The sequence below is a fragment of the Kocuria salsicia genome, from assembly GCF_007681555.1.
GTDB lineage: Bacteria > Actinomycetota > Actinomycetes > Actinomycetales > Micrococcaceae > Kocuria > Kocuria salsicia.
This window is the reverse complement of sequence record NZ_VELE01000001.1, coordinates 803,163-1,031,000: the sequence shown is the minus strand read 5'-3', so window position 1 is coordinate 1,031,000 and position 227,838 is coordinate 803,163. Positions and strand designations below refer to the sequence as shown.

Below are 227,838 nucleotides of genomic sequence, written 5' to 3'. Positions count from 1 at the left end.
AGAACGGCACGCAGCCACAGGCGCTTGCCGGGTCCATCGCGATGTTCGCGTCCCACCTGCTCAACCACCCGGACTCGTACCCGGACGAGGTGCTCTCCCGCGTGGCCCACAAGCACGCCTCCCTGGGCCTGCTGCCCGAGGAGTACCCCACCGTGCACGAGCACCTGTTCGGCGCGATCGCCGCGGACCTGGGGGACGCGGCGACGCCCGAGGTGGTGGCCGCGTGGGACGAGGTCTACTGGCTCATGGCGGACGCCCTCATCAAGATCGAGAAGGGGCTCTACTCCCAGCAGGCCAACGACGTCATGTTCGCGCCCTTCCGCCTGATCTCGAAGGAACCGGTGGCCGAGGGCGTGGTGGCCTTCGAGTTCGAGCCCGCGGACGACACCCCCATGACGCCCTCTGTGGCAGGCCAGTACATCTCCATCCAGGTGGTCGTGATGGACGGCCTGCGCCAGCCCCGCCAGTTCACCCTGGTGCCGAGCGACCCCGGCCACCGGCGGATCGTGGTGCGCGAGGATCCCGAGGGGGAGGTCTCGCCCATCCTGCACGAGAACATCGCGGTGGGTGACGTCCTGGAGATCTCCAACCCCTACGGGGACGTGACCCTGGACCCGGACTTCCACGGCCCGCTCGTGCTCGTCTCTGCGGGCATCGGCATCACCCCGGTGGTGGCGTTCCTGGACCAGCTCGCGCGGGAGGACCCCGAGCGCGAGGTGCTCGTGCTGCACGCGGACCGCTCCGAGGCTGCGTGGCCCGGCCGCGAGCTCGTGCGCGACTACGTCTCCCGCATGCCCAACGCGAAGCTCGTCTCATGGCTCGCCGCCCCGGGCGAGGGGGACTTCGAGGGCCACATGGACGTCTCCCAGGTGGAGATCCCCGAGGGCGCAGAGGTCTTCATGTGCGGGCCCCTGGCCTTCATGCAGTCCGTGCGCTCGCAGCTGGTCGCCGGCGGGGTCCCCGGCCGCTCGATCCACTACGAGATCTTCGGCCCGGACCTGTGGATGCTCCACGACGAGGCGCGCACCGCGAACGCCTGAGTTTCCCGGGGCCCTGTCACCGGTTCCGTACGACGACGCCGCGCAGCCAGATCTGGTTGCGCGGCGTCGTCGTGCCCGCGGGGCGGTGTCTGCTCGGGTCTCAGCCCTCGCGCACAATGCGCAGGACGGTGTCCCGCACGGTCTCCATGGCGGCGGCGTCTGGGGCCTCGACGTTCAGGCGCAGGAACGGCTCCGTGTTGGAGGGACGCAGGTTGAACCACCAGCCCTGCTCGGGGTGGGTGAACGTGGTGCCGTCCATGTCCTCGACCGTCACGGCGGGGTCCTCGGCGGCGAAGTGCGCGCGCACGCGGTCCACCGCGGCGGCCTTGTCCTCGATCTCCGAGTTGATCTCTCCGGAGGCAGTGTACGGGTCGTAGCGGTCCATGAGCTCGCTCAGTGGCGCGTCCTGCTCGCCGAGGGCGGCGAGGACGTGCATGGCCGCGAGCATTCCGGTGTCCGCGTTGAAGAAGTCCTTGAAGTAGTAGTGCGCGGAGTGCTCCCCCCCGAACACGGCGTGCTCGGCGGCCATGACGGCCTTGATGAAGGAGTGCCCCACGCGGGTGCGTACTGCCCGTCCGCCGTTGGCCTCGATTAGCTCGGGAACCGCCTTGGAGGTGATGAGGTTGTGGATCACCACGGGGTGCTCCTCGCCCCCGGCCTGGGCGCGGGCGATCTCTCGCTCGGCGACGATCGCCGCGACCGCGGAGGGCGAGACCGGATCCCCGTTCTGGTCCACCACGAAGCAGCGGTCTGCGTCCCCGTCGAATGCGAGTCCGATGTCCGCCCCGTGCTCGCGGACCGCGTTCTGCAGGTCCACCAGGTTGGCGGGCTCAAGGGGGTTGGCCGGGTGGTTGGGGAACGTGCCGTCCAGCTCGAAGTACAGGGGCTCGATCTCCAGGGGCAGCGCCGGGAGCAAGGTGTCGCCGAGCACTGCGGGGGTGGTCAGGCCAGCCATCCCGTTGCCGGCGTCCACCACGACCTTCAGCGGACGGATGCCGCTGAGGTCCACGAGGGATCGCAGGTAGCGGGCGTAGTCGCCGAGCACGTCCCGCTCGGACGCGGTGCCCTGGTGCTCCGCGGCGGGGATCTCGCCGGAGTCCAGGTAGCCCTGGGCGGTGTCACGGATTTCGTACAGCCCGGTGTCCGAGGACACGGGAACGGCACCGGCCTTGGCCATCTTGATGCCGTTGTACGCGGCGGGGTTGTGGCTCGCGGTGAACGTGGCACCGGCGCAGTCCAGCGTGCCGCAGGCGAAGTACAGCTCGTCCGTGGAGATGCTGCCGATCACGGTCACGTTCGCACCGCGGCGCGTGGCGCCCTCGGCAAACGCCGCCACGAACTCCGGGGAGGAGGGGCGCATGTCCCCGCCGACCACCACGCCCGAGCCCGCGAGGCCCAGGACGTCCACGAACGCCGCACCGGTGGCACGCACACTCTCGGCGGTGATGCTCTCACCCACGATGCCGCGGACGTCGTAGGCCTTGAATGATGATGAAAGATCTGTGGTCACCGTTCGGATTCTACGGGAGGCGCCCCCACGCGCTCCTCAGGCGGGGCGTCCCCACTTGCGTCCCTGTGCCGCGCACCGCACGGTTTTTCCCCGGGCGCTGTGGTTACATGTGCGACATGGCCGAGTTCCTGAGGATGAGCAACCCGATCCAGCACTACGCCTGGGGGTCCTGCTCGGTGCTCGCGACCATGCAGGGTCGCCCCGCACCCACCGCGGACCCGGAGGCCGAGATGTGGATGGGGGCCCACCCGAGCGCGCCGTCCCACGTGGAGGTGCAGGGCGCTCGCCGCGGGTTGCACGAGGTGCTCCCGCACCTGCCGTTCCTGCTCAAGATCCTCGCCATCGCCGCGCCCCTGTCCATCCAGGTCCACCCCTCCACCGAGCAGGCGCAGGAGGGCTTCGCGCGCGAGAACGCGGCCGGGGTCCCGCTCGACGCGCCCCACCGCAACTACAAGGACGACCGGGCCAAGCCCGAGACCGTGGTGGCACTGTCCGAGATGTGGCTGCTCGTGGGCCAGCAGGACCGCGCCCGCCTCGCGCGGCTGGCCGAGCACCTCGACCTGGCCTGGCTCGAGCTCGCGGTGCAGACGCCGTGCCCCGTGCAGCACGTCCTCGAACTGCCGGACGACGACGCCGCAGCGGCCGTCCGCGCGAGCGTCGCCGCGGCCTCACGGACCTCAGAGCCCGACAAGGCGGAGTCCGCCGCTGCGGGGCAGTCCGGCCCCGGTTCACAGTCTGAGGCCTCCGCGACGTCTGGGCCGTCGGTGCACTCCGCCCCGTCCACCGGCCCGGAGGCGGAGAGCACAGGCGCCGCACCCCGTGCCCTCTCCCCGGAGATGGACCCGGTGCAGCGCGCCGTCGCCCTGATCCGGCTGCTGGCCCACCACTACCCGGGAGACCGGGGGCTGCTGGTGGCGCTGTGCATGAATGTGGTGCACCTTGCCCCGGGGCAGGCGCTGTTCACCCCGGCCCAGCAGGTGCACGCCTACCTCAGCGGCACGGCCGTGGAGATCATGGGATGCTCCGACAACGTGCTGCGCGCGGGGCTTACCCCCAAGCACGTTGACGTGGCAGAGCTGCTGCGCGTGATGTCCAGGACGTCCGAGCCCGTGGCAGTGATGGAGCCGCGCGCGGAGCCCGGCGGCACCGTGAGCTACCCCCTGTGGGATCCTGCGGTCTCGCTCGTCTCTGCGCGCGTGTCCCCCGGGAACCCCGTGCGCCGGGAGCTCGCGGGAACCTGCATGGTGCTGGTGACGGAGGGTGAGGTCACCGTGGTCCCGGGGAACGTGCGGGCCTCCGCCGGGCAGTCCCTGATCTGTCTGGAGGGACCGGGCACCGCCACGATCGAGGGCGAGGGACAGGTCTTCCTGGTGGAGGCGGTGGCCGTCAGCGGCCAGTGAGCCTCCCGCCCGATCTCACCCCTAGGGCTGTCGCGACGATCCGGTCGGACGCGTTAAATGACAAGGCCACTTATTCTCGACCTCGTCATGGGAGGACGCATGGACCGGCGGATCGAACGGACCCGCACCGCGGTGGTCGAAGCCGCCGTGGCGCTGGCTGCGCGCGGCGCCCCGGCCGTGGGCATGACCGAGATCGCCACTGCCGCCGGTGTCAGCCGCAAGGCCGTCTACGAGAACTTCGGCTCCCGGGACGAGGTGCTGCGCAGTGCCACCGAGTGGCTGCTGCGCGACGCCGTGCCGTCCGTGGAGCCCGCCGGCACCCGTGAAACCACCGTGTGGGTGGCCGTCCTCGCACCGGTCGTGGCGCACATGACAAGCCACCGCGACTACTACCGCAACGTCCTCTCGGGTCCGGCGGGCGCGGCGGCCCGTGACGCCGTGGTGGACCACGCCGTGGCCGGGCTGCGCGCCGAACGAGCCCGGCGCAACGAGTCTGGGGCGGACGGTGTCGGGAGGATGGTGGGCGGCGTCGGCACCGTTGCACGGGACGGGGCGGTGGCTGCCGTGCAGTGCCGGCGGGACCGCTTCGCCGTGCACGGTCTCGTGGGCTTGGTCGCGGATGCGCTGCTGCAGCGCTCCGACGCCGATCTGGGGGGTCTGTTCCGCGAGCTCACGGAGGGTCTGTCCACCCTCGCGCCCGGCGGGTGAGGTCGAGTCCGGCGCAGGCGGAGGCGGCCCGTCCCCTGGGCTCCACCTGGGCCTCACTGAGGAGCAGCGTCCGGGGAAAGCACGGGGTGCCGGAATATCCACCCGCCCGTGATTGCTGTACTGGTCCCGGGGACGCAGCCGTTTCCCGCGGCATCGTTGCGACAGGAAGGACCAGCAATGTCTGAGATCACGATCATCGGCGGCCACGGCAAGGTGGCGCTGCAGCTGAGCCGTCTGCTCTCGACCCAGGGGGACACAGTGCGCTCCGTCATCCGCAAGGAGGAGCAGAGCGAGGACGTGGAGAACACGGGTGCCACACCCGTGGTCGCTGACGTCCAGAGCCTGGACGTGGCAGCGCTGACCGAGCTGCTCTCCGGCCAGGACGCCGTCGTGTGGTCCGCGGGTGCGGGCGGCGGGTCCCCCGAGCGCACCTACGCTGTGGACCGCGATGCCGCGATCCGCAGCATGGACGCCGCCGAGGCGGCCGGCGTGAAGCACTACGTGATGGTGTCCTACATGGGCGCGGGCCAGGACCACGGGGTGCCCGAGGACAACGACTTCTACGCCTACGCCCAGTCCAAGGCGGACGCGGACGACCACCTGCGCGCCAGCTCCCTGAACTGGACCATCCTGGGCCCGGGCATGCTCACGGACGACGACCCCTCGGGATCGATCGCCCTGGGCCGCGCCGGGGAGGACGAGAACCGGGACACCTCCCGCGGCAACGTGGCCCTCGTGGCAGCCCGGACACTCACGGACCCCAAGGGCACCACCGGTGCGTTCATCGAGTTCGCGGACGGGGAAACCCCGATCGCCGAGGCGATCGACGGTCTCGCCTGATCCCCTGAGCGAGCGGTCAGCCAAGCGGCCCGGCCCGTGCCCGTCACCGTGACGTGCACGGGCCGGGCCGTCTTCTAGGCTGGGAGCATGGAGATGCCCTCGATCCACCAGAACCCCGCGTCCGGGCGCCCTTCCGAACCCCTCGACCTCAACGAGACCATCGGGCTCAGCGCAGTGGTGCACGGCACCGTCCAGGGCGTTGGCTTCCGGCACTGGTGCTGGCAGCAGGCCCAGGAGCTCGGTCTCGTGGGCTCCGCGACGAACAACGACGACGGCACGGTGACCGTCGTCGCCGAGGGGCCCCGGTGGGCCGCCGGGGAGTTCCTGCAGGCGCTGATCTCCCGGGACACCCCGGGCGCCGTGATCACGGTGGACGAGCACTTCGGCCCCGCAACCCACTCCTACACCGAGTTCAGCACGCACTGACGGGCAGTCTCCCCTTCACCCGCCGTTGGCCCGGGTGAGCTGCCGTGGACGTGGCCGCGCGCCGTCGTGCCGGGGCCACGGCCGGAAGGGGAGCCCCATGACGGCAGCGAAAACCGGACAACAGAGGCAGCCGGTGCAGCGCCGACACCCGGCACAGCACAGGCACGCGACGAACGGGCCGCCGCGTTCCTGTCGCGCGTGGTCGGGCTGCTCGGACCGACGCCGGAGGGACACGGAACCCGCACCATGGTCACGTTGCCCTGTGAGGTGGCCACGGACACCGGCCTCGTCCGTTGCCTGGTGGCCGCCGGAATGGACGTGGCACGGATCAACTGCGCGCACGACGGCCCGGCACGGTGTACGCGCATGGTCGAGCACCTGCGGGCAGCGGCCGCGGAGCAGGGACGGGACCTGCGCATTGCGATGGACCTCGCCGGACCCAAAGTCCGTACAGGTCCGCTGCAGCCAGGTCCCCGCGTGGCCGGGATCAAGCCGCAGCGCAAGGCCACCGGTCACGTGCTGAGCCCGGTTCGGCTGTGGCTCGGCTCGTCCGCACCCGGGGACGACGGTGTCGCCTGCGTTCCTGTGGGCCCCGCACGGTGGCTCGCGCGGCACCGCCCGGGGGACCGCCTCCACCTGCGGGACGCCAGGGGCCCGCGAGCATTGGCCGCACCGTGCCCGAAGCCTTCCGCGACGCCCGGGTGGGGCACCGGGTGCTGCTCGACGACGGCAGGCTGGGCAGTGTCGCCACCGCCGTGGGCCCCGGGACGATGGACGTGGAGACCACCCGGGCGGCGCCCGGCGGCAGCAGACTCTCGGCGGAGAAGGGCATCGACTTCCTGGACACCGACCTCCTCATCCCCTCCTTGACGGCGCGGGACCGGGAGGACCTGCGCTTCGTGGCCCGTCATGCGGACATCGTGAACATGTCGTTCGTGCGCCGGGCACGGGACGTCGCAGACCTCCTGGCCGAACTGGAGGCGATGGAGGCCCACGGCCTGGACGTGACCCCGAGGAACGAAACCGTGGGCGGTTTCGAGCAGCTGCCCATGATGCTGCTGGAGGCCAGGCACTGCTAGGACTGCGGGGTGATGACCGCGCGCGGGGACCTCGCGGTCGACACCGGATTTGAGCAGATGGCAGAGGCCCAGGAAGAGATCCTGTGGCTGTGCCAGGCCGTGCACGTGCCGATCGTGTGGGCCACCCAGGTGCTCGAAAGCCTGGCGAAGAACGGGATCCCCTCCCGTGCAGAGATCGCCGACGCCGCCCAGGGCCAGCGCACGGAGTGCGTGATGCTCAACAAGGGCACCTGCGTCGTCGAGGCCGTCCGGACGCTCTCCTTCGTGCTGGAGCGGGTGTGCGGGAACGCGTTTAAGAAGACGGACCTGCTGAGAGCGCCGCACGCGTGGGCCGATTTCGTGCGCTGAGCGAACCGCGCCCCGCGCAACGCTCAGGGCGCTGTGGAATAGTGGACGTGATGTTCTCGGCGGGATCCGCCGGGCAATGACTACCCGTGTCGAGGAGTGGACGTCGATGGGCCAGAATCCCCTGAACAAGGCATTTGACAAGGACGGAAAGCCCAAACCCGGGGTGAACAAGTTCCTGGACCATGCACTGCGCATCCAGCAGCCCTGGGTGGTCAAAATGCTCAAGCACGAGCGTCGGCAGCACCCGGACGCGACCCCCGAGGAGATCGCCCGACGCGCCCAGAAGATCTACGTCCGATCGGTGACCGTGGGCGGTGGGGCCGTGGGTGCGACCGCCGCCGTCCCCGGGATCGGAACCATCGCCTCCGTCGGGCTCTCCTCGGCGGCCGTGGCCGGGTACCTCGAGGCCACCGCACTCTACGCGCAGGCCGTCGCCGAGCTGCACGGCATCGAGCCCAGCGACGAGCAGCAGAACCGGACCATGATCATGGCGCTGATGCTCGGAGAGGACGGCAACGCTCTGATGGGCCAGCTGCTCGCCAACTCCTCCACGAGCAAGAACCTCACGGGCAAGTGGGGGCTGATGCTGGGCAAGTCGCCCGCCGACTCCAAGAAGTTCGACGTGGGCCGCACCATCCGCAGCATGTTTGTCAAGCGGTTCCTGGCCCGTCAGACCGGCGCGGTACTGGGCCGCGCCCTCCCCTTCGGCCTCGGCGCCGTGGTGGGTGGCGGTGCCAACCTCGCGATGGCCCGCCAGGTGGTCAAGGCCACCGACGAGGCCTTCGGGGGGTTCCCCGCCACGTTCCCGGCAAACCTGGAGGTGCAGGAGCGCGCCGAGAAGTTCAGGGACGGTGCCACGGCGTCCGATCAGCAGGCTCTGGACTCCGGGCCAACGGACCGCAAGAAGCGCAAGTAGTGCGGAGTTGAGCCTGTACGGCTGGCTCTGCGCGGCCTGCTGAACGTGCACGGTGCCCCGGGGCGGTCTCGACCTCCCGGGGCACCGTGCTGTCCGGGGCGGGGGTGTCTCCGTGGCTCGGTTCCTCCGGGGGCCGCGAGCTGGGGACCGGGATCCGGCCCCGGGGCACCCGCTCGGGGCAACGGCGTCGTCGACCCGTTCGACACGGCACCCCGTGCGGCTCGTACGCTGGGACGCGTGGCACACGCACCTCTCCCGTCTTCCGCACCCCCGCTCCTGTACGCGCACCGCGGCTCCTCCGCCAGCTATCCCGAACTGACCCGGGCCGCCTTCGTCGAGGCGCTGGCGGACGGAGCGGACGGCGTGGAGTGCGACGTCCACCTCACGCGCGACGGGTACCTCGTCCTGCACCACGACGACCAGCTGGGGCGCACCTCGGACGGCAGCGGCGCGCTCGCCGAGCACACGCTCGAGCAGCTGCGTGCGCTGGACTACACGTCCTGGAAGGGAGTGGGGATCCCGGCCACCCACGGCCTCGCCCACGAGCAGCTGATGTCCCTGGATGAGCCGCTGGACCTCCTGCTCGCCGCCGGCCGACCAGTGGGGCTCGCCGTGGAGACGAAGCACCCCAGCCCCCGCGGGCAGGGTCTCGAGGAGGCGTTGCTCGTGCTCCTCGAACGCCGGGGCTGGGATCCAGACAGCGGCTGGCTCGGCAGCGTCCGTGTCTCGATCATGAGCTTCAACGCCGACGCAGTGCGTCACCTCCTGGAGAGGGTCGCACCGCAGAACGTGTGCCAGCTGCTGGACGAGGACTCCGGTGCGCAGGCGCGGGAGAACCTCGTGGCTGGGCCGCTCGTCGGGCCTGGAATCGCCTTCGTGCGGTCCCACCTCTCCGAGGTGGAGCAGTGGTTGCGCGACGGAGCGGTGCTGCGCGTGTGGACCGTCGACACCGTCGAGGACACGCGGGCGTGCCTGGGCCTGGGGGTCCAGCAGATCACCACGAACGTGCCGCGCACCATGAGGGCGCGGCTCACGGGGGATCAGTCGCCGAACTCGTCCACGAGCTCCTCTGCCAGGCCTGTGTAGCCGCCGGGGGTGAGCTCGCTCAGACGCCGAGCGGTCGCCTCGGAGAGGCCCAGTCCCGCGATGAACCCGCGCATGCGCGCTGCGTCCACGCGGTGTCCCCGGGTGAGCTCCTTAAGCCGCTCGTAGGGGTTGTCCATGCCCTCGCGACCCGCGATGGCCTCGGCGCGCATGGCGGTCTGAACAGCCTCGCCGAGCACCTCCCAGTTGCCGTCGAGGTCCGCGGCCAGGGTCTCCTCGGCCACGTCCAGGCGGTCCAGGCCCTTCACCACGTTGGAGATGGCCAGCAGGGAGTGGCCGAACGCCACCCCGATGTTGCGCTGGGAGGACGAGTCCGTGAGGTCACGCTGCCACCGTGAGGTCACGAGCGTGGCGGCGAGGGTGTCCAGCAGCGAGCACGAGATCTCGGCGTTGGCCTCGGCGTTCTCGAAGCGGATGGGGTTGACCTTGTGCGGCATGGTCGAGGAGCCGGTGGCGCCCTCCACCGGGATCTGCTGGAAGTAGCCGATCGAGATGTAGGACCACACGTCCGTGCACAGGTTGTGCAGGATCCTGTTGAACCGGGAGAGGTCCGCGTAGAGCTCGGCCTGCCAGTCGTGGGACTCGATCTGCGTGGTCAGCGGGTTCCACGTGAGCCCGAGGCCCCTGACGAAGGTCCGGGAGATCTGCGGCCAGTCGGTGTCCGGCGCGGCGGCGGTGTGGGCCGCAAAGGTTCCCGTGGCGCCGTTGATCTTCCCCAGGAACGTGGTGCCCTCGATGCGCCGCAGCTGCCGCTCGAAGCGGTGGGCGAAGACGGCGAGCTCCTTGCCCAGGGTGGTGGGTGTGGCCGGCTGGCCGTGCGTGTGGGAGAGCATGGGAGTGGCCTTCGTCTCTCGGGCCATCTGCCAGACCGCCGCCACGAGACCGCGGGCGGCGGGCAGCCACGCCTGCTCGACGGCGTCCTTCACGCCCAGTGCGTAGGAGAGGTTGTTGATGTCCTCGGAGGTGCACGCGAAGTGCACGAGCGGGGTCAGGTGCTCCAGGCCGAGCTCCGGCAGCCGGCGGCCGATGTAGTACTCCACGGCCTTCACATCGTGCACGGTCACGGCCTCAAGCTCGGCGAGCTCGGCCACGGAGGCGGCGTCGAAGGAAGTGACCAGAGCGCGCAGGCCTGCCTTCTGCTCCTCGCTCAGGGGCTCCAGGCCCGGCAGGGCGCGCTGCTCGCACAGGTGGATGAACCACTCGACCTCCACGTGCACCCGCTCGCGGTTCAGCGCCGCCTCCGAGAGGAAGTCCACCAGCACGGCGGTCTGCGGACGGTAGCGGCCGTCCAGCGGCCCCAGCGCGATGGCGGGTTCCTGCTGGCCCAGGGCCACTCGTCCGGACGGGAGGGTCTGCGCGGTGTTCGACATGGCCCTCATTCTTCCATGCCGGTTCCGCGCACGGCGGCGGCGATCGCCCTCCACAGCCACGTTCCACGGCCGCCGGGCTCCGTGCCCGTGCACACGCACCGGTCGCCGCCCAGGCCGTCCCGGCACGCTTCCTAGCCTGGGTCCTTGACGCCGTCCGGATCCGCGGCCGGTGCCGGAAAGGAACCGCTCATGACACCCCTCGCGAGCTCGGCGCCGCCCGGTGCGAGCCCCTGGACCCTCGCCGGTCTGGTCCACGAACGGCTCAGCAGTCTCGCCGCCCGGTACGAGGCCGCCGCGGAGCACCTCGACGCCCTCGCCGCCCGGCTCGCGGAACTTGCACGGGCGGACGGTTGGGCCGGTCCGGGTTCGCGTGCCTTCACGGCGTGGGTGCAGCGCCACGGTCAGGACACCCGGGGGAAGGCGGAGCAGTGCCGGGAAGTTGCCGATCTCGTGCGGCAGACGGCGAGCATGCTCGGGCAGCGGATCCAGGACGTGGAGTCGGTCCTGGATCTCGGCGGGCCCCTGACCGGTGCACTCACCGCGGTGCTCGGTCCCGTGGCTCTGGGCGCGGGACTGGGCTCGGGACTGGGCTCGGGAATGAACGTGGGAATGGGCGCTGGCCTCGGAGCGTCGACGTGAGTGCGCCTCAGCCCACCCGCGTGCCCGGGGAGGATGACACACGCCCGGGCACCTCGGCGGACACGGAAAGAGGCGCCGAGACGGGCACTGACACCAGCAATGAGTCCGGCGTCGGTACGGGCCATGAGCCGGGCACTGAAACCGGCGCTGCGGCCACCTCTGAACACCGCTCCACCCCGCTTCCCGCGCCGGACATGGCGGCGGGCGTGACCGAGGTGCACGGAACGGCCGAGGACCTCCAGGGCGTGCTCTTCGCCGAGGGCACGGGGCCACGTCCCGCGGCGGAGGGCTTCGAGGACGCCGACGCCGTGGCGGCGGCCGTGGAGGGGGCGGCCACGAGCATGGAGGTCTCCGGCGGGGTCGTCGGGACCGGAACCGACGGCGCGGGCGGTGTGCGGGTGGACACCACCGCGATCGCGGCGCTCGCCAGTGCCCTCTCCGGTGTTGCCACGGACCTGTGCTTCGCGCTCGCGGGCATGGCGCCCCTGGCCGCCGAACTGGAGCTGTGGTCGCTGAGCGGACAGCCCCAGGCAGTGCACGCCGCCGCGCTCGCGGGGCTGGTGGCGGTGGACCTGCTGGGCGTGGGCGAGGGCGTCGCCGCAACCGGGGGCAGGCTGCTGCTCGCCCAGCTGCGGTACGCGGCCCTGGAGGACGTCCTCACCGGGGCGTTCTCGCGTGCCGCGCTGGATACGCCGCTGGGTGCCGTGGGCAGCTCCGTGGTGCGCGAGGTGTGCCGCACCGCGGAGGACGTGGACGTCGCACTCGCCCGGGCGGGCATCGGCTCACCCGAGGAGTTCGGCCGCAAGGTCGAGTTAACAGCATTCGGAGTCGTCGTGCGGGGCGGTGGCCCCCGCGGTACGGATGCCCTGATCCGGGGAATCGGGCTGGACGACATCGCGGACGCCGCGTTGCGCGTCCCCCTCGGCGGGACAGGATCAGGGGTGGCGGACGACGCCCCGGACGGCACCGCCCCGGGCCCCCACCCACCCGCAACGGGAGCGGCGGACACTGGCGCCGCGGGCACGGAAGCCGGCCGGGCGACGTCGTCGGGCGGCCTGACACTGGGCCAGTACCTTCGGTTCCGGGCCGTCGAGATGCTGAGTGGGTACGGTCGCCCCGAAGGTGGTGCCCACCACGCAGCGGGCGGGGCAGTGGAAGGAACGGCAGGCGGGGCGGCGGGCGCGGGGGAGAAGGACGTCCTCGCGGCCGCCGGTGGGATCCTGGCGCCGGTGGTGGCCGCCTTGATGCTGGATGCCCCGGGCATCCCGCGCTGGTACACCGCGTGGCGCACGGGGCGGCGGCTGCGCCCCGCAGAGGTCGCGGAGCGCGCGGTCACGGACAACCTACGGCCCTGGCTCACCGCACAGGCGCTGAAGCCCGCCACCCGGGAGGTATTCACCGCGCTCACCCCGGCCAACGCGGCGGCGCACCGCATGACGGGCATGGACCGGCGGGCCCTGCCTGCCGGCATCGAGAACCCCGGGACGATCCCCACTACAGTCGCCGGAACGGCCGCAGCCCTCAAGGACGCGAAGAACATCGTCTCCGGCGCCGGTCCGGACGGGACGCCCGTGGAGAACAGCACCGTGATGGTGCAGAAGGCCGTCGACGAGCAGGGCCGCCGTACGTTCTCGGTGGTGCTCACGGGCACGGAGGAGTGGGTGGACAGCCCGGGCGTGCACGATCTCAAGGGGATTGCGGAGGGGATGACGGCCCGGGTGGACGCCCCGCTCACCGAGCTGCCGCAGGCTCAGCGGATGGCGGTGCAGGCCCTGCAGGACGCCGGGATCCAGGAGGGGGACGCCGTGGTGCTCTCCGGCCACAGCCTCGGCGGGATCGACGCCGCCGGGCTCGCCGCGAACACGCAGTTCCGGGAGCGCTACTACGTCGAAGCCGTGACCACGTATGGCGCGCCGGTGGGGGACTTCGCGATCCCGGAGTCCACGTCCGTGATGGCGGTGGAGCACGTGGACGACGTCGTGCCCGCACTGGACGGGGTGGCGAACCCGGACTCGGGGCACCGCTCCACAGTGCGGCTCAGCACTGCCTACCCCTTGGCGCTGACCGGGGAGGCCGGATTCACCGGCGTGGGGGCGCACGACATGAACCTCTACGCCGTGGGGTCCCAGGGGATCTCGCAGTCCCACCACCCGGCGGTCGCCGCCCACGAGCAGCGGCTCGCGGACGTGGTCCCCCACGGGCCGGGCACGCGCACCGAGACCTACGTCTACGAGGGCTGGGAGGAGCACTGAGCACACCGGTTCCCGGCAGGGGCGGGCGCTAGCATGACAGCTATGGAACATTCCACGTCCGCCCAGGTACCGTCGGATCTCCCGCGGGACACCACGTGCATCACCCCGCGCGCGGCACTCGGCAGACTCCCCGCGTACGCGGCCGGCAAGCCGGCCAGCGAGGTGCCGGGGCTCGTGGCCTACAAGCTCGCGTCCAACGAGAACCCCTTCGGCGCCGTGCCCGCCGTGCGTGAGGCGCTCGCCTCGTTCGCGGACGTCAACCGCTACCCGGACCCCACCGCCACAGCGCTGAGGGAGGCGCTGGCCGAGCACCTGGACGTCCCGGCGGAGGACGTGGTGGCCGGAGCGGGCAGCCTCGGTGCCCTGAACCAGCTCCTCGCGGCGTTCGCCGGCACGGGGGAGGATGGTCAGCCGGATGAGGTCGTCTACGCGTGGCGCTCGTTCGAGGCCTACCCCATCTCGGTCGGGCTCGCCGGGGCCGCCAGCGTGCAGGTTCCCAACCTGCCGGACGGCTCTCACGACCTCGACGCCATGGCCGCCGCCGTGACCGAGCGGACCCGCGTGATCCTGCTGTGCACGCCCAACAACCCCACAGGCCCCAGCCTGCGCGACGAGGCCGTGCGGGAATTCCTGGCTAAGGTGCCCCCGCACGTGGTGGTGGTGGTCGACGAGGCCTACACCGAGTTCCAGCGCCTGGTCGGTCTCGCCAACGGGATCGACCTCTACCGTGAGCATCCCAACGTCGTGTCCCTGCGCACCTTCTCCAAGGCCCACGGGCTGGCCGGGCTGCGCGTGGGCTACACCGTGGCCCAGCAGAACGTCACGCGCCACCTGCGTCAGAGCGCGCCCGCGTTCTCCGTCACCGAGGTGGCGCAGCTGGCCGCTGTGGCGTCGTTGAAGAGCATCGAGCAGGTGGATGAGCGCGTCGAGCAGCTCGTGGCCGAGCGGGAAAGGGTGCTGCGCGGGCTCACGGAGCTGGGATGGCAGTACCCTGAGACGCAGGCCAACTTCGTGTGGCTGCCGCTCGGGGAGCACAGCGAGCAGTTCTCACGGGCGTGCGACGAGAAAGCCCTGTCCGTGCGCAGGTTCGGCGCGGAGGGGGTGCGGGTGAGTTTCGGGGAGCCGGAGGCCAACACACGGTTCCTGGAACTGTGCGCCTCGTTCCCGCACCTCAGCACCATGCAAGCCCCGCAGCGGACGGCGGACTGCTGAGGGCTGCGGCCCGCGAGGACCCCATGACCACGAAGACGCCGAGACCGTGACGAGCACCGAGCGCCCCCGGACCACCACGGGCGCCGGGACGGACGCGCACCGCGGCCACCCGCAGCCGTGGCCGGAACGGAAGGGCCGGGCGTGACGACAGCAGAAGGATCGAGACCCCAGATGGCACCACCCACCCCCACAAGCGAGGCGCAGGCCACGCTGCCGCGCCACCAGCTGCTGGATGAGCGCGGCGTCGTCCGCGAGGACCCGAAGCTCTCCCCGTACGCGGCGGACCTCTCGCTCGAGGACCTGCACCACCTGTACCGGTCCATGACCCTCGCCCGCCGTGTGGACGAGGAGGGCACCTCGCTGCAGCGCCAGGGGCAGCTGGTGCTCTGGGTCCCGCTGCGGGGCCAGGAGGCGGCGCAGGTCGGTTCGGTGTGGCCCACACGGCCCACCGACCGGCTCTTTCCTTCCTACCGCGAGCACGCGGCGGCCTTTGAGCGGGGGATCCGCCCAGCGGACCTGATGCGGCTGTTCCGCGGCATCACGGCCGGGGGCTGGGACCCGGAGGAGTACCAGATGAACCTCTACACCATGGTCCTCGCCGCCCAGGTTCCCCACGCGGTGGGCTACGCCATGGGGACCGCGCTGGACCGCAGGGCCGCGGGGAGCGCGGGAAATCCGCCCACCACGGAGCCGGAGGCGGTCGTCGCGTACTTCGGGGACGGCGCAAGCACCGAGGGCGAGATCCACGAGTCCATGGTCTTCGCGGCCTCCTACGACGCCCCGGTACTCTTCTTCATCCAGAACAACCAGTGGGCCATCTCGGTGCCCTTCACCACGCAGTCGCGCGTCCCCCTGGCCACGCGCGCCGCGGGCTACGGCTTCGAGGGGTTACGCGTGGACGGCAACGATGTCCTGGGGGTCGTGGCGGCCACGCGCTACGCGCTCGAGAAGATCCGCGCAGGGGAGGGCCCCGTGCTGATCGAGGCCGAGACCTACAGGATGGGAGCCCACACCACGGCGGACGACCCCACCAAGTACAGGGAGCGGGACGAGGAGGACGAATGGGGCCACCTCGATCCCATCGACCGGCTGCGGTCCCACCTCCGCACCCACCACGGGGTCGAGGACGAGTTCTTCGAGGCCGTGGCGCGGGAGAACGACGACGCCGCGCAGCAGCTGCGTGCCGAGGTCCTCGCCATGGAGCCGCCCACCTTCGAGGAGTCGTTCGGCAAGGCCTACGCCGAACCGCACTCGCTCGTGAGCGCCGAACGGGCCGAGTACCTGGACTACCAGGCCGGCTTCACCCCGGCGCAGGACACCGAGACCGGAGGGACCGGCGCATGACACAGCTGACCGTGGCCAAGGCCATCAACGCCGGGCTCGCACGGGCCATGGAGGAGAACACCAAGGTCATGCTCATGGGGGAGGACATCGGCTCCCTGGGTGGCGTGTACCGCGTGACGGAGGGGTTGAAGACCCGTTTCGGCGCCCACCGCGTGCTCGACACCCCGCTCGGCGAGGCCGGGATCGTGGGCACCGCCGTGGGGCTCGCGGAGCGCGGCTACCGCCCTGTGTGCGAGATCCAGTTCGACGGGTTCACGTTCCCGGCGTTCAACCAGATCACCACCCAGCTGGCCAAGATCCACGCTCGCTCGGACGGCAGGCTCACGGTGCCCGTGACCATCCGCATCCCCTACGGAGGGGTCATCGGCTCTGTGGAGCACCACTCGGAGTCCCCGGAGGCGCTGTTCGCGCACACTGCCGGGCTGCGGATCCTCGCCCCCTCTAACGCGCAGGACGCCTACTGGATGTCCCAGCAGGCCATCCAGTGCGACGACCCCGTGATCATCTTCGAGCCAAAGCGCCGCTACTGGCTCAAGGGCGACGTGGACGAGACGACCTCCCCGGGGGACCCGTTCAGCGCCGCCGTGATCCGTGAGGGCCACGAGGCCACGGTGGTCGCGTGGGGCCCGCTCGTGCCGGTGGCGCTCGCCGCGGCGCAGGCGGCCCAGGAGGACGGACGCAGCGTGGAGGTCATCGACCTGCGCAGCCTCTCGCCGGTGGACTTCGACACCGTGACGGCTTCCGTGCGCAAGACGGGCCGCCTGGTGATCGCCCACGAGGCCCCGACCTTCGGGGGGCTGGGCGGGGAGATCGCCGCGCGCGTCACCGAGCGGGCCTTCTACTCGCTCGAAGCACCCGTGCTGCGAGTGGGCTCCTACCACCTTCCGTATCCTCCCGCCGCTGTGGAGGACCACTACGTCCCGGACCTGGACCGAGTGCTCGAGGCACTCGACCGGTCCTTCGCCTACTAGAGCAGTCGCGCCGCCGGTTCCCGAGAGGGGGCCGCAGCGCACGAGGGAGAACTCATGTCACAGGTTTTCACGCTTCCGGACGTGGGCGAGGGGCTGACCGAGGCGGACATCCTCGCCTGGAAGGTCTCCGAGGGGGACCAGGTCACGGTCAACCAGGTGCTGGTGGAGATCGAGACCGCCAAGTCCGTGGTGGAGCTGCCCTCCCCGTTCGCGGGGACCGTGCAGGAGATCATGGTGGCCGAGGGGGAGACCGTGCAGGTGGGCACCCCCATCATCGCGGTCGCCACGAGTGACGACGCCCCCGCAGGCGCGACCGATCCCGGCTACACCGGCTCGGCACCGGAGGACGGGCTCGCGGACGAGCCGGTCCCCGAGGTGCAGCGCGCGGAGGAGGACATCACCTCTGGCTCCGGCACGAGCCTGGACTCCGCCGGGGGCAAGGCGCTTGTGGGCTCCGGGCCGAAGGCGGACCCGGTGCGGCGGCGGCGTCGTACCCGCGTGGGAATGCGCACGGACGCCGAGGCGCCGCAGGGACTGAGCCAGAGCGGTGCAGCGGCCCAGAAGGCCGAGGCGGACACCAGTGTCGTGCGGAAGCAGGGCTGGGCGGACCGGCTCTCCCGCACGGGCATCGGCAGCGCCGCGGTGGACTTCGCGGAGAAGGCCGGGAAGATCCGGGACCGCAGCGAGACGTGGTGGAAGTCCCTGGACGAGCCCGCGGCGCAGCCCCCGGCCACCGCGTCCATCCCGCGGCGCCCCAACCTCGCCAAGCCCCCCGTGCGCAAGGCGGCGAAGGAGATGGGCATCGACCTCGCGGACGTGCGGGCCACCGGCGACGGCGGCCAGGTCACCAAGAGGGACCTGCTCGCCTACGCCGCCCACGAGCGGGAGGTGGAGGGCGGCCCGGACACGTTCTGGAGCGCGACCGCCCAGCCCGCGGACGCCCGTGAGGAGCGCATCCCCGTCAAGGGGGTCCGCAAGGCCACCGCGCGGAACATGGTGAAGTCCGCGTTCAGCGCCCCGCACGTGTCGATCTTCGTGGACGTGGACGCCACCCGGACCATGGAGTTCGTCAAGCGGCTCAAGGAATCCCCGCACTTCGAGGGAGTAAAGGTCACGCCCCTGCTGATCCTGGCGAGGGCCGTGATCTGGGCCGCCGCGCGCAACCCGCAGGTCAATGCCACGTGGACCGACACCGAGATCGTCATCAAGCGCTACATGAACCTCGGGATCGCCGCGGCCACGCCGCGGGGGCTGCTGGTGCCCAACATCAAGGAGGCCCAGGACCTCAGCCTGCGCGAACTGGCCATCGCGCTGCACGAACTGACGCAGACAGCTCGCGCGGGACGCACCCAGCCCGGGGACATGCAGGGCGGAACCCTGTCGATCACGAACATCGGCGCCCTGGGCATCGACACCGGCACTCCCATCATCAATCCGGGAGAGGCGGCGATCGTGGCCTTCGGGACCATCAAGCAGAAGCCGTGGGTCGTCGACGGGGACGTCGTCCCGCGCTGGATCACCACCCTGGGCGGCTCTTTCGACCACCGCGTGGTGGACGGGGACCTCTCCGCGCGCTTCATGGCGGACGTGGCCCGCATTCTGGAGGAGCCCGCGCTGCTGCTCGACTGAGCCCGGGCCTCAGCCCGTGGGCGCCTCCGGCACCGCTCGGAAGCACCCCAGCACATGACCGGGTGCGCGGCCCGTGCGCTCGAGCCACCGGTGTGCCGTCACCGGCCCCACCAGCCCGATGCCGTGTCCGCGCAGCACCAGTGCGAGACGTCGCGACGCCGCGGTGCTGTCCGGGAGGTCCAGCGCGGTCTCGGGTGCCGGGCCCGGCGCGGGGACCTCGGCCTCCTCGAGCACGTCCTGCCAGTCGGAGAACTCCCAGTCCTGGCACGCGCGGGCGTTGCGGACCACTGCCTCGATCTTGGCGCGGTTGCGGATGAGCTCTGGGACGTCGAGGAGGTCGTCCACGTCGTCGTCGTCGAACAGCGCCACTCGGCGCGGGTCCAGGCCGGCCATGTTCAGGTGCCACGCGTCGTGCCGGGCGGCCTGGGACCAGCGGGCGAGGCCCGAATCCACGAGTTCCAGGGTGAGGGCGGCGAAGTATCCCCTGGCGCTCGTGGGAGTGGTGCCCCAGCCCTGGTCGTGGTCGATCAGGGCGCCCACGGTGGCCGGTGACCACGGGCACCGGCTCACCCCGTCCCCGCACAGGACGGCTCGCAGCGCCGTCCGCGCCAGGCCCGCGGGCGCGAGGAGGTCCCCGAGCGCGGGGGGCTCCCCGGACGGGGGCAGGCCCACGTCCTGCGGCGGCAGGGACAGAGGATCGAGGGAGTCAGGCTGCGAAGTCGTCATGGCGCAACGCTAGGGTCGGCGCGCCCGCCAGCGGGCAGGGAGCGGGGCGCCTGTGGATCCAGCGCCCCGCGGAGGATGCCGCGGCGCCGCTGTGCAGTGCGCCCGCATCAGAAGACGGAGACCGTCCCGGTGCCGTCCGCGATCTCCACCGCCACGGGGTCGTCGTCCGGGTTCTCGGAGTCGTGCACGATGAACACCGCGGTCGGATCGCCTTCCGGCAGCGCGCGCACCGTGATGATGCCCGTCCGCGCCTGGGCGATGATCTCGGCGAGCTGCCGGGCAGTGGCCTCCATGACGGCGGGAGACGGTGCGCAGCCCCGCTCGTCCAGGATGTCCACGGTGAGACCGCGAGCACGGGCCGCACGGGTCATCTCGAGGACGTGGGGGGAGGCGATCGAACGGCCGCGGATGCTGTCGCGCAGCTGGGCCTCGGTGAGCCGGAACTGCTGGGCATCGTAGTCGGTGACGGGGGAGGTGTCCTGGGCGATCCGCTCCAGCAGCCCGCCGGCGAGCCTGCGGACCTCGTCCACACGCCTGCTGGAGGCCTGGCGCATCCCCGTCTCGGCCTCGTCGCGCGAGCGCGCGGTCTCGAGGATTCTGCGGGTGTCCTCCTGGCGGAGCATGAACTCGTTGTACTGCCGTTCCACCATCCAGGTCACGAGCAGCACGGCGGCACCAACCACGTGGTAGGCCTCCACGGGGCGAAGCACGCCGTCCGTCACGGGCCAGCGCAGCACCGAGAGGACCGTGACACCGAGCCACACGGTCCACGCCCATCCCGGGCGCAGGCGCATCCCCAGGGCGAAGAGGACCGCGATGAACCCCAGGTGGAACCAGGGGGCCTGCCCGGCGTCGAGCGTCACGGGGGTGGCCGCATACCCCTGCTGCGCCGCCAGCAGGAACAGGCCGCTCACGAGGGCGGTGGGCACCAGGGGGAAGCGGTGGCCGTTCCACGGGGGCAGGGCCACCAGCAGGCCGGAGAGGGTGTAGGCGAGCATCGAGACCACGAACGCCCCCTGACGTCCCGCGGAGGCCTCGAAGTGCCCCAGTGCGGCCACGAAGGGCGCGGAGAACGCGGCCAGGACGATGAGCCGCATGTAGCGGTGCGCGAAGGCCTCGCGCTTCACCGTGCTCATGCCGTGGCGTCCTTTGGCCACGTCAGTGTCACCCGCGTGCCCCGCCCGGGCGCGGTGTCGAGGTCCACGGCGCCGCCGATCGCCTCGATGTTCTCCACGATGGACACGCGCACGCCCAGCCTGCGGCCGGGGATGTCGTGGTAGTTGAAGCCCCGGCCGTCGTCGCTGATGGTGAAGCGCAGGTAGAAGCCTTCGGGGTTGATCCTGGTGGGCTCGCACAGCGCGCCCTCCATGGACACCGTGGTCAGTTCGCTGCCCGAGTGGCGGGCGCTGTTGGACACGGCCTCGGTGACCGCCTGGGTGAGCCCGTGCGCCACGTACGCGGGGACGAAAACCCGGGGCTCGCCCACCGGGCGCATGGGTCCTCGGAGGTTGGTGAACCGCACCCGGGAGCGCCAGGGGGCCAGAGCGTCCATGAGCTCGTCCATGAGCACGTGCACCATCACGGTGTGCGAACCGGTGGAGCGGCTGGACTCCTCCGCCAGCACGTCCAGCGCCCGGGAGGCGAGCTGGCGGGTCTGCCGGGACAGCGGGCCCCGGGACCGGGAGGCGTCGAGCAGGGCGGCCATGACGTTGTCGTGGATGAGCCGGTCGATGCGCTCCTGGTCCGCGGTCTCCGAGCGGTTGCGGCGCATGGCCAGGGTCTGGGAGAGGGCTTCCGCGTAGTCGATGTCCAACTTCTCCACACCCCGCTTGCCCACGGCAAGCACCACGACGAGCATGAACCCGAAGACCATCCGGGAGAGCCCTGCGGCGAGCCAGGGCTCCGCGCTGTCCTCCACGGTGATCACGCGTGAGGCGATCACCGCGTAGACGGACTCGAGCAGCACCATGTACAGCACCGCGGCTCTGGGGCTCCACAGCACCGCGGCGGCGCCCACGGCCAGGATGATGAAGCCGGAGATCCACGGGTTCTGCGGCATGGACCTGCCGGTCCATGCGAGCGGCAGCGCGAAGATCCCCGCCGCCACTACCGCGGTGTAGGCCACGAAAACCCAGGGACGCACCGAGTGCCGCAGGCCGTAGAGCAGGGTGAACCCGGTGAGCACCGCGAGCGCCAGCACGAACACCGCGTACCAGTCCCGCAGCGACTGCTGCTGCTGGGCGTAGATCGGCAGCACCTCGATGAGGTGGGCCACTCCGAAGACGCCGAACCCGATCATCGCGAGATAGTGGGCGCGGTACGTGTAAAGACCCAGCTCCCCCGGCGCGATGGTGGCGAAGAACCGCTTCCACCGCAGCCGGACGTTGACCCGCCGGTACGAGAGCGCCCTGCGCGTGACAGACCTCTCGCGTGCACTCATGCGGGGGGCCGGGCTCGGGTCACAGCTTCTTCTCGGCGCTGGTGACGTCGTCCTCCGGGTCCACCAGCCCGTCCTCGATCGCGCGGATGCGCAGGTCGATCTTGGTGGGTGCGGGCCGCCCGATGCGGGCGTACTTCTCCCGGATGCGGTCGATGTTGGTCTTCACCGCGGACTGCTTGATGCCCATCCGCCGGGCCACCTGGACCTGGGCGAACCCTGAGGCGTAGAGCCGCAGAGTCTCGCGCTCGCGCGGGGACAGCGCCGCCCTGGAGAACTCGACGTCGCCGTCGATCGCGGCGGCGAGCTCCTTGGTGATCACCGGTTTGCCGTCCGCGATGGCGCGCGCCTCCTCGATCGCGTGCTCGAGGGGGTCCGACTTGCGGACCAGCCCCAGCGCACCCGCGCGCAGCGCCTCGCGGATCAGACCGGCGTTCTCCCCGATGCTGAAGATCAGCACCTTCATGCCCGCGCTGCGCAGCCGCTCCACGTTGGTGGCGGGGCGCGACTTGTCCGCGAGCGAGAGGTCCAGCAGGACGACGTCGCACTCGATCCGCTTGGCCCCCTGTGCCGTGAGCGCGGGATTCTCCGGGTCTCTCCCCAGCTGGTCCAGCAGCGTGGACACGGAATCCGAGGACCCCACGAGTTTGACGTCCGCGAGTGATGTCATGGACACCAGCCGAACACCTTCGCGAACCACTTCATGATCGTCGACAACCGCGACGAGTGTTGAAGGCATAGCAAGTTCCTCCGTACTCCCCTGTGAGGACCCAGCCCAGGCCCTCGACAGGCAAAGTCTACTCGCTCAGTGCATTCGAAACCGTCCACGCGTCCACTTTGCGGTGGTACCGCATTCCCCAGATTCCGCCCAGGAGAGCGGCCACGAGACCGAGCACGAGCAGCCCCGCGACGGCCACGAGACCAACCCCCGGATCACTGCCGAGCAGCTGCTGGGCCGTCCACCAGCCTGCACCGAGACCAGCGGTCCCCGCGCCGAGCAGGACAGCCACGGACACCACGGCGCGCGCGAGCAGCGCCCACAGCCACACGCCCATGCCCTGGGCCACCCCGGAGAACCTGCCCATGCGCCCGGCCGTATATCCCCCGGCGAGCATAGAGAGGAACTCGACTCCTCCCGCCACGGCCACGGCGGCCCACAGGAGGCCCGTCCCAGGTTCGCGCCAGGCGCGGGAGAGTGCGTCCCCGGCGCCAGCGGTGGTGTCGACGCCGAAGCCGGGTGCCGTCAGCGCGGCGACGGCCAGGAGAACGGCCGCCAGGCCGACGGCCACGAGCAACCCCATGAGCCCCGGCAGCACCTGCAGGCCGCCGAAGCGCCGCTTCTGCCTTCCGCGCAGCTCCTCCGCACTCGGCCGGCGCAGCGCGGTGACACCGTCCGGGCGCACCGCCGGGCGCATGGTGTCCCACGCGGCCTCGGCCGAGATCCGCTCCTGCGGACGGGTCAGGTGGTCGTCGCCCACGGGCCCGGCCGCCGCGGAGTCGGCGTCCCGGGGGTGCAGCCTGCCGGAAGCCACGCCAGTGCGTCCGGTGCGCGGCGCGGTGGCCGACGTCGACGACGACGTCGCGCGGGCGGCGTCGTCGGCCACGGCCGGGACCGCCGCGGTGGGGGCGGTGTGCGCACCCGGCGCGTGCTGCTGCGTCCTCCGGGGTCGGGAGCTCGCAACGTCCTCACCAGCGGTTCCGCCGCCGGGGATCCCGGACCGTCCTGCGGCGGTGGGGCGGGGCAGGGGTCGGGTGGTGCCGTCCTCCGGGGACCGCCCCGCGGCGGGCGTCCGGTCCGTCCAGGGCGCCGCGCCGTCGTCGAACGGGTCGCGGGCTGAGGGGCGGGCTGAGGAGGGGGACATGCGGGGGCCTCGTTTCGGCGGGAGATCCGGTGGCGGGTTCCCCGAAGTCTACCGAGGTGGCCCCATCCTCGTGGGCCCACGGCGGAGCCCCGTGCGGCGGGAGCGGGCCGTCACGGAGGAGGACGCAACGCGGGTTCCATGCGCCAGAAAGGACGGACGGGTAACCTCGCACACATGTCTGTTGCGAATTCCCGAGACTTCCTGGCAGCCCGACCGTGGACAGCGAGCTACGACTCGGGGGTGCCCCGTGACCTGGACCTGCCCGAGACGTCGCTGGTGCACATGCTCGAGAAGTCCGTGGCCCGCCACGGGGCCAAGACCGCCGTGGAGTTCTTCGGCGCCGGGATGACCTACGCGCAACTAGGCGAGCAGGTCCAGCGGGCGGCCGAGGGGCTGCGGATCATGGGGGTCCAGGCGGGGGATCGCGTGGCACTCGTGCTGCCCAACTGCCCCCAGCACATCGTGGCGTTCTACGCGGTGCTGCGCCTGGGGGCGATCGTGGTGGAGCACAACCCCCTCTACACGGCACCGGAGCTGCGCCATCAGTTCGAGGACCACGGTGCACGCGTGGTGATTGCGTGGGACAAGATCGCCACCTCGATCACCCGGATGCCCAAGGACCTCGCCGTGGAGCACGTGGTGGCCGTGGACATCACCGAGAGCATGTCGACCCTGATGCGGCTCGGGCTGCGGCTGCCGCTGAAGAAGCTCGCGGAGCAGCGCCGGGAGCTGACCCAGCCTGCGCCGGGGGCGATCCCGTGGCGGACGCTGGCTTCCCACGAACCGCTGCGCGCGGACCACCCCCGTCCCGTGGCGCAGGACATCGCCCTGCTGCAGTACACCTCCGGCACCACCGGCACTCCCAAGGGCGCCATGCTCAGCCACCGCAACCTCGAGTCCAACGCGCTCATGGGCCAGCACTGGCTGGAGAGCTCCTCGGACGAGGTCGTCTACGGCGTGCTGCCCCTCTTCCACGCCTTCGGTCTCACGCTCGGTCTCACGTTCGCCATGTCCCTGGGCGCCAAGCTCGTGCTGTTCCCCACCGTGCGCGGAGACCTCATCCTGCGTGCGATGAGGAAGAGCATGCCCACGGTGCTGCCCGCCGTGCCGCCCGTGTACCAGAAGGTGCTCGACGCCGCCGCGGAGAAGGGTGTGGACCTCACCGGGATCCGCGTGGCCGTCTCCGGCGCCATGACGCTGCCCGTTCCCCTCGTGGACACCTGGGAAGATGCCACGGGCGGCATGCTCATCGAGGGCTACGGACTCACCGAGTGCTCGCCCCTGGTGGCGTGCAACCCCCTCAACGAGCACCGCCGCGCAGGCTCGATCGGCATCCCCTTCCCGAGCACCGACATCCGCATGGTCGACCCCGGCACCGGCGAGGACGTCCCGCTGGATGCGGAGGGCGAGCTTCTGGTCAAGGGCCCGCAGGTCACCCGCGGCTACTGGAAGCGCCCCCAGGAGACGGCCGAGCTGTTCACAGAGGACGGCTGGCTGCGCACGGGGGATATCGTCATGGTGGACGAGGACGGCTTCCTGCGCGTGGTGGACCGCATCAAGGAGGTCATCATCACCGGAGGCTTCAACGTGGCACCCACCGAGGTGGAGACGGCCCTGAAGCTGCACGACGCCGTGGCCGACGCCGCGGTGGTGGGCATCCCCGGTTCGGACGGCAACGAGACCGTGGTGGCCGCGGTGGTTCTGGAGCCCGGTGTGGAGCTGGACGAGGCGGCTCTGCGGCAGCACTGCTACCACAAGGTGACCCGCTACAAGGTTCCCCGCCGCATCGTCGCCATGGAGGACCTCCCGCGCACGATGCTCGGCAAGACCCTGCGCCGGGCGGTCAAGGAGGAGATCCTGGAGAAGAAGCTCCTCGACTCCTGACACGAGGTCCGCGGGGGCGGGCGCACGCGCACCGGCGCGGTGCCGAACCTGCCGCTCGCGGCGGCGTTGACAGCGGGGAGCGCGGCCTCCTCGAGGGCCCCCTCACGACCAGGCAGGAAGGCGGCACCCGTGGAGCTACGGCAGCTGCGCCACTTCATCGCGGTCGCCGAGGAGCGGCACTTCGGCCGTGCGGCGCAGCGGCTGGGCATGGCCCAGCCCCCTCTCTCGCAGCAGATCCGGCAGCTCGAGGATCAGCTGGGCGTCACCCTGCTGGAGCGCACCACCCGGCGCGTGGACCTGACCCCCGCCGGGCAGGAGCTGCTGGAGCGGGGCAGAGCGGTGCTCGCTGAGATCGCGACGCTGGAGGCGGACGTGCACCGCGTGGGCGCAGGGGCCACCGGAGTGCTGAGGATAGGGTGCTGCGGTGCCGCGACCTACGTGAGCATGCCCCGGGTGCTGCGAGGAGTGGGGGAGCGGCTGCCGGGGGTGGCCCTCACCGTGCAGGGGGAGATGTCCGGTGCTGCCGTCGAGTCCGGGCTGCGCGAACGAACCCTGGACGTCGGGTTCCTGCACCCGCCAGTGGCAACACCGGGCATCGAGCACCGGGTCGTCGGGCGGGAACGGCTCGTCGTCGCCGTGCAGCAGGGCAGCCCGCTCGTCTCGGGGCGGGGGCTCGCGGTCGGGGACCTGCGGGAGCAGGTCTTCGTCGGCCACCCGGAGGGATCACCCCTGCAGCGTGCCGTGGACGAGCTGTGCCGCGGTGGCGGGTTCCAGCCGCGCGTCGCGCAGAGCACCCCGGAGATCTCCGTGATGCTGTCGCTGGTGGCGGCAGGCCAGGGGGTTGCCGTGCTCCCAGAGCAGGTGCGTGCCCTGCGGCTCGACGGCGTGGCCTACGAGGACCTTGCGGACGGCGCCCACGTGGAGCTCGTGCTCGCGTGGCGCGGGGAGGACCGCTCGGCCGTCCTGCGTAGTGTCCTGGAGCTCGTGGTGGAGCTCGCGGAGCAGTGGTGACCGCTCGCGGCGGCCGTCGGTGCTCCGGGGGACAGGGGTCGCTCGGATGCAAGCTCAGTGAAAATCATGAATATGACGATTGTGACGTGCGTTGCACCCGGTCACGGCGGGGTGCGGAGATCATTCCCGGCATTGTGTGGGCCTCGCAACGCTTTACTTGCGTCTCGATGGAGTTGCCACATAAAGTGTTGATGTCGGCCGAAGTGGCCCGGGCGCATCCCCCCAAATGAGCGTCCGGATGATCCCCCGGCTGGCCGGCGTCCCGATCTCCCCCAGATTCGGGATGTCCGACGGGTCCTGCCGATCCCCCAAGTGGCAGGACCCGTCCCCTGTTAACAGGCTCTTTTCCCCGGCCCCTCGGCGCCGGTCTCAGCGCAGCCCCAGCGCCACGAGGCGGGGGAGCACCTTGTGGGCGATGCCCACAAGAGTGGCCTGCTCCTCCTCGTCGAGCACGTCGATGAACGTCTCACGCACCAGGTGCAGGTGTCCCGGGGCGGCGTTCTCGATTGCCTCCCGGCCGCGGCCGGTGATCCCCACCATGAGTCCGCGGGCGTCCGAGGGGTTGGGGGAGCGGGTGATCATTTCCCGGCGCTCCATGCGGGAGAGCATGTGGGACAGCCGCGAACGCTCCCACCCCAGCAGCGTCAGCAGCTCGCGGGACGCCATCCCCTCCGAGGGACCCTCGGACAGGGGCACCAGGACTTCGTACTCGGAGCTGGAGAGCTCGCTGTCGCGCTGCAGCTGGCGGTCCACTGCGCGCTCCATTCCGCGGCTGAGCTCCAGGAAGCCACGCCAGGCGGCCTGTTCCTCCGGGGTGAGCCACTGGACGGGCACGTCCGTGGGTGTGGTGTCCATGCTTCCTCGCGCTCTCTGTGACGGCCCGCGCGTGGTCGCGCGGATGGTGGGTGGGCTCAGCCGCGGTGCTCGCGGGTGATCCAGTCGGAGTCGTAGTGGCCCGGGTCCTCGTGGCGATCCCGGCAGCGCACGCGTTCGGCGTAGTCGGTGGGGCGCAGGGGGGAGTCGTCGTCGTCCGGGCGCGTGAGCCGTGCGGTGGCGACCAGGCCGAAGCCGAGACCGGCGCCCACCACCATCGTCATGCCCCCCACCACGAACGCCAGGATGTAGTCGTCCAGCAGGTCTGGGGGCACGGACGGACCGAGCCAGGAGGGGACGACGAACGCGGTGGCGAAGCAGCCCAGCCCGAGCAGCAGCAGGGCGGCGGGGATGAGCCACAGCCTGGACCACGGGCGGCGCTGCGGGCCTCCCGTCTCCCAGGGCTCCCGGAACACGGCGAGCGCGCGGGTCTGCACGAGCGCGTAGCCCGCGAGCCCCGCCACCACGAGGGCACCGCCCACGAGCCAGCCGAGCCAGGTGCCCGCTGCGAGCAGCCCCAGACCGGCGAGCAGCCCCAGCAGGATGACGGTGAAGGACAGCCCCCGGCCCATGCGCCGGGCGGCCTGTGCAGAAGCGGTCCGCGTGGAGGGCTCAGAGGGCTGACCGGGTGCGGAGGGCGACGTGGCCGTCGGCCGGGGCGTCTCCTCGGCCGGCTGCGCGCGGATGCCGTAGCGCGGGCGCTCGTCCTCGTGGCAGGTGCCCTGGTCTCCAGGCACTGCGGCCCCGGACGCGCTGGGGCCCCGGCGCGGGGTGTCGTCGGTATCGTGGCGGTCGCGGGGGTGCTGGGCGGGAGTCATGGCTGATCCAGTGTGGTCGAGCGGCGGTGCCGCGCGGCGGCTCTGCCGCGCACGGCCTCAAACAAGGCCACTGTAGCCCGCCGCGGTGACGTGAGATGGGGACCCGTGGCACGCTGGACGTATCATCCGCAAGACGTTCACAGGAGGTGGTACATGTCGGATCTGACGGCGGACAACGGCGAGCAGGACCACGAGAAGTACTCCACGGTGGGGTCCTACGTCCGCGAGGGCGAGGAGTACGACCGTGACACCACGTACATCGAGGACCGCATCGTCGCGGATCCCGAGCACGCGCAGCTGTCCCCGGGGGCGCAGGCATGGCCCGTGGAGCCCGGGCGGTACCGCCTGGTCGCGGCCCGGGCCTGCCCCTGGGCGAACCGCACGCTGATCGTGCGCCGGCTGCTGGGGCTGGAGGACGCCATCTCCCTGGGCCTTGCCGGCCCCACCCACGACGCCCGGTCCTGGCGCTTCGACCTCGACCCGGACGGCCGCGACCCCGTGCTGGGCACCCAGCGGCTGCAGGAGAACTACTTCGCGCGCTTCCCAGGCTACCCGCGCGGCATCACCGTGCCGGCCATGGTGGACGCGCCCACGGGTCAGGTGGTGACCAACGACTTCGCGCAGATGACCGAGGACTTCGCCACCGAGTGGCGCGAGTACCAGCGCGATGGCGCCCCGGACCTGTGGCCCGCCGAGCTGGTGGAGGAGATGCGCCCGGTCATGCGCCGCGTCTACACCGAGATCAACAACGGCGTGTACCGCTGCGGCTTCGCGGGCTCGCAGGAGGCCTACGACGCCGCGTACGAGCGCTTGTGGGCGGGGTTGGACTGGGTCGAGGAGCGGCTGGCGACCCGCCGCTACCTGATGGGCGAGCACATCACCGAGGCGGATGTCCGCCTGTTCACCACCCTGGTGCGCTTCGACCCGGTGTACGTGAGCCACTTCAAGGCGTCCCGGAACAAGCTCACCGAGATGCCGAACCTGTGGGGCTACGCGCGGGACCTGTTCCAAACCCCCGGCTTCGGGGACACAGTGGACTTCCAGCAGATCAAGGACCACTACTTCGTGGTCCACCGCGACATCAACCCCTCCGGCATCGTCCCGCTGGGTCCGGACCTCACCAACTGGACCACGCCGCACGGCCGGCAGGCTCTCGGCGGGTCCCCGTTCGCACCGGGGGCCACGCCCCCTGGCCCGGTTCGCCCGCAGGAGCGGGTGCTCGCAGAGCACACCCCGCTCACTGACTGAGGAGGGAGCGGGGGACGACGACGCCGCGCGGCCGACTCCGGCAGCCCGGGCCGGTTCCGCGCGGCTGGCGGAGTGCTCGTGGGAACCCCACAAGTGCGCCCCGGGTGCTTTTGTGCGCCGTGCCCGGGACGCACCCGGTGCCCGGGTAATAAGGTTTATGTGGCTTCCGCCCCGGATCCGGTCCTCCTGCGTACTCTCTCCTGGCGAGGAGCGGTCCAGGGCCCGCCCGTCCCCCGGACACCGTCCGACGACTCCCGAGGAGATTCATGGTCCCGTACCGCAATGAGCGCGCCGCAGCACTTCCCGCACGGCTGTCCCGGTCGTGGCTGCTCACGTCCGCGGCGGATCCCGCCCTCTTCGCCCCGGCGCTGGCCTCGGAGGCGGACTCGGTGGTGCTCGACATCGAGGACGCCGTGCCGGAGGAGGACAAGGATCGCGCGCGAACGGAGATGGTGCGGGCCATGCAGGACGGCGTCAGCGCGTGGGTGCGGATCAACGACATCAGCACCCCGCACTGGGAGAAGGACCTTGCGGCACTGAGCGAGGTAGGCAACCTGCGGGGGATCGTGCTTGCCAAGACCGAGCACCCGGACCACATCACCAAGACGGCGATGATGAGCCGCGCGGGTACTCCCGTGGTCGCGCTCATCGAGTCCGCGGTGGGTCTGATGAACGCGTACGACATCGCCCGCGCCCCGGGCGTCTTCCGCCTGGCCTTCGGCGTGGGTGACTTCCGCAAGGACACCGGCGCCTCCGGGGACCCCATGGCGCTGGCCTTCGCACGCTCCACGCTCGTCACCGCGTCCCGCGTGGGCGAGTTGCCCGGCCCGGTCGACGGGCCGAGCAACGGCATGTATGGCGAGGAGCTCGCCGCCGCGTGCAAGGTCACCCAGTCCATGGGCATGACCGGAAAGCTGTGCCTGGACCCCGCCCAGGCGGACGGCATCAACCACGCCCTGGCTCCGAGCGACCAGGAGATCCGCTGGGCACGGGAGATGATCGAGCAGGCGAACTCCGGCCACGCCGGGGCAGACGGCTCCTACCTGCCGCGGCTCGCCCGCGCCAGGAAGGTCTCCGAGCTGGCTGAGACCTACGGCCTCTGGAACAGCTGAGACCCGCGGCCCGCAGCGGGTTCAGCCCTCCAGGCCCCATCCCCGCAGCAGTTGCGTGAGCGCAGGGTCGGCGAGGGAGTCCACGAGGTAGTGGGAGCGCAGCGGCTCGTCGTGGCCGTGGGGCGCGCCCAGTACGACCATCCCGGCGGCCTCTGCGGCGGAGCTCCCGGCGGGGGAGTCCTCCACGGCGAGGGCCTGCTCCGGTGCCACGCCGAGCCGACGGACGGCCTCCTCGTATATGTCCGGGGCGGGCTTTCCCTCGGCCACGTCGTTCGCGCTGACCCAGGTCTGCAGGACGTCGTCCAGACCGATGGCGGCCATCTTGCGGTCGAGGATCGCGCGGGTCGAGTTGCTCGCCACGGCCACCGGCACGTGTCCGGCGACGGCCCGCACCGTCTCCACCGCGCCGGGCAGCGGTTTCAGCACCTGGCTGACCACGTCCTGCTCGGTGCGCAGCAGGTCCTGGAGCACCTCGTCGACGGACGGAGCGCTCCCGCCGCCGGTCTTCGCCGCGGCCTCCGCCTCGCGTGCGATGTGCCGTGCCACATCCCTCGCCGCCAGGCCCATCAGGTCCGTTCCCGTGCGCTCGTCGAGCGGCACGCCGAAACGCTTGGCCACCTGCTGCTGCACGTCCGACCAGGCTCGTTCGGTGTCCATGAGCACCCCGTCGCAGTCGAAGACGACGGCGCGGGGTCGCCACTGCGGGTCCGGGGCGGGGAGGCTGGGTTCCATGCACCCAGTCAACCACGCGGAGGTGGCGCGGCCCGCGGACGGTGCGGGCGGCGGCGTCGTCCCCGGGGCTGTCGCAGAGGGGCACCCGCCCGCTGACCAGGGCCCGCTGACTAGAGTGGGACCATGCCGGAGAACGCAGGACATTCAGGGGAAACCACAATGCAGCGCCTGGCCACGCAGTACCGGGTGGCCACGCAGTATGAGGGCTTTGACGGGGAGACGGTGAGCGTCCCGGAGAAGACGCTGCGCAGCGTGCTCACGGCGCTCGGAGCGGACGTCACGGACGACGACGCCGCGCGGCGCAGCCTGGCCGAGCGCGAGACCGCGCCGTGGCGCACCCTCTTGCCGCCCGTCCTCGTAACCGAGGCGGGTGCCGCGGCCTCGGTCCCGGTGACGTTCGACGACGGGGACACCGTGCGCGTGCGGCTGTGGCACGAGGACGATCCGGACGAGGTCTGGGAACTGCGGCCCGCGCAGGGGACGGCTCCCGAGATGCGCCGCGTCGACGGGACGAGCCGGCAGCGGGTGGCCCACGCGCTGCCGGGGGGGCTGCCGCTGGGCTGGTACCGGCTGGAGGCCACCACTGGCTCGGGCGAGTCCGCGGAGATCGACGTCGCCGTGACCCCGCAGCGCCTCAGCACCACGGACCGGCTGCGCCGAAGCCGACACTGGGGCTACATGGCCCAGCTGTACTCCGTGGTCTCCTCGCGCTCCTGGGGCGTGGGGGACCTCTCGGACCTCGCGTCCCTGGCAGCCGTGAGCGGCGTCCAGGGCGCCGACTACGTGCTGATCAACCCGCTGCACGCCGCCGAGCCCGTCCCGCCCGTGGAGCCCTCTCCGTACCTGCCCTCGAGCCGCCGCTTCTTCAACCCCCTCTACCTGCGCGTGGCGGACGTGGCCGAGTTCCCGTACCTGCGCCCGGCGGACCGGGAGGTCGTGGACCGGCTCGCGGCCATCGAGCGCAAGGCGGTCCTGGACCCCTCCACGATCGACCGCGACTCCGCGTTCGCCGCCAAGCTCAAGACGCTCGAGCTGCTCTACACGGTGCGTCGCTCCCCCCACCGTCAGCAGCAGCTCGAGGCCTTCGTGGCCCAGGGCGGGCAGCCGCTGCAGGACTTCGCCCTGTGGTGTGCGCTGCGCGAGGAGCTGGGGGAGGACAGCCCCCTGTGGGAGGGCGACGCCGCCTCGCCCGAGTCTCCGTACGCCCGGGAGGCGCGCTCCCGGCTGCGCCACCGCATCAACTTCCACGTCTGGCTGCAGTGGCTGCTCGACGACCAGCTGGAGGCCGCCCAGCGCGCCGCCCACCGGGCGGGCATGGACATCGGCGTGGTGCACGACCTCGCCGTGGGCGTCCACAAGCACGGCGCGGACGCCTGGGCCCTGCAGGATGTCATGGCCCAGGGTGTGAGCGTGGGTGCCCCCGCGGACATGTACAACCAGCTCGGCCAGGACTGGAGCCAGCCGCCGTGGGACCCGCAGAAGCTCGCGGAGGCCGGCTACCGGCCGTGGCGGCAGATGATGGGCAGCATCTTCCGCCACTCCGGCGGAGTGAGGATCGACCACGTTGCCGGACTGTTCCGGCTGTGGTGGATCCCGGACGGCAACAAGGCCTCGGACGGCACATACGTCTACTACGACCACGAGGCCATGGTGGGGGTGCTGGCTCTCGAGGCCGAGCTCGCCGGCGTGATCGTGGTGGGCGAGGACCTGGGCACCGTCGAGGACAGCGTGCGCGAGTACCTGGAGGGCAAGGGTGTGCTGGGGACATCCATCCTGTGGTTCGAGATGGACGGGGACATGCCCCTGGACCCCTCCCGCTACCGGGAGCTGTGCATGGCCTCGGTCAACACCCACGACCTGCCGCCCACGGCCGGCTACCTCGAGGGAGTGCAGCTGGAGCTGCGCGAAAAGCTGGGCCTGCTCGCCCGCTCCCCGGAGGAGGAGCGGGAGGACGCCCGGCGCCAGCTCGAGACGTTCTTCACCGCGGTGGCGGACGCTGGCTACCTCCCGCACGGTGAGGAGTCCGGGCAGGAGGAGAAGATCGAGGCGCTCTACCGCTACCTGTGCGATGCCCCCTCGCTGCTGCTCAACGTCTCCCTGGTGGACGCCGTGGGGGAGAAGCGGATCCAGAACCAGCCCGGTACGAGCGACGAGTACCCGAACTGGCGGGTGCCGCTCGCGGACTCGGACGGCCGGCCCGTGATGCTCGAGAACCTGCCACGGATGGAGCGCGTGAACAAGCTCGTGGACGTGGTCAACGAGGCTCTCGGCACGCACCGGAGGGACCCCAAGGTCACCTCTCGGGCCCCCAAGCAGCCCGAGCACCGCGACATCGCGGACCCGTTCCGTGCTGCCACGCCGGAGTCCTGAGGCAAGGGCGGGTGGCAGGGAGGGTTGCCCCCCTGGATGAATTAGGTAAGATAAGTCTTCCCTAATCTCCTGGGTGAGGAGATGGGCCGAAGAAGGTGTGTCGGGGTGGTGAGCCGGGTCATGGACGGGTCGCCCCCCCCCACACTCGTCTCTGCGCCCCGGGCCACCCGAGGGTGAGCCCCCGGGGGGGGCGGATTCTGTGCCAAACTCCGCTGCGAGGCCCGCGAATTGGCGCATCGCGGCGCACCGGCTAGAATCGAGGGGCGCTCAATCGCACTGTTTCCGTTTCAAATTTGCGAGAGAGTCCGTAGAAGCCTAGAATCTAAGGCTGTCGTGTGGTGGAGTCCATCTACCGGCGCCTAGATCTTCACCGTCTTCGTCGTAGCGAGTGCCCTGACCGGTACTGCCGCGGGGTAAGAGCACATCACGCCCGGCGCGCGAACGGTGGCATTTTCTTGAGGTGACGGACCACTCGTGGCCACGGCCGCTGGCGGAACACCGCCCGGCGGCCGCCATGCGTGCCGTCATTTCGTCGACATTGGACATTGGAGGAGAACACTATGGCAGCGCACTGCCAGGTGACCGGGGCCCAGCCGGGCTTTGGCCACAGCATCTCGCACTCGCACCGCCGCACGAAGCGCCGGTGGAACCCGAACATCCAGAAGAAGCGTTACTGGGTGCCCTCGCTGCGTCGCAACGTCACGCTCAACCTGAGCGCGAAGGGCATCAAGGTCATCGATGCCCGCGGCATCGACGCCGTGGTCAACGAACTCATCGCACGTGGGGAGAAGATCTGAGATGGCTAAGGACAAGGATGTACGTCCCATCATCAAGCTCAAGTCCACGGCCGGCACCGGGTTCACCTACGTCACCCGCAAGAACCGCCGTAACAACCCCGACCGCCTCGTCATGAAGAAGTACGACCCGGTGGTCCGCAAGCACGTCGATTTCCGCGAGGAGCGCTGAATCCATGGCCAAGAAGTCCAAAATCGCCAAGAACGAGCAGCGCAAGGTCATCGTTGAGCGCTACGCCGCCAAGCGCGCAGAGCTGAAGAAGACCCTCGTGGACGAGAACGCGTCCCCCGAGGCCCGTGAAGAGGCCCGTCTGGGCCTGCAGAAGCTGCCCCGTGACGCCTCCCCGATCCGTGTGCGCAACCGCGACCAGATCGACGGCCGTCCCCGCGGCACCTTCCAGCGCTTCGGGATCTCCCGTGTGCGCTTCCGCGACATGGCTCACCGCGGCGAACTGCCCGGCATCTACAAGTCAAGCTGGTAATTTCTCACCGTGAGGGGCCTCCCGCCCCTCGGTAGTCCCTTCCGAGAGATCGCCAACCCAGTCCAGGAGGACAAGCACATGGCTATGAACCGCAGTGAACTCGTCGCCGAGGTTGCCGAGAAGTCCGGCAACACCCAGGCCGCCGTCAACGGCGTGCTGGATTCCCTCTTCGAGGTCTTCGAGAGCTCCGTCTCCAAGGGCGAGAAGATCACGATCCCGGGGTGGCTCTCCGTCGAGCGCACGGACCGTGCCGCTCGCCAGGGCCGCAACCCGCAGACCGGCGAGGCTATCCAGATTCCCGCCGGCCACGGTGTGAAGCTCACCGCCGGCTCCAAGCTGAAGGCTGCCGTCTCCTCCAAGTGAGACAGGCTGGCACGGGTCCCGTACCCGTGACTGTTCAAGGGACCGTTCGCGCATCCGCGCGGACGGTCCCTTTGCGTGCGCCATGACGCGGCACATTTCCGGTACGGCACGGACCGCGCCACACCCCGGGAAGGTTCGTACCGCGCGCCTGGAGTGGCGCATAATGGGAGTCCCTGTCCTGTCCCGCAGCCAGTCCCGGAGGTGTTCGGTGTCCCCTCGCGCACGCCGACTTGCCCGCGGCTGGAGCGCGGCGCTGCTGGGCACCACGCTGGCCGCGGGCTCCCACGCCGCCCTGGATGGAACCTGGCCCCCACCGCTGGTGATCGCCCTGTCCACGTGTCTCGCGGCCCCGGTGTGCATGCTGCTCTCCGGGCGGGCGCTGTCCCGCGCGGGCGTGGCGGCCAGCGTGGCTGTCAGCCAGCTGCTGCTGCACCTGCTCTTCGCCCAGTCCGGGGCCATGGTGCACGCGGCGACGCGCACGCACCACCACGGCACGGCCGCACTGGAGGAGCCGCAGCAGCTGCTCACCTCCGTGCCACCGGTCACCCACCACAGCGGTGCCATGCTCGCGGCGCACGTGCTCGCCGCACTCGCGACCTACGCGCTGCTGCGCCACGGTGAGGTGGCTGTCGTGCGCCTGCTCGCCGCCTGCTCGCTGCGGGTGCTGCGGCTGCTCAACCTGCTCCCGCGGCCCGTGCTCCCGCCGGTTCCCCGGCGGACATCCTGGAGCTCCCCTCGGGCCCTGTCGGACCAGTTGCTGCTCTCCAGCCTGTGCGGGTACCGCGGGCCGCCGGCCGCCGCGTAGGCGTCCGGCGCAGCCCGTCGTGCAGCGTCGATGCCATCCGGAGCATCCAATTGCAGCCCAGCCGCCCCGCGCGGCACACTCGCGCCTCCCGGCGCAGGAGAGACACATCCCATGGAACACATGAACTCCCGCCACACACCCCCGGTCCACACCGCCCATGCCCGTCGCACCCGAGCAGCCCGCACCACACCGGTGACGGGCGTCGACGGGGCTTCCACGCCCGTCCCTGTCAGCTCGCAGGCGGCGGCAGGTGCCGCCGCCGCGCCCGGGGGGCCCCGCGCCGTCGTGCCCGTGCTCCTCGCAGGCCTCGTGGCGATCTTCCTCGTGCTGGCCACGGCCGCTCCGGCGAGCGCCCACGACGAGCTCGTGAGCACGAACCCCGCGGCGGGCTCGAGCATCGAGAAGGCCCCGACCACGCTGGAGCTGACGTTCTCCGGCGACATCCAGGACATCGGCAGCGAGGTCCGGGTCACGGACTCGCACGGGACGGACATCACCCGCGGCACGCTGGCCGTGCAGAAGACGAAGGTCTCGCAGCCGCTGCGCGAGGGCGGGGACGGGGACGAGACCTACACCGTCACGTGGCGGGTCGTCTCCCGGGACGGCCACCCGATCGAGGGAACCTTCACGTACGACGTTGGCGAGGGCGCCGGTTCCACGGCGTCCCCCGCCCCGGTGGCCTCGGCGTCCGGGCAGGCGGGGGGGTCCGACGACTCACAGCAGCCTGTGAGCGGCACGGGCGTGCCGGGTTGGGTGCTGCCGGTCATCGGGGGCGTCGTGGCCCTGGTGCTGCTGCTGGTGGTGCTGGCCTTCGCCACCCGCCCCCGGCAGCGCTGATCCGCCGGCCGCGCTGCTCCGGCGCTCGGCTGATCCCGGAGCTCAGCTGATCCTGGAGCGCGGCCGTGCCGCGGCTCCGGCCACCATCCACCCCTCCCCGGTTCGCACACCGCCGGGCACGCGCGCACCGCGCACCCCGCGTCCGCCGCCCGCCCGGCCCACGCCGGCCCGGTTGGCCGACGCCGCACGGCAGGCCCCGACGGGTCGCTCGCACCGCCGTTGTGCCGCGTCCGAACCGGACCCCAACTTCCACGAGGAACACCATGAACCTGGACAACAACACGACAACCACCTCCACAGCCGGGCGTCGCGCGGGAGCCACCCCGCCGCTCGCCCACCGCGCGTTCGCTGCGGTGGCGGCACTCGGGATCGGTCTCGCGACACTGACCGGCTGCTCGGCCTCCGGCGGCGGCGCGGAGTCGTCCCCGTCCGCCTCCCAGAGCGCCTCGGACGCGCCGCTGACGCTCGACAACGGCTGGGCGAAGGCCGCGGACTCGGGAACGACCGCCGCCTTCGGCACGCTCACCAACACCTCGGACAAGGACGTGACCGTCACCGGGGCCAGCGCGGACGGAACGGCCGGTTCCGTCCAGCTGCACGAGACGGTCACAGACAGCACGAGCGGTTCCACCACCATGCGCCAGAAGGATGGCGGCTTCACGATTCCCGCGGGCAAGAGCACCGCCCTGGAACCTGGTGGGAACCACATCATGCTCATGGACCTCACCTGCTCGCTGAAGGCGGGGGCAGACCTCACGCTGCAGCTGCACTCGGACGCCGGGACCAAGACGGTCACGGTCCCGGTGCGCGACTACTCGGGTGCCAAGGAGGAGTACACACCGGGCGAGGACGCGAGCGGCTCCTCGAATTCCCACGAGGCCATGGACATGTCCTCAGCGAGCCCGGAGGCGTCCGCAGGGAGCTCCGAGTACGCGGAGCACTCCGGCCACGAACACTCGTCCGGTGGCAGCACGGAGGGCTCCGGCTCCTCGCACGCGGGCATGGACATGAGCTCGCCGTCCTCCTCCGCGCTCCCGGAATGCCATGCCGGCTGATCGGGTGCCAGTGAAGCCCTCGGGCTGGAGCCGGCGGTCGCTGCTCACGGGCGCGGTCGCCGGCGCCGGTGCGACCGGCATCGGCGCCGTCTCCGCGGCCGTCGTGGGTGGGCAGGCTCCCTGGTCTGCGGCTGCGCGGGACGAGACCCGCCCCGGGCAGCGCGTCGAGCCGTTCCACGGTGCCCGGCAGGCGGGAGTGGCCACGCTGCCGCAGGCGTTCTGCGCGTTCGTGGCCCTGGACCTCGACGCCGCGGCCACCCACGAGTCGATGCGACGGCTGCTGCGCGTGCTCACGGACGACGCCTCGGCGCTCACGCAGGGGCAGGCGCCCGTCAACGACCAGGAGCCGTGGCTCGCGGAGAACCCGTCACGCCTCACCGTGACCGTGGGTTTCGGCCCGCGCGCGGTCTCGCTGGTCGACCGCTCCCGCGCCCCGGGGTGGCTGCGGCCCCTGCCCGCCTTCGGGGTGGACAGGCTGCAGGACGCCTGGAACCAGGGGGACCTGCTGCTGCAGCTGTGCTGCGACGACCGCCTGACCATGGCCCACGCCCAGCGCGTGCTGCTCAAGGACGTCCGCTCGTTCGCGAGCGTGCGGTGGGTGCAGGACGGTTTCCGCAACACGGTGGGCGCCACCCCGGACGGGCAGAGCATGCGCAACCTCTTCGGCCAGGTGGACGGCACCTCCAACCCCTACCCGGGGGAGGAGGACCACGAGCAGGTGGTCTACGGCCGGGACGGTTTCACGCCCTGGATCGAGAACGGCACCTCGCTGGTGCTACGGCGGATCCACATGAACCTGGACACGTGGGACGAGGCCGACACCCCGGCGCGGGAGGACGCGGTGGGGCGCAGGCTCACGGACGGCGCCCCCCTCACCGGGCAGAAGGAGCACGACGAACCGGACCTCGACGCGAAGGGGCCCCTGGGCTTCCCTGTGATCTCCTCCTACAGCCATGTGCGGCGCTCGCGCAGCCCGAACCCGGACGAGAAGATCTTCCGCAGGGTGTACAACTACGACCTTGCGGTGCAAGACGCCTCCGGGCGCAGCGGCTCAGGGGACGTCAGCGGGGGAGTCTCTGCCACGGGGCTGATCTTCGCCTCCTACCAGGCGGATCCGCTGAAGCAGTTCGTCCCCATCCAGAAGCGGCTGGACGAGCTGGACATGCTGAACACGTGGACCGTTCCCATCGGCTCGGCCGTGTTCGCCATCCCGCCCGGGTGCGAGTCGGGTGGTTTCATCGGGGACGTGCTGTTCACGTGACGCACGCCGCGACCACGGCGGAGCCGACGGCGCCCCCGGGACCGGAAGCCGCGGGGCAACAGACATCGGACGAGCAACGGGCCGGAGGGGCACGAGCATGAGCAGGGCACGAACCACGAGCAAGGACCGGCGCGACGGACGTCGCGCGGGCGGCACCCCCGGTGGGGCGGTGTCGTCGTCCGGGACGGGTGTGAGCGTGAGCCCCTGGACCATCACGGTGGTCCTCGTAGCGGCGATGGTCGGGATGAGCGCCGCACTGGTCTTCGGCGGGGCTGCGGCTCCCCGGCAGGTCGCAGACCCCGGCACGCTCGTGCGCTGGGGTCTGCCCACGGTCAAGGTGGTCCACAACATCGCGATGACCGTGGTCATGGGTGGGCTGCTCTTCGCCATCGGGGTGGTGCCGCGCTTCGCGGACCGCTCCCGCAGGCGCCCACCGCGCAGCAGCCGGGATCAGGTGGGGGAGCCGGAGCACCCGGCATTCCGCTCGGTCCTGCAACTCGTGGAGGCGGCGTCCGTGGTGTGGACGGTGGCCGCCGTGGCGGTGCTGATCTTCACCTACTCGGACGTCTCCGGCTCCTCGATCGGCGGTGGGGGGAACTACACGCAGCAGCTGCTGCACTACATCACCGGGATCTCCACGGGGCAGTCGCAGGCGGTCATCGTGATGGTCGCGGCGGTGGTGACCACCCTGGTCTTCGGCGTGCGGGCGCTGCTGGGCCTGTTCTGCACGCTCGCACTGTCCTTCGTGGCGCTCGTGGCCATGGCCCTCAACGGCCACGCCTCAGGCGGCGCGGACCACATGGGCGCGGTCAACTCCCTGGGCCTGCACCTGCTGGGCGTGTGCCTGTGGGTGGGCGGAATCCTGGTGCTGGTCTGGGTGGGTCCCCTGCTCTCCCGGGAATTCTCGGTGGTCAGCCGCCGGGGCGGGAACACCCACACCGAGCCGCTGCTCGCGGTGGTGCTGCGGCGCTACTCCGCGGTGGCACTGGGCTGCTACGCGCTGGTGCTGCTCTCCGGCATCGTCAATGCCGCGGTGCGCGTCGGCTCGTGGGAGCAGCTGGGCTCCTCCTACGGGGTACTCGCGCTGACCAAGCTCGTGCTGACCCTGCTGCTGGGGCTGGCCGGCTTCGCCCACCGCCAGTGGCTGATCCCGGGTGTGGTGGACGGCTCGCGCTCGCGCACGGTCACGATGTGGCGCGTGATCGTGGTGGAGGTCGTACTCATGGGCCTGCTCATGGGCATCGCCACGGCCCTGGGGCGCACAGCCCCTCCCGTGCCCGAGGAGCTGCAGCCGGACGCCTCGCCCGCCCGCATCCTCACGTGGTACGAGCTGCCCCCGGAACCCACCCCGGCGAGCTGGTTCACCACCTGGCGCCTGGACTGGTTCTGGGTGGCCGTGGTGGTCTTCATGGCCGTGGTCTACCTGTGGGCCGCGGTCAAGGTGTGGCGCCGCGGGGACACCTGGTCTGTCCTGCGCACGGCATCCTGGCTCGCGGGTCTCGCCGCTCTGCTGTACGCGACGAGCGGCGGTGTGGCCGTCTACGCCCGCGTGCTGTTCTCCGCCCACATGGTGGAGCACATGAGCCTCACGATGGTCGTGCCGCTCTTCCTGGTCTGTGGTGCGCCGGTCACCGTCATTCTCAAGGCACTGGAATCGCGCCGGGACGGCACCCGCGGGCCCCGTGAGTGGATCCTGCGGCTCGTACACTCGACGTGGGGCAAAGTGGTCACCCACCCGATCTTCGCGGCCGCGAACTTCGCGTTCTCGATCGTGCTGTTCTACTTCACGGACCTGTTCCGCTTCACCCTGCGCTACCACGTGGGCCACGAGTTCATGATGGTGCACTTCCTGTTCACCGGGTACATGTTCGCGCTCGTGCTGATCGGCATCGACCCCATCCCGCGGCGTCCCACCTACCCGATGCGTCTGCTGCTGCTGCTCGCCACCATGGCCGCCCACGCGTTCATCGGCATCAGCATCATGAGTCTGACCACGGTGCTGCAGGCGTCCTGGTTCGGCAACATGGGCCGTCCCTGGGGGCCCAGCGCCCTGGATGACCAGGAGCTCGGCGGAATGCTCATGTGGGGCATCGGGGAGTTCCCCACGTTCCTGCTCGCGGTCATCGTGGCCGTGATGTGGGCCATGGAGGGTTCCAAGGAGAACCGCCGCGTGGATCGGCAGGCGGACCGCACGGACGACGCCGAGCTGCGCGCCTACAACCAGATGATGGCCGAGCTCGCCGAACGGGACGAGCGCGGCCGCTGAGCCGGGGTCGTCGTGCCCCGCGGCTCAGCACGACGATGCCGTGCCCACGGTCTCCCCACCCGGCACCGCGGCGCGGGGAGCCGTCCCCGCGGCACTCCCCGCTCCGCCGGTGCCCGGCCCTCGCCTCAGCCTGGATCCACCGCCGCGCGTGGGACGTCACTCGAGGCCCGGGAAGCAGGGGCGCGCGGATAACGTTGTCCCCGGTAGACAACTCTCCCCGTCCCGGAAGGATCCATCCGACGTGACAACCGCACGCATGACGACCCCCGTCCGCGCCTCCGAGCTCGAGGGCCGGGCCTGGCTGAACACCGGTGGTGAGCAGCTGGACCTGAACGCCCTGCGCGGGAAGATCGTGGTCCTGGACTTCTGGTCCTTCTGCTGCATCAACTGCCTCCACGTGCTCGACGAGCTGCGTCCCCTCGAGGAGCAGTACTCCGACGTGCTCGTGACGGTGGGCGTGCACTCGCCCAAGTTCGAGCACGAGGCGGACCCGGACGCGCTCGCCGCCGCCGTCGACCGCTACGAGATCACCCACCCCGTGCTGGACGACCCCCGCCTGCAGACCTGGGACGCCTACACCGCACGTGCGTGGCCCACCCTGGTGGTGCTGGACCCGGAGGGCTACGTCGTGGCCCACCTCTCCGGCGAGGGGCACGTCCAGGGGCTCGAGTCCCTGGTGGCGGAGCTCGTGGCCGAGCACGAGGCCAAGGGCACGCTGCACCGCGGGGACGGCCCGTACGTGCCCCGCCCCCGGCCCGAGGGCGATCTGCGCTTCCCGGGCAAGGTCGTGGCCCTGCCGGACGGCTCGTTCATGGTGAGCGACACCGGCCACCACCGTCTGGTGCAGCTCGAGGCGGACCTCGCCACCGTGCGCGGCACCATCGGCTCCGGCACCCGGGGCTGGGCGGACGGACCGCGGGACGCGGCCCGGTTCAACGAGCCCCAGGGCATCGCGGTGCTTCCGCAGCAGCTGCGCTCGCAGCTCGGCTACGACCTCGTGGTCGCGGACACCGTGAACCACCGGCTGCGCGGGGTGGACCTCGGCTCGGGGTCGGTGCGCACCATCGCCGGCAACGGCGTCCAGCGGCTGCTCGACGACGCGCGCGCCCGCGGCGTGGACCCGAACGCGATCACGGAGGGGGACCCCCTGTCCGTGGCGCTGTCCTCCCCCTGGGACGTCGTGTGGTCGCAGACCGCGGACGCGCTCGTGATCGCAATGGCCGGCACCCACCAGCTCTTCTCCTTCGACCCGCGCACCGGTGCGCTCGCCGTGCTGGCCGGTACCGGGGACGAGGGTCTGCGCGACGGCGCGGCGGACGGTTCCTGGTTCGCCCAGCCCTCCGGCCTGGCGCAGGCTGAGGACGGCTCCGTGTGGGTCGCGGACTCCGAGTCCTCCGCGCTGCGCCGCGTGCGCTTCACCGACGACGGCGCCGTGGCTGCGGTGGACTCCGCCGTGGGCCTGGGCCTGTTCGACTTCGGCTTCCGCGACGGCCCCGCGGAGCAGGCCCGGCTGCAGCACTGCCTGGGCGTCACGGTGCTGCCGGACGGCTCCGTGGCCGTGGCCGACACCTACAACGGTGCTGTGCGCCGCTTCGACCCCGCCACGGGCGAGGTCTCCACCCTCACTCGGGGACTCGCCGAGCCCTCGGACGTGCTCCTGGACACGAGCCAGGACGAGCCCGTCCTCGTGGTGGTCGAGACCAACGCCCACCGCCTGGTGCGGGTGGCCGTCCCCAAGCAGGCGCAGACCGTGGACGAGGGCGCGGCGCAGATGCAGCGCAAGCGCACCCCCGTGGCCCCCGGTGAGCTCGAGCTCACCGTCCGCTTCGCGGCCCCGAGCGGGCAGAAGCTCGACACCCGGTGGGGGGACCCCACGCAGCTGAAGGTCTCCTCCTCCCCGGAGGACGCGCTCGTTGCGGGGGACGGCACCGCCCGGGGGCTCACCCGCACCCTGCGGCTCGCCGACGGCGTCACGGAGGGCGTCCTGCACATCACCGCCCGGGCCGCGGCGTGCGATGGCTCCCCGGACGGCGAGATCCCCGAGCACGCGGCCTGCCACCTCTACCAGCAGGACTGGGGGATTCCCTTCACGGTGGACCCCGCCGCGGACTCCTCCCTCACGCTGGAGCTGCGCGGGCTCGACTGAGCCGGCGACGACGGCGCGTGACGGGCCCGGGGGAGAGCGCGTGCGGCGTCGTCGTCCCCCGGCCGCCTGCGGGCCGGGGCGGCAAAGGTTCGTCAGCGGGGCGTGAGCGTGGCCTTGTCCTGTGTGACCTCCAAGCTCGCGGAGAGGGTGAAGGGGACGTCCGCCGAGACCTTGGACGTGGTGCCGTCGTAGAGGTTCACCGCGGTGAACTCGATGTGCGCGGTCCCCCTGCTGTCCGGCAGGGACCACTGGTCCGCATGCGCGCCGCCCAGCTCGACCTTGGAGGGTGGGTAGTCCTTGATGCTCCAGCTGACCTTGCCCTGGATCCGCCCGTCGAACTCGTAGCTGAACGGGCAGTCCTCGGGGTAGAGGCTGTCCTTGGCCGCGCATGCGTCGAGATGCTCGTGGACCTGCTGCTCCACCTGCTGCTGGAGCTGCTCCGACGGGACGGCGGTGAGCTTCATCGTCGTATCCTTGGACGAGTCGCTCACGGCTACCTCCTGCGGCTGGGCGGTGACCATGGGGGAGGTGTAGGACCCCGTGTAGACGCCGGGGTAGAAGACGGCGAACTCGCGCGAGGAGTCCCGCAGCGCCACGGACACCCCGTTGATGTCCACCGCGGTGGAGCCGGGCATGGACACGGACATGGTGGGCAGCGTGGTGGGGTCGAAGTCCCACACTGTGAAGAACCCCCACTGAGTCTCCGCCGGGTGCAGCCTGAACTCCGAGGACGCCTGCTTCCCGTCCAGGAGGTAGTCTGCTCGGACCGTGGTGGTGTCCCCGTCCGAGTCGACCGTGGAGACCGCCACATCCTGCAGGTGCTTGCCCGCCTCCGCGAGCGGATCCCCGTCCAGCAGCGCGGCGTTGGAGTCCGGAACCTCGGCGTTGAGCAGACCCAGGGCCTTGGCGCCGTCCCCGTCCTGCAGCGCCTGGAAGTACTCCCGGACCTCGGTCTCAGGGCCGTACTGGTACTTGTTCACGAGCGCAATGGCCACCGCGGCGGCGGCCACGGCCAGCACGATCAGGAAGAACCAGGCACCCAGGGCCCTGATGATGCGATCACTGCGTTCCATGGCTCCTCACGGTAGTTCATGCGCGCCCCGCCTGCGCCGTGTCACCCGGTTCGCCGCGCGGCGTCACGCTCGCGGGGTCCGGCTCCGGCGCGGCCCCTGGAACGGCCAGTAGGCTGGGGCGAGCCCGGCCGGGAGCAGGACCAGGGATCGTGCTTCACGCACGGAGCTGCGCAGGCAACGGTTCACGAGGCCCGCACCCTGGGGACCGAACTCCCGATGCGTCCGGGGGCACCAGGCACCCCGCGACCGACAGCGGCCGTGACCAGAGACCCGAGGAGCGCGAGCGCACAACATGGCAGAGACCGTCCGGCAGGTGCCCCAGAAGTACGGCGTGCCCGAGCACGTGTTCCACCCCCGGCTCGGTTCCTACGGGCGGCGGCTCGCGGCCTCCGCCGCGCCCCTGCTCCTGGTGGTGCTGGCGGTCGGGGCAATCTTCTACCGGCGGCCGGCCGGGCCCGTGACCGGCGTGCTCGCCTTGACCGCCCTCGCCGGTCTCGTGGGCGCGTACGTGAACCTGCGCCCGGCGCTCGCGGTGCTGACACCCGGGTTCGTGCTCGTCTCACGGTGGGTCGGGTTCCACGCCGTGGCCCGGGAACGGATCACGCAGGTGGTCACCGTCGAGAAGCTGCTGGCGCCCCGTTCCGGTTCGGGCCGTTCCCGGGGCAGGCCGTACCTGTGGTTCGTCACGGCCTCCGGGCGCCGCGCCCTCGGGCTCGACGGTACCGTCTGGGACGCCCGGACCCTCGACGAGCTCGCCCGGGCCAGCGGTGCGCAGCACGTGAACTTCCGGCAGGCCACCCCCGCGCAGGTGAGTGAGAACTGGCGCCGGCTGGTCCCGTGGCACGTGCGCCACCCGAGATTGCGCTATGCGACGTCCTCGCTCGCGCTGCTCACCGTGATCGCCCTGCTGGGCTGGTGGGCGCTGGCCAGCACGGCGGGCTCGGTCGGCTGAGACGGGGCCCCGGGAGGGGCCAGAGTCGGGAGCAGAGGAGGTGCCGGGGTTGGCCGAGGGGCCGGGGACTGAGGGGCGACCGGGACCGCCCGCGGGACCGGGACCGCGCCAGGCACCAGGAGCTGACGACGACGGCCGGTTCCCGTGGTGGAGAACCGGCCGTCGTCGTGCGGCGAGGGGCGCTGGGGATCAGCGTGCGGCGCTGCTGCCCGCCCCGCCGTCGTGCTCGGCCCCACCGGCGGGGGAGGTCCCCGCGGTGCCGGCCTGATCCGCGCGCGCACTGTCACGCCGGCGGGCACGCTCGATCTCGTTCTTGCGCTCCTCGTTGGCCTCGCGGGTCAGCTCCGCACCGGCCTCCGCGTCACGCGTGAGGTTCTCGCCCGTCTCCGGGTTGAACACGTGCATCTTGCGGCTGTCCAGCCAGATCTTTGCCGTGGAGCCACCGCGGATGCGGGAGGAGGCGTCCAGGGAGACGACCACCTGGGCGGGCATCCCGTCAGCGTCCAGCTCTTGTGCCAGCTCGTTGAGCTTGTGCTGCACGGCGGCATCCTGCTGGTAGTGGATGTAGCCGTACTGCTGGTTGCCCAGCCACTCGGTGTGCGTGAACCCGGAGTCGAAGACGGTCCCGTGGGGGATCTTCGTCTCGTCCACGAACTTCGCGTCCTCGAAGCGCTCCGGGCGCAGGCCCAGCAGCACGATCTCGGGAGCGTTCGTGAGCTTGCCCTGCACGCGCTCCGGAATCTCGATGTCCCCGATCGGGGTGTGGAACACCGAGCCGTTCACGCGCGCCGGGATGAAGTTCATGGACGGAGCGCCGATGAACCCCGCCACGAACAGGTTGACGGGCTGTTCGTAGAGCTCCCGCGGGGACGCGATCTGCTGGAGCTGACCACGCTTGAGCACGGCCACACGGTCACCGAGGGTCATGGCCTCGGTCTGGTCGTGGGTCACGTACAGCGACGTGATGCCCATGCGGCGCTGCAGCTGCGCGATCTCCGTGCGCATCTGGCCGCGCAGCTTGGCGTCCAGGTTGGACAGGGGTTCGTCGAAGAGGAACGCGTCCGCGTCACGCACGATCGCGCGCCCCATGGCCACGCGCTGGCGCTGACCGCCGGAGAGGTTCGCCGGCTTGCGCTCGAGGTGCTCGTTGAGGTCCAGGGTGTCCGCCGCCTCGCGCACCTTGCGGTCGATCTCCTCCTCGCTGAACTGCCCCTTGGACAGGCGCAGCGGGAAGGCGATGTTCTCGTACACCGACAGGTGCGGGTACAGCGCGTAGTTCTGGAACACCATCGAGAGGTTGCGATCACGCGGCTGCTTGTCGTTGACGCGCACCCCGTTGATGCTCAGGTCCCCGGAGGTGATGTCCTCGAGGCCCACGACCATGCGCAGGAGCGTGGACTTGCCGCAGCCGGAGGGGCCCACGAGGATCAGGAACTCGCCGTCGGCGACGTCGATGGAGATGTCGTTGACCGCGGGGAAACCGTCGTCGTACTTCTTGACGAGGTGTTCCATGGTGATTGCTGCCATGTCTACTCAGTCCTATCTGTGTAAAAGCGTGGATGGTGCGGCGGGCTCAGCCCTTGACCGCGCCCTGGGTCAGGCCGGAGACGATCTGGCGCTGGAACGCCAGAACGAGCAGCACCACAGGGATGGTCACGATGATCGCCGCCGCGGAAATCGCGCCCGCAGGGGCCTCGAACTGCGAGGCGCCGGTGAAGAACGCGAGTGCCGCCGGGACGGGACGCGCCGCGGCGGTCGAGGTCAGGCCGATGCCGTACACGAAGTCGTTCCACGCGATGAAGAACGCGATGATCGCCGTGGTGAAGACACCCGGCAGCGTGAGCGGCACGATCACCTTGCGGAACGCCTGCCACGTGGTGGCGCCGTCCACCTGCGCCGCGCGGTCCAGGTCCCAGGGGATCTGCTGGAAGAACGCCGCCAGGGTCCAGATGGAGATCGGCAGGGTCAGGGACAGGTAGGGGATGATCAGGCCGAGCCAGGTGTCGTAGAGCCCCACCTGGCGCCACAGGTTGAACAACGGCGTGACGATGGAGACCACTGGGAACATCGAGACCATCAGCGCGGTGGTCAGCACGATCTTCTTGCCCGGGAAGTCCAGGCGTGCGATCGCGTAGGCGCACAGTGTCGCGAGCACGACGGCCACGAACGTGGAGATCAGTGAGATGCCGATCGAGTTCCACAGGGCCGGCAGGAACAGGTCCTTGGCCTCGCCCACGAAGATCTGCTCGTAGTTGCTCGTGACGAACTTCGTGGGGATGAACTTGCCCGAGTTCAGGTCCGAGGAGGACTTGAAGGACGTCATCAGGATGGACAGGACGGGGAACAGCGCGTAGACCAGCACCGCGATGCTGATGACGGTCCAGCCGATTTTCTGCTTGGTGCTCAACATGACGGTTACTTCCCCTTCCCAGAGCCACCGGTGAGGTCCACCTTGAAGACCTTTATGGCCACCAGCGCGATGAGCATCACGCAGATGAACAGGATCACCGAGATGGCCGAACCAAGGCCGATTTCCAGACGACCGATGGACGTGCGGTACGCGAGCAGCGAGAGCGTCTCGGTGCCGTACTGGCCCTTGGTCATGATGAAGACGTTGTCGAAGATGCGGAAGGCGTCCAGGGCGCGGAACACCACGGCCACCATGATGGCGGCCTTCATGTTCGGCAGGACCACCTTGCTCAGGCGTTGCCATGCCGAGGCGCCGTCCACACGGGCGGCCTCGGTGAGCTCACCGGGGACCTGTGCGAGCCCGGAGAGCAGCAGCAGCGAGATGAACGGGGTGGTCTTCCAGATCTCCGAGGCCATGATCACGAACAGAGACGGGCCCGCGGAGGCAAACCAGTTGAAGTCCGGACCGATCATGGGCAGCCACGAGAGCCAGTTGTTCACGTAGCCGGTGGTGATGTCGAAGGCGTAGAACCACGCGAACGCGGAGACCACAGTGATGATGCCGTAGGGCACCAGGATGGCGGTGCGCAGCAGGCCGCGCGTGGCCTTGATGGCGCTGTGCATCACGAGCGCGAGGGCGAGGCCCAGGACGAGTTCCACGACCACCGTGACCACCGTGATCAGCAGGGTCACGCCCAGGTCCCGCCAGAACACGATGTCCGACAGTGCCGTGGCGTAGTTGCCCAGGAACACGAACTCCTTGTCACCGGGCGCGGTGAGGCGGAAGGAGAACAGGGAGTCCCACAAGGCCTGGACGATCGGGTACAGCGTGACCAGGAGCATGATCACGAACGCCGGTCCAGCGAGCAGCCAGCCCAGCTTGCGCTCAGCGCGGGCGCGGTCCGAGAGATGACGCCTGGTGCGGGTCTTCTCCGGCGCCGCGGCGGGAGCGGAGGAATTGACGGTGGTGCTCACAGCAACGCATCTCCCTTCAGGACTTCCTGGATGAATTCGGTGGTCTCACGCGGGGTGTCCTCGGTGACGTCCGCCGGCGGGGTCCAGTTCTGCTGGATGGCCGTGGAGATCTCGTTGTAGTACGGGGTCTGCGCGCGAGGCTTCGCGGCGTCGAGGGACTTGCGGATGGTGTCGGCCATGGGGTACGCCTTCTTGACCTCGGGGTCGTCGAAGGCCTTCGTGGACGACGGCGGGTTGCCGTTGGTCGCGAAGTACTGGGCCTGGTGCTCGGGGGAGACGATGCACTGCACGGCCTCCCACGCGAGGTCCTGGTTCTTGGACGTGGCGCCCACGCCCAGGTTGATGCCGCCCAGCGGCGGGTGCGCCTCGGTGTCCGCGTCGACACGGGGCCACGTGGTCCACTTGATGTCGTCCAGCACCGACTTGTCGAGGGTGCCCTCGTCCACGGAGGCCTTGGTGGCCGAGTAGATGAACGGCCAGTTGACCATGAACGAGCCCTTGTCCCCCTGGAACTGGATCATGGAGGCGTTCTCGTCCTGGGTGGCCAGGCCGGGTCCGCCGAGGCCCTCCTTGCCGATGGTCCCGATGATCTCCGCGGCCTTCTTGCCGGCGTCGGAGTCCAGCGTGATCTTGGCGTCCTGACCGTCCTGGCCGTCCGAGACCACCTGGCCGCCGGCCGACTCCACGAGGCCGTTGACCCACACAGACATGGCCTCACCGCGCACGCCCTGCACACCCAGGTACTTGTCCTGGGACTTGGCCGCCTTGATGAGCTGGTCCCACGTGACGGGCTTGGACATGTCCAGACCCGCCGCCTTGGCCGCGGACTCGCGGTACCACAGCAGCTGCGTGTTGGCCCAGAACGGGATGGCCACGAGCTCGTCGTTCCACGTGGCGCCCTGCAGCGGGCCCTCGAGCGTGTCCGTGGTGGTGGCCTTTGCCACGTCCTCGGGGGGCTTCGCGAGGAAGCCGGGCTCCGCGAGCTCGGGCACGAAGGGCGGGTCGAGACTCATGATGTCCATGGACGTGTCCCCGGCCGCGAGGCGGCGTGCCAGCTGCTCGCGCTGCGACGAGGCGTCACGGGGCAGCAGGGAGGTCTGGATCTTGTACTTGCCGCCGGACGCGTCCGAGCACTGCTGGGCGAGGACGTCCTGGCCGCCGTCGTCCGGGTTGATGTACCAGGTGAGCGTGGGCGGGCCTGATTCCCCGCTGCCGCACCCCGTGAGCAGCATGGCGGACACGGCGGCGACGGCCGCAACGCTGCGGACGGCACGCGGTTTCCCGGCCCTGTGCGAGTGGTGAGTGGACTTCACGATGTTTCCTCTCCTGACGAGCTCATGAGCTGACGCACCGGGCCTGACGCTCCCCGAGGGGCGCAGACCGATTCAGCATCTGTACAGTCTAAGGGTGGTGTGTGTCACAGAAATCGTGTGACTCGGCATCGGCAGGGAAATTTGGCGTCAGGAAAGAAATACTGCGGCGACCGCCATCGAGACCATCGAGACCACGGTGGTGAGCAGCACCGTGTCACGGCACACCGTGGTCGCGCGGTCGTAGCGCACCGCGGCCACGTAGAGGTTCTGGGCCGTGGGCAGCGCCGCCATGATCACGGCGGAGTACAGCATCGGACCGCTCAGCCCGAGGGCCCACGCGAGCAGCAGGGCCAGTGCCGGGTGCACGAGCACCTTCGCGCCCGAGGCGAGCAGCGTGTCGGCGCGCGTTCCGGGCTCGGAGAGCGGACGCGAGCCCACCAGGGAGATTCCGAACGCCAGCAGCATGGCCGGCACCGCGGCACCGGCCACGATCTCCACGGGCTGCATCACGAGGTCCGGGAGGGTGACGCCCGTCAGCGAGGACGCGATCCCGAGCCCCGAGCCCACGATCAGCGGGTTCGTGACCACGGTCTTGAGCACGGAGCCCACGGTGGGGCGCTCCCCGCCGGTGAGGGTGTCCATGACCGTGAGGTACAGCGGGGTGTTCAGGGCCAGCTGGAACAGCATCACCGGGGCCACCTGGGAGGCGTCGCCCAGCACGAACAGGGCGATCGGGATCCCCAGGTTCGCGGAGTTGACCTGGCCCGCGGCCTGGGCTCCCATCACCACGGTCGAGGCGTCCCTGTGCAGCACGAGGCGTGAGACCGCCGCGTAGGCCAGCATGGTCAGCCACGCGGAGACCCCGGCGACCACGAGCGGGGCCGAGAAGATGTGGCTGACGTCCGCCTTCGCGACCGTGGTGAACAGCAGCGGCGGGGACGCCACGTAGAAGGCGAGCTTGGACAGCACCGGCTGCCCGTGCGGACCGAGCAGCCCCAGGCGTCCGATCACGTACCCCGTGCCGATCACGGCCCACACGATGAAGAACCCGGAGGCCACTCCGCTCATGGGCACGTCTCCTCGGGTCGTCGTTCGTGGTGCTCCGCCCCCTGCGGGCGCGCTGGGACGGGCACGACGTCGTCGGCACGGCTGCCGCGCGCCGGTGCCCGCGGGATCACGGGCCGGGGACGGCGGCGTCCTCCTGCGCCAGCAGGTGCTCGCGCGCGTGCGGCGGGCGGACCATGTCCCCCACGACGGCGTCCGCGGGGTCCGAGCCCAGCGCCACGATCCGGTTGCGCTCGTCCACGTGCACCACGCGGGGCTCGTACGCCCTGGCCTCGGCGGTGTCCATGAGGCCGTACGCGATCAGGATCACGAGGTCGCCGGGGTGCACGAGGTGCGCCGCGGCCCCGTTGATGCCGAGGACGCCGCTGCCGCGCTCGCCGGCGATCGTGTACGTCTCCAGCCGGGCGCCGTTGGTGATGTCCACGATGGCCACGAGCTCGCCGGGGAGGATGTTGGCGGCGTCCAGCAGGTCCTGGTCCACGGTCACGGACCCCACGTAGTGCAGGTCTGCCTGGGTCACGGTGGCGCGGTGGATCTTGCCGGTGAACATGGTGCGCAGCATGATCGCTCCTCATGCGGTGGGTGACGGTGCCCCTGCCGGCCGGGGGTCCTCGGACCGCCCCGTCCGGCAGGCCCGCGGGCTGTGGGCACCCTGGGAATGCAACACCCCGGGGACCGTGACGGTGACCCGGGGCGTCGTGCGAGGTGTACGGAGCGGCTGACGGGAATCGAACCCGCGTATCAGGCTTGGGAAGCGTGCGCTCTACCATTGAGCTACAGCCGCACTGTTCCGCCGGTGCATGACGCACGCGGATGAACGCCCACCACTGTACAACACGTTTGCGGGCTGCGGTGTTCCACACGGTTCCTTCAGCGAGGTGTCGACTACCGTGGAGCCGTGCTCATCTCCGATCGCGACATCCGCCGTCAGCTGGGCTCCGGGCGTGTGCGCCTGGAGCCCTACGATCCCGCCATGGTCCAGCCCGCGAGCGTTGACGTGCGCCTTGACCGGTGGTTCCGGCTGTTCGACAACCACAAGTACGCGCACATCGACCCGGCCCAGGAGCAGCCCGAGCTCACGCGGCTGGTGGAGGTGGCGCCGGACGAGCCCTTCGTGCTGCACCCGGGGGAGTTCGTGCTGGGCGCCACGTACGAGAAGGTCACCCTGCCGGCGGACGTCGCCGCGCGCCTGGAGGGCAAGTCCTCCCTGGGGCGCCTCGGCCTGCTGACTCACTCGACCGCCGGATTCATCGACCCCGGGTTCTCGGGCCACGTGACGCTGGAGCTGTCCAACATGGCCACGCTGCCCATCAAGTTGTGGCCCGGTTCCAAGGTGGGGCAGCTGTGCTTCTTCCAGCTCTCCTCGCCCACGGAGCACCCCTACGGCAGCGGCGCCTACGGCAACCGCTACCAGGGCCAGCGCGGGCCCACGGCCTCGCGCAGCCACCTGAACTTCGACCGGACCGTCATCGAGTGAGCCGCGCCCGCCGCCGCGCTCAGACCTGGGCGGTGGTGAAGCCCTCCGGCGGGCGCGGGGTGAGCAGCAGCAGGACGAGTCCGGCGGCCACCACCACGAGGATCCCGAGGATTCCCCAGATCTGCGCACCCAGCACGCTGACGAACAGTCCGAAGAGCCCGGGTGCCATGAAGCTCACGGCCCGCCCGGTGGTCGCGTACAGACCGTAGATCTCGCCGTCGCGCCCGGGCGGGATCAGCCGCCCCAGGTACGTGCGCGACGCCGCCTGGGCCGGTCCCACGAACAGGCACAGGGCCAGCCCGCAGACCCAAAAGGCTGGTTTGCCCGTCCAGAACAGCAGTGCGGTGCCGGCGAGCATGACGCCCACAAGGGAGCCGGTGATCACGGTGCGCGGGCCCAGGGCATCGTCAAGGGAGCCGCCCACGAACGCGCCGAGGGCGGCGATCAGGTTCGCCGCGACCGCGAACATGATGACCTCGGTCAGGGAGAAGCCGAAGGTGCCCGCCGCGAGGACCCCGCCGAACGTGAACACACCCGCCAGTCCGTCCCGGTAGACGGCGGAGGAGATCAGGAAGAAGACGGTGGCCCGGGAGACCCGCCACAGTCCGGCGATGGTGTGGAACAGCTCGCGGTACGCGCCGAGGATGCCGCGGCGGCGCGGCGCAGGGGGCACCACAGGCAGGGCGTCGGTGCGCACGAGCGGCGGGGTGCCGGGTTCCTCCAGGATGGCACCGCTGTATTCCCGGAACGGCATGGAAGGGGCCTTGAGCATCAGGGGCAGGCAGAAGATGAGGATCCACGCCGCACTGAACAGGGCCACGGCGCGGTAGTTCAGGGCGTCATCGGTGGGGATCCCCAGGAAGCCGGGGGTCACGAACCCAAAGAGCACGAAGGCCAGTGCGAAGATCCCGCCCACGTAGCCCGCGCCCCAGCCCCAGCCGGAGACCTTGCCCATGCGGTGCGGGCCGGCCAGCGCGGGGAGCATGGCGTTGTAGCTCACGGTGGCAAACTCCTGCGCCACGCTGCCCAGCGCCACCAGTGTGACGCCGAAGACCAGGAACGCCGGCTCCGGCCGGGCAAAGAACGCCAGGGCGGTGCACGCGATCAGGACCACCGAGTTGACGGTGAGGAAGCCCGCCCGGGAGCGCGGGGTGTCGCTGCGCTGACCGATGATCGGGGCGGTGGCCGCGATCGCGAAGCCAGCGACCGTCATGGCCACGGAGAGCACGGTGGAGGTGTGCTCCGGGGAGCCGAAGGACTCGCTCGTGAGGTACACCGTGAACACGAACGTGAGCATCACCGCGTTGTAGGCGGAGGTGCCGGTGTCCCACAGGCACCACATCAGCACGCGGGCACGGGAAGCGCCCCCCGGCGCGGGGGCGAGCGGCTCGGGGGTGCCGCCCGTGGTGGTCGTGTGCTCGCCTGTCATGGGGCTCACCCTACGGGCCGCGGAGTGTTGCGGGCCGACGGTGTCGGCCGCGGGGGGGGGGGGGGGGGGGGCGCCGGTGGGCGTTCACACGCGGGGCCGGTCAGTGCATGTCCGGGCGGTTCTGGTGACGCGTCAACAGTCAATCTTGTTACGATGGAGCCCGCAAACTACCGCCTCATGCTCCGGGTGGCCCTGTGCCTCCGCGGCCTGTTCGCCGAGCACCTCGCCGAGCGCATGGGGCCCGAAAGGTGAGGTCCCATGATCGCGGTGCTGCTGGTCCACGGGATCGCCGCCCTGCTGGCACCCGCGGTCCTCAGACGCGCCGGTCGCTCCGGTTTCTACCTGGTGGCACTCGTTCCGTTCGCTGGCTTCCTCTGGCTGCTCGCGCAGACCTCCCGGACCTACGGGGACCCCACCGGCTGGAGCGTGTCGCTGCCCTGGATCCCGCAGTTGGGCATCTCCCTGACCTTCCGCATGGATGCGCTCGCGTACATGATGTCCCTGCTCGTGCTGGGCGTGGGCGCGCTCGTGCTCGCCTACTGCGCGCGGTACTTCAAGGCCGACGCCCGCAACACGGGCTCCTTCGCCGCGCAGCTCGTTGCCTTTGCCGGCGCCATGTTCGGCCTGGTGACCGCGGACGACCTCATGGTGCTGTTCGTGTTCTGGGAGATCACCTCGGTGCTCTCCTTCCTGCTGATCTCCTACTCCCGCACCAAGCTCGCGGCGCGCCGTGCGGCGCTGCAGGCGCTGATCATCACGACCGCCGGCGGGCTCGCGATGCTCGTGGGGCTGCTGATGCTGGCCCACGCCGCGGGGACCATGCGCATCTCCGGCGTCCTGGCCGCGGCTCCCGGGCTGCTGGGTTCGCCCACCGTCGACGTCGCCCTCGCCCTGATCCTTGCCGGTGCCGTCTCAAAGTCCGCCCTGTTCCCCACGCACTTCTGGCTGCCCGCCGCCATGGCGGCGCCCACCCCGGTCTCCGCGTACCTGCACGCCGCGGCCATGGTCAAGGCCGGGATCTACCTGGTGGCGCGCCTGGCGCCGGGTTTCGCCGGAACCACGTGGTGGCTTCCCATCACCCTCACCCTGGGCCTGGGGACCATGGTCTTCGGCGGGTGGGTGGCACTGCGCCAGTACGACCTCAAGCTCATCCTGGCCTACGGCACAGTGAGCCAGCTGGGGTTCATCACCGCGGTGGTCTCCTTTGGCACCGCAGACACCGCCATGGCCGGGCTCGCCATGGTGATGGCCCACGGCCTGTTCAAGGCCACCCTGTTCCTCACCGTGGGCATCATCGACCACCAGGCCGGCACGCGCGACATCCGGCGGCTGTCGGGAGTCGCGGGCAAGGCGCCCCAGCTGCTCGTCGTGGCGGTCATCGGTGCCGCCTCCATGGCGGGTGTTCCACCCCTGCTGGGTTTCGTGACCAAAGAGGCGGTGCTCACCGCGTTCGTGGACGCGCTGCCGGAACCGCTCGCGGTCACGGCGCTCGTGTGCGTGGTGGTCGGATCCGTTCTGACGTTCGCGTACAGCGCCCGTTTCGTGTGGGGCGGCTTCGCGCGCAAGCCGGGGCGCTTCTCCGGGCTCGAGACCTCCCCGGACGGGCAGTCGGTGGTCGGCGCCTTCACCCCCGTGCGCTGGGACTTTCTGGCCGCCCCCGCAGTGCTGGCCCTCGTCACTGTGGTGCTCGGACTGTGGCCCGCCCCGCTCGAGGCGGGGATCACGCCCTACCAGGAGCTCTTTCCCGGGGCCGCGCAATCGCACGTGCACCTGGAGCTGTGGCACGGCTTCACCCCGGCGCTGGGCCTCTCCGCGCTCGTGATCGCCGCAGGCGCGGCGCTCTACGCGGCACGGCGCTCCGTGGGCCAGTTCCAGAGCAGGCTTCCGGAGGTGCCCAGTGGCGACTTCGTGTACCGCAAGGTCATCAACGTCCTGGACCTGCTCGCCGTGTGGCTGACCGGGCGCACACAGCGCGGCTCCCTGATGTTCTACCTCTCCGTCATCCTGGTCACCGCCATCGTGGTGCCCCTCGTGGCACTGTTCTGGTACGAGACGCCCCCACTGGCCGGGTTCCGCTACGGGGACTCCCCCGCCCAAGTGGTCACGGGCCTCGCCATGCTCGTGGCGGCGCTGCTCGTCCTCACGGCGCGCAAGCGCTTTCTCGCGGTGCTGCTCGTCTCGGTCACCGGGTACGGCCTGGCGCTGATCTTCGCCCTGCACGGCGCACCGGACCTCGCCCTGACCCAGACGCTGGTGGAGACCATCTCCCTGGTGGCCTTCGTGCTGGCCCTGCGTTCGCTGCCAGGACCGCTGTGGAACCGGAAGCCGGCCGGGCACCGCGTGTTCCGCGCCGTGTTCGCCGTGGTCTTCGGCGTGTTCATGATGGCCCTGGCGATGTTCTCCATCTCCTCGCGCAGCGCCGCACGGATCTCTTTGGACCTGCCGAAAATGGCCTACGACCTCGGGCACGGGGCGAACGTGGTCAACGTGATCCTCGTGGACATCCGGGCGTGGGACACCATGGGTGAGATCACGGTGCTGACCGTTGCCGCCACGGGCATCGCGTCCCTGATCTTCGTCAAGGGCCGCGGTGACCGGCTGCGCAGCGAGCGCCAGCAGCTGGACCCGGCGGAGCTGAAGGCCATCCGCGGTGCTGACGCCGCGGCGCACTCACCTCACGCGAACACCCAGCAGCTCAAGGTGGCCCGCCGCTTCTCCTCCCGCCCGGACGCGGATCCCTTCCTGCTGGCCGGGCGTACCCTGGCACCCGAACGCCGTTCCATCGTCTTCGAGGTGGTCGCGCGTCTGCTGTTCCACACGTTCATGATCGTGTCCCTCTACCTGCTCGTGGCCGGGCACAACCTGCCGGGCGGCGGCTTCGCGGGCGGGCTGATGGCATCCCTCGCGCTGACCCTGCGCTACCTGGCCGGCGGCCGCTACGAGCTCGAGCGCGCCACGCCCGTCAACGCCGGGTGGATGCTCGGCGCGGGTCTGGCGATCTCCTCGCTCTACGCGATCGTCCCGGTGTTCTTCGGTGGGGCCGTGATGGAGAGCTACACGTTCGAGTGGGACATGTGGGTCTTCGGCCACGTCAAGTTCGTCACCGCGCTGGTCTTCGACATCGGGGTCTACCTGATCGTGGTGGGTCTGGTCCTGGACATCCTGCGCTCCCTGGGCGGGCGCATCGACGAGAGGATCGAGCGTACGGCCATGGAGTCGGAGAAGAAGCCCGCGGGTGGCGGGTCCAGGATCCGGCTGACCCGCAACGGCCCCGGCGTCTCGACCACGCGCGTGGACGACCCGGACGCCCCCCGCGGATCGATGGTCAGCGCGGACGAGACCTCGGAGGTGCAGCGATGACCGTGAACGTCACGCTCCTGGTGGTCATGGGGGTGCTGTTCTGCGTGGGGGTCTACCTCCTGCTCGAGCGCTCGCTCACCCGTGTGCTGCTGGGCCTGATGCTGCTGACCAACGGCGCGAACCTGCTGATCCTGCACACGAGCGGTGAGCGGGGGGTGGCCCCGCTCTACGACTCCTCGCTGGACCCGGCCGAGTACTCGGACCCGCTGCCGCAGGCGCTGGTCCTGACGTCCATCGTGATCTCCCTGGCCACCACGGCCTTCATTCTGAGCATGATCTGGCGCTCGTGGATCCTGGCGCGCCGGGACGAGATCCAGGACGACCGCGAGGACCGCCGCGTGGCCACGCAGTCCTCCTACGATGCCGAGGACGACGACGCCATGCCCCAGGACACCTCCGAGTTCAACCACGCGGACGCGCGGTTCGCCCCGGCACGACACAACGAGGAAGAGGCGGCGGAATCACCGGGTCACCACAGGGCCGAGAAGCTCACGGACGGAAACGAGCGGGACACGCATGAGTACTGATCCGGCGCAGCTCGCCCCCCTCGCGGTTCTGGTCCCCTTCCTGGGGGCGGCCCTGAACTTCCTGATCGTCCACCGCAACGGCCTGCAGCGCGCCGTGACCATCGGCTCCATGTCGCTGACGCTGGTGCTCAACGCGGTCATCCTCGCGAACGTGTGGAACAGGGGTCCGCAAGTGGTGCACCTGGGGGACTGGGCGGCACCGTTCGGCATCGTGATGGTGGTGGACCAGCTCTCCGCGCTGATGCTCGTGGTCTCGGTGGTCGTCTCCCTCGCGGTGCTCGTCTACGCCGTGAGCGAGGGCGTGGCCAACGGCGACAACGAGGGCCCCATCTCGATCTTCTACCCCACCTACCTGATCCTTGTGGCGGGCGTGTCCAACGCGTTCCTCGCGGGGGACCTTTTCAATCTGTACGTGGGCTTCGAGATCCTGCTGACCGCGTCCTACGTGCTGCTGACCATGGGGGGCACCGCGCAGCGCATCCGCGCGGGCGTCACGTACGTCGTCGTCTCCGTGATCTCCTCGATCCTGTTCCTGATCTCCCTGGGCATGATCTACGGCGCCACGGGCACCGTGAACATGGCGGACCTCTCGGGCAAGCTCTCGGACCTGCCGGTGGGTATGCAGATGCAGCTGCACCTCATGCTGCTGGTCGCGTTCGGGGTCAAGGCGGCCATCTTCCCGCTCTCGTTCTGGCTGCCCGACTCCTACCCCACGGCGTCCGCGCCGGTGACCGCCGTGTTCGCCGGGCTGCTGACCAAGGTGGGCGTGTACTCGATCATCCGCACGGAGACGCTGCTGTTCCCGGGGACGCAGATCAACGGCCTGCTGATGTGGGTGGCACTGCTCACCATGCTGGTGGGCATCCTGGGTGCGCTCGCGCAGATCGACATCAAGCGCATGCTCTCGTTCACCCTGATCTCCCACATCGGGTACATGATCTTCGGCATCGCCATGGGCACCCAGGCCGCGCTGGTCGCCGTCGTCTACTACATCGCGCACCACATCGTGATCCAGACCAGCCTGTTCCTGGTCGCGGGGCTCATCGAGCGCCGCGGTGGGTCCACCAACGTGGACCGCCTGGCCGGGATGCTCAAGATCTCCCCGCTGCTGGGTGTGCTCTACATGATCCCGGCGCTGAACCTGGGCGGCATTCCGCCGTTCTCCGGTTTCCTGGGCAAGGTGGGGCTGATCGAGGCCGGCGTGAGCACCGGAACGTGGTTGAGCTACCTGCTGGTGGGCGTGTCCGTGTTCGTCTCGCTGCTCACGCTGATGGCCCTGATCCGGGTGTGGAACCGCGTGTTCCTGCGCAGCGTCGACGACGCCGAGTACCCGGACCCCGTACTGCGCGCCACGACGCCGCAGGGCAGGCGTCCCCGCACCTCGCGCGCGGTCGTGAGGAAGCCCGGCAGCAGGTTCTCGGGGCGGTCGCCGGTGGTGCTGCTGCCGCGGACCATGGTGGGTGCCACCTCGGCCCTGGTGGTGGTGGGCGTGGCCCTCACCGTCTTCGCGGGGCCGCTGTTCGACCTCGCGGACAACTCCGCGGAGAACCTGGTGCACCCGGACCGCTACGTCAATGCCGTCCTGCACCCCGAGGGTCACGGCGGCGCAAGTGAGGAGAGCCGATGAGCACGTCCGCGGTGCGACGCCGTTCGCGCAACTCCCTGCGCGCCGAGCTGCCGCTGATCCTGTGGCTCGTGGTGGTGTGGGGTGCGCTGTGGGGTGACTGGAGCATCGGGAACCTGGTTTTCGGGCTGTTGCTCGCGCTGCTCGTCACCCGCCTGCTGACCCTGCCGCCCGTGCGCCTGTCCGGGCGCTTCAACGTGGTGCACTTCGCGCTGTTCGTGCCCACGTTTATCTGGCAGGTGGCCAAGGCCAGCTTCCAGGTCTTCTGGCTTGCGGTCACGCAGGGCCCGAGGGTGTGCAACGCCGTGCTGGGGGTGCCCCTGCGCCAGAACAACGACCTGCTCATGACGGCCGTGGGCCACACGATGGCGTTGATCCCCGGGTCCCTGGTGGTGGAGGTGGACCGCGGCAACGGGATCCTCTACTTCCACGTGCTGGACATCTCCACGCCCGAGCAGGCGGAGGCGTTCCGGCGCTCCGCACTGGACATCGAGGCCGCCTGGATCCGCATCATGGGCACCCGGGAGGACCTGAAGCTGCTGACCGTGGTCGGGGATTCCGACAACACGGAGGCCACCGGGGCGCTCGAGTCGCCCACGCACGAGATGGACGAGGCCGACACCGGCCACGGGGAGGAGCGCTCATGACAATGCTCGACGTCGCCGTGTGGCTGTGCGGGGCGATCCTCGCCCTGGCCGCCGCCGGGACCATCTACCGACTGGCGAAGGGGCCCTCCCTGCTGGACCGCGTGATCGCCTCGGACGTGCTGCTTGCCATCGTGGGGGCGTGCCTGGCCGTGGACATGGTCTACAACCACCACACCAACAACATCATCCTGCTCGTGATCGTCTCCCTGGTGGGCTTCCTGGGCTCCGTCACGGTGGCGCGCAACGTGGGGCTGGAGCGTTCATGAGCTGGCACACCGTCCTGGACGTGATCGCCCTGCTGTGCCTGGTGCTGGGTGCCCTGATGTCCCTGTCCGCCGCGATCGGCCTGGTGCGCTTCCCGGACCTGCTCTCGCGCATGCACGCGGGCACCAAGCCGCAGGTCTTCGGCCTGTTCCTCATGCTCACGGCCGTGGCCATCGAGAGCGGGGAGCCGCGCATGATCCCGCTGCTGATCCTCGCGTGGGTCTTCCAGCTGCTCACCGCACCGGTCTCCGCGCACATGGTGGGCCGGGCCGCATACCGCTCCAAGCACCTGCACGAGGAGAACCTCATGCAGGACGAGCTGCGGGACGTTGTAGCCCGCGCCGGGCACGAGGAATCACGCTGAGGACATAATTTCCGGGTGAACCGCGCCCCGCACCGCCCAGCCACGCGCCGAGTTTCGTATGCTGAGGGAGGAAGCAGCACGCCGTCGGCCCCCGAGCGCCGGCGGCACTCGCGACGAGAAGGAGCACCTCATGAACAAGGCGATGGACATCCTCGGCACCGTGGCGTCCCTGGGCGGCGTGGCACTCGCGAACAAGGGCCTGTCCGCGGTGTGGAAGCAGGTCACCGGCAACGAACCCCCCGCCAAGAACCCGGATGAGGACGAGGCCTGGCGGGACATCATCCTGTGGGCCATGATCACCGGCGTGGTGGGCACCGTCATTAAGGTGGGAATCGCCCGCCAGATGTCCAAGATGGAGTCCGAGAAGAAGGACTCTGGCAAGACCTCGCAGTCCGAGATCTGAGGTACCCCACCGGGCCGAGCGCCCGGGAGGTCCTGCACACGAGGGCCGGGTGCGCGACGCACCCGGCCCTCGTGCGTGCCGTGGTCTAGACTGGCGACTCAACGACAGGGGAGCGCCACCGCGGCGCTGAGAGTGCGTGTGAGCGCAGACCCTCGAACCTGATCCGGTTCATACCGGCGCTAGGGAGTCGAGCATCTCAGGGACCCGTCCGCACCCGTGGACGCGAGCCTTCCCCTCCTGGAATCTTCAGGAGGATTCACATGACACAGGTCGGCACCAGATCCACGCGAACGCCCCAGGGACGCAATTCCCGGCGGCACTCGTGGCGGGTGGTGGACATCGTGGTCGCCTCCGTTCTCGCGGCGGTGTGCGCCGTGGTCTTCTGGCTGTGGTCCAACCTGCTCGCCCCGGCCGTCTCTGCGGGGTCCGTGGCGTATCCGCCCGCGGGCGGGCTCATCGTGGGCGGCTGGCTCGTGGCCGGCACGCTCGGTGCACTGATCATCCGCAAGCCGGGTGCCGCGATCTTCTGTGAGCTGCTCGCGGCCGTGCTGGAGATGTTCCTGGGCACCCACGCGGGATGGCTCGTGGTCCTCTCCGGGGTGATCCAGGGCCTGGGGGTGGAGATCGTCTTCCTGCTGACCCGCTACCGCAGCTTCGGGCTCCTCACGGCCACAGTGGGCGGCGCGGTCTCCGGGCTCTTCCTCGCCGTGAGCGAGAACATCTTGTACAACTACGAGTGGGCCACGGACCAGAAACTTGTCTACGCCGTGTTCACCACGCTCTCCGGCGCCGTGATCGCCGGCGCCCTGATGTGGCTCGTGGTGCGTGCGCTGCAGGCCACGGGCGTCCTCAGCGCCCTCGCATCCGGCGCCGCGCGCCGGCGATGACAGCCGCGTCGGCCACCATCCCGGTGGGCGCGTCGGTCTGTCTCGAGAACTTCGGCTGGCACTACCCCGGGCGCCAGAACCCGAGCCTCGCGGGGGTGGATGCGCAGATCGGTGCAGGGGAGCGCGTTCTGCTCCTGGGTCCTTCCGGTGCCGGCAAGTCCACCCTGCTGCAGGCCCTGGCGGGTGTGGAGCAGGATCCGGACGGGCAGTCCCGATCGGGTGAACTGACGGTCGACGGCGCCGACCCGCGCGACGCGCGGGGGGCCGTGGGCTTCATGCACCAGGATCCGGAGACGCAGGTGGTTCTCTCGCGGATCGGGGACGACGTCGCGTTCGGTCTCGAGAACCTGGCCGTTCCCCGTGAGCAGATCTGGCCGCGCGTCCACGAGGCGCTGGACAGGGTCGGTCTCCACCTCCCCCTGGAGCACTCCACCACGGCGCTGTCCGGTGGTCAGAAGCAGCGCCTGGCGCTCGCGGGTGTCATGGCCATGCGGCCCCGCCTGCTGCTGCTCGACGAGCCGACGGCCAGCGTGGACCACGAGGGAGCGGTGGAACTCTGCCGGGCCGTGTCCCGGGCCGTCCGGCAGGACGGCACTACCCTGGTGGTCGTGGAGCACCGTGTTGCACTGTGGGAACCGGTGGTGCACCGGGTGATCGTGCTCGACGACAACGGCTCGGTGGCCTTCGACGGCCCCACCCGGGAGACGCTCCACGATGCCCGGAAGCTGCTGCAGGCGCAGGGCACGTGGGTTCCGGACTGGGTTCCGACGACGCGTCCGCCCGCCCACCGCAGAGCTGTCGAGGTCGACGCGGCGGCCGAGGGTCCCGACGGCGGGGACGAGTGCCCACGCGGTGCGGGCACCGCGCGCTCCGGTCGAGACCGTCCCCCGCACGCCGCGGGGAGCCCTGCGCCCCGGGACGGTGCGGTCCTCCTCAGCGCCCGGGAGCTGGGAGTCTCCCGCATCCAGCCGTCGCGTCGAGTGGTGGCGCGCGAGCGGCGTCGGGCCCGCAGGTCGTGGCGGCGTGGCGAAACTCTCGAGGCGCCGGCACGCAGAGTGGTGGACTTCCCGCCCGCGGCCGAGCACATCACGCTGGACGTCCGCGCGGGCCGCGCCCTGGCCGTCACCGGACCCAACGGGGCCGGGAAGTCGACGCTCGCCCTCACACTGGCCGGTCTCCTGGTGCCCGTGCGCGGCACGGTGCGAGCCTCCGCCGTCCTGGCAGATGACGCGCCACCGGATCCTGGCCTGTGGGACGGCAGCGAGCTGATCTCGAGGGTGGGCACCGTGTTCCAGCACCCCGAGCACCAGTTCCTGCGCTCAACGGTGCGGGAGGAGCTCGAATTCGGTCCGGAGCAGCTGCGCCGCCACTCGGAGCGCTCAAAGCCGCGGCGGGACGTGACGGCCGACGACGCCCGGGTTGCGGACCTGCTGCGGCGGCTGCGCCTGGAGGACCTGGCCGGGGCCAACCCCTTCACGCTCTCCGGGGGCCAGAAGCGTCGGCTCTCCGTAGCCACGGTGCTCGCAGCGGCACCCGCAGTGGTGATCCTCGACGAGCCCACATTCGGCCAGGACGCCCGCACCTGGAAGGAACTCGTGGATCTCCTGGCGGAAGAGATGGACAGGGGCACGGCCGTGGTGGCAGTGACGCACGACCGGGACCTCATGACCGCGCTCGACGCGGAGGAAGTGGGGCTGGGCTCATGAGCACCACGGCAACACCGGGCATCTTGGGCCCCCGGAGCGGGCTGCTGGCCCGGGCGAATCCCGTGGTGAAGCTGCTCGGTGCGCTGCTGATCACCGTGGTGATCGTGCTCAGCGCCGATCCCGTGACGAACGCGGTGGCCCTGGGGGGTCAGCTGCTCCTGCTCGCGGGGGTGGGCATGCGACCGCTGCGGCTGCTCACGCGGCTGTGGCCGATCCTCGTGGCAGCCCTGATCAGTGGCTGGGGAACGGCGATGCTCTCCGACGCCGGTGGCCCCGTTCTGCTGCAGCTCGGATGGATCACCGTGACCACCGGATCTCTCGCGGCTGGCGGGGCAATCGCGCTGCGCGGGCTGGCCATCGCCCTGCCTGGGATCACGGTGCTGCTGACCACCGACCCCACGGACCTCGCGGACGGTCTCGCCCAGACGCTCAAGCTGCCCGCGCGCTTCGTCCTGGCTGCCCTGGCTGCGATGCGTCTCGTGGAGGTCATGATCACCGAGTGGAGCGTCCTGACGGCTGCTCGCCGCGCCCGCGGGGCCGGAGGATCCCACACGCCGTGGGGTGTGGCCGGAGAATTCGGCGGTCAGGCGTTCACCCTGCTCGTCCAGTCCCTGCGCCGCGCGACCCGGCTGGCCATGACCATGGAGGCGCGAGGGTTCGGGGCGGGACCGCGCACCTGGGCCCGTCCCCTGCACTACAGCCGGGTGGACGTGCTCGTGGGGGTGGCGGTCGTCGTGACGGCAGTCGGTGCTCTTGTCCTGTCGATGGGAATGGGGACGCACCGCTACATCTGGCAGTGATCACGGATCGGCCCTCGCCCGCCTGCATCAGCCGTCTGCGCGCCCCAGCAGGAAGTCGGTCAGGGTGCGGGTCAGGGCGGGGTCCGAGCGGACGGGGTGGCCGTCCACCCTGGTCACGGGCACCGCGAGTCGCACCGAGGACGTGAGCCACACGGCGTCCGCCTCCAGGAGGTCCCGGGGATGCAGGGGCCCGTAGTCCACGCCCCAGCCGTGACGGCGCGCGGCGTCGAAGATCCTGGCCTGTGACGTCCCCGGCAGGATGCCGCGTGACGGTTCGGGCGTCACCAGGGTGGGTGGTTGCCCGGGCGAGGTGCGGGCGCACACCACCGACGACGTTGCCCCCTCAAGGATCCTGCGGTCCGTGGACGTGGTGAACACGACGTCCTGCGCGCCGTTCGCCCGGGCGTGGCGGACGGCGGCCATGTTGACCGCGTAGGAAAGCGTCTTCACACCGGGAAGCAGCCAGGGCATCCCGGAGTCCTCGGCCGGGTCGTGGCCGCGTTCCAGCAGCAGCACGGACACGCCGTCCTGGCGGGCCTCGAAGGTCTGCGGGGGCACCGGCGACACGGTGAGCCACGCCCACGGCTCACCACCCGGCACGCCCCGGCTCACGCTCAGCTTGACCGAGTGCTCGGCCCCGAGATCACGGGACGGGTCGTGGGAACCCGGCCCGGCGGCGTCGAGCCCCATGGCCAGGGCCGCGCGGCAGACGTCCTGCGGGGGCGCGGGAAGGTCCGCGGTGCGGGCGGAGGCGGCGAGCCGGGCGTGGTGCGCGTCGAACTTGTAGGCGGTGCCGTCCAGCACGTGCAGCGTCTCGAAGATCCCGTCACCGCGGGTGAGCGCCTGGTCCTCCAGGCGCACCATGGGCTCGCGCGGATCAACCGGGCGGGGCGGACCCGTCACGGGGGACAGCAGCACCGCGGCGCCCGGTCCGGAGCTCACGAGCCGTCCCGCTCCTCGGCGGTCGGTGCGGGAAGCTGGGGCGCGGGGCCAGGGTGGATGATGTCCGCGGCCTCCCACACGGGGTCCTCCGCGAGGTAGTGCTCCTCCTGCTCGGCCCACACGTCCCAGTAGTTCTCGTACGTGGCACCGTCGCGGGCGAGGGCCCGCTGCTTGCGCTGCCACGTGGGCAGCTCCACCCACACGGACGTGTCGAGCAGCGCCCGGGCCTCGCGGTGGCAGGCTCCCACGCCCTCCACCAGGACGATCTCGGCGGCGCGCGTGAGCCGGGGCGTGCCCGGTTCGCTGGTCAGCCAGTCCCAGGCGGTCCAGTGCGCGTCCTCGCCGCGCCGCAGCGGTTCGAGGATGCGTGTGCGGTACTCGCTCATGCCCTCGGCCAGTCCGTTCCAGCCCGGGTACAGGTCCTCCAGGCGGAAGGTCACGACGTCGTACGAGCGCCGCAGCACCGCCACAAGCTGATCCGTGAGGGTGGTCTTGCCCGCGCCGGAGCGGCCATCGATGCCCACAACGAACGGGCGGCGCGTGGCTGGCGGCAGCAGCCGCGCGAGGTTGACGCCGTCCGGGAACTGGGCGATCTCATCGTCGTGGAATCCTTCGTCCGGTGCGATCACGGGGCCTCGACCCGTTCGCGCACCCAGGTCACGACGCCGGGGGTGGCCGCCGCGATCTGCTCCCAGGCTGTGTCGAAGTCCTCCGAACCTCCGTACCACGGGTCCGCGATGTCGAGGTCCGTGCCGGAGGCCTCGGCCTGCGGGTCGAAGCTGCGCATCAGACGCACGGTGTCGGCGCGGTCCGGGGGCAGGCGGCGCCGCAACTGTTCGCGTTGGGAGTTCGTCATGGCGAGCAGCATGTCTGCGTCCGCGAGCTCGGCGTCGGTGATTCTGTGCGCGCAGTGGTCGGGGAGGTCGAGGTGGTGGTGCGCGATCACGGCCCGGGCGCGCGGGTCCACGGGATTGCCGTGCTCCTCGTCGCTCACCCCGGCGGAGCCGACCGCCACTCGCCCGCAGAGCCCTGCGCGGTCGAGCTCGGCGCGCAGGAGCGCCTCGGCCATGGGGGAGCGGCAGATGTTGCCGGTGCACACCGTGACGATGTTGAACATGGTCTCCACTGTACGAAAAATCCGCGCCGGGTGAGCGGCCCTGGGGTCCGTGCACCCCGCCGCCACGCCAGCGGCGAAATCCGCGGGGTTCGGCCGGGGTGACGACGGTGCTCCGGGCTGGGCGGCGACGGCGCTGCGGAGCCGGGAACACACACGGAACGGGGTGCACGTCCGTGGACGTGCACCCCGTTCGCATCACTACCGGGTGGCGGCTCCGCAGGGGAGCGCCGGAGTCACTTCTCGTCGAGGTGCTTGGGGGTCGTCTGGTCCCAGGGGGCCTCGCCCTCCGGGGTGTCCTTGGCGATGTCGTCCACGGCGGAGGTGACCCACTCGGACTTGTACTGGAAGTCCGTCTCGTCACCGTTCTCGTCCGTCTGGCGGTACCACTCGGTGATCGCCGGATCGTGCGAGTCGAACGCGTCGCCGGCGGCGCGATGGCCCTCGGCGCGCTCCACCTGCAGGGCGAAGTTGTCACCGTGCTCGGCGAGCCCGGAGGCCACGGCCTTCTGGACGGCCGAGTACGCGAACTTGGTGCGCAGCGTGGCGGGGTCGTTGCGCAGGTCCCGGTACAGGGCGACCATCATCATGGCCACGACCACCGCGAACGGCAGCGCCGAGACGATCACCAGGCGCTGCATGCCAGCCAGGGCGTCGTTGCCCGCCACCAGGAGCATGACGATCGCGATGCCGGCGAGGCACGCGCCCCAGAAGATGACGATCCACTTGCTGGGGTCCGGGCGTCCGCGCTGGGTCATGGTGCCCATGACCACGGAGGCGGAGTCCGCACTCGTCACGAAGAAGATGCCGATGACGACCATGGCCAGCACCGAGGTGACGGCCGTGAGCGGGAGCTGGTCGAAGAGTCCGAAGAGCATGGACTCGGCGCCGTTGTCCACGGAAAGGTCCGCCCCGTTCTTCGCGAAGAACATGGCGGAGCCGCCGAAGACGATGAACCACAGGATGCACACCGAGGCCGGGACCACGAGCACGACGGTCACGAACTGGCGGATGGTGCGGCCACGGGAGATCTTGGCGATGAACATGCCCACGAACGGGGACCACGAGAGCCACCAGGCCCAGTAGTACACGGTCCACGTGTTGGAGAACTCGGCGCTCTGCGGGCCCCACGCGGCCGACTGGCCGGTCATGAAGAGGTACTCGGACACGTACGTGGAGAACGTGGAGGGGATCAGCGTCAGCAGGAAGACCGTGGGTCCCACGAGGAACACGAACAGCGCCAGCACGAAGGCGAGCGAGAGGTTGATGTTCGACAGGTAGCGGATGCCGCGGGAGACGCCCGAGACGGCGGAGATGATGAAGCCCACGGACAGCAGCGCGATGATCACGATCAGCGCGTTGTTGCTGAGCTTGTCCAGCCCGCCCACGATCGAGATGCCGGAGCCGATCTGCATGGCTCCCACGCCCAGGGACGCGGCGGTGCCGAAGAGGGTGGCGAAGATCGCGAAGACGTCGATCAGCTTGCCCAGGGTGCCGTCCACGCGCTTGTGGCCGAGCAGCGCGGTGAACACGCGCGAGATCAGCGGGGCCCGGCCGCGGCGGTAGGCGCCGTAGGCCACGGAGACGCCGACGACGGCGTAGATGGCCCACGGGTTCAGGGCCCAGTGGAAGGCGGACTGCACGAGGGCGTAGACCACCATGGAGTCGCTGCCGGCCTCGGCGACCTTCGAGAAGCCGGGGATCCCGCCCTCGAAGTAGCTCATGGGCTCGAACGCGCCGTAGAAGACCAGGCCGATGCCCATGCCCGCCGCGAAGAGCATCGCGAGCCAGGAGAAGAAGGAGTACTCGGGCTCCTCGTCGTCACGGCCGAGCTTGATCTTTCCTGTGCGGGTGAAGCCGATGAAGATCATGAAGACCACGGCCGCGGTGGAGAGCAGGATGAAGAACCAGCCGGTGTTGTCCGTGACCCACGCGAGCGCGGTGGCCGAGACCGTCGAGAGGCTGTCCGTGCCGAGCACGCCCCACGCGATGAAGCCCACCACGAGGACCGCGGTGATCGCGAAGACCACCCTGTCGGTGCCGAACTTGACCTTGCGGTCCTCCACGCCGACGCCCGGGACCAGTGCCGGGTGGATGCCGTGGGGGTAGGTGAGCTCGTCGATGATCTTCCGGGGGCGGCTGCGGGTGGGGGTGCCCGTGGAGCCGGGGGTGGTCGTCGAGTCCGACGGTCGTCGGTCCTCGGAATGGGGTGGGGTGCTCAAGACAGTTCTCCTGACTGTGGCGGTGAGTGATCGGGGACGGGTGGAGGCGCGGTGGAACTCCCGTGTCGGTGACGTGTGGACTGCGCCGCGGGCAAACGATGTCGCTCTGGGTGCACAAACCTTCAGTGTAACCCGGAATCGCGCGGAGGGTAACCGGAGAGTAGCCGCCACGTGGGGAGCAGCCGGAAAAAAGTTGAGTGAATCCTGCTCAACTCTGTTGACACGGATGGTACGAGGTGTAAACTTGAGTCTCGAAAGCTCAAGTCTTCAAGGTTCGAGAGACACGAGGATCCGGTCCTCGTGCGGACCGCATGGCATCAACGAAAGGATCGACAATGTCCCGTGCAGTAGGAATCGACCTCGGCACCACCAACTCTGTGGTGGCGGTTCTCGAGGGTGGCGAGCCCGTCGTCATCGCGAACGCCGAGGGCAACCGCACCACCCCGTCCGTCGTGGCGTTCTCCAAGGACGGCGAGACCCTCGTGGGTGACGTGGCCAAGCGCCAGGCCGTGACGAACGTGGACCGCACCGTGGCCTCCGTGAAGCGCCACATGGGCACCGACTGGACCACCGAGATCGACGGCAAGAAGTACACCCCGCAGGAGATCTCCGCCCGCATTCTCATGAAGCTCAAGGCGGATGCCGAGTCCTACCTGGGCGACACGGTCACGGACGCCGTGATCACCGTCCCCGCGTACTTCAACGACGCCGAGCGCCAGGCCACCAAGGAGGCCGGTGAGATCGCCGGCATGAACGTGCTGCGCATCGTCAACGAGCCCACCGCAGCGGCCCTGGCCTACGGTCTGGAGAAGGGCAAGGAGGACGAGCTCATCCTGGTCTTCGACCTCGGTGGCGGCACGTTCGACGTCTCCCTGCTGGAAGTCGGCAAGGACGAGGACGACTTCTCCACCATCCAGGTCCGCGCCACCGCCGGTGACAACCGCCTCGGCGGCGACGACTGGGACCAGCGGATCGTGGACTGGCTGCTGGAGCAGGTGAAGTCCAAGACCGGTGCGGACCTGTCCAAGGACAAGATCGCCCTGCAGCGCCTGAAGGAGGCGGCCGAGCAGGCCAAGAAGGAGCTGTCCTCCGCCACCTCCACCACCATCTCCCTGCAGTACCTGTCCGTGACTCCCGAGGGTCCGGTGCACCTGGACGAGAAGCTGTCCCGCGCCAAGTTCGAGGACCTCACCAAGGATCTGCTGGCCCGCACCGAGAAGCCGTTCAAGGACGTCATCGCGGAGGCCGGGATCAAGGTCTCGGACATCGACCACGTGGTGCTCGTGGGTGGCTCCACCCGCATGCCCGCCGTGGTCGAGAAGGTCACGCAGCTGGCCGGCAAGGCCCCGAACAAGGGCGTGAACCCGGACGAGGTCGTGGCCGTGGGTGCCGCCATCCAGGCCGGCGTGCTCAAGGGTGACCGCAAGGACGTCCTGCTGATCGACGTGACCCCGCTGTCGCTGGGCATCGAGACCAAGGGCGGCGTGATGACCAAGCTCATCGAGCGCAACACGGCCATCCCCACGAAGCGCTCCGAGACCTTCACGACCGCCGAGGACAACCAGCCCTCCGTGTCCATCCAGGTCTTCCAGGGTGAGCGCGAGTTCACCCGGGACAACAAGAACCTGGGCACGTTCGAGCTGACCGGCATCGCGCCGGCCCCGCGCGGCATGCCGCAGATCGAGGTCACCTTCGATATCGACGCCAACGGCATCGTGCACGTGTCCGCCAAGGACAAGGGCACGGGCAAGGAGCAGTCGATGACCATCACGGGCGGCACCTCGCTGTCCAAGGAGGACATCGACCGCATGGTGAAGGACGCCGAGGCCAACGCGGACGCCGACAAGCAGCGCCGTGAGGCCGCGGACCGCCGCAACAACGCGGAGCAGACCGCGTACTCGGTGGAGAAGCTGATCAAGGACGACGAGGGCGCCATCCCCGAGGACGTCAAGACCGAGGTCCAGGCGGACGTGGATGCCGTCAAGGCCGCGCTCGAGGGCGATGACGACGACGCTGTGAAGACCGCGTTCGAGAAGCTGCAGACCTCACAGACCAAGATCGGCGAGGCGCTGTACGCGCAGTCCCAGAACGAGGGTGCCGAGGGTGCCCAGACGGGTGCTGCCGGTGCCGAGGGCGCCCAGGCCAAGGACGACGACATCGTCGACGCCGAGGTCGTGGACGACGACAACGACGGGAAGAAGTGAGCATGAGCGATTCCGAGAACCCGACGGGCAACGGCCAGTCCGTGCCGCAGGACCCGGACCACTCGGCTGAGCATGCCCAGCAGGCCGACGGCGCACAGGGACAGGAGGGTCTGACCGTGGACGACATCCTCGACACCCCCCAGTCCCAGGACGCCGGGGCCGCGGACGCGGCGTCGCTCCAGGGCGACGCCGCCCCGGCGGGCGGATCGGAGGCCCAGGGCTCCGAGGCGCAGAAGCTCGCGGACGAGCGGTTGGAGGACCTCCGCCGGCTGCAGGCGGAGTTCGTGAACTTCAGGAACCGCACCGTGCGTGAGAAGGACCAGTTGCGGGACTTCGTGTCCGGCGAGATGGTTGCCGCGCTGCTGCCGGTCCTCGACGACGTCGACGCCGCCCGCAAGGCGGGGGACCTCGAGGAGGGCCCGTTCGCGGCGATCGCCGCGAAGCTCGAGGAGGCCCTCACCAAGAAGGGGCTCACGCGGATCGGCGAGGTGGGTGAGGTGTTCGACCCGAACATCCACGAGGCCGTTCTGCAGCAGCCCACCCAGGACGTGGCACCGGATCATGTGTCCATGGTGCTGCGCTCGGGCTTCAAGGTGGGCAACAAGGTCGTCCGAGCGGCCCAGGTGGCCGTGGCGACGCAGCCGTAGCGACACCGTGAACTCGGGGCGGGTCCACATGACGGGACCCGCCCCGAGCCGTATTACAGCACATCGAAGAGAAAGGAGGCGTCATGGCCAGTCAGGACTGGATTGACAAGGACTTCTACAGCGTCCTGGGCGTCTCCAAGGACGCATCCCAAGCTGACGTCAAGAAGGCGTACCGCAAGCTGGCCCGCAAGTACCACCCGGACCAGAACCCCGGGGATGCGGCTGCGGAGAAACGGTTCAAGGACATCACCGAGGCGAACTCGGTGCTCTCGGACCCCGAGGAGCGTGAGCAGTACGACGCGATCCGGGCCATGGGCTCCGGCGCGCGCTTCACGGCCGGCGGTCCGGAGGGTGCCGGCGGCGCCGGCGGAGCGGGCTTCGAGGACATCTTCGGAGACATCTTCAACGGCGGTGGTGGCCGACGGCGCTACACCACCTCCAGCGGCGGTGGCGGGGGTTTCGAGGACATCTTCGCCCAGTTCGGCGGGGGCCAGGGCGGCGGCTTCGGCGGCCAGTCCGGGTTCGGCGCTCAGGGTGGCTTCAGCGGCTACCAGGCCCCGCCCGCCAAGGGCGAGGACATCCACACGACCACCACCATCCCGCTGCGCTCGGCGTACAACGGCACCACGGTGAAGCTGCGCCGAGGCAACGGCCAGACCACCACGGTGCGCGTGCCCAAGGGCGTCAAGGACGGTCAGCGGCTGAAGATCGCGGGCAAGGGCCACACCGGCCCGGGCGGCAACGGGGACCTCTTCGTGACCGTCAAGGTCAAGGAGCACCCGTTCTTCACCCGCGAGGGCCAGGACGTGCACGTCACCGTTCCGGTCTCCGTGGCGGAGGCGGGTCTCGGCGCGACCGTCCAGGTCCCCACCTTGGACGGGGGCCACGTGAACGTGAAGGTTCCCGCCGGCACCTCCTCGGGGCGCCGGATGCGCGTCAAGGGCAAGGGTTTCACGTCCGGGTCTAGCACCGGGAACATGATCGTCACCGTGCAGATCGTGCTGCCCGCCACGATCAACGACGCCGCACGGCAGGCACTCGAGGACTTCGCCGCCGCCACGGAGGACTTCGACCCGCGTGCGGACCTGGGTGCGCAAGCGGCCGTCTGAGATGGCGGTGGACTTCACGAAGCCCGGGTTCGTGATCTCGGTGGCGGCCGAGCTCGCGGACATGCACCCGCAGACCCTGCGCCAGTACGACCGCCTGGGGCTTGTGACGCCGTCGCGGGCCTCCGGGCGGGCACGGCGCTACTCGCAGCTGGACGTGCAGAAGCTGCGCCAGATCCAGGAGCTCTCCCAGGCGGGCGTGTCCCTCGAGGGGATCAAGCGGATCATGCAGCTGGAGAACCAGGTGCAGGCGCTGCAGTCGCGCGTCACCGAGCTCTCGGAGGAGCTGGAGAACGAGCGCCAGGCCCGCAGCGAGCGGGAGAAGATCTTCATCGCGGGCTCCGGCGGGGAGGTGGTGCGCATTGCCCGCGGGGGACGCCGCGCCCCCCGCAAGGTCTCCCAGGCGCTGATGCTCTACCGCCCGGCGCGGTCCGGCGGCACCGCGGACCGGGAACCCGCCACGGCGGCGTCGGGCGCCCCACGGCGTTCGGCCCGGGGCAGCGGCCCGGGCTGAGAACCCGCCACCACGGTCCCCGCACTGTCTCCGGACGGTGCGGGGACCGTGGTCGTCCGGGGGGGGGCACCCGGGTGTGCGCGGGGACACGGGCGGGGACATACCCTGGGAAGGCCCCGCCCCGATCCCAGGAGCCGTCCGTGTCAGAATCCCGCCCACCCCACGAGAAACGCGCTGCAGCGCACGGACCCTCCGCCGCCCACGAACCCTCCGCCGCCCAAAGACCCGCCGGGAGCCGCTCCGGACAGGCCCGCCGGGAGCCGGTGGCTCAGCGCGGGGTGCGCGGCGCGAAGTCCTTCCTCTCCGAGATCAGCTACCCCCACAACATCCACCCGGCCGTGGTGCCCGGCGTCTCGGTGGAGGACCAGAGGGTCCGCTACGGCGTGGACAAGCTGGTGGTGGGCGTGGCCCCGGCGGCCTGATCGTCGGGTTCATCGTGTGGGGTCTCGTGGACACGGACTCGCTGACCGCGGCGTCCGGGGCTGCACTGAACTGGGCCATGCTGAACATGGGCTGGTCCTTCAACCTGCTGGCGATCGGACTGCTGGTCTACCTGCTGTACCTCGCGTTCTCGCACTACGGCAGGATCCCCCTCGGCCTCGACGGGGACACCCCCGCATACTCCACAGCGTCGTGGGCGGCCATGCTGTTCGCCGCGGGGATCGGGATCGGCATCATCTTCTTCGGCCCGTTCGAGCCGATGACCTACTTCTTCTCACCGCGCCCTGGCTCCGCGGAGCCAGGGACCATGGAGGCCATGAAGAAGGCCTCCGCGCAGGCCGCCCTGCACTGGGGGCTCAACGCGTGGGCCATCTACGGTCTCGTGGGCGTGGCGGTGGGCTACACCTCCTACCGGCGCGGCCGGGTTCCGCTCATGAGCTCCGTGTTCGCGCCGTTCTTCCGGCAGGGGCGCACGGACAACGTGGTGGGGCGGGTCATCGACATCCTCGCGATCCTGGCCACCCTGTTCGGCACGGCGGCCGCGCTGGGCATCGGTGCACTGCAGATCAGCCGCGGGGTGGACATCTTCACGGGCATGGGGTCCACGGGCAACGCCGGTGCGCTCACCATCATCTCGGTACTGACAGCCGGGTTCATCGCCTCCGCAGTCTCCGGGGTGGCCAAGGGCATCCGGTGGCTGTCCAACATCAACATGGTGCTGGCCATCGGCCTCGCGCTGTTCTTCTTCGTCCTGGGGCCCACGACGTTCCTGCTCAACTACGTGCCCGCGGTGATCGTCACGTACTTCGCCGAGCTGCCGGACATGCTCTCGGCGTCCATGTCCGACGGTCCGCAGATGCAGAAGTTCCTCTCCACCTGGACCAGGTTCTACTGGGCCTGGTGGGTCTCCTGGGCGCCGTTCGTGGGGATCTTCGTGGCCAAGATCTCCCGGGGGCGCACCATCCGCCAGTTCGTGCTGGGGGTGCTGTTCATCCCCTCGACCATCGTGGTCATGGCCTTCACCGTGCTGGGCGGCACCGCCATCTGGCAGCAGCTGCAGACCCGCGCGATCGCCCCGGACAACACGGTGGACACCCTGCCCCCGCCGGAGGAGATCTTCTTCACCGTCCTGGACGGGCTGCCGGGCGCCGGGATCATGGCGGGTGTGGTGGTGGTCATGCTCGCGGTCTTCTTCGTGACCACCGCGGACTCGGCCTCCGTGGTGACCTCGCAGATGTCCCAGCGGGGCAACCCCAACCCCAAGCGGCGGGTGACGGTGTTCTGGGGCCTGTGCATGGCCGGGATCGCCGTGGTGATGCTGCTGATCGGCGGGCAGAACGCGCTGACCGGGCTGCAGAACCTCATCACGATCACCGCCCTGCCGTTCACGCTCATCATGTTCGCGATGGCCGTGGCCCTGCACAAGGACCTGCGGCGGGACCCGATGATCATCCGCGAGCAGTACTCGCGCTGGGCGGTGGACAAGTCCGTGCGCCACGGGATCGACGAGTACGGCGACGACTTCACGTTCGCCGTGGAGCACGCCCCGGACAGCAAGTGGGCCACGGGCGCGGACTTCGACTCCTCCGCGCCGGAGGTCACCGACTGGTACCAGCGCACGGACGAGGACGGCAACCCCGTGGACTACGACTACGAGACGGGCGAGTTCACGGGGGTCCCGGAAGAGGTGGGACACGATGACACAGGGGAGCCCTCGCAGGGCCATGCTGGGGATTCGGCGGGGAGCGGACGGCGGTAGGCCCCGGGCGGGAGCGAACCCGGGGCCGGTCGCCGTCAGCGACGCCGGTAGGCCAGGTCCCGCGGCACGCGACCGGCCTCGGTGGCCTTGCGCTCGAAGCTCGTGAGGATCCTGCCCTCCCAGCGGGGTGCCCAGCCGGTGTCCGGGTGCTCGTCGTCCGCGAGAGGGCCCGGGTGGAGGTTCTCGAAGTCTGCAGCCGCGGCGTCGAGGACCTCGCGCATCACCACGGCGTACTCCTGCCAGTCCGTGGCCAGGTGCCAGATCCCGCCCGGCTCCAGGACGCGGGCGGCGAGCTCGGCGAAGGCGGGGGAGACCAGCCGGCGCTTGTGGTGGCGGGTCTTGTGCCAGGGGTCCGGGAAGAACACCCACAGCTCGTGCACGGAGCCGGGCTCGAGCATGTGCTCCAGGACCTCCGGGGCGTTGGCCTGGGCCACGCGCACGTTGGTGACTCCGGCCTGTGCCGCCTTCATGAGCAGGTCCGCGATCCCGGGCTTGTAGACCTCCACGGCCAGGTGGTCGAGCTCCGGGTGCGCGGCGGCGTGGGCCACGATCGCCTCGCCGAGCCCCGAGCCGATCTCCACCACGAGCGGCGCCACCCGCCCAAAGGCTGCCTCGTGGTCCAGGCGGTAGGAGGGGTCCACGGAGGTGTCGGTCATGACGCGCGGGATCTCCAGGACCCATTCGCCCGCGTGCTCGTCCCACGCCTTCTGGCGCTTGGGGGACAGCCGGTCCCCGCGGCGCACGAAGGAGTAGGGCTGGCGGTGGAACGCCGGGTTCGACGGCGCTGCCGCCGCCGGGGTCTCACCCGCCCCGGTTCCCTGCTCGGCGCCGGGGGCCTGTCCTGCAGCGGCCGCGGGGCCGCCGGAGGTGGGGCCCGCGGGGGTGCGCTCGGCACCAGCACCCGGAAGGGCGGCGTCGTGCTCGGAGCGTTCGGAGACAGGGCGTTCGGGGACGGGGTGCTGTGGGGTGCGGTCGCTGGATTCCATCGTGGAACATCCTAGGTGGGGCGCGCGAGGTGTGGCGGATCCCGCGGGCCTGCGCGCGGAACCCCACGATCCGCCACCGCGCGTGCGACTAGCATGGGGGCATCCCACCCCCGTTGCCGCGTCGTCGCGCGCCCAGGAGATCCCGCATGTCCCAGAGCTCCGAAGCACCCGAGCCAGTTCGCAGCAGACTGGGGTTGAACCCGCGCCTGGACCGGGTGGTGTTCGTGGGCGCGCTGGGCGTCCTCTCCGCCGTGAGCCCCATGGCCACGGACATGTACCTGGCGTCCATGCCGGAGATGTCCCAGTGGTTCGACACCACGGCCAGCATGGTTCAGCTGAGCCTCACCGCCTACATGGTGGGCATGGCGATCGGGCAGTTCGTGCTCGGCCCGCTCTCGGACGTCCTGGGGCGCCACAAGCTCATGGTCGCGGGCACGGCACTGTTTCTTCTCTCCTCGGTGGTCATCATCTTCACCACGGACATCCGCGTGGTGCTCGCCCTGCGGTTCGTCCAGGGCGTCGCGGGCGCGGCCGGGGTGGTGATCGCCCGCGCGGTGGTCTCGGACATCGCCCGTGGCCACCGCGCCGCCCAGCTCTATTCGGTGCTCTCGCTCATCACGTCCCTCGCACCCGTGGTTGCACCGCTGGCCGGCGGGGTGATCGCCACCGTGGCGGACTGGCGTGTGGTGTTCTGGGTGCTCACCGGCTTCGGCGTGGTCATGCTCGCGTGCTCCGTGTTCGTCATCCCGGAGACGCTGCCGCGCGAGGCGCGCTCGGGCGGCGGGCTGGGACGGATCTTCCGCAATGCCGAGGAGGTGCTCCGCGACCGCGTGTTCCGCCGCTACGCGCTGAGCTTCGCGTTCGCCTTCGGCGCCCTGTTCTCCTACATCTCCGCGTCCTCGTTCGTGATCCAGAACGTGCTGGGCTACAGCGCGCTGGCGTACTCCGCGATCTTCGCGCTCAACGCGTGCGGGTCCATCGCCACGGGCGTGGTCAACACCAAGCTCGTGGGAAGCCGGTCCTCTGAGTCCCTGCTGCTGGTGGGCGTGGTGGGTCTGACAGTGTTCTCGGTTCTGAACGTGGTGCTCGTGCTGCTGGGTGTCCTGGGCACGGTCACCCTGGTGCTGATCTTCCTGGCCCAGGCATGCATGGGCTTCGTGCTGGGCAACGCCGTGGCCCTGGCGCAGCAGCGCGCCCAGCACAAGAAGCTCTCCGGGACCGGCTCGGCGGTCGTGGGCATGGGCCAGTTCGTGATGGCAGGGATCGTCACGCCCCTGACGGGGCTCGCGGGGGAGGGCAGCGCCGTCCCCATGGCGGTGTGCATGGCGGTGTGCGCGGCGGTCTCCGTGGTGACTGTGCGGCTGGCGAACTCCCACCACGCGCAGAGCGGTGCCTGAACGCGGCGCGGCACCCGCGTCCGGCACGACGCCGGGCAGCCCCAGTTCTGCGCGACGGCGCCGCGCTGGCCCCGGCCGACGACGCGAGCCCGACGACGTCGTCGGCCGCACCCGCCGCGCGACATGGCCCGCAATGAAGCGCAGAGTCCCCGGGCAGGGTCCGTGGTGTGGTTCACTTTCCGAAATGGTGACGGTTCCCGCGGGAAAATCACCGCTTCCGGCCCCCACACGACCGAGGGAGACTTCCATGCTCGACGCGCTGCAATCCATCCTCGACACCCTGGACGGGTTCGTCTGGGGACCGTTCCTGCTGATCCCCCTGCTGCTGGGCACGGGCATCTACCTGACCATCCGGCTCGCGGGACTGCAGCTCACCAAGCTGATCCCCGCGCTGCGGCTCGCGCTGTTCGAGCGCAAGGACCACGACGCCCCCGGCGGTGACGTCTCCCAGTTCCAGGCCCTGACCACGGCGCTCGCGGCCACGGTGGGCACCGGTAACATCGTGGGCGTGGCCACCGCGCTGTCCATCGGCGGGCCCGGCGCGCTGTTCTGGATGTGGGTCACCGGTGTGCTGGGCATGGCGTCCAAGTACTCGGAGGCGTTCCTGGGCGTGCGCTTCCGCACCCGGGACGCCAAGGGTGAGATCTCCGGCGGACCCCAGTACTACCTGTTCCGCGGCATTCCCAACGGCTTCGGCAAGTTCCTGTCCCTGTTCTTCGCGGTCGCCGCAGTGCTGGCCTCCTTCGGCATCGGCAACATGACCCAGGGCAACTCGATCTCCGCGAACATGGAGTCCTCGTTCGGCGTGCCCGTGTGGATCACCGGCCTCGTGCTGGCCGTGCTCACACTGCTCGTGCTCGTGGGCGGCATCAAGTCCATCGGCAAGGTCACCGCGGGTCTCGTGCCCGTGATGATCGTCTTCTACGTGCTGGGCGCCCTGTTCATCCTGGTCGTGAACATCGAGGCCGTGCCCGCCGCGTTCGGCACCATCTTCGCCTCGGCGTTCACCGGCCACTCCGCCGTGGGCGGCTTCGCCGGCTCGGCGATCATCGTCGTGGTTCAGATGGGCGTGGCCCGAGGCATCTTCTCCAACGAGTCCGGCATGGGCTCGGCAGCCATCGCCGCGGCCGCAGCCCAGACCACGCACCCCGTGCGCCAGGGCCTGGTGTCCATGACCCAGACGTTCATCGACACGATCATCGTGGTCACCTGCACGGGCCTGGTCATCGTGACCACCGGCGTGTGGGAGCAGGGCAAGGACTTCGCCGCCACCATGACCGGTGACGCGTTCAGCCACGGCCTGCCCGGCGGCTGGGGCCACCTGATCGTGACGCTCGGCCTGGTGCTCTTCGCGTACTCCACCATCCTGGGCTGGGCCTACTACGGCGAGCGCTGCATGGAGCGGCTCTTCGGCCGCGCTTCGGTGATGCCCTACCGCGTGTTCTTCTCGGTCATCGTGTTCGTGGGCTGCAGCGTGCCCCTGGCCATCGTGTGGTCCTTCGCGGACCTGATGAACGGGCTCATGGCGATCCCCAACCTGATCGGCCTGCTCATCCTCTCGGGCCTGGTGGCGCGGGAGACCAAGCACTACCTGCGCAACGACCCCCAGCTGCGGGCCGGCAAGGTGCAGGTGGACGGCTTCATGGAGGGCCGCCCCGGCGCGATCGACAGCTACGTGGCCCCGGAACGAGCGGGGGCACCCCGCACGCCCTGACCTGCGGTCCGGACGGCGCGACGTCGTCCCCTGCCCGGTCCGCAGGCCCCGCTGCCCGCCTCCCCGCTCCCGGGAAGGCGGGCAGCGCCCGTGTGCGCCACACCACGGGGACGGGAGTTCGGAGGTGTAATCTCAGCACACATGACCAACAGCTCCTCCGCCGTGTCCCCGCCCCACGCCCACTCCGGGCCCCCGCGGGGTCTGAGCAACCGGCACATCCAGCTCATTGCGATCGGCGGCGCCATCGGCACCGGCCTGTTCATGGGCTCCGGGCGCACCATCTCCCTGGCGGGGCCCTCGGTGGTCTTCGTCTACATGGTGATCGGGTTCTTCCTCTACTTCATGATGCGGGCCATGGGGGAGCTGCTTCTGTCCAACCTGCACTACAAGACGTTCGCGGACTTCGCGGCTGACCTGATCGGGCCGTGGGCCGGGTTCTTCGTGGGCTGGTCCTACTGGTTCTGCTGGATCGTGACAGCGATCGCGGAGCTCGTGGCCATCACCGGCTACATGCAGTTCTGGTGGCCCTCGGTCCCACTGTGGCTGCCCACGGTGGTGGTGCTCGCCGTGGTCTTCCTGCTCAACGCGGTGAGCGTGAAGAACTTCGGGGAGATGGAGTTCTGGTTCGCGCTCATCAAGATTGTGGCCATCCTGGCGCTGATCGTCACGGGTGTGGTCATGGCGCTGACGCACTTCACGTCCCCAGACGGCCACGTGGCGCAGATTGCGAACCTGTGGAACGACGGCGGGTGGTTCCCGCACGGCGCCATGGGTGTGGTCGCGGGGTTCCAGATCGCGGTCTTCGCGTTCGTGGGTGTGGAGCTCGTCGGCACCACCGCCGCCGAGGCGCGCGATCCCCGCAAGACCCTGCCGCGCGCGATCAACTCGGTGCCCGTGCGCATCCTCATCTTCTACGTGGGCTCCCTGCTGGCCATCCTGGTGGTCATGCCGTGGCGGGCGATCGATCCGGAGCAGTCCCCGTTCGTGGCCATGTTCGCGCTGGCCGGGCTGGCTGGCGCGGCCTCCGTGGTGAACTTCGTGGTGCTGACCTCCGCGATGTCCTCCTCGAACTCCGGTGTCTTCTCCACCTCGCGCATGCTCTTCGGCCTCGCGGCGGAGGGCAGCGCACCGCGGCTGTTCACCGGACTGAACAAGGTGGGTGTTCCGGTGCGGGCCCTCTACGTCACCGCCCTTGTGCTGCTGCTGACCATCCCCGTGCTCTACGCCGGGGACTCGATCATCGAGGCGTTCACCCTCATCACCTCGGTGGCCTCGCTGCTGTTCATGTTCGTGTGGTCCATGATCCTGGTCTCCTACATGCGCTACCGCCACAAGTTTCCGGAGCGCCACCGCTCCTCCGAGTACAAGATGCCGGGTGGTGTGGTGGCGTGCATCGCCGTGCTGCTGTTCTTCGCGTTCGTGGTGTGGGCGCTGAGCCTCGAACCGGAGACGGAAACGAGCCTCGTTGCACTGCCCGTGTGGCTCGGACTGCTGGGCGTCGCGTGGGTCTTCGTGCGCCGCACCGAGTCCCACCGCCAGGCGTTCGCGTGGTTCAAGAAGGAGATGGAACGCCCCGTGGAGAACGAGCACTCGGAGGGCTGAACCGCCCCTCGAGGGGCCGTCCCCGCCGAGGAGACGTCGCCGCCCCAGCCGAGTGGGCGACGTCGCCCCGGCCGAGGACTCGGGCGTCCCCTTGCGCGCCCGCTCGTCGGACCACCGTTCCGGACCAGCGTCCCGGGCTCCTGCCCACGGGCCGTGCCCCCGCCTATGGTGGGGGCATGACACGACTGCCCGAACCCCTGACCCTGACCGCGCCGCACGGCGAGGGATCCGTGCTGAGCTACGGTGCCCACGCGATGTCCTGGGCCCCGGGGGGCCACGAGCCCGTCCTGTGGGTCTCCTCCCGCGCCGCCACCGAGACCGGGCGTGCGATCCGCGGCGGCGTGCCCGTGTGCTTCCCGTGGTTCGGTCCCGGTCGCACCGGTGAGATGACCCCCGCCCACGGCTTCGCCCGGATCACCGAGTGGCACCTGGACGAGCAGGGTCAGGACGACGCCGGCAACGCGTTCGCGAGCTTCTCCCTCACGCCGCAGGACGTCTCCGAGCAGCTGCGCGAGTCCTTCCCGTACGAGTTCTCCGCCACCCTGCGCATGACCGTCGGTTCAGCACTGTGCCTGGACCTGCGCGTCACCAATACCGGCGACGAGACCTTCGAGATCGAGGAGGCCCTGCACACCTACCTCAGCGTGGCCGATGCCACCCGCGTGCGGGTCCACGGGCTCGACGGCGTGACCTACCACGACAAGGTCACAGGTGAGCAGCGCACCCAGTCTGGGGACCTCACGATCACGGGTGAGACCGACGCCGTCTTCGCCCACCGCGGCGAGGTCCGGGTTCTGGACCCGGCCCTCGGGCGCACGCTCGTGGTCTCCAAGGAGGGCTCGGACAGCACCGTGGTCTGGAACCCCTGGCAGGACAAGGCCGTGGGCATGTCCGACTTCGCGGACGACGAGTGGCAGCGGATGCTGTGCGTCGAGGCAGGCAACGTGATGGGATCGCCCGTGCGGCTGGCCGCCGGCGAGTCCCACGTGCTCGTTCAGAGCATCGAGGTGGAGCCGCTCGCCGAGGACGACGCCGCCCCGCAGGGCTGAACCGCCCGGCTCGGGCGGGCGCGGGGTTGCGGACCCCGTGCCTGCCGACTCGCGGTCACCGCGCATCCGGACCGCTCGTGGCGGGCGACGCCGCACTGCAGAGTTGGGCCCTTCCGCTGCGGGCGACCCGTGGAACCGCCTGCGAGCGACCCCCGGAACTGTCAGGCGCTCGCGCGGGGCCCAGCTGCAGTGTCGGCGTCGGAACGCGGTGCGGGCGCCGAGCCCGTCTCCGAGAGGGCGGGCTTCGGGGAGGTGAGGTCCACTGTGTGGTGGATCTGGGCGTCCAGGGCGCCGGGGCGGGTGCCCATGAAGTTGTCCACCTCCTGCGCGGTGGCGTTGAACTTGGGGTCGTGCTTCAGGTAGAGGTTCGTCTCGCGCACCACCAGACCGGAGAGCAGGACCAGGCCGATCAGGTTGGGGATGGCCATGAATCCGTTCATGATGTCCGAGAACGTCCACACGAGGGTCAGCGGCGCCAGCGCGCCCAGGCCGGCTGCGATCGAGAAGACCACGCGGTAGACGATCGCCGCCCGGGCACCGGCCAGGCGCTCTACGTTGCGCTCGCCGTAGTAGGCCCAGCCGAGCACCGTGGAGTAGCCCAGCAGCACCAGGCAGATGGTCACGATCGTGCCGCCCCAGGAGCCGGGCAGGCCGGTGGAGAACGCCACCGAGGTCATGGTGGCCGTGTCCGTGCCGCTCCACACGCCCGTGGAGAGGATCACGAAGCCCGTGATGGAGATGACCACCAGGGTGTCCACGAAGGTCTGGGTCATGGACACCAGGCCCTGTCGCACGGGGTGGCTGGTCTGGGCGATCGAGGCCGCGATGGATGCGGTGCCCATGCCGGACTCGTTGGAGAACAGGGAGCGCGCCGCGCCCATCTGGATGGCCATCAGCACGGTGGAGCCCACGAAGCCGCCGGTCGCTCCCATGGGGGTGAAGGCGCCCTCGAAGATCAGGCGCAGGGCTTCGGGGATGCCCCGGTAGTTCACGCCGATGATGTAGAGCCCGGAGCCGATGTAGAGCACGATCATCAGGGGCACCAGGTAGGTGGTGACCTTCGCGATGGACTGGATGCCGCCCAGCAGGGCGATGCCCGTGCCCACGGCCAGGACGGCGGCCGTCAGGAGCGGTGGGACGTTGAAGGAGTGCTCCAGGTTCGAGGCGATCGCGTTGCCCTGGGTCATGTTGCCGATCCCGAACGTGGCCACAACGCAGCACACTGCGAACATCACGGAGAGGAAGCGCCCGAACTTGTTGGGGATCCCGCGCGCCAGGTAGACCTGCGGGCCGCCCGTGAGCTGCCCGGCGGTATCCCTCGTGCGGAAGCGCACGCCCAGGAAGCACTCCGCATACTTGGACGCCATGCCCACCAGCGCGGTGAGCCACATCCAGAACAGGGCCCCGGGTCCGCCCACGGAGATCGCCGCGGCCACGCCCACGATGTTGCCCGTGCCCACGGTGGCGGCCAGCGCGGTGGACATCGCGGCGAACGAGGTGATGTCCCCCTTCTCCCCGGTGCCCCGGGAGCGGCGCCCGAAGCCCAGGCTCATGGCCTTGGTGAAGAGCCGGAACTGGATGCCGCGCAGCCGGATGGTGAGGAAGACACCGGTGCCGAAGAGCAGGGGCAGCAGGAGCCAGGGCCCCCAGACGAGGTCGCGGACGAAGTCCAGGGTGTTCTGCAGGGTGTCCATGGGGGAGCTTTCGTGAGACCGGACGTGCGGTGCTGTCCAACCTAGCGCACAGGGGCGGCGGGGGACGGGGGTTCGCTCCCGCCCCCTGACATACGGCGACGCCGCAGTGGTGACCACTGCGGCGTCGCCGTCGTTAGGGCGTGGGGAGGCTACTTCTGGACCATCAGGCCCGCACCGATGGCGGCCAAGAAGAAGTCCTTGGACAGCGAGATGCCCTGCTCGGAGGGGCGGATGCCGTCGTCCTTGGTCATCTCCGAGTTGCGGAAGTACATGGTCAGCAGCCCGGCGCTGAACGCGAGCAGCCCCGCGCCGGCGAGGCGCTTGGAGACGAACGGGGTGACCAGCGCGGCGCCCACGGCCAGCTCGCTGCCGGCGATGAACGTGGCGAAGGTCTTGGAGTCCCACTCGGCGAACTGTGGGACGCCGGTGGCGGCGAACTGCTTGAGGCCCTCGGCCGCCTGGGCGTCCATGCCGAGCTTGCCGTAGCCGGACTGCAGCAGGTAGGCGCCTGAGACGCCGCGGAGGATGGCGTTGGAGATGCGCATGGGTGAACCTTTCATCGGGGTGGAGCGGGGTCGGGCAGAGGCCCGAGGTGCCCGCCGAGGATCGATGCTCATGCTAACAGCGGCCCGTTTTGAACCCCTCCCTGGCGCCCCATGCCGTGAGCGAACGGCTCGCGCACCCCGGCGGGGCCCTACCTAGGGTGGTGGCACACGGCGGGCGCCGCGCCCGCACGACCCGTTCGAGAAGGGAAGTCATGGACATCACCACCATGAAAAAGATCCTGCTGGTGCTCACGAGCCAGGACACGCTGGGCGAGACGGGCGAGCCCACCGGTTACAACGTGGCCGAGGCGTCGCACCCGTGGAAGGTGTTCCGGGATGCGGGGTACTTCGTGGACTTCGCCTCCATCGAGGGCGGGCGGCCCCCGCGGGACGAGGTCCAGGAGGAGGACCCGGTGCAGGTGGAGTTCACCCAGGACGAGACCGCGAAGGCCTCCCTCTACAACACCCCGAAGGTCTCCGTGGTGGACCCTGCGCAGTACGACGCCGTGTACCTCGTGGGCGGGCACGGCACCATGTGGGACTTCACGGGCAGCGCGGCCCTGCAGAAGCTCGTGGCCGCGGTCTACGACGCCGGTGGCATCGTCGGTGCCGTGTGCCACGGCCCCTCCGGGCTGGTGGACGTGGAGCTGTCCAACGGGGTGCGTCTGCTGTCCGGGCGCAAGGTGGCCGCGTTCACCAACGCGGAGGAGGAGGCCGTGGGCAAGCGGCACGCCGTGCCCTACCTGCTCCAGGACCGGCTCGAGGAGCAGGGCGCCACCGTCAAGGCGGCGGAGAACTGGGAGGAGAACGTCCAGGTGGACGAGCGTCTCGTCACGGGCCAGAACCCCCAGTCCGCGGCCGGCGTGGCCAAGGAGATGACCAAGCTGCTCACCGAGGTGGTGCGCGAGCAGAAGGCCGAGGAGGAGCAGGCCGCGCAGGCGCTGCGCGAGGAGCACGACGCCGAGAAGGCCGAGGGCGAGGACGAGCGGGAGTGAGGCCTCTCGCGCTGGTCACCGGGGCCTCCTCCGGCATCGGGTTCGAGATCGCCGCCCAGCTCAGCGCCCGCGGCTACGACATCGTGGGTGTGGGTGCGAGCGGGCGGATCGGCACCCTGCAGAGCGAGCTCGAGAAGGCTGCGGACGCCGCGACCCCGGTGGGCACGGTGGTCTCCGTGCGCGCGGACCTCAGTACCGCCGAGGGGGTGGAGCACGTCTGGGACCAGGTCGAGTCGCTTGGCCGGCACCTCGACGTCGCCGTGCTCAACGCCGGGAAGTCCCTGGGTGGGTCCTTCGTGGACACGGATCTTGAGGACGAGCTGCGCATGCTGGACCTCAACGTCACCGGACAGGTGCGCCTGGCCAAGCACGTCGTGCAGACGATGGCACGGCAGCGTTCCGGGCGGATCCTCATCACGGCCTCGCTCTCCGCACTGACCCCCACGCCGTACGAGTCCATCTACGGGCCAACGCGGGCGTTCACCTACGCGTTCGCCCAGGGGTTGCGAGAGGAGATGAAGGAGTACGGGGTGGTCGTGACGGCGCTGCTGCCGGGTGCCACGGCCACCGGCTTCCACCACACGGCGGGGATGGACAACACGGTCTTCGGGTCCAACGAGTGGAAGAACGACCCCTCGCAGGTCGCCCGACAGGGTGTCGAGGCGCTGTTCGCGGACAGGGACCACGTGGTCGGCGGCAACCTCGCCACGCGCCGGGCCGCGCTGCTCAACAGGGTGCTGCCCGAGCGGGTCAAGGCCCGGCGCTTCGCGAAGGACAGCAGGCCCACGCCCTTGCACGGGACCCACTGAGAGGACCCGCGCGGGGGGGGGGGGGGCGACGGCGCGGGTTCACCGCGCGGGGCCCCCGATGGGGTCGCCACGGACACCGGACCGGGGCGGCCCCGCTGACTCGTTTCCACGAGACTCATTTCCGCGACTCCTGGAGGTGAGCTGCACCACACGCGAGACTGAACGTGTTCACGAACCGCCCCACGCCCAGGAGATGCCATGTCAGAGTTCACGTCCCGTGTAGCACTGGTCACCGGAGGTGCCTCCGGAATCGGGGAGGCGGTCGCCAAGGACCTCGCGCCGCGGCGCGAAGCTGGTGGTCACGGACATCGACCCCACGGGCATCGACAACGTGGTGCAGGCCATCATGGCGGCCGGGGGCGACGCCGCGGGAATCCGTCAGGATGTCGCCAGCAGGTCCGACGCCGTGGCCGCCGTGGACTTCGCCGTGCAGACCTACGGCGGCCTGCACTACGCGGTCAACAACGCCGGTGTGGGCGGGCAGATGGAGGCCCTCGGGGAGACGAACCTGGACGCGTGGGAGCGCACCGTGGCGATCGACCTCAACGGGGTGGCCTACGGGATGCACGCCCAGCTGCCGGTGATCGAGCAGTACGGGGGAGGAGCAGTCGTCAACATCGGCTCCATCCACTCCACGGTGGCCACCACTTTCGGCCACAGCGCCTACACCGCGGCGAAGCACGGCCTCATGGGCCTCACCAGACAGGTGTGGACTACGCCCAGCGCGGGGTCCGGGTCAACGCGGTGGGCCCGGCGTACATCGACACCCCGCTGCTGCGCAGCGTGCCCCCGCAGGTCCTCGCGGGCCTGATTGCCAAGCACCCCATGGGCCGCCTCGGCACGGCGGAAGAGGTTGCGCAGCTGACCGCTTTCCTGCTCTCGGACCAGGCCTCGTTCATCACGGGAGGGTACTACCTGGTGGACGGCGGGTACGCCGCGGTGTGAGGCGCTGAGACGAGGGCCGCCCCCTGGTGGGGTCCACCGGGCAGGAGGTGTAGACTGGACCGGTTCCCCCGTACATATTGCGGGGTAGAGGCGCGCCGGTCCGAGGCGCGCAGTTCGCGCCCGACTCACGGCGCGTGCGCGCGAAATCGTTTCGCGCGGACCAACCCTGAAAGACGTTCCTTGTCTCATTCTTTCGAAGACCTCGGTGTGCCCGAGGCGCTCTCCGCTGACCTCGCCCGCGTGGGCATCACGGAAGCTTTCCCCATCCAAGAGAAGACTCTCCCCGATTCCCTCGCCGGCCGTGACGTGCTCGGCCGCGGTCGCACGGGCTCCGGCAAGACGGTGGCGTTCGCTCTGCCGCTCGTGACCCGCCTGGCCGGACTGGCCCCGGGTACTGCCCGGACGCGGCGTCGTGCCCACCGGCCCACGGGGCTGGTGCTGGCCCCCACCCGGGAGCTCGCCACCCAGATCGACCGCACCGTGGCCCCGCTGGCGAAGGCCGCCGGGCTGAACACCACCGTGATCTTCGGCGGTGTCTCCCAGAAGCGCCAGGAGAAGGCGCTCGCGGACGGCGTGGACATCGTGGTGGCCTGCCCCGGCCGTCTCGAGGATCTCATCAAGCAGGGCCTGCTGACGCTCGACGACATCCAGGTCACCGTTCTGGACGAGGCGGACCACATGGCGGACATGGGCTTCCTGCCCGTGGTCACCCGGATCCTCGCCAAGACCCCCAAGGGCTCGCAGCGTCTGCTGTTCTCCGCCACGCTGGACAATGGCGTGGACGTGCTGGTCAAGAAGTTCCTGAAGGATCCGGTCCTGCACTCGGCGGACAACGCCCAGGCTGCGGTGACCACCATGGACCACCAGGTCCTGGTCACCCACGCGGACGACAAGCAGGCACTCATCGAGGCGCTGGCCTCCGGTACGGGCCGTCGAATGATGTTCACGCGCACCAAGTACCGCGCCAAGAAGATGGCCAAGAAGCTCAGCCAGGCCGGCATCCCCGCCGTGGACCTGCAGGGCAACCTCTCGCAGGGCGCGCGCGACCGCAACCTCGGCGCGTTCTCGGACGGCGACGTGCGCGTGCTCGTGGCCACGGACGTCGCCGCGCGCGGCGTGCACGTTGACGACGTCGAGCTGGTCGTGCACATCGACCCGCCCGCCGAGCACAAGTCCTACCTGCACCGCTCGGGCCGCACCGCCCGCGCCGGTGCCTCAGGTTCGGTCATCACGATCGCGACCACCGAGGAGCGCTCGGACGTCAACAAGCTCATGAAGAAGGCGGGTGTCACTCCGCAGGTGGACGAGGTCGGCCCCAACTCCGAGGTCGTGAAGGAGCTCGTGGGCGAGCGCGCCGAGCGCGTCGCTCCCAAGGCGGCCCCGGCAGCCACGCAGTCCGGTGACGGCAACCGTTCGGGCGGTCGCTCCGGTGGCCGTTCCGGCGGCCAGCGCGGTGGTTCCGGCCGCAATGGTTCCAAGCGCGGTGGCCAGGGCTCCGGCCAGCGCCAGAACCAGGGGCGCGGCCAGGGCCAGGGCGGCGGCCGTTCCGAGCGTTCGGACTCCGGGCGATCCTCCCGCGGCGGGCGTTCGACGTCGCGCCGCGGTCAGGGCGGCGACGCCGCCGGGTCCGGTTCGGCGCGCACGTCCTCCCCGCGGGGCGCCCGCGTGGGCTCGTCGCAGCGCGGCGGCGTCGGCCAGGTGCCGGACCGCGCCACGGCGGCGGCGCAGCGTCGTCGGCAGAACAACCGCTCGGGTCAGCCCTCGCGCTGAGTCCAGTCCCGGGAGGCTGCCCCGCCCGCGTGACCGCGCGGTGGGTGCTGCCCCCTGAACCACCGAACCCCCGGTCCGCATTGCGCGGGCCGGGGGCTCGTCGTACCGGGGGCCGCTCCAAAGGTGTCGAACCGCTCAGGTGCCGTGTTCGTGCGGCCGAATCACCGTGGTCTCGCCCACCGGCGGTGTGGCCGCCTCGGGAGTCGGCACCCGCCCAGGGGCTCAGGCCGGCGGGGTGAGCGAGCGCAGGAAGTCGAGCGTGACGTCCTCGTGGGAACTGACGAACACACGGTGCGGTCCCTCGGGAACGGGCTTGTCTCCCGGGACCACCACCACGGTCATGCCCGCGGCCACGGCGCTCTCCACACCCGGCTCGGAGTCCTCCACGGCCACGCAGTCGCGCGGGGGGACGCCAAGCAGGCGAGCGCCCGCGAGGTAGGGCTCCGGGTCCGGCTTGGCGCGGGACACGTCGTCGTGCGAGACGATCCGGGTGAGGACGTCCGGGGCGCCCGCTGAGGTGGTCCGGGCGACGGAGCCGAGCGCGTTGGTCACGATCGCCGCGGGAATCCCCGCTTCCTTCAGCTCGCGCAGCAGGGAGGGGATGCCCGGCAGGAACGGGATCTCGTGGTCCACGCTGCCGATCACGTGCTCCGCCAGCTGCCGGGTGATCTCTTCCACTGAGTCGGTGGCGCCGCGCTCGACCATGAGCCGGGCGGCGTCCTGCACCGTACCGCCCAGGGTGGCGTGGTCGTCCTCGGTGTCCCAGCTCTGCTGGTGGGTGCCGGCCACGTGGCGCTTGGCGGCAGCCCAGTGCGGCTCGGTGTCGACGAGCGTGCCGTCGTGGTCGAAGAGGACTGCTCGGGGGTAGGTCATGGTCACCTTTCGGCAGGGAACGACGGAGAAGAACGGAACCAGGCGGGCGCCGTTGGAACCCGTGAAGGCACGGTGCCGTGGGGTTCGCGGCCGGAGGGCCCAGCTCCGAGGAGGTCAGGAACCGGGGGCTGCTCGGCCCGTCCCAGCATGTGTCGGCTCAGAGCGCAGCTCAGTCCCGTGGCGCGAGCGAGCGCAGGAAGTCCAGTGTGAGGCTCGCGTGCTCGGGCACGTGAACGATCCGCGGCCCCGGTTCCACAGCCTGCTCACCGGGGACAACCACGGTCGCCATGCCCGCGGCCACGCCGGCGGCTGCTCCGGAGGGGGAGTCCTCCACGACCACGCAGTCCTCGGGCGCGACCCCCAGGCGGCGTGCAGCCTCGAGGTAGGCGTCCGGATCCGGCTTGGGGGTGACGCCCTGGGCCACCTCCTCGTCCCCGATGACCACCCGGAACAGGTTGTCCGGGGCGCGGCCGGCGGTGTGACGGGCCACCTCCGAGGTGGCGTTGGTGACGATCGCGGCGGGGATCCCGGCCCGGTCCAGCTCGTGGAGCAGGGGCTCGATCCCCGGGATGAACGTGGGCGTGTCCTCGGCCAGGACCTCCCGGAGGATCCCGTGGAACTCACGCTGGATCTCCTCCTGGCTGCCGGGAACTCCCAGTTCCCCGAGGCGGCGGATGGTGTGAGACAGCGGCATCCCCAGGGTGTCCCGGGTGTCCTTCTCGGACCACTTCCCGCCGTGCGCGGCCGTGATCCGCTGCTTGCCCCGTTCCCACAGCGGCTCGGTGTCCACAAGGGTGCCGTCGTGGTCGAAGAGGACGGCCCGGGGGAACTGTGAGGTGCACATGGGCCCAGGTTACGTCCCCGCTCCGACACGGCTCGGCACCCGCCACCTGCCACCGGCCACCATCCGGAGGACACCTATCATGGGGGCCATGAGCTCCCCGGCCCCGATCCTCCCCGCGAGACCCGGTTCGGCTCTCGCCCGCAGCTTCCCCGTGGTCATGGTGGTCGTGGCCGCCGCGCTGGCACTGTGGGTCGGCTTCGGGCGGGGCCTGGCCGGGCTGCTGGGCAGCCTCGCACCGGTCTACGCCCTGGCGATCGCCCTGCCCGTGCTCGCGCTGCACGTGGTGGCCGCCGCGCTCTTCCGCCGGGACAGCCTGGACCACCCCTCCCGCTCCGTGACCCGCCGGACCATGGCCACCGCTGCAGCGGCGTGGGTCGTCACCGCGTGCTTCGGGTTCTTCCTCCCGGACGCCACTCCCGAGGGGATGCGCTCCCTGTTCACCCACGTGGCCGGGGCCGAGTTCCTGGAGCTCGGTTACGGCTTCGTCAACATCTTCGGAGTGCTGACCGTGGCGCTCGCCGTGGCCCTCGTGCTGCTGGCCGTCACGGAGCAGCGTGTCACGGCCCGTCGTCTGCGCGGGGATCCGCTCACCGAGGACGAGCGCCTGGACCGGCTGGAGCGGGAGCAGCAGCAATGGTCGGGCCCCCGGTCATGACGGTGCCCCTGCGCTCCGCGCGGCTTCTGCTGCGGACCTACGACGCCGACGACGCCGCGTTCGTCCGCGACCTCTACTCGCGCGAGGCGGTGCAGCGCTTCCTCGGGAACGGCACCGCGCGCACCACCACGCTCGAGGCGGCGAGGGAGAAGATCGCCGGGTGGCAGGCCGCCTGGGACACGGATCCGGTGCTCGGCGTGTGGGCGGTGTGCGAGCCGGATGGTTCTCCTCTCGGCACCGTGCTGCTCAAACCCATCCCGGACTCAGGCACGGACACCGCGCATGACGTCGAGGTCGGGTGGCACCTGCACCCGGACGCGTGGGGTCGCGGCTGGGCCACCGAGGCGGCGCGCACCGTGCTCGACCACGCGTTCACCGCGGGCCTCGACCGGGTGGTCGCGGTGACCCATCCCGACAACACTGCTTCGCAGGCGGTCTGCCGACGGCTGGGGATGACGCACCGGGGCCGCACCCGCGCCTACTACGACGCCGAGTGCGAGCTCTTCGAGCTGGCGGCGGAGAATCCGGACCTGGTGGTGGGTGAGGACGGCCTGGCACGCCCCCTCTGGGCGGCCGGGGACCCCCTGCTGCGCGAGTACTACGACCACGAGTGGGGCATGCCCGTGCGGGAGGAGGTGGGGCTGTACGAGCGGATCGTGCTCGAGGGTTTCCAGTCCGGGCTCTCGTGGCGCACTGTGCTCGCCAAGCGGCCGGCGTTCCGAGAGGTCTTCCACGACTTCGACCCGGACGCCGTGGCCGCGATGGGCGAGGCTGACGTGCAGCGGCTCATGGGTGACGTGCGGATCATCCGCAACGAGCGCAAGATCCGCGCCGCAGTCACCAACGCGCGGGCCACGGTGGCGCTGCGCGAGCAGGAGGGCCTCGTGGACCTCGTGTGGTCCTTCCGCCCGGAGGAGACGCCCGAGCCGGTGCGCTTCGCGGAGGTCCCCACCGTCTCCGAGCGGAGCACCGCGCTGTCAAAGGAGCTGAAGCGACGCGGGTTCGCATTCGTGGGGCCCACCACCATGTACGCGCTCATGGAGGCGATCGGCATGGTGGACACGCACCTGGTGGGCAGCCACCGGCGCGGCAGCTCGGGTGAGTGGACGTGAGGCGGGTCGGGCCTCAGGGAACGGGGCGAGCGTCGTCGTGCCCTGACGCCGCCTGCTGACGACGAGGGGTGAGGAGGGGGTCAACGACGCCGCCGGGCCGGGGTGCCCGGCCGGGATCAGCTCCCGCGGCGGCGCAGGTAACTCTGGCCGTGGGCGTCCTTCACCATCTCGTACTCGGACTGCAGGTTGCTATACCACTGCTGGGTCTGCTCGCTCATCTGCTCGTTGCCGCGCAGGTCCGCGGGGCTGCGGTCGGCGGGTCCCACGAACTTCATGACGAAGTCGTCGAAGCGCTTGAAGAGGCTGTGGCGCGGGCGGTCGGGGTCGAGGCGGCGGGACATGGGAGATCCTTTTCACGGGACGGACGGGGTGGTCTCACCCCGACGATTAGGGCACTAATCATAGCCTGCCCACCCCCGAATTCCCCCAGAATTCCGGCGCCGAGGGCTTCACAAAGCAGGTTGAGTGGACTAGACTCAAGATAATTGACAATCCGTTAGCCAAGCAGAAGGAGATGCTGTGGACACCAAGTTCACCACCAAGTCTCAGGAGGCCCTGAGTTCTGCGGCGTCGAACGCCGCGACCGCGGGCAACCCCAACATCGAGCCCGCCCACACCCTCAAGGCCCTCATGGACCAGCGGGACGGTGTGGCGGTCGCGGTCCTGAAGGCCACCGGCGCCAACGCCGACGCCGTGTCCCTCAAGGCCAGCACCATCATCCACGAGCTGCCGAGCGCGTCCGGCAGCTCCACGGCCCAGCCCCAGCTGAGCCGCACCGCGCTGCAGGCGCTGCAGGCCGCCGAGACCTATGCGCGCGAGCTGCAGGACGAGTACGTCTCCACGGAGCACATCCTTTACGGCCTGGCCGCGGGCCACGACAAGACCGCGGAGGCTCTGAAGAACGCCGGTGTCACCACCGAGGCGCTCGCCGAGGCCATTCCGCAGGTCCGCGGTGACCGCCGCGTCACCAGCCCGGACCCGGAGGGGACCTTTCAGTCCCTGGAGAAGTTCGGCACGGACCTCACCGCCATTGCGCGTGAGGGCAAGCTCGACCCGGTGATCGGCCGCGACTCGGAGATCCGCCGCGTGGTCCAGGTGCTCTCCCGGCGCACCAAGAACAATCCCGTGCTGATCGGCGAGCCCGGCGTGGGCAAGACCGCCGTGGTGGAAGGCCTCGCGCAGCGCATGGTCGCAGGGGACGTCCCCGAGTCCCTGCGCGGGAAGACGCTGATCTCCCTGGACCTCGGGTCCATGGTGGCCGGCGCGAAGTACCGCGGCGAGTTCGAGGAGCGACTGAAGGCCGTCCTGGACGAGATCAAGAAGTCCGAGGGTCAGATCGTCACGTTCATCGACGAGATCCACACCGTGGTGGGCGCGGGTGCATCCGAGGGCTCCATGGACGCGGGCAACATGCTCAAGCCCATGCTGGCCCGCGGCGAGCTGCGCCTGATCGGCGCCACCACGCTGGACGAGTACCGCGAGAACATCGAGAAGGACGCCGCCCTGGAGCGTCGCTTCCAACAGGTCTACGTGGGAGAGCCCTCGGTGGAGGACACCGTGGCCATCCTGCGCGGGCTCAAGGAGCGCTACGAGGCGCACCACAAGGTGCAGATCGCGGACTCCGCTCTCGTGGCCGCGGCCCAGCTGTCCCACCGGTACATCCCCAGCCGTCAGTTGCCGGACAAGGCCATCGACCTGATCGATGAGGCCGCGTCCCGGTTGCGCATGGAGATCGACTCCGCCCCGGAGGAGATCGACGAGCTGCGCCGCTCGGTGGACCGTCTGACCATGGAGGAGCTCGCCCTGGACGGCGAGACCGATCCCGCCTCGGTGGAGCGCCTGGCCGCGCTGCGTCGTGACAAGGCGGACAAGCAGGCGGAGCTGGACGCGCTCAACGCCCGGTGGGAGTCCGAGAAGGCTGGCCTGAACCAGGTCGGCGAGCTCAAGGCGCGGATCGACGAACTGCGCTCGCAGGCCGAGCGCGCCCAGCGCAACGGGGACCTCGGCGAGGCCTCCCGGTTGCTGTACGGCGAGATCCCCGCCGCGCAGAAGCAGCTCGACGCCGCCCAGGCACAGGAGGACGCCAGCGGCGTCCCCGAGGACACCATGGTCTCGGAGGAGGTCACTGCGGACGACATCGCCGAAGTCATCTCCGCCTGGACGGGCATCCCCGCCGGCAAGATGCTGCAGGGCGAGTCCGAGAAGCTGCTGCACATGGAGGAGGTTCTGGGCAAGCGGCTGATCGGCCAGCGCAAGGCCGTGACCGCCGTGGCGGACGCGGTGCGCCGCTCCCGCGCGGGGATCTCGGACCCGGACCGGCCCATCGGCTCGTTCATGTTCCTCGGCCCCACAGGCGTGGGCAAGACCGAGCTGGCCAAGTCCCTCGCGGACTTCCAGTTCGACGACGAGCGCGCCCTGATCCGCATCGACATGTCCGAGTACTCGGAGAAGCACTCCGTCTCCCGCCTGGTCGGTGCCCCTCCGGGGTATGTGGGCTACGACGAGGGCGGGCAGCTGACCGAGGCCGTGCGCCGTCGCCCGTACTCCGTGGTGCTGCTGGACGAGGTGGAGAAGGCCCACCCGGAGGTCTTCGACATCCTGCTGCAGGTGCTTGACGACGGCCGGCTCACCGACGGGCAGGGCCGCACCGTGGACTTCCGCAACGTGATCCTGATCCTCACGTCCAACATGGGCAGCCAGTTCCTGGTGGACCCCACGATGGACGAGCAGGCCAAGAAAGACGCCGTGATGGGCGTGGTGAACGCGTCCTTCAAGCCGGAGTTCCTGAACCGGCTGGACGACATCATCATATTCGAGCCGCTGAGCACCGAGGACCTCGCGAAGATCGTGGACATCCAGGTTGCCCAGCTGGCCCGCCGCCTCGCGCAGCGCCGCCTGACCCTGGTGGTCACGCCCGCGGCGAGCGAGTGGCTCGGCGTGACCGGCTACGACCCCGCCTACGGCGCCCGTCCGCTGCGCCGACTGGTGCAGCGCGAGATCGGCGACCGCCTGGCGAAGGGGCTGCTGTCCGGAGCCATCCTGGACGGTGACACCGTGGTGGTGGACGTGAACCCGGACGTCGCCGAGGACGGGCTCACGGTCACGGCCGAGCGCAGCGAGTCCGACGCCTCCCGTGACAGGGATGACGACGACGTCGTGGACGCGGAGGTCGTGGAGGACTGACCCCGCGCGCCGCTGGCCACGCGCCAGCACAGCGCGAAGCGCCGGGACAGAGGTGATCCGTCCCGGCGCTTCGTCGTGCGCACCCGCCGCTCGCCGTCGTGGCTCAGCGTCGCGCGGGAGGCTCCGGATCCACGTAGCTGTCCCGCGCGTAGTCGTAGTCGACGGGGCGCCCGTCCTCGTCCGTGCGCTGGTACCAGGAGCTCATGCGCTCGCCGGTGGAGTCGACGTCGGCTCCGGCGGCAGAGGGCCCCTCCTGGTGACGGACCTCCAGAGCGAAGTCGTCACCGTGGTCTCCCATGCCCTGGCGCACGGCGTTGTCCAGGGCGGTGCGGGCGTAGCGGTAGCGCAGGCTCAAGGGGTCCGTGGAGAGGTCCCGCAGGAAGGCGGGGATGAGGGCCAGCAGGATGATCGCGAAGGGCAGGGCCGCAACGGTCACGAGATCCTGAAGCCCCTGCAGGGCGTCGGAGCCTCCGACCGCGAGCATCACGGCGGCGACCCCGGCCAGGGCCACTCCCCAGAAGATCACGATCTTGCGGTCCGGCTCCGGCTTGCCCTGCTGAGACATCGAGGCCATCACGAGCGTCGCGGAGTCCGCGGAGGTGATGAAGAAGACGGCGAGCAGCACCATGATGGCGATCGGCGTGACCTGGGAGAACGGCAGGGCGTCCAGGACCCGGAACAGCATGTCCTCGGGGGACGCGGCGCCGGCAACGTCCGTGCCGGAGCGCTGCAACCAGATGGCGGTGCCGCCGAAGATCGAGAACGCGAGCACACAGATCACCGTGGGGGCCAGCAGCACCACGCTCACGTACTGGCGCAGGGTGCGACCGCGCGAGATGCGGGCCACGAAGACCCCCACGAAAGGCGCCCAGGACACCCACCACGCCCAGTAGAACAGGGTCCACGAGCGCATGAAGTCCTCGGCCTCGGGGCCCCACGAGGCGGAGAGGGCGAGCATCTGGAACATCTCCGCGAAGTAGGTGCCCACCACGGAGGGGATGAAGTTGAGCAGGAACACGGTGGGCCCGGCCACGAAGAGGAAGAACGCCACCACGGCCGCGAGCACCATGTTGAAGTTGGACAGCAGGCGGATGCCCTTGGCCACCCCGGAGACCGCGGAGACCAGGAACACGCAGGTCAGCACGGCGATGATCGCGATCAGCACACCGTTGCCCACCCGGCCCATCCCCGTGACGATCTGCAGCCCGCTGCCGATCTGCAGCGTGCCGAGCCCCAGGGAGGCGGAGGTGGCGAAGAGGATGCCCACGATCGCGAACATGTCGATGAGCCGCCCGCCCACGGTGAGGTGGGCCCGCTGGCCGAAGATGGCCGACATCAGCAGCGGCCGTCCGCGCCGGTAGGCGGCATAACCCACCGCGGCGCCCACGAGCGCGTAGATGGCCCACGCCTGCAGGCCCCAGTGGAAGATGGTCTGGGCCATGGCGGAGTGCATTGCGTGGAAGCTCTCGGCCTCGGCGCGCCCCGGGGGAGGGGTCATGTAGTAGGTCACCGGTTCGTACACACCGAAGAAGATGAGGCCCACGCCCATGCCCGCGGCGAAGAGCATCGCGATCCACGAGCCCATGGAGTATGCGGGCTCCTCGCCGTCCTTGCCGAGCGGGATGCGTCCGTAGCGGGAGAAGCCCACGTAGAGCAGGAACAGCAGCACGATGGCCGCCAGCAGGGTGAAGATCCACCCGCCGTACGTCACCACCGTGTTCAGGGCGGCCGTCGAGACCGTGGTCAGGGACTCCGTGGACACCGCGCCCCAGATCACGAACCCCACGATGAGTGCACCGGCGACACCGAACGTGATCTTGTCGGTGCGGTAGCGCACCCGCTGCTCCTCCACGGACACGCCGGGCACCAGGCCCGGGTGGGTGTCGTGGGGGTACTGGCCGGTGGGCCGGGGGCTGTCGTCAGGGGACGAGCTCATGGGAAACCTGCGTTCTGGTGCGGGGAAACGCGGGCGACGCCGCCCGGGCCGTCCCACTGTACCGGCCCCTTGCGGAGGCGGCGGGGAGCCGCGGATCGGCCCGGGGTGAACGGGGCCACGGGCGGTGCGCGAGACGCGGTCAAAACATGTACCCTGGACTCACGAAAAACTGACAAGACACTCCGGGGCCGTACTGTGTGCTCAACACGGCACCGCCCACCGGACACGAGACGCAGAGGGGGTCACGCCATGGGGCGCGGCCGTCAAAAGGCGAAGGCGACACGACAGGCGCGGGAGATCAAGTACTTCAGCCCGCAGACCGACTACTCGGCCCTGCAGCGCGAGCTGCGCGGCACGAAACCGTCCTCCCGAGCCGCTGACCACGAGGAAAGCTCCGACGAGGAGGACAACTATTCGTCCTACGCGGAGAAGTACTCCGACTACGACTGACCCGGCCCCGGTGCGTTCCCTTTCGTTGCTGCGCGAGCCGGAGGCCGTGGTCGCTCCGGGGGACAGCGGCACGACACCTCTGCAGCAGGCGCCGCAGACCTGATGGTCACCGCAGCCGTGGTGCCACACGAAGAACCGCCCGCACAGACGTGTGGGCGGTTCTTCGTGTGGGCGGGGTATCCGTGTGGGGCTCTCTGGGAGCCCCACGTTCAGCCTCAGCTCGCGTAGGAACCCGTCATGAGCACGCCGCCACCGGCCACGCCCTTGGCGCCCTGCACCCAGTCGCTGCCGTGGCGGGCCGCGTCCGGATCCACGGGACCGATGCGTCCCATGATCCAGGCGGGCAGGCCACGGGCCTCGAGGTGGGCCACGGCGGCGTCGGCGACCTCGGGGTCGACGATGGCTACCATGCCCACGCCCAGGTTCAGGGTGCGCTCCAGGTCGGAGAGCGGCACGCGGCCGAGCTCGGAGACCAGCCGGAACACCGGGGGCAGGGACCACGTGGCGCGCTCCACCGTGGCCTGCAGGTTCTCGGGCAGCACGCGGGCGAGGTTCGCCGCGAGTCCGCCGCCGGTCACGTGGGAGAAACCGCGCACGCCGTGGCCCGTGGCGCCGTCGGCCCCGTTGACCGGGAAGGCGCGCGCGAGGTCCAGCACGTCCGCGGCGTACACGCGCGTGGGCTCGAGCAGCTCCTCGCCCAGGCTGCGTCCCAGCTCGTCCACCTGGCGGTCCAGCTGCCAGCCGGCCATCTCGACCACGCGGCGCACCAGGGAGTAGCCGTTGGAGTGCAGGCCCGAGGACGCCATCGCGATGACCACGTCACCGTCGCGCACCCGCTGCGGGCCGAGCAGCTCGTCCGCCTCGACGACGCCGGTGGCGGCGCCGGCGACGTCGTACTCGTCCACGCCCAGCAGACCGGGGTGCTCAGCGGTCTCCCCGCCCACCAGGGCGGTGCCGGCCGCCTCGCAGGCCGACGCGATGCCGCGCACGATGTCCGCCACGCGCTCGGGGACCACCTTGCCGGTGGCGATGTAGTCGGTCATGAACAGGGGCTTGGCACCCACCACCACGATGTCGTCCACGACCATGCCCACGAGGTCCCACCCGATGGTGTCGTGGACGTCCAGCGCCTGGGCCACGGCCACCTTGGTGCCCACGCCGTCCGTGGACGTGGCCAGGTATGGCTTGCGGTAGGTCGTGAGCTCGGAGACGTCGAAGAGCCCGGCGAAGCCGCCCACGCCGCCCACGACGCCGGAGGTGTGGGTCGCCTTGACCGCGGCCTTCATGAGCTCAACGGCGCGGTCCCCGGCTTCCACGTCCACCCCCGCGCTCGCGTAGGTCACGGACCGGGAGTCCTGGGGCTGCTCGGGGCTCATGCGGTGGTCTCCTCGTGCTCGGGTGCGGTGCTCGTGACGGTTGTCACGAGGTCCTCGGAGGGCTCGGCGTGGGCACCGGGTGCTTCCAGCACGGCCTTGCCGAGCCGGTCCGCCTTGGGCAGCGCGGTGGGGTAGTCCCCGGAGAAGCACGCGGTGCACAGGTTCCCGCGGGACTGCTTGGTGGCCTCGATCATGCCGTCCTCGGAGATGTAGCCGAGCGTGTCGGCGCCGAGCGAGGCGCGCACACCCTCCACCGAAATGCCGTTGGCGATCAGCTCGGCGGGGGAGGCGAAGTCGATTCCGTAGAAGCACGGCCACTTGATGGGCGGGGAGGAGATCCGCACGTGGATCTCCGCGGCACCGGCCTCGCGCAGCATCCGCACGAGTGCGCGCTGGGTGTTGCCGCGCACGATCGAGTCGTCCACGACCACCAGGCGCTTGCCCGCCACGATGGAGCGCAGTGGGTTGAGCTTGAGTCGGATGCCGAGCTGGCGGATGGTGTCCGAAGGTTCGATGAACGTGCGGCCCACGTAGGAGTTCTTCACGAGACCGTGCCCGAACGGGATGCCAGCGGCCTCGGCGTAGCCGATCGCGGCGGGCGTGCCGGACTCGGGCGTGGGCATCACGAGGTCCGCCTCCACGGCGTGCTCGCGGGCCAGCTGACGGCCCATCTCCACCCGGGACTCGTAGACCGAGCGCCCGTTGATGGTGGTGTCCGGGCGGGCCAGGTACACGTACTCGAACACGCAGCCCGCAGGGGTGGCCTCCGCGAAACGGCGCGAGCGCAGGCCGTTCTCGTCGATCGCGATGAATTCCCCGGGCTCCACCTCACGCACCAGGGAGGCGCCCACGATGTCCAGGGCGGCGGTCTCGGAGGCGACCACCCAGCCACGCTCCAGGCGGCCCAGCACGAGGGGGCGAACCCCCAGCGGGTCTCGCGCGGCGTAGAGCGTGGTCTCGTCCATGAACGTGAGGCAGAACGAGCCGACGAGCTGCGGCAGCAGCTTCATGGCCGCTTCCTCGAGTGAGTTCAGGGGATGCTCGGCGAGCAGGGCGGTGATCAGCGCGGTGTCCGTGGTGTTGCCCCGGGCCATCTCGCCGCGGGACGGGAAGCCGGACTTGTCCAGCAGCAGGTCGTAGAGCTCCGCGGAGTTCGTGAGGTTGCCGTTGTGGGCCAGGGCGAGCGTGCCGTGCGGTGTGGCGCCGAGCGTGGGCTGCGCGTTCGCCCAGTGGGACGCTCCAGTCGTGGAGTAGCGCGCGTGGCCCACGGCCAGGTAGCCCTTGAGCGTGTTGAGCGTGGTCTCGTCGAAGACCTGGGACACGAGTCCCATGTCCTTGTAGACCGAGATCCGCTCGCCGTCCGAGGTGGCGATACCCGCAGACTCCTGCCCGCGGTGCTGCAGCGCGTACAGCCCGTAGTAGGTCAGTTTGGAGACGTCCTCGCCCGGGGCCCACACACCGAACACGCCGCACGCGTCCTGGGGGCCCTTCTCGCCGGGGAGAAGGTCATGGGAGAGTTTTCCGTCAGCACGAGCCACGGGTCAAGTGTCTCACGCCCCGGGGTGCTCGCCACCCCCGCGGACATCCTGGACCTCGGCGGCCCCGGTGCGGGCTCGTTTTACGGAGATCCGGTCCAGCACGAGCCCCACGATCGCGCCCACGGCACCGCCGATGATCAGGAACGTCATGAGGAAGAACCCGATGATCGCCGCGCGGGTGTACGCGATCGATCCGGGGCCGAGCGCGCCGATCAGCAGCCCGGCGATCGCCCCGATCGCCGCTCCGGCGGCCAGGAACGCGGTCACGTTGGGTGCACGGCGCACCGTGACCTCCTGGGTGGTGGTTCCGGGACGGGGTGCGCTCTCGGGGGACTCGCGGTGGACGGACGTCATGGTCTCCACGGTATCGCGCGTGCGGGGGTGGTGTGTCCGGCGGGCGGGCGGGGGCACTTGCGATCTGCTGGGAGTTTTCGGCGCGTTGGCCGGACGCTGCCGAGTCCGCGGTCCGGGGCCGGTCCCCGCCGTCTCCGCACCGGTCCGTTCCGCGTGTTGGTCTCCTTCGGGGTCCGCCCGGCAGATTCGCCCGCACCCACTCGGCGGTCTGCGCCCGGTGGCGTCAGCGGAAAAGCGGCATCCACCCGCTGAGGTCGGTGCGGGTTCCCGACGCCGCCACGCTCCCGGCGGCGACGGCGCCGGCCCAGGTCTCGGCGCCCGTGGCCAGGGACAACCACGTGGCGGCATCCGTCTCCACCACGTTGGGCGGGGTGCCCCTGGTGTGCCGGGGCCCGGCCACACACTGGGTGACACCGAACGGCGGGACACGCACCTCCACGGAGTTGCCCTCCGCGCGGGTGCCGAGCTCCTCGAGGCAGTAGCGCACGGCGGTGGCCACGGTGCGGCGGTCGGCGGCCTCCGGGTCCTCCCGCCAGCGGGCGAGGGCCAGGATGCCGTCAGCGGGGTCGATCCTGCGTCGCATCACGGCGGGCCTCAGACCAGCAGGTCCTGCAGGGCCGGCGCGAGCTCAACGGCGCCCACGGGCTTTCCCGCCCCCGTGATCGGCTGTGTGACGAGATCAAGGACGCGGGCGGCGTCGGCCTCGGAGATCGCCCCGGTGTGGGCGAGCAGGGTGAGGCCCACGAGGGAGTTGGCGCGCGAGGAGCCGTCGAGCATCTTGATGGCCACGGACCATCCGGCCCGGGTGCCGAGGCCGAGCACGCCCTCCGCGCCGAGCTTGGTGATCACGTCCAGCTCCTGCATGATCACCGTGTTGGAGCGCCCCGGTCCCTGCACGTACTCCGGGTAGTCGAGCATCGAGGTGGCCACGGTCGCGGCGCGGGCGTCTGCCTGGATGTTGCGGGCCGCCCGGCCGAGCGTGGAGTACATGCGTGCGAGTCCCTTGAGGCTGATGGCCGGCAGCGGTGCGCCGCAGCCGTCCACCCCCACGTGGGCGGGGGCCTCGCCGGCGAACTCCTCGACCGTCTCCAGCACGAGCCGCTGCAGCGGGTGCTCGGGGTCCAGGTAGGTGTCCGTCGGCCAGCCGTTGGTCACGCAGGCGAGCAGGAACGCGGCGTGCTTGCCGGAGCAGTTCATGCACATGCGGTTCTGGCCGCACTCCGTGCGGACCAGCCACGCGCGGGTGTCCTCGTCCTGGGGCCAGTCCGGCGGGCACTGCAGGGCCTCGGGGCCGAGCCCGGCGGCCTTGAGGATCGAGCTGACGGCATCGAGGTGGTCGAAGGTCCCGGTGTGGGACGCCGCGGCGATGGCCACCTGCTCGCCGCGCAGCGCGGCCCCCGCCTTCATGGCGGCGACCGCCTGGAACGGCTTGAGCGTGGAGCGCGGGAAGATCAGCTCCTCGGGTGCGCCCACGGAGAGGGCCACGGAGCCGTCCGGGGCGAGCACCACGGCCGAGCCGCGGTGGCGGGACTCCACGAAGCCGCTGCGCTGCACCACGGCGAGATCCACGGCCTGATCCGAGCTGAAAGTCTGCATGGGCCCAGTATGTCAGCGTCGTGGGGTGCAATCGTTGCCCGCCCGGGCCCGGTGGCCGATACGCTGAGCCGGTGAAGGTTTTGGTGGTGGGCCCCGGCGGCCGCGAGCACGCGATGATCACGTCCCTCCTGCGGGACCCGCACGTCAGCGAGGTCCACGCGGCCCCCGGCAACGCCGGGATCGCGCAGGACGTTCCGGTGCACCCGCTCAACGCACGGGATCCGGAGGCAGTGGTGGCCCTGGCCCGCGAGCTCTCGGCGGACCTCGTGGTCGTGGGCCCAGAGGCGCCACTCGTGGCGGGGGTTGCGGATGCGCTCGACGCCGCTGGGATCCCCGTCTTCGGCCCGTCCCGCGAGGCAGCCCGGATCGAGGGCTCCAAGGCGTTCGCCAAGGAGATCATGGCCGCGGCGGGTGTTCCCACGGCGCGCGCCGTCGCCACGTCGGACATGATGCAGGTGCGCGAGGCGCTCGAGCTCTTCGGCGCCCCCCACGTGGTCAAGGACGACGGCCTGGCGGCGGGCAAGGGAGTGGTGGTCACCCAGGATCGCGACCGCGCGGAGGCACACGCCCGGGAGTGCCTCGACGCCGGCGGTTCCGTGGTTGTCGAGGAGTTCCTGGACGGCCCCGAGGTCTCGCTGTTCGTGCTCAGCGACGGCGAGCACGTGGTGCCTCTGCAGCCCGCGCAGGACTTCAAGCGCGTGCGCGACGGGGACGAGGGCCCGAACACCGGCGGCATGGGTGCCTACACCCCGCTGGACTGGCTGCCCGAGGACTTCACCCGGGAGGTCGTGGAGCGCGTGGCCCGGCCCGTGGTGAACGAGCTGCGCCGCAGGGGCACCCCGTTCACGGGCGTGCTCTACTGCGGTCTGGCGCTCACGCCCCGGGGCGTGCAGGTGATCGAGTTCAACGCGCGCTTCGGGGACCCGGAGACGCAGTCCGTGCTGGCCATGCTGGAGACCCCGCTCGGGGAGCTGCTGCTCGACGCCGCCCGCGGCCGGCTGGACGAGGAGCGTCCGCTGCAGTGGCGGCCCGGGGCCTCCGTGACGATCGTGCTCGCGGCCCACAACTACCCGGGGGCGCCGCGCAGGGGGGATGTGATCTCCGGTCTGGAGGAGGTCAACGAGGTTCCCGAGACCCGGGTGATCCACGCGGGCACTGAGCGCAACGACGCCGGGGAGCTGGTTTCGGCGGGCGGGCGCGTGCTCGCCGTCGTGTCGCTGGGCGCGGATCTGCGGGAGGCCCGCGAGCGTGGCTATCGTGGGGTCCAGCGCATCACGCTGAACGGATCCCACCACCGCACGGACATCGCGCTGGCCGCGGCTGAGGGGCGGATCGAGGTCCCGACACCGGGTGCCGCGCAGCACACTGCAACCCGGGGCACGGCCACCTCCATGGACGGGCGCCCCGCGGCGAGCACAGCAGAGGAGCAGGCATGAGCGAGCACGGCACACCCCCGGAGATCCCGGGCTGGAAGCACATCTACTCCGGGAAGGTGCGCGAGCTCTACGTTCCGGACGAGTCCCGGCTCAGCGCCACGGGCGTGGCCATCCACAACGACGCCGAGTACCGCGCGGGTGCCGTGCTGGTGGTGGCGAGCGACCGGATCTCCGCGTTCGACCAGGTCCTGCCCACCGAGATCCCGGGCAAGGGCACCATCCTCACCCAGCTGTCCCTGTGGTGGTTCCAGCAGCTGGACGGGATCCCCAACCACATCCTCACCACGGACGTGCACGAGTCCGTGCGCGGGCGGGCCGTGGTGTGCAAGAACCTCTCGATGTTCCCCGTGGAGAACATCGTGCGCGGCTATCTCACGGGCTCGGGCCTGAAGGACTACCGCGCCACGGGTGCGGTGTGCGGCATCGAGCTGCCGGACGGACTGCGGGACGGGGACCGCCTGGAGCAGCCCATCTTCACCCCCACGGGCAAGGCCGAGCTGGGGGAGCACGACGAGCCCATCACCTACCGGGAGATGGCGGACGTGGTGGGCAACTCCGTGGCGGACCGGCTGCGCGAGCTGTCCCTGAAGATCTACACGCGAGCCGAGCGGATCGCCCGGGAGCGCGGGATCATCGTGGCGGACACCAAGGTGGAGTTCGGGCTGGACTCCTACCGCGGGGCCATCACGCTGGGGGACGAGGTCCTGACCCCGGACTCCTCGCGGTTCTGGGACCTGGAGACCTACAAACCCGGCCAGCCCCAGCCGTCCTTCGACAAGCAGTACGTGCGGGACTGGCTGCGCTCCGACGAGTCCGGCTGGGACGGGCAGGGGCCTGTCCCCGAGCTTCCCGAGGACGTGGTGGCGAAGACGCGTGAGCGCTACGTGGAGGCCTACGAGCGGCTCACCGGCCGTGCGTTCGACCCCCGCGGACCGTTCATCGAGGTGGCCGGGCCGCCGGAGTACTGAGCCCGCGCCAGCCGGCGGACGACTGTCCCGGGGAACGCCACCCTGCGGAAGATCACCCCGCGCGAGGCTGCCCTGGGGGAGGACCGCCCTCCGGGAGCACGTCCGGCGGGAGGTCGTCAGGCGGAGCGTCCCAACGGGCTCGGCGCACGTCCACCTGGACCCAGTGCGCCCTCGTGTCCCGCAGGGGCGTGCCCTCGCGCTCGTAGTGTTCCCGCGCGGTGATCTGCAGGTAGTTCGGCAGGGTGCCGTCCGCGCGCACCACCCGCCACCAGGCGGCGCCCCGGCCGAGCTTCCCCGAGGCCATGATGCGCGCCGCGAGCCGCGGGGTCCCGAGCCGGGCGAGCTCGGCCACGTCCCCGTAGCTGAGCACCCTGCCCGGCGGGATACTGGCGACGACGCCCCGCACCGCCTCGACCGGGTCCTCACCGCCGCGCCCCTCCGGGTCCCGGCTCACGCGAACGGGATCCGCACGTCCAGGCACCACGCGGCGTCGTGCGCCCCGTACTCCACGCTGCCGTCGAGCAGGGCCACACGCTCGCGGATTCCCGGCAGCCCAAAGCCGGAGGTCAGCTCCGCGCCGGGGGCCTCGGCTTCGCCCGCGGGCCGGGCACCGCGGCGGACCGGGTTCTGCGCGTGGACGTGCACGCAGGAACCGCTCGTGGACACCTGCATCTCGCAGTGAGAACCGGCGGGGGCGTACTTGATCATGTTGGTCGTGGCCTCCTGCATCACCCGGGCCGCGGTGCCACGGACGGTTGTGGGAAGGCGTGCCGCGCCGTCGTCGAGCGTGAACTCCGGGTGGAGCCCCGAGTGCTCGAGGTTCGAGGCGAGCGTGCGGGCGATGTCGCCCAGCGATCCCGTGGTCAACCCCGAGGTGCCACCGGCCTGGGGGCGTGCGGGGCCGGCGGGACCGGGGGAGTCGCGCAGCACCTGCAGCAGGATGCGCAGCTCCTGCAGGCCCGAGCGTGCGGCGGTGTCCATTGCGTCGATCGTGCGGTGCAGTGCGGCCGGGTCCTGTTCGCGCTGGGAGCCGGCGGCCTGCATGGTGACGAGCGTGAGCTCGTGGGCCACGACGTCGTGCAGGTCCCGGGCCAGGGCCAGCCGCTCCTGCTCCCGCAGCTGCTGGTGCGTGACCTCGAGCACCGCGAGCCGCCGGGCATTGAGACGGTACTGGGTGAGGAAGAAGCGCAGGGCCACACCGAACAGCGCGCACACGCCGAGGGGCAGGCCGAGCGCCCACACGAAGCGGGTGTCGTGGGAGACGGCGGAGACCACGACGATCCACGCCGCGGAAGTCGCGACGAAGAGGGCGACGGTGCGGCGAGGCACCATGGCAACGACGCCGACCATGACCACGCACGCCCCGAGCAGCATTGCGGCGTATTCATCGGGCACCACCGATGCCGCGTAGCCCACGACGATGACGACGGTGCTCGCCTTGGGCGACCAGGCGAGGAGGGCCACCGCGCCGTAGCTGAGGACGGAGGTCCCGGCCGTCAGAATCGCCGTGAGGGGTGTCAGCGTCTGCCAATCGACGGACCGCAGGTCGTCGAGCAGTGCGAGTGCCGCGAAGAGCAGGACGACGATTCGCAACCAGTTCGGCATGGAGCGAGTGAGCGCCGTCGGCTGGTCGTCGCGGGATGTGGGTGCCGGGATCAGTGGCCGCCCTTGCAGAGCAGCGGCAGGTACCCGCAGATCACGGAGGAAGGCCCGGTGCGCACGGAGGCACCGGTATCGGCGGCGGCGGGCGCCATGGCGCCGAAGGACAGGCCGCACACGAGGGCGGCGGTGACGGCGGTGCGCACCATGCGGGTGCGGCGGGTGCGGGTGGCGGAGGCGTGCGGGAGTGTCGAGATCTGTTTCATGGTGCCAGCTTATGATCGCCTCATGGATTTGTGCAGACTCCTCCTCGTCGACGACCACCCGCTCATGAGGGATGCACTGGCCAACCTGTTCCGCGCCGAGCCGGGCTTCGAAGTGGTCGGCGAAGCGGGGGAGGGTGCCGAGGCCGTCGAGAAGTGCCTCGCGCTGCAGCCGGACGTGGTCCTGATGGACATCCGCATGCCGGGGATGGACGGGATCGAGGCCACGGAGCTGATCGTGCGGCAGTGCCCGAGCACCAAGGTGCTCGCCCTCACCACGTTCTCGACCCTGGAGTACGTGGTGCCCGCGCTGCGTGCCGGGGCCTCCGGCTACCTGGTGAAGGATGCGCGGCACAACGAGATTGTCTCGGCCGCGAGCCTGGTGCGGGAGGACGAGCTTGCGCTGTCTCCGTCCGTGGCGAGCTCGCTGGCGAACAACGTGCTGGGGGACGTGCCTGTGCCGTCCGTGCGGCGCAGGAGCCGGCGGGAGGCGGTCGCGCACGCCTCGGGGCTGTGGGCCACCGGCCCGCTTCCCGGTGCGCCGCAGCTCGCGCCGCGGGAGCTCGAGACCCTGGAGTCGATAGCGCGGGGGCTGAACAACGCCGAGATCGCCGAGCGGATGTCCGTCTCGCACGGCAGCGTGAAGGCCTACGTCTCCCGACTGTGCGAGAAGCTGGCCGTGCGGGACCGGGTCCAGGTGCTGATCGCGGGGATCGAGTGGGGCCTCGTGAAGCCCGCTCTCGACGACGACGACGCGGGCCGCCCCTGATTCCCAGGTTCTGCCCAGTTTCAAGGCCCAGGTCTGGTCGGATGGCCATAGCCCTTCGAACGCCGCGTGCGGCACAGTGGATGGTGGACGCCCTGACCCGGTGTCCACCGCTCCCGGGGGATGGGCGACTGTACGGCGCACCGAGCTCCCGGGGAGTGGACCGCTGGATTCGCGGCGGGGGCCCTTGTACCCCACCCCCGGACGAGTTCCGCGAGGCCTGGATCACCTCGCGCGCAGCTCCGAGGGCTCCCGCCGCGTCAGCAGCCCGAGCGTGGGCGGATCTGGCCCCGGCGCCCTCCGACCAGGGGGTGCCGGGGCAACCCGCTCACTCGGAGCCGGTGCCCCCGGTCTCGTCCGGGACGAGCGCGTAGAACCACAGGATGTGCTCGCGCAGCAGCCGCGCCGCCAGTTCACCCTCCCGATCGAGCGTGGCCCGCAGGATCTCCCGGTGCTGGTGCTGCAGTCCCGCACGCACCCCGGGCCAGTCGGAGGTGGCCGCCACGGTCTCCTGCACGTAGCCGATGGTCGCCTCGCGCAGCGACGCCATGATCGTCTCCAGCACCACGTTGCCGCCCAGGGACGCCAGCTGGAAGTGGAACTGCGCGTCCAGGCAGTGGAACTCGGCGTCGGCCACGTCCGGGCGGTCCATGCGGTCCAGCAGCGCCGTCGCCTGCTCCAGGACGGCGGTGCGCTCCGGCACGTCCGAGCGCGCGGCGTCGAGACTCGACTGGGTCTCCAGCAGCACACGGGTGCTCACCACGTCCGCTACGGGCAGGGACCTGGTGGCGATGTGCATGCGCAGCGCCCACCCCAGTGCTGCCGAGGGGTCCGAGATGACCGTGGCACCGGAGTGCGGCCCGGACCCGGTGGCGGAGCGCACCAGCCCCATGGCCGCGAGGATCCGCACCGCTTCGCGGACCGAGGCACGGGAGATGCCGAAGTCCTCCGCGAGGGTGCGCTCGGCCGGCAGCTTGTCGCCCACCCGCAGCTCACCCGAGCGCAGCTGCCGTTCGAGCCAGTCCAGCACCACGGTGTAGGCGGGGGCGGTGCTCATGGTTCCTCCCAGGGGATTGCACGCGATGGCCCGCCACCGCGAGTAGCGGTGACGGGCCGGGACGCCTCACTGTACCGATGCGGCTCAGGCTGCTGGCAGCATCCAGGCGAGGACGTTGGACTGCAGGAACACCAGGCAGCACAGCACCAGGAGCATGCCGAGCGACCACGGCACGACCGCCCTGAAGATGCTGGACTCCTTGCCCTGCATGCCCACGGAGGTGGACGCGATGGCCAGCGACTGCGGGGAGATCATCTTGCCCACCACGCCACCGGACGTGTTGGCCGCCGTCATCAGGTGGGGATCCAGCCCGGAGCCCAGCGCCGCTGTCTTCTGCAGGTTGGCGAACAGGGCGTTGGCCGAGGTGTCCGATCCCGTGACCGCGGTACCCACCCAGCCCAGGACGGGTGAGAAGAAGGCGAAGGCCGCGCCGAGACCCGCCACGAACGTGCCGATGGCGATGGTCTGGCCCGAGAAGTTCATCACGTAGGCCAGGGCGAGCACGGCCATGATGGTCAGCGCGGAGAAGCGCATCTTCCAGAAGCAGCGCCCGATCTCCGCGATGGCGTTGCCCACGGAGAGGCGGAACATGCCGTTGTGGTTGAACAGGCAGTACACGATGGTGACCAGCAGCCCCGTGATCAGCAACAGGGTTCCGGGGCTGGAGAGCCACTGGAAGTTGTAGACGGTCCCTGTGATGGCCTCACCCTTGGCGTTGAGCAGGTGGCCGTGCAGACCGGGCCAGGGGATCTTCACGTCCGTGGTGGCCAGGGCCTTGGGGACGTTGACGCCGGCGGTCCACAGCTTGGCGATGCCGAAGATCACGACCACCAGGACGTAGGGGAGCACGGCCATCCAGATGCGGCCCGGGGTGAGCACCGCGGCGCTCTCGGGCTTCTCCACGCCCAGGTCCGCGCGCACAGCCTCGGCACCCTTGGGGCGCCAGAACCGCATGAGGACCACGGCCGCCGCGAGGCCTACAAGGGACGCCACGACGTCCGTGAGCTCGTAGGAGAAGTGCGTGGCGCACCACCACTGCGCGATCGCGAAGCTGCCGCCCACCACGAGCGCGGCGGGCCAGGCCTGCTTGAGGCCGCGGGCGCCGTCGACGATGAGCAGCAGGAAGAAGGGGACCACGAACGCGAACAGAGGCGCCTGGTGGCCCACGACGGCACCGATGTGCGCGGGGTCCAGATCCGTGAGCGCGCCCGCGGTGGTGATGGGGATGGCGATGGCGCCGAAGGCCACCGGGGCGGTGTTGGCGATCAGCACCAGGGTGGCGGCCTTGAGGGGCTTCAGGCCCAAGGCCAGGATCATGGTCGCGGTGATGGCCACGGGCGCGCCGAAGCCGGCCAGTGCCTCCAGCAGGCCGCCGAAGCAGAACGCGATCAGCATGGCCTGGATCCTCAGGTCACCGCCGCCGATGGTGTCGAAGATGGTGCGGAGGTCCTCGAAGCGCCCCGAGAGCACGGTCACCTGGTAGAACCACAGGGCCATGACCACGATCCACACGATCGGGAAGAGGCCGTAGACGGCACCCTGCGTGGCGGTGAGCAGGGCGAGCTGGGTGGGCATGCCGAAGCCCAGGATCGCCACGGCCAGGGCGACCACCAGGGAGGTCAGCCCGGCCACGTACGCGCTGGCGCGGAAGGCCAGCAGCATCACGAAGAAGGTCAGCAGGGGGAGGCAGCCCACCAGGGCGGAGAGGCCGATGCTGCCTCCCACGGCATCGGTCACGGCGGTGAAGGTGGTCACAGGATCTCCAAGGGGTGAGGGGTGGATCGGAACCGCAGTTCTCGGGGTGGGGCGGTTCTGGCCGGGGCGGTGTGCACCGTGTCCGGAACCGGTCGTAGGATAAGTGGTCAGGCCACAGTGGTCCGACCACACAGCGTACATGATCCAGGTCACACGATTAAGGCGTGGCGCCCGGTGATTCGTGAGATGACGAGCGCGTCCGGCGGATGTCCGCGGCCGCGTGCGCGCATTGTTGTGATCCGGTTCACGGGCGTAGCCTGGCCTGGACGCAGAGATGGACCGAGGCAGACGATGACCAGAGCAGACGGTTGGGAGACCACAACATGAGAATCGCGCTCTTCGCCACGTGCATTGTGGATGCCATGTATCCGAAGGTGGCACTGGCCACCGTGCGGATCCTGGAGCGGCTGGGACACGAGGTGGTGTTTCCCCAGGGGCAGGGCTGCTGCTCCCAGATGCACATCAACAGCGGGTACTTCGAGGACGCCGTTCCCGTGATCCGCAACCATGTCCGGGCCTTCACCAGCACGGACTACGACGTCGCCGTGGCGCCCTCCGGCTCGTGCGTCGCCTCCCTGGGCCACCAGCAGCCGCTGGTCGCGCGGCAGTGCGGGGACGCCGCGCTCGCCGAGGACGCGGCCATGGTTGCGGAGAACACCTACGAGCTCTCGGAGCTGCTCGTGGACGTGCTCGGCGTGACCGACTCGGCCGCCCAGCTGGGCTCCTGGTTCCCCCACCCCGTCACCTACCACCCGTCCTGCCACGGCATGCGCCTGCTCGGGCTCGGGGACCGCCAGAAGGACCTCGTGCGCTCCGTGGAGGAGATCGAGTTCCACGAGTTGCCGGACGCCGAGGAGTGCTGCGGTTTCGGCGGCACCTTCTCCTTCAAGAACCCGGACGTCTCCGGCGCCATGGCGGATGCCAAGCTGCGCAACATCGTGGACTCCGGTGCCTCCCTGTGCACCGGCGGGGACGCCTCCTGTCTCATGCACCTGGGCGGAGCCGCCTCCAAGCGGAAGCTGGACGTGCAGACGGTCCACTTCGCGGAGATCCTCGCGTCCACCCGCGCCAACCCGTTGATCGTGGACGGGCCCGTGGAACTGTCCATCCCCCAGCCCGGCCGCCGGTCGGCAGCCCCGGTAGGAGCCACCCGATGAGTATCACGTCCCTGGGCATGCCCGCCGTGCGCCCCGTCCACGGCCAGGGCAACCTTCACGCTCAGGTGGCCTTCCCACAGGCCGCCAAGAAAGAGCTGCAGAACGAGCAGATGCGCGCCAACATCCGGCACGCCACCCACTCCATCCGCGCCAAGCGCGCGAGCGTGGTGGGCGAGGTCCCCGACTGGCAGGCGCTACGCGACACAGGGTCCGCGACCAAGGAAATGGTCATGGCGCACCTTCCCGAGCTGCTCGAGGAGTTCGAGCGCAACTTCACCGCGCAGGGCGGCGTCGTCCACTGGGCGCGGGATGCGGACGAGGCCAACGCCATCGTGACGAGCCTGATCCAGGAGCAGGAGGTCACGGACGTCATCAAGGTCAAGTCCATGGCCACCCAGGAGATCGGGCTGGACGAGCACCTGCAGGAGCACGGCATCTCCGCCACGGAGACGGACCTCGCCGAGCTGATCGTGCAGCTGGGCAAGGACAAGCCCTCTCACATCCTGGTCCCCGCCATCCACAAGAACCGCGAGGAGATCCGCGAGATCTTCCGCAACGAGATGACCGAGACCACGGACGAGCTCACGAGCGAGCCGCGCGTGCTGGCCGAGGCGGCCCGAAAGCACCTGCGCGAGAAGTTCCTGACCTCCAAGGTCGCGATCTCCGGAGCGAACTTCGGCATCGCGGACACGGGAACGCTGTCCGTGGTGGAGTCCGAGGGCAACGGCCGCATGTGCCTCACCCTGCCCGAGACGCTGATCACGGTGATGGGTATCGAGAAGCTGCTGCCCAGCTACGAGGACCTCGAGGTCTTCTTCCAGCTGCTTCCGCGCTCCTCCACCGGTGAGCGCATGAATCCGTACACCTCCCTGTGGACCGGTGTCACACCCGGCGACGGGCCCCAGAACGTGCACGTGGTGCTGCTGGACAACGGCCGCTCGGCGGTGCTCTCGGATCCCGAGGGACGCTCCGCGCTGCACTGCATCCGCTGCTCGGCGTGCCTGAACGTGTGCCCGGTGTACGAGCAGGTCGGCGGCCACGCCTACGGCTCCACCTACCCGGGGCCCATCGGCGCGATCCTCTCCCCGCAGCTCACCGGCATCACCTCCGAGGAGAACGCCTCCCTGCCCTATGCCTCCTCCTTGTGCGGGGCCTGCTACCAGGTGTGTCCCGTGAAGATCAACATCCCCGAGATCCTCGTGCACCTGCGGGACGAGGACGTCCGCACGCAGCACGGGGAGCGCACGGACGTGGCCGCCCCAGCGCCCACCTCGACGGATCCCGCGATCACCGCGGGGGACGAGTGGCGCGAGGAGAAGTCCCTCACCGCGGACGAGGGCAACGGCGGACAGGACGGCGCGCCCGAAGAAGGGACGCTCAAGGACCTCTCCACGAAAGCGCGGCGCGTCGGCCGCCGGATGCGCGATGCCGTTCCCACGCGCGGGCTTCCCACGCAGATGGACGCGATGATGAAGGGTGCGTCCTTCGTGATGTCCTCGGGTCAGCGCATGTCCCTGGCCGAACGCGCCCTGCCTCTGGGCCGCGTGGTAGCGGGACGGGACCACGCGATCGGCTGGCTCCCCGGCATGGTGGGTGGCTGGACCCAGCAGCGTGACGTCCCCGAGCCGCCCAAGGAGTCCTTCCGCAACTGGTGGAAGAAGCACGAGGACGAGACGGCCCAGCGTCTGGATCGGGACGGCGCGACGCTTGACGCCCGGGCGGAGGTGCCCGGGTCGGATCGCTCCGCGCCCGCGGATGGCAGTGCAGCCGGCCAGGGCGTTGCGTCCAGCCGGGGCAGTGCCGCCGGTAAGAGCAGTGCCGCTGGTGGTGGGTCCGCCGGTGGGGAGTCCTCCGGGGTTTCCGGAGCGAGAGCGGACGACGTCGCCGGGGGAGTCTCGGAGGCGAACGCCGACCCCACCGAGCACAACGACCGGAACGCCGGGCGACGCACGGAAGAGAACGGGGAGCAGGCATGAGCACGGACGCCAAGACCGAGATCCTGGAGCGGCTCGCGGGCGCGCTCTCGGACCATCCGCAGGCACCCGAAATCCCTCGGGCCTACCGGCGGCACTCCGAGCTGAGCCGCGAGGAGATCGTGGACATGCTCGAGGACCGGCTCCTGGACTACAAGGCGAACGTGTTCCGAGAGGCGGCGGAGACCGTCGCGGAGCGCATTGCCAGCCAGCTCGGGGCGTCCGCGCGGTACGTGATCCCCGAGGGCTTCGACACCGCCCTGCTGCCCGAGGACACCGCCGCACGACGCGTGATCGTGGACCCGAACGACTCCCGGGGGGCCTCCGCGCTGTCCGTGCGAGAGCTCAACCGGGTGGACGCCGTGGTGACTTCCTCGACCGTCTCGTGCGCCCAGACGGGGACCATCTTCCTGTCGGGACGTCCGGACGAGGGGCGCCGGGCCATCACGCTCGTACCCGACCACCACATCTGCATCGTGCCGCTGGAGACCGTGGTGGAGCTGATCCCCGAGGCGATCTCGCGGGTGGAGCCCACCGTGCCGACCACCATGATCTCGGGCCCCTCAGCGACGTCGGACATCGAGCTCGAACGAGTGGAGGGGGTGCACGGTCCCCGCACCCTGGACGTGATCCTGCTGGGCTGAGCCCCGAGGCGATGAACCCCAGCCGCTCCATCCCCGACCCATGGGGGCACCTGAGCCGGCTCGCGCTGTAAAAGTGCAGCTTTCGACGCATTCCTGCTGGAGGAGGTCGAAAGCTGCGCTTTTTCTGTGTGTGGCGGGCGGCCGGTCAGTACCTGGGAAGGGACGGGTCCACGGCGTCGATCCAGGCCAGGATGCCGCCGTCCAGGTGCTTGACGCTGTCCTCGCGCACTGCGTAGCCCGATCGCAGGGCGGCCAGCGCCCGGGCGGAGCGGACCCCGGCCTTGCAGTGCAGGATGACGTCCCCCTCTGTTCCGGCAGGCAGCGCACGAACGCCTTCCGAGAGCAGCCGGTCCAGCGGAGCGGAGACCGCCCCCGGAATGGAGACGAGCTCCCGTTCCCAGTCCTCGCGGACATCCACCAGCGTGAACGTGGCCTCCCCGCGGTCCCGGGCGGCCAGCAGCGCGGCCAGCTCGGCGGCGTCGACGGTCTCGACGGCGCTCGGGGCCGGCGGCGCGGATGGGTCCAGCGGAGCACGGCTCTGGCCTGAACTCCCGGGGCCCTGGAGCGTTTCGGGGCCGGACGGGCCGGTCACCCTCTGGCCGGGCGCGGACTGGCCAGATGCGGAGAGCGCCGCGGCGTCGTCGGGCCGGGCCAGCCCGCACGCGACCATGACCTCGGAGAGGTCGGTGACCGGCTGCCGCTCGGGGTCCGGCAGCACGGTGAGGGTGCGCCAGGTCTGGGCGAGGGCGTCGTGGACGAGCACCCGCCCCACGAGCGGATCGCCCATGCCGGTCAGCAGCTTGAGGGCCTCGGTGGCCATGACCGACCCGATGGTCGCGGGCAGCACGCCCAGCACACCGCCCTCAGCGCACGAGGGGACAGAGCCCGCAGGAGGAGCCCCCGGGTAGAGGTCGCGGTAGACGGGGCCGCGCCCCGCCCAGAAGACGGAGACCTGGCCGTCGAAGCGCAGGATGGAGCCCCACACCACGGGGATGCCGGTGAGCTCTGCGGCGTCGGCCACGAGGTAGCGCGTGGGGAAGTTGTCAGCGCCGTCCAGCACGAGGTCGTACTGCCCGAGGATTTCCAGGGCGTTCTCCGTGGTGAGCCTGGTGTCGTGGGTGCGCACGGTCACCAGCGGGTTGAGACGCGCGATCGCATCCGCCGCGGAGTCCACCTTGGGCCGCCCCAGGTCGCCGACCGTGTGGATGACCTGGCGCTGCAGGTTGGACACCGAGACGACGTCGTCGTCAACGACCCCCAGCGTTCCGACGCCCGCCGCGGCGAGGTACTGCAGCGCCGGCGCGCCCAGCCCGCCAGCGCCTACCACGAGCACACGGGCGTTCTTGAGCCGCCGCTGGCCCTCTGGCCCGAACCGCTCGAGGGTGAGGTGGCGAGAGTAGCGTTCCAATTCCTCCCGCGTGAGGCGTTCCGCGGGCGCCACGAGGGGCTCGAAGCGGGACTCGACGCTCATCGGGTGGTGCCTCCGCCGGGTGCGGGGTCGTCGAGGACGTCCCGGGGTGCTGGGTCGGACGACGTCACCCGCTCGCCACTGGGTACCGGATCACCCGCCGCCTTCGCTGCGGAACGGGCGGGCCAGTCCCCGCGGGGAGCGTCGTCGTCCGCGGGGTCGATCCGCCCGGCCATGGGTGAGGACGCGAGCGCGTGGGTGCGCCGGGCGATCCGCCCCGCGCCCCGGGCCAGCCGCCCCGCCTGCACGGCGTGCTTCATGGCCTGCGCCATGGCCACCGGGTCCTGGGCGCGCGTCACCGCGGAGGCGAGCAGCAGGGCGTCGCAGCCCAGCTCCATGGCCAGCGCGGCCTCCGAGGCCGTGCCGATCCCGGCGTCCAGCACCACGGGCACCGACGCGCGGGACGCGATGAGCTCGATGTTGTGCGGGTTCAGGATGCCCAGACCCGTGCCGATGGGCGCGCCCAGCGGCATGACGGCCGATGCCCCGGCGTCCTCGAGGCGCAGGGCGAGAACGGGGTCGTCCGAGGTGTAGGCGAAGACGGTGAAGCCCCGGCGCACGAGTTTCTCCGTGGCATCCAGCAGCTCCACGCCGTCCGGCAGCAGGGTGTCCTCGTCCGCGATGACCTCGAGCTTGACCCAGTCCGTCTCGAGTGCCTCTCGCCCCAGCTCAGCGGTCAGCAGCGCGTCCCGTGCGGTGTAGCAGCCGGCGGTGTTGGGCAGCACGCGGATGTCGTTGCGCCGCAGGATGCCGTACAGGCTGCCCTGCGGCCTTCCGCTGTACGCCACTGCATCGCCCGACGACGCCGCGCGGCCGGGTGCGAAGCGGCGAAGCGCCACCGTGGTCAGCTCGGTCCCCGAGGCGGTCAGTGCCCGTTCGAGCATGGCGAGGTCGGTGAGCCCGCCCGTTCCCATGATGAGCCGGGAGGACAGCTCCACCCCGGCCACGGTGAAGGGCGTGGTCCGTGTGTTCTGTGCGCTCATGCTCAGCCTCCCTGCACTGCGGTGACGATCTCCACGCTCCGACCCGGGGCCACGGGCGTCGAGGCCCACAGGGAACGGGGGACCACGGTGTCGTCCACCGCCACGGCGATCCCCAGGGGGTGACCGTCCGCAGCGGTGCCGGCCGGGGTGATCTCACGGCCGGTGAGCCGGGCGACGGCATCCGTGAGCGTGAACCCCTCGTGGACTGCCACGGAGGAGCCGTTCACGGTCGCGGTGCCCCGCGCTGCGGAGGGTGCGGTTGGCGTCGTCACCGCCGAGGGCGAGGGGTGCGAGGGGTCGGTGGTCATGCGAGTCCTCCCGAGATGTGGGGGTGGTCGAGCGAAACGGTGTCTGTGTCGGCCTGCGAGTGCCGGGCGGGATCCGTCGAGGCGAGGAACTCGCCGTCCGCGCCGTGCTCCACGCCCGGATCGAGCACACCGGTGACGAGTTCCGCCGCGAGTCGGGACGCGACCGGGGTCAGCAGGATGCCGTGACGGAAGTGGCCCGTGCTGACGACCAGTCCGTGCACGGAGGTGCGGCCGAGGTAGGGGAGGTCGTCCGGGGTGCCGGGCCGGGCGCGGGCCATCATCTCGAGGACGTCGCAGTCATCGATCGCGGGCACCACCGTGCGGGCGTCGCGCAGCAGCTGGTGGACGCCGCCGGCCAGCACGGACTCCCGCCCGTCCTCGCGGCTGGTGGCGCCGAGCACCAGGGTGTGGTCCGCGCGGGGGACCACGTAGACGGGCCGTCCGAGCACCTGGGCCCGCACCGTGCGGGAGAGCAGGTGCTCCTCCCCGGAGGCGAGCACGGACTCGGGCACGCGCAGCCGCAGGATGTCCCCGAAGACCGGGCGCAGGCGCAGGTCGAGGTCCTGCGGCAGACCGCCCACGGTGCTGGCCGTGAGACCGGTGGCGAGCACCACGGCGTCCGCGGTGATCTGCTCGCCGCTGTCCAGGCGCACGCCCGTGACCTGGCGGATCCTTCCCGAGGTTGTCAGCAGGGAGTCCACCTTGCTGGTGAACCACCGCGCGGGCCCGGCATCCGTGGCGCCCTCGGCGGTCTCGAGGTGCGCGGAGTTCAGCGCCTCCACCATGGAGGAGGCGAGCAGCCGGGGGTCCACCTGACGGTCGGAGACGATGCGGACCGCTCCGGCCAGGCGCGGCGCGAGCGCGGGTTCCAGGGACCGGGCCTCCCGCACCGGGATCTCCTGGACGTCCATGCCGGAGGCGATCTGGTGCGAGGCGAGGTCCGAGAGGGAGCGAGCATCCGCGGCGTCCGCGGCGACCACCAGGGTCTCCTCCGTGCGGTAGCCCGTGGGCAGCCCGGTGGCGGCGGTGACCCGCTCCACAAACCGGGGGTACTCGGCGGCCGAGGCGCGCATGAGGGGGTAGAGCGGTTCCTGGCCGTACTGGGTCTCCGCGACCGGGGCGAGCATCCCCGCGGCGGCGCGCGTGGCTCCCCACGCGGGGCGCGGGTCCACCACGGTGACGGCGGTGCCGCGGCGTCGCAGCTCGAAGGCAGTGGCGAGACCGATCAGACCGGCCCCGGCGACGACGACGTGCTCGGGCACGTTCTCGGACATTCTTCCTCCCTCCGGCGGCATGACCCGCATCAGGTGACCGGTCGGCGACTCACGCCCTCTCAGCCCGCTGCGGTGGTGTCGTGCGACGTGTGCGGGCTCCCGTGGAACTCGTGGGGCGGCAGCGGTGCCGACCACGATCAGTGTGCCCAGTCTAGCTGTGCCCACCGTCGGCGTCTCCGGGGGACCGGCGGTGAGGAGAGTGCTTGCCGTGCGCACCGGCAGCGGGCTCGTGCCACGATGGCGTCATGGGACACACGAACGAGCCGGGCACGCGACGTCGTGCCGCACTGCAGAACGCGCGCCTCTACGTGTGCGTTACCGCCCGCCGCGATCGCGGTGACCTGCGGGAGTTCCTGCACGCCGCCTACGAGGGCGGAGTGGACGTCATCCAGCTGCGGGACAAGAGCCTGGAGGCGGCCGCGGAGATGGAGGCCATCGAGGTCCTCGCGGAGGTTGCCCGCGAGCACGGCAAGCTCTTCGCCGTCAACGACCGCGCGGACGTGGCGCTGCTGACCGGCGCGGACGTCTTCCACGTGGGACAGGGGGATCTGAGCACCGAACAGGCGCGCAAGGTTCTCGGCCCGGACGTGGTGCTGGGGCGCTCGTGCCACTCCACCGGACAGGTGGACGCCGCGCTCACAGACCCCGGCCTCGACTACTTCTGCACCGGCCCGGTCTGGGAGACCCCCACCAAGCCCGGTCGCGCCGCCGTGGGCCTGGAGCTGCCGCGCTACGCCGCCGATAACGCCGGGGCCACGCCGTTCTTCGCGATCGGGGGGATCGACGCCGCCCGGGTGCCCGAGGTGCTCGGCACGGGTGCGTCGCGGATCGTGGTGGTGCGGGCCGTCACCGAGGCCGACGACGTCGCCGCAGCCGCCCGCGCGCTGCGCACCGCCCTGCCGGCGTGACCTCGGGGGACCCTGACGGAACGCGCCGACCTCTCACGCGGCGCCCACCGCCCCGTGACTGCACCGGGGGCAGGGGGCGGTCAGGCCCGCCCGGGGGACCCGCACTGTCCGGGATGGGCCTCGCACCACGGGGTGACGCCGGGAAACATGTACCGGTGCGCGGCGACCCAGCGGTAGGCCGCCTCCAGCGTCCACCCGACCAGCGGCAGCCGGTAGACCCGTTCGACGAGCCGTGTTCCGAGCGCCGTGTCGAGGACGACGGCCACCGCGTGGGCGCCGCCGGTGGTCTCGTCCCGTACCGCCCAGACCGCGCTGTGCACCTGCTCCTGGGTGAGCCCGAAGCGCTCCAGGATGTCCGGGCACTGGGACGCGTGCAGCTCTATCCTCCCGTGCCGGTCGATGACCCGTACCCACCCGACGGCTCGCGTGCAGAACCCGCAGTTGCCGTCGAAGACCACGTGCAGTTGCGCGCTCACAGCAGCACGCTCCCGCTGACGCACACGGTGCACGTTCCGCCCACGAGGACGTCCTCACCCCGGGACGAGATCTGGACGAGACCCCGCCGCCCGAGACAGGTGCCCTGCCGCGCCACGTACTCGCGGGGTGCGCGGTCCGTGCGGATGAGCCACTGGGCCAGGCTCGCGTTGAGGCTTCCCGTCACCGGGTCCTCGTAGCCGCGGGCGCCGGGGACGAAGGCGCGCACCTCGAAACGGTGCGCGGAACCTTCTGGGGCGGGCCCCACCACCCCCACCTTGTGCTCGCCGAGGGCGGCGTAATCGGGGTCGAGGGCCAGCACCTCCTCCGCGGATCCGAGCACCACGGCCGCCCAGGCGGGGCCGTTGTCCACCCACTGGTGCGCCACCACGTCCCGGGCAGTGATGCCGAGGCCCTCGACCATTGACCGCAGGACGCGATCCTCCAGGTCCCCGGAGCGGACGGTGGGCGGGGCCTCGAAGGACAGGGCGGCGGCGTCCTTCCCGGAGGCAGAGGCGTGGATGCGCACGAGACCCGCGGCGCACTCCTGGACCAGCGTGCCCGCGAACCGCGGGGTGTTCCCGGCCTGCAGCCACGCGCGCGCGGAGCCGAGCGTGGGGTGGCCAGCGAAGGGGAGTTCGCCGTGGGGTGTCCAGATGCGCAGGCGGTAGTCCGCGTCCGTCGTGGTGGCTGGCAGGACGAACGTGGTCTCGGACAGGTTGGTCCAGCGCGCGAAGCGGGCCATCTGCTCGTCCGTGAGGTCGGAGCCGTCCAGGACCACTGCCACGGGGTTGCCCAGGTAGGGGTCGGCGGAGAACACGTCCACCTGTGCGAACGGGCGGGAACGGGGCAACGAGGTCATGCTCCGATTTCACCACATCGGTTTGGACCGTTTCGCCACACACCTGGGGTGGAGCGGGGCGTCCGTCGAGTTCCGCGCCGTGCGGAGAGAACCTGGCGGGCGGTGGGTGGGATCGACGGGGCGAAAGGCTGCCGGGGACGACACGGGCTTGAAGGACAGGCCGGCATGAAAAAATCCCCTTGCTCCTGCGGACAGGTGCAAGGGGATTCTGGTCGGGATGACAGGATTTGAACCTGCGACCTCGTCGTCCCGAACGACGCGCGCTACCAAGCTGCGCCACATCCCGCTGTCCCACGGAGGAACTCCGCGAACAACTGCTCCAGCATAGCGTCAGGATTCGGGGAATGCGAAATCCCGGGTGGGTCGTCCCGGTACGCTCACAGCCATGGAGCACTCGGAGGAAGAGGCGGTCATGCCGCGCACGTGGCGTCGGGTGGGCGCGGCCATGTTCACCGTGGCGTTCGGCGCGAACCTCTTCGCGCCCATGCTGGAAGTCTACCGGGAGCAGGACGGCCTCTCGGAGTCGTTCGTGACGGGGATGCTCGGGATCTACGCCGCGGGTCTGGTGCCCGCGCTGCTGGTCTTCGGACCTGTGTCGGACCACCGGGGGCGGCGGGCCGTGATGCGCCCGGCACTCGCGGTGGTCTTCGCGGCGTCGCTGATCCTGGCCGCGGCCTCCCAGACCTCCGAGTGGCTGCTCTACCTGGGCCGCTGGATCATGGGCTTCGGGGTGGGTATGGCCATGTCCTCGGGATCGGCGTGGGTCAAGCAGCTGAGCACGGACCAGCCCGGTGCGGGACCCCGCCGTGCGACCGTGGTGCTCTCTGCCGGCTTCGGCGCGGGTCCGCTCGCTGCCGGTCTGCTGGCGCAGTTCCTCCCCGCCCCGCAGGCCACCCCGTTCATGGTGCACCTTGTCCTGGTGCTCGTGGGCGCCGCCATGGTCTGGTGCGTCCCGGAGACCCAGCCGGCGATCCAGGGACCCCGTCCGCGGCAGCCGCTCGTGCCGCCGATCGCCCTCACGGGCCGCTTCTTCTGGGTGGTAGCAGCTTGGGCGCCGTGGGTCTTCGGCACGGCCACCGTGGCTTTCGCGAGCATCCCCCTCTATACGCTGTCGAGCGTGCGCTTTCCCATCGCCTACCTGGGTCTCGTGGCCTCGGTGGTGATGCTCACGGGAGTTCTGGTGCAGCAGCTGGCCGCCAGGCTGGGGGAGGACGGCTGGCTCCCGCTCTCGGTCACCGGGCTGGGGGCGGCGAGCGCGGGCCTGCGCCTGGGTGCGCTCACGGTCACGTGGCACCTGAGCTGGCTCGCGATCCCCACGGCCGTGCTGCTCGGCGTCAGCTACGGGTTCATGATGGTCGCGGGCCTGCGCGAGGTGGAGCTGCTGGCCCGCCCGCACGAGCTCGGTGCCCTGATCGGCGTGTTCTACACCCTCACGTACGTGGGCTTCGCGGTGCCGTTCGTGCTCTCGTTCCTGGCCCCTGCGGTGGCGCGCGTAGCCGGGGTGGGGAAGACCACGGGGTTCGTGTGGTGCCTGCTCGCGGGCGTGGTGGTGTGCGCGGCCTCCGCGGTCCCGGTGGCGCGGGCGGCCTCCCGCGTGGTGCCGGATCCGGGGACGACGGCGCAGCGCCGCCTCACAGGGCCCGGGCCCCGAGGCGTCGCCTCCCGGGCCCTGGCACTGGAGCGCCGTCCCGGACGTCGGGGCCCTGGACTGCCCGACCAGGAACCCCTGCCCGGAGATCCGCTGCCCGCGTGCACCCCGTGGGACCGCCCCGCACACGGGGCGGACACCCTCAGCGCGTGACCCGCTCCAGGACCTGCAGCACGTGCTCGTAGGGGCGGCCGGTGGCATCTGTGAGGGCCTGCTCGCACGTCCGGTTCAATGATGCATACGCATCAAAGTCACCGGATCGCACCTCCGCCGCCTCCGGGGCCGTGGCCGCGGCCGTCAGCTCGGGGTGCAGCATGCCGCGGTCTCCGGCGTAGCCGCAGCAGCCCCACGCGACCGGAACGGTTACGTCCTGCGCGCAGGCGTGGGCCACGCGCAGCAGGTCATCTGCGATCCCGAGGTGCACGGACGAGCACGTGGGGTGCACAGCCAGGGTCTCCAGCCGGGAGTGCTCGGGCAGCAGGGGCAGCACGTGCTCGGCGGCGAACGTCACCGCGTCCACGAACGTGAGTGCGCCGTAGCGGGGGTGGTCCTTGGCCAGCTCCCGCATGGTCTCCAGGCCCTCGGTGCACGAGGACGCGTCGCAGACCACTGGTAGGCGGCCCCCGTCGGAGGCGTCCCACACCAACCCGAGCGTCCGCTCGCTCATGGTGGCGTAGCCGGTGGGCAGACCCTTGGACTTCCACGGGGTTCCGCAGCACGCGGAGTCGATGCCCTCCGGGATGCGCACCGCGACCCCCGCGCGCTCGCACACCCGCAGGAACGCCTCGGACGTGCTCGGTCCCTCGCTGCCGACCGTGCCGAACATCGCGTTGATGCACGCGGGGAAGAACACGGCGCGGACCGTTGCCGACCCGGCGTCCGGAACGGTGGACTCGGCAGGTGCCGCCCACCCGGCGTCGTGCCCACCGTCGCGCTCGGCAGGGAGCTGCCCGGGCGACGTCGTCAACCGGGACCGCGCGGACCCGCCGGACGGGAGCGTGGGGCTGTAGCGCGGCACGGTGTCCGCCCCGAGCGCTGCGCGGGCCGCACGGGTCGCGGAGACGGGCAGCACCGGGGGCATCCGGGAGGCGAGCGTGAGTGCGAAGGAGGCCCCCGCGGACGTGGTCGCCCAGGACCTCGCGGCGGCACCCCAGGCGAGGTCCGCGACCTTCGAGTGGTTCTCCGCGCGCAGCCGACGCACCAGGTCACCGGTGTTGATGTTCACGGGACACGCCGTGACGCACATGCCGTCCACGGCGCACGTCTGCAGCCCCGCGTAGTCGTAGTCCCGCCGCAGCCGGTCCGCGAGACCGCTCTCCCCACGCGCCTCGGCCTGCGCAATCTCGCGGCGGCCCACGATGCGCTGCCGCGGCGTCAGCGTGAGGTCCTGGGAGGGGCACACCGGCTCGCAGTACCCGCACTCCACGCACCGGTCCACCTCGGACTCCACAGGCGGCGCGGTCTTCAGGTCCCGCAGGTACGCGCGCGGGTCCTCGGTGAGGATCACCCCGGGGTTGAAGCGGTTCTGCGGGTCGATCAGCGCCTTCAGCTCGCACATGACCTCGTAGAGCTCGTCCCCGTACTGCCGCCGCACGAACGGCGCCATGATGCGCCCCGTGCCGTGCTCGGCCTTCAGCGAGCCCCCGCGCTCGAGCACGAGGTCCACCATCTCCTCGGTGAAGCGCTCGTAGCGCCGCAGCTGCGCGGGGTCGTCGAACTGCTCGTTGAGCATGAAGTGGACGTTGCCGTCCTTGGCGTGGCCGAAGATCACGGAGTCCCGGTAGTCGTGCGCGTCGAAGAGCCCGGTGAGCTCCTCGCACGTGCTGCCGAGCTGGTCCACGGGTACCACCACGTCTTCCAGCAGCGCGTTCGTGCCCGTTGGCCGGTTGCCCGCCACGGTCGTGTAGAGCCCCTTGCGCACGGTCCACAGGCTCTTGCGCTCGCGGGGGTCGGTGGTCAGGGACACGGGCCCGGTCAGGTCCAGGGCGTCGAACGTCGACGATGCCGCCGCGGCCAGCTCCCGCACGCCCTCCTGCGTGTCGTGCTGGTACTCCACGAGCAGCGCGGCCTGCTGGTCCACGGGGATGTCCATGATCGCGGGCGGGGCGAGGCCCGTGCGCTGGGAGACCGCCAGGGAGGTGGCGTCGAGCAGCTCGAGCGTGGCGCAGTGCGAGCCCACGAGGTCCGGGACCGCGCTGGTGGCGGCCACCACGGTGGGGAACACGAGCAGGCCGGTGGCCACGTGCGGGTGGACCGGGATGGTGCGCAGGGTCGCGCTCGCCACGAACCCCAGTGTGCCCTCCGAGCCGATCATCAGGTGCTCCAGGATCCGCACCGGGTCCCGGTGGTCCAGGAACGAGTTCAGCCCGTAGCCCATGGTGTTCTTCATGGCGAAGAGCCGCTCGACGGTCCGCACCGACTCCGGGTTGCCCGTGACCCGATCGCGCAGCCGGAGCAGGCCCTCGAAGAGCTCGGGCTCGCGTGCCCGCAGCTGTTCGGCGGCATCGGGGGCGGCGGTGTCCAGCACGGTGCCCGAGGGGAGCACGAGCACCATCGACTCCAGGGTGCGGTACGTGTTGAACTCCGTGCCGCATGCCATCCCGGAGGAGTTGTTCGCCACCACGCCGCCAAGCGTGCACGCGGTCTCGCTGGCCGGGTCCGGGCCCAGCAGCCGACCGTGCGGGGCGAGCCGCGCGTTGACCTGGCGTACGGTGACGCCGGGCTGTACCCGCACGCGGGCGCCGTCGTCGAGGACCTCCACCGCCTTGAAGTGGCGCCGCACGTCCACGAGCAGCTGGTCCGTCACCGCCTGCCCGGACAGGGACGTGCCGCCCGAGCGCAGGGTCAGCCCGCGCCGGTCTCGGCGGCCGCGGCGAAGATGCTCCCCACCTCGGTCTCGTCCCGCGGGCGCAGCACGGCGTGGGGCTGCATCAGGTAGTGCGAGGCGTCGTGCGCCACCGCCCGCCGTTCGAGCTCCCCCGCGACCACGACCCCGCTCCCGCACTGCCGCTCGATCCGCTGCACCGCGCGCTCCAGGGGCGACGCCGCCGCGGTTGCCGTGCTGGGCGCGCCGGTCCCGGACGCGACCCCGGACCGGCCCCCGGCGGACGCCCAGGACCCGGCGACGTCGCCGTTCCCGGCGGGGGTGCCCCGGGCTGCGTCGTCCCCGGTGCCCGTACGGCGCCCGTCGCGGGAGCGGGAGCGGGGGAAGGGGAGGGTGAACGGTGCCATGGTGAACCTCGCTGGGTGAGACGGTCGGTGGACGGAAGCGGTCGGGCGGTCAGTCCGTGAGCGTGACCAGCACGGCCTGGGGCGGGCAGAACAGGCGGACCGGTGCGAAGCGGGACTCGCCCAGTCCCTGGGAGATGTTCACGGTCACCCCGCGGTGCTCGATCAGTCCCTTGCAGATCGCGGGGTCGAGGTCGCAGTTGCTCACCAGGGCGCGGCCGCCGGGCAGGCACACCTGCCCGCCGTGGGTGTGGCCCGCGAAGACGATGTCTGCCCCGTCCGCCGCGAAGCGGTCCAGGGTTCGCAGGTACGGAGCGTGGGCCACCCCGATGCGCACGTCCGCGGGAGTGTCGTGGCCCTGCGGGAAGCCCGGGTGGCGGTCGTAGTGCAGGTGGGGATCGTCCACGCCGGAGAAGTCGATCACGGTCCCGGCCACCTCCAAGCGCAGCGCGCGGTTGATCAGACCGGTCCATCCGTGCCCGTCGAAGGCTCGGTGCATCTGGGCGGTGGGCAGCAGCTGCGGTGCCTCGTCCTGCCCGGCGCGGTCCGCCGCGGAGGTGCGCCACAGGTACCGCGTGGGGTTCTTGGGCTGCGGCGCGAAGTAGCAGTTGGACCCCGGCACGTAGACCCCGGGGAACGCGAAGAGCGGGTCGAGGATCTCCAGCAGGAACGGTAGCGCCTGCAGGTGGGACAGGTTGTCCCCCGTGTCGATCACCAGGTCCGGTCGCAGGGCAGCGAGCGAGTGCATGAATCGCAGCTTCGCCGCCTGGCCCGGCACCGTGTGCAGATCCGAGATGTGCAGGATGCGCAGGGGCCGGGCACCGGTGGGCAGGACCCGCACCGTCTCCTGGCGCAGCTGGAACCGCCGACGCTCCCCGAGCACAGCCCACGCGAGCGTCCCGGTCCCTGCCGCGAACAGGCCCGCCCCGGCCGCGGTGATCTGGCGCGCGGCCGGGGCGGGCCCGGTGCTGGCGGAGGCCACTACTTGCTCGTGGACAGCACGCTGGCGGGCGGCGAGGAGAACGCGTCGGTGCTGTAGCGCGGCGCAATCTCCTTCATGTAGTTCTGCCACTGGCCACCGGCGTACGTGGCACCGTCCACCCACTCGGTACCGGAGCCACCGGAGCGGCCGCCGATGTTCAGGCCGTTCAGGGAGCGCGAGCCGTACTGGTAGTTGCCCACCCAAGATGCCGTGGACAGGCCCTCGGTGTAGCCCACCATCCACGTCTGGGTGGAGTTGTCCGTGGTACCAGTCTTGGCCGCGGACGCGCCGGGCAGGCCGATGGAGCGTTGGTAGCCGGACCCTCTCACGAGCACCTGTTCCAGCACGTAGTTCACGCCCTGGGCGACCTCCTTTTTGATGACCTGCTTGCAGGAGTCGTTGCCGACGTCGTACGACTTGCCCTGCGCGTCCACCACCTTGGTCACGGCGCGGGGTTCGCACATCACGCCGTCATTCGCGAAGGCCGAGAACGCGCGGGCCATGGTCATGGGGGAGATGTCCGCCGAGCCACCCAGCAGGGAGGAGAGCACCGTGGTGTCCACGGGGTCGCCGGTCTTGCCGTCGTGGATGCCCAGCGCCTTGGTCAGGTCGCCGATCTCGCACAGGTCGAGGTCTGCGGCCATCGCGTACAGCGCCGAGTTGATGGAGTTGTAGATGCCGTAGTCCACGTCCATGATCTTCTGGTAGCCCTCGGTGGCGTTCTGGAAGGTCAGGCCGTTGCCGTCGGTGCCCGGTTCGATCTTGTACCCGTTGGGCAGGCAGGACGCCTTCCACTTGTAGTCCGCCGGGTAGCTCACCCTGCGGGCGTCGATGCTGGCCTTTACACCCTTGCCCGAGTTGATCCACTGGGCCAGGGTGAACGGTTTGAACGTGGAACCCACCTGGAACCCGCCGGCGCCGCCCATCGACGTGTCCACGTTGAAGTTGTACGTGGTGTTGCTGTCGCCCTCAGCTGCGGAGTAGTTCGTGTTCTGCGCCATGGAGGCGATGTGCCCGCTGCCGGGCTCCAGGGAGATCAGGGACGTGGAGACGCTGTCCGGGTTGTTGTCCTTGGGCTGCGTCTGGTTGACCTGGGTGTCCGCCGCCTTCTGGGCTGTGGGATCCAGGGTGGTGGTGATCGTCAGACCACCGCGCTGCAGGGTGGCCAGCCGCTCCTCCGGCGTGGTGCCGTAGGTGTCCGACTGCATGACCTCGTTCTCCACGTAGTCGCAGAAGTACGGTGCGGTCTTCGCCGCAGAGCACCCGGAGCTCGTGGTGTGGATGTCGAGGTTCATCGGCTCGTTGGCCGCCTTGTCCGCCTCCGCCCGGGTGATGGACCCGGTCTGGACCATGGTGTCCAGCACCAGGTTTCGACGCTGCGTGGACAGCTCGGGGTTCACCTGGGGGTTGTACGTGTTCGGGGACTGCACCATGCCCGCGAGGGTGGCCGCCTGGGCCACGCTCAGCTGTGAGGCGTGGATGCCCCAGAAGTACTGCGACGCCGCTTCGACACCGTAGTTGGAACCGCCGAAGAGCACAATGTTGAGGTAGCCCTCGAGGATCTCGTCCTTGGACTTCTCCTGCTCCATGGACAGCGCGAGCTTCATCTCCTTGATCTTGTCGACCACGCCCTTGTCGGCGCCGATGGTGCTGGCCTGCTCGCCGTTGCGCACCTGCTGGTCGATGATGAGGTTGTTCACGTACTGCTGCGTGATCGTGGAGGCGCCCTGACGGTTGCTCGGGCGCAGCAGGTTGTTGCCAATGGCGCGCACAATGCCCCACGGGTCCACCGCACCGTGCTCGTAGAACTCTCGGTCTTCGATGGACAGCAGCGCCTTCTGCATGTTGGGGGAGATCTCGTCCAGGGGCACGGGGTCCCGGTTCTGGGCGAAGAACTTGGCGATCTCGGAACCGTCCTTCGCAACAACAGTGGAGGCGCGGGAGAGCGGGCCCGTCTCCATGTCCGCGGGCAGGGACTTGAACCATCCGATGGACGCGTTGGCGGCCAGCCCGGCTGCCGCGGCGGGGGGGACCAGGAGCCCGGCTGCGACCACTCCGGTGACCACAGCAACGGCGATGAACGCCACCACGTTGCCCAGTACCGACGTGGGCTCGGAGCCCGAGTTGTTGCGTGATGCCATTGCGCCAGTGTACAAGCCGGGGGCGGGTGGATCCGTGTATCCGAAGCTGCGGTCACACTGTGATCTCCCCGGGACCGGGGACGCGCGCCGCGCCCGCCTGGACAGTAGGGTGGTGGCCATGACCACTTGGGAATACGCAACCGTTCCGCTGATGATCCACGCCACCAAGCAGATCCTCGACAACTGGGGTGACGACGGCTGGGAGCTCGTGACCGTGCTGCCCGGCACCCAGGCCGCGGACACCCCCGCCGCGAACATGAACGCGCCGGTGCAGACCAACCCCATCGCCTACTTCAAGCGCCCCAAGAACTGACACGGCGAGGGAGGACCCGGACATGAGTGACAGGTACGAGGACCGGCTCGCGGAGCTGGGGCTGCAGCTGCCCGACGTCGCGGCACCCCTGGCCGCCTACGCACCAGCGGTGACCACCGGCAACCACGTGTACACCGCGGGCCAGCTGCCCCTGGTCTCGGGATCGTTGCCCCAGACCGGTGTGGTGAGCGACAGCGGCGCCGAGGGCACCGTGGACCCGCAGCGGGCGGCGGAGCTCGCCGAACGCTGCGCACTTAACGCGCTCGCGGCGGTGAAGTCGCAGATCGGCGAGCTGGAGCGCATCCGGCGCATCGTGAAGGTCACGGGTTTCGTGGCCTCCGCCCCGGACTTCTTCGCGCAGCCTGCGGTGGTGGACGGCGCGTCCCAGCTGCTCGGCCGGGTCTTCGGAGATGTCGGCGTGCATGCGCGCTCCGCGGTGGGCGTGAGCGTGCTGCCGCTGAACTCCCCGGTGGAGGTCGAACTGATCGTCGAGTTCGGCTGAGCATGAGCGGCGCGCCGGCGGGGGAGCGGATCTTCGCGATCCCCCGCTCCTACAGCAAGGCAGCCCGCGCCTGGATGGAACGCGGCCTCGGGATGCACGGCACGGCACCGCGCCGGGGTGCCGCCACAGTCTTCGTCCGGGACGGGGACAACGGGGTGGAGACCCTCATGCTCCACCGACCCGGCCGTCAGTCCATGGGTACGCTCTCCTTTCCCGGGGGGATCACCGAGACGAGTGACGACGAGCCCCTCGACTGGCGCGGTCCGAGCTCTTCCGAGTGGGCCCACAAGCTCCTCTCCGAGGACATCGGCCGCGCCCGGCGCAGCGTGGTCACCGCCGCGCGCAAGACGTTCGTGGAGACCGGCATCCTCTTCGCGGGCGCACCAGCCCACGGGGTGGCCGAGAACGTGGAGGGGGTGGACTGGATGCGCTCCCGCGAGCAGCTGGCCTCCGGGGACATCTCCTTCGCGGACCTGCTCGCCAAGCGCAGCATGGCGTTCCACAGCGAGTGCCTGCGCCCACTGTCCCACTGGATGACCTCGGACTTCGTGCACCAGCGGGTGGACCTGCACTTCTTCGCCGCGGCGGTTCCCGTGGGCCAGCGTGAGTCCCCGCTGGCCACACAGCGCGGACGTGCCTGGCTCGGCTGGGTGGACGCCCGCACGCTGCTCGACGACCCCTGGGCCACACCCCTGCCCGAGCTCTTCCGGGAGGAGAGCGAGGACTGTGCCCAGACCCAGGACCCCTGGCACTTCGACTTCAACGAGCTGACCACCCCGGGTGTGCAGTGCGCCGTGGAGGCCGTGGCGGAGGCGAGTTCAGCCATGGCGTTCCTCGCCGCTCGCCGGGACCTGCGGGTCAAGGTGCCTCGCCTGGACCTGCGCGACGACGAACCCGTCCTGGTGCTCGACGCCTGACTCCCGCCGCGGTGGGCGGGGCGGCGTCGACCGGGCCCGTCCGCACACGCGACGACGCCCGCGGCGGGTGCCGCGGGCGTCGTCGTCGAATCAGGGGGAACGCGTCAGCGCGAGCGCTGCTGGAGGCGCTGCAGGTTCAGGATGACCACCGCTCGCGCCTCCAGTCGGATCCAACCGCGCTGCACGAACTCGGCGAGAGCCTTGTTCACGGTCTCGCGCGAGGCACCGACCAGCTGAGCGAGCTCCTCCTGGGTGAGCTCGTGGGCCACCAGGATGCCGTCCGTGGCGGGGCGCCCGAAGCGGTCCGCAAGGTCCAGCAGAGCCTTGGCCACGCGCCCGGGAACGTCCGAGAACACGAGGTCCGCGAGGTTCTCGTTGGTGCGGCGCAGCCGGCGGGCCAGTGCCTGCAGCAGCTGGGCTGAGACCTCGGGGGAGCGCTGGATGACCTTGCGCAGGTTCTCGTGCTTGAGCCCGGCCAGTCGCGTCTCGGAGACCGCGGTGGCGGAGGTGGAGCGGGGGCTGGGGTCGAACAGGGCCATCTCGCCGAAGATCTCGCCCGGGCCCATGACGGCCACCAGGTTCTCGCGGCCGTCGCTGGCCGTGCGGCCGAGCTTCATCTTGCCGGAGACGATGAAGTAGAGCTGGTCTCCCGGGTCGCCCTCGTAGAACAGGGTGGCACCGCGGGAGAGATCCACCTCCGTGATCTCCTCGGTCAGAGCGGCGAACGCCTCGTCGTCCAAAGAAGCGAACAGGGGAGCGCGGCGCAGGACGTCTGTATCCAAGGTGTATCTCCTCACCAAAGTCGGGGGGCACCCCGCAGGGGTGCATGCGTGCTTACGGTCCATCGTAACGAGTTTCACACCGCTCGTGGCCACTCCTGCGTTGTGCCCAGTGTGAACACCCGGGGAGCTCTGCGGTGGCAGCGCCGCCCGCTTCTCCCACCGGCGGTGCACGCTTTGCCCAGGCCCCCGCCGTATGCTCGGCTCCACACGTGGCCGATCCCCGCGTGCCCCCACACCGTGAGGACCTCCATGAGTCTGTCCCTGAACCTTCTGGACGTGCTGCTCGTCCTGGTGCTGATCGCGTACCTGGTGGCGGGTTTCCGCCGGGGGTTCTTCCGCTCCTCCGCCTCCCTGGCCGGGCTGGTGCTCGGCGCCGTGGTGGCGTTCTGGGCGGGTCCCGTGGTGGCCGCCTACGTGAGCGGCGAGTGGCGGATTCCCGCCGTGCTGCTCACGGTGCTCGTGCTCCTGGGCCTCGGCCAGTACCTCGGCTCCACGCTGGGCGGCGCCCTGGCCCGGATCACTGAGAAGACGGGGCTGGGGGTGCTCGACCGGCTGGGCGGGGCGGTGCTCAACGTGGCGGTCGCCGGGATCATCATGACGCTGCTGGGTTCCCTGGTGGGACAGATGGGCCTGCCCGCACTGTCCCAGCAGGTGGCGTCCTCCCAGGTGCTGCGCGGCATCGAACGCCTCACCCCGGAACCGGTGCGCAACGCCATGACCCAGACCCGCAACGCGGTGAGCGGCTCCCAGGGCATCCGTCAGCTGGACGAGCTGCTGTTCCCCACGCAGGCCGTCCCGGACCCGAAGGACACCCCCGACTCGCAGGTGGTGGCGGACGCCGGCCAGTCCGTGGTGCAGGTCTACGGCACCGCGGCGCAGTGCGCCCAGAACCAGACGGGCTCGGGCTTCGTGGCGCAGGACGGCACCGTGGTCACCAACGCCCACGTGGTGGCCGGAGTGGACCAGCCCGTGGTCCAGACAAGGGACGGGCAGGTCTACCGCGCGCAGACGGTGCAGTACGACGCCGCCTCCGACCTCGCGGTGCTGCGCGTCCCCGATCTCCCGGCGACACCGCTGCCCCTGGAGGACTCCGTGGTGCAGGGCGAGACGGTCTCCTTCGCGGGCTACCCGCTGGGCGGTCCGTACACGCTGCGTCCCGCCACCGTGCAGGGCGAGGCGGTGGCCCCGGTGCAGAACGTGACCACCGGCGAGACCCAGACCCGCAGCATCATCCAGTTCGCGGGCAACGTGGAGCAGGGCAACTCCGGTGGGCCGCTGCTCAACGACTCGGGCCACGTCGTGGGTGTGGTGTTCGCCAAGGCTGTTACGGACCAGGTGGGCTACGCCATCCCGGTGGCCCGTGTCACCGAGATCCTGGACGCCGCCGAGCAGTCCACGCAGGCCGTCTCCACGGGTCAGTGCGTGGCCTCCTGAGCCGTGTGCGCCCACGGGGCCGCGCGAGGTGGCCGGCGCGGCGGCAGGACCCGGGCGCCGTCGTCGTCCGCGCGCCGTCGTGGTCCGGAAGAGTCGTCATGCGGGCAGCGCTCTGGCCCGGGGAAGCGCCCCTGCCCCTGAGGGCTCAGCGCAGCCCGAGATGCTGGGCGACCACGTCCACGCCGAACTCGTAGCCCAGGATCCCCGCGCCCGCGATCACCGCGGTGGCCTGCGGGGACACGAAGGACGTGTGGCGGAAGGCCTCGCGCCGGTGCACGTTGGAGATGTGGACCTCCACCACCGGCACCTCGCACATCTCCAGCGCGTCGTGGATTGCCACCGAGTAGTGCGTGAGGGCCGCCGGGTTGATGACAATCCCGCAGGCCTGCGTGCGCGCCTGCTGGATCCACTCCACGATCTGGCCCTCGTAGTTGGACTGCTCGAAGACCACGTCCAGCCCGTAGGTCTGGGCGCGGGCCCGCACGTTCGCCTCCACGTCCGTGAGGGTCGCGTGACCGTAGACCTCGGGCCTGCGGGTGCCCAGGGTGTTGAGGTTGGGGCCGTTGAGGACGTAGACCGGTAGCTCGTTCATGGCCCCATTGAACACGACGCGCGCACGACATCAGCTCGGCGCGGGCCCGACGCGCGTTCCGCCGGGCGCGGGTGGGACGCCACGACGCCGCCGCGGTGCCTCCCGTGCGAGAGGCGCCGCGGCGGCGTCGTGGGTGGTGCCGTACCGTGGCCGCGCCGGTGGCGGACCCGGACGGGGCGCTGGCTACTCGCCCAGGGAGTCCACGATCTGCTGCATGACCGTCTGGTCCGCGAGTGTGGAGACATCCCCCACGGGGCGGTCCTCGGCGACGTCCTTGAGCAGGCGACGCATGATCTTTCCGGAGCGCGTCTTGGGCAGCTCGGGGACGATCAGAACCTTCTTGGGCTTGGCGATCGGGGAAATCTCGGTGCCCACGTGCCCGCGGATCTCCTCCGCCAGCTCGGTCTTGTCCCGGTCCTCGGCGGTGGCCTGGTCCGAGAGGATCACGAACGCGAAGACCGCCTGGCCCGTGGTCTCGTCCTTGGCGCCCACCACGGCCGCCTCCGCGACGGACGGGTGGGAGACCAGCGCGGACTCGATCTCCGGGGTGGAGAGACGGTGGCCGGAGACGTTCATGACGTCGTCCACGCGCCCCAGGATCCAGATGTCCCCGTCCGCGTCCCGCTTGGCGCCGTCGCCGGCGAAGTACTTGTCCCCGAACTGGCCCCAGTAGGTGTTCACGAAGCGCTCGTCGTCGCCCCAGATGGTCCGCAGCATGGACGGCCACGGCTCGCGGACCACCAGGAAGCCGTCCGTCTCGTTGGGCAGGGATGTGCCGGCGTCGTCGACGACGTCCACCGCGATCCCCGGCAGCGGAACCTGCGCGGAGCCCGGCTTGGTCGCGGTCACGCCGGGCAGTGGGGAGATCATCATGGCGCCCGTCTCGGTCTGCCACCACGTGTCCACGATGGGGCACCGGTCCTGGCCGATCACCCGGCGGAACCAGGTCCACGCCTCCGGGTTGATGGCCTCGCCCACGGTGCCCAGCAGGCGCAGCGAGCTGAGGTCCCACTCGGCGGGGATCTCCTCGCCCCACTTCATCATGGTGCGGATGGCCGTGGGGGAGGTGTAGAGGATGCTCACGCCGTACTTCTGCACGATCTCCCAGAAGCGGCCGCGGTGCGGGGAGTCCGGGGTGCCCTCGTAGATCACCTGGGTGGCACCGTTCACGAGCGGCGCGTAGGTGATGTACGTGTGGCCGGTGACCCAGCCGACGTCCGCGGTGCACCAGTAGACGTCCGTCTCCGGCTTGAGGTCGAAGACGTACTTGTGGGTGAACGCCGCCTGGGTGAGGTAGCCGCCGGTGGTGTGCAGGATGCCCTTGGGCTTCCCGGTGGTGCCGGAGGTGTAGAGGATGAACAGCGGGTCCTCGGCGTTCTGCTCCGAGGGGGTGTGCTCCGTGGAGGCCTCTCCCACGACGTCGTGCCACCACACGTCCCGGCCGTCCTGGAACGCGACGTCCTCGCCGTTGCGCTTGACGACCACCACGTGGTTGACGGTTTCCCCGCCCTTCTCCAGTGCGGCGTCCACCGCGGGCTTGAGTGTGGTGGGCTTGCCGCGGCGGTAGGAGCCGTCCGCGGTGACCACGAGCTTCGCCTCGCCGTCCTCGATGCGCGAGCGCAGGGCGTCCGCGGAGAAGCCGCCGAAGACCACCGAGTGGATCGCGCCGATGCGCGCGCACGCGAGCATGGTGATCACGGCCTCCGCGATCATGGGCAGGTACACGGCCACGCGGTCGCCCTTGGAGACGCCGAGGGACTCGAACGCGTTGGCGGCCTTGGAGACCTCGTCCTTGAGCTGCGCGTAGGTGTAGACGGCGCTGTCACCGGGCTCGCCCTCGAAGTACAGGGCCACGCGGTCCCCGTTGCCGGCCTCCACGTGGCGGTCCACCGCGTTGTACGCGGCGTTGAGGGTGCCGTCCTGGAACCACTTGGCGAACGGCGGGTTGGACCAGTCCAGGACCTCCGTGAAGGGGGTGGACCAGGTGAGCAGGTCGCGGGCCTGGTCGGCCCAAAACTCCTGGCCCTTCGCCTCGGCCTCCTCGTAGAGCTCCGCGGTGGCATTGGCCTGCGCCGCGAACTCCTTGCTGGGCGCGAAGGTCTTCGGCTGGGATGCTGCGGGTTCCGGGGTCATGGTGCTCCTTCACTGGGCCGACCCGCACCGCACGCGGCGGTACGTGGTGCAGTTCACATTCTGTGCTCCACCTTAGACGAGGAGCTGCACCCCGCTCCATCGTGTGCGGGCAGGTGTCGTGCGGGCCCGGGCGCACCCGCCCGGGCCCGGCCTCCCGGTTTGACCGGCCACCCCGGGCCCAGCATGATCGAGGGCATGGACACCCCCGCCGCAGCAGCCCACGTGCGCTTCGTGACGCCGCGGCAGGCGGAGCAGGCGGCCGCGCGGCGTCGTCGTGCCGGGACCGAGACAGACCTGTCCAGGACGCGGCGTGCGCGGCGGATCCAGCGCGTGCTCGCGCAGACCTACCCCTACGCCGTCGCTGAGCTCGACTTCGACGACGCCTGGCAGCTGCTCGTGGCCACCGTCCTGTCCGCGCAGACCACCGACATCCGCGTCAACGCCGTGACGCCCGGGCTGTTCGCCGCATATCCCGGCCCGCGGGAACTGGCCGAGGCGCCGGCCGAGGACGTGCAGGAGATGGTGCGCTCGCTCGGCTTCTACCGCTCGAAGGCGCGCTCGATCCAGGCGCTGGCCACGCGCATCGTGGACGAGTACGACGCCGCCGTCCCCGGCACGGTCGAGGACCTCGTGAGCCTGCCCGGCGTGGGGCGCAAGACCGCGAACGTGGTGCTCGGCAACGCGTTCGGGGTCCCGGGGATCACGGTGGACACCCACTTCGGGCGGCTTGCACGCCGCCTCGGGTGGACGGAGAACGAAGACCCCGTCAAGGTCGAGAAGGACGTGGCCGCTCTGTTCCCGTCCGCACTGTGGACCGAACTGTCCCACGAGCTGATCTACCACGGGCGGCGGATCTGCCACTCCCGCAAACCCGCGTGCGGGGTGTGCCCCGTGGCGGACCTGTGCCCCTCCTACGGCGCCGGACCCACGGATCCCGGCGCGGCGCGGAAGCTGCTCGGCTACGAACTGAAACCTGGCCGCGAGGACCTGCTGGCCGGGTTCATGGCGGGACGCACCCGGCGGCAGCTGCGCGCCGAGGGACACACGCTCAGCGCGTGAGAGGACGGACGATGACCACTTCTTCCCCGATCCAGGGCGGGCCCCGCGAGCAGCTGGTGGAGCTCGCGCGGCACGGCGACTCCGTGATCATGCACGACCGCGAACCCTGGCGGATCGGTGAGCTGGACGAGAACTACCGGCACTCCGCGGTGCTCGTGCTCTTCGGCGCACTGGACAGCGTGCCCGCGGAGTACGCGGAGCACTCCGAGGGCCCCGGCCGGGACCTGGACGTGCTGTTCGTGCAGCGTGCCGCCACCCTGCGCGCGCACCCCGGGCAGGTGGCCTTCCCCGGAGGCCGGCTCGACCCGCCGGACGGGCAGATCGGCACGTTCCTGGACGCCCCCGCAGGGCGGGTCAGCGCCCCTCACGTGCGCGCCGCGCTGCGCGAGGCCCACGAGGAGACGGGCCTCGATCCCGAGGGCGTGGACGTGCTCGGTGCGCTGCACCCTGTGCCGCTGCCGGTGAGCAACCACCTGGTCACGCCGGTGATCGGGTGGTGGTGCAAGGAGTCCCCCGTGGACGTGGTGGACCACGCGGAGTCCTCGCTCGTGTTCCGAGTGCCCGTGCTGGACCTCATCAACCCCGCCCACCGGTACTACGCGACCGTCACCCGCGGCGCGTACACCTACAAGTCCCCGGCGTTCGACGTGCACGTTGCTGGGGTGGCCGAGACCGTGACCGTGTGGGGCTTCACGGGGGTCGTCCTGGACCGGATCCTGGACCGGCTCGGGTGGTCCGTGGAGTGGGACCGCTCGGTGAAGCGGCCGGCGCCGGGTGCGGGTCCGGGGGAGTAGAGGGACTCGGCCGACGACGCAGGGGCCGCTCGGCCGTGGCTCCGCGGCTACTTCGCCTCCGCGTAGGACCTGACCACGTTCGTCGCCACCGGGACCTCCACGGGGACCGTTCCGAACACCGTGCGCACCGCCTGCTCCGCGGCGTCGACCACCAGTTCCCGTACCTGTTCCGCGTGCTCCTCGGCGCAGTCGACCATGACCTCGTCGTGCAGGAAGAAGACCAGCCGCGCATCCAGACCCGACCGGTGCAGGCCCTGGCGGATGAGACCGAGCCACGCGAGCGCCCACTCGGCCGCCGAGCCCTGCACCACGAAGTTGCGGGAGAACCTGCCGTGGCTGCGGGCCTCACGGGTGGCACGGTGCTCGCCAGCCTCGGTGTCGGTCGCGCGCTGGACCTCGAACCACTCCGGCCCCGGCGCGGGGGACCAGCGGCCCAGGTACGTGCAGACCTGCTGACCGCGTTCGCCCACCCGGGCGGCGTGCTCCACGTAGCCCACCGCTCGCGGGAACAACCTCGTCAGCTGGGGCATGAAGCGCCCCGCCGCGCCCGACGTCGCCCCGTACATCGCACCGAGCAGCGCGACCTTCGCGTCCGCGCGCTCCGTCAGTTCCGTGCGGCGTGCCTGGCCCTGCTCGGCGATGGACGCGTAGAGGTCGCGGCCGCGCGAGGCCTCGGCCAGGGCGTCGTCGCGCGCGAGGATCGCGAGCACGCGCGGTTCCAACTGGGCGGCGTCCGCGACGACGAGCGCGCGTCCCGGCTCGGCCCGCACGGCGTCGCGAATGTACTTGGGGATCTGCAGCGCACCACCACCGCGGGCGGCCCACCTCCCGGTGACGACGCCGCCCACCACGTACTCGGGGTGGAACCGGCCGTCCTGCACCCAGGTCACCAGCCAGTGCCAGCCCGTGGCGGAGAAGACGCGCGAGAGCTTCTTGTACTCCAGCACGGGCGCCACCACGGCCACACGCTGCTCCTGCGGCTGGCCGTTGACGAGCGTCCAGTCCTGGAGCTTCCACGCGCGGGTGGTGTCCACGTCCACCCCGGCGTTGCGCAGGGCCTTGAGCAGCTCCACGGGGGAGTCGGGGTTCAGGGTGGGCGCGGCGAGCACCTCGCGCACCCGCTCTGCGAGTTCCTGCATGCGGGCGGGGCGTTCCTCACCCCTGGGCTCCGGACCCAGCAGGTCCTCGAGGATCGCGCGGTGGACCTCCGTGTTCCACGGGATGCCGCGGTGGCGCATCTCCTCGGCGACCAGCGCGCCCTGGGACTCCAGGCCGAGCAGGCGCCCCAGCCTCGCGGGATTGCGCGCACTCGCGCAGGCCTTCGTCTGTGCCGCAAGCTCCGCGGTCAGTTCGTCGATGCCCGGGCCGGTCTCGGAGGCAACGGCGAACAGCGAGCCCTGATTCGCGGCCACCGGTGCCCGCGGGCCCGGGGCGTGGCGGGCGGCCGGGGGGTCGACGACGGGCCGGTAGTCGAGCGGGTGCGGCACGTTCGCCTCGGAGCCGACCGCGGTCCCGGTGCCTTGATATGTCCCTCCAGCCCGCGGATTCTGGGTCTGAGGGGGTGTTCCAGACGTCGGGTTGCCCGCCGGTGCGGTCGCAGGCGGGGCACCCGAGCCGGGAGCCGTGGACGCGGTCGTCAGGATGGTCGAGCACAGCCCGAGGTCCCGGCAGCGGCTCACCCACACGCCCGCCGTGTTCAACAGGGCAACGGGGACGGAGGTGTCCAGCCACGTCCACACCGGTGGCGCCACACCGGCCCGGTGAGCGGCCTCCTCACGCTGGGCGACGAGACGGGGAAACTCGGCGTCCGTGACCGTGAGGTCGTCCCCCGCGCGCTCGCCGTCCGCGGAGACCACCCGCAGGACCCAGGTCCCGGGCTCGGCGGCGGCCACCACAATGTGCATGGGCCTCATTATGCGGTGGGTGTCCGACGCCGTGCCGGAGGCGTCACCCCGCCGCGAGCACGTCCCCGGGAGCGGGTGTGCTTGCGCGCCAGCCGCGCGCGGGTCTCCTCGTCCAGCAGGGCGGTTCGGGCGGGGTCGGTGCTGTCGTCCCGATCCGCCTGTTCCACGGCACGCGCCAGGGGATGAGCGGCCACACGCCGGTAGTAGACGTCTCTCCCCCCTGCCGCCGGGTCATGGCGTCCGCCCCGGTCACGATCTCCTCGGGGAAGTCCTCGCGGAGATCGTCGAGTGTGACCCCAGTGTCCTCCACGACGTCGTGCCGCCACCCCACCACCTCTGCGGCCTCCTCCTGACCTGCCGGGGCGAAGTGGCGTGCCCGGTCCGCCACGCGGGCCGGAGCACCGCGGCGTCGTCGGCAGGGGTCGGACGGCGGTGGGAGACTCGGTGCATGACGAGCGAGCCGAACGACGAGCAGGACGTCCCCTGGGCCATGCAGCTGGTGGTGCACCGGGACCGCGCGAACCCGGCGCGGGAGGTGGACGTGGCGGAGGCGGCCGCGCGCGCCGTCGTGACCCTGCTGGCGGACGAACGCAGCGTTCCCGGCGGGCCGTGGCACGAGGCCGTGCGGACGTGGCGGGACGTGCAGATCCGCAAACTCGTGCGGCGCGCGGATGGCAAACGGTGGGACGACGTCCAGCAGCTGCCCGGCGTGACCGTGCGGCAGGAGGGGGCGGGGGACCACGGGGACGCGATCGTGCGGGCGTTCGTGCCGGCGCCGGTGCAGCCGCTGCCGAAGGCCCTCCACAAGCTCCAGGTCTCGGGGACGAACTTCCCGGAGGACGGCGATTCGGCGTCGTCGGGCGCCGTGGTGACTGTGGAGGTGGCGCCCGGGCTCGGCATCTCGACCGGGAAGCTGGCCGCGCAGTGCGGGCACGCCGCGCAACTCGCCTGGGAGGTTCTGCCCGGGGACGTGCGCGAGCGGTGGGCGGCCGACGGCTACCGGGTGCGCGTGGTGTTCCCGTCGCGGGTGCAGTGGGATGCCGCGCGGCGACCGGTCACCGTCACGGACGCCGGACTGACCGAACTGGACGGGCCCACGGACACGACCCGGGCGTGGTGGTGACGGTCCTTCCCCGTGGCCGTGGCGGGGGACGACGACGCTCGGTCACCTCGCGCTGCTACGCGTCTTCGCGAGCAGAGACGGCCTGGGGCGGGGGTTTCATGCACCGCACGGGGGAACGCGTAGAGGTTCTTCTCGCGGCGACCCCAGCTGGTGATGTCCAGGGGAAACGCAGGGCGGCAGGCGGCAGTCGCCTCGGACTCGGTGGTCGGCACCGGTTCCACGGAGAAGCGGATGCGCTCACCCCAGGAGGAGGAAGAGATGCCGGTGGTGATGCTTCCTCCCTCCGCGGTGTTCGTCCGAAGTCCCAGCTCGGGGTCGTGGAGACACACGTCGTCGATCACCCGGGGGACATCAACTGCGGGACGCTTGACGACGGTGCTTCACCGACGCTTGGCGCCGTCGACCGTCGTCCCCATCCCCTTCTCCTGCCGGTTCTTCGCCCGCTGTGCAACGACGGCTGCGGCTGCGGCTGCGGTGGCGGTGGTGACCACGACCACCACCAGGGCGACCTGGAGCAACCACCATCCCAGTGCTTTCACAACCGATGACCTGTTCACAGGTTTGATGTCCATCAATCCATGGGTGGGAATCATGGCTGTGGCCACAATGGCCGATCGGCCGGAGTTGGGCTGAGCCGCGCCGGGCGCACTCCTGTTCCGGTCTTCTGAACGGGGCTCGTCCTGGCCAGTTCACCGGCCACACCACCGCAGCCCGACACCCGCGGCGGGCATCCTCCACAGGCCGTCGCACCGTCGCGGCGATGGCCTGGGCCTCCACAATCGGAGGGCCTCCGGGCCATGTGACGGCCCACCCCGACCACCGTGGGGGCATGACCAACGCACCCCTTACAGGCCCCGGCACCCGGACCCGTCGGTCCCACCGTGCGGACACGTCAGCGCCCGTGCCGCCCGCCGCTGCGGGGGGCGGGGAGCTTTCCGTTTCTTCGCCGATCGCGGCGCGCAGTTCCCCGCAGCAGAGCCGGGTCGGGACCCCGTCGCACCGATCACAGCCCACCGGGCCCGAGGCTGCGGACCACCGCCCCGCCGTTCCCCGCGCCATGGCGGGAGCCGCACGCGGGGTGCATCTTCTCAGCACCTGCCCGCAGCTTGTGGAAGCCGTCGAGGCGGTGTGCATCGGGGTGGGTGTGCCGCTCTCGGTGACGTCGGGTGCCCAGCGGACGCGGGCGACGTCGTCGGAGCTGCTTCTCGTGGACGCCGCTCTGGGCGGTGACGAGGTGCCCCGCGGTGCCGTGATCGTGGCGCTCGCCGAGCAGGGCGACGCGTGGGACGCCGCCGCTCGCCGTGGTGCCTCGGCCGTGGTGGTGCTGCCCCACGCGGCGGCGTGGCTCGCCGAACTGATCTCCCGCTCGACCGCGCCCGAGGGGCCGATCGCGCTCGGGCGCGTGTACGGCGTCGCCGGCGCCACCGGGGGAGCGGGTGCCACCACCCTCGCGTGCTGGCTCGCCGGGCACTTCGCCGGGGACGGGACGCGGACCGCACTGGTGGACGGCGATCCCCTCGGCGCGGGTCTGGACCTCGCCCTCGGAGAGGAGACCGCCGACGGGCTGCGGTGGCCGGAGCTGAACCATTTCTCCGGCGCCGTCGCCGCGGATCAGCTGTGGGCGGCCATGCCGCGGGTGGACTCCCTGCGCTACCTCTCGTGGGACCGCCGGGCCACCCACACGGACACGGTTCCCGCAACCACGGTGGTTGCCGCGCTGCGGGGCGCCGCCGACGTGCAGGTCGTGGACCTCTCACGCACAGAACTGGAGGAGCAGGCACGGTGGTGCGACGCCGTCGTGGTCGTGACGCCCCGCACCGTCCGTGGCGCGCTCGCCGCGGACCACACCGTGAGACGCTGCGGGCCGGTTCCCGTCGTGACCGCCTTGGCGGGGCTCAACGTGGCGGACCTGGAGGCCCGCGTGCTCGCCGAGACCACGGGGGTCCCGTGCGCGGCCACGATCGGCTTCGATCCCCGGGTGCCGCAGCACCTCGACGACGGCACCGTCCTGCGCCGCGGCCGTCGTCCCCGCCACGCAAGAGCGGTGGCAAGCATCGCGCAGGCCCTGGGAGACCTGTCGTGAACGCCGCCGGCACTCGGGGCGGTGCCGCCGAGCTCGACGACGCCTTCGTCGCCCAGGTCCGCGAACGCCTCCTTGCAGAAGGCGGTGCGATCACGGACACCCGGATCGCCCGGGCTGTTCGGGAGACCGGCCGCGTGCTCGGAGCCGTGGGATCGGTGCGGGCCGCCCTGCACGTGAAGGCCCAGCTGACCGGTCTCGGCCCCCTGGAACCGCTGCTGCCCACCACGGGTCTGAGTGACGTCTACGTCAACGGCCACGAGAATGTCTTCATCGAGACCCTGGACGGGATCCGCCGGGTGGACAGTCCGTTCACGTCCGAGGCCGAGGTGCGGGCGCTCGCGGTGCGGCTCGTGACGGCCGCGGGTCGGCGGCTGGACGACGGCCACCCGTGCGTGGACGTCCAGACCGCCACCGGGCTGCGCGTCCACGCCGTGATTCCGCCGGTCTCCACCTCTGGGACCCTGCTGTCCATCAGGTTCCGGTCCCCGCAACGGCTCTCGCTCGCGGACCTGGTCGCCTCCGGGACGGTGCACCCGTTCCTCGCGGACGTCCTCACCGATGCCATGGCCGCGCGGGCCAACCTCATGATCAGCGGCGCGACCGGCTCCGGGAAGACCACTGTGCTCTCCGCCCTGCTCTCCCGCTGCCCGCCCGAGCAGCGGCTCGTGCTGGTGGAGGACGCCGCCGAGCTGGACCCGCACCATCCGCACGTGGTGGGTCTGCAGTCCCGCCAGGAGAACGTGGAGGGCGCGGGTTCTGTGGACCTCACGGAACTCGTGCGCCAGGCCCTGCGGATGCGCCCGGACTGGCTCGTGGTCGGAGAGTGCCGCGGCGCCGAGGTCCGGGACCTGCTGAGCGCCCTGAACACCGGTCACAGCGGTGCCGGGACGGTGCACGCGAACTCCGCCCGGGCCGTTCCCGCGCGCCTCGCCGCCCTCGGCTCCCTGGCTGGTCTCGACCGCGCTGCCGTGGACCTGCAGGCTGCCAGCGCACTGGACCTCGTGGCGCACGTCAGCCGCACTGCGGCCGGGCGGCGGTTGGACTCGGTGTGCACGCTGGCCCTCGACGACGGCGTGCTGATCACCCTGCCCGCCCTCACCGCGGAGCACGGGCAGCCGGTCAAGGGCCCCGGGTGGAACCGGCTCACCACGCTGCTGGCCCGAGGACGGGAGACGTCATGACCCTCGCCGTCCTCACGGGGATCCTCTTCCTCGCCGCGGCACTCGTCCTGACCGGTGCCCCGGGCTCCCGACGCCGCGTGCGCGCCCTCGCGGGTGGTCTCCGGATGCCTTGGGACGCGGCCGAGCAGCCGTCCCCGCTTGCCCGGTGGCGCCGCCGGGACCGCGCAGGCGAAGCCATGCAGTGGGTTACCGCGGTGCGCCGTCTGGCGGCCCTGCTGCAGGCCGGCCGCTCGCCCTCCTCGGTGTTCGGGGAACTCGTGACGACCTCCCCGACGGCTGATCCCACGGGCCGTTGGATTGCGCGCCTGTGCCGCGACGTGCACGCCGCCGCCCGCGTGGGCGTTCCCGTCTCCACGGGCCTCGCCAGGTTCTCACACGGCTCCGTTCCCGTGGGGGACCGCCAGCTCGCCGGGACCGCCCGCTCGGTGTGCGCTCAGCTCACGGCCTGCTGGGAGATCTCGGAACGCTCCGGGGCTCCCCTGGGACAGACCCTCGGGGGAGTCGCCCGTTCCCTCGAGTCCCAGCTCGACGCCCAAGCCGCCCGGGACAGCGCCCTCGCCGGTCCCCGCGTCACGGTGCGAACCCTCTCGTGGCTGCCGGTTCTCGCGCTGGGTCTCGGGATGCTCATGGGCACCGACCCGGCGAGCACGCTGCTGACCACCACGTGGGGCAGGCTCGCGCTCGCTGCCGGGGCCGCCCTGAGCATCGCGGGGCGGCTGTGGACACGCGCCCTGCTGCACCGTGCCGAGTCGGTGACGGGAGCGTGATCGCCGCGCTGCTCGCCGGTGCCCTGGGCGCGTGCGGGATGCTGCTGTGGCTCTCTCCCGGGACACGGGTGCCGGGCCTCCGGGCGCGACGCCGCCCGGGTGGGTTCCTGCCGGTGCCGCGTGGTACTCGTCTCGTCGGCTCCACGGAGAGAACTGTCCTGGCAGGAGCACAGCGCTCGGCCCAGAGGTCTCACGGGCTGGCCGCGACCCCTGGGCAGAGACCGGAAACCGGTCACGGAAGTGCGTCCTCGCTCGGTGGGGTCACACCCGGAAACACCGGATCGGAATCTTCCCCGAGCGAGGCGCCTGCGCTGCCCGCCGCAGCCCTCGTGGAACTCACCGCCTGTCAGCTGGACGCTGGGTTGCCGCTCTCGGAGGCCGTCGGCATCCTCTCCGAGGGCTGCGCTGGCACCGCCCATCCGGGGCTCGCCCGGGTCACGGCCGCCCTGCGTCTTGGCCTGCCCTGGGACAAGGCCTGGCCCGCGGACCGCGAACTCTCCCGGGACCTGCGTGACTTCCGGGACGCGCTGGAGTTCACGGCGTCGTCGGCCACGGCGTCCGCGTCCGTGCTGAGGGGGCAGGCCGAACTCGTGCGACGTGCCCAGTACCGCCGTGCCGAGCGGGCGGCCGAAGCGCTCGCCGTGAAGCTCGTCCTGCCGCTGGGCCTGTGCTTCCTGCCCGCGTTCATGTGCTGGGGCGTGGTCCCCGTGCTCATGAGCCTGCTGCCCCGGGTGTTCGAGTCATGACCCGCCCGCGGAGGCACCCGACCGGGCTGGGGCGCGCCCCGCCCGGGTGGCAGCCCAGCTCGCGGTCCTGTCCGCGGCCCGCCCCGTCGCACGTCCCGCACCAACCACACACACCTCACCACGCTAGGAGAACCACCATGTCAACGCTCACCCTTCCCGCCGTCCGCACCGGCCGTCCCGTTCCCGCCGCTGGGACCGAGATCCCGATGGAGACCATCGACCTGCGGCTGCTCGACGCGGTCACGGAGACCGAGGCGTACACCGTCACCGCGCTCGCGGGACCCGCCACTGCCTCTGTCCCCGTACGCGGTGGAGCACCCGGCCCCGCGTGCGGCCCCGCATCCGGCGGCACCGCACTGGTGCGGGTACCGCAGGCCCTGTCCTGCGACGACCCGGACCTGGGCGCATCGACCGCGGAGTACGCGGTCATCGTGCTGGCTGCCGCGGCGTTCGGCGGGGTCATGGCTGCCGTGCTGTCCTCGGACTCCGTCTCTGGACTGCTGCTCGGCATCATCCAGAAGGCGCTCTCGTTCTGAGCCCGACGACGTCGTTGCCCGGGCATCCGTCGCGCGGTCCCCACCCACGGATGGCGGGCCGCGCGACGGTTCAGGGAAGCCGTTCACCTGGTGGCTGCTCCGTCAGTGCAGGGGCAGGACCGCCGTTCCACGGAAGGAAGACCATGGACCATCCACCACCGGCGCGACGGGGCAACCCGGCGGGTGACGCGGACCGCGCGTCCGGAGGCCGCCTCGGCCACCGCGGCAAGCCCGATCCGTCTCACGGCTCCGACCGCACCTTCGGCCGCGGCCCGGACCGCGGGGCGGTGACGGTGGAGACCGCCGTCATCATGCCCGCGCTGATCCTCCTGCTCGCCGTTCTGCTCGCCGCGGCAGCCGCCGGCACCACGACCGTCCGCTTCGAGGAGGCGGCCCGAGCGTCAGCCCGGGCCGCCGCGCGCGGCGAGGACACCGCCGCAGTGGAGGGCGCGGCGCGCAGCGTTGCCGGGAACGACGCCGCGGTGCAGGTCTTCGCGGGCGGGAACCGGGTCACGGTGTCCGTGAGTGGACCCGCCCCGGGTGTCCTGGGGCAGTGGAGCTCCTGGCGGTTGCACGCGGAGGCGACGGCCGCCGTCGAGAACCACGGGGGCGACAGTGCCGGGCCGTGAGGACGGTGCTGCGGGGGCCGGGCAGCCACTCCTGGCTCGGGGAGGCCAGTGCGGCGCCTGCGACGGCGGAGGTCCGCACGGCTGGCACCGCGAAGCATGCGGGCCGCGGCCGGGCGATCCCGACGCGGGATCCGGCACCGTTCACGGCACGACCATGGCGGGGGCGCTGTGCTTCCTGCTCATCGCCCTGCTGCTCGTCGCACAGGCGGGGATCCTCACCCACCGCGCGGCGAAGGCGGCGGACCTCTCGGCGCTCGCCGCGGCGGACGTCGCCAGGGGCCTGAGCTCCGGCATCCCGTGCGACGTCGCCGCGCGGGTGGCGGAGGAGAACGGCGCCCAGCTCGCGGACTGTTCGGTGGTGGCACCGGAGAACACCTCGGTGGACGTCACCGCGACCATCGAGCTGCCGCAGCCGATCACGGGTCTGGGACCGGCCACGGGAGTCTCCCGCGCGGGACCGCCGGCGGGCGAGCCGTGACGGCGTCGTCAGTCCGCCGGGCCCTCGCGGGGCGGCTCTTCGGTGGGCGCGAAGCGCAGCACCCCGTTGAGCAGCTTCAGCGCCCCGGCCTTGTCCAGCGGGTTGTTGCGGTTGCCGCACTTGGGCGACTGCACGCAGGAGGGGCACCCGGACTCGCACTCGCACTGGGCGACCGCGTCCCGGGTGGCGGTGATCCAGCGCCGGAACATGTCGTAACCTCGCTCGGCGAAGCCTGCACCGCCGGGGTGGCCGTCGTGCACGAAGATCGTGGGCAGCTCGGTGTCCACGTGCAGCGCCGTGGAGAGTCCCCCCACGTCCCAGCGGTCGCACGAGGCGAGCAGCGGAAGGAGCCCGATCATCGCGTGCTCAGCGGCGTGCAGCGCCCCGGGGATCTCTGGCTCCTCGATGCCCATCGAGGCCAGCTGGGCGCCGGAGACCGTGAACCACGTGGCCACGGTGGACAGCTGCCGCGGAGGGAGCTCGAGCGGCTCCTCCCCGGCCACCTCGTTGGAGGCGGTGAGCTTGCGCTGGTAGCTGACCACCTGCGTCGTCACGTCCACCTCTCCTCGGTGGATGGTCACAGGACCCCAGGACACCGTGTCCGCCACGGAGCGCACGCGCACCTCGGTGACGTCGCGGGCCACCGTGTAGAAGTCCGGGAACGCGCGCCGCACTGCGGCCACGTTCAGCTCCTCGTCCAGCTCGTCCACCAGGTACGTGCGGCCCTGGTGCACGTACACCGCGCCGGGGTGCGCCTGGTAGTGCGACTGTGGAGCACCCATGGTCCCCAGCACGGATCCGGTGTCCGTGTCGATGATCTGCACGGGCCCGCCGTCCCCGGAGCGGATGGAGACCATTGCGGCAGGCTGCTCGGAGCGGGTCCAGAACCAGCCGGAGGGCCGACGTCGCAGGTGACCGGCGTTCGTGAGGGAGTCCACGACGTCGTGCGCCGTGGGGCCGAAGCGCGCCAGCTCGTCCGGGCGCAGCGGGAGTTCGGCGGCCGCCGCGCACAGGTGGGGGGCGAGCACGTAGGGGTTGGACGCCTCGAAGACCGTGGCCTCCACCGGGACGTCGAAGATCGCCTCCGGGTGGTTGACCAGGTAGCCGTCCAGGGGGTCGTCCGCCGCGATCAGCGCCGCGAGCGCGCGCTGTCCGGAGCGCCCGGCGCGACCGATCTGCTGCAGGAAGGAGGCCCGGGTGCCGGGCCACCCGGCGACCAGCACGGCGTCGAGCCCCGCGATGTCGATGCCGAGCTCCAGTGCGGAGGTGCTCGCCACGGCGAGCAGGCGTCCGTCCCGCAGCTGCTGCTCGAGCTCCCGGCGCTCCTCCGGCAGGAACCCCGAGCGGTAGGCCGCCACGCGGTGACCGAGGGAGGCGTCCACCTCCTCGAGCTGCCGGCGGGCGTTCTGGGCAATGGTCTCCGCACCGCGGCGGGAGCGGGTGAACGCAATGGTGCGGATCTGGCGCAGCACCAGGTCGGTGAGCATGTCCGAGGCCTCGGCGGTGACCGTGCGACGCCGCGGGGCGCCGTTGTCCGAGCCGCCGGGGGACTGCTCCGGCTCCCACAGCACCACGGTGCGGGAACCGCGCGGGGAGGTGTCCTGCTCCACCGCGGTGACGTCCGCGGGATCCGCGCCGATGAGCTTGGCGAAGGACTCCTGCGGGGAGGCGCTGGTGGCGGAGGCCCCGATGAAAGTCGGAGAAGCACCGAAGTGCGCGGCGATCCTCGTGAGGCGGCGCAGCAGGACCGCCACGTGGGAGCCGAAGACCCCGCGGTAGGAGTGTGCCTCGTCCACGATCACGTACCGCAGCCGGCGGAAGAACCGGGACCAGCCCGCGTGGTGCGGCAGGATCGCGTGATGCAGCATGTCCGGGTTGCACAGGATCACGTCCGCATGCTCACGGATCCAGCGCCGCTCGGAGGGGTCGGTGTCCCCGTCGTAGGTGGCGGTGCGCACGTCCTCGAAACGCAGCGAGCGCAGGGAGGAGAGCTGGTCCGCCGCGAGCGCCTTGGTGGGGGAGATGTACAGCGCGGTGGCCTCGTCCGGGTGGTGCAGCATCCCGGGGCGCTGGGCCACGGCCAGTTTCCCGCGGTGGACGGCGTCGAGCACGAGCGACTGGTAGACCAGCGATTTGCCGGAGGCCGTTCCCGTGGCCACGATCGCGTGGCGGGGTGCGTCCAGCGCGGCTACCTGGTGCGCGTAGGGCTCGTGGATGCCAAGCCGTTCGTAGGCGGCGACGACGTCCGGGTGCAGCCATGCGGGCCACGGCGCGTGGGTGGCCTGCCGCTCCGGAATCTCGCGCACGTGGCGCACCTGCTCGGGGCGCGGACCGCGGCCGAGCAGGTCCACCATCTCCTGCGACGTCGTCATCCCCTCATTGTCCCCCAGCGCACCTGCCGGATCCGCGCCTCCCGCGCCCGCAGCGCCCTCGTCCGCGGCGGGCGAAGAGCGGAATGCTGTGCACCGCCCGCTCGGGGTCGGTGCGTGGAATCATGGAACCATGGACAACACCGAGCACCCCATGAACATCGCCCACGAGCAGGACGACTCCCGGCAGGAGCCGCCCGTGACCGAGCTGAGCGAAGCGGAGAGCTGGGAGCTGCTCAAGCAGTCCCGTTTCGCGCGCCTGGCCACCCGGGACGGGGACGAGATCGACATCACCCCGCTGAACATCGTCACGGACGGTGAGAAGCTGTTCTTCCGCTCGGCCAAGGGCACCAAGGTGCTGCACCTGCAGCTGAACCCCAACGTCACGGTGGAGATCGACCGCGCCGCTGGCTCGCAGGCGCACTCCGTGGTGGTCCGCGGAACCGCGGCCATGGTCACGGACACGGAGCAGATCAAGCATGTGGAGGAGCTCGGGCTGCGGCCGTGGCTGGAGACGGAGAAGATCGAGTTCGTGGAGATCACCCCCACGCGCATCACTGGCCGCAAGTTCCGCCTGGGACACTGAGGGTGGCGGACACGCAGCACGGCAGCGCCCAGCGCGGCACGGGGCTCCCCGATTCCGGCGGGCTCTCCGACGTCGGCGCCCGCCCCGATGCCAGCGCTCTCCCTGACTCCGGGGCTGTGCTCGATCCCGGGTTCAGGCCCGAGTTCAGTACCGTTCCGGGCGCTCCGCGTTCCGACGACCCCGCGGCGCTGCGGGAGCTGCACACGGACCTCACGGCCGCGGGGTTCACCGTGGACGGGGTCACCGAGCTGGTCGGCGAGCAGGCCATGTCCGCGTGGTCGCGGGACGAGGCCGTCCCTGCCCGACGGGCGCTGGAGCGTCACTGCCACGCGGCTCCGGCGCTGGCGACCCTCGCCTCCTTCTTCCTGCTGGGGGATCCCGTCCCGGCCGCGGCGCTCGACGCCGCCCTGCCCACCGTGGGCGCGGCGGGCCTGCGCGCCCTGGGACTTGTCGAGGACGGCCCCTCCGACGACGCCCTGCTGGCGACGATGGATCTGCGCCCCTACGCCACGGACGCCTCGGACGAGTGGTTCGTGGCGAGCGACCTCGGTGCCTTCCAGCGCCCGGGGGTGCTGCGCCACGACCACGTGCTGGGCATCGGCGGGGCCTCCACCACGCTCGTGCAGTCGACGCCGCGCCGCGCGGTGGACCGCGCCCTGGACCTCGGCACCGGCTGCGGGATCCAGACCTTCCACCTGCTCTCCCACGCCCACCACGTCACGGCCACGGACATCTCCGACCGCGCCCTGGCCACGGCGCGCTTCAACCTGCTCCTCAACGCGGAGGCCCTCGGCCTGGACGCGGAGGACCTCGATGCCCGTGTGAGCCTGCGGCGCGGCAGCCTGCTCGAGCCCGTGGCCGGGGAGAGCTTCGACATGGTGGTCTCCAACCCGCCGTTCGTCATCACGCCGCGTACCCCCGGCGACGACGCCGAGCGCTACACCTACCGCGACGGCGGCCTGCCCGGGGACCGCCTCGTCAGCGACCTGCTCGGCTCGCTTCCGGACGTGCTGAACCCGGGCGCCACGGCGCACATGCTCGCGAACTGGGAGATCCCCGAAGATCCCGACGCTGGCCCGGAGGAGACGTGGTCCCGCCGGCCGGCGTCCTGGATCGCCCCCGGAATCGGTGCGTGGTTCATCCAGCGCGAGCTGCAGGACCCGTGCGAGTACGCGGAGACGTGGTTGCGCGACGCTTCGCAGCAGCGGGACCTCGCACACTACGAGGCCGCCTACCGCGCCTACCTGGAGGACTTCGACTCCCGCGGCGTCGTGGCGGTGGGCTTCGGCATGGTGTGGCTCTACCGCCCCGCCGCGCAGGACGCCGCCCCCGCGCCGCGCATCTTCGAGAGCATTCCGCACCCCCTCCAGCAGCCGATTGCCCCGGCCCTGGGTGCCGAGTGGGACCGGATGCTGCGCCTGGCGGCCGATGGCGGCGGAAGCGGCAGCGACGGCGAGCTGGGTGCAACAGCCGGGCACGACCTCGTCGGGACCGCCCACGACGGCTGGCAGGACCGGCACTACACGGTCGCGCAGGACGTGACCGAGGAGCGCCACGGCGCGCCCGGCGCGGAGGACCCAGCCCTCATCCTGCTGCGCCAGGGCGCGGGGCTGCGGCGCACCGTGATCCTCTCGAGCGAGGCCGCCGGTTTCACCGGGGTGTGCGACGGGGAGCTCAGCGCCCGTCAAATCCTCACGGCGCTCGGCTCGCTGCTCGGCTGGGAGGTCGGCCCGGCGCCCCAGCTGCTGCGCGAAATCAAAGCCCTGATCGGGCACGGCTTCCTGGTGGAGGTGTAAGACTGATCCCATGAGTGAGAATGCGAATCCCGTTCAGACCATGGACTCCCAGCGCGTGTGGGAGCTGCTGAGCGAGTTGCCGTACGGCCGTCTGGCCGTGCAGGCGGCGGGATTGGTGGACATCTTCCCGGTCAACCACGTGGTCAGCCACCGCAGGTTGTTCTTCCGCACCGCGCAGGGCACCAAGCTCGCGAGCCTCGTGGTGAACAACCACGTGGCGTTCGAGGTGGACCGGGTGCGCGACGGCCACGTGGAGTCCGCGGTGGTCCACGGCCGGGCCCGCCGGCTGGAGACGCGCGCAGAGCTGGAGGCGGCCGAGCAGCTGCCCCTGCAGCAGTGGGCGCCCACCGAGAAGTTCCACTTCGTGGTCCTTGAGCCGGACGACGCCACGGGACGAGAGTTCACCCTGGGCTCTGACCCGGCGTGACGGTGCGTACCGTACGCTGACGGTTCGGGAGCGGCACGGCACCGGCCCCGGGAAGGACCCGGGCGCCGTCGTGGGGCACCGAGCGCGAGGAACAGGAACAGACCCGGCGAGGACGCGCGGGTCATGACGAGGAGCACTATTGGCATCCAAGGCCACCAAGAACGCCGGTACGGGCAAGAGCCTGCTGATCGTGGAGTCACCGTCCAAGGTGAAGACGATCGCGGGGTACCTCGGGGACGCCTACGAGGTGGAGTCCTCCATGGGCCACATCCGCGACCTGCCCCAGCCCTCGGAGCTGCCCACGGACATGAAGAAGGGTCCGTACGGCAAGTTCGCCGTGGATGTGGAGCACGAGTTCGACCCGTACTACGTGGTCAACCCGGACAAGAAGAAGAAGGTCACGGAACTCAAGCGCAAGCTCAAGGACGCGGACGCGCTCTACCTCGCCACGGATGGTGATCGCGAGGGCGAGGCCATCGCGTGGCACCTGCTCCAGGTGCTCAAGCCGAAGGTCCCGGTCTACCGGCTCACGTTCCCGGAGATCACCAAGGAGGCCATCGAGCGCGGCTTCGGCCAGCTGCGCGACATCGACCAGGACCTTGTGGACGCCCAGGAGACCCGCCGCATCCTGGACCGCCTCTACGGTTACGAGATCTCGCCCGTACTGTGGCGCAAGGTCTCCTCCGGGCTCTCCGCGGGACGCGTGCAGTCCGTGGCTACGCGACTCGTGGTCCAGCGCGAGCGGGAGCGGATCGCGTTCGTCCCCGCCGACTACTGGGACCTCACGGGCCAGTTCGCCCGCCCGGAGGGCCAGGACGCCGGGCGCCCGTTCAGCGCGCGCCTGAGCTCCCTCAACGCTCGCCGCGTGGCCACTGGCAAGGACTTCAACGACCGCGGAGAGCTGAAGTCCTCCGCCGCGGACGGGCCGGTCGCGCTCGACGAGACGGTGGCGACGGCGCTCGCGGCCGGGTTGCAGGACGCCGCCTTCGCGGTCCGCTCCCTGGAGACCAAGCCCTACACCCGCCGCCCGGCGGCCCCGTTCACCACCTCGACACTGCAACAGGAGGCGGCCCGCAAGCTGCGGTTCACCTCCCGCACCACCATGCGCGTGGCGCAGCGGCTGTACGAGAACGGCTACATCACCTACATGCGAACGGACTCGGTGGCGCTGTCCGACCAGGCCGTCAACGCGGCTCGGGCGCAGGCCAAGGAGCTCTACGGGGCCGAGTTCGTGCCCGCCTCCAAGCGCGTGTACGCCTCCAAGTCCAAGAACGCCCAGGAGGCCCACGAGGCCGTGCGCCCCGCCGGGGACCGCTTCCGCACGCCGTCGCAGGTGCGCTCTCAGCTGTCCGTGGACGAGTTCAAGCTCTACGAGCTGATCTGGAAGCGCACTGTGGCCTCGCAGATGGAGGACGCCAAGGGCAGCACTGCCACCGTGCGCCTGGGTGCCGAGGCCACCGCCGCCGCGGGAGACCACGCCGGGGACGACGCCGAGTTCTCGGCCTCCGGAACCGTCATCACCTTCCGCGGGTTCCTGGCCGCGTACGAGGAAGGCCGGGATGTGAACCCGGAGCTCGCGCAGGACTCCGGGAAGAAGTCGCAGAAGGACGAGGACAAGCGCCTGCCCGTGATGTCCGAGGGGGACGCGCTGGACGCCTCCGAGGTCACCGCGGACGGGCACACGACCACCCCTCCGGCGCGCTACACCGAGGCGTCCCTGGTGAAGACGCTGGACGAGCTCGGCATCGGGCGCCCGTCCACGTACGCCGCCACGATCTCCACGATCATGGACCGCGGCTACGTGCAGGTGCGCGGCTCGGCGCTGATCCCGTCCTGGCTCGCGTTCTCCGTGGTGCGTCTGCTCGAGGACCACTTCTCGGACTACGTGGACTACGACTTCACGGCGGAGCTCGAGGACGACCTGGACCGGATCGCCCGCGGCGAGGCCGAGCGCGTGAAGTGGCTCTCTGGCTTCTACTTCGGGGAGAACCCGTCCGAGCCCGGGCTCAAGCCCATCGTGGACGACCTCGGGGAGATCGACGCCCGCGCGGTGAACTCCATCCCCATTACGGACGAGATCACCCTGCGCGTGGGCAAGTACGGCCCCTACCTGGAGGCCGGCGGCACCGTGGACCCGGAGACGGGCGAGATCAGCGACCCCGTGCGGGCGAACGTCCCCCTGGACCTCGCCCCGGACGAGCTCACACCGCAGAAGGCGCGGGAGCTCATGGAGATCGGCAAGGCGGACGGCCGCGAGCTGGGGGTGAACCCGGAGAACGGTCGGACGATCGTGGCCAAGGACGGCCGCTACGGACCGTACGTCACCGAGATCGTGCCCGAGCCCACCCAGGAGGAGCTCGACGCGATCCCCACGGAGTACTACAAGAACGGCAAGCCCAAGCCCAAGAAGATCGAGAAGCCCAAGCCCAGCACGGCGTCGCTGTTCTCGTCCATGAACCTTCAGGACATCACGCTCGACGACGCCCTGAAGCTGCTGTCCCTGCCGCGTGAACTCGGCCAGGACACGGACGGCGAGACGATCACCGTGCAGAACGGCCGCTACGGCCCCTACCTGAAGAAGGGCTCGGACTCGCGCTCCCTCTCCTCCGAGGACCAGATCTTCACGATCACCCTGGACGAGGCGAAGACCATCTACGCCCAGCCGAAGCAGCGGGGGCGCCAGGCCGCCAGGCCGCCGCTCGCGGACCTCGGCGCGGATCCGCTCACCGAGAAGCGGATGGTCATCAAGGAGGGCCGCTTCGGTGCGTACATCACGGACGGGGAGACCAATGTGACGGTCCCGCGCGCGGAGGCGATCGAGCAGATCACCGCCGCCCGTGCGTCCCAGCTGCTCGCGGAGAAGCGTGCGAAGGGCCCCGCCCCGGCGAAGTCAGGCTCGCGACCCCGCGCGAAGAGCACGACCGCCAAGAAGCCCGCAGCCAGGAAAGCTGCCGCCACGAAGCCGGCCGCCAGCAAGACCGCGGCGAAGAAGTAGCACCCTGCTCCATCGGGGTCCGTCGCACGGCGGGCCCCGGCATGGCCGCTCACGGGAGCGTCCGCACGCCCTCGACCGAAGCGAAGGAACAGCATGAGGCTCTCCGTCCTGGACGTCGGCTCGAACACGGTGCACCTGCTGCTGCTGGACGTCTATCCCGGGTCCCGCCCGGAGCCGTACGCGTCCCACAAGGTGGCGCTGCGCCTGGTGGACCACCAGGACGAGTTGGGTCGGATCACGGACGAGGGCCGGGACCTGCTGACCGCGTTCGTGGTGGAGGCGCGGGACTTCGCCGTGGAGCACCGGGCGCAGGACCTGCTGGCCTTCGCCACCTCCGCCATCCGTGAGGCCGCCAACGGTGCCGAGGTGCTGGAGCACGTGCAGTCGGTCTCCGGCGTCACGCTCACGGAGCTCTCCGGGGACCAGGAGGCGGCCATCACGTTCTCCGCGGTGCGCCGCTGGTTCGGCTGGAGCGCGGGGCGGGTCCTGGACCTGGACATCGGCGGCGGCTCCTTCGAGATGGCCATCGGCACGAACGCGCTGCCCAGTGTGGCCACCTCAGTGCCGCTGGGGGCCGGCCGGCTGTACCGCGCGTACCTCGCGGGAGCGGACGTGGCCTCTCCCGCTCAGTTCAAGGCGCTGCGCAAGCACGTGCGGACCACGCTGCGCCCGGCGGCGGACCGGATCGCGGCCGGGGGACACCCCAACCTGGTGGCGGGCACGTCCAAGACGTTCCGCTCCCTCGCCCGGATCAGCGGTGCGGCGCCGTCGGCCCAAGGCCCGTACGTGCAGCGCGTGATGCACCTGGAGGACCTCCGGCTGTGGACGCGGCGCATGGAGGCCATGTCCGTGACCGAGCGTGCGGACCTGCCCGGGGTCTCCGTGCAGCGCGCCGCACAGGTGGTCGCGGGCGCGATCGTGGCGGAGACCGCCATGGACGTGCTCAAGATCGAGACCCTGCAGATCTCCCCGTGGGCCCTGCGGGAGGGGCTGATCCTGCGTCGCATGGACCGGCTGGTGCGGGACTCCGCCAGCGAGACCGTCGACCCGAAGGACCTGGTGACCAGTTCATGAGCGAGAAGAACGTCGAGTACCGTCCGCACGTGGCGCTGTCCACGAGCTCTCTCTACCCGCAAGGCGTGCCCGAGACCTTCGAGGTGGCCCAGCGGCTGGGCTACGACAGCGTGGAGGTGCTCGTGACGCACGAGCGCATGAGCCAGCTGACGCACCAGCTGCTGGACAACGTCCAGAAGTACCAGATCCCCATCTCCACGATCCACGCGCCCACGCTGCTGTTCACGCAGCAGGTGTGGGGCAAGGCCTGGACCAAGGTGCAGATGGCCGCGAGGCTCACCCACCAGGTGGGCGCCGAGGTGGTGGTGGTGCACCCGCCGTTCCGGTGGCAGCGCAAGTACGCCAAGAACTTCGTGGCGGGCGTCCGGGAGGTCTCGCGCATGACGGACACGAAGATCTCCGTGGAGAACATGTACCCGTGGCGCGTGGCCGGGCGGGAGGCAGTGGTCTACTCACCGCACTACAGCCCGCTGGGCCAGGACTACGAGTGGGTCACGTGGGACTTCTCCCACGCAGCCACCGCGAAGATGGACTCCCTCGCGGCGGTCAAGGAGATCGGCCCGCGGCTGGGCCACGTGCACCTCACGGACGGCTCTGGCGAGACGCTCGCGGACGAGCACCTGCTGCCGGGCCACGGTGTGCAGCCGGTTGCCGAGACGCTGCAGTACCTGCGCGACCAGCGCTGGCAGGGCGTGGTGGGTGTGGAGGTCTCTACGCGCAAGTCCCGGGACACGGACCAGCGCGACAAGTGGCTCGCGGAGTCCCTCGACTTCGCGCGGCGGCACATGACGGTGGAAGGAACCGCGTCGTGACATCAGATTCCTCAGCGGACGCGGACCGGGACGAGACCGCCTCCCATCTCCAGGGGGAGTACTTCCCTGTCGTGCAGCTCACGGTGGCCGAGCGGGACGGCACGCCCGTGGGGTACTCGGGAACCCTCGACGGCGGGCTGGAGATGCTCTTCGTCGATGCATCCCAGCGGGGCAGCGGCGTGGACAGCGCCCTGCTCACGCACGTCCTCGCCACCCAGGGCGTGACCCGGGTGGACGTCAACGGGCAGCACCCCGGGGCACGCGGCTTCTACGAGCACCACGGCTTCTGTCCGGTCGGCCGCGACGAGACCGACGACGCCGGGCGCCCCTATCCGGTCGTGCACCTGGCGCTGGAGGCCGGAGAGGAAGAGAACCTAGGTCGCGGCGGGGCGCGCCGCGCGATAGCGTCATGGACGAGACCGCGAGCATGACGGCCCCAGGCCCACCGGCCGGTCACGAAAGGTGGGCCCTGGAGTGCGCGTCGCGCACCGAGAGGATTGTTGAGATGAGCGAGACCACCCTGGCCTTCCTGGGCACAGGATCCATGAACGGCGCCATCCTTCGGGGCGTGCTGGCGGGCGGCACGGACGCCGCGCAGGTGCGGGCGACGACCCGTTCGATGTCGTCAGCCGAGAAACTGCGCGAGGAGACCGGAGTGACCGTCTTCGCGGGCGAGGAGAACGAGGACGCGAACACACAGGCCGTGCAGGGCGCGGACATCGTGCTGCTCGGCGTGAAGCCGTACGCGATCCTGGACCTCGCCCGGGAGGTCGCCCCCGCGCTGGATCCGGAGACCGTGGTGGTCTCGGTGGCCGCCGGCGTCACCGTGGACGCGCTGCAGAAGGCACTGCCCGAGGGCCAGCCGGTGGTGCGCTCGATGCCCAACACGCCGTCGAGCGTGGGGCGCGGCGCGCTGTCCGTCACGGCGGGGGAGCACACCTCGGACGAGCAGCTCGCGGGCGTCAAGGACGTTCTGTCTGCCGTGGGCACCGTGGTGGAGGTCCCCGAGAACCTGATCCGCGCGGTCACGGGTGTCTCGGGCTCCGGCCCGGCGTACGTGTTCTACCTCGCGGAGGCCATGCAGCAGGCGGGTGAGGCCCTCGGGCTGGACCCGGAGACCGCGCGCGTGCTCGCCAAGGAGACGGTCTCCGGCGCCGGTGTGCTCCTGGCCCCGCAGGACGCCGATCCCGCGGCACTGCGCCAGGCGGTCACGAGTCCGGGCGGCACCACGGAACAGGCGATCACCACGTTCGACGAGAAGGGGCTGCGCGACATCATCCGGGCGGGGGCGGAGGCGTCGGCCGCCAAGGGGGATGATATGGAGAAGGAGTACGGCGGCGAGTGAGTCGGCTGCCACGGCCCATCCCACGAGAGAAGGCGGCAGCACCGTGAGCACGTTCGGCATCGAGGAGGAGTTCCTCCTCATGGACGGGCAGGACCACCTGCCCGCGCGGCCCACCCAGCAGCAGTCCGTGCAGCTGACCACGCTGGAGGCCGGAGGGGCGTCCGCGACCCCCGAGTGGCTCGCGTGTCAGGTCGAGGAGACCTCCCCGATCTTTCACGACTCGGCCACTGCCATGGACTCGCTGGTGGAGTTCCGCACGGCCCTGAAGGACGCCGCCGCACCCATGGGGATGGACGTCGTGGGCCTGGCCTCCGCCCCGCAGATCCGCGCCGAGCCCGCGGACCCCTCCTGGAACGAGCGCTACCAGCGCCACTCGCTCCAGACCCCGGCGATCGCCGCGGACCAGTACATCAGCGGTCTGCACGTGCACCTGGGCTTTCCTGACCTCGAGGTTGCGGTGCAGGCGCTCAACGGCCTGCGCGGCTGGCTGCCCGCGCTCGTGGCGCTCGGAGCCAACTCACCCCTGTGGCGCGGTGCGGAGTCCGGGTTCGAGAGCTGGCGCTCCATCCACTACCGCCGCTGGATGGCCAACGGCGTGCCCCCGCACTTCACGGACCTCGAGGACCACGAGGTGCGCGTGGCCATGCTCAGCGCGTTCGACGTGATCGAGAACCCGTCGAGCCTCAGCTGGCTGGCCCGGCTCTCGCACCGCCACGGCACCTTGGAGATCCGGGCGTGCGACGTCCAGCTCGAGGCCCGCGACTCTGTGTCGATCGCTGTGCTGATCCGCGCGCTCGGCAACTACGCGCTGGAGAATCCCCCGGAGATTCAGTTCACGCAGGAGTACCTGGACATCGCCCTGTGGCAGGCCGCCCGCTGGGGCCTGGGCGGGCGGGTCCTGGACCCGGAGTCCGCCGGTCCCGTGCCCGTGGACGCACTCATCGAGTCCCTGCTGAAGCGGGTCCGCGGGTACTACACCAGCGAAACGGACCGCGATTTCGCGGAGTCCGGGATCCACCGCATCCTCAGGAACGGCAACGGCGCCATCCGCCAGCGCCGCGTCTTCTCGCAGGGCGAGCTGCCGGGCCTGATGGCCATGGCCTCGGAGGCGATGACGGCGCGCAGCTGAGCGCAGCGGCGCGGTGTGGGATGACGACGCGCGGCCACTCCTCGGAGTGCGTCGCTGTGCGCTCGGCCGCGAGGAGCCCGGTGCCCCCGCGAACCGTCCGGGCCCCGGGGAAGGCGGCCACGCGGCGTCGTCGGGCGGGGCTACGGGCGCGCCGCGAAGCGTTCGATGAGGTCCACGTGGCCCGAGACGATCAGCAGGTCCCGGGAGCTCACGGTGGTGTCCGGGCGGGCGTAGGTGAAGTCCTCGCCCGGGGACTTCACGCCCACCACGGTCACGCCGTACTTGGAGCGGATGTCCGACTCACCCAGCGTGAAGCCCTGGGTCTCGCGGGGCGGGTACATCTTGACGATCGCGAAGTCGTCGTCGAACTCGATGTAGTCCAGCAGGCGCCCGGAGACCAGGTGTGCGGTGCGCCGCCCCGCGTCCGCCTCCGGGTAGATCACGTGGTGTGCGCCGATGCGCGAGAGGATCTTGCCGTGCGCCGGGGAGATGGCCTTGGCCCAGATCCGGTCGATGCCCAGGTCCACCAGGTTGGCGGTGATCAGCACGGAGGACTCGATGGACGTGCCCACGCCCACCACCGCGGAGGAGAACTCCGCCGCGCCGATCTGGCGCAGTGCGTCCGTGTCCGTGGCCTCGGCCTCCACCACGTGGGTGAGCTGCCCGGACATCTTCTGCACCAGCCCGGCGTCCCGTTCCACGCCCAGCACCTCGCGGCCCTGCTGGATGAGCTGCAGGGCGGTGGCGGCGCCAAAGCGGCCGAGCCCCACGACCAGGACGGGCGCGGAGTGGGAGGAGTTCTTAGCCAATGATCGGCCTCTCTTCCGGGTAGGAGTACAGCCGGCGCCGCGAGCGCAGCGCCAGGGCGGTGGCCACCGTGTTGGTGCCGATGCGCCCCACGAGCATGATGACGGACAGCACGATCTTGCCGGCGTCCGGGGACGCCGCCGAGACCCCCGTGCTCAGCCCGCACGTGGCGTAGGCGGAGATCACCTCGAAGAGCACGTGGTCCAGCGGCAGGTGCGTCAGTGCCACCATCACGGCCGAGCCCAGCAGCACCACCGAGGCCCCCATCATGATCACGGAAATCGCGATGCGCAGGACGGAGTCGGGGATGGTGCGGAAGAAGGCGATCACGGACTGGTCGCCGCGCGCCTCGGCCAGGATGGCCAGGAAGACGACGGCGAGCGTGGTCACCTTGATCCCGCCGGCCGTGGACGCCGAGCCGCCCCCGGCGAACATCATGGCGTCCGAGAGCAGCAGCGTGACCTGTGAGGTGTCCGGCATGTCCACCAGGTTGAAGCCCCCCGAGCGCATCATCACGGAGGCGAAGAACCCCTGGAACAGGCGTTCCGGTGTGGACATCCTGCCCAGAGTGGCCGGGTTGCTCCACTCGACGAGCGTGAACAGCAGCCACGCGAGCACCAGCAGGATGCTCGTGGTGACCACGGTGAGCTTGGCGTTGAGGTTCCACCGGTTGAACCGGAAACCCACCTGTCGCAGCACGAGGATCACGGGGAATCCCAGGGAGCCCACGATCACCCCGATGCACACGGGCAGCAGGATCAGCCAAGCGGTGGGCCCCGCGTGGTCGTAGGGCACCAGGCCGTCCGTGTGGGGGGTGAACCCGGCGTTGTTGAAGCTGGAGATCGCGTAGAAGACGCCGTGCCACAGGGCCGTGCCCAGGGGCTCACCCTCCGCGAGGAAGCCGATGGAGAGCACCGCGGCCAGTGCGGCCTCGATGCTGATGGAGGTGATCACGATGATCTGCAGTAGCGAGCCAACCTCTCCGAGGCGCCCGATGTTCAGGGCCTCCTGAGTGATGAGCTTGGACTTCAGCCCGAGTTTGCGCCCGATGGCGAGAGCCAGGATCGAGGTCAGCGTCAGGGTGCCCAGGCCACCCACCTGGATGGCCACGAGGATCACGACCTGGCCGAACAGGGACCACTGCGCCGCGGTGGACACGGTCGTCAGCCCGGTGACGGTCACGGCGGAGGTCGCGGTGAAGACGGCGTCCACGAAGTCAGTGTCCTGCCCGTGCTTGGCGGCCACCGGGAGCCACAGCAGCAGTGCGAAACCGAGGTCCACGATGACGAAGACGATGACGGCGAGACGGGCTGGGGAGGAGTTCGCGATCTGGTCGACGAAGTCGCGGACACCGCGTGCGGCGCGCGTGGTGAAGGGTTCCGCATCGGGGGCCTGCGAGGAGGACTCGTCGACGGCGTGCGGCTGCTCGAGCTCGCTCACTGCACCTCCTCAGTGGAATCGTCACTGTGCTCCGGCCTCACTGGTCGTGCGGACCGGGAGGGTTGCGGGACGCAACATGTGCCAGTATCCCCCGATGTGGCGCGCTGCCACGACACCCCCGGTTCCCGAGTGTTCTAATGGGTTTGTGACCTCTGCAACATCTGGCAAAGACGCCGCCGTCCCCACCAGTGTCTACTGGGATCCCCAGCTGCTCAGCTACAACTTCGGGGACTACCACCCCATGAGCCCCACGCGTCTGGACGCCACCATGCGCCTGGTGCAGAGCCTGGGCCTGGACACCGCGGAGAACGTCAGGGTCACGGTGCCGGAGGTCCCGGATGACAGCGTCCTGGAGCTCGTGCACACCAAGAAGTACGTGCAGTCCGTGCGCGCGGTCTCGGCGGACCCCACGCGGCAGATCCCGGAGAGCGGTTTGGGAACCGAGGACACACCGGGCTACGAGGGCATCCACGAGTCCAGTGCCCGTCTGGTGGGCGGCAGCTACCAGGGCGCGATGGACCTGCTCAGCGGAAAGGCCGTGCACGCCGTGAACTTCAGCGGTGGCATGCACCACGCGGCCGCGGACAGGGCCTCCGGCTTCTGCGTGTACAACGACTGCGCGGTAGCCATCCAGTACCTGCTGGACAGCGGGGTGAACCGGGTGCTCTACGTGGACGTGGACGGCCACCACGGGGACGGCACCCAGTCGATCTTCTACGACGACCCCCGGGTCATGACCATCTCCCTGCACGAGACGGGTCTCGCCCTGTTCCCCGGCTCCGGCTTCGCCAACGAGATCGGCACGGGGGAGGCCGCCGGCACCTCGGTGAACGTGGCCATGCCCACGCGCTCGGACGACTCCCAGTGGCTGCGGGCGTTCGACGCCGTGGTGCCGCCGATCGCCCGGGAGTTCCGTCCGGAGGTGATCGTCTCCCAGCACGGCTGCGACTCCCACTTCCATGACGAGCTGACCCACCTGCGCGTGAGCGTGGACGGTCAGCGGCAGATCGCCCTGGCCATGTCGGAACTGGCCGCCGAGCTGTGCGAAGGGCGGTGGATCGCCACGGGCGGGGGCGGGTACGACTGCCACGACGCCGTTCCCCGGGGCTGGGCGCACCTCGTAGGCGTGGCCGCGGGTCACCCGGTGGCGGTCACCACACCCGTGCCGCAGGACTGGCGCAGCTACATGGTGGAGAAGTACGGCGGGAACCCTCCGGAAATCATGGGGGACGAGGTGGACCTGTGGTGGCGCTCGTGGGAGATCGGCTACGACCCCAACGACGAGACCGACCGCAGCATCATGGCCACCCGCAGGGAGGTCTTCCCGCACTGGGGCCTGGACCCCTGGTACGACTGATTCCTGCCACCGCTGACCCCGGCGGGACCGAGCTCCGGAAGGACGGGCCCGAGGCCCGGGGCCGCCGCGGATTGGGGCCTGACCAGGCCACCCGTCTAAGGTGTTTCCTATGTCCCACGACGCATATTCCGCTCTGTCCGACGTCACGCGGCGGCGCATCCTCGAGGCCCTGCGCGGTGGTCCGCGACCCGTGGGCGAGCTGGTCACCGAGCTGCAGGTCTCCCAGCCCACGGTCTCCAAGCACCTGAAGGTGCTGCGCGACGCCGGGATGGTCGGAACGCGCCCGCAAGGGCAGAAGCGCTTCTACAGCCTGACGGCGCAGCCGCTCACCGAGGTCGTGGACTGGGTTGAGACCCTGATCGCCGCAGCCGCCACCGGGCCGGCGGAGCAGGACCCGCAGGTGGAGCAGGCTCAGCAGACGGAACCCGCAGCGCCGCGCCCCACCGCAGCTCCTGCCGCGGAGATGGATCCGGGGGCCCCGGAGGGCGACGACGACGCGGCCGGTGTCGAGGACGTCGCGCACGATCCGGAGGCGGATGGCTCCGCCCCCGAGACCGAGCCGGTGGCCGCCCAATCGGCCGAGAGCGACGACGACGCGGTCACCGCCTCTGCCAACGAGGCCTCCCGTGCCGGGACCACCGACGCCGCCCCGCTCCGGGCGGAACCGGACGAGCGAGCGCTGCCCTGGTTCACCGCGCGGGTGACGGAAATCACGGAAAAGGACGAGGGCGACGTCGTCGAGCCTGACGGCGAGGAGGCCGCCGAGGATGCCGGGACGGGGGAAACCGCCCGGGATTCCGCGGCGGCGGACGAGGCGCGGGATGCCGTCGACGCGGCGGAGGCCGAGAGCGGAGAGGGCTCCCCGGGACCGGAGGAGGAGGTTGAGCAGGGAGAGTCGCAGGTCACAGGGGATACCCTGGACACTGATGTCCACGCCGTGCCGGCCGCCCAGCTCGAGGCTGCGGACGGTGCCGAACCCCGCGACGTCGCGCCCCGCACCACCTCCCCGGAGGTGTTCACGAGTGAGAACGCCGAGCAGCTTCGGCCGCGCGGGGGAGCGCACCGCCGTCAGAGCGGTCTGCTGTCCACCCTGACGGGACTCCGGCGCCGTGGTCGTGGCACACGCCGCGACTGAGTGGTCATCCGCGAGAGATTCCAAGACGGCAGGAGAGACATGCACGAGAAACTGATCCCCATCCGACAGATCGTCACGGCGCGCAACCCGGGTGAGGCCGAGTTCCACCAGGCCGTGGACGAGGTCTTCGAGTCGCTGGGACCGGTGGTGGCCCGCTACCCGGACCTGCTGGACTCCGCCATCGTGGAGCGCATCTGCGAGCCCGAGCGCCAGATCATCTTCCGGGTGCCGTGGACGGACGACAAGGGCAAGGTGCACATCAACCGGGGCTTCCGCGTGGAGTTCAACTCCGCTCTGGGTCCGTACAAGGGCGGGTTGCGCTTCCACCCCTCCGTGTACCTGGGCATCGTGAAGTTCCTGGGCTTCGAGCAGATCTTCAAGAATGCCCTCACGGGCATGCCCATCGGCGGCGGCAAGGGCGGCTCGGACTTCGACCCGTCGGGTCGCAGCGACGCGGAGATCATGCGCTTCTGCCAGTCCTTCATGACGGAGCTGTACCGCCACATCGGCGAGTACACGGACGTCCCTGCCGGCGACATCGGCGTGGGCGGGCGTGAGATCGGCTACCTCTTCGGCCAGTACAAGCGGATCACCAACCGCTACGAGTCCGGTGTGCTCACCGGCAAGGGGCTGTCCTGGGGCGGTTCGCTCGTGCGCACCGAGGCCACCGGCTACGGCGCCGTGATGTTCGCCGAGGAGATGCTCAAGACCCGCGGTCTGGACCTTGAGGGCCGGGACGTGATCGTCTCCGGCTCCGGCAACGTGGCGATCTACGCGATCGAGCGCGCGCAGGCACTGGGCGCCAAGGCGCTGACCGCCTCGGACTCCAGCGGCTACGTGGTGGACTCCAAGGGCATCGACCTCGAGCTGCTCAAGCAGGTCAAGGAGGTGGAGCGCGCCCGCATCAGCGAGTACGCCGAGCGCCGGGGCCCCAGTGCCCGCCTGGTCACGGACGGCTCCGTGTGGGACGTCCCCGCAACGGTCGCGCTGCCGTGCGCCACCCAGAACGAACTCAACGGCCGCCAGGCCAAGCGGCTGCTGGAGAACGGTGTGGTGGCCGTGGCGGAGGGTGCCAACATGCCCAGCACCACGGAGGCCGTGCACCTGTTCCAGGAGTCTGACGTGCTCTTCGCGCCCGGCAAGGCCGCCAACGCCGGCGGTGTGGCCACCTCCGCGCTGGAGATGCAGCAGAACGCGTCCCGGGACTCGTGGAGCTTCGACTACACGCAGCAGCGGCTGCAGGAGATCATGCGCGGCATCCACGACCGCTGCGCCGGGACGGCCGACGAGTTCGGCATGCCCGGCAACTACGTGGCCGGTGCGAACATCTCGGGGTTCATCAAGGTTGCCCGCGCCATGGTGGCGCAGGGGATCATCTGAGGAAACATTCGTCCCCACAGCGGGGCTCTACGGCGGTTCGGCGGCGCCATGACGCCGTCGGACCGCCCCCGAGTTTAGGGTAGGGATCATGGCAACGCATCGAGAGGTTCTGCAGTGGCTCGAGAACGAGCTGTTCGACGGACACCTGGTACTGGGTCAGCGGTTGCCCACTGACAAGGACCTGGCCGCGATCTTCCGCGTCTCTCGCAGCTCCATGCGCGAGACGCTGAAGATCCTGGAGGCCCAGGGCATCGTCAAGCTCTTCGAGGGCCAGCACCGCAGTATCCTGCCCATCCTGGTGCGTGAACCGGCTGCCTCCGCGGGCCCGGCGCTGCAGCTGCACATGGCCACGTCCGAGCACCCGCTGCGGGACATCGTGCGCACGCGGGTGCTCCTGGAGACGGCGTCGCTGGAGAACGCCGAGCAGCGCAGCGTGCCCCGCGAGGAGCTGCTGGGGATCATGGAACAGATGGACCGGGAGGACCTCGGTCTCAAGCAGTTCCACGACCTCTACGTGAGCTTCCACATCGCACTCGTGAAGTCATCAGGCAACGCGGTGAACGTGGCCCTGTTCACAGCGCTACGGGACTCCATCTACGAGTACACGATGGCTCTGGTGGGCCACGTGCCGCTGTGGTCCACCACGTCCAGCCGCATCCGGGCGGAGCACCGCGCGATCGTGTGTGCGCTGGAGGCGGGGGACCGTACGCTCGCGGCGCGGCTCGTGGCGGAGCACATCGCCTACCAGTACGAGGAGGCGGGGGTGGATCCGGGGGACGCCCGGGCGACTCCGGCCGAGCCCCGCCCGCTCGAGCGCAAGGGCCGTTCGCGCCGCAGGCCTGCGACGATCCGCGGGACCAAGGCGACGGCCGAGCCCGGCGACCCGGACGACGTCGGCGGCCTTGACGACACCCACCGCGCCAGCGCCTGAGGTGCCCGTTTTCCAGCGGAACGGGGTCAGGCGGTAGGGTGGGGCGATAGTTTGCCGTTCATCGGAAGTTGCCCCTGAGTTCCAGGGGCGGTGCGGTGCTCCGGCGCCGCTCCACGCAAACACCACTGTCCAGACAACTGTGAGGGATCCTATGGGTTCGGTCATCAAGAAGCGCCGCAAGCGCATGTCCAAGAAGAAGCACCGCAAGCTGCTTCGCAAGACTCGTCACCAGCGCCGCAACAAGAAGTAGTCGCGCGCCTCGTGACAGGCCCCGTTCCTCGCCGGGAACGGGGCCTTCGTCGTGCCTGGGTGTGCAGGGCGAGGTCCGGGCACGACGCCGCCCGCGCCCTGCCCGCGGTGCGTAGCATGGGCGCCATGTCCTCAGAACACCCCGCCCCCTCAGAACTCGTGCGGCGTCGGGCTCCGCTGCTGTCCGGCGTCGACTGGACCCGGAAGCCCCCCGCGCACACTGTGACCCTGCTGGGCAGGCCGGGCTGCCACCTGTGCGAGGACGCGCGAGAGATCGTGGTGGCCGTGTGCGCGGAGACGGGCAGCGGCTACGAGGAGCGGGACGTCACGGGAGACCCGGAGCTGCTGCGGGACTACGGGGAGCACGTGCCCGTGGTCTTCGTGGACGGTGTGGCGTGGGACCGCCTCCGGGTGGACGCCGACCGGTTGCGCGCCGTCCTCTCCTGAACCGTTCAGCGGTCTCACGGATTGGGGCGTTCCCGGGGGTTTTGAGACACTGGGGACATGCCTTCAGCGACCGTCCACCTCCTGCGCCACGGCGAGGTCCACAATCCCGAGCACGTGGTCTACGGACGACTGCCGGACTACCACCTCTCCGAGAAGGGCGCGCGGATGGCCGAGGCCGCCGCGGCCGAGCTGGCCCGGCGCGTCCAGGGCGGGGAGAAGATCGTGCACCTCGCGGCGTCGCCCCTGACCCGCACCCGCGAGACGGCCGCCCCGGTGGCCCGCGAGCTCGGCCTGGACGTGCACACGGACGAGCGGCTGATCGAGCCGGCCAACCACTTCGAGGGTCTGCACGTGACCGGGCGCGAGCTGGCCAAGCCGCAGCACTGGCCGTTCCTGCTCAACCCGCTGCGCCCCTCCTGGGGCGAGCCCTACCGCAGCCAGGTGCAGCGCATGACCGAGGCCGTCCGCGAGATCGCGCGGGAGGCCGCGCGCCGCGGGGGCGACGGCGCCCAGGCAGTGGCTGTCTCCCACCAGCTGCCGATCTGGCTCACCCGGCTCTGCGCGGAAGGTCGTCCGCTGCCCCACGACCCGCGCCGCCGGGAATGCAACCTGGCCTCGCTGACGTCCCTGACCTTCGACGACGTCGACCGCCCCGGGGTGCCCGGCGTGTCCTACAGCGAGCCCGCAGCACATCTGTATCCAGGCGTCAATCAGCTTCCCGGCTCATAATCGGTGTCCCATCCCTCGACCTCTCCTCAGGTGCTGTCCCCATGAATCCTCTGTTCCGCTCGCCCTCCCGCCCTGCCGCACGAGCCCGTGCGCGCACGGGGCTGGTGGCCGTGGTGGCCGCGCTGGGCCTCGCGCTCGCGGGCTGCTCCACGACCGACGACAACCTGGCGCAGCAGGCGAACGCCGGGGGCGACAAGGGCTACGTGGCCGGGGACGGCTCCGTGAGCGAGTACGCGCCCGCGGACCGCGGTGAGCCGGTGGCCTTCGACGCCGAGATGTTCGACGGCAGTTCGGTGACGGCCGAGAGCCTGCGGGGCAGGCCCGCCGTCGTGAACTTCTGGTACGCCGGGTGCGCGCCGTGCCGCGCTGAGGCCCCGGACCTCGTGGCCCTGCACGGCAAGTACAAGGACCAGGCACAGTTCCTGGGTGTGAACCTGCGCGACCAGCAGGCCACCGCGGAGGCGTTCGAGCGCAACTTCGGGGTGGACTACCCCTCCGCGAGCGACCTCAACGGGGCGGTGCTGCTCGCCCTGAGCGACTACGTCCCGCCGCAGGCCGTGCCCACCACGCTGGTGCTCGACTCCAAGGGCCGGGTAGCCGCCCGCGTGCTGGGCAAGGCGGACAAGTCCACGCTGGACGCGCTGATCAAGGACACGGTGGCCGAGACCGCATGAACGGCAATCCCTTCGCCGAGGTCATCCTCGACGGCTCCCTGATTGCCGCGTTGCCCGTGGCACTGCTCGCGGGCTTCGTCTCCTTCGCCTCACCGTGTGTGCTGCCCCTGGTTCCCGGCTACCTGGGCTACGTCACCGGTCTCACCGGCGCGGACCTGCGGAAGCAGCGGCGCGGGCGGGTGCTCACGGGCGTGGTGCTCTTCGTGCTGGGGTTCTCGCTGGTCTTCGTGGTGATGTCCGTCGTGCTCGCCCAACTCGGTGCGTTTGCATGGTTCCTGGGGCAGCGCTGGATCATGGTGGTGCTCGGGCTGCTCGTGGTGCTCATGGGCATCGTCTTCCTGGGCGGCCTCTCCTGGTTCCAGCGGGACCGCAAGATCGAGCGCCGCCCGCCGCCGGGACTGTGGGGTGCGCCCCTGCTGGGCATGACCTTCGGCCTCGGCTGGGCGCCGTGCATCGGCCCCACGTTCGCGGCCGTGCAGGCCCTGGCCTACGTGGACGGCGCCTCGACCGGCAAAGCTGTGGTCCTCACTGCCGCCTACTGCCTGGGTCTCGGAGTCCCCTTCGTGCTCATCGCCCTCGCGCTGCGCCACGGGATGGGCGCCATGTCCTTCTTCCGCCGCCACCGCCTCACCCTGCAGCGCATCGGTGGCGGGGTGCTCGTCCTCATCGGGCTGGCCATGGCCACGGGTGTGTGGTCGGCGCTGGTGTCCTGGGTCCAGTCCGAATTCGTAACCGATTGGGTGATGCCGATATGACCAAGGCGCCAACACCGCGTGAGCGGAAGGAGCATCGCGCGTCCGTGGAGGTTCCCGCACTGGGGCCCGTGGGCATGGCGCGCTGGGCGTGGCGGCAGCTGACCAAGATGTCCACGGCACTCGTGCTGCTGCTGCTGCTCGCGATCGCGGCGGTCCCGGGCTCGCTCTTCCCGCAGCGCGTGCAGGATCCGGGCGCCGTGGCCGACTACATCAAGGCGAACCCCGTGATGGGGCCCTGGCTCGACCGGTTCCAGCTCTTCGACGTCTTCTCCTCCTACTGGTTCTCCGCGATCTACCTGCTGCTGTTCATCTCCCTGGTGGGCTGCGTGATCCCGCGGGCGTTGCAGCACTTCAAGGCGTGGCGCTCCAAGCCGCCGCGCACTCCGCGCCGGATCTCGCGGCTGCCCCAGTACCGCAGGGTCATGCTGGGCGGGCGTGACGGCGCCGAGGCACCCACCCCGGACAACGCGATCGAGCAGGCTGCGGCCGCCCTGAAGAAGCGCGGCTACCGGGTGCAGGTGCAGGACCTCGGCACCGGGGCGCCGTCGGTCGCGGCCGAGCGGGGGATGCTCAAGGAAGTGGGCAACATCCTCTTCCACGTGGCGCTGCTGGGCGTGCTGATCTCCGTGGCCGCCGGCTCGCTGTTCGGGTACAAGGGGCAGAAGGTGATCGTGGAGGGGGAGTCCTTCGTGAACACCCTCGTGGACTACGACTCCTTCAACCCGGGCACCAACTTCAACGCGGACTGGCTCAACCCGTTCTCGGTCACCCTGAACTCGTTCGAGGCCACCTTCAACCGGGACACCGCGGACCCGGACCTCTACGGCCAGCCCACCGACTTCAACGCGGACCTCACCGTCAGGGACTCGCCCGGGGCCACCCCGCAGGACGTGAACCTCGCGGTCAACAAGCCGCTGAACGTGGACGGCACCAAGGTGTACCTGGTGGGCAACGGCTACGCCCCGGTGATCCGGGTGAAGGACGGCAAGGGAGACGTCGCCTACGAGGGTCCCGTGGTCACGGTCCCCTCCGACTCCGTCTACACGTCCTCCCTGACGCTGAAGGTCCCGGACGCGCGCCCGGACCAGCTCGGCTTCGTGGGGCTGCTGCTTCCCACCGCTGTGTCCCAGGACGGCTCGATCCCCAAGTCCGTGGACCCCGGTCTGAACAACCCCGCGCTGATCCTCTCCTCCTACACCGGGGACCTGGGACTGGACGGCGGCCAGCCGCAGAACGTCTACGTGCTGGACACCCAGGGGCTCACGGAGCTGAACTCGATGTCCAACTCCAACGGACCCATCCTGCTGGACGGCGAGCACCGGAAGGTGGACCTCCCGGACGGCAACGGCAGCATCGAGTTCCTGGACGTCAAGCGCTACGTGGGCCTGGACGTGCACAGTGATCCCGGGCGGATCCCCGCGTTCGTCTCCTTCCTGGTGGCGTTCGGCGGGCTCATCATGAGCCTGTTCATCGCCCGCCGCAGGGCCTGGGTGAGGGCCACGGAGACCGAGGACGCCCAGGGTGTCCGGTGTACTGTTCTGGAGTACGGACTTCTGGCGCGCGGCGATGACCATCGCCTCGGCGCGGAGGCGGAGAAACTGACGGCTCTGTGGACGTCACTGTGGGAGGACCGCGGAGTGCGGGAGTACCACCTGAAATCGTCGGATAAGGCGTGAGGCAATGGGCAGCGACATCAATGTGACCTTGGGCAACTGGAGCGAGTGGTTCATGCTCCTGGCCGCGATGACCTACATGGTGGTCTTCGTGGCGTTCGTGTGGGACATGGCCTCCCACTCCAAGACCCTCGGGCTGAGGGAGGAGGAGCGCGCCCGGAAGCGGGCCGCCGCCGAGCAGGACTCCCGCGAGCTCGTGGGGGTTGGCGCGTCGAGCAAGGCTGCGGCCTCCGCTGGTGCGGGGTCCTCGGCCACCGTGAGTGGTTCCGCCGAAGAAGGCGCCGCGTCCGCTCGCACTGCCGAGCTGGGCGCCCCGGGCGAGTTCCGCACCTCTGGGGAGAGCTCCACGAAGGGTGCGGGCGAGTTCGAGGCCCTGAACTACACGAAGGGCGCGCGTCGCCCGGCGGCCCGCGTGGCTGTGATGCTCATGGTCATCGCCTTCGCGCTGCACGTCTTCGCGGTGGTCTCCCGCGGCGTGGCCGCGGACCGCGTGCCGTGGGCCAACATGTACGAGTTCTGCAGCACCGGCGCCATGGTGGTGGCGGGCGTGTACCTGGTGACGCTGATCTTCAAGGACCTGCGCTTCGTGGGCCCCATGGTCTCCGGCCTGGTGCTCATCATGCTGTGCCTGGCGACGATCGCGTTCCCCACCCCGGTCTCTCCGCTGCAGCCGGCGCTGCAGTCCTACTGGCTCATCATCCACGTCTCCATTGCCGTGGCCGCCTCTGGCATCTTCACCATCACGTTCGCCATGGCCGTGCTGCAGCTGCTGCAGTCCCGCCGCGAGAAGCGCCTGGCGCTCGGGCAGGAGTCCCGCATGGGCTTCCTGCGCGCGGTTCCCAGCTCCGTGACGCTCGAGAACTTCGCGTTCCGGCTGAACTCCGTGGGCTTCGTGTTCTGGACCTTCACCCTGGCGGCCGGTGCCATCTGGGCGGACCAGGCCTGGGGCCGGTTCTGGGGCTGGGACACCAAAGAGGTCTGGACCTTCGTGGTGTGGACCGTCTACGCGGCCTACATGCACGCGCGCGTGACCCGCGGCTGGAACGGCAACCGCTCCGCGTGGCTCGCGATCGCCGGGTACATGTGCGTGGTCTTCAACTTCACCGTGGTCAACACGCTGTTCCCGGGCCTGCACTCCTACTCGGGGCTGTGAGTCCTCGCGGCCTGTGACCGCCGGGCGCCCGGCGCGTCCTTGCGAGGACGACGCCGCCCGCGTCCGTCACACACACGGAGAGCCCGCTTCCGCACACTGTTGCGGAGGCGGGCTCTCCCACGTGGTGGGACGGTGCCGGGGACTACTTCTCCGGCGCTCCCGGGGCCGGGTCCTGCGGATCCGGAGGGGTGCCGTCTGTTCCTCCGTAGCGGGGGTCCATGGGGTCCAGGGGCTCGTCCACCACGGGGCGGGCACCGGGGGCTCGGCCCGTGCGCTTGAGCTCGTTCTCCCAGTCCTGCAGTCGGCGGGCCTGCTCCTGCTGCCTGCGGCGCTCCTCGAGGTTGCGCAGGAACTGGGGGTCGTCATCGGGTCCGCGGCCGCGCTGGGCCTCGCGGACTGCTTCGTCCGCGCGGGGGCGGCCGAAGAGCAGCCAGAGGACGGCGCCGACCACCGGGAGCAGGAGGATCACCAGCATCCACGCCCACTTGGGCAGCGACCGCACGTCGTAACGCTGCGACTGCGCGCACCCGATGAGCGCGTAGATGATGACGCCCACGGCCAGTGCGCCCGCTCCGATGATCATAATTGCCCTGCCCATGCCGATCATCTTAGGGGAGTGGCCACCCGTGCACTCACCGGTGTCGCGGCCTCGGGGAGCATCCAGCGCGGCCGCCTAGACTGGGCCCGTGAACTTCTTGAAGTATTCCCTGTTGCGCCTGGGCATCCTGGTGGCGCTGTTCGTGCTGTGCCTCTACCTGGGCCTCGGGCTGGTCTTCTCCGGGATCGCGGCCGTGATTGCGGCGTTTGCTGTCTGCTACATCTTTTTTCCCAAGCTGCACTACGCGGCCGGTCAGGACTTCCACCGGTTCATCTCGCGCTCTCCCAAGCCGCAGAACCGCGTGGCGCTGGAGGACCAGGAGTACGAGGACTCCTACACGGACGCAGAGGCACGCAAGGACGTCTGAGAGGTCCGGGCCCGCAACACCTCGCCAGCTCCACCCTGCTTCGACACGCGTCGCCGTGTCACGGCAGAGGGGAGCGGCTGGCGCCGTCGTAGCTCTGCAGCGGCTCAGCCCACGTACTGGAAGACGAGCACCGCCACGGCGTACAGGACGGTGACGCCCAGGCTGATGAACCCGCACTGCTTGAGCACGGGGATCAGACCGCGCCGCTCGGTGCTCTTGAGCACGGTGATCGCGGCACCCACCGCCAGGGGGCTCATGGCGTAGACCAGCAGCACCCACGGGTTGTGGGGGACGGTCAGCAGGGGCAGGACCATGCCCACGAACAGCTCTGCGGTGAACGCGAGCCGGGCTCGGGGGTCGCCGAGCCGCACCGCCAGGGTCCGCTTGCCGACCACTTCGTCACCGGGGATGTCCCGGATGTTGTTGGCCATCAGCAGGGCGCACGCGAAGAGGCCCGTGGAGATGGCGAGCACCCAGGAGTCAAGGTTCAGGCGACCCGCCTGCGTGATCGTGGTGCCGAGGGTGGCCACGAGTCCGAAGAAGATGAAGACGAAGATGTCTCCCAGGCCCATGTACCCGTACGGTTTCTTGCCACCGGTGTAGCCCCACGCGGCGGCGATGGCCAGCACGCCGACGACGCCGAGCCACCGCTGCCCCGAGAGCGCCACGAGGGCCGCTCCGGCCACCGCTGCGAGTCCGAAGCACACGAAGGCGGCACGCTTCACCTGCCGCGCAGTGGCCGCACCGGAGCCGGTGAGGCGGAGGGGACCCACGCGCTCGTCGTCGGTGCCGCGCACGCCGTCCGAGTAGTCGTTCGCGTAGTTCACGCCGATCTGCAGCAGCAGGGCCACGAGCAGTGCCAGAACCGCGGGGACGAGCTGTGCCGCGTGCAGCGCCTGCGCGGCGGCGGTGCCGGCGATGACCGGTGCCGCGGCCATGGGCAGCGTCCGCAGACGCGCACCCTCGACCCACTGAGCTGGTGTGGCCACGGTGCAACAACCTTTCGAGGACGGAAGACGAGTTCCCCTCATTGTTCCACGTGCTGTGCACGCGCACATGCCGAGGAGGGCTGGCGAGCGCCAGCGGCCATCGCGGGTGGCTGTGGGGTCGGAGAGCCTGGGGGAGCGCGCAGGGGGACTCAGGTGGGAGGTGGCCTCTGCTGCCCGGTGTGCGGGCCCGGGGTCAGGTCGCGAGGCCGTCCGTGAACAGCGCGGCGGCCGCGGCCCGGTCCGGCTTTCCGGTGGGCAGCATGGGCAGCTGCGCCACGTGACGCCAGAGCTTGGGGACCGCGGGAGCACCGAGCGACTTGCGCACGGCTGCGGAGAGCTCGCGTTCGAGCGCCGCCGCGTCCGTTCCGGGGCGGGAGGCGAGCACCGCCGCCACGCTCTGACCCCACTGCGGGTGCGGCACCCCGGTCACGAGGGCCTGGCGGACCCTCTCGTCCGCCTGCAGAGCGCGGGCGACCAGCCCGGCGGAGACCTTCACGCCTCCGGTGTTGACCACGTCGTCCGTGCGGCCGAGCACCGACAGTGTCCCGCGTTCGTCCACGGCACCGAGGTCGTCCGTGCGGTACCACCGGAGGCCGTCCATCACGCGGAAGTGGGCGGCGGTCTGCTCCGGGTCGTCCAGGTATCCCTCCGCGACGACGGCTCCGCCCAACCAGATCCGTCCCTCGCCGGCGGTGGCCGCGTCGTCGGGAAGCAGGCGGACGTCGACGGCGTCCAGGGGCGCGCCGTCGTACACGCACCCCCCGCACGTCTCGGACATGCCGTAGGTACGGATCACGCGCACACCGGCCGCCGCGGCGCGCGCGGCCAAGTCCGGGGAGAGCGCGGAGCCGCCCACGAGGACGGCGTCGAAGCGCGCGAGAGCGGCGACGGCGCGGGGGTCCGCCGGGCCGTCGGCCGGGTCCAGGATCCGCTGCAGCTGCGTCGGAACCACTGAGACGTAGCGGACCGGGTGGTCCATGTCCTCGGCGGCGTCCGCGAACGCGGCGGAGGTGAAGTGCTCACCGGCCATGACCACCGGGCTCGTCCCCGCGAGCACCGAGCGCGCCAGCACCTGCAGACCGGCGACGTAGTGGGCGGGCAGGCACAGCAGCCACTGGCCCGGCCCGGACGTCGCTCGCTCGGTGGCACGCCCGGAGGCATCGAGCGCCGCGGTGCTCAGGACCGTCTTCTTGGGACGGCCCGTGGATCCGGACGTCGCCACGACCACCGCGGGCCCAGGCCGGGACAGCACCGTCTCCAGGCGGGGCAGCAGGTCGAGCGGGTCGCCGGCCACGGGACCGTCGAGCAGGACGACGTCGTTGGGCAGGGACTCCCGCGGGGGTGCCGTCAGAGGGGTGCCGGGAAGCGGTGACACGGTGCGCCCCCTCAGAAGTAGTACGGGAACGCGGACCAGTCAGGGTCCCGCTTCTGGAGGAAAGCGTCGCGGCCCTCGACGGCCTCGTCCGTCATGTAGCCCATGCGGGTGGCCTCGCCGGCGAACACCTGCTGGCCCACCATGCCGTCGTCCGGGAGGTTGAACGCGTACTTGAGCATGCGCACGGCCTGCGGGGACTGCGAGGTGACCTTCCGGGCCCACTCCACGGACGTGGACTCGAGCTGCTCGTGCGGGACCACACGGTTCACGGCACCCATCCGGTGCATGTCCGCGGCGGAATACTCGTCCGCGAGGAAGAAGATCTCCCGGGCGAACTTCTGGCCCACCTGGCGCGCGAGCAGCGCTGAGCCGTAACCGGCGTCGAAGGAGCCCACGGTGGCGTCCGTCTGCTTGAACTTGCCGTGCTCCGCGGAGGCGATCGTGAGGTCGCACACCACGTGCAGGGAGTGCCCGCCGCCGGCGGCCCACCCGGACACCGCAGCGATGACCACCTTGGGCATCGTGCGGATCAGCCGCTGCACCTCCAGGATGTGCAGCCGGCCGGCGCGGGCGGGGTCGATCGAGTCCGCCGTCTCACCCCCGGCGTAGTGGTAGCCGTCCCGGCCGCGGATGCGCTGGTCGCCACCGGAGCAGAAGGCCCAGCCGCCGTCCTTCGAGGACGGCCCGTTGCCCGTGAGGATCACCGCGCCCACGTCCGAGGACATGCGGGCGTGGTCCAGCGTGCGATACAGCTCGTCCACGGTGCCGGGGCGGAACGCGTTGCGCACCTGCGGGCGGTCGAACGCGATGCGGACCCAGGGCAGGTCCCGCACCACGGAGCCGTCCGCGGCGCGCTCCACGCCGCGGTGGTAGGTGATGTCCTCGAGCTCGGCGAAGCCCTCCACGGGACGCCACTGCTGGGGGTCGAAGATCTCGGACACCCGGTCCGGAAGTTGCGCGTTGGTCATGGGTACCACTGTAGGACGGGGCAGGGGCACCGGAGGCTGCGGGGAGGGGTGAGGTGCCAGGGCCAGACCGTGAGTGACCCGCGGGTAGACCGATACGGGCACTATGTACTTACAATGAGACAAGTTAGTCGGGCTGATCCGGGAGAGTCATGTCGTTTCCATCCACCGTCACCATCGACAGAGCCTCGCCGGTGCCCCTATACCATCAGCTCGTCCACGGGATCGAGTCTGCGATCACTGAGGGCGAGCTGCAGCCGGGGACCATGCTCGAGAACGAGCTGTCCCTCGCGAAGACCCTGCACCTCTCCCGCCCCACGGTTCGCAAAGCCATGGATGAGCTGGTTCGCTCGGGGCTGCTCGTGCGCAAGCGCGGGGTGGGTACTCAGGTGGTGGCGTCCGAGGTGCGCCGCCCGGTACGGCTGACCTCCCTCTACGACGACCTCGCCCAGGACGCCTCCCGACCCTCCACCGAGGTGCTGTCCCTGAGGGAGGTCTCCGCCCCCGAGGAGATTGCCCGCACGCTGAACATCACGGAGGGTGCGCCGGTCTACCACCTGCGGCGGCTGCGCGGCCGCAACGGCAAGCCGCTCGCAATCATGGAGAACTGGGTGTCCCCGCAGATCGCTACCCTCGAGCGGGAGGAGCTCGAGCACAGCGGCCTCTACGAGATCCTGCGACGGGAGGGCGTGAACTTTCGGGTGGCCACCCAGAAGATCGGGGCTGCCGTGGCGTCCGCCGAGCAGGCGAAGCTGCTGGGCACCTCGGAGGGTTCTGCCCTGGTGACGATGTCCCGCACGGCCACGGACGACATCGGTCGCCGCGTGGAGACCGGACGGCACCTCTACCGTGGGGACTCCTACTCCTTCGAGCTCACCCTCTCCGCGTAGCCCGGTGCAGGCGTGCGGAGAGAGGTGTGCGGCGTCGTCGTCGCCCGCCGTGACTCGAACCTCGCCACCCGCGACCCGTGCGAACGCGGCGACCGCACCGAGACTTGTTCCACCCATGAAAGGAACGACCGATGACTGACTGGTTCTACCCCGCAGGAACCGCGGCCCAGGCGCCGTGGGATCTCTCGATCGGCGGGCACGACTCGCGGCTGGACGTGCCCGGCTGGGAGCACACCGGGCTGCGCACGGTGACGCTCGGTTCGGAGCCCGTGACACTGGAGGCCGCCGCGGAGGAGCGCATTGTGATCCCACTGGAGGGGGACGTGGCGGCGGTCGTGGCCGGTGAGAGCTACGAGCTCGACGGCCGTGAGTCCGTCTTCCACGGGCCCACGGACGTGCCCTACACGGGCGTGCAGAAGTCCCTGGAGCTGCGCGGTGAGCACGGCACCCGCGTGGCCGTGGCGAGCGCCCCGGCCAGCCAGGAGTACCCCACCCGGCTGGTCCGCAGGGACGAGGCTCCCCTGGAGCTTCGCGGTGCAGGCAACTGCTCGCGCGAGGTCCGCAACTTCGGCACTCCGGCCGCGCTGGAGGCGGACCGGTTCATCGTGTGCGAGGTGCTCACCCCGGCCGGCAACTGGTCCTCCTACCCTCCCCACAAGCACGACGAGGAGAAGGAAGGGCAGGAGACCCGGCTCGAGGAGATCTACTACTTCGAGACCCGCGTGACGCCGGACGCGCCTGCCGGGGCCACGGACGCCATCGGCTACCAGCGTGTCTACGCCTCCGACGAGCGGCCCATCGACGTCAACGCGGAGGTGCGCACCGGTGACGTTGTGCTGGTGCCTTACGGCTGGCACGGCCCGGCCATGGCCCCTCCCGGCTACGACATGTACTACCTGAACGTGATGGCGGGGCCGGGCCCGGTGCGCGAGTGGCTGATCAGCGACGACCCCCACCACGGCTGGGTGCGGCAGCAGTGGGCCGAGGCTGACGTGGACCCGCGTCTGCCCTTCGGCGGGTGGTCCCACAGTGCTTCCTGACCTGACGGTGCTCGCCTGGGCGGGGCTGGTCTGCGGGGCCCTGCTCGTGGGGTTCTCCAAGACCGCCCTGCCCGGAATCAATACCCTCGCGGTGGCGCTGTTCGCCGCGATCCTGCCCGCCAAGGCCTCGACCGGGGCGCTGCTCGTGCTGCTGCTCGTGGGCGACTGCTTTGCGCTGTGGAACTACCGCCGCCACGCGCACTGGCCCACGCTGGTGCGGATGATGCCCGCGGTGATCGTGGGCCTCGCGGTGGGCGGCGTGTTCCTCGCGTTCGCCGGGGACTCGCTGGTGCGGCGGGTCATCGGCATCCTGCTGATCCTGCTCATGGGGATCACGCTGTGGCAGCGCCGTGCGCGGCGGAAGGCGGAGGAGGCGGTGGCCGGTGACGCTGCGGGGGGCGACGGCGGTTCGTCCGGTTCCGGGGTGGCCCCGGGTTCCGGGGCAGCGTCCGGTTCGGGCGGGGCGTCCGGGGTGACGACCGGCTCGGGAGCCGGAGACGGCGAGGTCGTCGCATCGTCCGAGGAGTCCCAGGGTGCCACCCGCCTCGCCGCGGCCAGCTACGGGGCCCTCGGCGGGTTCACCACGATGGTCGCCAACGCGGGCGGGCCGGTGATGTCCATGTACTTCCTGGCCGCACGGTTCCCCAAGCACGCGTTCCTGGGGACCGCCGCGTGGTTCTTCGTGACCATGAACCTGCTCAAGGTCCCGGTCTCGGTGGGCCTGGGGCTCATCACCACCCGCACCTTCGTGCTGGACGCGGTCCTCGTGCCCGGCGTGGTGGTCGGAGCGCTGGTGGGCAAGTGGGCGCTCGCCCGGATCGCGCAGCACGTCTTCGACACCGCCGTGATCGCGGTGACCCTGCTGGGGGCGCTCTACCTGCTGGTGTGAGGGGGACGCCCTCGGAAGGAGAGCCCCGGCGACGTCGTGGAGAAGCTACTTGTTGTTCACGGTGAAGATCGCGCCGGTGGTCACGTCCTTCTCCACCGCCTCCAGTGAGCGCCCGCGGGTCTCCGGCAGGAACTTCCACATCACCAGCGCGGCCACCGCGTTCACAGCCGCGAAGCTGAAGAACGACCCGTTGATCCCGATGCCCGCGATCAGGGAGGGGAACGCCCAGCTGAGGAGGGCGTTCGTGGTCCACATGCAGAACACGGACACGCCCACGCCCACTGCGCGCATGTGCAGGGGGAAGATCTCCGAGAGCAGCACCCACGTGGCCACGTTCAGGAACGTCTGCATGGACCCCACGAAGCACACGATCAGCACCAGGATCACGAAGGGCCGGGCGGTGCTGCCCTCCGGGAAGTACATCGCGGACAGGCCGATCAGCACGTGGAAGATCGTGACGAGGCTGTAGCCGGTGATGACGGTCGTGCGGCGGTTGATCTTCTCCATCATCCACAGGGCGATGAACCCGCCGACGACCGCAATCACGCCCGGGGCGATGTTCGCGATCAGGGCGGCGTCGGCCCCGAAACCGGCATCCCGCAGGATGATCTGGCCGTAGTACATCACCGAGTTGATGCCGGTGAGCTGCTGGAAGACGGCGAGCGCGATGCCCACGAGCAGGATCCGGACCAGCCACTTGTTGGTGAGCACCGAGGAGATGCCGGTCTTGTGCTCCGTGGCCTCGAGCCTGCTGACGCGCTCCACCTCGTCCATCTCGGCCTCCGCGCGCTCCTCAGAGCGGACGGTCTTGAGCACCTCGAGGGCCTCGTCGTAGCGGCCCTTGGAGATCAGCCAGCGGGGGGACTCGGGCACGCGCAGCATGCCGAAGAAGAGGAAGATCGCGGGAATGGCGCACACCGCGAGCATGATTCGCCACACGCCGTCGAGGTGTCCCAGGGTGTTGCCCAGGATGGCGTTCACGATGAACGCGGCGAGCTGGCCGATCACGATCATCAGTTCGTTGCGCCCGGACAGCGAACCCCGGATCTCGTATGGGGCGAGCTCCGCGAGGAACACGGGAACCACCGTGGAGGCACCGCCCACCGCGAGGCCCAGGAGGAAACGGCCCACCAACAGCACGGCCAGTCCCGGGGCGAAGACGCAGGCCAGGGTGCCGACGAAGAACAGGACGGCCAGGGGCAGGATGGTCTTGCGCCGGCCCCAGCCATCTGAGAGGCGCCCGATCGAGACTGCGCCGAACGCTGCCCCGATGAGCAGCGTGCTCGTCACCGTGCCCTCGGACTTCTCGTCCAGCCCCAGCTCCTCGGACATCGGCAGCAGCGCACCGTTGATCACGCCGGTGTCGTAGCCGAAGAGCAGCCCGCCGAAGGTGGCCACGAGGGCCACCATGCCGAGGCGCTTCGAGTGGGGGCCGGAGGTCAGAGGTGGGAGTTCCGCGGCCCCGGATCTCTCGGCCGCGGGGTTGGCCGGTGCGTTCGTCATGGTGACTCCTTCGTCCTGGTGAGCGGCTCAGCGCGCGCTGTGGGCCTGGTAGATCTTCTCCCGTAAGGCCCCCAAACGGTAGCGGAGAAACCTCGGAGGCGTTCCTCGCGGACACGGTGACGCCACACGAGCGCGTCGGGGCCCTCCGCGATACTGGGGCCATGCCCTTCTTCGACCTGGACCGGATCGGCCGAGACCTGCCCTTCGCGCGGGCCGTCCCACAGCTGCGCCAGGCCCTGCACGGCGGCGTCGCGGTGGTGCAGGCCCCACCCGGCACAGGTAAGACCACGGTGGTCCCGCCTGTCGTTGCAGAGTTCGTGGCGGGCGACGCCGCCGCCGCACCCGGCCGCGTCGTCGTCGTCCAGCCCCGGCGGGTCGCCGCGCGGGCCGCCGCGCGCCGACTTGCCGCGCTGAGCGGCACCCGACCCGGCGACGTCGTCGGCTGGAGCGTGCGCGGCGAGCGCGAGGTGAGTGCGCGGACCCGCGTGGAGTTCGTGACGCCCGGCATCCTGCTGCGCCGCCTGCTCGCGGACCCCGAGCTGCCGGGCACCGCCGCGGTGGTGCTCGACGAGGTGCACGAGCGCGGCGTGGAGTCGGATCTGCTCGTGGGCATGCTCGCCGAGCTGCGGCAGCTGCGCGAGGACCTCACAGTGGTGGCGATGTCCGCGACCGTGGACGCAGCCCGCTTCGCCGCGCTGCTCGGCGGCGACGAGCCCGCTCCGGTGGTGGACTGCCCGTCCGCACTGCACCCGCTCGACGTCATGTGGCAGCCCGGCCCGCAGCGCCTTGACGAGCGCGGGGTCACGCCCGCGTTCCTCTCCCACGTGGCCCGCACGACGGCCGACGCGCACCGCCGGGCCCTGGCGCAGGACCCCGCCGTGGACGCCCTCGTCTTCCTGCCCGGGGCCCGTGAGGTCTCCCGGGTGGCCGCCGAGCTGCGCAGCCCCGGCGTCGAGGTCCTCGAGCTGCACGGCCAGCTCACCCCGCGCGAGCAGGACCGCGCGGTCGCGGGCCACGCCCCGGGGGATCCGCCGCGGATCGTGGTCAGCACATCCCTCGCGGAGTCCTCCCTGACGGTCTCGGGCGTGCGCCTCGTGGTGGACTCCGGCCTCGCGCGCCAGCCTCGCCGGGACGCCGGGCGGGGGATCTCCGGCCTCGTCACCGTCTCGGCCTCCAAGGCCTCGGCGGCACAGCGTGCCGGCCGCGCCGCGCGCCAGGGCCCGGGCACCGTGGTGCGCTGCTACGACGACGCCGCCTGGGGCGCGATGCCGGCCCACACGGTTCCCGAGGTGCGCACCGCGGACCTCACCTTCGCGTGCCTCGCGCTCGCCGTGTGGGGCGCGCCCGGGGGAGACGGGCTCGCCCTGCCGGACCCGTTGCCACCCCGTGCCCGGGCCGATGCCGAGGAGGTGCTGCGCGAGCTCGGCGCCGTGGCCGGGAACGGACGCGCCACGGCCCTCGGCCGCCTGCTCGTGACACTGCCCGTGGATCCGCGCTGGGGCCGTGCCCTGCTGGACGGCTCCGGTCTCGTGGGACCGCGCCTCACCGCCGAGGTGCTCGCGGCACTCTCCGAAGCCCCCAGGATCCAGGCGGCGGACATCCCCGCCCACCTGCGGGGGCTTCGCTCGGGCCGGGGGAGCGAGGCGCAGCGGTGGACGCGCGACGTCGCACGCCTGGAACGCATCGCCCGGCACCCTGGTGCCTCGGAGAGTGGGAGCGTCGAGAACCGGGATGCCGCGCACGGCAGCGTTGGGTACCGCAGCACCAGGGACCGTGGCGCTGGAGGCGGCCGTGCCGAACAGGTCCCCGCCGCCCGGCGGGATACCGCGCGCGGCCACGCCGGGAAACGCCCCGTACCTGCCGAGGGCCACGATCCGACCCTCAACTGCGCGCCGTCGGCGGTGGTGCCGCGCGAGTCCCGGGAGGGCGCCGTCGTCGCGCTCGCCCGGCCGGAGTGGATCGCCCACCGGGTGGACACGAGCGGCGACCAGTGGCTGCTGGCCTCCGGAACCCGCGCGGGGCTGGAGGCCGGGAGCCCGCTGCGCCACCACGAGTGGCTGGCCGCCGCGGAGCTGGGCCGGGCCGAGGGCCGTGCGGCGGCGGGAACCGGCGCTGTCATCCGCGCCGCCGCGCCCCTGGACCGGGACACCGCACTGCTGGTGGCCGGAGCGCTGGCCCGGGAGGAGGTGCGGGCAAACTTCGCGGACGGTCGCGTGGTTACCCGCAAGGTGCGCGCGGTGGGCGCCATCGAGCTGTCCTCGACCCCCGTCCGCGCGGACGCGGAGACCGCAGGACCCGCCGTCCGGGACGCGCTGGCCCGGGAGGGCCTCGACCTGCTGCCGTGGAACGACGCCGCCCTGGCCCTGCGCGCCCGCCTCGCCCTGCTCCACCGTCACCTCGGAGCCCCGTGGCCTGCCGTGGACGACACCGCTCTCACCGCAGGGCTGGACGAGTGGCTCGGCCCCGAGCTGCGCGAGGTCACCCGCGGGGCCTCCCTGCGCTCCGTCCGCGTGGCCGACGCCCTGCGGCGACTGCTGCCCTGGCCGGACGCGGCCCGCTTCGACGAACTCGTGCCCCCGCGCCTGCCTGTGCCCAGCGGGAACACCGCCCGCATCGACTACCCGCCGGTTTTCTCCGCCGAGGACCCCGCCCAGCCCCCGGTGGTCGCGGTGAAGCTGCAGGAGTGCTTCGGCTGGGCGCAGACCCCGCGGGTGGTGGACGGGCGCGTCCCCGTGCAGTTCCACCTGCTCTCTCCGGGCCGGCACACCCTCGCAATCACCGATGACCTCGCGTCCTTCTGGTCCGGGCCGTACGCCCAGGTCCGTGCGGACATGCGGGGTCGCTACCCCAAGCACCCCTGGCCCGAGGACCCGTGGAACGCGGTGGCCACGGCCAAGACCTCGCGCGCCCTGCGGCGGGACGGGTGACGACGGCGCGTGGCGCGGCGTCGTCGTGCCGCCCGCCATGTCGAGGGGCCGCCTGCCGTGCTGAGGAACCACCCTCCTTGTCGAGGACCCGCGGGGCGGGTGCCCCCACCGGAAATCCGCGCGGCGGGCGGGGCCGAGGGGGCCCGACGGCGGGCGTTTGAGTTCGCCGTGTGACCTGCGTTACGGTGGGCTCACCGCTACTGCCCGAGCGCGTCATCGTGCGCGCGACGACTCCACCCGTCCATCCGGTGACATCCACTCGACGACGTGGGGTCGTGGGGCACCACGACTGGCGGCCGAACCCGCGCCAACCGTTCCAAACCCACGGTTGGCCCGGCGCGCAGGCCGACCCGCGCCACCCCGTCCCCCACGCTCGGACCGGCGGCTCCGATGTCGTGCGGCACCGCCCGGAGGTCCACTCCGGGACCGCCGCACGGCGCCCGCCGCGAGAGCGCACCAGGACCGCGGGGGCGTGTCCGTTCTCAGACACAGATCGCGAAGTGACACCATGACCACCACGTTTGCCGACACCGAAGCCGACACCATGACCATCGACCCGTCCGAGATGCCCACCGTGGGCCCGGAGCTCGCCCGTTCGTGGCTGCTCGTCAACGGCTCACACACCGCCCGTTTCGACGCCGCTGCGCAGAGCGCCGCGGACGCCGTGGTCCTGGACGTCGAGGACTCCGTGGCGCCCGCAGACAAGGCTCAGGCCCGGGAGAACGTGATCCAGTGGCTCGGCCGCCGCGGCAAGGACGGCCAGTACAACCGCGCGTGGGTGCGCATCAACGGCTTCGGCACCGCGTGGTGGGAGGACGACCTGCGCGCACTGCGGGACGTCTCCGGCCTGGACGGGGTGATGCTCGCGATGACGGAGTCCCCCGAGCACGTGACCCGCACCGCGGAGATGCTGCGGGGCACGCGCATCGTGGCGCTCGTGGAGACCGCTCGCGGCGTGCAGAACCTCCAGGACATCGCCACCGCGCGCTCCACCTACCGCCTGGCGTTCGGCATCGGCGACTACCGCCGTGACACCGGTTTCGGCGAGAACCCCATGGCGCTGGCCTACACGCGCTCGCAGTTCACCATCGCGTCCCGCGCGGCCAATCTGCCCGGTCCCATCGACGGCCCCGCCGTGGGTGCGCTGGGTGCCAAGCTCGCGGAGGCCACCGGGGTGACCGACGAGTTCGGCATGACCGGCAAGCTGTGCCTGATGCCCGAGCAGACCACCACCGTGAACGAGGGCCTCTCGCCCTCCCTGAGCGAGCTGTCCTGGGCCACCGAGTTCCTGCAGGAGTTCGAGGCCGAGGGCGGGCAGATCCGCAACGGCTCCGACCTGCCGCGACTGGCCCGTGCCCGCAAGGTGCTCGGTCTGGCCACGGCGTTCGGCATGCGCCTGCCCGAGGGCTACGACATGCACTTCGAGGCCCCCACGGACACCTACCACTGCTGAGACGCAGCTGATGCAGTGACGACGCCGCGCCGGGATCCCAGCGCGGCGTCGTCGTTGTCTCCCACCCGGACGACGGCGCTGTCCCCGCCCACGCGGGTGACGCCGTCGTCCCCGTCCGTCCCACCCGGCCCACGCGCAACACGCGTGCCCTGCATGGGACGCATCATTGCCGGAACCCAGCGGGGCGGAGGAAAATACCTGGTGGGAGCGCGCTGCGCACCACCACCGAGGATGGAGGCGGGGTCGGCGGTTCCCGCCAACTGCGACGGCCCGGGGCGGAACCTTCGGGCCGGTGCAGGTCGCCGGAATCGAACGGAGATGACACCCGTGAACGCATCGATCGAAACCACTGTCCGTCGCACGAAGATCGGTGTCGTGGGGGCGGGGTCCGTGGGGACCTCGCTGGCCTACGCCGCCATGATCCGGGGTGTGTCCACGGACATCGCCCTCTACGACCTGCAGACCGCGAAGGTCGAGGCCGAGGCCCTGGACCTCTCCCACGGGCAGATGTTCGCCCCGGGAGTGCGGGTGGAGGGCTCGGACGACGTCGCCGTGCTCAAGGACTCGGACATCATCCTCGTGACCGCCGGCGCCAAGCAGAAGCCCGGTCAGACCCGCCTGGACCTGGCCGGTGCGAACACCGCGATCCTCAAGTCCCTCATGCCGCAGCTGGTCGAGCAGGCACCGCAGGCCGTGTACGTGCTCGTGACCAACCCGTGCGACGTGCTCACGGTGGTGGCCCAGCGGATCACGGGTCTGCCGTACCAGCGGGTGCTCAGCTCCGGCACCGTGCTGGACACCTCCCGGCTGCGCTGGCTGATCGGCAACGAGGCGCAGGTGAACACGAGCAGCGTGCACGCCTACATCATCGGCGAGCACGGTGACACGGAGTTCCCGGTCTGGTCCTCGGCGACCATCGGTCAGGTGCCTCTGCGGGAGTGGGAGGTGGACGGGCGCCGTCCCTTCACCGAGGAGCGTCTCGAGGTGCTGCGCGCAGAGGTGGTCAACGCCGCCTACCGCGTGATTCAGGGCAAGGGCGCCACCAACTACGCAATCGGTCTCTCGGGGGCGCGGATCGCCGAGGCCGTTCTCAAGGACCAGCACGCGGTGATGAGCGTGTCCACGGTGCTCGAGGACTACCGGGGCATCAGCGGGGTCGCACTGTCCGTGCCCTCCGTGGTGGGTGGCACCGGCGTGGGCCAGCGGCTGCAGATCCCCATGGGCGAGCGGGAGGAGCAGCAGCTGCACGCCTCCGCGGACGCGATGCGCAAGACCCTGAGCGACCTCGGCTTCTGAGCCGCAGCTGACAGACGACGATCCCCGCACCTTCCGGTTGGAGGGTGCGGGGATCGTTCGTTGTCGACGACGACGCCACCGCGGAGCCTGTGCCGTGACGGCCACCGTCCGTGCGGGGCCGCACGTCTCAGCCGGCGGTGGCCCGCGGGAGATGACCGGACCGCGGGGCTCAGGCGGTGACGGTCACCCGGCCGCGGTCAGAGCGTTCCGGCGGGGGCGTCACCTGCGGCTGCGGCCTGTGCGGCCGCGGCGGGGTCCGCCTGCTCGGGGTGGCGCACGAGGCGCAGGGTCTCGTCGAACTCACGGTCGATCTCGGGGTTCTCACGGTGGGTCAGCAGGGACACCACGATGCCCACCAGCCCGCCCAGGACGAACCCGGGGACAATCTCGTAGAGGTCGCTCCACGGGGTGTACTGCCACGTGAAGACCACGATGGCACCCACCGCCATGGCGCTGATGGCACCGGCGTGGGTGAGCTTGCGCCAGAACAGGCTCATGAGCACCACGGGACCGAAGGCGGCGCCGAAGCCGGCCCACGCGAAGCTCACGAGGTCCAGGATGGTGGAGTTCTGCTGCCATGCGAGGCCCGCGGCCACCACGGCGACCAGCAGCACGCCGCCGCGACCCAGCCACACTTGCGTCTTGGGATTGGGGGTGCGCTTGACGGCAAGGTTGTAGAGGTCTTCCACGAGCGCTGAGGAGGAGACGATCAGCTGCGAGGAGATCGTGGACATGATCGCCGCCAGCACGGCAGCGAGCACCAGGCCCGCGATCAGGGGATGGAAGAGCACCTGGGACATGTCCAGGAAGATCGCCTCGGGGTCCGTGGGCTGCTCGCCCGGACGGTTGCCGTAGTAGGCCAGGCCCACCAGTGCCGTGCCCACGGCGCCCAGCACGGTGAGCAGCATCCAGGTGATGCCGATGCGGCGTCCGGGCTTGGCGTCCGCCGGGGTGCGCATGGCCATGAAGCGCACGATGATGTGCGGCTGGCCGAAGTAGCCCAGGCCCCACGCCACGGCGGAGATGACACTGATCACGGTGCCACCGGCCACCAGGGACAGCGCGTCCGGGTTCACGTTCTGCACGCGGCGGACCATCTCACCGGGTCCACCCACCAGGAAGACACCCACCACGGGGACCATGATGAGCGCGGCGAGCATCAGCAGCCCCTGGAACAGGTCCGTGTAGGACGCGCCGAGGAAGCCGCCGAAGAACGTGTAGAGCACGGTCACGCCGGCCACCAGGAGCATGCCGGTGAGGTAGCTCGTGCCGAACGAGGACTGGAAGAACACGCCACCGGCCACCATGCCGGAGGACACGTAGAACGTGAAGAACGCCAGGATGATGAGCCCGGAGACCACGCGCAGGATCCGGTTGTTGCCCTTCAGGCGGTTGTCCAGGAAGGACGGAATGGTGATGGAGTTGTTGGAGACCTCCGTGTAGGCGCGCAGTCGCGGGGCCACGATCTTCCAGTTGACCCATGCGCCCACGGTGAGACCGATGGCCATCCAGGCACCGACGAGCCCGGACACGTAGACCGCGCCGGGCAGGCCCATGAGCAGCCACCCGGACATGTCCGAGGCGCCGGCGGAGAGCGCCGCCACCCCGGGTTTGAGGTTGCGTCCGCCCAGCATGTAGTCGTCGAGGTCCTTCGTCTTGCTGTTGGCCCAGAGGCCGATGCAGATCATGGCGACGAAGTACGCCAGGATCGCGATGAGTTGGTACGCCTGATCGGACATGCGCGTGCCTTCCGGTGCGGGAACGGGAGACTGCGCCCGGTGCAGGGATGCGTGCGTGTGGGCGCGGCCGGGGTGGGTGAGGCAACTCACTAGGCTACCCGCTGCGGGACGGGCCCCGTAGCAGGGGTGGGAACGTGGCGCGTCGGGCGCCCTCGAACGGTGCCACGGCGCCGGCGAATCCGACGCCACCTGGCTGTTCGACCGAGCCGGTGCTGCGGCGTTGGTGGACACTTCCGGGACCGGCCCCGGCCCCGCCGTTGAGCGGTCGCTGCGCCGTCGGAGGGACGACGAGAACCAGGGCGTCAGCCCGTCCGCCTCTCCGGCCACGGCTGGAACGCGGTGGGTTCCCGCAGCCATGCCGAGGGATCCCAGTGCTCCAGCACGTCCGCGGTGGTGCGCACGGGCTGCTCGATCCCCAGGGAGGTGGCCAGCCACGTGAGCACATCCCCCGTGGAGTACCCGAGCTCCCGCAGCTCGCGCAGGGTCACCGCACCGTCGCGCTTGGCCAGCCGTTCGCCGCTCGGGCCGAGCACGAGCGGCACGTGTGCGTAGGACGGCGCCGGGTGGCCCAGCAGTGCGGCGAGGTACGCCTGGCGCGGTGCGGAGGGGAGCAGGTCGTCCCCGCGCACCACCTGGTCCACGCCCTGCTCGGCGTCGTCCACCACCACGGCGAGGTTGTAGGCGGGGGTGCCGTCGTTGCGCACGAGCACCATGTCGTCCACCGCTCCCGTGAACGGCCCGGCCAGCTCGTCCCGGACCGCGAACTCGGTGACCTCCGCGCGCAGCCGCAGGGCGGGGGGCCGCTGCGCACGACGGCGTTCGCGCTCGGCCGCGCTCAGCTCCCGGCAGGTGCCGGGGTAGGCCCCCGGGATGCCGTGCGGTGCGGAGGCCGCCGCGTGGATCTCCCGGCGCGTGCAGTAGCACTCGTAGGTGAGCCCGGCGTCCGTGAGGGTGCGGACACGGTCCAGGAGCAGCGGGATGCGCTCGGACTGCAGCGCCACGGGCCCGTCCCAGTCCAGGCCGAGCTCTCGCAGGTCCGCCACGTTGCGCTCCGCGGCACCCTGCTTGACCCGGTCGAGGTCCTCCACACGCAGCAGGAAGCGGCGGCCGGTGGCCCGCGCGAAACCCCACGCGGCCAGGGCCGTGCGCAGGTTCCCGAGGTGCAGGTCCCCGGAGGGGGAGGGTGCGAAGCGACCAGCCGGGCTCAGGGCGTTCTCTGGCGTGGGGGCGGACACGCGGCACACAGTAGCACCGGGCCCAGTCTGACCTTTCCCACCTGCGGCTGGGATGCGGGGAGCCGGTGCCCAGCCGATAGAATGGCTCCATGGCACGCACCCAGGAGCTGCGCCGCGGCGTCTACGTGATCGGCACCGAGAACTGGAGACTGAACTCCGGTCTCGTGGTTGGCACTCAGCGCGCCCTGGTGATCGACACGGGCGCCGGGCCGCGGCAGGGGCGGGAGATCCTGGCCGCCGTGCGGGACATCACCACGCTGCCGCTGACCGTGGTCAACACCCACGCCCACTACGACCACTACATGGGCAACGCCGTGTTCGCGCGCGCCGGTGCCACCGAGTTCTGGGCCCACAAGGCGTGCGCCACCGCCATGGGTGTGGTGGGCGAGTTCCAGCGCAGCATCGTGAGCACTCAGGAGCCGGAGATGGGCGAGGGCTCCGGGATCGACACCCAGCTCGTGCTGCCCACCAACACGCTTCCCGGCAACGGCCGCAGGCCCTCGCTGACGCGCATCGACCTGGGCGAGCGCCCGGTCACCCTGTTCTTCCTGGGCCCGGGCCACACGGACAACGACGTCTGCGTGGGTGTGGAGGACGTCGTCTTCTGCGGTGACCTGGTGGAGGAGGGGGCTGACCCCAATTTCGAGGACGCCTACCCGCAGCGCTGGGCGGAGTCGCTGCGCGCGCTCGCCACCCTGGAGCGCTACACCGCCTTCGTGCCGGGCCACGGCACGCCGGTGACCGCGAACTTCGTGGCCCAGCAGGCAGACACCATGGAGCTGGCGGTGCGCCGCGCCCAGGACGTCCTGGACTCGGGCGAGGGCCCGTCCACCGCGGCGATGTACCGCCTGCCCTACCAGGCTGGCGTAGCCCGCGTGTTCCTGGACCGGCTGGCGCTCATCGAATCGGAGACCGCAGGCGCGCAGCCACCGCAGCCCACCCCAGAGCCGCCGCCGCAGCAATACCCAGGTACCCCGCCAGCACCGTGATGCGCCCGGCGAGCGTCCCGGCCACGGTCGGGTAGGGCCACCACACGGCTGCCGCGAGCAGGACCGCAGTGAGCACCACCAGGATCAACGCCGTGGCCGTGCGCGGACGGGCCGGGAACCACGGGCTGCCGTCCTCCGCCTCGCGGCTCGGTGACTGCCGGTCCCACGACGCCGCCCGCTGGCCGCCGCCGTTCGACGCGGCGTGACTCTGCGCGGCGTCGTTCCACTCCCCGCTGTTTCGTGTGCCACCGCGCGGATCTTCGCGCCCTGACGACGACGCCCACTCGCGCTCCTCCGCCTGCCGTTCGTGGGCGGGCGGCACGTAGGCGCTGCCCCCGCGGTCCTCGCGCCAGGAGAGTCGGCGGCGTCGGCGGGAGCGGTCCTCCCGGTAGCGGCGCAGCCCGGCACCCACGAAACCGCGCCGTTTCCGCCCGGTGCGCGCGAGGGCGAAACCGATCAGCCGTTCCGCGAGCGCCGCCACGAGACCCCATCCGGCCACCACGAGCACGGCGGCGGCGGCGTCCGAGGGGCGGTGCCAGCCGTTGACCACGGTGAGCATGCCCACGACCGCCGCGAGGAAGGCCCCCCAGCGCCCCGCGCGGGCGCGGCGGTGCGGGGGTGCGACCAGCAGCAGCGCCATCAGGAAGGATGCCGCGGCGGTGGTGTGGCCCGAGGGGAACGAGTTGGACGCGATCTGCTGGATGCCCAGGTCCGGCTTGTCCAGCACGCCGTGCTTGAGGAACTGGGTGGTCACGTTCGCCGCGATCACCGCACCGGCCGCGCACAGGGCGGCCGTCCAGCGGCGGTAGCGCACCGCCCACACGAGCGCCAGGACGCCCGCGAGCAGCGCGACGACCTCCGGGGCGTACTGGGCGAGCACGAGCACCGGGCGGGGGAAGTAAGCATTGCGGTCCGCCTTCGCCTGCGCGAGGGCCACCTCGTCCAGGGCCTGGCCCGTGACGGTCTGCAGCCCGGCGTGGGCGACGACCAGCACCAGGCCCCACAACAGCAGCGCGAGCACCACCAGGGTGCCCACCACCGAGCGCGCCCGCACGCGGCGGGGTGCTCCGGGAGCCGGCGCACCGGGGGCGGGGTACGAGGCGTGGGGACCAGGGGGGAAGGACGCGTAGGACACGGAAGGACTACCTCACCGGACTGAGAGGGGGACGGCACGGGCGGCCCGCCCTGCAGTGCAGTGGGCCGGACACCATGGTGGCACGTTCCGCTATGCCGGGGCTGTGAGGTGGGACGGCGGTCGCGCTCGCCACCCCGCGCGGGGGGTGACGGGCGTGCAAGGGTGCGGGAGCGGCGGCGTCGTAACCCGGTCGGTGGCCCAGCCCGTCGCCAGCCCGTGACTCAACGGCGGGTGCGGGTGAAGGCCGAGACTCCCGTGATCGCGCGGCCCACGATGAGCGCCTGGACGGAGTCGGTGCCCTCGTAGGTGGAGACCACCTCCATGTCCGTGAGGTGACGGCCGATGTGGTTCTCGAGCAGCAGACCGTTGCCGCCAAGCATATCCCGGGCGGTGCGGCACATCTCCAGGGCCTTGCGGGAGGTGGTCATCTTCACGAGCGAGGCCATGGCGTCCGTGAGCTGGTCGGTCTCCTGCAGGTGCGCCATGCGCGTGCACAGCAGCTGCATGGAGGTCAGGTCCGAGAGCATGGTGGCCAGCCGCTCCTGCACCAGCTGGTAGTTGGCGATGGGCAGCCCGAACTGCTCGCGCTCCAGGGCGTACTTCGCCGCGATCTCGAATGCCGCCATGCCGTGGCCCACGGCCTCCCAGGACGCACCGCCCCGAGTGGCTTTGAGGACCTTGTTGACGTCCTTGAAGCTGTTGCAGTGCTCCAGGCGGTTCTCGTCCGGGATCCGCAGGTTCTCGATCACGATGTCTGCCTGGTTGATGGCGCGCTTGCCCACCTTGCCCTCGATCACGGTGGGCTCGTAGCCCTGCGGGTAGCTGCCGTCCTGCTGCTTCTGCACGACGAAGCACTTGACCTGCCCGTCTGCCTCGTCGCGGGCGTAGAGCACGGTCACGTCCGCGGCGTGGCCGTTGCCGATCCAGCGCTTGTGGCCGTTGAGCACCCAGTGGTCGCCGTCCCGGCGGGCGGAGGTCTCCAAGGAGACGGAGTCCGAGCCGTGGTCCGGCTCGGTCAGCGCGAACGCCCCGGTCTTCTCGACCTCCGCCATGGCGGGCAGCCAGCGCTGACGCTGCTCCTCGTTGCCGAGCATGTAGATGCTGCCCATGCAGAGGTTGGAGTGCACGCCGAAGAACGTGTTCACGGAGCCGTCGACCCGGCCCATCTCCCGCGCCACCAGCCCCGCCGCCTGGCGGGAGAGCCCCGGGCAGCCGTAGCCCTGGATGAAGGTGCCCACGATGCCCAGCTCCGCGAGCCCCGCGAACACCGGCTCGGGGTGCTCCCCCCGTTCCCAGTACTCGTTGATCACGGGCAGGATGCGCTCGCGGCCGAACGCGCGGACGCGGTCCCGCAGGGCGGTCTCCTCCGCGGAGAGGTCCTGGTCCAGGAGGAAGAAGTCGGGGTTCTCGAGCAGCTCGCTCATGACGGGTCCTTTCGGTGGGTGCGCAGCCACTGCCTGACGTCCTCGGTGTCCGCGCCGAGCGCCGGCGGGGCCTTGTCGTAGGACACGGGGGTGCGGCTGTAGCTGACGGGGTTCTTGATGAGCGGCACCGTCTCGTCCCCCTGGCCCACCTGCACGACCGGGTCCAGGCCGAGTGACGCCGCGTACTGCACGCCCTCCGGGATACTGAGGATCGGAGCGCACGGCACGCCGGCGGCCTGCAGCCTGCTCGCCCAGGTCTCGGCGGTCTCGGTGCGCAGCGCGCCGTTGAGCAGCACCCGCAGCTCCTCCCGGTTGGTGTTCCGGTGCTCCACGCTGTCGAAGCGGGGGTCCCGGACGAGGTCCGGCATTCCCAGAACGGTGGAGAAGCGGGTGAACTGGGAGTTGTTGGCCACCGTGATGATCAGTTCCTTGTCCGCGGTGGGGAACGGGCCGTACGGGAACAGGCTCGGGTGCTCGTTGCCGAGACGCTGGGGGTCGTTGCCGCATGCCGCGTAGCCCGTGGTCTGGTTGACCAGACCGGACAGCGCCGCCGAGAGCAGGTCCAGTTCCACGTGCTGGCCCTTCCCGGAGACGCCGCGCTCGTTCAGGGCCCCGAGGACGGCCACGGCGGCATGCAGGCCGGTGATGACGTCGAACAACGCGACGCCGCCGCGCTGCGGGGGTCCGTCCGGGGAGCCCGTCACGGACATGAACCCGGAGACCCCCTGGATCAGCAGGTCGTAGCCCGGCAGGTGGCTGCCGCCCTTGGTGCCGAAGCCGGTGATGCTCGCGTGCACGAGCTGCGGCCAGCGCTCGGCCACGGACTCGGCGTCGAGGCCGAACTGCGCCAGTCCACCGGGCTTGAAGTTCTCGATGAACACGTCCGCGGCGTCGATGATCTCGTACGCGGTCTCCAGATCCTGCGGGTCCTTCAGGTCCAGCACGATCGAGTGCTTGTTGCGGTTCACGGAGAGGTAGTACGTGCCGATCCCGTTGACGCTCGGCGGCTTGTACAGCCGGGTGTCGTCCCCCTCGGGGCCCTCCACCTTGATCACCGTGGCCCCCATGTCCGCGAGCAGCATGGTGCAGTACGGTCCGGCGAGGATCCGGGAGAAGTCGGCGACGACGACACCGCTGAGCGGGCCCGTGCCGGGGGTGTTGCTGGTCAGGGACATGTGGACTCCCTAGGGGGACGAGGATGTGTCTTGCACCACATAAGCACTGGCATTATGTTCTGTCCAATACAGAACGAGGCAGTCATTGATGCCCTGAGGACAACAGTGACCGGGCCGTGGGCCGCGCGTCCCCTGGGTGGCGACGACGTCGAACGCCCGCGGCGGTGAGGTCACGACGGCGCGGCGGGGACGACGTCGTGCCGACCGGGCGGCGTCGACAGCGCACGAGGAAAGGCAGGTCCACCATGGAGGTGCACGAGGCGAGGGCGTTCCTCGCAGTGGCGCAGGAGCTGCACTTCGGACGGGCGGCGGCCCAGCTGCGGATCGCGCAACCGCCCCTGAGCAGGCTCATCAAGAGCATCGAGAAGTCCCTGGGGACCGCGCTGTTCGAGCGCAGCACCCGCCAGGTGGCACTGACCCCGGCCGGCGCGGCGCTCGTGGAGCCTGCGAAGGCACTCGTGGCAGCGTCCGAGAACGCGCGCGCTGCCGTGGCGAAGTCGGTGACCGGTGAGACCGGGCGGGTGCGGCTGGGCTTTGCCGGTGCGTCGATCAACAGGACCGTGGGCGAGCTCGCCCGGCACGTGCGCGTGCACCGCCCCGGCATCCACCTGGAGCTGCACGGCTCGCAGTTCTCGCACCTGGCCATGCAGAAGGTGCTGGACGGCACGCTGGATACCGCGATCGGGCGGTGGGACTTCATCCCGGCGGAGCTGCGCTCCAGCGTGCTGGGCTACGAGGAGCTCATGGTGGTGCTGCCCGCGGACCACCCGCTGGCCGGGGAGCAGCGCGTGAGCATGGCGCAGCTCGCGGAGGAGTCCTGGGTGATCCTGCCCACCGGGCCCGGCGCGGCCCTGCAGAACCGGCTGACCTCCATGGCGATGGCGGCGGGCTTCATGCCCAGGATCGCCCAGGTGGCGCCGGACTCCTGGACCCTGCTGGTGCTGGTGGCGGCACAGATCGGGTGCGCGCTCAGCCTGGACACCGTGCGGGACAACGTGTCCTCGGACGGCGTGGTGTTCCTGCCGCTCGCGGAGGAGCAGCGCCCGCTCGAGGTGCAGATCCTGTGGCGCGGGGCGGACCCGAACCCGGCGCTGCGGGCGGTCGTGCACATGGCGCAGAGCTTGTACGGCGGCCCCCGCCGTGCGCAGGTGGCGGAGGACCGCCCGGCGTCCTACTCGTAGTCGTACCAGCCCTTTCCGGACTTGCGGCCGTACTCGCCGGCCTCGTACTTCTCCCGGATGGACTCTGCGGGCAGGGACGCGGGGTCACCCGTCTGCTCGTACTCGGCCAGGCGGATCAGGTAGACGACGTCGATTCCCACCATGTCCATGAGCTCGAACGGCCCCATGGGGTGGTTCAGTGCGGTCTTCGCGGCGACATCGATGTCCTCGTAGTCCGCCACGCCGTCCTCGTAGAGCTTCAGCGCCTCGGTGCGCAGCGCCCCGAGCAGGCGGTTGGCGACGAAGCCCGGGACCTCCTTCTTCAGCTGCACGGGCTCCTTGCCGATCGACCGGGCGAGTGCCATGGCGGTCTCCACGGTCTCCGGCGAGGTGGCCGGGTTGGGGACCACCTCCACGCACTTCATCACGAGTGCCGGGTTGAAGAAGTGGACGTTGCACACCTTCTCCGGGCGGTTCGTGGCGTCGGCCACGCGGGAGGAGACGATGTTCGAGGAGTTCGTGGCCAGGATGGTGTGCTCCGGGCACACCGCGTCCAGCTCCGCGAAGACCTGGCGCTTGATGGTCAGGTCCTCCACCGCGGCCTCGATCACGAAGTCGGCCTGAGCCGCGCACTCGTCCCGGTCCGTGGAGAAGGTCATCCGCTCGAACGCGGCGTCCACGTCCTCCCGGGTGCGGCGGCCCTTGCTGACGTCCCGGTCCATGCGGGAGCGCAGCTGCTCGGCCGCCCTGTCCACGGCTTCCTGGGCGATGTCCACGACATCCGTGTCGTAGCCGGCCAGCGCACACACCATGGCAATCTGCGATCCCATGGCGCCCGCACCGATCACGGTCACGTGCTCGATCTGCTGCACAGGGTTCTTGCTCACTTGTTCACCTCTTTCTGTGCCGCGCCCCGGAAATCCGGGCTGCGCTTCTCCAGGAACGCGTTCGTCCCCTCGGTCTTCTCCGCGCTGCTGTAGAGCACGGACTGGGCCAGGCGTTCCAGCAGGATCCCGGTCTGGTGGTCCACGTCGAAGCCGTGGCGGACCACGGTCTTGGCGAGCTGGATGGCCAGCGGGCCCTTGGACATGATGGCGTTCGCGGTCTCGCGGGCCGTGTCCAGCAGCTCGCCCGGATCGACGACGTCCGTGACGAGTCCCATGGCCAGGGCATCGTTGGCCTTCACTCGGCGCCCGGTGAGGATGATCTCCGTGGCGCGGCCCAGGCCCACCAGCTTGGCGAGGCGCTGCGTGCCGCCCGCGGCGGGCATGATGCCCAGCCCGGTCTCTGGCAGCGCGAACTGCGCGTTCGTGGAGGCCACGCGGATGTCGCACGCCAGGGCCAGCTCGTGGCCGCCGCCGAACGCGTACCCGTTCACCGCGGCGATCGTGGGCTTGGGGAACTGCTCCACCTTCTCGTACACGCTCTGCATGGTGGCCTTCAGACCGTCCCGGGGCGTGCGCACGGCGAGCTCGTTGATGTCCGCGCCCGCCACGAACGCCTTGTCCCCGGCGCCCGTGAAGATCAGCACCTGGACGTCGTCGTCCGCGGCGAGCTCCTCCAGCGTGCGGGTCAGGGCCTGCAGCACGGTCGCGTTGATCGCGTTGCGCACCTCCGGGCGGTTGACGGTCACCAGGGCGATCCCGTCCGCCACCTCCACGGTGAGGACGTCGCTGGGGTCTGGGCTCATGGTGTGTGCTCCATTCGTGGTCGTGCGTTCTCCCGCGGTGTCTGGCGCGGGGCTGCTCGCTCCATTCATACCGCTCCGGGGGTGAACTACTCCACACGGTCGGGGAATTGATGCGCAACGGGTATTGATTGCGAGTGGGTGAGGCAACGGCGGGCGGGGTGCGGCGCGGGGGTAACGGCGGCCTGGGTGCGGTGCGGGGCGACTGCAGGGGAGGCGCGGTACGGAGGCGACGACGGCGGCGGGTGGCTGCCTCGGGTGTCCGGGCCCGCTGCGATTCTGAGGTGTAGACCTGCCCGCCCGGCGTGCGGTTCTGTGGGCAGTGCCACACCTCAGATGCCGTTACCTGTGTGTCGGGGCTGAGGGTGGGGTCTCGGAAGTGGAGGCAGCGGCGTCGTCGTCGGCGTGGTCCCGCGGGTCGTGGGCGCCCTGGGGCACCCGGGTGATCTGTCCCGTCTCGGGGTCGACGACGGCGCGCGGCCGGCTCAGGCGCGCCGCAACTGCCGCTGCGGCGACCAGTGCGAGGCCGATCAGCGTGACCAGCACCCCCGGCAGGAACATCATGAAGCCGCCCACGGCGAGCACGACCCGCAGGGGAACGGGCAGCTGCCGTTCCACGAAGGTGAGCCACCCGCCCATGGCCGCGGCGATCGCGTAGACCGCCACGAGGCTGGAGAGGAAGGCCAGCACGATGTGCACCGGCTCCCCCTGGGCCACCAGCGCGGGGTTGAGCGCGAAGCCGAACGGCACCACGTACTTCACCGCGCCGAGCTTCATGGCGGAGAAGCACGTGGCCATGGGGGAGGCCTTGGAGATGCCCGCCGCCGCGAAGGCCGCGAGCCCCACGGGCGGGGTGATGTAGGAGACCGAGGCCCAGTAGATGACGAACAGGTGCGCGGCGATCGGGTCCACGCCGAGCGCGGTGACCGCCGGGACCATCACGATGGCGAGGAAGACGTAGGCCGCGGAGATGGTCAGACCCATGCCGAGCACGAAGCAGACCACGGCGCCAGCGATCAGGATGAGCACCACGTTGTCACCCACCAGGGCTACCAGGTCACGCGAGAGGGACAGGGCCACGCCCGTGGCGGTCAGCCCACCGAGGATCAGGCCCACGCCCGCGATGATCCCCACGATCTGCGCGAGCGTCTTGCCCACGTCCACGCCCATGTCCACCCACTGGCGGGGGCCGAACGTCACGCTGGGCTTGACCAGGGCGATCAGCAGCAGGATGGCCACCACCCAGTAGGGCACCTGCGCCTCGGAATCCGTGGTGAACAGCAGCACCGTGAGCACGGCCAGGGCACCCAGGTAGGGCCAGCCCATGGCCAGGGCGTGGCCGGCGCGCGGCAGCAGGTTCTTGGGCGTGCCGCGCAGGCCGCGCTGGGCGGCGTAGCCGTCGATCTGCAGGAAGATGCCCAGGTAGTAGAGGATCGCGGGGATGGTGGCCGCCACCAGGATGGAGGTGTACGGCACGCCCACGAAGGAGACCATGAGGAACGCGGCGGTTCCCATGATGGGCGGGGTGATGGAGCCGCCGGAAGACGCGGTGGCCTCCACGGCCCCGGCCACCCGGGCGCTGAACCCGGAGCGCTTCATGGCCGGGATGGTCATGGGTCCCGTGGTCAGCACGTTGGACACCGCCGAGCCGCTCATCATGCCCATGGCCGCGGAGCTGGCCACGGCCACCTTGGCGGAGCCGCCGCGGTAGCGGCCGAACACGGCCATGGACAGCTCGTGGAAGAAGTCCGCGCCGCCGGTGTGCTGCAGCACCACGCCGAACAGCAGGAAGCCCACCAGGATGGTGCCCGCGGTCTGCAGGGGCAGGCCCAGCACGCTGTCCACGCCCATGCTGTGCACCTGGGCCAGGGTGGGCAGGTCGTAGGAGATGCCCTGCAGGAAGGACAGCGGGATGATCCCCGCGAACAGCGGGTACACGGAGAACAGGAACGCGATCACGAGCACCACCAGACCGGCGGCCCGGCGCAGGGTCTCCAGGATCAGGGCCCAGAACACGAAGCTCAGCACGGTGGCCAGGGTGGGGGCCATGTACTGCCAGCCGTACTCCTGGATCTCGATGCCGTGCACCGCGAAGTACACGCTGGTGCCCACCACGGCCAGCACCAGCAGCACGTCGTACCACGGCACGCCCCGCCGCTGCCGAGCCGCGGACCCGGGAGCGTGCTGGCGCAGGGGCGTCACGATGAACACGATGGGCACGAAGAGCCCGATCAGCAGGTACAGGAACGAGTTGGTGGGGATGGTCACCCCGCCCACGTTCCAGAAGAACACCTGGTTCATGGTCAGCAGGATGCCGAGCACCGTGAGGACGATCAGCACGGTGCGCCAGAACGGTGTGAGGCGTGGACTCGCATCGTGCAGGGAGACGTCCGAGGGCATGGTGGGCTGCGCGGCGTCGTCGCCCCCGTGGGATCGCAGATCCGTGCCGGTGACCGGGGCGCCGGTGCGAGGATCGTAGGCGGGCCCGACGTCGTCGGGGCGGGTCGTACTCGCGCCCCGTGTGGAGCGCGTGGCGCCGAGGGCGTCAGAGGATTGCTGTGAGGAGCTCATTCAGTGCCTCCCGAGGGGGACGTGGTGGGGGAGGTCTGCCCGGGCAGGGTGCCGGGAGTCTCGGGAAGCTCGGGGAGATTGCTCTTCTTCCAGGTCACCCACTCCTTGCGCGCGGACTTGGGGTCCTCGCGGTCCTTGTGGTCCTGCCAGAACGCGGGCCAGGCCTCGTGCATGCGGTGCTCGCGCTCCAGCAGGGCGTCCTGACGGGTCTGCAGGTCCTTGCTCCAGCGGCCCTTGCTGATGAGGAAATCCACCATGGCGTCGTGGAACGGGATCACCAGGGGCGTGAGCTGGATCTGGTCCGTGCCAAAGCGGTGGGCGTCGGGGGTGGTGTCCTTGTAGTCCGGGTAGTAGCGGTCCATGTCCGCGACCAGCGCGGCCACCTCCTCCGCGGGGCGGTCCGCGCGGGCGACCACCGGGATGGTGTACTGCATGTTCACCGCCGTCTCGCCCTTGGCCAGACCCGCGCCCTTGGAGAACTCCCCGGGCTTGACCATCGGCGCCAGCTCCTTCCACGTGGCGTACTGGTCGGGTGTGCCGCCGCCCAGGTTCAGCCAGCGGATGGGGTACTGGGACGCGAGCTCAGAGACGTTGGCGCCCACCACATTCTGGTACAGGGTGTCGATCTGCCCCGTCTTCAGCGCCTCGATCTGGCCGCTGTAGGTCACGTCCACCATCTGGACGTCCTTGCCGGTGAGGCCGCCGAAGTTGAGGATCCCCTCCATCTTGCGGTTGATGGACGTGCTCGCGATCAGCTTGGGGAACTTCTTCCCCTTGAGGTCCGCCACGGTCTCGATGCCGCTGTCCTTGCGCACCAGCACCCCGTAGTTGCCCGGGGGAGTCCACACGAGGCGCAGCGCTTGCGGGCCCCACTGCTCCGAGCAGTACTCGTCGTTGCCCTCGAACGCGTAGTAGTACTCGTCCCCGGTGCGCGAGTACTGCGCGGTTCCGTTGATCAGCGGCGCCAGGCGCCCGATGCCGGTGTCCGAGGTCATCAGCCGGATCTGTCGGCCCGTCGTCTGGGTCAGCGTGTTGGCCACCGCGGCGAGATCGTTGTACGTGCCCGTGCCCACGCCGTACGTGGACCACACGAGCTGCTGCGAGCCCCCGGCGGCCTTCGAGCCGCCCGAGCACCCGGCCACACCGGCCAGCACGGGTAACGACGCCGCTGCGGCCAGGAGCGCGCGGCGGTTGAGTGTACGGGGCATGGGGCCTCCACTGAACGGGTCCGTCGGATCGCCCGGGTCCCGCGCCTGTCGCGCGTGCGAAAGGGCCGGACAACCGGAGGTTCCCATTCATACAGTGCTGGGGTGATCCAGAACACTTACTCGCGAGTTTCATGACGAACGGGTATCAGTGGTGGTCGGGGTGGGCAACGCCGGGCCGGGTTGCGACACAGGTGGGCGCCGCTGCCGGTCGCGGGTGGGGGTGGGGGTGGAGCGGCTTGCGCGCGCCCGGCTCAGCGGGCGGAGCGGGCCGTCGGCCAGGCCCCGTCCCGGGCGTTCGCGGCCACTCAGTGCGACGCCGCTGGGACCGGACCTTGCGCTCCTCACGGGTCCGCGCCGCCTCCTGCGCCGCCCGCTTGCGGGCCGCTGTGCCCGGTGCGGGAATGCGACTGAGCATGAGTGCCAGCAGGGCAACCATGAGTCCCCAGGTGGTCTCGTGCCAGATGAACTGCATGAGCAGAGCAACCACCAGGCACCGCGGAAACCCATGCACCACGGGTTCCCCCGCGCCCTACCCCGCCTGCCCCCGCAGCCGCTCGTAGAACCCCGCCGCCATGGCCAGGGACACCAGCTCGTCGGTGGGCATGTCCTGCAGGAGCTTCGCGAACTTCTCGGAGAGGTCGTTGTGGCGCCATACGCTGTCCTCCAGCACCACCCGCAGCTCGGGGGAGCGGGCGAAGTCATCCGGGGTGTTGTTGCGGGCCTGCTGACGGAGGTTCTCGTTCTCCTGGGCCGGGGTGAGCCACAGGTCCACGGACGTCACCTTGTACTCGTCCGAGGCGTCCAGCCCGCCGAGGTACTTGTTGACCTTCTCCACCAGCTCGGCCTTGGCGGCCCGCTCGCGCTCCGCCTGCTTGCTCATGCCCACCTCGGTGAGCCCGCGCAGCCCCTCGGCCTGGTCTTCCTGTAATTTCAAGTCTTCTTCGCGCTGCTTCTCCAGGTGGTAGTGCGTGAGCACCACGTCCTCCGCGGTGACCGTCTCGGGGATCTCGGTGTCCAGCCTGGCGTTGAGCTGGCGCCCCAGCAGGTCCGCGAACACGGAGAGCTTGATGAACTCCGGGTCCCCGAAGTTGAGGATCTGCGAGAAGAACGCGTAGGACGTCACGTACTGGCCCAGCAGGGAACGGAACTCCTCGAGCGTGTCCCGCTCCGCGGCGTCGTCGCCCGCGCGGTCCCAGCGCTCCATGAAACGGGAGACGGCGGGGTCCAGGCCCGGGAGCAGCGCCGTGTGGCGGCCGTGGACGTGGTTCCACGCGTCCCACACCTGATCGACCTCCGCGTCCGTGAAGATGGCGGCGGCCTTGAGCTTCTCCAGCTGCTTGATCACCAGGTCAAGGTCCGAGGGGGTCTTGATCTCCGCGTCCTCGTAGTACTCCTGGAACGCCGCGAGGATCTGGTCCGGGTCGTTCACGAAGTCCAGCACGTACGTGTCCGTCTTGCCGTCCATGCGGCGGTTGAGCCGGGACAGCGTCTGCACGGCGGCGATGCCGGAAAGCTGCTTGTCCACGTACATGCCCACCAGCAGGGGTTGATCGAAGCCGGTCTGGTACTTGTTCGCGACGATCAGGATGTTCTGGTCGTCCTGGTTGAACACCGCCGCGAGGTCCCGCCCGCGCACGTCCGGGTTCATGGACGCCTCGGTCACCTCGGGGCGCTCGCCGTGCCCGATCACCGCCACGTCCGGGTCCGGCAGCGTGCCGGAGAACGCCACCAGGGTCTTCAGCGGCAGGTTCTCGCGCTCGATGTGGCGCTGGAACGCGCGCTGGTACTGCACCGCGGCCGCGCGCGAGCCGGTGACCACCATGGCCTTGCCGCGCCCGTTCAGCGCGGGCTGCACCGTGGTGAGGTAGTGCTTGACGATCACGTCCACCTTGGAGCTCACGTTGGTGGGGTGCAGCTCCACGAACCCGATGTACGCGCGCGTGCCCCGGCGCACGTCCACCTCGCCGCTCTCCGTACTCTCCCCGGACGACGACGCCGCTGCCGCCCCCTCCCCGCCGTTCGTCCCGTTCCCGCCGGGCACGTTCGCGGGGTCCGAACCCCGCAGGGCGATCTTGGCCACGCGCTCGTAGGTGGTGTAGTTCTTCAGCACATCCAGGATGAAGCCCTCCTGGATGGCCTGCTTCATGGAGTAGAGGTCGAACGGCTCCTTCTTGCCCGCCTCGTTGGGGGTGCCGAAGAGCTCGATGGTCTTGGCCTTGGGGGTCGCGGTGAACGCGAAGTAGCTGATCCGGTGGCCGTCGTCCGCCTGGGCCGCCATGCGGACCAGGGCGTCCTGATCGGCGCCCGGTTCCAGCTCGCCGTTCTCGTCCACCGCGGGGGAGTCGGTGCCCGTGGCCGCGGTGGGGTCGTTGAGGTACAGCAGCTCCTTGACCGCGCTGGCCGCATTGCCGGACTGCGAGGAGTGGGCCTCGTCCGCGATCACCGCAAAGCGCTTGCCCTCGAACGAGCCGCCCTTCTCCCGGATCTTGGACAGGGCGTAGGGGAAGGTCTGCAGGGTCACGCCGATGATGGGCACCCCCGCCGAGAGTGCCTCGATGAGCTGCCCCGTCTTGGAACCCTCCGAGCCCGAGGTGATGGGCTGGAACTGGCCCGTGCTGTTGACCAGCTGGTCCACGGCGTCCTGGAGCTGACGGTCCAGCACCTGGCGGTCCGCGATCACGAAGACGGTGTCGAACACCTTGTCCCCGGCGGCCGTGTGGAGGGTGGCCATGCGGTGGGCGGTCCACGCAATGGAGTCCGTCTTGCCGGAACCGGCGGAGTGCTGGATGAGGTACTTGTGGCCCGGGCCGTCCTCACGCGCGGCGGCGGTGAGCCGGCTGACCGCGCGCCACTGGTGGTAGCGGGGGAAGCGGATCTGCGCGCGGTCGATCTCCGCGCCCGTGCGCGGATCCACCTTCTTTTGGTGGTTCACATAGACGAACCTGGTGAGGATGCTCAGCCACGTGTCCCGCTGCAGGGTCTCCTCCCAGAAGTACGAGGAGCGTGCGCCGTTCGGGTTGGGCGGGTTGCCCGCTCCGTTGTGGTGGCCGCGGTTGAAGGGCAGGAACGAGGTCCCCGGGCCCTTCAACTCGGTGGTCATGTAGACGTCGTGGTCCGTGAGCGCGAAGTGCACCAGCGCGCCCCGGAAGGGGGTCAGCAGGGGCTCGCCGGCGGGCGTGCGGTCGTTCTCGTACTGCTTGATCGCGGCTTGGAGCGACTGGGTGAAGTCGGTCTTAATCTCCACCGTGGCCACGGGCAGGCCGTTGAGGAAGAACACCAGGTCGATCCGGTCTGCCTTGCGGGTGGAGTACACGACCTCCTGGACCACGCGCAGCCGGTTCTGGGCGTAGCGCGCGGCGATCTGGGGGTTGCGGTCGTCCGCAGGGGGCATCTGCAGCATCTTGAAGCGGCGGGCACCGGGCACCAGGAAGCCCTTGCGGAGCACGTTCAGCACCCCACCGCCGTCCCGCTCGGGCTGGGAGAGCTGACTGGTGAGCCGGTCCAGGATGCGACGTTCACCCTTGGCCCGGGCGGCATCGTCACCGTGGGGCGGGACGACCTTCGCGAAGTTCTCCGGGTCGGTGTCTTCGAGCCAGCCCAGGACGTCCTCGGGGAAGAGGGCACGTTCCTTGTCATAACCGGTCGAGGTCTCCGAGTGGAACCACCCGTGCTCCCCGAGGTACTCCGCGATCTCCTGCTGGAGATTCTTCTCCTGGTGCTGCTGACTCATGGGCTCTCCCTAGTTCTCCCTGTGCAGACCCTGCGCGATGTCGTCTTCCAGCTGCTCCGCGGCGGGCTTGTTCCTGGCGGTGACGTCGACCTGACCCGTGACCGCGGCCGTGATGAGGGCGGCGCGGCGCTCGCGGGCGAGGTCGATTAGGTGCAATACGTCTTCGCGAAGACTATCGGCTTGACGAATTTGGTCGTCGAGGTAGACGGCGATTCGTTGCTGCTCGGCAAGGGAGGGGATTGGAGTGATCAGGCGTCCGACGTTCGCCACCGAGATACGCGGTAACCCGGCCCCTTTCATGAAGGCGCGTGCCTGCTCGCGTACCGGACGCGCCAGGAGTGTCATCCGCAGGAACGAGGGTGTTATTAGTTTCGGGTTAGGTCGAATTATAACCAGGGACGAGGCAACGACAAAGTCGAGGTGGGGGCCTACAATGGCCGATTCTCCCACTGTCCCGTCTTTAGAAAAAAGAACATCTCCGCTTTCTGGCTTGCAGCCAGTCCGGATCATATATTCGGCAGACGAAGCATCGGTGTGCAAGCAATTAATGGTATCAATTTTGCCACGTTTAACATCTTTCGTGGATACAAATGGGTAGGTGCCATTTTCCGTTACGGGGGAAATGTGGGCGCCGTCCGTGAGCTTTAGGGAAAGTGATTTTACTTGACCGATTTTCCAGCCTGCCCCCAACTCAGGATACCAATGGTTGCCGGTTGCTTCGTGGTTGTCGAACCCCCGAGAAGTGGAGGTCGTGATTTGCGCCTCGATTTTTTCATCGAGAAACTTCAGTAAAGAAGTTTGATAATTAATGAACTCATCGATTTCGGCGGTCTCATGGTCCAGGTAGTCTGCGATTCGCTGCTGGACGCGCACGGGAGGCAGCGGAATCGAGAAACCCGTAAGCATGGGCCGCCTGAGGGATTCTACGGTTGATTTCGCGGTATTACCTTGGAGGGAGTTTAGAAATGACCCCCGCATGACATAGTAAAGAAATCTGCCATACAAGTTTCGCCCCGGTTCAATGACATAAACGCGCTGATGGGCGGCAAACTTCCCCTTCAAGTGGTGAAAAATCTCCCCGACGTTGCCGTCCCCTGCCGTCAGGACGGCCTCGGTGTCGTGCGTGTAATTTCCTAGCTTTAATAATTTGGGTGACCGTACGACGAAAGGGTATATGCCATTAGGTTGGGAGTCTTGCACATCCGCAGATCCGGTCCCGACAGTAGCAACGTGCCCGAGATTGACGGCGCGCCATCCATAAGGCAAGTCCGTAAGCCATGGTGATTTTGACCGACTCAATTCTTCACCTCTTCCAACCTTGCGCGGATGCGGCCCAGGACCTCGTCCAGGTCTCGGTCGATCTCCTCCAGCGGGCGGGGTGGGACGTACTCGTAGAAGTGGCGGGTAAAGGGGATCTCCGCGCCCTCCTTGGTCTTGGACTCGTCGATCCAGGCGTCGGGAACGAAAGGCTTGACCTCGCGTTCCAGATATTCGTGAATGTCCTCGTCCCAGGGGACGTTCTCCGTGTCCCGCAGTGTCGAATCAGCCTCGGGCTGGTTGAGTCGCCCGGTCTGGAGTTCACCGTCCTCGTCCCGTTCGCTCAGCTCGTTGACGATCACCTTCACGAGCGCGGGCTTCAAGCGGAGGCCCGCCTCCGTGGCGGCTTCCATGAACTCATTGGTGAACCGCGCGCGATTGGTGCTCACCGTGCCGTCTCCCCGCTGGGACAGGATGGTGAGTGCGGAACGGAGCGCCGCGGCGTCGTCGTCGGAGAGCTTGGCGACCTGCTTGGCGGCCATGACGCGCTCGACGCGCTCGGGGGTGCACGCAAAATTGAGCCGGAGCGGACGCTCCACCGTGATGGTGCGGTAGAAAAAGTCCTCGGTGCGGAAGATCTTGGAGCGTTTGGTCTCCGCGAAGTCCCGGTAGAGCTGGGCGATCTCCGCGATGTTCTCCGCGGAGAGCTGCTTGCGCTTGGAGCCCACCGACTTGCGCATCTTCACGAACATGTCCGTGGCGTCGATCAGCTGGACCTTGCCGCGGCGCTCCTCGGGTTTGTTCTTGGACAGCAGCCACACGTAGGTGGAGATGCCCGTGTTGTAGAACATGTCCGTGGGCAGGCCGATGATGGCCTCCAGGTAGTCGTTCTCCAGGACCCACTTGCGGATGTTCGACTCGCCGGAACCCGCGCCGCCCGTGAACAGCGGGGAGCCGTTGAGCACGATGGCCGCGCGGCCCACCGCCTGGTTCTCGTCCGCGGAGCCCGGCTCGCGCATCTTGGAGATCATGTGCATGAGGAACAGCAGCGAACCGTCCGAGACGCGGGGCAGACCCGGGCCGAAACGGCCGCCGAAGCCCGCGACCGTGTGCTCGCGCTCCACCTCCTTGCGGTTCTGCTTCCAGTCCACGCCGAACGGCGGGTTGGAGAGGCAGTAGTGGAACGTGCGGCCCCGGAACGCGGGCTCGGTGAGGGTGTTGCCCAGCACGATGTTGTCGATCGGCTGGCCCTTGACCACCATGTCCGCCTTGCAGATGGCGTAGGACGCGGGGTTGATCTCCTGGCCCAGCAGGTTCACCTGCGCGGACGGGTTCAGGGCGGTGATCTTGTCGTCCGCCACGGAGAGCATGCCGCCGGTGCCGGCCGTGGGGTCGTACACCTCGCGGATCAGGCCGGGGACGGTGAGGTCCGCGTCGTCCGTGAGCAGCAGGGTGACCATCAGGTCGATGACCTCGCGCGGGGTGAAGTGCTCACCCGCCGTCTCGTTGGAGGCCTCCGCGAACTTGCGGATCAGCTCCTCGAAAATGTGGCCCATCTGGTCGTTGCTGACGGCGTCCGGGTGCAGGTTGGCCTTGGAGAAGTGCTGCAGGATCTGCAGCAGGAGATCGTGGTTCGCGAGGTCCACGATGGTGTCCTCGAACCGGTACTTCTGGAAGATCTCCCGCACGTTCGGGGAGAACGCGTTCACGTAGTCCCGGAGGTTCTCCTCCAGGTTGTCCGGATCGCCCTGCATGGACTTGAGGTCGTGCTGCGAGCGGTTGAAGAAGCTGTAGGTGTGGCCCGCGCGGTTGCGGAGCATGGCAATGGGCGGCTCCACCCCCACGTACATGGGGCCAATGGCCTCCAGCACCGCCTCCTTGGTGGGGGCCAGCACCGCATCCAGGCGGAAGAGGACCGTGAACGGCAGGATCACATCGCCGTACTCGTGCTGCTTGTAGGTGCCGCGGAGGATGTCCGCCGCACCCCAGATGAAGGACGCGTGGTTGAACACTTGTGGGGCCTTACGTGGTGATCGGGAGGGTACTGCCGAGTGTAGGGTCCGGGTGCCTACTTCGCGGGGCGGGCTACTGCCCCGGCGCGGCGCGTCTGGGAGGTGAGAGGACGACGTCGTGCCGGGGCCCATCACTAGCATGGTTCCATGCAGATGAATGGAGCACTCGTTGAGTACGCGGGCTACTGGTTGGAGGACGCGCTGCGGACTGACTCGGGCGACGTGCTGCTGACCAGTCCCTACCTCTCCTACCCGGAGTGCGCGAGGGTGGCGCGCGCCGTGCAGGACTCCCCGCGGGAGGCCATCCTCTACACGGTCCTCGATCCCTTTGCCGCTGCCCAGGGGTACCTCTCGGTGGAGGGGCTGAGGACGCTGGCTGACGCCGGGGTTGATCTCCGGCACGTGGACCGGTTGCACGCCAAGTGCTTCATCGTGGGCGAGCGGGGACTCGTGGGTTCAGGAAACCTCACGGGCGCTGGCCTGGGGTATGCCGCTCAGTCGAACCGCGAAATCGGGGTGGAGCTGGCACCCGATCAGGTGGTGGGCCTGCGGGCAATCATCGAAGGCTGGCCCGCCCACGTGGTGTCCGAAGCAGACCTGGACAACCTGGAGGAGAGGGCGCGGAGCGTAGCTCCCATAGCGGGGAGGTTGCCGGACCCAGGCGAGCCCACCGAATCGCGCCGTGCTGCCGAGCAGGTGGTCCTGGATGCGCAGAGCGGGGAACGAGAGCTGTGGATCAAGGTCGAATACGGGGAACCGAAGCCGGAGGCATGGATGGACCCGTACTTCTTTGCGAGTTCCAAGAGCGGGCGGCCGAGTTTCACACGGGGTGATCTGGTGCTCATCTGCGCGGGTGACACGAACGACTGCTACGCCAGTGTGGAGGTCACGGGTGAGGCCGAGTGGAAAACGGACATTCCCCTGTTCCGAGGGCAGGTTCGGGATGCAGCTGCCATCGAACGGTGGCCGTGGGTGAACAGAACACGCCCACGGTTGGTCCCTCTGCATGACGTGGACTTCAAGAAGGCAGACCTGGGACTACGGGCTCCGGTGCGGCGCGGCCACATGAGATTGCGTCTGGACCAGTTCACGGCAGCGACCCGGGCGCTGGGGGAGGACGGAGTTTCTCCGCGTCCGTGAGGTTTCCGTGCCGTGGTGAGGCCACCGTGAGGCTCGGGCCGCTGCGTGGGGCGTGCGGACTACAGGGTTCCCTGCCAGTCCTCCGGTAGGCCCATTGCCGCGGGGTGAACCAGCTCATTGGACATGAACTGGCTCGCTACGTGGTCCGCAACTTTGGTGGGCCAGGTTGTTCCGGGCGATGCGGTGCGGAGAAGATGGGCCATCATCGTGAGGGCACCGAAGATGCGTTCGCTCTGGCCCACAGGAAGCGCTTGGAAACAGCCCTGAGTGCGCAGTCCCGTTGTGGGAGCGGGCACGAAGGACCTGTTCCACAGGCGTCCGTGGTGTGCAGTGATGTTGCGAACCACGGTCATCTGGTGCATCCACGGGGCGAGCGGAGACTGCCGCGTGGCCTTCCTGTACTGCTCACGAGACAAAGTTTCTGGGTGGATGGTGATGCCGAAGCTCTCTGCGATCGCTCTCTGAGCAAGGGCAGGCAGGCCGTTGTAAAGATGGGAAATATCGGAGAAATCGAGCACCTCGGCCAAGACCCAGAACGGGTAGTTGCTGCCATAGGTTGACCGGTAGTGCTTGATGGAATCGCTGGTTCGTGCGGACCTATCCACGCGCTTCTGGGCGGTCGCGAGCCACTGCCCATGGTCGAACTCGGAGCGGAACATGGCTGGATCCTTGTAGGACACGGGGCTCTCGCTGCACAGCAGTTCTCCGAGGCGAGTGCGCATGGCGATCTCAATACGCTCCATGCCGTCGTGAACGAGCGTGCGGAGCTTGCGATCTGCCTCGTACAGCGCGACGGCATCGCTGAATGTGGTGCCCGCTTTGAACTCATCGAGCACTGTGTCGGTGTCGTCAACGCGCCGAGCGGGGTACCAATAGGCAGAGAGCCGGTAGTAGCTGACGTTCGGAAGCCACTGGTAGGCCTGCCCGTCGTCGACGTCCATGCCTCGTTGCCGCAGGCGCTCGATGTGGTCGGCAACCGTGGTGGCTGGCTTCAGCGGCTTGGTCAAGCTTCAGCCCCATCTGCCCGTAAGGGCTGAGAAAGAGATCCAGCCCACTCCCGGACGGAGCCGGGGCGGGCTGAACTGTTGGTACAAGCATAGCACCGGCTTCGTCGGCAACTGCAATGACTTCGAAGGCCTGCGCCCATGCCCACAGGCCCTCGCCGCTCGAGAACCTACCCTGGACCCATGCCCACCCCGAACCTCCTCGTCCCCCCGCTCGCCGACCTCCTGGCCTCCGCCCACGTGGTCTCCCTCCCCATGCGCGTCACCTTCCGCGGCGTCACCCAGCGTGAAACCGTGGTCTTCCGCGGCCCCGCCGGCTGGGGCGAGTTCGGTCCGTTCCCCGAGTACGAGGACGCCGAGGCCTCCCAGTGGCTGCGCGCCGGCATCGAGGCCGCGTGGCAGGGCTTCCCGGAGCCCGTCCGTGACCGCGTCCCCGTCAACGCCACCGTCCCCGCGGTCCCCGCCGAGCGCGTTCCTGAGGTCCTCGGCGGCTACGCCGGGCAGGTCCACGCCGTGAAGATCAAGGTGGCCGAACGCGGGCAGGGCCTCGCGGACGACGTCGCCCGCGTCGCCGCCGTCCGCCACCTCCTCCCGGATGCCGAGCTGCGCGTGGACGCCAACACGGGCTGGGACGAGGACACCGCCGTGGCCGCGCTGGGCGCGCTGAGCGAGTTCGACCTCGCCTACGCCGAGCAGCCCGTGGCGAGCGTCGAGGGGCTGGCGAGCGTGCGGCGTCGGCTGCGGGACAACGGCGTGGGAACGCTGATCGCCGCGGACGAGTCCGTGCGCAAGGCCGAGGACCCGCTGGCCGTCGCGCGGGCCGGCGCCGCGGACCTGATCGTCGTGAAGGTGGCCCCGCTCGGGGGAGTGCGCCGGGCCCTGGACATCGTGGCGCAGGCGGGGCTGCCCGCCGTCGTGAGCTCGGCCATCGACTCCTCCGTGGGCATCCGCGCGGGCGTCGCCCTGGCCGCCGCCCTGCCCGAGCTGCCGTACGCGTGCGGGCTCGGCACGCTCTCGCTCATGACCGCGGACGTGACCGGCGAGCCCCTGCGCCCCGTGGACGGGTTCCTGCCCGTGCGGGACGTCGCCGTGGACGAGGCGCTGCTCGCCCAGCACGCCGTCACCGGCGAGCGCCGGGACTGGTGGCTGGACCGGCTGCGCCGCACCCACGCCGTGCTCGCCGCGCAGTAGACCAGGGGGAGGGCGACGCCGCTCGCGGCCTGCCGCGGGACCGTCGTCGCCGCGGTGCACGACGCCGGGTGGCTGCCCACCGGGTTAACCTCCAGTTCGCCCAACGGTCGCACGGCGATCACACCGGGGTGGTGAGGTGGCACACGGAAACACTCGCTGACATGCACGGACGCATGTCTCACCCAGGGAGCCACTCCATGACCCAAGCACCAGAACGCCGCCGTCTCCTGCCCATGCTCGGCCACGTGAACGGCAAGCGCAGCCCGCTCACGTGCGAGCTCAAGTGCGGCAGCCAGTGCATGACCCCGGATGCCAACACCTCGTCCAACGAGTACGTGCACGACATCATCTCCGCGGCGATGAGCCGTCGCGCCGCCCTGGGCCTCGGTGCCGCGGGCGCGGTGACGGTTGGCCTGGTGGCCGCGACCGCCCAGCCAGCGGAGGCCACGTACGGCTACTGGGGCCAGGGCAGGGCGCGCCTGGACTTCACGCCCATCAAGCCCGTGGGCATGACCGTGGACGATCTCAACGTCCCGCAGGGCTACGACTGGTCGCCCATCATCCGCTGGGGCGACCCCCTGTTCTACGACTCCCCGGAGTTCGATCCCAAGAACCAGACTCCGGAGTCCCAGGCCGAGCAGTTCGGCTTCAACTCGGACTACCTGGACATCATCCCGGACCCGAACGGGCTCACGGGTGTGCTGGTGAACAACCACGAGTACACCAACGAGAACACCATGTTCCCCACGGGCTATGACAAGACCAACCTGGCGAACACGGTCAAGACCACCATCCAGGCGCACGGCATGTCGGTCGTGGAGATCACCCGTACCAAGGTGGGGGAGCCCTGGAGCTACGTGCGCGGCGGTGCCCGCAACCGGCGCATCACCCTGACCACCCCGTTCGTGCTGGACGGCCCCGCGGCTGGCTCGGACCTGCTCACAACCCAGGACGACCCCACGGGCAGGCGCGTGCTGGGCACCCAGAACAACTGCTCGGGCGGTGTGACCCCGTGGGGCACCGTGCTCTCCGGCGAAGAGAACGTGCACCAGTACTTCATCACCTCCGGCACCGCCGAGGAGAAGCGCTACGGCTTCCCCACCACCATGCCCTCGCGCCGCTGGCCCGAGGTGGAGAAGCGCTTCGACGCCCGCATCCCCGGGTACAAGAACGAGCCCAACCGCTTCGGCTGGGTGGTGGAGATCGACCCCCAGAACCCCAACTCCGCCCCGCTCAAGCACACCGCGATGGGCCGCTTCAAGCACGAGGGCGCCAACGTGCGCGTGGGCGACGACGGCACTGTGGTGGCGTACTCCGGTGACGACGAGAAGTTCGAGTACATCTACAAGTTCGTCTCCGCCAAGAAGTACAAGCAGGGCGACAAGAAGCACAACATGACCCTGCTGTCCGAGGGCGACCTCTACGTGGCCAGGCTCAAGGGCAATTCCCCGCAGCGGCAGATCACCGGCACGGGCACCCTGCCCCGGGACGGCGAGTTCGACGGTTCCGGCGAGTGGCTGCCGCTGGTCAAGGGCGGCAAGTCCATGATCAAGGGCATGTCCGTGGAGCAGGTGCTCGTCTACACGCGCCTGGCCGCGGACAAGGCCGGCGCCACCAAGATGGACCGCCCGGAGGACGTGGAGCCCAACCCCCACACCGGCAAGGTCTACGCGGCGCTCACGAACAACTCGGACCGCGGCACGGCGGGCAAGGCCGGCGTGGACGAGGCCAACCCGAAGACCGGCAACCGGGACGGCTACGTCCTGGAGCTCACCGAGCGCCACGACCTCCCGCAGGCAACCCGCTTCGACTGGAACCTGCTGCTGGTGTGCGGTGACCCCACCAAGGACTCCGGCACGTACTTCGGCGGCTTCCCCAAGGAGAACGTCTCCCCGATCTCCTGCCCGGACAACGTGGCCTTCGACAACTCCGGCAACCTGTGGATCTCCACGGATGGTGCGCCGTCCAAGATCGGCTACAACGACGGGCTGTTCAAGGTCACCCTCGACGGCGCGGAGCGCGGCCGCGTGCAGCAGTTCCTCTCGGTCCCGCAGGACGCCGAGACGTGCGGCCCGGTGGTCCACGACACCGAGGGCATGGTCTACATCTCCGTGCAGCACCCGGGTGAGGACGGCTCCTTCGAGCAGCCCCGTTCCTACTTCCCGGACTACGCGCTACCCACGCGCCTGGAGCCGGGCGAGTTCTCCATGCCGCGTCCGTCCGTGATCCAGGTGTTCCGCAAGAACCGGGACAACAAGCCCCAGTTCCCGGGCAGCGTGAGCGACCAGCCGGGCAAGGGCGAGAACCGGGACAAGCGTCGCAAGAACGGCCAGACCGGGCCCAAGTACCGCGGTTACGAGGACAAGTCCACGCGCGAGCTGCAGCAGCGCGCGCGGCAGGCCCCCAAGAGCTACGAGGGCTGAGTCGGCGCCCCTCGGGGCGCCGGCACCACGGGCGGGCGGGATCGCGCAGGCGGCCCCGCCCGCTTGGTCGTGCGTGCCTCCAGCACCACCGGACGACGACGCCGCTCGCGCACCGGCCGCGCGCACCGCACCGCCCGGGGGGCGTCGTCGTCCCCGGGGAAAAGCGCTGTGACGTGGGAGGACGCCGAGTATGTGACGTGTTTGTGACGGAAAGTATGGGTGCGGGTGGGCCGGTCGGTACGTTGGAGCGACTCGCCTCCCTCTCACCCAAGGAGCACCCATGACCACCTCCGCAGACACCGGGACAGCGCCCCCCAAGAGTGCATCCGGGCGCGTGCGCGGACCCCGCAAGGGCACCGATCTGGGCCAGTGGAAGGTCAGCGGCCGCACGCCCCTGAACCACAACGAGGAGTTCAAGGCTGAGGAGAACTCGCTCGACGTCAAGCAGCGGATCCTCGACACGTACTCGAAGACGGGTTACGCCTCGATCCCCACGGACGACGTCCACGGCCGCTTCCGCTGGCTGGGCCTGTACACGCAGCGCAAGCAGGGCGTGGCCGGCGCGAACACCTCCAAGCTGGACGCCGAGTCCCTCTCGGACGAGTACTTCATGCAGCGCATCCGCCTGGACGGCGGGCAGCTGAGCACGGGGCAGGCCCGCGTGGTGGGAGGCATCTCCCGGGACTTCGCCCGCGGCACGGCGGACGTCTCGGACCGGCAGAACATCCAGCTGCACTGGCTGCGCATCGAGGACGTCCCGGAGATGTGGGAGCGCCTGGACTCCGTGGGCCTGACCACCACCGAGGCCTGCGGCGACACGCCCCGCGTGTTCCTGGGCAGCCCGGTGGCCGGCGTGGAGAAGAACGCGATCATCGACCCCAGCGAGAACCTCGCCGCCCTGCGCGAGGAGTTCGTGGGCAACCCCGAGTACGTGAACCTGCCCCGCAAGTTCAAGACCGCGATCACCGGCAGCCCCACGCTGGACGTGGTGCACGAGATCAACGACGTCAGCTTCGTGGGTGTGAACCACCCCGAGCTCGGCCCCGGCTACGACCTGTGGGTGGGTGGCGCACTGTCCGTGTCCCCGCGGCTCGGCGAGCGCCTGGGCGCGTTCGTCTCCCGAGAGAACGTGGTGCCCGTGTGGGCCGGGGTGTGCGGGATCTTCCGCGACTACGGCTACCGCAAGCAGCGCACCAAGGCCCGCCTGAAGTTCCTGCTGGCCGAGTGGGGCCCGGAGAAGTTCCGGCAGGTGCTGCAGGACGAGTACCTGGGCTTCGAGCTGCCGGACGGCCCCGCGCCCGAGCGCGCGGTGGGCCACTCGGACCACGTGGGCGTGCACGAGCAGGTGGACGGCAAGCGGTACGTGGGCTTCGCGCTCACCGCCGGGCGGCTCTCCGGGGACGCCCTGGTGGCGCTCGCCGACGCCGCCGAGGCCGCGGGGTCGCAGCGCATCCGCCTGACTCCGCACCAGAAGGTGCTGGTCCTGGACGTGCCCGAGGAGAACGTGGACGCCCTCGTGGCGGCCATGAAGCCCTGGGGCATGGACGCCAAGCCCAGTCCGTTCCGCCGCTCGACCATCGCGTGCACCGGCATCGAGTTCTGCAAGCTCGCGTTCGTGGAGACCAAGGGCCTCGCCGCCCGGGTGATCGACGACATGGAGCAGCGGCTCGCGGACGTGGAGATCCCCGCGCCCATCTCCCTGCACATCAACGGCTGCCCCAACTCGTGCGCCCGCATCCAGACCGCGGACATCGGGCTCAAGGGCCAGTACATCGGCGAGGAGTACGTCTTCCAGGTGCACCTGGGCGGCGGCCTCGCCTCACCGGACCGCGATGAGGGCGGCCTGGGCCGCACCGTGCGCGGACTGAAGATCACCGCGGACAACCTCTCGGACTACGTGGAGCGCGTGACCCGCACCTTCCTGCGGGAGCACCGCCCCGAGCAGAGCTTCGCCGAGTGGGCCCTGTCCGCTGAGGAGGACTCCCTGAAATGACAACCACAGACACGACGACGTCCCCCGGGCGCACCCGTTCCACCGAGGAGCTGAAGGCGCTCGTAGAGGAGGCGCAGCAACGCTTCGGCGAGCGCGACGCGGACCCGGACGAGGTGCTCGCGTGGGCCGCCGAGACCTTTGGGAAGAAGCTCGCGGTGGCCTGCTCGATGGCCTCGGACACCGTGGTCCCCGCCCTGGTCAGCACCCACCTCAAGGGCGTGGACGTGCTGTTCCTGGAGACCGGCTACCACTTCCCCGAGACCCTGCAGACCCGGGACGACTTCGCGCGGGACTGGCCCGTGAAAGTGCGGACCCTGCTGCCGGAGATCACCGTGGCCGAGCAGGACGCGCAGTACGGCGCCAAGCTGCACGACCGCGATCCGGGGCTGTGCTGCGGGATCCGCAAGGTCGCCCCGCTGGACAAGGCCCTGGGGGGCTACGAGGCGTGGGTGACCGGGCTGCGCCGCGAGGAGACGCCGCACCGTGCCAACGCCGCGCCCGTGGAGTGGGACGAGCACCACCAGATGGTCAAGATCAACGCCATCGTGGACTGGAGCTTCGACCACGTGGTCCAGTACGCCGAGGAGAACCTGGTGGTGGTCAACCCGCTGCTGAGCCAGGGCTACCCGTCCATCGGGTGCGCCCCGTGCACGCGCAAGGTCGCCCCCGGGGAAGACCCCCGCGCCGGACGCTGGTCCGGTGTGGGCAAGACAGAATGCGGGATCCACCTGTGAGCACCACGAGCCCCCTGACCCGGAGCACACCCTCCGCCGTGACACTGAGCCAGCTGCAGCGCCTGGAGGCCGAGTCCATCCACATCTTCCGCGAGACTGCGTCCGAGGGCGAGCGCCCCGTGCTGCTGTTCTCCGGTGGCAAGGACTCGGTGGTCATGCTGCACCTGGCCGCCAAGGCCTTCTGGCCGGCGCCCATCCCGTTCCCCGTGCTGCACGTGGACACCGGGCACAACTTCCCGGAGGTCCTGGACTTCCGGGACCGGACGGTGGAGCGGCTGCACATCCGCCTGAAGGTCGCGAGCGTTCAGGACTACATCGACGACGGCCGGCTGGCCGAGCGCCCGGACCGTACCCGCAACCAGCTGCAGACCGTGCCCCTGCTGGACGCGATCACCGAGGGACGCCACGACGTCGTCTACGGCGGCGCCCGGCGCGACGAGGAGAAGGCCCGCGCCAAGGAGCGGATCATCAGTCTGCGGGACGAGTTCGGCCAGTGGGACCCGCGCAACCAGCGCCCGGAGCTGTGGAGCCTGTACAACACGCGGCACCGCCCGGGGGAGCACGTGCGGGTGTTCCCGCTGTCGAACTGGACCGAGCTGGACATCTGGTCCTACATCACGGAGAAGGGCATCGACCTGCCCTCCCTCTACTACGCGCACGAGCGGGACGTGCTCAGCCGTGACGGCATGTGGCTGGCCGTGGGGGAGCACGTGGGCCCGCGCGAGGGCGAGAGCGTGGAGACCCGTACTGTGCGCTACCGCACCGTGGGGGACATGAGCTGCACGGGCGCCGTCGAGTCCCCGGCTGCCACCGCGCAGGACGTGCTGGCCGAGGTCATGACCAGCACGCTCACCGAAAGAGGCGCCACCCGTGCGGACGACCGCGTGTCCGAGGCCGCCATGGAGGACCGCAAGCGAGAGGGCTACTTCTAGAGATGAGCACCGAGAACACGGCAAGCCTGCTGCGGATCGCCACGGCCGGGAGCGTGGACGACGGCAAGTCCACCCTGGTGGGGCGGCTGCTGCACGACACCAAGAACATCCTGGTGGACCAGCTCGAGGCCATCGAGCGCGTGAGCCAGTCCCGGGGCCTGGACTCCGCGGACCTCGCGCTGCTGACGGACGGGCTGCGGGCCGAGCGCGAGCAGGGCATCACGATCGACGTGGCCTACCGCTACTTCGCCACCCCCGCCCGCAGCTTCATCCTGGCCGACTGCCCCGGCCACGTGCAGTACACCCGCAACACGGTCACCGGTGCCTCCACCGCGGACGCGCTGATCGTGCTCGTGGACGTGGTGCACGGGATCGTGGAGCAGACCCGGCGTCACCTCGCGGTCGCCGCGCTGCTGGGCGTGCCGCACCTGATCGTGGCGGTCAACAAGATCGACCTGGTCGACGACGCCCACGGTGCCTTCGAGGCGCTGGACCGGGACCTGCACGCGCTCGCGGACGAGCTCGGTGTGCTTGACCTGCAGACCATTCCCGTCTCCGCACTTCGCGGGGACAACGTGGTGGAGCCCTCGGAGAGCACCCCCTGGTACACGGGCCCGTCCCTGCTGGGCTGGCTCGAGAACCTCCCGGACTCCTCCGAGCTCACCCAGGCGGAGCACTTCGCGCTGCCCGTGCAGACGGTCATCCGCCCGCAGTCCGCAGCGGTCTCGCCCGAGTTCACCGACTACCGCGGCTACGCCGGGCAGGTCGCCTCCGGGTCCGTTGCAGTCGGTGACGAGGTCACGGTGCAGCCCGCCGGGCGCAGGACCACGGTCACCCGGCTCGACGTCGCCGGGGAACCGGCCGAGCGCGCCGTCGCCGGGGAGTCCGTCACCCTGAGCCTCGCAGACCAGATCGACATCACCCGCGGTGACCTGATCGCGGAACCCGCCGGCGCGCCGTCGGGCTCCAAGACCGTGGAGGCCGTGGTGTGCTGGCTCGATGACGAGAAGCCCCTCCGGGAGGGCCAGCGCGTGCTGCTCAAGCACACCACGCGCGTGGTCCGCGGGATCGTGGGCTCGCTGGACGGCCGGCTGAACCTGGAGAGTCTCGCCGCGGAGTCCGTGGACGAGTTCGAGCTCAACGACATCGGCCGCGTGAGCATCCGTGTGGCGGAGCCGCTGTTCACCGCCGCCTACACGCAGTCGCACGCCCTGGGGTCGTTCCTGCTGATCGACCCGCAGTCGGGGCGCACCCAGGCCGCGGGCATGGTCCAGGACGACAGTGTGGCCACCCCGGGGGTGCTCGGCAACCTGCGTGCAGACGCCGGGGAGTGGGCCATCTAAGGGGAAACCCCGCGGGGCAGGCCGCAGCCGCACGGGCCACCGCCTGCCCGTGCGCGTGGGTGTCGGCGGAACTCGGTACCCTCTCAGGGTGATCACCCCCAGTCTCGTCACGGCCACCACCGTCCTGCGCGCCCTCGTGCTGCGCGGGATGGCGCACCTGGTGGTCGCACCGGGTTCGCGCTCGGCGCCGCTCGCGTACGCCGCGGCGGCCGCCCACGCGAGCGGGGCGCTCAGCGTCCACGTGCGGATCGACGAACGGGACGCCGGGTTCACCGCCCTCGGGATCGCGCGCTCCACGGGGTTGCCGTGCGCCGTCGTCACCACGAGCGGAACCGCCGTGGGGGAGCTGCTGCCCGCCGTCATGGAGGCCTCCCACGCCGGGGTGCCCGTGGTTGTGCTCAGCGCGGACCGGCCCCCGGAGCTGCGCGGTACCGGCGCCAACCAGACCACCCGGCAGCCGGGGATCTTCGAGAACTTCGCGCGCGCGGCGGTGGACCTGCTGCCCGTGCGGGATCCCGGCCTGGGCGAGGCCGAGCAGCGTGCTGACGCGGAGTCCTTTCTCACCCCTGTGCTCGACGCCCTGCACGGCAGCGACGCGACGCCGCCCGGCCCGGTCCACGTCAACGTCGCGCTGCGCGACCCCCTGCATCCGGTCTCCGACGACGACCACCGCCACCTGCACACCTGGGCCCGCGCGCTTGCCGAGGAGGTGGAGCGCGCGCGCGCAGAAGAACCGCCCGCGCGGATCGCCCACTCGTGGTCCGTGCTCGACGAGCCCTTCCTCACCCCGGACGCCGCCCCGGCCCCGGACCGGACGCCGACACCACACCTCGCGTGCCAGGATGCGGCCGGTACCCCGCACGGCACACCGCTGTCCCGGTACACGATGACCCCGGGTGGCCCCTCGGCTCCCGACGACGCGACGCGGTCCGAGGGCACTCTCCCGGTCCCCGCGAGCACAGTGCGTGCCCGCCCGGGATCGTCCCACCCCGTGGTCCTCGCGGGCGACGGCGCCGGGGCCGCCACCGCGCGCTTCGCCCAGGCCCACGGACTTCCCCTGCTCGCGGAACCGTCCTCCAACGCCCGCACCGGTGACGCGGCGATCGCCTCCTACGAGAGCCTGCTAGCCTCCTCGCTGGGCGCCCGGGTGGACTCCGTGGTCCTGGTGGGCAGACCCACGCTCAGCCGCACGGTCTCGGCCCTGCTGCGCCGCCCGGACGTCAGCGTGGTCGCGGTGCGCCCGGAGCCGGTGCCCTGGTTCGACCGTGGCCGCCGCCCCGAGCAGGAGGTGGCCGGCTTCGCGGAGGCCGCGGGCGTCGTCGGGCCCGCTGAGGACGGCTGGCTGGAGACCTGGCAGGCAGCTGGTGCGGTGGCCGACGCGGCGGTGCTGCGCCACGCGGACTCGCGCCCCGGGCTCACCCGGCTGCACGTGGCCCGCGCGGTGTGGGACGCGAGCTGCGAGGACGGCTCGGTGCTCGTGGTGGGCTCCTCGACCGTCGTGCGGGACCTCGACCTCGTGGCCCGCGCGCAGGCTCCGCTGCCCGTGGTGGCGAACCGCGGCGTCGCCGGGATCGACGGCACGCTGGCCACCGCTCACGGCGTGGCTCTCGGAACGGGGCGCCCCGTGCGCGCGGTGATGGGGGACCTCACGTTCCTGCACGACTCCGGCGGGCTGCTGCTGGGAACCGGGGAGCGCGTGCCGGACCTGCACGTGGTGGTGGTCAACGACGCCGGGGGCGGCATCTTCCAGACCCTCGAGCACGGGGCCGTGGGGCAGGATCAGCGCTACGCGGCCACCGTGGAGCGGTTCTTCGGCACGGCGCACAGCGTCTCGATCGCGGAGCTGTGCGCGGCGCACGGCGTGGAGTACGTGCGGGCGGACAGCGCAATCGAGCTGACCGCGGCCCTGGCCGCCCCCGTGGTGGGACGCCGCGTGGTGGAGGTCCCGCTCGAGCGCGAGACGCTGCGCGAGTTCAACCTGGCCGCCCACGAGGTGGGTGCCCGCGCGGTGGAGGAGTTCCTGGCCGGGCGGTGACACGCCGGCCCCTGCGGAGCGTACCGCGGCTCGCTAGCATGACGGCATGACTGATCAGAGCGCACAGACAGCAACCGCCCGCACGGCTCTCGTCACGGGGGCCACCCGGGGGATCGGGCGTGCCGTGGCGCAGGACCTCGCGCGGGACCACGTGGTGTTCGTGGGCGGGCGCTCGGCGCAGGGCATCCAGCGCGTGCGGGACGAGCTCGCCGGAGTGGGACCCGGGACGCGAGCCTTCGTCGCGGACGTGACCGACGACGAGCAGGTCGAGGCCGCCTGGGCGCCCCTGCGCGAGGAGTTCCCCGGTCTGGACGTGCTCGTCCACTCGGCGGGCATCGCCCCGCAGTCCCTCGTGGCGGACGCCCCGCGCGAGATGTGGGAGCAGATCTTCGACGTGAACGTGATCTCCGTGGCGCAGCTGACCCGCCTGGTGCTCCCGCAGCTGCGCGAGGCCCGGGGGGACGTGGTGGCCATCAACTCCGGCTCGGGGTTCGTGTCCCGCGCGTCGTCCGCGCTGTACTCCGGCACGAAGTTCGCGCTGCGGGCCTTCACGGACGCCCTGCGTGAGGAGGAGCGGGTCCAAGGGGTGCGCGTCACCTCGGTCCACCCGGGGCGCGTGGCCACGGACATGCAGGCCGAGCTGCACGAGTACATGGGCGAGGAGTACCACCCGGAGGACTGGATCCGTCCGGAGCAGATCGCCGCCGCGGTGCGCCTGGCCGTGGACGCCACCCGGGACGCGGAGGTGGAGGTCATCACGGTGCGCCCCTCGGGGATGAAGACCCGCTGACGCCGAGCCCCTGGCGGGCCGCCCAGCCGGGTCGCCAACCGCTGAGGCACGAAATGACCGCTGGACCTCAGGTCAGGCGGTCATTTCGTGCCTGAGATGTCATGCGGGGGTGGTTGGCGCTTCCGAAGTGTCCGGTGCCTCCGGGGCGGCCCCCGTGGTGGGGTTCAGCACGCGTGAGAGGAACGTGCGCGTGCGCTGGTGCTGCGGCGAGCCGATGACCTCGCGGGCGGGGCCCTGCTCCACCACCACGCCGCCGTCCATGAAGACCACGCGGTCGGCGACGTCGCGAGCGAAGGACATCTCGTGGGTCACCACGAGCATCGTCATACCGTCCGCCGCGAGCCCGCGCATGATGGACAGCACATCGCCCACGGTCTCCGGGTCCAGCGCGGAAGTGGGCTCGTCGAAGAGCATCAGGTCCGGGTCCACGGACAGCGCCCGGGCGATCGCCACGCGCTGCTGCTGGCCGCCCGAGAGCTGCGCAGGGCGCTGGTCGGCCTTCTCGCTCAGGCCCACGCGCCGCAGGTTGGCAAGCGCCACCCGCCTGGCCTCGGCGGCCGGGCGCTTGAGCACCTTGACCTGGGCCATCGTGCAGTTCTCGAGCACGCTCAGGTGCGGGAACAGGTTGAACTGCTGGAAGACCATGCCCACGCGGCGGCGCATGGCATCCACGTCCAGGTCCGGGTCCGTGACGGTGAATCCGTCCACGCTGATGCTCCCGGCCTGCGGGGTCTCCAGCAGGTTCAGGCAGCGCAGCAGGGTGGACTTGCCGGAGCCGGAGGGGCCGATGAGGCACACGACCTCCCCGGCGACCACGTCCAGGTCGATGCCCCGCAGCACCTCGAGCTCGCCGTAGGACTTGTGGAGGCCGCGCACGCGCACGGCGGTCTCCGGGCCGGTGCCCGACGTGGACGCGGCCTCGGACGTGGCCACGGGCCCGGGCGGGACCGTCGGCTCGGGGCCGCCACCCGGCGTCGTCCCGTTCTCGGAGACGGAACGGGCGGGACCGGAGTCCCGGGGCTCGCCGGGGCCGGGGACGGGTGCGGGGGATGCTGCGGACGTGGACACGGGCGCTCCTAGGACTTCTTGACCCGGACGGTCTTGTTCTCGAAGTGGCGGGACAGCAGCCCCAGCGGCACGGTGATGATCAGGTAGCACACACCCGCGACCATGAGCGGGGTGAGCCCGGCTCCCGCGCTGGAGATGCCCTCGCGCCCGAACTTGGTGAGCTCGTACTGCTCCACTCCCATGCCCAGCAGGTAGACCAGGGAAGAGTCCTTGGTGAGCAGGATGACCTCGTTGGTCAGGGGCGGCAGCACGATCCGCAGCGCCTGCGGGATCACGATGGTGACCATGGCCCGGGTGTGGGACATGCCCAGCGAGCGGGCGGCCTCGTACTGCCCCGGGGGCACCGCCTGCAACCCTGCGCGCAGGGACTCGGCGATGTACGCCGCCGCGACCACACCGAGCGCGATCATCACCGTCACGTAGTGGTTGAAGCGGAACCCGAAGGCCAGCGGGATGCCGTAGCCCAGCGCCAGGAACACGAGCAGGGCGGGCACACCGCGGAAGAACTCGATGTACAGGGTGGCGATCCACCGGTAGGGCGCCACGGAGGAGAGCTTCATGAGCGCGAGGACCACGCCCAGGGACAGGCCCAGCACGAAGCCGAGCACCGTGTAGATCAACGTGTTCTTCAGTGCCACCGTGATGATGCCGGGGAACTGGTCCATCGCCACGGCAGGGTTCAGGACCCGCTGTAAGAGGACATCCCAGTCCGCCAGCACGACGAGTGCGATCAGCACGACGACGAGGACGGCGTACTGGATGCCCCGCGACAGCCTCGCGCGCTGCCGGGTGGTCATGGACATGGGTTTCTCCCTGTCTGTGGGCGGGCGATGGGGGAGGGGGGCCTACAGACCCATCCACTCCTTCTTCATCTTGTCCATGGTGCCGTCGCTCGTGATGCGGTCCAGCGTCTTGTTGACGGAGTCGAGCAGCTCGGTGTTGCCCTTCTTCACGGCCACGCCCAGGTTCTCGTTGGTGTCCACGGTCTGGACCACCTCCAGGTCCGGGTTGGACTCGGCGCGCTTGGACAGCGTGGAGATGTTGCCGGACACCGCCTGCACGCCGCCGGACTCCAGCGACTGGAACATCAGCTCCACGTCCTCGAACTGCTGCGTCTTCAGCTTCTTCTCCGTGGCGTAGTCCTCGCCGGAGGTGGCCTGCTGCACGCCCACCGTCTTGTCCCCCACGGAGTCGAACCCCTTGATCCCTGAGTCCTTGGTGGTCAGCAGGGCGATCTGGTCGTTGAAGTACGGCTTGGAGAAGTCCACGGACTTCTTGCGCGCGTCGGTGATGGTGATCCCGGAGATGGCGGCATCGCACTGGCCGGTGTCCAGCGCCGCGCCGGACTCGAGGGTCTCGAAGTTGGCCTGCACGAACTTCTTCTCCCTGCCGAGGTCCTTGGCGATCTCGTCCCCCAGGGACATGTCGAAGCCCACCACCTTGCCGTCCTGCTCGAACTCGAACGGCGGGTACGGGGAGTTGGCGCACACGGTGAACGTGCCGGAGTCGCCGCTCGCCTGGGCGTCGCCTCCCGAGGTGGATTCGCACCCGGTCAGCACCAGACCAGCGGCGGAGAGGACGGCGAGCGCGGGAACGAGTCGGCGCAGGGGTGACATGGGTTCTCCTCGGTCAAGGGGACGGCCCCTTCTGGAACCTGTGGTGATTTTACGCTGTGGAACGCCCCACCCCGCGGTGTCGTCGCGTTGATGACGTCCCTCTCCCACGGGACGAGCTGGGGCGGGGGCCTCGCGGGGCCGGTGCCCGGGGGCGACGGCGTCGGGCGCGGCATCGGCGTCGGCGGTGGCACAATGGCGCACGTGCGTCCGGCGGCAGTGCCGCGCACGAGGGGCGCCGGGAGGGTGCCCGCACCCGAGACGGCGGAGGACTGCGGCGCAGTGAAGGTTCTGATCAGCGGGGGTGGCCCCGCGGGCGCCACCGCGGCGTACTGGCTCGCGAGCCAGGGGATCCGGGTGACGGTGCTCGAGAAGACCGCCTACCCGCGGGAGAAGGTGTGCGGGGACGGGCTCACGCCGCGCGCGGTGAAGCAGATGCGGCTCATGGGGCTGCCCCACGGCGCCGAACAGGGCTACCGCTCCAACCGGGGGCTGCGGCTGGTCGCCGGCGGGCGCACCGTGGAGTTCCCGTGGCCGGAGCTCACGGACTTCCCGTCCTACGGGCTGGTGCGCACCCGCGCGGGCTTCGACGAGGATCTCGCACGCCACGCGGTCGCCGCCGGGGCGCAGATCATCGAGCACCGCTCGGTGCAAGACGTGCTGCGGGACGACACGGGGCGGATCGTGGGTCTGCGCGCCGCCGTGATGGACCCCGCGACCGGACGGCGTACGGCGCAGACCGAGGACCACCGCGCGGACCTCGTGCTCGCCGCGGACGGCAACTCCACCCGCACGGCCGTGGCCGCCGGGCTGCACCGCCGCCAGGACCGCCCCATGGGAGTGGCCGTGCGCACCTACTACCGCTCGCCGCGCTCCGAGCTGGACTGGATGGAGGGCTGGCTCGAGCTCGCGGACGGCAACGATCCACAGGGTGCCCTGCTGCCCGGCTACGGCTGGGTCTTCGGCGTGGGGGACGGCACCGCGAACGTGGGCCTCGGGATCCTGGACACCTCACCCGCCTTCGGGAAACTGGACTACCGGGCCGTGCTGCGGGACTGGGCGGCGTCGATGCCCGCCGAGTGGACCTTCGACCCCGAGCACCAGGTGGGCAGGATCGGTTCCGCGGCACTGCCCATGGCGGCCAACCGCACGCCGCACTACCTGCCGGGCCTCATGCTGCTGGGCGACGCCGCAGGGCTCGTCTCTCCGTTCAACGGCGAGGGGATCTCCAACGCGATGGAGTCCGCGCTGTTCGCAGCCTCGTGCATCGTGGACGCCGCCGGGGCCAACGGGGCCCAGCAGCGCGAGAACGCGCTGGCCCGCTACCCCGAGCTCGTGCGGGCCGAGTGGGGGGCGCACTTCACGCAGGGCAGGGCGCTCGCGCAGCTCATTGGCCACCCCACGATCCTCTCGGCGGCGGTCCGCTCCGGCATGCACGTGCCGGCCCTGATGCGCTTCGCCGTGCAGGTGATGACCGAGCTGTCCGACCGCCCGGCCCGTAGTGTGACGGACCGCGCCATGGCGGTACTGGATGCACTCACCCCCGCGGGCTGAATTGTCGATAGAGTGGTGGACCGTGACTGATCCCAGCAGCGTCGACGGCTCCCTGCGCTTGCCCGCAGGGTTCGAGCTCATCGCCCAGGACCCCCGCCTGGGTCCTCTCATGCTGCGTTCCCTGGAGCGCGTCGAGCAGCGCCTGGACGAGGCTGTGCAGGCCACCGACCGGCTCGCGGACGTCACCGCACGCCACCTGCTGGCCGCCGGCGGCAAACGGGTCCGCCCACTGCTCACCCTGCTCGCCGCCGAGGTGGCCGGTGAGATCACGGACGAGGTCATCGAGGCCGCCGTCGTCGTGGAGCTCACCCACCTCGCCTCCCTGTACCACGACGACGTCATGGACTCCGCCCCACTGCGCCGCGGCGTCGAGACCGCGCACACCGTGTGGGGCAACACCGTGGCCATCCTCACCGGCGACATGATCTTCGCCCGCGCTTCCGCCATGGTCTCCGCCCTGGGCCAGGAGCCCCTGATGATCCAGGCCACCACGTTCGAGCGTCTGGTGATTGGCCAGCTGCAGGAGACCACCGGCCCGGCCGAGGACGAGGACCCCGTGGCCCACTACCTCCAGGTGCTCGCCGGCAAGACCGGCTCACTGATTGCCGCGAGCGGGCAGTACGGTGCCCTGCTGGGCGGCGCGCCGCGCGACGTCGTCGACCTCATGGTGGTCTACGGCGAGAAGGTCGGACTCGCGTTCCAGCTCGCGGACGACATCATCGACCTCACCGGGCCCCCGGACGTCTCTGGCAAGACCCTCGGCACGGACCTGCGCGAGGGCGTGGACACGCTGCCCGTTCTCCTGCTGCGGCGCCACGCCGCCGGAGCAGACCCGGAGGCCGCTGCCTCCGCCCAGGAAGTGCTCCGTCTGATCGACGGGGACCTCACGGACGACGACGCCCTGGCCACCGCCGTGGCGGCCGTCTCCTCCCACCCCGCGGCCGCCGAAGCCTGGCAGATCGCCAATCGGTGGGCCGATGAGGCCATTGCCGCGCTGGAGCCCCTCCAGGACTCCGTGGCCAAGGCCGCGCTGACCGAGTTCGCCCACGCGGTGGTCCACCGCCGGGGCTGAGCACTCAGTAAGCTTTACCCATTCATCCACAACTCGCGCGCCGGGCGTCCCAGGACCCCGGCGCCTATGGGATCTCGTCCCGTGTGAGGTTCAGCCATGTCCACTGACAAGAAGCGTGGTGGCGCCGCGAAGGAAGCATTCTCCGGGCGCACCATGTTCATCTTCGCCGCGATCGGCTCCGCCGTCGGTCTCGGCAACATCTGGCGCTTCCCGTACGTCGCGTTCGACAACGGCGGCGGCGCCTTCATCATCCCCTACCTGGTCGCGCTGCTGACCGCGGGCATCCCGCTGCTCATGCTCGACTACGCGATCGGCCACCGCTACCGCGGCTCCGCCCCGCTCTCCTTCCGCCGCCTGCACCCCAAGCTCGAGACCATCGGGTGGTGGCAGCTGATGATCTGCGTGGTCATCGCCATCTACTACGCGCTCATCATCGGGTGGGCCATGCAGTACACGGTGTTCTCGTTCAGCAAGGCGTGGGGCAGCGATCCCGCCGCGTTCTTCATGAACGACTACATGAAGGTCTCGGAGCAGGTCACGATCGGCTTCGACTTCATCTGGCCGGTGTTCATCGCCACGGCCATCGCGTGGCTCGTGCTGCTCGTGGTGCTGATGCTGGGCGTGCAGAACGGCATCGGCAAGCTCAACGTGGTGCTGATCCCGCTGCTCGTGGTCATGTTCCTTA

General features: G+C 70.5%; 196 protein-coding genes, 2 tRNA genes, 5 pseudogenes and 1 riboswitch (2 of these 204 running past the window's edge). Of the genes and pseudogenes, 124 read left to right on the top strand and 79 right to left on the bottom strand.

What is annotated here, in order from left to right; genetic code table 11:
- A protein-coding gene (locus FS770_RS04665) for a globin domain-containing protein (RefSeq protein ID WP_145010202.1) crosses the window boundary here: on the top strand, window positions 1-1,040 show its 3' portion. Its footprint begins 148 nt before the window's first position; only the last 1,040 of its 1,188 coding nucleotides appear in the window; its start codon lies beyond the left edge, outside the window; its stop codon occupies window positions 1,038-1,040.
- Window positions 1,041-1,140: 100 nt separating this feature from the next.
- Here FS770_RS04665 and FS770_RS04660 read toward each other — a convergent pair whose 3' ends face one another.
- A complete protein-coding gene (locus tag FS770_RS04660; RefSeq protein ID WP_144941095.1) occupies window positions 1,141-2,550 on the bottom strand; it encodes a phosphomannomutase/phosphoglucomutase in 1,410 nt (469 codons plus the stop codon).
- A 116-nt stretch (window positions 2,551-2,666) separates the two neighbouring features.
- On the opposite strand from FS770_RS04660, the gene FS770_RS04655 reads away from it, so the two are divergent.
- The 8 genes and pseudogenes from FS770_RS04655 (at window position 2,667) to FS770_RS04620 (ending at window position 9,353) form a co-directional block, all read left to right on the top strand.
- Window positions 2,667-3,950, top strand: coding sequence for a type I phosphomannose isomerase catalytic subunit (locus FS770_RS04655; protein ID WP_145010199.1), 1,284 nt, complete (start codon window positions 2,667-2,669; stop codon window positions 3,948-3,950).
- Between the two features lie 57 nt (window positions 3,951-4,007).
- Window positions 4,008-4,658, top strand: a complete 651-nt coding sequence (locus FS770_RS04650) for a TetR/AcrR family transcriptional regulator (RefSeq protein ID WP_244944736.1) — start codon at window positions 4,008-4,010, stop codon at window positions 4,656-4,658.
- 177 nt (window positions 4,659-4,835) lie between these two features.
- Window positions 4,836-5,498 carry an SDR family oxidoreductase gene (locus FS770_RS04645; RefSeq protein WP_144941091.1) on the top strand — a complete coding sequence of 221 codons (663 nt, stop codon included), beginning with the start codon at window positions 4,836-4,838 and terminating at the stop codon, window positions 5,496-5,498.
- 87 nt (window positions 5,499-5,585) lie between these two features.
- Window positions 5,586-5,924, top strand: coding sequence for an acylphosphatase (locus tag FS770_RS04640; RefSeq protein WP_144941089.1), 339 nt, complete (start codon window positions 5,586-5,588; stop codon window positions 5,922-5,924).
- A gap of 246 nt (window positions 5,925-6,170) precedes the next feature.
- Window positions 6,171-6,353: pseudogene (locus FS770_RS14010) on the top strand (pyruvate kinase); the annotation flags it as partial.
- Window positions 6,281-7,351, top strand: a pseudogene (locus FS770_RS14005) (pyruvate kinase). The pseudogenes FS770_RS14010 and FS770_RS14005, both read left to right, overlap by 73 nt.
- A 106-nt stretch (window positions 7,352-7,457) precedes the next feature.
- A complete protein-coding gene (locus FS770_RS04630) occupies window positions 7,458-8,267 on the top strand; it encodes a di- and tripeptidase (protein WP_144941087.1) in 810 nt (269 codons plus the stop codon).
- Between the two features lie 237 nt (window positions 8,268-8,504).
- Window positions 8,505-9,353 (top strand): glycerophosphodiester phosphodiesterase, encoded by an 849-nt coding sequence (locus tag FS770_RS04620; RefSeq protein WP_145010196.1) that lies wholly within the window; start codon window positions 8,505-8,507, stop codon window positions 9,351-9,353.
- Here the strand turns inward: FS770_RS04620 and purB are convergent.
- On the bottom strand, window positions 9,308-10,741 hold the full coding sequence (gene purB, locus FS770_RS04615; RefSeq protein WP_414672747.1) for an adenylosuccinate lyase: 1,434 nt from the start codon (window positions 10,739-10,741) through the stop codon (window positions 9,308-9,310). The two genes, FS770_RS04620 and purB, sit on opposite strands and share 46 nt — an antisense overlap.
- A 189-nt stretch (window positions 10,742-10,930) precedes the next feature.
- Here purB and FS770_RS04610 point away from each other — a divergent pair, with 189 nt between their 5' ends.
- The 6 genes from FS770_RS04610 to FS770_RS04585 all read left to right on the top strand — a co-directional run bounded on the left by FS770_RS04610 (window position 10,931) and on the right by FS770_RS04585 (window position 18,788).
- Complete coding sequence (locus tag FS770_RS04610; protein ID WP_144941078.1) at window positions 10,931-11,380, top strand: WXG100-like domain-containing protein; 450 nt, start codon at window positions 10,931-10,933, stop codon at window positions 11,378-11,380.
- Window positions 11,381-11,586: 206 nt separating this feature from the next.
- Window positions 11,587-13,632: an alpha/beta hydrolase family protein gene (locus FS770_RS04605; RefSeq protein WP_145010193.1), complete on the top strand. Its 2,046-nt coding sequence runs from the start codon at window positions 11,587-11,589 to the stop codon at window positions 13,630-13,632.
- A gap of 42 nt (window positions 13,633-13,674) precedes the next feature.
- On the top strand, window positions 13,675-14,844 hold the full coding sequence (locus tag FS770_RS04600; RefSeq protein ID WP_145010190.1) for a histidinol-phosphate transaminase: 1,170 nt from the start codon (window positions 13,675-13,677) through the stop codon (window positions 14,842-14,844).
- A gap of 171 nt (window positions 14,845-15,015) precedes the next feature.
- A complete protein-coding gene (locus tag FS770_RS04595) occupies window positions 15,016-16,188 on the top strand; it encodes a thiamine pyrophosphate-dependent enzyme (protein WP_186366682.1) in 1,173 nt (390 codons plus the stop codon).
- Window positions 16,185-17,159: an alpha-ketoacid dehydrogenase subunit beta gene (locus FS770_RS04590; RefSeq protein ID WP_144941071.1), complete on the top strand. Its 975-nt coding sequence runs from the start codon at window positions 16,185-16,187 to the stop codon at window positions 17,157-17,159. Before FS770_RS04595 ends, FS770_RS04590 begins: the two co-directional genes overlap by 4 nt.
- Window positions 17,160-17,213: 54 nt before the next feature.
- Window positions 17,214-18,788 carry a dihydrolipoamide acetyltransferase family protein gene (locus tag FS770_RS04585; RefSeq protein ID WP_144941069.1) on the top strand — a complete coding sequence of 525 codons (1,575 nt, stop codon included), beginning with the start codon at window positions 17,214-17,216 and terminating at the stop codon, window positions 18,786-18,788.
- A gap of 9 nt (window positions 18,789-18,797) precedes the next feature.
- Here the strand turns inward: FS770_RS04585 and FS770_RS04580 are convergent, their stop codons facing one another.
- From FS770_RS04580 to FS770_RS04560, 5 genes are all read right to left on the bottom strand, one after another.
- Window positions 18,798-19,514, bottom strand: a complete 717-nt coding sequence (locus FS770_RS04580; RefSeq protein ID WP_145010184.1) for a DNA-3-methyladenine glycosylase I — start codon at window positions 19,512-19,514, stop codon at window positions 18,798-18,800.
- Window positions 19,515-19,621: 107 nt separating this feature from the next.
- Complete coding sequence (locus tag FS770_RS04575) at window positions 19,622-20,650, bottom strand: hypothetical protein (protein ID WP_145010181.1); 1,029 nt, start codon at window positions 20,648-20,650, stop codon at window positions 19,622-19,624.
- On the bottom strand, window positions 20,647-21,954 hold the full coding sequence (locus FS770_RS04570) for a sensor histidine kinase (RefSeq protein WP_145010178.1): 1,308 nt from the start codon (window positions 21,952-21,954) through the stop codon (window positions 20,647-20,649). Before FS770_RS04570 ends, FS770_RS04575 begins: the two co-directional genes overlap by 4 nt.
- A gap of 19 nt (window positions 21,955-21,973) precedes the next feature.
- Window positions 21,974-22,621, bottom strand: coding sequence for a response regulator transcription factor (locus FS770_RS04565; RefSeq protein ID WP_244944754.1), 648 nt, complete (start codon window positions 22,619-22,621; stop codon window positions 21,974-21,976).
- A 127-nt stretch (window positions 22,622-22,748) separates the two neighbouring features.
- The gene (locus FS770_RS04560) at window positions 22,749-23,813 is read right to left on the bottom strand and encodes a hypothetical protein (RefSeq protein ID WP_145010175.1); all 1,065 of its coding nucleotides are present in this window, start codon (window positions 23,811-23,813) and stop codon (window positions 22,749-22,751) included.
- Between the two features lie 174 nt (window positions 23,814-23,987).
- Here FS770_RS04560 and FS770_RS04555 point away from each other — a divergent pair, with 174 nt between their 5' ends.
- Together FS770_RS04555 and FS770_RS04550 are read left to right on the top strand one after the other, a co-directional pair.
- Complete coding sequence (locus FS770_RS04555; RefSeq protein ID WP_145010172.1) at window positions 23,988-25,697, top strand: long-chain-fatty-acid--CoA ligase; 1,710 nt, start codon at window positions 23,988-23,990, stop codon at window positions 25,695-25,697.
- A gap of 129 nt (window positions 25,698-25,826) precedes the next feature.
- Complete coding sequence (locus tag FS770_RS04550) at window positions 25,827-26,708, top strand: LysR family transcriptional regulator (protein WP_145010169.1); 882 nt, start codon at window positions 25,827-25,829, stop codon at window positions 26,706-26,708.
- Between the two features lie 369 nt (window positions 26,709-27,077).
- Here the strand turns inward: FS770_RS04550 and FS770_RS04545 are convergent, their stop codons facing one another.
- Both FS770_RS04545 and FS770_RS04540 read right to left on the bottom strand, forming a co-directional pair.
- Window positions 27,078-27,563: a MarR family winged helix-turn-helix transcriptional regulator gene (locus tag FS770_RS04545; RefSeq protein ID WP_055082744.1), complete on the bottom strand. Its 486-nt coding sequence runs from the start codon at window positions 27,561-27,563 to the stop codon at window positions 27,078-27,080.
- 56 nt (window positions 27,564-27,619) lie between these two features.
- A complete protein-coding gene (locus tag FS770_RS04540; protein WP_145010166.1) occupies window positions 27,620-28,399 on the bottom strand; it encodes a hypothetical protein in 780 nt (259 codons plus the stop codon).
- A 153-nt stretch (window positions 28,400-28,552) separates the two neighbouring features.
- On the opposite strand from FS770_RS04540, the gene FS770_RS04535 reads away from it, so the two are divergent.
- Together FS770_RS04535 and FS770_RS04530 are read left to right on the top strand one after the other, a co-directional pair.
- Window positions 28,553-29,647 (top strand): glutathione S-transferase family protein, encoded by a 1,095-nt coding sequence (locus FS770_RS04535; RefSeq protein WP_145010163.1) that lies wholly within the window; start codon window positions 28,553-28,555, stop codon window positions 29,645-29,647.
- A gap of 266 nt (window positions 29,648-29,913) precedes the next feature.
- The gene (locus tag FS770_RS04530) at window positions 29,914-30,759 is read left to right on the top strand and encodes an HpcH/HpaI aldolase/citrate lyase family protein (protein ID WP_055082748.1); all 846 of its coding nucleotides are present in this window, start codon (window positions 29,914-29,916) and stop codon (window positions 30,757-30,759) included.
- Window positions 30,760-30,780: 21 nt separating this feature from the next.
- Here the strand turns inward: FS770_RS04530 and FS770_RS04525 are convergent, their stop codons facing one another.
- Window positions 30,781-31,491: an HAD family hydrolase gene (locus FS770_RS04525; protein WP_145010160.1), complete on the bottom strand. Its 711-nt coding sequence runs from the start codon at window positions 31,489-31,491 to the stop codon at window positions 30,781-30,783.
- Window positions 31,492-31,614: 123 nt separating this feature from the next.
- Between FS770_RS04525 and malQ the strand changes: the two genes are divergently transcribed.
- The 11 genes from malQ to FS770_RS04470 all read left to right on the top strand — a co-directional run bounded on the left by malQ (window position 31,615) and on the right by FS770_RS04470 (window position 43,870).
- Window positions 31,615-33,861, top strand: a complete 2,247-nt coding sequence (gene malQ, locus FS770_RS04520) for a 4-alpha-glucanotransferase (protein ID WP_144941049.1) — start codon at window positions 31,615-31,617, stop codon at window positions 33,859-33,861.
- A gap of 560 nt (window positions 33,862-34,421) precedes the next feature.
- Window positions 34,422-34,658: a 50S ribosomal protein L28 gene (rpmB, locus tag FS770_RS04515; RefSeq protein ID WP_012397434.1), complete on the top strand. Its 237-nt coding sequence runs from the start codon at window positions 34,422-34,424 to the stop codon at window positions 34,656-34,658.
- Window position 34,659: 1 nt separating this feature from the next.
- Window positions 34,660-34,827, top strand: a complete 168-nt coding sequence (rpmG, locus tag FS770_RS04510) for a 50S ribosomal protein L33 (protein ID WP_012397435.1) — start codon at window positions 34,660-34,662, stop codon at window positions 34,825-34,827.
- Window positions 34,828-34,831: 4 nt separating this feature from the next.
- Window positions 34,832-35,137, top strand: a complete 306-nt coding sequence (gene rpsN, locus FS770_RS04505; protein WP_012397436.1) for a 30S ribosomal protein S14 — start codon at window positions 34,832-34,834, stop codon at window positions 35,135-35,137.
- Window positions 35,138-35,215: 78 nt separating this feature from the next.
- The gene (locus tag FS770_RS04500) at window positions 35,216-35,500 is read left to right on the top strand and encodes an HU family DNA-binding protein (RefSeq protein WP_055082754.1); all 285 of its coding nucleotides are present in this window, start codon (window positions 35,216-35,218) and stop codon (window positions 35,498-35,500) included.
- Between the two features lie 208 nt (window positions 35,501-35,708).
- Entirely contained in the window at window positions 35,709-36,305 is a 597-nt protein-coding gene (locus tag FS770_RS04495; protein WP_144941047.1) for a hypothetical protein, read from the top strand.
- Window positions 36,306-36,416: 111 nt separating this feature from the next.
- Complete coding sequence (locus FS770_RS04490) at window positions 36,417-37,142, top strand: copper resistance CopC family protein (protein WP_244944735.1); 726 nt, start codon at window positions 36,417-36,419, stop codon at window positions 37,140-37,142.
- A 263-nt stretch (window positions 37,143-37,405) separates the two neighbouring features.
- Complete coding sequence (locus FS770_RS04485; protein ID WP_145010157.1) at window positions 37,406-38,197, top strand: copper chaperone PCu(A)C; 792 nt, start codon at window positions 37,406-37,408, stop codon at window positions 38,195-38,197.
- A complete protein-coding gene (locus tag FS770_RS04480) occupies window positions 38,187-39,458 on the top strand; it encodes a Dyp-type peroxidase (RefSeq protein WP_145010154.1) in 1,272 nt (423 codons plus the stop codon). The genes FS770_RS04485 and FS770_RS04480 overlap by 11 nt, the downstream gene beginning before the upstream one ends.
- A gap of 97 nt (window positions 39,459-39,555) precedes the next feature.
- The gene (locus FS770_RS04475) at window positions 39,556-41,724 is read left to right on the top strand and encodes a bifunctional copper resistance protein CopD/cytochrome c oxidase assembly protein (RefSeq protein ID WP_145010151.1); all 2,169 of its coding nucleotides are present in this window, start codon (window positions 39,556-39,558) and stop codon (window positions 41,722-41,724) included.
- 256 nt (window positions 41,725-41,980) lie between these two features.
- Window positions 41,981-43,870 (top strand): NHL domain-containing thioredoxin family protein, encoded by a 1,890-nt coding sequence (locus FS770_RS04470; protein ID WP_145010406.1) that lies wholly within the window; start codon window positions 41,981-41,983, stop codon window positions 43,868-43,870.
- A gap of 92 nt (window positions 43,871-43,962) precedes the next feature.
- Here FS770_RS04470 and FS770_RS04465 read toward each other — a convergent pair whose 3' ends face one another.
- Window positions 43,963-44,943, bottom strand: coding sequence for a hypothetical protein (locus tag FS770_RS04465; protein ID WP_145010148.1), 981 nt, complete (start codon window positions 44,941-44,943; stop codon window positions 43,963-43,965).
- A gap of 292 nt (window positions 44,944-45,235) precedes the next feature.
- Between FS770_RS04465 and FS770_RS04460 the strand changes: the two genes are divergently transcribed.
- Complete coding sequence (locus tag FS770_RS04460; protein ID WP_145010145.1) at window positions 45,236-45,895, top strand: hypothetical protein; 660 nt, start codon at window positions 45,236-45,238, stop codon at window positions 45,893-45,895.
- 189 nt (window positions 45,896-46,084) lie between these two features.
- On the opposite strand, the gene FS770_RS04455 is transcribed toward FS770_RS04460, so the two are convergent.
- The 7 genes from FS770_RS04455 to FS770_RS04425 form a co-directional block, all read right to left on the bottom strand.
- A complete protein-coding gene (locus FS770_RS04455; RefSeq protein ID WP_244944734.1) occupies window positions 46,085-47,422 on the bottom strand; it encodes an ABC transporter ATP-binding protein in 1,338 nt (445 codons plus the stop codon).
- Window positions 47,423-47,468: 46 nt separating this feature from the next.
- Window positions 47,469-48,305, bottom strand: coding sequence for a carbohydrate ABC transporter permease (locus tag FS770_RS04450; protein ID WP_145010142.1), 837 nt, complete (start codon window positions 48,303-48,305; stop codon window positions 47,469-47,471).
- A 5-nt stretch (window positions 48,306-48,310) separates the two neighbouring features.
- Entirely contained in the window at window positions 48,311-49,279 is a 969-nt protein-coding gene (locus FS770_RS04445; protein WP_144941033.1) for a carbohydrate ABC transporter permease, read from the bottom strand.
- Window positions 49,276-50,592: an extracellular solute-binding protein gene (locus tag FS770_RS04440; protein ID WP_186366681.1), complete on the bottom strand. Its 1,317-nt coding sequence runs from the start codon at window positions 50,590-50,592 to the stop codon at window positions 49,276-49,278. The genes FS770_RS04445 and FS770_RS04440 overlap by 4 nt, the downstream gene beginning before the upstream one ends.
- A gap of 147 nt (window positions 50,593-50,739) precedes the next feature.
- Window positions 50,740-51,660 carry an AEC family transporter gene (locus FS770_RS04435; RefSeq protein WP_145010139.1) on the bottom strand — a complete coding sequence of 307 codons (921 nt, stop codon included), beginning with the start codon at window positions 51,658-51,660 and terminating at the stop codon, window positions 50,740-50,742.
- Window positions 51,661-51,766: 106 nt separating this feature from the next.
- Window positions 51,767-52,219, bottom strand: coding sequence for an aspartate 1-decarboxylase (gene panD / locus FS770_RS04430; RefSeq protein ID WP_144941029.1), 453 nt, complete (start codon window positions 52,217-52,219; stop codon window positions 51,767-51,769).
- Between the two features lie 151 nt (window positions 52,220-52,370).
- Window positions 52,371-52,441, bottom strand: a tRNA-Gly gene (locus FS770_RS04425).
- 114 nt (window positions 52,442-52,555) lie between these two features.
- Between FS770_RS04425 and dcd the strand changes: the two genes are divergently transcribed.
- Window positions 52,556-53,134, top strand: a complete 579-nt coding sequence (gene dcd, locus FS770_RS04420) for a dCTP deaminase (protein ID WP_144941027.1) — start codon at window positions 52,556-52,558, stop codon at window positions 53,132-53,134.
- 19 nt (window positions 53,135-53,153) lie between these two features.
- Here the strand turns inward: dcd and FS770_RS04415 are convergent, their stop codons facing one another.
- Entirely contained in the window at window positions 53,154-54,563 is a 1,410-nt protein-coding gene (locus FS770_RS04415; RefSeq protein WP_145010136.1) for an MFS transporter, read from the bottom strand.
- Between the two features lie 258 nt (window positions 54,564-54,821).
- Here FS770_RS04415 and FS770_RS04410 point away from each other — a divergent pair, with 258 nt between their 5' ends.
- The 10 genes from FS770_RS04410 (at window position 54,822) to FS770_RS04365 (ending at window position 65,145) form a co-directional block, all read left to right on the top strand.
- Window positions 54,822-57,923 carry a Na+/H+ antiporter subunit A gene (locus FS770_RS04410; protein ID WP_145010133.1) on the top strand — a complete coding sequence of 1,034 codons (3,102 nt, stop codon included), beginning with the start codon at window positions 54,822-54,824 and terminating at the stop codon, window positions 57,921-57,923.
- The gene (locus tag FS770_RS04405; protein WP_055084581.1) at window positions 57,920-58,450 is read left to right on the top strand and encodes a Na(+)/H(+) antiporter subunit C; all 531 of its coding nucleotides are present in this window, start codon (window positions 57,920-57,922) and stop codon (window positions 58,448-58,450) included. The genes FS770_RS04410 and FS770_RS04405 overlap by 4 nt, the downstream gene beginning before the upstream one ends.
- On the top strand, window positions 58,440-60,077 hold the full coding sequence (locus tag FS770_RS04400) for a Na+/H+ antiporter subunit D (protein ID WP_144941022.1): 1,638 nt from the start codon (window positions 58,440-58,442) through the stop codon (window positions 60,075-60,077). Before FS770_RS04405 ends, FS770_RS04400 begins: the two co-directional genes overlap by 11 nt.
- Window positions 60,074-60,721: a Na+/H+ antiporter subunit E gene (locus FS770_RS04395; protein WP_145010130.1), complete on the top strand. Its 648-nt coding sequence runs from the start codon at window positions 60,074-60,076 to the stop codon at window positions 60,719-60,721. The genes FS770_RS04400 and FS770_RS04395 overlap by 4 nt, the downstream gene beginning before the upstream one ends.
- Window positions 60,718-60,987 (top strand): MrpF/PhaF family protein, encoded by a 270-nt coding sequence (locus FS770_RS04390; RefSeq protein ID WP_145010127.1) that lies wholly within the window; start codon window positions 60,718-60,720, stop codon window positions 60,985-60,987. The genes FS770_RS04395 and FS770_RS04390 overlap by 4 nt, the downstream gene beginning before the upstream one ends.
- Window positions 60,984-61,349 carry a monovalent cation/H(+) antiporter subunit G gene (gene mnhG, locus FS770_RS04385; RefSeq protein WP_145010124.1) on the top strand — a complete coding sequence of 122 codons (366 nt, stop codon included), beginning with the start codon at window positions 60,984-60,986 and terminating at the stop codon, window positions 61,347-61,349. Before FS770_RS04390 ends, mnhG begins: the two co-directional genes overlap by 4 nt.
- 130 nt (window positions 61,350-61,479) lie before the next feature.
- Window positions 61,480-61,752 (top strand): DUF4235 domain-containing protein, encoded by a 273-nt coding sequence (locus FS770_RS04380; protein WP_144941014.1) that lies wholly within the window; start codon window positions 61,480-61,482, stop codon window positions 61,750-61,752.
- Between the two features lie 96 nt (window positions 61,753-61,848).
- A riboswitch (TPP riboswitch) is annotated at window positions 61,849-61,955 on the top strand.
- Window positions 61,956-62,012: 57 nt separating this feature from the next.
- Window positions 62,013-62,639 carry an ECF transporter S component gene (locus FS770_RS04375; RefSeq protein ID WP_144941011.1) on the top strand — a complete coding sequence of 209 codons (627 nt, stop codon included), beginning with the start codon at window positions 62,013-62,015 and terminating at the stop codon, window positions 62,637-62,639.
- On the top strand, window positions 62,636-64,345 hold the full coding sequence (locus tag FS770_RS04370; protein ID WP_145010121.1) for an ABC transporter ATP-binding protein: 1,710 nt from the start codon (window positions 62,636-62,638) through the stop codon (window positions 64,343-64,345). Before FS770_RS04375 ends, FS770_RS04370 begins: the two co-directional genes overlap by 4 nt.
- Entirely contained in the window at window positions 64,342-65,145 is an 804-nt protein-coding gene (locus FS770_RS04365; RefSeq protein WP_145010119.1) for an energy-coupling factor transporter transmembrane component T family protein, read from the top strand. Before FS770_RS04370 ends, FS770_RS04365 begins: the two co-directional genes overlap by 4 nt.
- A gap of 27 nt (window positions 65,146-65,172) precedes the next feature.
- On the opposite strand, the gene FS770_RS04360 is transcribed toward FS770_RS04365, so the two are convergent.
- The 4 genes from FS770_RS04360 to FS770_RS04345 form a co-directional block, all read right to left on the bottom strand.
- Window positions 65,173-66,087: an aminotransferase class IV gene (locus FS770_RS04360; protein ID WP_145010116.1), complete on the bottom strand. Its 915-nt coding sequence runs from the start codon at window positions 66,085-66,087 to the stop codon at window positions 65,173-65,175.
- Window positions 66,084-66,716 carry a uridine kinase family protein gene (locus FS770_RS04355; RefSeq protein WP_145010113.1) on the bottom strand — a complete coding sequence of 211 codons (633 nt, stop codon included), beginning with the start codon at window positions 66,714-66,716 and terminating at the stop codon, window positions 66,084-66,086. The genes FS770_RS04360 and FS770_RS04355 overlap by 4 nt, the downstream gene beginning before the upstream one ends.
- Window positions 66,713-67,204, bottom strand: coding sequence for a low molecular weight protein-tyrosine-phosphatase (locus FS770_RS04350; RefSeq protein WP_094395141.1), 492 nt, complete (start codon window positions 67,202-67,204; stop codon window positions 66,713-66,715). Before FS770_RS04350 ends, FS770_RS04355 begins: the two co-directional genes overlap by 4 nt.
- Window positions 67,205-67,437: 233 nt before the next feature.
- Window positions 67,438-69,423: a BCCT family transporter gene (locus FS770_RS04345; RefSeq protein WP_144940997.1), complete on the bottom strand. Its 1,986-nt coding sequence runs from the start codon at window positions 69,421-69,423 to the stop codon at window positions 67,438-67,440.
- A gap of 335 nt (window positions 69,424-69,758) precedes the next feature.
- Between FS770_RS04345 and dnaK the strand changes: the two genes are divergently transcribed.
- From dnaK to FS770_RS04320, 6 genes are all read left to right on the top strand, one after another.
- Window positions 69,759-71,627 (top strand): molecular chaperone DnaK, encoded by a 1,869-nt coding sequence (gene dnaK / locus FS770_RS04340; protein ID WP_145010110.1) that lies wholly within the window; start codon window positions 69,759-69,761, stop codon window positions 71,625-71,627.
- Between the two features lie 2 nt (window positions 71,628-71,629).
- Complete coding sequence (locus FS770_RS04335) at window positions 71,630-72,274, top strand: nucleotide exchange factor GrpE (RefSeq protein ID WP_083482254.1); 645 nt, start codon at window positions 71,630-71,632, stop codon at window positions 72,272-72,274.
- Between the two features lie 83 nt (window positions 72,275-72,357).
- Window positions 72,358-73,383, top strand: coding sequence for a DnaJ C-terminal domain-containing protein (locus FS770_RS04330; protein ID WP_144940988.1), 1,026 nt, complete (start codon window positions 72,358-72,360; stop codon window positions 73,381-73,383).
- A 1-nt stretch (window position 73,384) separates the two neighbouring features.
- On the top strand, window positions 73,385-73,894 hold the full coding sequence (locus tag FS770_RS04325; RefSeq protein WP_144941587.1) for a heat shock protein transcriptional repressor HspR: 510 nt from the start codon (window positions 73,385-73,387) through the stop codon (window positions 73,892-73,894).
- A 140-nt stretch (window positions 73,895-74,034) separates the two neighbouring features.
- Window positions 74,035-74,316, top strand: a complete 282-nt coding sequence (locus FS770_RS14250) for a hypothetical protein (RefSeq protein WP_313960143.1) — start codon at window positions 74,035-74,037, stop codon at window positions 74,314-74,316.
- Window positions 74,317-74,342: 26 nt separating this feature from the next.
- Window positions 74,343-76,094, top strand: coding sequence for a BCCT family transporter (locus tag FS770_RS04320; RefSeq protein WP_342353654.1), 1,752 nt, complete (start codon window positions 74,343-74,345; stop codon window positions 76,092-76,094).
- A gap of 35 nt (window positions 76,095-76,129) precedes the next feature.
- Here FS770_RS04320 and trmB read toward each other — a convergent pair whose 3' ends face one another.
- Window positions 76,130-77,080, bottom strand: coding sequence for a tRNA (guanosine(46)-N7)-methyltransferase TrmB (gene trmB / locus FS770_RS04315; RefSeq protein WP_238694045.1), 951 nt, complete (start codon window positions 77,078-77,080; stop codon window positions 76,130-76,132).
- Window positions 77,081-77,226: 146 nt separating this feature from the next.
- On the opposite strand from trmB, the gene FS770_RS04310 reads away from it, so the two are divergent.
- From FS770_RS04310 to FS770_RS04295, 4 genes are all read left to right on the top strand, one after another.
- Entirely contained in the window at window positions 77,227-78,477 is a 1,251-nt protein-coding gene (locus FS770_RS04310) for a multidrug effflux MFS transporter (protein WP_145010107.1), read from the top strand.
- Window positions 78,478-78,724: 247 nt separating this feature from the next.
- On the top strand, window positions 78,725-80,191 hold the full coding sequence (locus FS770_RS04305) for an alanine/glycine:cation symporter family protein (RefSeq protein WP_145010104.1): 1,467 nt from the start codon (window positions 78,725-78,727) through the stop codon (window positions 80,189-80,191).
- Window positions 80,192-80,332: 141 nt separating this feature from the next.
- Window positions 80,333-81,793, top strand: a complete 1,461-nt coding sequence (locus tag FS770_RS04300; RefSeq protein WP_144940980.1) for an amino acid permease — start codon at window positions 80,333-80,335, stop codon at window positions 81,791-81,793.
- 176 nt (window positions 81,794-81,969) lie between these two features.
- Complete coding sequence (locus FS770_RS04295; RefSeq protein WP_145010101.1) at window positions 81,970-82,842, top strand: D-hexose-6-phosphate mutarotase; 873 nt, start codon at window positions 81,970-81,972, stop codon at window positions 82,840-82,842.
- Window positions 82,843-83,003: 161 nt separating this feature from the next.
- Here the strand turns inward: FS770_RS04295 and FS770_RS04290 are convergent, their stop codons facing one another.
- Together FS770_RS04290 and FS770_RS04285 are read right to left on the bottom strand one after the other, a co-directional pair.
- Window positions 83,004-84,536 carry an alanine/glycine:cation symporter family protein gene (locus FS770_RS04290; protein ID WP_144940975.1) on the bottom strand — a complete coding sequence of 511 codons (1,533 nt, stop codon included), beginning with the start codon at window positions 84,534-84,536 and terminating at the stop codon, window positions 83,004-83,006.
- A 149-nt stretch (window positions 84,537-84,685) separates the two neighbouring features.
- Complete coding sequence (locus FS770_RS04285; protein WP_144940972.1) at window positions 84,686-85,081, bottom strand: hypothetical protein; 396 nt, start codon at window positions 85,079-85,081, stop codon at window positions 84,686-84,688.
- Between the two features lie 212 nt (window positions 85,082-85,293).
- Here FS770_RS04285 and FS770_RS04280 point away from each other — a divergent pair, with 212 nt between their 5' ends.
- From FS770_RS04280 to FS770_RS04265, 4 genes and pseudogenes are all read left to right on the top strand, one after another.
- Window positions 85,294-86,076, top strand: a complete 783-nt coding sequence (locus FS770_RS04280) for a type 1 glutamine amidotransferase domain-containing protein (RefSeq protein WP_145010098.1) — start codon at window positions 85,294-85,296, stop codon at window positions 86,074-86,076.
- A complete protein-coding gene (locus FS770_RS04275; RefSeq protein WP_144940967.1) occupies window positions 86,073-86,885 on the top strand; it encodes an SDR family NAD(P)-dependent oxidoreductase in 813 nt (270 codons plus the stop codon). The genes FS770_RS04280 and FS770_RS04275 overlap by 4 nt, the downstream gene beginning before the upstream one ends.
- A 198-nt stretch (window positions 86,886-87,083) precedes the next feature.
- Window positions 87,084-87,830: pseudogene (locus FS770_RS04270) on the top strand (SDR family NAD(P)-dependent oxidoreductase).
- Between the two features lie 180 nt (window positions 87,831-88,010).
- The gene (locus FS770_RS04265; protein WP_145010095.1) at window positions 88,011-89,600 is read left to right on the top strand and encodes a DEAD/DEAH box helicase; all 1,590 of its coding nucleotides are present in this window, start codon (window positions 88,011-88,013) and stop codon (window positions 89,598-89,600) included.
- Between the two features lie 222 nt (window positions 89,601-89,822).
- Here FS770_RS04265 and FS770_RS04260 read toward each other — a convergent pair whose 3' ends face one another.
- Window positions 89,823-90,473 carry an HAD family hydrolase gene (locus FS770_RS04260; RefSeq protein WP_144940961.1) on the bottom strand — a complete coding sequence of 217 codons (651 nt, stop codon included), beginning with the start codon at window positions 90,471-90,473 and terminating at the stop codon, window positions 89,823-89,825.
- A gap of 169 nt (window positions 90,474-90,642) precedes the next feature.
- Window positions 90,643-91,317, bottom strand: coding sequence for an HAD family hydrolase (locus tag FS770_RS04255; protein ID WP_144940957.1), 675 nt, complete (start codon window positions 91,315-91,317; stop codon window positions 90,643-90,645).
- A gap of 88 nt (window positions 91,318-91,405) precedes the next feature.
- On the opposite strand from FS770_RS04255, the gene FS770_RS04250 reads away from it, so the two are divergent.
- The 3 genes and pseudogenes from FS770_RS04250 to FS770_RS13875 all read left to right on the top strand — a co-directional run bounded on the left by FS770_RS04250 (window position 91,406) and on the right by FS770_RS13875 (window position 93,084).
- Window positions 91,406-91,972, top strand: a complete 567-nt coding sequence (locus FS770_RS04250; protein WP_144940953.1) for a hypothetical protein — start codon at window positions 91,406-91,408, stop codon at window positions 91,970-91,972.
- Window positions 91,951-92,415, top strand: a pseudogene (locus FS770_RS14000) (GNAT family N-acetyltransferase); the annotation flags it as partial. The gene FS770_RS04250 and the pseudogene FS770_RS14000, both read left to right, overlap by 22 nt.
- Window positions 92,416-92,481: 66 nt before the next feature.
- Window positions 92,482-93,084, top strand: a complete 603-nt coding sequence (locus FS770_RS13875) for a DNA-3-methyladenine glycosylase I (RefSeq protein WP_244944753.1) — start codon at window positions 92,482-92,484, stop codon at window positions 93,082-93,084.
- A 116-nt stretch (window positions 93,085-93,200) separates the two neighbouring features.
- Here the strand turns inward: FS770_RS13875 and FS770_RS04240 are convergent, their stop codons facing one another.
- A complete protein-coding gene (locus tag FS770_RS04240; protein ID WP_094395123.1) occupies window positions 93,201-93,425 on the bottom strand; it encodes a hypothetical protein in 225 nt (74 codons plus the stop codon).
- A 178-nt stretch (window positions 93,426-93,603) separates the two neighbouring features.
- Between FS770_RS04240 and clpB the strand changes: the two genes are divergently transcribed.
- Window positions 93,604-96,267 (top strand): ATP-dependent chaperone ClpB, encoded by a 2,664-nt coding sequence (clpB, locus tag FS770_RS04235; protein WP_144940948.1) that lies wholly within the window; start codon window positions 93,604-93,606, stop codon window positions 96,265-96,267.
- A gap of 103 nt (window positions 96,268-96,370) precedes the next feature.
- On the opposite strand, the gene FS770_RS04230 is transcribed toward clpB, so the two are convergent.
- Window positions 96,371-98,203 carry a BCCT family transporter gene (locus FS770_RS04230; RefSeq protein ID WP_094395119.1) on the bottom strand — a complete coding sequence of 611 codons (1,833 nt, stop codon included), beginning with the start codon at window positions 98,201-98,203 and terminating at the stop codon, window positions 96,371-96,373.
- Window positions 98,204-98,452: 249 nt separating this feature from the next.
- Here FS770_RS04230 and FS770_RS04225 point away from each other — a divergent pair, with 249 nt between their 5' ends.
- Entirely contained in the window at window positions 98,453-98,653 is a 201-nt protein-coding gene (locus tag FS770_RS04225; protein WP_068471186.1) for a DUF3073 domain-containing protein, read from the top strand.
- A gap of 215 nt (window positions 98,654-98,868) precedes the next feature.
- Here FS770_RS04225 and purM read toward each other — a convergent pair whose 3' ends face one another.
- The 5 genes from purM to FS770_RS04200 all read right to left on the bottom strand — a co-directional run bounded on the left by purM (window position 98,869) and on the right by FS770_RS04200 (window position 103,517).
- The gene (purM, locus tag FS770_RS04220; protein WP_144940942.1) at window positions 98,869-100,029 is read right to left on the bottom strand and encodes a phosphoribosylformylglycinamidine cyclo-ligase; all 1,161 of its coding nucleotides are present in this window, start codon (window positions 100,027-100,029) and stop codon (window positions 98,869-98,871) included.
- Window positions 100,026-101,567, bottom strand: coding sequence for an amidophosphoribosyltransferase (gene purF / locus FS770_RS04215; RefSeq protein WP_145010092.1), 1,542 nt, complete (start codon window positions 101,565-101,567; stop codon window positions 100,026-100,028). The genes purM and purF overlap by 4 nt, the downstream gene beginning before the upstream one ends.
- 12 nt (window positions 101,568-101,579) lie before the next feature.
- Window positions 101,580-101,921 (bottom strand): hypothetical protein, encoded by a 342-nt coding sequence (locus FS770_RS04210; RefSeq protein WP_144940936.1) that lies wholly within the window; start codon window positions 101,919-101,921, stop codon window positions 101,580-101,582.
- Between the two features lie 223 nt (window positions 101,922-102,144).
- Window positions 102,145-102,504 carry a sterol carrier family protein gene (locus FS770_RS04205; protein ID WP_145010089.1) on the bottom strand — a complete coding sequence of 120 codons (360 nt, stop codon included), beginning with the start codon at window positions 102,502-102,504 and terminating at the stop codon, window positions 102,145-102,147.
- Between the two features lie 11 nt (window positions 102,505-102,515).
- Window positions 102,516-103,517: an asparaginase gene (locus FS770_RS04200; RefSeq protein ID WP_145010086.1), complete on the bottom strand. Its 1,002-nt coding sequence runs from the start codon at window positions 103,515-103,517 to the stop codon at window positions 102,516-102,518.
- Between the two features lie 71 nt (window positions 103,518-103,588).
- Here FS770_RS04200 and purD point away from each other — a divergent pair, with 71 nt between their 5' ends.
- Both purD and FS770_RS04190 read left to right on the top strand, forming a co-directional pair.
- The gene (gene purD, locus FS770_RS04195; protein ID WP_145010083.1) at window positions 103,589-104,953 is read left to right on the top strand and encodes a phosphoribosylamine--glycine ligase; all 1,365 of its coding nucleotides are present in this window, start codon (window positions 103,589-103,591) and stop codon (window positions 104,951-104,953) included.
- Window positions 104,950-105,921 (top strand): phosphoribosylaminoimidazolesuccinocarboxamide synthase, encoded by a 972-nt coding sequence (locus FS770_RS04190; protein WP_055082280.1) that lies wholly within the window; start codon window positions 104,950-104,952, stop codon window positions 105,919-105,921. The genes purD and FS770_RS04190 overlap by 4 nt, the downstream gene beginning before the upstream one ends.
- A gap of 52 nt (window positions 105,922-105,973) precedes the next feature.
- On the opposite strand, the gene FS770_RS04185 is transcribed toward FS770_RS04190, so the two are convergent.
- Genes FS770_RS04185 through FS770_RS04175 form a run of 3 tightly spaced genes read right to left on the bottom strand, consistent with a single transcriptional unit; the run spans window position 105,974 to window position 107,786 of the window.
- Window positions 105,974-106,375, bottom strand: coding sequence for an MGMT family protein (locus FS770_RS04185; RefSeq protein ID WP_244944733.1), 402 nt, complete (start codon window positions 106,373-106,375; stop codon window positions 105,974-105,976).
- Entirely contained in the window at window positions 106,372-107,526 is a 1,155-nt protein-coding gene (locus tag FS770_RS04180) for a sensor histidine kinase (protein ID WP_145010076.1), read from the bottom strand. Before FS770_RS04180 ends, FS770_RS04185 begins: the two co-directional genes overlap by 4 nt.
- A gap of 50 nt (window positions 107,527-107,576) precedes the next feature.
- Window positions 107,577-107,786 (bottom strand): hypothetical protein, encoded by a 210-nt coding sequence (locus tag FS770_RS04175; RefSeq protein WP_055082287.1) that lies wholly within the window; start codon window positions 107,784-107,786, stop codon window positions 107,577-107,579.
- 22 nt (window positions 107,787-107,808) lie between these two features.
- On the opposite strand from FS770_RS04175, the gene FS770_RS04170 reads away from it, so the two are divergent.
- A complete protein-coding gene (locus FS770_RS04170; protein WP_244944732.1) occupies window positions 107,809-108,552 on the top strand; it encodes a response regulator transcription factor in 744 nt (247 codons plus the stop codon).
- Between the two features lie 325 nt (window positions 108,553-108,877).
- Here FS770_RS04170 and FS770_RS04165 read toward each other — a convergent pair whose 3' ends face one another.
- The gene (locus FS770_RS04165) at window positions 108,878-109,606 is read right to left on the bottom strand and encodes a FadR/GntR family transcriptional regulator (protein WP_144940921.1); all 729 of its coding nucleotides are present in this window, start codon (window positions 109,604-109,606) and stop codon (window positions 108,878-108,880) included.
- Between the two features lie 84 nt (window positions 109,607-109,690).
- Window positions 109,691-111,361 (bottom strand): L-lactate permease, encoded by a 1,671-nt coding sequence (locus tag FS770_RS04160; protein WP_144940918.1) that lies wholly within the window; start codon window positions 111,359-111,361, stop codon window positions 109,691-109,693.
- Between the two features lie 323 nt (window positions 111,362-111,684).
- On the opposite strand from FS770_RS04160, the gene FS770_RS04155 reads away from it, so the two are divergent.
- From FS770_RS04155 to FS770_RS04145, 3 genes are read left to right on the top strand one after another with little or no spacing between them, the layout of a single operon-like run.
- Entirely contained in the window at window positions 111,685-112,518 is an 834-nt protein-coding gene (locus tag FS770_RS04155; RefSeq protein ID WP_055082335.1) for a (Fe-S)-binding protein, read from the top strand.
- On the top strand, window positions 112,515-114,494 hold the full coding sequence (locus FS770_RS04150) for a lactate utilization protein B (RefSeq protein ID WP_055082295.1): 1,980 nt from the start codon (window positions 112,515-112,517) through the stop codon (window positions 114,492-114,494). Before FS770_RS04155 ends, FS770_RS04150 begins: the two co-directional genes overlap by 4 nt.
- Complete coding sequence (locus tag FS770_RS04145) at window positions 114,491-115,135, top strand: LutC/YkgG family protein (protein ID WP_145010070.1); 645 nt, start codon at window positions 114,491-114,493, stop codon at window positions 115,133-115,135. The genes FS770_RS04150 and FS770_RS04145 overlap by 4 nt, the downstream gene beginning before the upstream one ends.
- Before the next feature lie 145 nt (window positions 115,136-115,280).
- Here the strand turns inward: FS770_RS04145 and moeB are convergent, their stop codons facing one another.
- The 4 genes from moeB to thiO are packed head-to-tail and all read right to left on the bottom strand — an operon-like array spanning window position 115,281 to window position 119,303.
- Window positions 115,281-116,606, bottom strand: coding sequence for a molybdopterin-synthase adenylyltransferase MoeB (moeB, locus tag FS770_RS04140; protein ID WP_145010067.1), 1,326 nt, complete (start codon window positions 116,604-116,606; stop codon window positions 115,281-115,283).
- Window positions 116,603-117,586, bottom strand: a complete 984-nt coding sequence (locus tag FS770_RS04135) for a thiazole synthase (RefSeq protein ID WP_145010064.1) — start codon at window positions 117,584-117,586, stop codon at window positions 116,603-116,605. The genes moeB and FS770_RS04135 overlap by 4 nt, the downstream gene beginning before the upstream one ends.
- Before the next feature lie 2 nt (window positions 117,587-117,588).
- On the bottom strand, window positions 117,589-117,894 hold the full coding sequence (thiS, locus tag FS770_RS04130; protein ID WP_144940906.1) for a sulfur carrier protein ThiS: 306 nt from the start codon (window positions 117,892-117,894) through the stop codon (window positions 117,589-117,591).
- Window positions 117,891-119,303 carry a glycine oxidase ThiO gene (gene thiO / locus FS770_RS04125; protein ID WP_425323819.1) on the bottom strand — a complete coding sequence of 471 codons (1,413 nt, stop codon included), beginning with the start codon at window positions 119,301-119,303 and terminating at the stop codon, window positions 117,891-117,893. Before thiO ends, thiS begins: the two co-directional genes overlap by 4 nt.
- A gap of 110 nt (window positions 119,304-119,413) precedes the next feature.
- Here thiO and thiE point away from each other — a divergent pair, with 110 nt between their 5' ends.
- Window positions 119,414-120,076: a thiamine phosphate synthase gene (gene thiE / locus FS770_RS04120; protein ID WP_144940900.1), complete on the top strand. Its 663-nt coding sequence runs from the start codon at window positions 119,414-119,416 to the stop codon at window positions 120,074-120,076.
- An 80-nt stretch (window positions 120,077-120,156) separates the two neighbouring features.
- Here thiE and FS770_RS04115 read toward each other — a convergent pair whose 3' ends face one another.
- The 3 genes from FS770_RS04115 to FS770_RS04105 all read right to left on the bottom strand — a co-directional run bounded on the left by FS770_RS04115 (window position 120,157) and on the right by FS770_RS04105 (window position 121,698).
- On the bottom strand, window positions 120,157-120,552 hold the full coding sequence (locus FS770_RS04115; protein ID WP_244944731.1) for a thiol-disulfide oxidoreductase DCC family protein: 396 nt from the start codon (window positions 120,550-120,552) through the stop codon (window positions 120,157-120,159).
- The gene (locus FS770_RS04110; protein ID WP_145010061.1) at window positions 120,549-121,412 is read right to left on the bottom strand and encodes a PhzF family phenazine biosynthesis protein; all 864 of its coding nucleotides are present in this window, start codon (window positions 121,410-121,412) and stop codon (window positions 120,549-120,551) included. Before FS770_RS04110 ends, FS770_RS04115 begins: the two co-directional genes overlap by 4 nt.
- Window positions 121,413-121,621: 209 nt before the next feature.
- Window positions 121,622-121,698 (bottom strand) — tRNA-Pro (locus FS770_RS04105).
- Window positions 121,699-121,797: 99 nt separating this feature from the next.
- On the opposite strand from FS770_RS04105, the gene FS770_RS04100 reads away from it, so the two are divergent.
- Window positions 121,798-123,213: an MFS transporter gene (locus FS770_RS04100; RefSeq protein WP_244944730.1), complete on the top strand. Its 1,416-nt coding sequence runs from the start codon at window positions 121,798-121,800 to the stop codon at window positions 123,211-123,213.
- On the opposite strand, the pseudogene FS770_RS04095 reads toward FS770_RS04100, so the two are convergent.
- The 3 genes and pseudogenes from FS770_RS04095 to FS770_RS04080 all read right to left on the bottom strand — a co-directional run bounded on the left by FS770_RS04095 (window position 123,203) and on the right by FS770_RS04080 (window position 129,411).
- A pseudogene (locus tag FS770_RS04095) lies at window positions 123,203-126,291 on the bottom strand (FAD-binding and (Fe-S)-binding domain-containing protein). The gene FS770_RS04100 and the pseudogene FS770_RS04095 sit on opposite strands and share 11 nt — an antisense overlap.
- A gap of 49 nt (window positions 126,292-126,340) precedes the next feature.
- The gene (locus FS770_RS04085; protein WP_094395090.1) at window positions 126,341-127,270 is read right to left on the bottom strand and encodes a metallophosphoesterase; all 930 of its coding nucleotides are present in this window, start codon (window positions 127,268-127,270) and stop codon (window positions 126,341-126,343) included.
- Window positions 127,270-129,411, bottom strand: a complete 2,142-nt coding sequence (locus tag FS770_RS04080; RefSeq protein ID WP_145010058.1) for a transglycosylase domain-containing protein — start codon at window positions 129,409-129,411, stop codon at window positions 127,270-127,272. The genes FS770_RS04085 and FS770_RS04080 overlap by 1 nt, the downstream gene beginning before the upstream one ends.
- 118 nt (window positions 129,412-129,529) lie before the next feature.
- Between FS770_RS04080 and FS770_RS04075 the strand changes: the two genes are divergently transcribed.
- The 3 genes from FS770_RS04075 to FS770_RS04065 are packed head-to-tail and all read left to right on the top strand — an operon-like array spanning window position 129,530 to window position 131,143.
- On the top strand, window positions 129,530-129,724 hold the full coding sequence (locus FS770_RS04075; RefSeq protein WP_055082311.1) for a DUF4177 domain-containing protein: 195 nt from the start codon (window positions 129,530-129,532) through the stop codon (window positions 129,722-129,724).
- A gap of 22 nt (window positions 129,725-129,746) precedes the next feature.
- Window positions 129,747-130,226, top strand: a complete 480-nt coding sequence (locus FS770_RS04070; protein WP_145010054.1) for a RidA family protein — start codon at window positions 129,747-129,749, stop codon at window positions 130,224-130,226.
- Window positions 130,227-130,228: 2 nt separating this feature from the next.
- On the top strand, window positions 130,229-131,143 hold the full coding sequence (locus FS770_RS04065) for an NUDIX hydrolase (protein WP_144940885.1): 915 nt from the start codon (window positions 130,229-130,231) through the stop codon (window positions 131,141-131,143).
- Between the two features lie 104 nt (window positions 131,144-131,247).
- Here the strand turns inward: FS770_RS04065 and FS770_RS04060 are convergent, their stop codons facing one another.
- On the bottom strand, window positions 131,248-131,925 hold the full coding sequence (locus FS770_RS04060) for a Crp/Fnr family transcriptional regulator (protein WP_144940882.1): 678 nt from the start codon (window positions 131,923-131,925) through the stop codon (window positions 131,248-131,250).
- Window positions 131,926-132,174: 249 nt separating this feature from the next.
- Here FS770_RS04060 and FS770_RS04055 point away from each other — a divergent pair, with 249 nt between their 5' ends.
- On the top strand, window positions 132,175-133,359 hold the full coding sequence (locus FS770_RS04055; RefSeq protein ID WP_145010051.1) for a MarP family serine protease: 1,185 nt from the start codon (window positions 132,175-132,177) through the stop codon (window positions 133,357-133,359).
- Window positions 133,360-133,504: 145 nt separating this feature from the next.
- Here FS770_RS04055 and aroQ read toward each other — a convergent pair whose 3' ends face one another.
- Together aroQ and acs are read right to left on the bottom strand one after the other, a co-directional pair.
- Entirely contained in the window at window positions 133,505-133,951 is a 447-nt protein-coding gene (gene aroQ, locus FS770_RS04050) for a type II 3-dehydroquinate dehydratase (protein WP_055082321.1), read from the bottom strand.
- 183 nt (window positions 133,952-134,134) lie between these two features.
- A complete protein-coding gene (gene acs, locus FS770_RS04045; protein ID WP_145010048.1) occupies window positions 134,135-136,084 on the bottom strand; it encodes an acetate--CoA ligase in 1,950 nt (649 codons plus the stop codon).
- A gap of 195 nt (window positions 136,085-136,279) precedes the next feature.
- Here acs and nth point away from each other — a divergent pair, with 195 nt between their 5' ends.
- The gene (gene nth, locus FS770_RS04040) at window positions 136,280-137,143 is read left to right on the top strand and encodes an endonuclease III (RefSeq protein ID WP_186366679.1); all 864 of its coding nucleotides are present in this window, start codon (window positions 136,280-136,282) and stop codon (window positions 137,141-137,143) included.
- A gap of 11 nt (window positions 137,144-137,154) precedes the next feature.
- Complete coding sequence (locus tag FS770_RS04035; protein ID WP_144940873.1) at window positions 137,155-137,937, top strand: NUDIX hydrolase; 783 nt, start codon at window positions 137,155-137,157, stop codon at window positions 137,935-137,937.
- 47 nt (window positions 137,938-137,984) lie between these two features.
- Here FS770_RS04035 and FS770_RS04030 read toward each other — a convergent pair whose 3' ends face one another.
- Window positions 137,985-139,841 carry a bifunctional 3'-5' exonuclease/DNA polymerase gene (locus tag FS770_RS04030; protein WP_145010045.1) on the bottom strand — a complete coding sequence of 619 codons (1,857 nt, stop codon included), beginning with the start codon at window positions 139,839-139,841 and terminating at the stop codon, window positions 137,985-137,987.
- 448 nt (window positions 139,842-140,289) lie between these two features.
- Between FS770_RS04030 and FS770_RS04020 the strand changes: the two genes are divergently transcribed.
- Window positions 140,290-140,964 carry an aminoacyl-tRNA hydrolase gene (locus FS770_RS04020; protein ID WP_145010042.1) on the top strand — a complete coding sequence of 225 codons (675 nt, stop codon included), beginning with the start codon at window positions 140,290-140,292 and terminating at the stop codon, window positions 140,962-140,964.
- Between the two features lie 380 nt (window positions 140,965-141,344).
- On the opposite strand, the gene FS770_RS04015 is transcribed toward FS770_RS04020, so the two are convergent.
- Window positions 141,345-141,536: a hypothetical protein gene (locus FS770_RS04015; protein WP_145010039.1), complete on the bottom strand. Its 192-nt coding sequence runs from the start codon at window positions 141,534-141,536 to the stop codon at window positions 141,345-141,347.
- A gap of 506 nt (window positions 141,537-142,042) precedes the next feature.
- Here FS770_RS04015 and ssd point away from each other — a divergent pair.
- The 7 genes from ssd to FS770_RS14245 all read left to right on the top strand — a co-directional run bounded on the left by ssd (window position 142,043) and on the right by FS770_RS14245 (window position 147,384).
- Window positions 142,043-143,047 (top strand): septum site-determining protein Ssd, encoded by a 1,005-nt coding sequence (ssd, locus tag FS770_RS04010; protein WP_244944729.1) that lies wholly within the window; start codon window positions 142,043-142,045, stop codon window positions 143,045-143,047.
- A complete protein-coding gene (locus FS770_RS04005) occupies window positions 143,044-144,228 on the top strand; it encodes a TadA family conjugal transfer-associated ATPase (RefSeq protein WP_144940864.1) in 1,185 nt (394 codons plus the stop codon). The genes ssd and FS770_RS04005 overlap by 4 nt, the downstream gene beginning before the upstream one ends.
- A complete protein-coding gene (locus FS770_RS04000) occupies window positions 144,225-144,995 on the top strand; it encodes a type II secretion system F family protein (RefSeq protein ID WP_145010036.1) in 771 nt (256 codons plus the stop codon). The genes FS770_RS04005 and FS770_RS04000 overlap by 4 nt, the downstream gene beginning before the upstream one ends.
- Before the next feature lie 329 nt (window positions 144,996-145,324).
- Window positions 145,325-145,741, top strand: coding sequence for a type II secretion system F family protein (locus FS770_RS13995; protein ID WP_244944728.1), 417 nt, complete (start codon window positions 145,325-145,327; stop codon window positions 145,739-145,741).
- Window positions 145,742-145,878: 137 nt separating this feature from the next.
- Entirely contained in the window at window positions 145,879-146,277 is a 399-nt protein-coding gene (locus FS770_RS13990) for a DUF4244 domain-containing protein (RefSeq protein ID WP_244944727.1), read from the top strand.
- Between the two features lie 143 nt (window positions 146,278-146,420).
- Complete coding sequence (locus FS770_RS03985; RefSeq protein ID WP_244944726.1) at window positions 146,421-146,906, top strand: TadE family type IV pilus minor pilin; 486 nt, start codon at window positions 146,421-146,423, stop codon at window positions 146,904-146,906.
- On the top strand, window positions 146,803-147,384 hold the full coding sequence (locus tag FS770_RS14245; RefSeq protein WP_313960141.1) for an Rv3654c family TadE-like protein: 582 nt from the start codon (window positions 146,803-146,805) through the stop codon (window positions 147,382-147,384). The genes FS770_RS03985 and FS770_RS14245 overlap by 104 nt, the downstream gene beginning before the upstream one ends.
- An 8-nt stretch (window positions 147,385-147,392) precedes the next feature.
- On the opposite strand, the gene FS770_RS03975 is transcribed toward FS770_RS14245, so the two are convergent.
- Window positions 147,393-149,756, bottom strand: a complete 2,364-nt coding sequence (locus FS770_RS03975) for a DEAD/DEAH box helicase (RefSeq protein WP_145010033.1) — start codon at window positions 149,754-149,756, stop codon at window positions 147,393-147,395.
- 130 nt (window positions 149,757-149,886) lie between these two features.
- Between FS770_RS03975 and FS770_RS03970 the strand changes: the two genes are divergently transcribed.
- From FS770_RS03970 to FS770_RS03930, 9 genes are all read left to right on the top strand, one after another.
- A complete protein-coding gene (locus tag FS770_RS03970) occupies window positions 149,887-150,339 on the top strand; it encodes a pyridoxamine 5'-phosphate oxidase family protein (protein ID WP_244944725.1) in 453 nt (150 codons plus the stop codon).
- Window positions 150,340-150,455: 116 nt separating this feature from the next.
- Window positions 150,456-152,135, top strand: coding sequence for a DUF7059 domain-containing protein (locus FS770_RS03965; protein ID WP_145010390.1), 1,680 nt, complete (start codon window positions 150,456-150,458; stop codon window positions 152,133-152,135).
- 10 nt (window positions 152,136-152,145) lie between these two features.
- Window positions 152,146-152,562: a pyridoxamine 5'-phosphate oxidase family protein gene (locus FS770_RS03960; protein ID WP_055084392.1), complete on the top strand. Its 417-nt coding sequence runs from the start codon at window positions 152,146-152,148 to the stop codon at window positions 152,560-152,562.
- A 139-nt stretch (window positions 152,563-152,701) separates the two neighbouring features.
- The gene (gene topA, locus FS770_RS03955; protein WP_145010030.1) at window positions 152,702-155,557 is read left to right on the top strand and encodes a type I DNA topoisomerase; all 2,856 of its coding nucleotides are present in this window, start codon (window positions 152,702-152,704) and stop codon (window positions 155,555-155,557) included.
- 93 nt (window positions 155,558-155,650) lie between these two features.
- Entirely contained in the window at window positions 155,651-156,631 is a 981-nt protein-coding gene (locus FS770_RS03950) for a Ppx/GppA family phosphatase (RefSeq protein ID WP_145010025.1), read from the top strand.
- Complete coding sequence (locus FS770_RS03945; protein WP_145010023.1) at window positions 156,628-157,443, top strand: sugar phosphate isomerase/epimerase family protein; 816 nt, start codon at window positions 156,628-156,630, stop codon at window positions 157,441-157,443. The genes FS770_RS03950 and FS770_RS03945 overlap by 4 nt, the downstream gene beginning before the upstream one ends.
- A complete protein-coding gene (locus FS770_RS03940; protein ID WP_244944724.1) occupies window positions 157,440-157,874 on the top strand; it encodes a GNAT family N-acetyltransferase in 435 nt (144 codons plus the stop codon). The genes FS770_RS03945 and FS770_RS03940 overlap by 4 nt, the downstream gene beginning before the upstream one ends.
- 74 nt (window positions 157,875-157,948) lie before the next feature.
- Entirely contained in the window at window positions 157,949-158,788 is an 840-nt protein-coding gene (gene proC, locus FS770_RS03935; protein ID WP_144940843.1) for a pyrroline-5-carboxylate reductase, read from the top strand.
- A gap of 43 nt (window positions 158,789-158,831) precedes the next feature.
- The gene (locus FS770_RS03930) at window positions 158,832-159,917 is read left to right on the top strand and encodes a carboxylate-amine ligase (RefSeq protein ID WP_186366677.1); all 1,086 of its coding nucleotides are present in this window, start codon (window positions 158,832-158,834) and stop codon (window positions 159,915-159,917) included.
- A 140-nt stretch (window positions 159,918-160,057) separates the two neighbouring features.
- Here the strand turns inward: FS770_RS03930 and FS770_RS03925 are convergent, their stop codons facing one another.
- Both FS770_RS03925 and FS770_RS03920 read right to left on the bottom strand, forming a co-directional pair.
- Window positions 160,058-160,726 carry a potassium channel family protein gene (locus FS770_RS03925; RefSeq protein WP_144940837.1) on the bottom strand — a complete coding sequence of 223 codons (669 nt, stop codon included), beginning with the start codon at window positions 160,724-160,726 and terminating at the stop codon, window positions 160,058-160,060.
- Complete coding sequence (locus FS770_RS03920; RefSeq protein WP_144940834.1) at window positions 160,719-162,164, bottom strand: TrkH family potassium uptake protein; 1,446 nt, start codon at window positions 162,162-162,164, stop codon at window positions 160,719-160,721. The genes FS770_RS03925 and FS770_RS03920 overlap by 8 nt, the downstream gene beginning before the upstream one ends.
- Before the next feature lie 145 nt (window positions 162,165-162,309).
- On the opposite strand from FS770_RS03920, the gene FS770_RS03915 reads away from it, so the two are divergent.
- The 11 genes from FS770_RS03915 to ccsB all read left to right on the top strand — a co-directional run bounded on the left by FS770_RS03915 (window position 162,310) and on the right by ccsB (window position 172,647).
- Window positions 162,310-163,521, top strand: a complete 1,212-nt coding sequence (locus FS770_RS03915; RefSeq protein ID WP_244944723.1) for an acetoin utilization protein AcuC — start codon at window positions 162,310-162,312, stop codon at window positions 163,519-163,521.
- 109 nt (window positions 163,522-163,630) lie between these two features.
- Window positions 163,631-164,656 carry an ArsR/SmtB family transcription factor gene (locus FS770_RS13660; RefSeq protein ID WP_186366676.1) on the top strand — a complete coding sequence of 342 codons (1,026 nt, stop codon included), beginning with the start codon at window positions 163,631-163,633 and terminating at the stop codon, window positions 164,654-164,656.
- A gap of 39 nt (window positions 164,657-164,695) precedes the next feature.
- Window positions 164,696-166,036 carry an NADP-specific glutamate dehydrogenase gene (gene gdhA / locus FS770_RS03905; protein WP_094395057.1) on the top strand — a complete coding sequence of 447 codons (1,341 nt, stop codon included), beginning with the start codon at window positions 164,696-164,698 and terminating at the stop codon, window positions 166,034-166,036.
- Window positions 166,037-166,124: 88 nt separating this feature from the next.
- On the top strand, window positions 166,125-166,967 hold the full coding sequence (locus tag FS770_RS03900; protein ID WP_244944722.1) for a FadR/GntR family transcriptional regulator: 843 nt from the start codon (window positions 166,125-166,127) through the stop codon (window positions 166,965-166,967).
- Between the two features lie 151 nt (window positions 166,968-167,118).
- Window positions 167,119-167,217, top strand: a complete 99-nt coding sequence (locus FS770_RS03895) for a 30S ribosomal protein bS22 (protein ID WP_005504750.1) — start codon at window positions 167,119-167,121, stop codon at window positions 167,215-167,217.
- Window positions 167,218-167,342: 125 nt separating this feature from the next.
- Entirely contained in the window at window positions 167,343-167,663 is a 321-nt protein-coding gene (locus tag FS770_RS03890; RefSeq protein WP_145010010.1) for a glutaredoxin family protein, read from the top strand.
- Window positions 167,664-167,720: 57 nt separating this feature from the next.
- Complete coding sequence (locus FS770_RS03885) at window positions 167,721-168,392, top strand: histidine phosphatase family protein (RefSeq protein ID WP_145010007.1); 672 nt, start codon at window positions 167,721-167,723, stop codon at window positions 168,390-168,392.
- A gap of 41 nt (window positions 168,393-168,433) precedes the next feature.
- Window positions 168,434-169,066 (top strand): TlpA family protein disulfide reductase, encoded by a 633-nt coding sequence (locus tag FS770_RS03880; RefSeq protein WP_145010004.1) that lies wholly within the window; start codon window positions 168,434-168,436, stop codon window positions 169,064-169,066.
- Complete coding sequence (locus FS770_RS03875; protein ID WP_145010002.1) at window positions 169,063-169,821, top strand: cytochrome c biogenesis CcdA family protein; 759 nt, start codon at window positions 169,063-169,065, stop codon at window positions 169,819-169,821. Before FS770_RS03880 ends, FS770_RS03875 begins: the two co-directional genes overlap by 4 nt.
- Complete coding sequence (resB, locus tag FS770_RS03870; protein ID WP_145009999.1) at window positions 169,818-171,497, top strand: cytochrome c biogenesis protein ResB; 1,680 nt, start codon at window positions 169,818-169,820, stop codon at window positions 171,495-171,497. The genes FS770_RS03875 and resB overlap by 4 nt, the downstream gene beginning before the upstream one ends.
- Before the next feature lie 4 nt (window positions 171,498-171,501).
- Window positions 171,502-172,647 carry a c-type cytochrome biogenesis protein CcsB gene (gene ccsB, locus FS770_RS03865; RefSeq protein ID WP_244944721.1) on the top strand — a complete coding sequence of 382 codons (1,146 nt, stop codon included), beginning with the start codon at window positions 171,502-171,504 and terminating at the stop codon, window positions 172,645-172,647.
- Between the two features lie 142 nt (window positions 172,648-172,789).
- On the opposite strand, the gene FS770_RS03860 is transcribed toward ccsB, so the two are convergent.
- Entirely contained in the window at window positions 172,790-173,245 is a 456-nt protein-coding gene (locus FS770_RS03860) for a PLD nuclease N-terminal domain-containing protein (protein ID WP_144940819.1), read from the bottom strand.
- An 88-nt stretch (window positions 173,246-173,333) separates the two neighbouring features.
- Between FS770_RS03860 and FS770_RS03855 the strand changes: the two genes are divergently transcribed.
- Window positions 173,334-173,612 (top strand): DUF4229 domain-containing protein, encoded by a 279-nt coding sequence (locus tag FS770_RS03855; RefSeq protein WP_094395048.1) that lies wholly within the window; start codon window positions 173,334-173,336, stop codon window positions 173,610-173,612.
- A 104-nt stretch (window positions 173,613-173,716) separates the two neighbouring features.
- Here the strand turns inward: FS770_RS03855 and FS770_RS03850 are convergent, their stop codons facing one another.
- The 3 genes from FS770_RS03850 to FS770_RS03840 form a co-directional block, all read right to left on the bottom strand.
- Window positions 173,717-174,601, bottom strand: a complete 885-nt coding sequence (locus FS770_RS03850) for a 1,4-dihydroxy-2-naphthoate polyprenyltransferase (protein ID WP_145009996.1) — start codon at window positions 174,599-174,601, stop codon at window positions 173,717-173,719.
- Window positions 174,602-174,794: 193 nt separating this feature from the next.
- Window positions 174,795-175,976, bottom strand: a complete 1,182-nt coding sequence (locus FS770_RS03845; protein ID WP_244944720.1) for an AMP-binding protein — start codon at window positions 175,974-175,976, stop codon at window positions 174,795-174,797.
- Between the two features lie 11 nt (window positions 175,977-175,987).
- On the bottom strand, window positions 175,988-176,944 hold the full coding sequence (locus tag FS770_RS03840) for a 1,4-dihydroxy-2-naphthoyl-CoA synthase (protein WP_144940810.1): 957 nt from the start codon (window positions 176,942-176,944) through the stop codon (window positions 175,988-175,990).
- 149 nt (window positions 176,945-177,093) lie between these two features.
- Between FS770_RS03840 and FS770_RS03835 the strand changes: the two genes are divergently transcribed.
- From FS770_RS03835 to FS770_RS03825, 3 genes are all read left to right on the top strand, one after another.
- Window positions 177,094-177,831: a GntR family transcriptional regulator gene (locus FS770_RS03835; protein ID WP_144940806.1), complete on the top strand. Its 738-nt coding sequence runs from the start codon at window positions 177,094-177,096 to the stop codon at window positions 177,829-177,831.
- A gap of 131 nt (window positions 177,832-177,962) precedes the next feature.
- On the top strand, window positions 177,963-178,871 hold the full coding sequence (iolB, locus tag FS770_RS03830) for a 5-deoxy-glucuronate isomerase (protein ID WP_145009990.1): 909 nt from the start codon (window positions 177,963-177,965) through the stop codon (window positions 178,869-178,871).
- Window positions 178,861-179,760, top strand: coding sequence for a sulfite exporter TauE/SafE family protein (locus FS770_RS03825; protein WP_145009987.1), 900 nt, complete (start codon window positions 178,861-178,863; stop codon window positions 179,758-179,760). Before iolB ends, FS770_RS03825 begins: the two co-directional genes overlap by 11 nt.
- A gap of 45 nt (window positions 179,761-179,805) precedes the next feature.
- Here the strand turns inward: FS770_RS03825 and FS770_RS03820 are convergent, their stop codons facing one another.
- A complete protein-coding gene (locus FS770_RS03820) occupies window positions 179,806-181,263 on the bottom strand; it encodes a sugar porter family MFS transporter (protein WP_144940797.1) in 1,458 nt (485 codons plus the stop codon).
- 161 nt (window positions 181,264-181,424) lie between these two features.
- Between FS770_RS03820 and FS770_RS03815 the strand changes: the two genes are divergently transcribed.
- From FS770_RS03815 to FS770_RS03805, 3 genes are all read left to right on the top strand, one after another.
- Window positions 181,425-184,190 carry an ATP-dependent RNA helicase gene (locus FS770_RS03815; RefSeq protein WP_145009984.1) on the top strand — a complete coding sequence of 922 codons (2,766 nt, stop codon included), beginning with the start codon at window positions 181,425-181,427 and terminating at the stop codon, window positions 184,188-184,190.
- A 508-nt stretch (window positions 184,191-184,698) separates the two neighbouring features.
- Entirely contained in the window at window positions 184,699-185,643 is a 945-nt protein-coding gene (locus tag FS770_RS03810) for an HpcH/HpaI aldolase/citrate lyase family protein (protein WP_144940791.1), read from the top strand.
- 318 nt (window positions 185,644-185,961) lie between these two features.
- Window positions 185,962-186,939, top strand: a complete 978-nt coding sequence (locus FS770_RS03805; protein WP_186366675.1) for an L-lactate dehydrogenase — start codon at window positions 185,962-185,964, stop codon at window positions 186,937-186,939.
- A 197-nt stretch (window positions 186,940-187,136) separates the two neighbouring features.
- Here FS770_RS03805 and putP read toward each other — a convergent pair whose 3' ends face one another.
- Both putP and gluQRS read right to left on the bottom strand, forming a co-directional pair.
- A complete protein-coding gene (putP, locus tag FS770_RS03800; RefSeq protein WP_144940784.1) occupies window positions 187,137-188,678 on the bottom strand; it encodes a sodium/proline symporter PutP in 1,542 nt (513 codons plus the stop codon).
- 302 nt (window positions 188,679-188,980) lie between these two features.
- A complete protein-coding gene (gene gluQRS / locus FS770_RS03795; RefSeq protein WP_144940780.1) occupies window positions 188,981-189,913 on the bottom strand; it encodes a tRNA glutamyl-Q(34) synthetase GluQRS in 933 nt (310 codons plus the stop codon).
- Window positions 189,914-190,002: 89 nt separating this feature from the next.
- Here gluQRS and FS770_RS03790 point away from each other — a divergent pair, with 89 nt between their 5' ends.
- The gene (locus FS770_RS03790) at window positions 190,003-190,902 is read left to right on the top strand and encodes an MBL fold metallo-hydrolase (protein WP_145009981.1); all 900 of its coding nucleotides are present in this window, start codon (window positions 190,003-190,005) and stop codon (window positions 190,900-190,902) included.
- Here FS770_RS03790 and FS770_RS03785 read toward each other — a convergent pair.
- The 3 genes from FS770_RS03785 to FS770_RS03775 all read right to left on the bottom strand — a co-directional run bounded on the left by FS770_RS03785 (window position 190,811) and on the right by FS770_RS03775 (window position 194,636).
- On the bottom strand, window positions 190,811-192,037 hold the full coding sequence (locus tag FS770_RS03785; RefSeq protein WP_244944719.1) for a phosphatase PAP2 family protein: 1,227 nt from the start codon (window positions 192,035-192,037) through the stop codon (window positions 190,811-190,813). The two genes, FS770_RS03790 and FS770_RS03785, sit on opposite strands and share 92 nt — an antisense overlap.
- A 221-nt stretch (window positions 192,038-192,258) precedes the next feature.
- Window positions 192,259-193,461, bottom strand: coding sequence for an acyl-CoA dehydrogenase family protein (locus FS770_RS03780; RefSeq protein ID WP_144940774.1), 1,203 nt, complete (start codon window positions 193,459-193,461; stop codon window positions 192,259-192,261).
- The gene (locus FS770_RS03775; RefSeq protein ID WP_145009978.1) at window positions 193,458-194,636 is read right to left on the bottom strand and encodes a CaiB/BaiF CoA transferase family protein; all 1,179 of its coding nucleotides are present in this window, start codon (window positions 194,634-194,636) and stop codon (window positions 193,458-193,460) included. Before FS770_RS03775 ends, FS770_RS03780 begins: the two co-directional genes overlap by 4 nt.
- Before the next feature lie 245 nt (window positions 194,637-194,881).
- On the opposite strand from FS770_RS03775, the gene FS770_RS03770 reads away from it, so the two are divergent.
- Entirely contained in the window at window positions 194,882-195,817 is a 936-nt protein-coding gene (locus FS770_RS03770; protein WP_145009975.1) for a LysR substrate-binding domain-containing protein, read from the top strand.
- On the opposite strand, the gene FS770_RS03765 is transcribed toward FS770_RS03770, so the two are convergent.
- From FS770_RS03765 to FS770_RS03735, 7 genes are all read right to left on the bottom strand, one after another.
- Window positions 195,808-196,683 carry a 3-hydroxyacyl-CoA dehydrogenase family protein gene (locus FS770_RS03765; RefSeq protein ID WP_145009972.1) on the bottom strand — a complete coding sequence of 292 codons (876 nt, stop codon included), beginning with the start codon at window positions 196,681-196,683 and terminating at the stop codon, window positions 195,808-195,810. The genes FS770_RS03770 and FS770_RS03765 overlap by 10 nt on opposite strands.
- Window positions 196,680-197,486 carry an enoyl-CoA hydratase/isomerase family protein gene (locus FS770_RS03760; RefSeq protein WP_145009969.1) on the bottom strand — a complete coding sequence of 269 codons (807 nt, stop codon included), beginning with the start codon at window positions 197,484-197,486 and terminating at the stop codon, window positions 196,680-196,682. The genes FS770_RS03765 and FS770_RS03760 overlap by 4 nt, the downstream gene beginning before the upstream one ends.
- A 339-nt stretch (window positions 197,487-197,825) precedes the next feature.
- On the bottom strand, window positions 197,826-200,054 hold the full coding sequence (locus FS770_RS03755) for a TRAP transporter permease (RefSeq protein WP_244944718.1): 2,229 nt from the start codon (window positions 200,052-200,054) through the stop codon (window positions 197,826-197,828).
- A complete protein-coding gene (locus FS770_RS03750; RefSeq protein ID WP_145009966.1) occupies window positions 200,051-201,262 on the bottom strand; it encodes a TAXI family TRAP transporter solute-binding subunit in 1,212 nt (403 codons plus the stop codon). Before FS770_RS03750 ends, FS770_RS03755 begins: the two co-directional genes overlap by 4 nt.
- A 529-nt stretch (window positions 201,263-201,791) precedes the next feature.
- The gene (locus FS770_RS03745) at window positions 201,792-204,992 is read right to left on the bottom strand and encodes a type I restriction endonuclease subunit R (protein ID WP_145009963.1); all 3,201 of its coding nucleotides are present in this window, start codon (window positions 204,990-204,992) and stop codon (window positions 201,792-201,794) included.
- Between the two features lie 9 nt (window positions 204,993-205,001).
- Complete coding sequence (locus tag FS770_RS03740; protein WP_198145201.1) at window positions 205,002-206,258, bottom strand: restriction endonuclease subunit S; 1,257 nt, start codon at window positions 206,256-206,258, stop codon at window positions 205,002-205,004.
- Window positions 206,259-206,287: 29 nt separating this feature from the next.
- The gene (locus tag FS770_RS03735) at window positions 206,288-208,261 is read right to left on the bottom strand and encodes a type I restriction-modification system subunit M (RefSeq protein WP_145009957.1); all 1,974 of its coding nucleotides are present in this window, start codon (window positions 208,259-208,261) and stop codon (window positions 206,288-206,290) included.
- A 147-nt stretch (window positions 208,262-208,408) separates the two neighbouring features.
- On the opposite strand from FS770_RS03735, the gene FS770_RS03730 reads away from it, so the two are divergent.
- Window positions 208,409-209,401 carry a phospholipase D-like domain-containing protein gene (locus FS770_RS03730; protein WP_145009954.1) on the top strand — a complete coding sequence of 331 codons (993 nt, stop codon included), beginning with the start codon at window positions 208,409-208,411 and terminating at the stop codon, window positions 209,399-209,401.
- A 59-nt stretch (window positions 209,402-209,460) separates the two neighbouring features.
- Here the strand turns inward: FS770_RS03730 and FS770_RS03725 are convergent, their stop codons facing one another.
- Window positions 209,461-210,408 (bottom strand): Abi family protein, encoded by a 948-nt coding sequence (locus FS770_RS03725; RefSeq protein ID WP_244944717.1) that lies wholly within the window; start codon window positions 210,406-210,408, stop codon window positions 209,461-209,463.
- A 180-nt stretch (window positions 210,409-210,588) separates the two neighbouring features.
- Between FS770_RS03725 and FS770_RS03720 the strand changes: the two genes are divergently transcribed.
- The 8 genes from FS770_RS03720 (at window position 210,589) to FS770_RS03685 (ending at window position 221,846) form a co-directional block, all read left to right on the top strand.
- The gene (locus tag FS770_RS03720; protein ID WP_145009951.1) at window positions 210,589-211,596 is read left to right on the top strand and encodes an o-succinylbenzoate synthase; all 1,008 of its coding nucleotides are present in this window, start codon (window positions 210,589-210,591) and stop codon (window positions 211,594-211,596) included.
- Between the two features lie 197 nt (window positions 211,597-211,793).
- Window positions 211,794-214,019, top strand: coding sequence for a PhoX family protein (locus FS770_RS03715; protein WP_145009948.1), 2,226 nt, complete (start codon window positions 211,794-211,796; stop codon window positions 214,017-214,019).
- Between the two features lie 280 nt (window positions 214,020-214,299).
- Complete coding sequence (locus tag FS770_RS03710) at window positions 214,300-216,012, top strand: nitrite/sulfite reductase (protein WP_145009945.1); 1,713 nt, start codon at window positions 214,300-214,302, stop codon at window positions 216,010-216,012.
- Window positions 216,009-216,746 carry a phosphoadenylyl-sulfate reductase gene (locus tag FS770_RS03705; RefSeq protein WP_145009942.1) on the top strand — a complete coding sequence of 246 codons (738 nt, stop codon included), beginning with the start codon at window positions 216,009-216,011 and terminating at the stop codon, window positions 216,744-216,746. Before FS770_RS03710 ends, FS770_RS03705 begins: the two co-directional genes overlap by 4 nt.
- Window positions 216,728-217,678 (top strand): sulfate adenylyltransferase subunit CysD, encoded by a 951-nt coding sequence (gene cysD / locus FS770_RS03700; protein ID WP_145009939.1) that lies wholly within the window; start codon window positions 216,728-216,730, stop codon window positions 217,676-217,678. Before FS770_RS03705 ends, cysD begins: the two co-directional genes overlap by 19 nt.
- A gap of 2 nt (window positions 217,679-217,680) precedes the next feature.
- Window positions 217,681-219,021, top strand: coding sequence for a sulfate adenylyltransferase subunit 1 (locus tag FS770_RS03695; protein WP_145009936.1), 1,341 nt, complete (start codon window positions 217,681-217,683; stop codon window positions 219,019-219,021).
- Between the two features lie 88 nt (window positions 219,022-219,109).
- Window positions 219,110-221,056, top strand: a complete 1,947-nt coding sequence (menD, locus tag FS770_RS03690; RefSeq protein ID WP_145009934.1) for a 2-succinyl-5-enolpyruvyl-6-hydroxy-3-cyclohexene-1-carboxylate synthase — start codon at window positions 219,110-219,112, stop codon at window positions 221,054-221,056.
- Between the two features lie 46 nt (window positions 221,057-221,102).
- On the top strand, window positions 221,103-221,846 hold the full coding sequence (locus FS770_RS03685; RefSeq protein WP_144941681.1) for an SDR family oxidoreductase: 744 nt from the start codon (window positions 221,103-221,105) through the stop codon (window positions 221,844-221,846).
- Window positions 221,847-221,945: 99 nt separating this feature from the next.
- On the opposite strand, the gene FS770_RS03680 is transcribed toward FS770_RS03685, so the two are convergent.
- From FS770_RS03680 to FS770_RS03670, 3 genes are all read right to left on the bottom strand, one after another.
- Entirely contained in the window at window positions 221,946-222,779 is an 834-nt protein-coding gene (locus tag FS770_RS03680; protein WP_144942181.1) for an amino acid ABC transporter ATP-binding protein, read from the bottom strand.
- 143 nt (window positions 222,780-222,922) lie between these two features.
- Complete coding sequence (locus tag FS770_RS03675; protein WP_144941683.1) at window positions 222,923-223,717, bottom strand: amino acid ABC transporter permease; 795 nt, start codon at window positions 223,715-223,717, stop codon at window positions 222,923-222,925.
- 42 nt (window positions 223,718-223,759) lie between these two features.
- Window positions 223,760-224,530, bottom strand: a complete 771-nt coding sequence (locus tag FS770_RS03670; protein WP_144941685.1) for an ABC transporter substrate-binding protein — start codon at window positions 224,528-224,530, stop codon at window positions 223,760-223,762.
- A gap of 279 nt (window positions 224,531-224,809) precedes the next feature.
- On the opposite strand from FS770_RS03670, the gene FS770_RS03665 reads away from it, so the two are divergent.
- From FS770_RS03665 to FS770_RS03655, 3 genes are all read left to right on the top strand, one after another.
- Window positions 224,810-226,081, top strand: a complete 1,272-nt coding sequence (locus tag FS770_RS03665; protein ID WP_145009931.1) for a geranylgeranyl reductase family protein — start codon at window positions 224,810-224,812, stop codon at window positions 226,079-226,081.
- Window positions 226,059-227,153, top strand: coding sequence for a polyprenyl synthetase family protein (locus FS770_RS03660; RefSeq protein WP_145009929.1), 1,095 nt, complete (start codon window positions 226,059-226,061; stop codon window positions 227,151-227,153). Before FS770_RS03665 ends, FS770_RS03660 begins: the two co-directional genes overlap by 23 nt.
- Before the next feature lie 96 nt (window positions 227,154-227,249).
- On the top strand, window positions 227,250-227,838 hold the beginning of the coding sequence (locus FS770_RS03655; protein WP_144941689.1) for a sodium-dependent transporter. The gene runs 1,193 nt beyond the window's last position; the window shows 589 of its 1,782 coding nt (coding positions 1-589); the start codon lies at window positions 227,250-227,252; the stop codon falls past the right edge of the window.

Excerpts from the sequence above, each read along its gene's own strand:
- FS770_RS04350 (WP_094395141.1), bottom strand. The coding sequence starts at position 67,204 with ATGTTCAACATCGTCACGGTGTGCACCGGCAACATCTGCCGCTCCCCC.
- FS770_RS04290 (WP_144940975.1), bottom strand. The coding sequence starts at position 84,536 with ATGGACACCCTGCAGAACACCCTGGACTTCGTCCGCGACCTCGTCTGG.
- FS770_RS04610 (WP_144941078.1), top strand. The coding sequence starts at position 10,931 with ATGACACCCCTCGCGAGCTCGGCGCCGCCCGGTGCGAGCCCCTGGACC.
- FS770_RS04390 (WP_145010127.1), top strand. The coding sequence starts at position 60,718 with ATGACAATGCTCGACGTCGCCGTGTGGCTGTGCGGGGCGATCCTCGCC.
- FS770_RS03730 (WP_145009954.1), top strand. The coding sequence starts at position 208,409 with ATGCAGATGAATGGAGCACTCGTTGAGTACGCGGGCTACTGGTTGGAG.
- FS770_RS04465 (WP_145010148.1), bottom strand. The coding sequence starts at position 44,943 with ATGGAACGCAGTGATCGCATCATCAGGGCCCTGGGTGCCTGGTTCTTC.
- FS770_RS04150 (WP_055082295.1), top strand. The coding sequence starts at position 112,515 with ATGAGTATCACGTCCCTGGGCATGCCCGCCGTGCGCCCCGTCCACGGC.
- FS770_RS13660 (WP_186366676.1), top strand. The coding sequence starts at position 163,631 with ATGTCCCACGACGCATATTCCGCTCTGTCCGACGTCACGCGGCGGCGC.
- FS770_RS04240 (WP_094395123.1), bottom strand. The coding sequence starts at position 93,425 with ATGTCCCGCCGCCTCGACCCCGACCGCCCGCGCCACAGCCTCTTCAAG.
- FS770_RS03835 (WP_144940806.1), top strand. The coding sequence starts at position 177,094 with ATGTCGTTTCCATCCACCGTCACCATCGACAGAGCCTCGCCGGTGCCC.
- FS770_RS04565 (WP_244944754.1), bottom strand. The coding sequence starts at position 22,621 with ATGACATCACTCGCGGACGTCAAACTCGTGGGGTCCTCGGATTCCGTG.
- FS770_RS04585 (WP_144941069.1), top strand. The coding sequence starts at position 17,214 with ATGTCACAGGTTTTCACGCTTCCGGACGTGGGCGAGGGGCTGACCGAG.
- FS770_RS04210 (WP_144940936.1), bottom strand. The coding sequence starts at position 101,921 with ATGACGTCCGTCCACCGCGAGTCCCCCGAGAGCGCACCCCGTCCCGGA.
- FS770_RS03670 (WP_144941685.1), bottom strand. The coding sequence starts at position 224,530 with ATGTCACCCCTGCGCCGACTCGTTCCCGCGCTCGCCGTCCTCTCCGCC.
- FS770_RS04480 (WP_145010154.1), top strand. The coding sequence starts at position 38,187 with ATGCCGGCTGATCGGGTGCCAGTGAAGCCCTCGGGCTGGAGCCGGCGG.
- FS770_RS04410 (WP_145010133.1), top strand. The coding sequence starts at position 54,822 with ATGATCGCGGTGCTGCTGGTCCACGGGATCGCCGCCCTGCTGGCACCC.
- FS770_RS04190 (WP_055082280.1), top strand. The coding sequence starts at position 104,950 with ATGAGCGAGCACGGCACACCCCCGGAGATCCCGGGCTGGAAGCACATC.
- FS770_RS13990 (WP_244944727.1), top strand. The coding sequence starts at position 145,879 with ATGTCAACGCTCACCCTTCCCGCCGTCCGCACCGGCCGTCCCGTTCCC.
- FS770_RS04460 (WP_145010145.1), top strand. The coding sequence starts at position 45,236 with ATGGCAGAGACCGTCCGGCAGGTGCCCCAGAAGTACGGCGTGCCCGAG.
- FS770_RS03745 (WP_145009963.1), bottom strand. The coding sequence starts at position 204,992 with ATGAGTCAGCAGCACCAGGAGAAGAATCTCCAGCAGGAGATCGCGGAG.
- ccsB (WP_244944721.1), top strand. The coding sequence starts at position 171,502 with ATGGGCAGCGACATCAATGTGACCTTGGGCAACTGGAGCGAGTGGTTC.
- FS770_RS04450 (WP_145010142.1), bottom strand. The coding sequence starts at position 48,305 with ATGTTGAGCACCAAGCAGAAAATCGGCTGGACCGTCATCAGCATCGCG.
- FS770_RS03900 (WP_244944722.1), top strand. The coding sequence starts at position 166,125 with ATGGCAACGCATCGAGAGGTTCTGCAGTGGCTCGAGAACGAGCTGTTC.
- FS770_RS03695 (WP_145009936.1), top strand. The coding sequence starts at position 217,681 with ATGAGCACCGAGAACACGGCAAGCCTGCTGCGGATCGCCACGGCCGGG.
- FS770_RS04640 (WP_144941089.1), top strand. The coding sequence starts at position 5,586 with ATGGAGATGCCCTCGATCCACCAGAACCCCGCGTCCGGGCGCCCTTCC.
- FS770_RS04285 (WP_144940972.1), bottom strand. The coding sequence starts at position 85,081 with ATGCGCATCTCCAACGCCATCCTCCGCGGCGTCTCAGGCGCCTACCTG.
- FS770_RS04255 (WP_144940957.1), bottom strand. The coding sequence starts at position 91,317 with ATGTGCACCTCACAGTTCCCCCGGGCCGTCCTCTTCGACCACGACGGC.
- FS770_RS04080 (WP_145010058.1), bottom strand. The coding sequence starts at position 129,411 with ATGGCATCACGCAACAACTCGGGCTCCGAGCCCACGTCGGTACTGGGC.
- putP (WP_144940784.1), bottom strand. The coding sequence starts at position 188,678 with ATGTCCGATCAGGCGTACCAACTCATCGCGATCCTGGCGTACTTCGTC.
- FS770_RS04170 (WP_244944732.1), top strand. The coding sequence starts at position 107,809 with ATGGATTTGTGCAGACTCCTCCTCGTCGACGACCACCCGCTCATGAGG.
- FS770_RS04530 (WP_055082748.1), top strand. The coding sequence starts at position 29,914 with ATGGTCCCGTACCGCAATGAGCGCGCCGCAGCACTTCCCGCACGGCTG.
- FS770_RS04435 (WP_145010139.1), bottom strand. The coding sequence starts at position 51,660 with ATGAGCGGAGTGGCCTCCGGGTTCTTCATCGTGTGGGCCGTGATCGGC.
- FS770_RS03720 (WP_145009951.1), top strand. The coding sequence starts at position 210,589 with ATGCCCACCCCGAACCTCCTCGTCCCCCCGCTCGCCGACCTCCTGGCC.
- FS770_RS03890 (WP_145010010.1), top strand. The coding sequence starts at position 167,343 with ATGTCCTCAGAACACCCCGCCCCCTCAGAACTCGTGCGGCGTCGGGCT.
- FS770_RS04415 (WP_145010136.1), bottom strand. The coding sequence starts at position 54,563 with ATGACAGGCGAGCACACGACCACCACGGGCGGCACCCCCGAGCCGCTC.
- FS770_RS04310 (WP_145010107.1), top strand. The coding sequence starts at position 77,227 with ATGTCCCAGAGCTCCGAAGCACCCGAGCCAGTTCGCAGCAGACTGGGG.
- gdhA (WP_094395057.1), top strand. The coding sequence starts at position 164,696 with ATGCACGAGAAACTGATCCCCATCCGACAGATCGTCACGGCGCGCAAC.
- FS770_RS03780 (WP_144940774.1), bottom strand. The coding sequence starts at position 193,461 with ATGAGCGAGCTGCTCGAGAACCCCGACTTCTTCCTCCTGGACCAGGAC.
- FS770_RS03660 (WP_145009929.1), top strand. The coding sequence starts at position 226,059 with ATGCACTCACCCCCGCGGGCTGAATTGTCGATAGAGTGGTGGACCGTG.
- rpmB (WP_012397434.1), top strand. The coding sequence starts at position 34,422 with ATGGCAGCGCACTGCCAGGTGACCGGGGCCCAGCCGGGCTTTGGCCAC.
- purM (WP_144940942.1), bottom strand. The coding sequence starts at position 100,029 with ATGAGCCCCGAGCAGCCCCAGGACTCCCGGTCCGTGACCTACGCGAGC.
- FS770_RS04525 (WP_145010160.1), bottom strand. The coding sequence starts at position 31,491 with ATGGAACCCAGCCTCCCCGCCCCGGACCCGCAGTGGCGACCCCGCGCC.
- FS770_RS03950 (WP_145010025.1), top strand. The coding sequence starts at position 155,651 with ATGAGGCTCTCCGTCCTGGACGTCGGCTCGAACACGGTGCACCTGCTG.
- FS770_RS03875 (WP_145010002.1), top strand. The coding sequence starts at position 169,063 with ATGAACGGCAATCCCTTCGCCGAGGTCATCCTCGACGGCTCCCTGATT.
- rpmG (WP_012397435.1), top strand. The coding sequence starts at position 34,660 with ATGGCTAAGGACAAGGATGTACGTCCCATCATCAAGCTCAAGTCCACG.
- FS770_RS03805 (WP_186366675.1), top strand. The coding sequence starts at position 185,962 with ATGACACCCGTGAACGCATCGATCGAAACCACTGTCCGTCGCACGAAG.
- FS770_RS03715 (WP_145009948.1), top strand. The coding sequence starts at position 211,794 with ATGACCCAAGCACCAGAACGCCGCCGTCTCCTGCCCATGCTCGGCCAC.
- FS770_RS04300 (WP_144940980.1), top strand. The coding sequence starts at position 80,333 with ATGACCAACAGCTCCTCCGCCGTGTCCCCGCCCCACGCCCACTCCGGG.
- FS770_RS04590 (WP_144941071.1), top strand. The coding sequence starts at position 16,185 with ATGACACAGCTGACCGTGGCCAAGGCCATCAACGCCGGGCTCGCACGG.
- thiE (WP_144940900.1), top strand. The coding sequence starts at position 119,414 with ATGGGACACACGAACGAGCCGGGCACGCGACGTCGTGCCGCACTGCAG.
- FS770_RS04180 (WP_145010076.1), bottom strand. The coding sequence starts at position 107,526 with ATGCCGAACTGGTTGCGAATCGTCGTCCTGCTCTTCGCGGCACTCGCA.
- FS770_RS04280 (WP_145010098.1), top strand. The coding sequence starts at position 85,294 with ATGGACATCACCACCATGAAAAAGATCCTGCTGGTGCTCACGAGCCAG.
- FS770_RS04455 (WP_244944734.1), bottom strand. The coding sequence starts at position 47,422 with ATGGCAGCAATCACCATGGAACACCTCGTCAAGAAGTACGACGACGGT.
- FS770_RS04110 (WP_145010061.1), bottom strand. The coding sequence starts at position 121,412 with ATGACCTCGTTGCCCCGTTCCCGCCCGTTCGCACAGGTGGACGTGTTC.
- FS770_RS03710 (WP_145009945.1), top strand. The coding sequence starts at position 214,300 with ATGACCACCTCCGCAGACACCGGGACAGCGCCCCCCAAGAGTGCATCC.
- FS770_RS04545 (WP_055082744.1), bottom strand. The coding sequence starts at position 27,563 with ATGGACACCACACCCACGGACGTGCCCGTCCAGTGGCTCACCCCGGAG.
- FS770_RS04000 (WP_145010036.1), top strand. The coding sequence starts at position 144,225 with ATGACCCTCGCCGTCCTCACGGGGATCCTCTTCCTCGCCGCGGCACTC.
- FS770_RS04230 (WP_094395119.1), bottom strand. The coding sequence starts at position 98,203 with ATGAGCTCGTCCCCTGACGACAGCCCCCGGCCCACCGGCCAGTACCCC.
- trmB (WP_238694045.1), bottom strand. The coding sequence starts at position 77,080 with ATGGAATCCAGCGACCGCACCCCACAGCACCCCGTCCCCGAACGCCCT.
- FS770_RS04035 (WP_144940873.1), top strand. The coding sequence starts at position 137,155 with ATGACCACTTCTTCCCCGATCCAGGGCGGGCCCCGCGAGCAGCTGGTG.
- FS770_RS04645 (WP_144941091.1), top strand. The coding sequence starts at position 4,836 with ATGTCTGAGATCACGATCATCGGCGGCCACGGCAAGGTGGCGCTGCAG.
- FS770_RS03675 (WP_144941683.1), bottom strand. The coding sequence starts at position 223,717 with ATGTCCATGACCACCCGGCAGCGCGCGAGGCTGTCGCGGGGCATCCAG.
- FS770_RS03750 (WP_145009966.1), bottom strand. The coding sequence starts at position 201,262 with ATGCCCCGTACACTCAACCGCCGCGCGCTCCTGGCCGCAGCGGCGTCG.
- FS770_RS04560 (WP_145010175.1), bottom strand. The coding sequence starts at position 23,813 with ATGTCCCCCTCCTCAGCCCGCCCCTCAGCCCGCGACCCGTTCGACGAC.
- aroQ (WP_055082321.1), bottom strand. The coding sequence starts at position 133,951 with ATGAACGAGCTACCGGTCTACGTCCTCAACGGCCCCAACCTCAACACC.
- FS770_RS03985 (WP_244944726.1), top strand. The coding sequence starts at position 146,421 with ATGGACCATCCACCACCGGCGCGACGGGGCAACCCGGCGGGTGACGCG.
- FS770_RS04395 (WP_145010130.1), top strand. The coding sequence starts at position 60,074 with ATGAGCACGTCCGCGGTGCGACGCCGTTCGCGCAACTCCCTGCGCGCC.
- FS770_RS03820 (WP_144940797.1), bottom strand. The coding sequence starts at position 181,263 with ATGACGAACGCACCGGCCAACCCCGCGGCCGAGAGATCCGGGGCCGCG.
- FS770_RS03880 (WP_145010004.1), top strand. The coding sequence starts at position 168,434 with ATGAATCCTCTGTTCCGCTCGCCCTCCCGCCCTGCCGCACGAGCCCGT.
- FS770_RS03755 (WP_244944718.1), bottom strand. The coding sequence starts at position 200,054 with ATGAGCTCCTCACAGCAATCCTCTGACGCCCTCGGCGCCACGCGCTCC.
- FS770_RS04370 (WP_145010121.1), top strand. The coding sequence starts at position 62,636 with ATGACAGCCGCGTCGGCCACCATCCCGGTGGGCGCGTCGGTCTGTCTC.
- FS770_RS03840 (WP_144940810.1), bottom strand. The coding sequence starts at position 176,944 with ATGACCAACGCGCAACTTCCGGACCGGGTGTCCGAGATCTTCGACCCC.
- FS770_RS04500 (WP_055082754.1), top strand. The coding sequence starts at position 35,216 with ATGGCTATGAACCGCAGTGAACTCGTCGCCGAGGTTGCCGAGAAGTCC.
- FS770_RS04135 (WP_145010064.1), bottom strand. The coding sequence starts at position 117,586 with ATGAGCGCACAGAACACACGGACCACGCCCTTCACCGTGGCCGGGGTG.
- FS770_RS04175 (WP_055082287.1), bottom strand. The coding sequence starts at position 107,786 with ATGAAACAGATCTCGACACTCCCGCACGCCTCCGCCACCCGCACCCGC.
- acs (WP_145010048.1), bottom strand. The coding sequence starts at position 136,084 with ATGACCCCGGAACCCGCAGCATCCCAGCCGAAGACCTTCGCGCCCAGC.
- FS770_RS04330 (WP_144940988.1), top strand. The coding sequence starts at position 72,358 with ATGGCCAGTCAGGACTGGATTGACAAGGACTTCTACAGCGTCCTGGGC.
- FS770_RS03705 (WP_145009942.1), top strand. The coding sequence starts at position 216,009 with ATGACAACCACAGACACGACGACGTCCCCCGGGCGCACCCGTTCCACC.
- rpsN (WP_012397436.1), top strand. The coding sequence starts at position 34,832 with ATGGCCAAGAAGTCCAAAATCGCCAAGAACGAGCAGCGCAAGGTCATC.
- FS770_RS04580 (WP_145010184.1), bottom strand. The coding sequence starts at position 19,514 with ATGACGACTTCGCAGCCTGACTCCCTCGATCCTCTGTCCCTGCCGCCG.
- FS770_RS04490 (WP_244944735.1), top strand. The coding sequence starts at position 36,417 with ATGGAACACATGAACTCCCGCCACACACCCCCGGTCCACACCGCCCAT.
- FS770_RS04145 (WP_145010070.1), top strand. The coding sequence starts at position 114,491 with ATGAGCACGGACGCCAAGACCGAGATCCTGGAGCGGCTCGCGGGCGCG.
- FS770_RS04065 (WP_144940885.1), top strand. The coding sequence starts at position 130,229 with ATGAGCGGCGCGCCGGCGGGGGAGCGGATCTTCGCGATCCCCCGCTCC.
- FS770_RS04570 (WP_145010178.1), bottom strand. The coding sequence starts at position 21,954 with ATGAGTGCACGCGAGAGGTCTGTCACGCGCAGGGCGCTCTCGTACCGG.
- FS770_RS04325 (WP_144941587.1), top strand. The coding sequence starts at position 73,385 with ATGGCGGTGGACTTCACGAAGCCCGGGTTCGTGATCTCGGTGGCGGCC.
- FS770_RS03970 (WP_244944725.1), top strand. The coding sequence starts at position 149,887 with ATGGACAACACCGAGCACCCCATGAACATCGCCCACGAGCAGGACGAC.
- FS770_RS04655 (WP_145010199.1), top strand. The coding sequence starts at position 2,667 with ATGGCCGAGTTCCTGAGGATGAGCAACCCGATCCAGCACTACGCCTGG.
- FS770_RS04260 (WP_144940961.1), bottom strand. The coding sequence starts at position 90,473 with ATGACCTACCCCCGAGCAGTCCTCTTCGACCACGACGGCACGCTCGTC.
- FS770_RS04030 (WP_145010045.1), bottom strand. The coding sequence starts at position 139,841 with ATGCACATTGTGGTGGCCGCCGCCGAGCCCGGGACCTGGGTCCTGCGG.
- FS770_RS04540 (WP_145010166.1), bottom strand. The coding sequence starts at position 28,399 with ATGACTCCCGCCCAGCACCCCCGCGACCGCCACGATACCGACGACACC.
- moeB (WP_145010067.1), bottom strand. The coding sequence starts at position 116,606 with ATGAGCGTCGAGTCCCGCTTCGAGCCCCTCGTGGCGCCCGCGGAACGC.
- FS770_RS04595 (WP_186366682.1), top strand. The coding sequence starts at position 15,016 with ATGGCACCACCCACCCCCACAAGCGAGGCGCAGGCCACGCTGCCGCGC.
- FS770_RS04015 (WP_145010039.1), bottom strand. The coding sequence starts at position 141,536 with ATGGACATCAAACCTGTGAACAGGTCATCGGTTGTGAAAGCACTGGGA.
- iolB (WP_145009990.1), top strand. The coding sequence starts at position 177,963 with ATGACTGACTGGTTCTACCCCGCAGGAACCGCGGCCCAGGCGCCGTGG.
- FS770_RS03945 (WP_145010023.1), top strand. The coding sequence starts at position 156,628 with ATGAGCGAGAAGAACGTCGAGTACCGTCCGCACGTGGCGCTGTCCACG.
- FS770_RS04485 (WP_145010157.1), top strand. The coding sequence starts at position 37,406 with ATGAACCTGGACAACAACACGACAACCACCTCCACAGCCGGGCGTCGC.
- resB (WP_145009999.1), top strand. The coding sequence starts at position 169,818 with ATGACCAAGGCGCCAACACCGCGTGAGCGGAAGGAGCATCGCGCGTCC.
- FS770_RS04375 (WP_144941011.1), top strand. The coding sequence starts at position 62,013 with ATGACACAGGTCGGCACCAGATCCACGCGAACGCCCCAGGGACGCAAT.
- FS770_RS04225 (WP_068471186.1), top strand. The coding sequence starts at position 98,453 with ATGGGGCGCGGCCGTCAAAAGGCGAAGGCGACACGACAGGCGCGGGAG.
- FS770_RS03685 (WP_144941681.1), top strand. The coding sequence starts at position 221,103 with ATGACTGATCAGAGCGCACAGACAGCAACCGCCCGCACGGCTCTCGTC.
- FS770_RS04475 (WP_145010151.1), top strand. The coding sequence starts at position 39,556 with ATGAGCAGGGCACGAACCACGAGCAAGGACCGGCGCGACGGACGTCGC.
- mnhG (WP_145010124.1), top strand. The coding sequence starts at position 60,984 with ATGAGCTGGCACACCGTCCTGGACGTGATCGCCCTGCTGTGCCTGGTG.
- FS770_RS04630 (WP_144941087.1), top strand. The coding sequence starts at position 7,458 with ATGGGCCAGAATCCCCTGAACAAGGCATTTGACAAGGACGGAAAGCCC.
- dnaK (WP_145010110.1), top strand. The coding sequence starts at position 69,759 with ATGTCCCGTGCAGTAGGAATCGACCTCGGCACCACCAACTCTGTGGTG.
- FS770_RS03775 (WP_145009978.1), bottom strand. The coding sequence starts at position 194,636 with ATGTCCCTGACCAGCAACACCCCCGGCACGGGCCCGCTCAGCGGTGTC.
- FS770_RS04335 (WP_083482254.1), top strand. The coding sequence starts at position 71,630 with ATGAGCGATTCCGAGAACCCGACGGGCAACGGCCAGTCCGTGCCGCAG.
- FS770_RS04380 (WP_144941014.1), top strand. The coding sequence starts at position 61,480 with ATGAACAAGGCGATGGACATCCTCGGCACCGTGGCGTCCCTGGGCGGC.
- FS770_RS04205 (WP_145010089.1), bottom strand. The coding sequence starts at position 102,504 with ATGCGACGCAGGATCGACCCCGCTGACGGCATCCTGGCCCTCGCCCGC.
- FS770_RS04100 (WP_244944730.1), top strand. The coding sequence starts at position 121,798 with ATGGAGCACTCGGAGGAAGAGGCGGTCATGCCGCGCACGTGGCGTCGG.
- thiS (WP_144940906.1), bottom strand. The coding sequence starts at position 117,894 with ATGACCACCGACCCCTCGCACCCCTCGCCCTCGGCGGTGACGACGCCA.
- FS770_RS04250 (WP_144940953.1), top strand. The coding sequence starts at position 91,406 with ATGAGCTCCCCGGCCCCGATCCTCCCCGCGAGACCCGGTTCGGCTCTC.
- FS770_RS03860 (WP_144940819.1), bottom strand. The coding sequence starts at position 173,245 with ATGGGCAGGGCAATTATGATCATCGGAGCGGGCGCACTGGCCGTGGGC.
- FS770_RS03770 (WP_145009975.1), top strand. The coding sequence starts at position 194,882 with ATGGAGGTGCACGAGGCGAGGGCGTTCCTCGCAGTGGCGCAGGAGCTG.
- FS770_RS04535 (WP_145010163.1), top strand. The coding sequence starts at position 28,553 with ATGTCGGATCTGACGGCGGACAACGGCGAGCAGGACCACGAGAAGTAC.
- FS770_RS03975 (WP_145010033.1), bottom strand. The coding sequence starts at position 149,756 with ATGACGACGTCGCAGGAGATGGTGGACCTGCTCGGCCGCGGTCCGCGC.
- malQ (WP_144941049.1), top strand. The coding sequence starts at position 31,615 with ATGCCGGAGAACGCAGGACATTCAGGGGAAACCACAATGCAGCGCCTG.
- FS770_RS04555 (WP_145010172.1), top strand. The coding sequence starts at position 23,988 with ATGTCTGTTGCGAATTCCCGAGACTTCCTGGCAGCCCGACCGTGGACA.
- FS770_RS04470 (WP_145010406.1), top strand. The coding sequence starts at position 41,981 with ATGACGACCCCCGTCCGCGCCTCCGAGCTCGAGGGCCGGGCCTGGCTG.
- FS770_RS03885 (WP_145010007.1), top strand. The coding sequence starts at position 167,721 with ATGCCTTCAGCGACCGTCCACCTCCTGCGCCACGGCGAGGTCCACAAT.
- FS770_RS04405 (WP_055084581.1), top strand. The coding sequence starts at position 57,920 with ATGACCGTGAACGTCACGCTCCTGGTGGTCATGGGGGTGCTGTTCTGC.
- FS770_RS03895 (WP_005504750.1), top strand. The coding sequence starts at position 167,119 with ATGGGTTCGGTCATCAAGAAGCGCCGCAAGCGCATGTCCAAGAAGAAG.
- FS770_RS03760 (WP_145009969.1), bottom strand. The coding sequence starts at position 197,486 with ATGAGCCCAGACCCCAGCGACGTCCTCACCGTGGAGGTGGCGGACGGG.
- FS770_RS04295 (WP_145010101.1), top strand. The coding sequence starts at position 81,970 with ATGACACGACTGCCCGAACCCCTGACCCTGACCGCGCCGCACGGCGAG.
- proC (WP_144940843.1), top strand. The coding sequence starts at position 157,949 with ATGAGCGAGACCACCCTGGCCTTCCTGGGCACAGGATCCATGAACGGC.
- FS770_RS04020 (WP_145010042.1), top strand. The coding sequence starts at position 140,290 with ATGACGAGCGAGCCGAACGACGAGCAGGACGTCCCCTGGGCCATGCAG.
- FS770_RS04070 (WP_145010054.1), top strand. The coding sequence starts at position 129,747 with ATGAGTGACAGGTACGAGGACCGGCTCGCGGAGCTGGGGCTGCAGCTG.
- FS770_RS04400 (WP_144941022.1), top strand. The coding sequence starts at position 58,440 with ATGAGTACTGATCCGGCGCAGCTCGCCCCCCTCGCGGTTCTGGTCCCC.
- FS770_RS03790 (WP_145009981.1), top strand. The coding sequence starts at position 190,003 with ATGGCACGCACCCAGGAGCTGCGCCGCGGCGTCTACGTGATCGGCACC.
- FS770_RS03960 (WP_055084392.1), top strand. The coding sequence starts at position 152,146 with ATGAGTGAGAATGCGAATCCCGTTCAGACCATGGACTCCCAGCGCGTG.
- FS770_RS04365 (WP_145010119.1), top strand. The coding sequence starts at position 64,342 with ATGAGCACCACGGCAACACCGGGCATCTTGGGCCCCCGGAGCGGGCTG.
- FS770_RS03815 (WP_145009984.1), top strand. The coding sequence starts at position 181,425 with ATGCCCTTCTTCGACCTGGACCGGATCGGCCGAGACCTGCCCTTCGCG.
- FS770_RS04305 (WP_145010104.1), top strand. The coding sequence starts at position 78,725 with ATGCTCGACGCGCTGCAATCCATCCTCGACACCCTGGACGGGTTCGTC.
- purB (WP_414672747.1), bottom strand. The coding sequence starts at position 10,741 with ATGTCGAACACCGCGCAGACCCTCCCGTCCGGACGAGTGGCCCTGGGC.
- nth (WP_186366679.1), top strand. The coding sequence starts at position 136,280 with ATGGACACCCCCGCCGCAGCAGCCCACGTGCGCTTCGTGACGCCGCGG.
- FS770_RS04650 (WP_244944736.1), top strand. The coding sequence starts at position 4,008 with ATGACAAGGCCACTTATTCTCGACCTCGTCATGGGAGGACGCATGGAC.
- panD (WP_144941029.1), bottom strand. The coding sequence starts at position 52,219 with ATGCTGCGCACCATGTTCACCGGCAAGATCCACCGCGCCACCGTGACC.
- FS770_RS03810 (WP_144940791.1), top strand. The coding sequence starts at position 184,699 with ATGACCACCACGTTTGCCGACACCGAAGCCGACACCATGACCATCGAC.
- cysD (WP_145009939.1), top strand. The coding sequence starts at position 216,728 with ATGCGGGATCCACCTGTGAGCACCACGAGCCCCCTGACCCGGAGCACA.
- FS770_RS04075 (WP_055082311.1), top strand. The coding sequence starts at position 129,530 with ATGACCACTTGGGAATACGCAACCGTTCCGCTGATGATCCACGCCACC.
- FS770_RS04600 (WP_145010190.1), top strand. The coding sequence starts at position 13,675 with ATGGAACATTCCACGTCCGCCCAGGTACCGTCGGATCTCCCGCGGGAC.
- FS770_RS04200 (WP_145010086.1), bottom strand. The coding sequence starts at position 103,517 with ATGCAGACTTTCAGCTCGGATCAGGCCGTGGATCTCGCCGTGGTGCAG.
- FS770_RS04155 (WP_055082335.1), top strand. The coding sequence starts at position 111,685 with ATGAGAATCGCGCTCTTCGCCACGTGCATTGTGGATGCCATGTATCCG.
- FS770_RS04575 (WP_145010181.1), bottom strand. The coding sequence starts at position 20,650 with ATGAGCACGGTGAAGCGCGAGGCCTTCGCGCACCGCTACATGCGGCTC.
- FS770_RS04165 (WP_144940921.1), bottom strand. The coding sequence starts at position 109,606 with ATGAGCACCGCCCCCGCCTACACCGTGGTGCTGGACTGGCTCGAACGG.
- FS770_RS04055 (WP_145010051.1), top strand. The coding sequence starts at position 132,175 with ATGAGTCTGTCCCTGAACCTTCTGGACGTGCTGCTCGTCCTGGTGCTG.